This is a genomic window from Curtobacterium sp. KBS0715 (assembly GCF_005938005.2).
Classification (GTDB): Bacteria; Actinomycetota; Actinomycetes; order Actinomycetales; family Microbacteriaceae; genus Curtobacterium; species Curtobacterium flaccumfaciens.
This window is the reverse complement of sequence record NZ_VCCA02000001.1, coordinates 397,202-620,852: the sequence shown is the minus strand read 5'-3', so window position 1 is coordinate 620,852 and position 223,651 is coordinate 397,202. Positions and strand designations below refer to the sequence as shown.

The following is a 223,651-nucleotide window of genomic DNA, read 5'->3' as shown; positions in this document are numbered from 1 at the left end:
GGTCGGGATCACCGGTGGCCGGGTCGACGAGCTCCATCGCGACCATCGCACCGCGGCCGCGGACGTCGCCGATGCGGGGGTCGTCGGCCTGCGCGCTGCGCAGGGCGTCGAGCAGGACCGCGCCGATCGCCCCGGCGCGCTCGACGAGTCCGTCGTGCTCGAAGGCGTCGATGGCCGCGAGGGCTGCAGCGCAGGCGATCGGGTTGCCGCCGTACGTCCCGCCGAGGCCGCCGACGTGGGCGGAGTCCATGATCGCCGCACGCCCGGTCACACCGGACAACGGCAGTCCGCCGGCCATGCCCTTCGCGGTCGTGACGACGTCGGGCACGATCCCCTCGTGCTCGCTGGCGAACATCGCGCCGGTGCGGGCGAACCCGGTCTGCACCTCGTCGGCGATGAACACGACGCCGTTGGCGGTGGCCCACTCGGACAGTGCGGTGAGGAAACCCGGTGCCGGGACGACGAAGCCGCCCTCGCCCTGGATCGGTTCGATCAGGACCGCGGCGGTGTTCAGAGCCCCGACCTGCTTCTCGATCTGGCTGATCGCACGCTTCGCCGCCTCGGGCCCCGACAGCCCGTCGTGGAACGGGTACGACATCGGGACGCGGTAGACCTCGGGTGCGAACGGTCCGAAGCCGTTCTTGTAGGGCTGGTTCTTCGCGGTCAGCGCCATCGTCAGGTTCGTGCGGCCGTGGTAGGCGTGGTCGAAGACGACGACGGCCTGCCGACCGGTGTGCTTCCGGGCGATCTTGACGGCGTTCTCGACGGCCTCGGCCCCGGAGTTGAACAGCGCCGTCCGCTTCTCGTGGTCGCCGGGGGTCAGACGGTTGAGTGCCTCGGCGACGGCGACGTACCCGTCGTAGGCGGCGATGGTGAAGCACGTGTGCGTGAAGGCGGCGACCTGCTCGGTGACCGCAGCGACCACACCGGGGTGGGCGTTGCCGACCGACGTCACGGCGATCCCGGACCCGAGGTCGACGAACGAGTTGCCGTCGGCGTCGACCACGACGCCGCCACCGGCCGCGACGACGGCGATGGGCACGGCGACGCCGACCCCGGCCGCGACGGCACCGGCCTTCCGGGCGAGCAGCTCCTGCGATCGCGGGCCGGGGACGGCGGTGACGAGCCGTCGCTCCTGGGGCAGCGAGGGGCCGCCGGTGGTCGCTCGGGTCGCGGACGCTGCGGTGGAGGACATGCCGCGATGGTAGGAGCCACCACCGCGCACTCGTACTGTCCACGGCGTACATCGGCCCCCGGCCAGATCGACCCGGTGGATAGGGTGACCGCATGCCCGCAACGCTGCGCTCCCTGCTGCACCGGCGTGAACTCCACCTGCGCCCGCTCACCGACGCGGACGAGCACGCCCTCGATGCCCCGCTGTCCTGGCTGCACAGCTCGGACCTCGAGGACCCGACGCCGTTCCTCGCCGAGGGACAGGGACTGCTCACGACCGGCACCCAGTTCGGCGCCGAGGCCGAGGTGCGCGACGACGTCGCCGAGGCCTACGTCCGGCGGCTCGTGGACGGCGGTGTCGTGGCGCTCGGGTTCGGCACCGAGGTGGTCCGGGCTGGCACCCCCGACGCCCTGGTCGCCGCCTGCACCCGGAACGGACTGCCGCTGTTCGAGGTGCCCTACGAGACCTCCTTCATCGCGGTCGCGCAGGCCAACGCCGAAGCGGTCGCCCGGGATGCCAACGCACGCGGTGCCTGGGCCCTCGCGGCGCAGCGGGCCATCTCGCTCGCCGCGATGCGACCGGACGGACTCGGCGCTACCATCGCCGAGCTGTCCCGGCAGCTCGACGGGTGGGTCGGCCTGTTCGACGTCTCCGGGCGGCTCGACCGCGGACGCCCCGCCGACGGGCTGCCCGCTGCCGACCTCGACCTCCTGCGGACCGAGGCGCTGCGGCTGCTGCGCTCCGGGCAGCGGGCGAGCCTGCCGGTCGCCACGGACCGGGGCGTCGGGTACACCCTGCAGACGCTCGGCAGCGGCGGGCACCTGAGCGGCGTGCTCGCGATCGCGAACGGCGGAGCCCTCGACCGGGCCGGACGCGAGGTCGTCACGGCCGTGATCGCCCTGGCCGGCCTCGCCCTGCAGCAGAACCGCGAGCTCGCCCGCGCCCGGGGACTCCTGCGCACCGGACTCCTCACGATGCTGTCCGTCGGCGAACCCGAGGTGGTGCAGGCGACGTCACGCGAGGTGTGGGGGCCGCTGCCCGCCGAACCCGTCCGGATCGCGGCCGTCGACGTCCCCGACCACGAACTGGACACCGTGGTGGACCTGCTCGAACTGTGGGTGCAGGACCGTCCGGGGCACCTGTTCTTCGCGGTCGACGACGCCCTGTTCCTCTGCGTGAACGCGGACGACACCGGGATCGTCGGTGCACTCGTCGACCGCTTCGACCTGCGCGCCGGCCTGTCCGACGGCGCCGCGTACCGGTCGTTCGGACGCGCCCGCACCGAGGCCGTGCAGGCGCTCGACCGACGCCGTGAAGGACGCCCGGGCACCACCGAGTTCGGCGACCTCGCCCGAGAGGGGGTGCTCGCCCACCTCGCCCACGTCGACGTGGACGCCGGTGCCGTCGCCCGCGCGTTCCTCGCCCCGCTGCTCGACCACGACCGCACGGCCGGCACCGAGCTCACGGGCACCGTCCGGACCTGGCTGCAGGAGAACTGCGAGTACGACCGCACCGCACGGGTCCTCGGCATCCACCGGCACACCGCCCGCGCCCGGGTGGAGCACGCCGGTCGGCTCCTCGACCGTGACCTCTCCGTCTTCTCGACCCGGGCCGACCTCTGGGCAGCCTTCGTGGTCGAGGGCGCGTGACGCGCGGATACGGTGGGACGATGCCGTCGACACCGGCCCGCCGGCGCCTGAGCCCGGCCGAACGCGGAGCCCAGATCACGGCGGCCGCCGTCGACCTGGCGCGTGCCGAGGGCCTCGCGGCGGTGACGCTCCGCGGGGTCGCCGCCGTGATCGGGGTCGCGCCCTCGCTCGTCGCCCACTACCGCCCGAGCATGGAGGACCTGGTCGGCGAGACGTTCCGCACCGTCGCGGTGGCCGAGGTCGCCGAGGTCCGCGCGATCGTCGCCGCTGCGCCCGACCCCGTCTCCGGCCTCCGCACCCTGCTCGACTGCATCGCCGATCCCGCCCGCGACGACGTCGCCACCCTGTGGGCCGACGCCTGGAGCATCGGCCGCACGAACGCGGCACTGGCGACCGCGGCACGGGACGTCATGGACGCCTGGCAGCTCCTCGCGACCACGGTCGTCGTCGACGGGGTGCACGCGGGGGTGCTGCACACCGACGACCCGGACGGCGTCGGACGCCTGCTCTTCGCGCTCGTCGACGCCACCAACGGGTACGCCCTGGTCGACTACCTCGACCGCCCGACCCGCGAGGCCATGGTCCGCACCACGGTCGCGCGAGCGGTGGGCCTGGACGGGTCAGCCCTGTCGGGGTGACACCCGCCGCAGCGCCACCCACTGCAGCAGCATGATCGTCTTGCCGTCGGCGATCCGACCGTCCGCCACCATCGCGAGCGCCTCGTCGAGCTGCACCTCGAGCACCTCGATGTCCTCGCCCTCGTCCTCCACGCCGCCACCGGCCTCGACCCGGTCGGCCGCGGTGTAGGCGCCGAGGTAGAAGTGGACCCGCTCGGTGACCGAACCGGGGCTCATGAACACGTCGCCCAGGTGCTCGAGCACACCGAGCCGGATGCCGAGCTCCTCGACCGCTTCACGCCGCACCGCGGTCTCGGGATCGTCCTCGTCGAGCAGTCCCGCCGCGGCCTCGATCAACATGCCGTCCGGGTGTCCGTTCACGTACGCCGGCCACCGGAACTGCCGCGTGAGCAGGACGGTGCCGCGCTCGGCGTCGTACGGCAGGACCGTCGCACCGTTGCCGCGGTCGTAGGTCTCGCGCTGCTGCCGGTCCCACCGACCGTCACGGCGCCGGACGTCGAGGGTCGTGCGGCGGAGCACGTGCCAGCCGTTCGACACCACCTCGACGTCCTGCACGACGACGTCGGGGTTGCGGTCGAGGGCACGGCCCACCGCGTCGAGTCCGATGCGACCGCGGTCGTCGGGGACGTCGACACCGGGACGGGGGACGGTCGTGCGTTCGTCGGTCACCCGGTCACCGTAGCGGGGCACCTCGGCAGGTCTCCGTCCGCTCGGTACGCTCGACGTGCCGCACCAGGGAGCGGCAGAGGGCGGTGCAGCATGACCAGGACTTTCATCCTCCGACGACCGGACCGGCCCCAGGTGGTCACCGTGTCCTTCGTGCTGTGGCTGGTGTGGGTGGCAGCCTGCGTCGTCGCCACCGTGCTCCAGTTCTTCGCGACGGACGCCGCGGTCGGCCAGGCACCGGTCCTCGCCGGGATCGTCGCCCTGGCGCTCTGGGCCCTGGTGATGTGGGCGGTGTTCCGGATGGCCGCGGGCTCCCGCGTCGCGCGCGTCGTGCTCGTCGTCGTCGCGGCCTTCCGCGCGGTCCTGAGCCTCACCGGCGGCGAACTCGCGGTCCTGACGATCGCGCTGTCGGTCGTCGCCGCGGTCCTGCTCTTCCTGCCCAGCGCACGCCCGTTCTTCGGCTCGCAGCAGGCAAGGGGAGCCGACCACGGGTTCGACGGAACCGGCGTGTCGGGGCCGGGCCGTGCCTCCAGGCCGGATGCCGACCACACGACGGACGCAGACCGGGGCTGAGGCCGGACGCGTCGACGGCCGTCCCCGGCCCGCGCCCGAGAAACAGGAAAGGCCCCGGATTCTTCCGGGGCCTTTCCTGTTCTTCGCCTGGTGCGCGAGGGGGGACTTGAACCCCCACGCCGTTTCCAGCACACGGACCTGAACCGTGCGCGTCTACCAATTCCGCCACTCGCGCCAGCCCCGAAACACTACCACGCACAGACGGGTGTCAACGCCAACCACTACCATGCAGTGGTTGACGACCGACGACACGGGAGACGCATGGGCCTGCTGGACAACTTCGAGCGAGGGTTGGAACGCGCCGTCAACGGCGCGTTCGCGAAGACCTTCCGCTCCGGGGTGCAGCCCGTCGAGATCTCGAGCGCCCTGCGGCGCGAGCTCGACACGAAGGCTGCAGTGGTCTCCCGCGAGCGCATCCTCGTGCCGAACGAGTTCACCGTGCGCCTGGCACCGCCGGACTGCACGCGCATGAACGACGTCGGTCGCCCGCTCATCGACGAACTGACCCAGATGGTGCACCAACACGCCGTCGCGCAGAACTACTCGTTCTCCGGCCCGGTCACCATCCGGCTCCAGCAGGACGGCACGCTCTCGACGGGCATCCTGCAGGTCGACTCCACCACCGTGCAGCGCGACGTGGCCTGGGTCCCGGTGCTCGACATCGGCTCGCAGCGACACCGACTGCACCGCGGGCGCACGGTGATCGGGCGCGGCAGCGACGCCGACATCACCATCGCGGACACCGGGACGAGCCGGAAGCACGTCGAGGTGCTGTGGGACGGCAAGCACGCCCAGGCCACCGATCTCGGCTCCACGAACGGCTCGAAGCTGAACGGTCAGCACTTCCAGCAGGCGATCGTGGAGCCGGACTCCACCATCGAGATCGGTCGTACCCGTATGGTGTTCCGGGTGATCCCGGAGAACGACGGAGGTGCTCGATGACCACAGGCCTGACCCTGCTCGTCCTGCGCTTCGCGTTCCTCGCGGTGCTCTGGCTGTTCGTCTTCGTGATCGTGTTCGCCCTGCGCAGCGATCTCTTCGGCCAGCGCGTCCGCACGATCCCGACCGATCCCAAGTCGGCGCCGTCCGGACCGAGCACCCCCACCGTGCCGGCTGCGGCGGCCCCCGGCCCCGCCTCGAGCGGTGCGTTCACCGACGTGATCGGGCAACCCGGAGGTTCGCAGCGTCCCGCCTCGCCGGCCGCGTCCCGCCTGGTCATCACCGAGGGTGCGCGCGAGGGCATGGAGATGCCGCTGGGTGGCGGCCCCATCACGATCGGACGGTCGAGCGAGTCGAACGTCGTGATCCGCGACGACTACACCTCGACCAACCACGCCCGCCTCGACCTCCGCGCCGACGGCTGGCTCCTCACCGACCTCGAGTCCACGAACGGCACCTTCGTCAACGGTCAGAAGGTGAGCGCTCCCGTCCTCGTGGCAGAGGGCACGCCCATCACGATCGGGACGACGACGTTCGAGCTGCGGCGGTAACCCGGCATGACCGCTCGCACGCTGAGCGCCGCTGTGTCCCACGTGGGGCGCATCCGCGCGAACAACCAGGACTCCGGCTACGCCGGGGCGCACCTGTTCGCGGTGGCGGACGGCATGGGCGGCCACGCCGGCGGTGACGTCGCCTCGGCGATCGCGATCCGGCGCATCCGCGAGGTCGATCGCGAGTTCCCGTCGGCGCACGACGCCGAGTTCGCACTGCAGTCGGCACTCATCGCGGCGAACCAGTTGATCACCGAGACCGTGTTCGAGCACCAGGAGCTCACCGGCATGGGCACCACGGTGTCCGCGATGATCCGCGTCGGCGAGCAGATCGCGATCGCGCACATCGGCGACTCCCGCATCTACCGTCACCGCGACGGCGAGCTGCAGCAGATCACGTCCGACCACACCTTCGTCCAGCGGCTCGTCGACAGCGGCCGGATCACGCCCGAGGAAGCCGCGGTCCACCCGCGCCGCTCCGTGCTGATGCGCGTGCTCGGCGACGTCGACGCCGCCCCCGAGGTCGACACGGCGATCATGGACATCCAGCCGGGCGACCGCTGGCTGCTCTGCTCCGACGGCCTGTCCTCGTACCTGGCCGAAGAGCGCATCCGCCACGCTTTGGCCTCGAACATGGACGCCAACCAGGTCACGCAGCGCCTGGTGAAGGAGACGCTCGACCACGGTGCCCCCGACAACGTCACCGTCGTGGTGATGGACGTCACGGACACCGAACCCGAGGACGACGACGACGCGGCCACCACGGTCGGCTCCGCTGCGGCACCGCTCACCTTCGAGGCGTCGACCGGCCGCAAGCCGATCCGCCTCCCCACGATCCTGCTCCACCCGCTCAAGGTCACCACCGCGCCCGAGGACTCGCACTTCGAGCCCGAGTCCGACCAGTTCTTCGCCGAGCTCATCGCCGAGGACCGCCGACGCCGCATCCGCCGTCGGGTGTCCTGGACCGTCGCGCTCGTGGTCGCGGTCGCCGTGCTCGTCGGCGCGGTGTTCATCGGCTGGCGGATCACGCAGGACCACTACTACGTCGGCACCGACCGCGGCACCGTCGCGATCTACAAGGGCGTGCAGCAGTCGATCGGGCCGTTGGCCTTGTCGGACGTGTACGAGGACACCGACATCACGGTCTCGTCGCTGCCGGACTACACCCGCGAGAACGTCCGCTCGACGATCAACGCGCAGTCCCTCACCGACGCCCGTGACATCGTCGACCGCCTGCGCAAGGCCGCCGCGACCGGCCAGGACCAGGCCGGCACCGGTGGGGACGGCGACGCCAGCTCGTCACCGTCGCCCTCGCCGACCCGATCGCCGTCTCCGAGTCCGACGCGGAGCCCGCGATGAGCAACGCCACGGCCGCCCAGTCCTTCACCCAGGCGATCACGATCAAGCTCCGGGAGCCCGCTCGCGCGCGGAACCTCGAGCTCTTCCTGCTCGTCATCGCGTGCGGCATCTGCGCGGGTGCGATGGTGCTCGTGCAGCTCGGCACCAAGGGCCGGCTGTTCGACCAGTCGGTGCTCTGGGTCGGCGGCGGCATCCTCGGGCTCGCACTCGTCATGCACGTGGTGCTGCGGGTCGTGGCGAAGAACGCCGACCCGTTCATCCTGCCGATCGCGCTCGTCCTGAACGGCATCGGCATCGCCGAGATCTACCGCATCGACGTCCACAACGGCCTGTCCGGCTGGGACGCCATCGGGGTGAAGCAGATCGTCTGGACGATGCTCGCGATGGTCCTGGCGATCATCACGCTCGTCGCCGTCCGCAACCACCGGTTCCTGCAGCGGTACCGCTACATCTTCATGGCGCTGACGATCGTCCTGCTGCTCCTGCCGATGCTGCCGGGCATCGGCACGAACATCGGTGGCGCGCGGGTCTGGATCAAGATCGGCCCGTTCTCGTTCCAGCCCGGTGAACTCGCGAAGATCACCATGGCGCTGTTCTTCGCCGGGTACCTCGTCACCGCCCGCGACTCGCTGTCGATCGTCGGCAAGAAGTTCCTCGGCATGACGTTCCCGCGTGCCCGTGACCTCGGTCCGATCCTGGTGATGTGGGGCGCCGCGATGGCCGTCCTCGTGTTCCAGCGCGACCTCGGCACCGCCCTGCTCTACTTCGGCCTGTTCCTCGTGATGATCTACGTCGCCACGGCACGCATCAGCTGGGTCGCGATCGGGCTCACGCTGTTCATCGGTGGCGCCCTCGTCGCACAGAGCGTCCTGGAGTACGTGCGCGGCCGCTTCGAGCAGTGGCTCGACCCGTTCAACCAAGAGGTCTTCAGCCGCGACACCCAGGCGAGCTACCAGCTCGTGCAGGGCCTGTTCGGCTTCGCGAACGGCGGGATCACCGGGACCGGGCTCGGGCAGGGCCGGCCGTACATCACGCCGGTCGCCAACGCCGACTACATCGTCGCGTCGCTCGGCGAGGAGCTCGGCCTGATCGGCGTCTTCGCGATCCTCGCCCTCTTCATCGTCTTCGCATCGCGCGGTATCCGCGTCGGGTTCATGGCGCAGGACGACTTCGGCAAGCTGCTCGGTGTCGGCTTCGGCTTCATCATCGCCCTGCAGGTGTTCGTGGTCGTCGGTGGCATCACCCGGATCATCCCGGTGACGGGCCTGACGACGCCGTTCATGGCCGCCGGTGGTTCCTCGCTCATCGCCAACTGGATCATCGCCGCGATGCTGCTGCGCCTGACCGACTCGATCCCCGCCGAACAGCGTGTCCAGCAGGGCGCGCTCCCCGCCGCGAGCGGGCGGACCAGGAAGGAGCGTCGTCGATGAACCGACAGCTCCGCGGTGTCTCGACCGTCATCGTGCTCATGTTCGTCGCACTCTTCGTGTCGACGACGTCGATCCAGTTCTTCGCAGCGGACTCGTTGCGCGCCGACTCCCGGAACTCCCGGACCATCTTGGACAGTTACTCGACGAAGCGTGGCGCGATCCTCGTCGACGGCAGCCCGATCGCCGAGTCGACCCCGGTGGACGACCAGTACGAGTACCAGCGGAAGTACACGAACGGCGACCTGTACTCGGCGGTGACCGGGTACTTCACGATCGGGCAGGGCAACACCGGCATCGAGAGCGCGGAGAACACCGTGCTGTCGGGCAACTCCGACGCCTCGTTCTTCCAGAACCTCAACTCGATCCTCACCGGCCAGGACGTCCAGGGCGACAACGTCAACCTGACCATCGACCCCGACGTGCAGCAGGCCGCGTACGACGCACTCGGCACCAACAGCGGTGCCGTCGTCGCGATCCAACCGAAGACCGGCAAGATCCTCGCGATGGTGTCGAAGCCGAGCTACGACCCGAACTCGCTCACCTCACACGACACGGCCGAGGTCAAGCGGCAGTACGACGCCCTGCTCGGCGCCGACACCGCCCCGCTGCAGAACCGCGCCATCGGCGGCGACCTGTACACACCCGGGTCGGTGTTCAAGCTCGTGGTGGCCTCCGCGGCACTCGAGGGCGGCAAGTACAACCTCGACTCCACGTTCCCGAACCCGTCGCGACTGCAGCTGCCCGGGACGAGCTCGTACATCAACAACGCCGAGGGCGGCACCTGCGGCGGCGGCGACAAGGTCAAGCTCCGCACGGCCATCCAGTACTCGTGCAACATCCCCTTCGCTGAACTCGGCCAGAAGCTCGGGTACGACGCGATCAAGAGCATGGCCGACAAGTACGGCTTCGGCGACGCGATCGAGGTCCCGATGGCTGCCACCGCGAGCCAGTACCCCGACGTCGACTCGACGGCCCAGCTCATGCTGAGCGCCTTCGGCCAGGCGAGCGTCCGGGTCTCCCCGCTGCAGATGGCGATGGTGTCGGCCGGCATCGCGAACGGCGGCAAGGTCATGCAGCCGTCGCTCATCGACTCGATCACCACGAGCGACCTGAAGACGGTCGAGTCCTTCTCCCCGAGGCAGTACAGTGATCCGCTGTCACCCTCCGAGTCCGCTGACCTCACCGAGGCCATGCAGAGCGTCGTGAACGCGGGGACCGGTACCAATGCCAAGATCGACGGTGTCGACGTCGCCGGCAAGACCGGCACGGCCGAAGGTGGCACCGGCGATCCCTACACGCTCTGGTTCACGGGGTTCGCCCCCGCCAAGGACCCGGAGGTCGCCGTGGCGGTCGTCGTCGGCAACGGCGGCGGGCTCGGGCAGTCCGGAGTCGGCAACACGGTCGCGGCCCCGGTCGCGAAGAAAGTCATGGAGGCGGTGCTGAACAAATGAGACCCACCAGCGGACTCACCTTCGGTGGGCGGTACCAGCTCTCCTCCCGGGTCGCCATCGGCGGCATGGGCGAGGTGTGGCAGGCGACCGACCTCGTCATCGGCCGAACCGTCGCACTCAAGATCCTCAAGGACGAGTACCTCGGTGACCCCGGTTTCCTCGAGCGCTTCCGCGCCGAGGCCCGGCACGCTGCCCTCGTCAACCACGAGGGCATCGCCAACGTCTTCGACTACGGCGAAGAGGACGGCAGCGCCTACCTCGTGATGGAGCTCGTCCCCGGCGAGGCCCTGTCGACCATGATCGAGCGCGAGCACACGCTCCCGGTCGACAAGGTGCTCGACATCGTCGCGCAGACCGCGAACGCCCTGCAGGCCGCGCACGCGGTCGGCCTGGTGCACCGCGACATCAAGCCCGGCAACCTGCTCATCACGCCCGACGGTCGCGTCAAGATCACCGACTTCGGCATCGCCCGCATCGCCGACCAGGTCCCGCTCACCGCGACCGGTCAGGTGATGGGCACGGTGCAGTACCTGTCGCCCGAGCAGGCGAGCGGCCACCCCGCCTCGCCGTCGACCGACATCTACTCGCTCGGCATCGTCGCGTACGAGGCACTGGCGGGTCGTCGACCGTTCACCGGCGAGTCGCAGGTCGCGATCGCGATGGCGCACATCAACGAGCAGCCGCCGCCGCTGCCCGGGGACATCCCGGAGCCCGTCTCGGCCCTGGTCATCTCGTGCATCGCGAAGAAGCCCGCCGACCGTCCCGCGACGGCCGCCAACCTCGCCCGTGCCGCACAGGCGCTGCGCCGTGGTGACGTCGCCGCGGCCACCGTGGCCGTCCCCGCGATCGCGGGGAACGGCACCGTCGCGTTCAACCCGCCGCAGGGTCAGGGGAACGACGCCGCGACCGCACTCATCGGCACGCAGGCCGGCGCGGTGGCCGGCGGGCCGGGCACCCCCCGCTCGCCCGTCTCCGACGAGTCCGAGGAGCCGAAGAAGAAGCGCGCCTGGATCTGGTGGGTCGTGGGCGCCGTCGTCGTGCTCGCCATCGCCGCGGGCATCGCTGTCTTCGCCCTGAACGGCAACAGTGCGCCGGACCCGTCACCGAGTCCGTCGCGGTCGACTCCCCGAGCGACCCCGACGGAGACCACGCCGAGCCCCACGCCCTCCGTGGCCCGCGTCGACATCGACTCGTCGGACTACATCGGCCGCCCGACCTCCGAGGTGCAGACCGAACTCGGCCAGCTCGGACTCGTGGCAACCGTCGTCGACGGCGACGCGGCGACCGGCTCCAACAGCCCGAACACCGTCCAGTCGCTCGACCCGACCGGCAGCCTCGTCCCCGGCGACACCGTGACGATCCGGCAGTGGACCACGCCGCCGACCGTCTCGAAGCCAGCCGCTCCCGAGGCCGGCGACGTCTCCGACACCGGATCGGTGACCTTCAGCTGGGAGACAGCCACGTGCCCGACCGGGTACAGCGTCTCCACCTACTCGTGGAACGTGACCGGCGGCAAGGACTCCTCCGGAGCGACCTCGGGCACGATCTCCTCGACAGCCGTCAGCATCCAGGCCGACGCAGCCGACCAGCCGGTCACGTTCAAGTACTCCGTCACCTGCGGCGCGAACGGGAGCGACCTCGCGAAGTCCCCGGGATCGGACGCCGCGACGGCCACCTGGACCGCCCCCGACACCGAGGATCCGGGCAACGGTACCGACCCCGGTGACACACCGAACCCGACCGAGACCCCGCAGGACAACCTGTGAACGACCCCCGGACGGGGACTGTCGACACCGTTCGGTAACGGTTCGGTCGGCCCCTCCGTGACCAGCGTCCCACCAGGTGGTGCTGTCGTACACTAGGCCGGACGAACAGACGGAGGAGTACGTGCCAGAAGGTGTGACCGCGGGGATCACGCTCCTCGCCAATCGCTACGAGATCGGTGACGTCATCGGTCGGGGCGGCATGGCGACCGTGCACCTCGGCATCGACACCCGTCTCGGCCGCAAGGTCGCGGTGAAGCTCCTCAAGCCGAGCCTCGCCAACGACCCGGCCTTCCGCACGCGTTTCCGACAGGAAGCCCAGGCCGCCGCCCGCATGGCGCACCCGACCGTGGTCCGCGTGTACGACGCCGGCGAAGAGACGGTGTCCGAGCCGTCGGGTGCCGAGGTGCAGGTCCCCTTCATCGTGATGGAGTACGTCGAGGGCCGACCGCTCTCCGACATCATCGCCGAGGGCGCCGTCGCCCCGGACGAAGCCGTCCGCATCACCGAGGGCATCCTCACCGCACTCGAGTACTCGCACCGCGCCGGCGTCGTCCACCGGGACATCAAGCCCGCCAACGTCATGGTCACGCACAGCGGCCAGGTCAAGGTCATGGACTTCGGCATCGCCCGTGCCATCACCGACACCTCGGCGACGGTCGCGCAGACCACGTCGATCCTCGGCACCGCCTCGTACTTCTCGCCGGAGCAGGCCCGAGGCGAGACCGTCGACGCCCGCACCGACCTCTACTCCACGGGCGTCGTGCTCTTCGAGCTCCTCACCGGTCGCGCACCGTTCCTCGGCGACACCCCGGTGGCGGTCGCGTACCAGCACGTCAGCGAGCAGGCGGTCGCACCGTCGACGATCTCGCCCGACGTGTCACCTGCCCTCGACGCCGTGACCCTCCACGCCCTGGTCAAGGACCGCACCCGCCGGTTCCAGAACGCGGCCGAGTTCCGCGCCGACCTGCAGCAGGCTGCAGCAGGCCGGGTCCCCGCGTCCACCAAGAAGCAGCAGCAGAACGCTGCGAACGACGCGTCGACCGTGCTGTTCGGCGTCGACCCCCGCACGACGACGAACGCAGCATCGGCGTTCCGCGAGCTCGACGACGACACCGCCGAGCACCGACCGCAGCGCACGCAGAACCGCCCACCGGTGGCGTGGATCTGGGTCGGCATCCTGCTCACGGTCGCGGTCATCGTCGCCGTGGTGTTCTTCGTCGCGAACCTGCAACCCGGCAAGCCACCGGTGTCGTCCTCGGTCAGCGTGCCGAACGTCGCGGGCTCGACCTACAGCGCCGCCGCCAGCGCCATCGAGAAGAAGTCCCTCAAGCCCGTCAAGGTCGAGGAGAACTCCGACAGTGTCGACAAGGGCATGGTCATCCGGACGGACCCCGGCTCGGGGGTGAACCTCGGGCGCAACCAGAACGTCGACGTCGTCGTGTCCCTCGGCCCGGAACGCATCCCCGTGCCCGAGCTGGACGGCCAGTCACAGGCCGCGGCGCAACAGTCTCTCGACGACGCCGGGTTCCGTCTCGGCGCGATCTCGAGCGACTACTCGGCCGACGTGCCCGAGGGCACGGTGCTGAGTTCCGACCCCGAGTCAGGGTCCCTGCACACCAAGGGGATCGTGATCAACCTCACCATCTCCAACGGCAAGGTCCAGCTGCCGGACGTCACGCAGCAGCAGTTCCCGGCGGCGAAGGCCACCGTGGAGCAGCTCGGGCTCACCGTGAACGGCGCTCCGTCGTACTCGTGCACGGGTGGCCTCGTCACCCAGCAGGACACCCCTGCCGGTGACGTCGCCCAGGGCAGCGCCGTCACGCTCACCTACTGCGCACGCTCCGCGGCGCCGTCGAAGGCCCCGACCTCGAACGACGACAGTGGCGACAAGAGCGGGAACAGCGACAGCGGTGACGGCAAGGGTGACGACGGTCGCTGAGCCGACCGTCTCCTGAACTGACCCTCCTGACGGACGGGTGACGGGCCTCCGGTTCGGCCTCCATGCCTGTAGGCACGTCTGATCGGCGCCTCAGTTCGCCGCGCTGGACACAACGGCCTGGAGGTACGGCGCACGACCGCCTCCAGCGACACCTCACGCAGGCGGTCCGGTCCAGTGCCGGGCAGACGCCGTCGTGTCGGCACGGCGCTCCGGAACGCACGAGACGCCGCCGGATCCGGCGGCGTCTCGAGGACACGCCGGCGTCTGTCGCCGCGGGCGTTCGTCAGGCGCGGTGCGTGGCGATGAGCGGCCCGAGGTCGGCGGCACGCTCGGCGGCCCCGGTCAGGCCGGTGGTCTCGAGCCAGTTGCCGACCATGCGGTAGCCGCCCTCGGTCAGCACGGACTCCGGGTGGAACTGCACGCCGAACACGGGGTGCTCACGGTGCTGGACGCCCATGATGACCCCGCCCTCGGTGCGCGCGGTCACGGTGAGCTCGTCGGGGACGGTGCCGTCGACGATCGCGAGCGAGTGGTACCGGGTGGCCGTGAAGGGGTGCGGGACGCCGGCGAAGAGCGCGCTGTCGTCGTGGTCGACCTCGGAGGTCTTGCCGTGCATGAGCTCCTCGGCGTGCGTCACCGTGGCACCGAGGGCCTCAGCGATGGCCTGGTGCCCCAGGCAGACACCCAGCAGGGGGGTCTCGGCAGCGATGGCCGCGTGCACCGTGGGGATCGAGACGCCCGCAGCCGCTGGTGTTCCCGGACCCGGGGACAGGAGCACGCCGTCGTACTCGGCGATGCGGTCGGCGATCTCGGACTCGGGGAAGGCATCGTTGCGCACGACGTCGGTCTCGGCGCCGAGTTGCTGCACGTACCCGTTGAGCGTGTAGACGAAGCTGTCGTAGTTGTCGACGACGAGGATCCTGGTCATGGCGGTTCACCGTACTCGTGGGGGATGTGTGCGGCGGTCCGCGGGCCGATCCACACACGTGGTCACGGTAGGATACCGGCCATGGCCAAGGACAAGGACCGCACCAAGCCCGCCCGGACGACCCGAGCTGACTCGGTCGACACCGCGGGGGACGCCCCGAACCCGGTGTGGTTCAAGCCGGTCATGTTCGGCTTCATGCTCATCGGTCTGGTGTGGGTGATCGTCTTCTACATCTCGAACGCCACGCTGCCGGTTCCGAGCCTCGGCTCGTGGAACATCGTGATCGGCTTCGGCATCATGTTCGTCGGCTTCCTCATGACCACCCGGTGGCGCTGACCCCCAGTCCGCTGTTCTCTCAACGCCCGTCGCACCGCAAGGTCCGGCGGGCGTTGTCGTTCTCCACAAGGTCGAGCACCGGTGGAACGCAGATCCTCGACGATCCGGCCGTTCTCCACACTTTTCCCCACTCTCCACACGGTCCTCCACACCCGCACCCCGGAGTTATCCACAGCTGAGTCCACAGTGGGGATAATCACACTGGTGTAACTCACCGACTTCTCCACACCTGTGGATAACTCCCGGGGACGCTGTGGAGAGCTGTGGATGAGCAGGAGCGGTGCGCCCCGGGAACGACGAACGCCCCGCCGCAGTGCGACGGGGCGTTCGAGGGTGGTGCTGCCGACGTGTCATCCGACCGTGACGGCGTACCCGACTGCAGTGAGGGCGAGGCCGAGCACCGCCGCAGCGACGATCAACGCGATCTGCAAGGGGCGCTTCCGGATGTTCCGCGTCTGCGCGAAGACGAAGCCCATCACGAACCCACCGATGATCCCGCCGACGTGCGCCTGCCACGAGATGTTGGTCCCGGGCAGGAACCCGATCACCAGGTTCAGCCCGATGATCACGAGGAGTTGCACGGCGTTGTTCCCCAGGCTGCGCTGCAGCACGAAGAACGCGGCGAAGAGACCGAAGATGGCACCGGACGCTCCGACGACCCAGGTGCCCGGAGCGAGAAAGGTCACGAGCATCGACCCGAAGATCCCGGTGATGAAGTACAGCGCCAGGAACCGCCAGGCACCGAGCATGTTCTCGAGCATCCGACCGAAGATCCACAGCGCCCACATGTTGAACAGGATGTGGAAGATGCCCGAGTGCACGAACAGGACCGTCACCACGCGCCATGGCTGGGTCGGGAACAACAGCGAGTTGTAGGCGAACAGGCTCGAGAAGAACCCACCGCTCACCTGATCGAGCAGCCAGATGGCGACCGTGACGGCCACGATGACGACCGTGGCCTTCTGGTCGAGCATGGCGAAGCGCCGCCGAGCGACCGTGAACCCACTCGGGGCTCCGGACGCTCGGCGGTTCGCTGCGAACTGTGCGCGCTGTTCACGCACGCACTCCGGGCAGTGCACCCCGACCGCCGCCGGCGTCTGGCACTCCGGGCAGATCGTCCGCCCACAGCGCTGGCAGAGGACGAAGCTCTGCCGGTCCGGATGCCGGTAGCAGGTGTTGTTCGGGTTGTACGCCTGGTCGGTCACGTGAGGGTCAGACGCCTTCGACGTCGATGCTCTGGATGACGACGTCCTCGACGGGCTTGTCGCGACCGTCGGTCGGAACACCCTCGATCGCGTCGACGACCGCGCGGGACTCGTCGTCGGCGACCTCACCGAAGATGGTGTGCTTGCCCTGCAGCCACGGCGTCGCCACCGTGGTGATGAAGAACTGCGAGCCGTTGGTGCCGCGGCCGCCCTGGATGCCGGCGTTCGCCATGGCGAAGATGTAGGGGTTCTGGAACGTGAGCTCCGGGGAGATCTCGTCGTCGAAGCGGTAACCGGGGCCACCGATGCCCTGGCCGAGCGGGTCGCCGCCCTGGATCATGAAGTCCTTGATGATGCGGTGGAAGATCACGCCGTCGTAGAGCTTGTCGGTCGAGACCTTGCCCGTGCCGGGGTGGGTCCACTCCTGCTGGCCCGTGGCGAGGTCGACGAAGTTCTTGACGGTCTTCGGTGCGTGGTTGCCGAACAGGTTGACGCGGATGTCGCCCTTGTTGGTGTGGATCGTTGCGACAGCGGTGTGCAGAGACATGTTCCGATTCTCGCATGTACTCCTGACCGCGGACGGATTGCACAGCTGCGGTTCCGTGACCTGTCAGGCAGTGTGGTGGCAGGATGGGGGCACGCCGATCCGATGGAGGTACCAGATGACGACGATCGAGATCCCGCGAAAGCGTCGGAAGCAGATCAAGAAGCTCAAGGGCCAGACCGCCTCGCTCCTCGGCGAGCAGCGCAAGGTCCTCGAGCACGCGAACGCGATCCTGGCTGAGGCCCGGTCGAACGCCGCGGACGCAGCTCGCAAGGACATCGCACCCCGCGTGCAGAACGCGATCGACAACGGGATCCGTCCCGCGTTCGCAACCGGCGTGCACGCTGCCACCTCGGCAGCGCAGAGTGCTTCGCACAAGTTCCAGTCCGAGGTGGTCCCCGGACTCGTCTCGACCGCTGGTTCGGTGCTGAGCGTGACCGATCTCGCGAAGGACCCCCGGGTCAAGAAGATCGTGAAGAACGCGCAGAAGAAGAGCAAGAGCGCGAAGAAGGCCGCGGCGAAGTACGTCCCGTCGCAGCAGAAGAAGGGTCTCGGCTTCGGCGGAGTCGCACTCATCATCGTCGGCGTCGTCGCCGTCGCCGGTGCTGCGTACGCCGCGTACCAGACGCTCCGCGCCGACGATGACCTGTGGGTCGCCGACGACGCCGACACGGCGGAGAAGCCCGCCGCCTGACCTCCCGGTTCGTACGAAGGGCCCCGGCTGTCGCCGGGGCCCTTCGTCGTTCTCCGGGCCGGGCATGCGGACACCAGCACCGCGTGCCCTGAACGCGCCCACCCACCGACCTGGAGGCCCGCGCCGGCCTGACCCCGCGCCTCCCGTCCGGCACTGATCGCGCATCGCGCGGGCGCGACGCCAGGTGGTCGTAACCTGTCGCCCACGCGGCCCGCAGACGACACTTCGTGCCACCACACCACCGCGCACGCGGCATGTCGTGACCACTCAACGAAGACGGCAGCGCATGGCGAACCCGGCCGTCGCATGGCGGACCCAGCTACCGCGGAGCGGCGCGTCGCCGAAGGCGCGCAGACAAGCACGACGACCGAGACCGGCGTAGCGAGGAACGAGCGAAGCAGCACTCGTGCAGAGGGAGTGGAGCCTGGGAGAATCGAACTCCCGACATCCTGCTTGCAAAGCAGGCGCTCTACCAACTGAGCTAAGGCCCCGAGTGCCACCGAGGTGATCGGCGACGGGATGGAATTGTCGTGCTGTTCCGGAGAACTGGTGGGGCTACAAGGACTTGAACCTTGGACCTCTTCGTTATCAGCGAAGCGCTCTAACCGCCTGAGCTATAGCCCCTCAGACCGGATGAAAGCCTACCGTACGATGCCGCCGGAACGAAATCGAGCAGTGGGCCCATCCGACCCGGGTGTGTCAGTTGTTCGTGAAGCCCACGAGCAGACCGCCCGTGATCCGCACACTGAGGTTGTAGAGCACGCTCACGATGGCGCCGAGCACGGTGCCGACGACCACGTTGAGGATGCCCACGACGATGGAGAACCCGAGCACCTGGCCCAGCGAGAACTGGTCCATGATCGAGTAACTGTTCTGTCCGGTGACGTCCTTCAACAGGGCGTCGACCTGGGTGAACACACCCGTCTGGTTCAGGATGACCCACACCAGTGCCGTGGCGACCACGATCACGATGCTGCCGGCCAGGGCGATGAGGAAGCTCAGCTTCACCATCGACCAGAAGTCGACGTAGACCAGCCGCAACCGCACCTGGCGGGTGCCGACGGGTCGCTTCGCCTTCTTCTGGAGCTTCTCGGCGACACTACTCATTGCTTGACTGGTCCTCTCCGGCCTCGTCTGCGACGGGCTCGGTGTCGATGGGATCAGTGGAATCCGGGGCCGCTTCGGCAGGGCTGACCGTCTCCACCGGGCCCGCGGGCTCGATCTCGGCGTCGTCCTGGTCGTCCAGGTTCCGCTCGGTGTTCCGGGCCACCGCGATGATCCGGTCGTTCTCCGCAAACCTCGCGAAGACGACGCCCATCGTGTCACGGCCCTTGGCAGGGACCTCGGCCACGGCAGACCTTACCACCTTGCCCGATTGCAGCACGACGAGCACCTCGTCGTCCTCGCCGACGATGAGAGCGCCCACAAGGTCGCCCCGGTCGACCGCCAACTTGGCCACCTTGATGCCCAGACCACCACGGCCCTGCACGCGGTACTGGTCGACCGCGGTGCGCTTGGCGTAGCCGCCCTCGGTCATCACCCAGACGAAGCCGTCGTCGGACACGACCCGGGCTGCGAGCAGGGAGTCGCCGTCGCGGAAGGACATGCCCTTCACGCCCGAGGTCGAGCGACCCATCGGACGCAGGGTGTCGTTCGTCGCCGTGAACCGGAGCGACATGCCCTGGCGGGACACCAGGAGCAGGTCGTCGTGCTCGTCGACGAGCAGCGCCTGGCGGAGCTTGTCGCCGTCGCGCAGGTTGATCGCGATGATGCCGCCGGTGCGGTTCGTGTCGTACTCGGTGAGCGCGGTCTTCTTCACCAGGCCGTGCTCGGTCGCGAGGACGAGGTACTGCGCGACCTCGTAGTCGCGGATGTCGAGCACCTGCTGGATCTGCTCGTCGGGCTGCATCGCGAGGAGGTTCGCGACGTGCTGGCCCTTCGCGTCGCGGCCGGCTTCCTGCAGCTCGTACGCCTTCGCGCGGTAGACCCGGCCCTGGTCGGTGAGGAACAGGAGCCAGTGGTGCGTCGTCGTGACGAAGAAGTGCTCGACGATGTCGTCGGCGCGGAGCTGGGCTCCGCGGACGCCTCGGCCGCCGCGGTGCTGCGAGCGGTACTGGTCGCTGCGCGTGCGCTTGACGTAGCCACCGCGGGTGATGGTGACGACCATCTCCTCTTCGGGGATCAGGTCTTCCATCGACATGTCGCCGTCGTAGCCGAACATGATCTCGGTCCGGCGGTCGTCACCGAAGCGGTCGACGATCTCGCTCAGCTCGTCGCGGATGATCGAGCGCTGACGGCTCTCCGACCCGAGGATGTCCTGGAAGTCGGCGATCTTGCGCTCGAGCTCTTCGGCCTCGTCGTGGATCTTCTGACGCTCGAGGGCGGCGAGACGACGGAGCTGCAGCTCGAGGATCGCGCGCGCCTGGATCTCGTCGACGGACAGCAGGTCCATCAGGCCGGTGCGGGCCTCTTCGACGTCGGGCGAGCGACGGATGAGCGCGATGACCTCGTCGAGGGCGTCGAGCGCAGCCAAGTAGCCGCGCAGGATGTGGGCGCGCTTCTCGGCCTCGCGCAGACGGAACTGCGTCCGGCGGACGATGACGTCGACCTGGTGCGCGACCCACGCCGAGATGAAACCGTCGAGCGGCAGGGTGCGGGGCACCCCGTCGACGATCGCGAGCATGTTCGCGCCGAAGTTCTCCTGCAGCTGGGTGTGCTTGTACAGGTTGTTCAGCACGACCTTGGCGACGGCGTCGCGCTTCAGCACGATCACCAGGCGCTGCCCGGTACGGCCCGAGGTCTCGTCACGGATGTCGGCGACACCGGCGAGCTTGCCGTCCTTGACGAGCTCGGCGATCTTGATCGCCAGGTTGTCCGGGTTGACCTGGTACGGCAGCTCGGTGACGACGAGGCAGGTGCGACCCTGGATCTCCTCCACCGAGACGACGGCACGCATCGTGATCGAGCCACGGCCGGTGCGGTAGGCGTCCTGGATGCCCTTGGTGCCGAGCACCTGCGCACCGGTCGGGAAGTCCGGGCCCTTGATGCGCTGCATGAGCGCGGCGAGGAGCTCTTCGCGGGTGGCGTCGGGGTTGTCGAGCGCCCACTTGGCACCCTCGGCGACCTCGCGCAGGTTGTGCGGCGGGATGTTCGTCGCCATGCCGACCGCGATGCCGACCGAGCCGTTGACGAGCAGGTTCGGGAACCGGGCCGGCAGGATCGCCGGCTCCTGGGTGCGGCCGTCGTAGTTGTCCTGGAAGTCGACGGTGTCCTCGTCGATGTCGCGGACCATCTCGAGCGCGAGCGGCGCCATCTTCGTCTCGGTGTACCGCGGGGCGGCAGCACCGTCGTTGCCCGGCGAACCGAAGTTGCCCTGGCCGAGCGCGAGCGGGTAGCGGAGCGACCACGGCTGCACCAGGCGGACCAGGGCGTCGTAGATCGCCGAGTCACCGTGCGGGTGGAACTGGCCCATGACGTCACCGACGACGCGGGAGCACTTCGAGAACGCACGGTCCGGGCGGTAGCCGCCGTCGAACATCGCGTAGATCACACGGCGGTGCACCGGCTTGAGGCCGTCGCGGACCTCCGGCAGGGCACGACCGACGATGACCGACATCGCGTAGTCGAGGTACGAGCGCTGCATCTCGAGCTGCAGGTCGACCTGCGAGATGCGGTCACCGGAGACGACGATGTCCCCGCTGTCGCCGTGGACGATCTCGGGCAGCTCGTCGGCGCCGTTCTCGTTGTCGTCAGCCATGTGGCTTCGTTCCCTTTCTGGACAGCCTGGAGGCTGTGGTTCCGTTGGTCGCGCCGGGCGCGACCACAGGTGGTCAGGACTGGTCGACGCGGCTCACGCCGCGCCTCCTGGCCGTTAGATGTCGAGGAAGCGGACGTCCTTGGCGTTCTGCTGGATGAACTGGCGACGTGCGTCGACGTCCTCACCCATCAGCGTCGAGAAGACGCTGTCCACCGCAGCCGCGTCCTCCAGCGTGACCTGCAGGAGCGTGCGGGTGTCCGGGTTCATCGTGGTGTCCCAGAGCTCCTTGTAGTCCATCTCGCCGAGACCCTTGTAGCGCTGGATCCCGTTGTCCTTCGGGATGCGCTTGCCGGCTGCGAGGCCCGCCTGCATCAGCGCGTCGCGCTCCCGGTCGCTGAAGACGTACTCGTGCGCCGAGTTCGACCACTTCAGGCGGTACAGCGGCGGCTGCGCGAGGTACACGTAGCCGTGCTCGATGAGCGGACGCATGTAGCGGAACAGCAGCGTGAGCAGCAGCGTGGTGATGTGCTGGCCGTCGACGTCGGCATCGGCCATCAGCACGATCTTGTGGTACCGGGCCTTGTCCGGGTCGAAGTCCTCACCGATGCCGGCACCGAACGCCGTGATCATCGACTGGATCTCCTGGTTCGCGAGGGCGCGGTCGAGCCGGGCCTTCTCGACGTTCAGGATCTTGCCACGCAGGGGCAGGATCGCCTGGGTCATCGGGTTGCGGCCCTGCACGGCGGAACCACCGGCGGAGTCACCCTCGACCATGAAGATCTCCGACACCGTCGGGTCCTTCGACTGGCAGTCCTTGAGCTTGCCGGGCATGCCGCCCGACTCGAGCAGCCCCTTGCGGCGGGTGGTCTCGCGTGCCTTGCGGGCCGCGAGCCGAGCCTGCGACGCCTGGATCGCCTTGCGGACGACGTCGCGCGCCTGCGTCGGGTTGCTCTCGAACCAGTGGGTCAGCTCGGTGCCGACGACGCGCTGCACGAACGACTTCGCCTCGGTGTTGCCGAGCTTGGTCTTCGTCTGGCCCTCGAACTGCGGCTCGCCGAGCTTCACGGAGATGACGGCCGTCAGCCCTTCGCGGATGTCGTCACCCGTGAGGTTGTCGTCCTTCTCCTTGATGATCTTCGTCTCGCGCGCGTAGCGGTTGACGAGGGTCGTGAGCGCGGCGCGGAAGCCCTCTTCGTGGGTACCGCCCTCGTGCGTGTTGATCGTGTTCGCGAAGGTGTGGACGCTCTCCTGGTACGAGGTGTTCCACTGCATCGCGACCTCGAGCGCGATCTTGCGCTCCGGGTCCTCGGACTCGAAGCCGATGACGTCCGGGTGGACGAGGTCGGCCTTCTTCTGCGCGTTGATGTACTCGACGTAGTCGGCGAGACCGCGCTCGTACATGAACGTGTCCTTGCGTGCCTCTTCCCCTTCTTCCGGGGTGCGCTCGTCGCGTAGGTTGATCCGCAGGCCCTTGTTGAGGAAGGCCATCTGCTGGAAGCGCGTGCGCAGGGTCTCGTAGTCGAAGACGACGGACTCGAAGATCTCGGCGTTCGGCCAGAACGTGATCGTCGTGCCGGTCTCGTCCGTCGCTTCGTCCTGGGAAACGGGCGCGACGGGCACACCGTCGGTGTAGCTCTGGCGCCAGACGTGGCCCTGCCGACGGACCTCGACGTCGAGCTCGGAGCTCAGCGCGTTCACGACGGACGAACCGACGCCGTGCAGACCACCGGAGACGGCGTAGCCGCCGCCGCCGAACTTGCCGCCGGCGTGCAAGACGGTGAGGACGACCTGCAGGGTCGAGACCCCTTCGGCCGCGTGGACGTCGACCGGGATGCCACGGCCGTTGTCGACGACGCGGACGCCACCGTCTTCACGGATGCTCACGTCGATGGTGTCGCAGTAGCCGGCGAGGGCTTCGTCGACGGAGTTGTCGACGATCTCCTGGACAAGGTGGTGCAGACCACGGGGACCGGTCGAACCGATGTACATACCGGGGCGCTTGCGGACGGCCTCGAGCCCCTCGAGCACCTGAATCTGGTCTGCGCCGTAGGACGGTTCGCTCTGCGGGGTCTCCGCGCCGAGCGGGTTCTGCCGGTCGTCTTCAGATTCTGCTGCCATGTCGAGCGTGCTCCTGCCTGCGCGCGGAACGCCCGCGCACTGCACCTCCCAGTCTACCGCAGAGCCCCCTCTTTCGAGGGCTCATCTGCCCCTCAGACGGGCTTTTCTGGCACTCCAGGATGATTTCGTCGCCTCAACCGTAGGTGTCGCGAGGACCGCGCCCCTGGACCGTCCTGGGGCCGCGTTTCCACGTGGGGGCGTCCGGGCCGGAAACCCTGATCGACTCGACCCCGGCTTCCGGGTGCCGTTCCGCGATGGTCGTCGTGACCGTCGCACGCATGAGTCGGAGCTGGGTCGCCCAGGCCGTCGAGTCGCACCGGATGACGAGTGCGCCGTCCTCGATGGTGACCGGCCGGGAGTGCTTCGCCAGCTCCTCGCCGACCACGCTCGGCCAGTCCACGAAGAGCTCGGAGCGGGCGAGGGGTTCCGTCCAGCCGAGCTCCTGGGCGAGCGAACCGACGATGTCGGCGAGGCCCTTCGGCTCGCGGCCGCGTCCGTACGGCACGGTGTCGGCGTTGAACTCGCGGGCTCGGCGGCGGCGTGCATCGGTGCCGCGCTTGGACGGGTCGCCGAACACCGCGCGCAGGTGGCGGTACACCTGCGAGGGCTCGGTGGGCTTGCGGGGCTTCGGCATCAGGCGTCGGCTCCGGCGGGGCTCGGGTCCGTTGCGCCGGCAGCGTCCGTTGTGCCGGTGGCGTCCGTTGTGCCGGTGGCGTCCGTCTGGTCCCTCCGGTCCGTCGCCGGACTGGAGGCCGGGATCGCGTCCGTCTCGTCGGTCACGATCGTGCCCGCCTCGATCCGCACGGTGTGCGCCGCCAGCTTCGGGGGCACGTCGCCGAACACCGCGGCCGTGATGAGCACCTGCTCGTAGTCGGCGACGGCGTTCGCCAGTCGTTCCCGACGCGATTCGTCGAGCTCGGCGAAGACGTCGTCGAGGATGATGATCGGGTCTCCCAGGTTCGACTCCGCGCGCAGGATCGAGGCGCTCGCGAGCTGGATGGCCAGCGCGAAGGACCAGGATTCGCCGTGACTGGCGTATCCCCGAGCCGGTAACCCGTTCAGCTGGAACAGAACGTCGTCCCGGTGCGGCCCCACGAGGGTGAGTCCGCGATCGAGTTCGTCCCGGCGACGTCGCTCCAGCGCGGCTGCGAAGGCCTCGGCCGCCGACGCGACCGTGACGGGCTCGTCGGGGGTCCCGAGGACGGGATCGGTGGCCGCCGCCGACTCGGGGTCGCCACCACGGATCGACAGGACACCGGTGATCGAGGCGTCGTGGTGCTCGCCGGCGACGGTCGCGTAGGCCTCGGCCACGAAGGGCGCGAGCCGCCGGGTCAGGTGGTCACGTGCCGCGACGATCTCGGCGCCGAGTCCGACGAGCCGGTCGTCCCAGACGTCGAGCGTCGACAGGGCGTTCGCCTTCGCGCCGGTGGCACGGGCTGACTTGAGCAGGGTGTTCCGCTGGCGGAGCGTGCGGTCGTAGTCGGCGAGCACGCCCTGCATCCGCGGCGCGATCTGGCCGAGCAGCTCGTCGAGCATCCGGCGCCGACCGGCCGGCTCGCCTCGGACGAGCGCCAGGTCCTCCGGCGCGAAGAGCACGCTCGTGCAGTAGCGCGGCAGCTCGCGCGGTTTGATCGCGGAGCGGTTCACCTGCGCGCGGTTCGCGCCGGTGCGGTTGATCTGCACCTCGGCGAGGATGCTGCGTTCCTCGTGGGCGAGCCGTGCCCGGACGATCGCGGCGTCACATCCCTGACGGACGAGGGCCGCGTCGGTGGGGACGCGGTGCGAGCCGAGGGTGGACAGGTACCCGATCGCCTCGACCAGGTTGGTCTTGCCCTGTCCGTTGCGCCCGACGAACAGGTTCGGCCCGCGTGCGAGGTCGACGTCCGCCTCCCGGTAGTTCCGGAAGTCGGTCAGTTGGAGATGGTCGACGTGCACGCGGGCCGAGTCCGGGTTCCCCCGGGAAGTCCTAGGACTTCTTGACGGCGTGACCGCCGAACTGGTTGCGGAGCGCCGCGACGGCCTTCATCGTCGGCGAGGCGCTGCCCTGGCGCGAGACGAAGCGCGCGAAGATCGACGCCGAGAGCGCCGGCATCGGCACGGCGAGCTCGATGCCCTCTTCCAGCGTCCAGCGGCCCTCGCCCGAGTCCTCGACGTAGCCCTCGAGCTCGTCGAGCTTCGGGTCCTCGTTCAGCGCGAGCACCATCAGGTCGAGCAGCCAGGAACGGACGACCGTTCCGCGCTGCCAGCCGGCGAACACGGCGGGGACGTCGGTGATCAGGTCCTTGGCCTCGAGGAGCTCGTAGCCCTCGCCGTACGCCTGCATGATCGCGTACTCGATGCCGTTGTGGACCATCTTCGCGTAGTGGCCGGCGCCGATCGGGCCGGCGTGCGAGAAGCCTTCTTCGCGGGGACCCTCGGGGCGCAGCGCGTCGAACACGGGCATCGCGAACTCGACGTCCGCGGCGTCACCGCCGACCATCAGGCCGTAGCCGTTGTCCTTGCCCCAGACACCACCGGAGACGCCGGCGTCCATGTAGCGGATGCCGCGCGCACCGAGCTGCTCGGCGTGCGTGGTGTCGTCCAGCCACTTCGAGTTGCCACCGTCGATGACCAGGTCGCCCTCGCTGAGGACGCCGGCCAGGTCGGTGATCACGTCGTCGGTGATCTTGCCGTGCGGGACCATGACCCACACGAGACGCTTGCCCTCCGGGAGGGCAGCGGCGAGGGCGCCGAGGTCGGCGACGTCCGAGACGGCGGGGTTGGCGTCGTACCCGGTGACCTCGATACCTGCGTTGCGGAGACGGGCACGCATGTTGTTGCCCATGCGACCAAGGCCGACAAGACCGATGTGCATGATTTCCTCTTCTGTTCGTCGTCGCGCTGATGCTGCCGGTGGTGTGCGCCAGCGCAGGTTGCCTGTTGCGCCTATCGCAGCAGCAGGTTCGGCTGCAGCAGGTACCGGTATCCATCGGTCGCTGCGGCCTCTTGCGAAGTCTGGCCGGTGATCAGCACCGGGCCCGGCTTGTTGGGGTTCTCCGTCTTGGTGAAGGAGATGCGGACGAACTCGGAGTGCACCGCGTTCAGTCCGTCCAGGAGGAAGGCGGGCTTCAACGAGACCACCGTTTCCTCGCCGGTCAACAACGCACTGATCGACTCTGACGCCTGCGCTTGTTCGGATCCGATCGCCTCGAGCGTGAGCCCGTCGACCGTGAAGGAGAACCGGAGCGCCGCTTCGCGCTCCAGGACGAGGGAGACCCGTCGGACCGCCTCGACGAGCTCCGCGGTGTTGATCACCGCGTGGTCGTTGACGGTCTCGGGGAAGAGCCGGCGGACCGGCGGGTAGTTGCCCTTGATGAGCAACGACGTCACGGTCTTGTCGTCGGCGTGGAACGCGATGAGCTCGCGATCGGAGTTGCCGCTGATCGACACCGACACCGTCGACGCCGAACCGAACGTGCGGCCGACCTCCTGCAGGGTGCGGGCCGGGACCAGTGCGTGCAGGGGGTCCGAGCCGACTCGGCCGGAGTCCCACGCGATGGTGCGGACGGCGACGCGGTAGCGGTCCGTCGCGATGAGGGAGAGGTCGTTGTCGCCGACCTCGAGCTGCACGCCCGTGATGACGGGGGTGACGTCGTCGCGGCTGGCGGCGACGGCGACCTGGGACACGGCTTCGGAGAACGCGTCGCCGGGGATCACACCGGTCTGCGGCCCGATCTCCGGCAGCGTCGGGTACTCCTCGACCGGCATGGACAGCAACGTGAAGTGCGCCGACCCGCAGGAGACGGAGATCTTGGCGTCCTCGGTGGTGAACGACACGGGGGCGTTCGGCAGCCGGCTCGCGATGTCGTTCAGGAGTCGACCGGAGACCAGGACCGTGCCCGGCTCGTCGATCTGGGCCGAGATGGACGTCTGCGCCGACACCTCGTAGTCGAACGACGAGAGCGTCAGACGATCTCCGTCGGCGTGGATCAGGACGCCCGAGAGGATCGGGAGGGTCGTGCGCTGCGGGAGGAGCTTCACTGCGAAGGAGACGGCTTCGGAGAAGACGTCCCGGTTGACCTCGAACTTCACAGCTGGAACCCCTGTCGATCGGCTTGGACTGTCCGGCCGCCCCATTCTGGCACAGGCGGACGGGGGCCGGATTTCTTGTCATCCCGCCGTCCACAAGGTTGTCCCGCAGAGATTGATCGTTAACCAGGAGTAATGGTGTTAACGCCTGTGCACACTGTGGATAACCCTGTGCATCCCGCTCCGCAGTAGGGAACTACACGCTTGTGACTTGTGAGCGGTGTGTGAGCGTTAACGGGATGAATGAAACTCATCTATCCACTTCCATCCCCAGTCTCCACAGGTGACCCCCCACCTGTGTACAACCGGGCGGCGTGTCCTCCACAGTTATCCACAGGCTATCCACACTGTGAGAAGTCCGGCCCATGGAACCGTCTCAGATGGTGGATGGGGCCGGGAACGGGCCGATCTCAGCGGTAGCGGCGGTCTTGCTTGATGCGGCTGGTGAGCTCGGTGACCTGGTTGTAGATCGACCGACGCTCCTTCATCAGCTCGGTGATCTTCTTGTTCGCGTACATCACGGTGGTGTGGTCGCGGTTGCCGAACAGCTGCCCGATCTTGGGCAGGGACAGGCTCGTCAGCTCGCGGCACAGGTACATCGCGATCTGTCGTGCCGTGGCGATCGCCTGCGAGCGGGACGACCCGTACAGGTCGTCGACGGAGAGCTTGAAGTACTCCGCGGTGTGGTTGATGATGTCCGTCGGCGCGACGACGTTGTCCTCGTCGAGGGTGATCAGGTCCTTGAGGACCGTCTGCACCAGGGCCATGTCCACGGCCGTCCGGTTCAGGCTCGCGAACGCGGTGACCCGGATCAGGGTGCCCTCGAGCTCGCGGATGTTGCTCGACACCTTCGACGCCATGAACTCGAGGATGTCGTCGGGCACCTGCAGGTGGTCGGACTGTGCCTTCTTGCGGAGGATCGCGATGCGCGTCTCGAGCTCGGGTGCCTGCACGTCGGTGATCAGGCCCCACTCGAAGCGCGATCGCATCCGGTCCTCGAACCCGGTCAGGTGCTTCGGCGCGACGTCGGACGTGATGACGACCTGCTTGTTGTGGTCGTGCAGGGTGTTGAAGGTGTGGAAGAAGGCCTCCTGCGTGGAGTCCTTCCCCTGCAGGAACTGGATGTCGTCGATCAGCAGGATGTCGATGTCGCGGTACCGCTGCTGGAACTGGTTCGAGCGGTTGTTCGCGATCGAGTTGATGAAGTCGTTGGTGAACTCCTCGCTCGACACGTACCGGACGCGGATCCCCGGGTAGAGGCTCTCGGCGTAGTGCCCGATGGCGTGGAGCAGGTGGGTCTTGCCCAGCCCGGAGTCCCCGTAGATGAAGAGCGGGTTGTAGGCCTTGGCCGGTGCCTCGGCGACGGCGACCGCTGCGGCGTGGGCGAACCGGTTCGACGACCCGATGACGAAGTTGTCGAAGTTGTACTTGGGGTTGAGCCGCGACTCGGGGCGCCCGCTGGTTCCGGGAGAGTCGATCTGGCTCGGCACGAACGGTGCCTCGATGTACTGGCGCGGAGCGGCACTCTGCTCGACGGCTTCCTGCACGGGCTCGGCGTACTCGGGCACGTTCGGGTCCACCCGCGGCTCCGAGGCCATGTCGGGGTTGACCGTGATCGCGAAGTTCGCGACCGAGTCGTCACCGATGCGGGCGACCGCCTCGGTGATCGGGATGCGGATGCGCTGTTCGAGCATGCCCCGGGTCAGGTCGTTCGGCACCTCGAGGTACAGGGTGCCGGCGAGCACGCCCTTCGGCTCGACCAGGTTCAGGAACCCGTGGAGCTGCGGCGTGATGCGGGGGTCCTCGGCGAGGAGTCCGAGTACGGATGACCAGAGGTCCTCGACGGGGTCGGCCGGCATCGTCATGTCGCGCTCGTCTCCAGGGGTCGTGTCGTGCGTTCGCTGCCGGACGAGGGTGCGTCCTGCGGGGTCGGACATGCGGTGGCGTCCTCGGGGACCGCACTCGGGACCAGGTCGTCGCCGGCGGATCGGTGGCTCCGGGGGCTTCGTCGACGCCTCGTTGCCGCGGACGTTCCCACAGGGTTGTCCACAGTGTTGTCCACGACCACCTCGAGCCGTCTGACAGGAGTACTTCCCTGTCGTACCGGCCATCGGGGGGATCGATCACACCACTGTAAAGGACCGGACCGAGTCCCACCGAACGGAAGTTGTCCCCAATGTGGAGAATGGGCTCGAGAGGCGCCAGGCCCGGCGGGGACGGCGTGACCGATCCAGGCGGGGTTTGACCTGCTCGCCGCTGTCACGTACCGTTAACCAGTTGACTGCGGCCCTTTGGTCGCGCCCATCTGCGTCGTTCGACACCCGGACGGCTACACATACGTGACGGCTCGCCGCGAGCAGCCGTGTGGAGAACATCATGAGCAAGCGCACCTTCCAGCCGAACAACCGCCGCCGCGCCAAGAAGCACGGCTTCCGCCTCCGCATGCGGACGCGTGCCGGCCGCGCCATCCTGTCGGCGCGTCGCGCCAAGGGCCGTACCGAGCTCTCGGCCTGATCAGGCTCATCGCCTGATCCGGTCCTCGGTCTGACCCCGGCGTCGCAGTGTTGGCCAGCGCCAACCGCATCGTGCGCGGGGATGACTACCGGAACGTCGTGCGTCGTGGTCGCAAGAGCGCCACGGCGCACGTCGTCGTGTCCGTGGTCCGTCAGCCGGCAGATCGCAACGGACCGACGCGGTTCGGCTTCATCGTCGCGAAGACGGTGGGCAACGCCGTGACCCGGAACCTGATCCGGCGGCGGCTCAAGGCGATCGCGCACGACCTGCTCGTCGAGTGCCCTCAGGGCTTCGACGTGGTGGTCCGTGTACTGCCAGCCGCATCGCAGGCCGGATGGCCTACCCTGCTCGAAGACGTCACGCGCTCCTTCGCGCGCGGGGTGGAGAAGGCAGCATGAACCGCACTCTGTGGACCCGGCTCGCCTGGGTCATCGCGTTGCTCCCACGCAACGCGTGCGTCGTCGTGCTCCGGGCCTACCGTGCGGTGATCTCCCCGCTGTACGGCAACGTCTGCCGCTACCACCCGTCGTGCTCCCGGTACGCCCTCGAGGCGATCCAGCAGTACGGCGTCGTGCGCGGATCCGCCATGGGCGCCTGGCGCATCGCCCGTTGCAACCCCTGGGCTGCTGGCGGCATCGACGACGTCAAGGAACGCCGTCACCCGTTCGTCGTCAACCGGTTCGGGTTCGTCCTCGCGCCGATCCCGCAGCAGCCGCACCCCGCGGTCGGAACGGTTCGGCCGGTCCTGCTCCCCCAGCGCACTCGAAAGGCGTAGCCGTCCCCATGGACATCATCGGAACGATCCTCTGGCCGCTCAAATGGGTGGTCTCGGCCATCCTCGTCGGCTTCCACTGGATCTTCGAGAGCATCGGCATGGACCCGAACGAGGGCATCACGTGGGTGCTCTCGATCATCTTCCTGACGTTCGTCGTCCGCGCAGCGTTGATCCCGATCTTCGTCCGGCAGATCAAGTCGCAGCGCCGCATGCTCGAGGTCGCGCCGCAGCTGAAGAAGATCCAGGACAAGTACAAGGGCAAGAAGGACCAGTTCTCGCGTGAGGCCATGAGCCGCGAGACGATGGCGCTCTACAAGGAGACCGGGACCAACCCGCTCAGCTCCTGCCTGCCGCTGCTGCTGCAGATGCCGATCTTCTTCTCGCTGTACTCGGTGCTGCACGAGGCCCAGATCAACAAGACGGGCATCGGCCTGCTGACGAACGACCTCGCGGCGTCGTTCGGCAACGCGGCCCTGTTCGGCGCTCCCCTGCACGAGACGTTCACGAACGCCTCCGGGTGGGAGGTCCGTGCGATCGCGGGCTTCATGATCGTCGTGATGACGGCGTCGCAGTTCATCACGCAGCTGCAGCTCGTCGCCAAGAACATGTCGCCGGAGACCAAGGAGTCTCCGATGTACCGCCAGCAGAAGATGATGCTGTACATCCTCCCGCTGGTCTTCGTGATCTCGGGTCTGAGCTTCCCCCTCGGCGTCATGTTCTACTGGCTGGCCTCGAACCTCTGGACGATGGCGCAGCAGTACTTCGTCATCCGCAGCATGCCGACTCCCGGCTCCGAAGCCGCTCTGGCTCGTGAAGCCCGCCTGGCCAAGAAGGCACAGCGTCGCGGGACCGCCACCCCGGTCCTCGCCGAGGCCGGTGCCGGCGCCGGTGCGACGGAGATCGAGCCCGTGCGCGTCACCACCCAGCGTCAGCAGCCGGTCGGCAAGCAGCGCCAGAAGAAGAACGGGAAGAAGTAAGTGACCGAGCAGGACACCGCAGGCGCCGTCGAGACGACGGACACCGAGACCGAGGACGCCCGCGACGAAGCGGACATCGCGGCGGACTACATCGAGGAACTCCTCGACATCTGCGACCTCGATGGCGACATCGAGATCGAGGAACGCGCCGGTCGCGTGTACTTGTCGGTCACCGATGACGGCGAGGCACTCCGCGTGCTGTCGAAGCCCGACACCGTGACGGCGCTGCAGGAGCTCACGCGGATCGCCGTGCAGGCCGAGACCGGCGAGTTCAGCCGGCTGATCCTCGACGTCGGTGGCTCGCGGGATGCCCGTGCTGACGAGCTGCAGCGGCTCGTGGACACCGCTGTCGAGCGCATCGAAGCCGGTTCGTCGTCGGCTGCGCTCCCCCCGATGTCGTCGTACGAGCGCAAGCTCGTCCACGACCTGGTCGCTGAGAAGGGCTTCCACTCGGAGTCCGAGGGTGAGGGTCGGGACCGCCACACGGTCGTCACCCGATGACGGATGCACCCGTTCCGACCGAGGCAGCACCGGTGCTCGAGGCTGAGCCCGCGGCCGCTGCAGTACTCTTCGGTGACCAGATCGAGGGTGCGCGCTCGTTCACGAACGAACTTGCGCGACGGGGTGAGGAGCTGGGCCTGATCGGCCCGCTCGAATTGCCCCGTCTCTGGACGCGACACATCCTCAATTCCGCCTTGCTGGCGCCCCTCCTGGAGGCCGGTGGTCGCGTTGCTGACGTCGGCTCGGGTGCAGGGTTGCCGGGTCTTGTGCTCGCGATCGCCCGTCCTGACGTCGAATTCGTCCTCATCGAGCCGATGGAGCGGCGGACGGATTGGCTTCATGCCGAGTCCGATCGTCTCGGACTGCAGAACGTCACGGTGCTCCGCGGGCGTGCTGAGGACGTCGCTGACGACGTCGTCGTCGACCAGGTCACCGCACGGGCCGTGAGTGCCCTGTCGAAGCTCATCCCGCTCACCGTGCCCCTGGTGCGCTCGGGCGGGCAGCTCATCCTGATGAAGGGTGCGCGGGTCGACGAAGAGATCGAGAAGGCCCGAAAGGTCATCCTTCGGAAGCGCCTCTCTGATGTCGAGGTGCTCGAGCTCGGAGAAGGTGTTGTCGACGAGACCACCCGCGTCTTCCGGGCTACAGTTGACTGACGCTGCGGCTCGGGCCGGGACATCCGGCCGCCAGTGGCTCCGCGTTCCACGTGAAACATCGAACCGGGGAAGAGGCACTCGTTGAGTTCATCGACCGACTACGACGCGTCGACACCGCTCGCTCGCGAGATCGCCGACCTGAACCGTCGCCGGCGTGCGATCGCCACGCAACAGTTCCCGCTGCCTTCTGAGACACGGATCATCACAGTCTCGAACCAAAAGGGTGGCGTCGGCAAAACGACGACGACGGTGAACCTGGCCGCTGGTCTCGCGCATGGTGGCGCTCGGGTGCTGGTGATCGACCTCGACCCGCAGGGCAACGCCTCGACGGCGCTGGGCGTGGACCACCAGGCGGAGGTCGCGAGCATCTACGACGTGATCGTCGATGAAGCACCGATGGCCGATACCGTGCAGGCCTCCCCCGAGTCGGACACGCTCTGGTGCGTTCCGGCCACCATCCACCTTGCCGGTGCCGAGATCGAACTCGTTTCACTGGTGGCCCGCGAGCAGCGCCTCCGGACTGCACTCGACATGTACCTGCAGTCGTTGGACGAGCCGTACCACTACGTCTTCATCGACTGCCCGCCGTCGCTGGGCCTCTTGACGATCAATGCCTTCGTGGCTGCGCAAGAGGTCCTCATCCCGATCCAGTGCGAGTACTACGCGCTCGAAGGACTGAGCCAGCTGCTGCGGAACATCGAACTGATCGAACGGCACCTCAACCCGAACCTCCGGGTCTCGACGATCCTCCTGACCATGTACGACAGCCGCACGAACCTGTCGAACCAGGTGGCGAACGACGTCCGTGAGCACTTCGGGGAACAGGTGCTGAAGGCCATGATCCCCCGCTCCGTCCGAGTGAGCGAAGCACCGAGCTACGGCCAGAGTGTCGTCGCCTACGACGTGAACTCCACCGGGTCGCTGTCCTACCTGGAAGCGGCCGCCGAGATCGCAGCACGAGGAGCGAAGCACTGATGGCACCGAAGCGAACCGGACTCGGACGAGGCATCGGCGCCCTGATCCCGACAGCGACCGATCAGCAGGACCGTCCCGTCGACGTGTTCTTCCCGACAGGAGGCTCGCCGGCATCCGCGCCGACGGCGGATGACCTGGTGGCCGTGCCGGGAGCACGTCTCGCCAACCTCAATCCGCTCGACGTGATCCCGAACGCCCAGCAGCCGCGGAAGGAGTTCCGCGAGGAGGAGCTTCAGGAGCTCGTCCACTCGATCCGTGAGATCGGCGTGCTGCAGCCCATCGTCGTCCGGCCGATCCCCGGCGCGACGGGTACCGAGCCCCAGTACGAGCTCATCATGGGTGAGCGTCGCCTGCGTGCCACGAAGGAACTCGGCCTGAGCACGATCCCGGCGATCGTGAAGGACACCCCCGACGACGCGATGCTGCGCGATGCACTGCTGGAGAACCTCCACCGTGCGCAGCTCAACCCACTCGAGGAGGCGTCTGCGTACCAGCAACTCCTCGCCGACTTCGGGATCACCCAGGAACAGCTCGGGCAGCGCATCGGTCGATCGCGCCCGCAGATCACGAACACGATCCGACTCCTGCGGCTCCCCTCCCCCGTGCAGCGGCGGGTGGCCGCAGGCGTGCTCTCTGCCGGACATGCTCGCGCCATCCTCGCCGCTCCGGACGCCGAGGCGATGGAGTACTTGGCCGAGAAGATCGTCAATGAGGACCTGTCCGTCAGGGCTGCTGAGGCCATCGCGCAGCAGCTGGCGGCCAAGACGCCGCCGGCGAAGCCGAAGGCCGAGCCGTCCAAGCGCCAGGCACACTTCAACGATCTCGCTGAGCGGCTCGGCGACCGCCTGAACACGCGGGTGAAGATCGCAGTCGGTGCTCGCAAGAGTTCCGTGACGATCGACTTCGCGAACGGCGACGACCTCAACCGGATCCTCGGCGAACTCGGAGTGCAGGACCTCAAGGGCTGAAACCATTGCTGTGCGGCCCTGTGCGGCCGTCTGAGCCCCTGTAACGGCCAGCCCGGGTGCGGACATGGGTGGGTGGTTTCAGCGGCCCCAGTGGCTGCGCAGCTCGCTCGGTCGTCGTTGCTCCAGTCGTGACCGCAGTCTGCCTCGGGTGAGATGGCGGTGTCGTGACCAACAGCGGCTCGGCCTTCATGCCAGCGCGCCGAGGGATGTTCTACCGGGCTGTTGATCCGAGGTTCTGCCCGTTCGCTGTCGCGGGATCTCGGTCGTCGGGTGGGAACGCGAGGGCCCAGCAGCCTACGTTGTGCCGCAGCTCCTCAGCTGTCGGAGTCCGTGCCGCGATGTTCGCCCACAATGACGTCCGGTGTGTAACGGTGGAGATCATCGCGATCGACGTCTAGGTCGGAGGGAAACCTCGACCCATCGCGGAAGAGCCCGGGCCTCAGGCACCTGGTGCTGTTCCGATGGAACGCGGAGGACACGCCTGCGTCAATCTGCTCGACACACACCCTCCGGCGAGTGAGGCGACGTTCCACGTGGAACATCGGAGCTCGCGTGCAGAACAGGCGGGGCACGAGATGCCGGTGTTCCACGTGGAACATCGGCTGCAGGGTCAGGCGCGATGGTCGCGGATCGCCTGCTCGGCGAGCTCGGCGTAGGTCCAGCCGAGATCGAAACCGGACGCCGACAGCGCCTGCGGCAGCAGTGACGTCTCGGTGAGCCCGGGGAGAACGTTCGCCTCGAGGAACCAGGGCGTCCCGGCCCCGTCGATGATCAGGTCGACGCGGGACAGGTGGCGGAGTCCCAGGGCTGCGTGCGCTGCGACCGCAGCCGCCGCGGCTGCTCCGGCGAACTCGCCCGAGAGCCGCGCGGGCGTGTAGAAGGTCGTCTCCCCCGCGTTGTAGCGCGCCTCGAACCCGTAGATGCCGTTCCGCGGCACGATCTCAACAGCGGAGAGCGCCACGGGGCCGTCCCCGGTGTCGATGATCCCCACGGCGACCTCGGTGCCGCGGATGAGCTGCTCGACCACGACGTCGTCGCAGTACGTGTAAGCCGCCACCATGGCCCGGGGCAGGTCCTTGACGTCGTCGACCAGGGTCACGCCCTGTGCACTCCCGCCTCGCGCGGGCTTCACGGCGAGCGGCACCGGGTGCTCGGTGGCGATGGCCTCGAGGACACCGACGGCACCGAGCTCGCGGAAGACGTCGTGGGACAGCGTCACGGACCGTGGCGTTCGGACGCCGGCGCGGGCGACCAGCGCTGACGCCGTGGGCTTGTCCCATGCCAACCGGGCCGACGTCGACCGTGAGCCGACGAACGGGATGTCCACGGCCTCCAGGATGCCCCGCAGGGCCCCGTCCTCACCGGAGGCGCCGTGCAGCGCCGGCCACACGACGTCCGGGCGTGATTCGGCGAGAGCCGGCAGGAGCATCGCGTCAGCATCGCGCAGGTCGACCTGCCAGCCGTAGCCGGTCAGTGAATCGGCGACCCGACGGCCGGAGCGGAGGGAAACATCGCGCTCGTGCGAGATGCCTCCGGCTACGACGACGACGTGACGACGGGTGAGCTCGGCCATGCGGGGTCCTCCGGTGTGGAACTGCGGTGCTGTGCGAGCAGCACTGAGGAAAAGCGCTGATCAGGAGATGTTCGGCGGCGGTGCGCTGACCGACGACGTCTGGCGGACCACGGTGTTCGGACGGGTCGTCGGGCCGAACGTCTCGATCAGTTCGAGTTCGTCGTTGACGACGTTGGCCAGACGCTTGACCCCCACCCGGATCTGCTCCGGCGTGGGGTAGCAGAACGACAGGCGGATGTGTCCGCCTCCGCGCCCGTCGGCGTAGAAGGCCGTCCCCGGGGTGTACGCCACGAGCTCCTTGACCGCGCGCGGCAGCATGCCCTTGGAGTCGAGGGACTCGGGGAGGGTGAGCCACACGAAGAAGCCACCGTTCGGCTTGGTCCAGGACAGGTCGGGCAGGAATTCCCCCAGCGCGGACAGCATGGCGTCACGGCGCTCGGCGTAGATGCCCCGGAAGGTGTCGACCTGGCCCTTCCAGTCGGCCGCGTCGAGGTACGCGTTCACGACGTACTGGCCGAAGGAGTTCGGCGCGAGCACGGCCGACTCGTTGGCGAGCACGAGCTTCTCGCGGATGGCGTGCGGCGCGAGGGCCCAGCCCACGCGGAAGCCCGGTGCGAGGGTCTTCGAGAAGGAGCCGAGGTACACCACGCCCTCTTCGTCGATCGATCGGATCGCCTGCGGCGCCGGCTCGTCGAACCACAGGAGCCCGTACGGGTTGTCCTCGAGCACGAGGATGTTGTTCGACCGGCAGATGTCGAGCACCTCGATGCGGCGCTCACGGCTCATCGTGACGCCGGCCGGGTTGTGGAAGTTCGGGATCGTGTAGAGGAACTTGATCCGCTTGCCCTGGGTGCGGAGGTTCGCGATGGCCTCGCGCAGGGCCTCCGGGACGAGACCGAGCTCGTCCGTCGTCACGTGTACCGTCTCGGCCTGGTACGACCGGAAGACGCCGATCGCGCCCACGTAGGACGGCGACTCGGCGAGCACGACGTCGCCCGGATCGATGAACAGCCGTGTGACGAGGTCGAGGGCGTGCTGCGAGCCCGTGGTGACCACGACGTCCTCGGCGCTGGCACGGATGCCCTCGAGACTCATGACGTCCACGATGTGCTCACGGAGGGACCGCAGGCCCTGTCCGCCGCCGTACTGGAGCGCCATGGCGGAGTGCTCGTTCATCACACGGTCCAGGGAGCCCGTGACGAGCTCTCTGGGGAGCGCGGAGACGAACGGCATGCCGCCGGCCAGCGAGACCACTTCGGGGCGCGAGGCGACGGCGAACAAGGCTCGGACCTCGGAGGCGCTCAGCCCGGCGGTGCGCTGGGCGTAGGAGTCGTACCAGGGGTCGAGGCTGTTGCCGTTCGTCATCGAGTGCTCCGTTCAGTGGGACATTCCCGCCACACTACGACATCGGCCCGGGGAACCAGGGTTCCGCGACGGGGCCGATCGTCATCCGGTGGCTCCGGACGAGAACGGCCCCGCTCTCCGGGGAGAGCGGGGCCGTTCGGGAGGCGCGACCTACGCGAGGAACTCGGCGAGGTCGGCCTCGAGCGCGGGCTTCGGCTTGGCGCCGATGACGGTCTTGACGACCTCGCCGCCCTTGAAGACCTTCATCGCCGGGATCGACGTGATCTGGTAGTTCATGGCCGACTGGGGGTTGTCGTCCACGTTGAGCTTCACGATCTCGATCTTGCCGGCGTGCTCTTCGGCGATCTGGTCGAGGATCGGCGAGACAGCGCGACACGGGCCACACCACTCGGCCCAGAAGTCGACGAGGATCGTCTTGTCGGACTTGAGGACCTCGTCCGAGAAGGTGGCGTCGGTGACAGCCTTGGCGTTGGACATGTGTGCTCCTTCGAGAAGTCGTTCAGGGGGTACAACGGCGATGCCGTCGTGGTATTCCGAGGCGGGTCAGGCCCGTGCGGTGATGACGTCGACCATTGCGGGCTCGGTCGGGGCGACGCCCTCGGCCTCGTCCGTCAGTGCGTCGTCGAGCTCGGCGAGGTACTTCTCGGCGTCGAGCGCGGCGACCGTGCCCGAACCCGCAGCCGTGATGGCCTGGCGGTAGGTCGGGTCGATGACGTCACCGGCGGCGAAGACACCCGGCAGGTTGGTCTTCGACGAGCGGCCCTGGACGGCGATCGTGCCCTCGGGGGCGATGTCGATCTGGCCGTGGATCAGGTGTGTGCGCGGGTCGTTGCCGATCGCGATGAACAGGCCGTCCAGCGCGAGCTCGGACTCCTCGCCCGTCACGGTGTCCTTGAGCGTGACGCCCTCGACCGCGGAGTCACCCGTGATGCCGGTGACTTCCTTGTTCCAGGCGAACTCGATCTTCGGGTCGTTCATCGCGCGGTCCTGCATGATCTTCGACGCACGCAGGGAGTCCTTGCGGTGGATGACCGTCACCTTGTCGGCGAAGCGGGTGAGGAACGTCGCCTCTTCCATCGCGGAGTCGCCGCCGCCGACGACGGCGATGTTCTTCTGTCGGAAGAAGAAGCCGTCGCAGGTCGCGCACCACGAGACACCGTGGCCGGACAGGCGCTCTTCGTCGGGGAGGCCGAGGTGACGGTAGGCCGAGCCGGTGGCGTAGATGACCGCGAGGGCCTCGTACGTCTCGCCGGAGCCGACGGTGACCTTCTTGACCTTGCCGGTGAGGTCGACGGAGACGGCGTCGTCGTACAGGACCTCGGCACCGAACTTCTCGGCCTGTTCCTGCATCTTGATCATGAGGTCGGGGCCCTGGATCCCCTCGGGGAAGCCGGGGAAGTTCTCGACCTCGGTCGTCTTGGTGAGTTCACCGCCCGTCTCGACACTGGAGGCGACGATGAGCGGCTTGAGCTCTGCGCGCGCTGCGTAGATGCCGGCGGTGAACCCGGCCGGGCCGGAACCGATGATGATGAGCTGGCGCATGCCTGATTGCCCTTCCGTTGCGTCTGACCGGGTCAACCCATCGTACCGGCGAGGCATTCCACACGACCCGTGAGCGTGTGGTGCGCGGCTGGGATCAGCGGCCGAGCTTGCTGCGGATCATCCGGACGGCGTTGCCGATCTCACCGTTCTTCGCGACGACGAGGGCTCCGAAGTACACGGCCACCATCGCGGCGCCGGTGAGGATGATCGTGATGAGGGCACCGGTGCGGTCGGACATCGCGAACCCGGACTCCGAGAACGCGCCGAAGAAGTTCACGACCAGGAGCCCGACGACGCCCGAGATCAGCGCGGCGATCACGAACTGGACGTGCGACCGGGTGATGACCGGTCCCTCGATGCTGCCGAGCCGCTTCCGGACGAGCACGAGTGCGACGATCGTCTGCGCCGACCCCGCGATGGTGGTGCAGGCGGCGACCCCGATGCCGATGACCGAGGTGGGGAACGTCGACACAGCCAGGGCGCCGATGACGAACAGCACCGACTGGATGCACTGCATCAGGAACGGCGTCCGGTGGTCGTGCATCGCCCAGAAGACCCGCTGGATCACGAACAGCATGCTGAACAGGACGAGTCCGGGCATGTAGGCGACGAGCACGGCGCCGACCTGCAGGGCGCTCTCGAACGTGCCCTCGTACAGGCGGCCGAACGGGACGGCGACGACGATCAGCGCGACCGAGGCGAAGACGGTGAAGAGCCCGACGATGCGCAGGGACAACGACAGGTTGCGGCGGACCGCGTCGAGGTCGCCGCGTTCGGCGTCGTGGCTCATCCGGGTGAAGTACGCCGTCGCGATGGAGACCGTGATGATCGAGTGCGGGAGCATGAAGATGAGCCACGCGTTGCCGAGCACGGCGTTGCCCGGACCGTCATCCCGTCCGAGCCACGCGACCTGTGACTGCACGATGCCGGCGATCTGGGTGACGAGGATCATCGCGAAGAGCCAGCCAGCAGCGGTTCCCGTGGACTTCAGGCCCACACCGCGCCAGCGGAAGTCGGGGCGGAACGACAGGCCGGCGCGCTTCCAGAAGAACGGGAGGAACGCAGCCTGGGCGAAGACACCGAGCGATGCGCTGCCGGCCAGGAGTGCGATCTTCGCCGGCGTCCACTGGTCGAGCTGGCTGCCGCTGGTGCCGTACAGGGCGATGAACACGACGAGCCCGGCGATGGCGATGACGTTGTTGAGCAGCGGCGCCCAAGTGAACGGCCCGAAGACCTGCTTCGCGTTCAGGACCTCCCCGAGCAGGGAGTACATGGCGTAGAAGAGGATCTGCGGCAGGCACCAGAACGCGAAGGCGACGGCGAGGTCGGTGGCGGCTGGACCGGAGTCCGCCGAGTTGCTGGTGTAGAACCGCACCAGCAGAGGGGCGAGTGCCGTCGCCACGATCGTGATGACGATGAAGACGGAACCACCGAGGGTCACGATCTTGTTGACGTACGCCTGCCCGCCGTCGGTGCCGGCCTTCATCGCGCGGACGATCTGCGGGATGAGCACGGCCGACAGCAGGCCGCCCGCGATCAGCGCGTAGATGTTGTTCGGCAGCTGGTTCGCGACGGCGAACGCGTTGGCCGAGGGGCTCGCGTTCTGCCCGATGGCGTACGCCAGGACGAAGGTCTTCGCGAAACCGAGGATGCGGCTCACCATCGTGCCCGCCGCGAGCATCGCGCTCGCCCGGCCGAGGCTGCGCTCGGCGACCGGCTCGGCGTCGACGTCGGGCTGGGGCTGGGTGGCGCTGATGGTGGGCTCCTCGGGGTCGCGGTCGTCCGCGACGGTGTTGCGTGCTGCGTCGGACGGGAGGCCCGGCCCGGCTCCGGCGCGCGCGATGGCGTCCTGCAGGGGGCCCTGGTCCACCGCCGCGGGCGGCGCAGCGGCCGGCGCTGCACCCGGCGCTGCGGTCGCCACCCCGGCAGTGGACGCGGCCACGCTGGGTGCGGGGGCCGCTCCGGAGGGGTGATCCGTGCCTCCAGGCCGGGTGGTGGCCGCCTGCGCGCCCCCGACCGTCGGCTGGACTGCCAGGGGGCGGTTCGGGTCGTCGTCGTCCTCGTCGTCGAGCTCGCCGTTGCGGCGGCGGATGCGCTTCCGGATGCTGCGGAAGATGCCGAAGCCGAAGATGCCGATCAGGGCGATCGCGGCGACCGCGGTGATCACCGTCTCCCACTGCGCCTGCACGTTCAGCTCGACGGTCGCGGGCTGTGCCACGGCGACCCCGGTCGGGCTCGAGAGCGACATCGTCAGCTCGACCTTGCCGTTCGCGACCGACTGCACGGGGACGGTGGCGCGGGTGGAGGAGTCGGGCTGGATCTCGACGACGATGTCGTTGCGGACCACCCGCAGCGCCGAGTTGGACGGCTGCACGGACAGGTGCACCGTGACCGGGTAGTCGGAGCTGTTGCGGATGGACACCGGCAGGGACGACCGGTCGCCGAGCAGGGTGAGGCTGCTCGAGTCGACGATGCCGACCTCGGTGGTGGTCTTCGCCCAGGCGGCCGTGCGGGCCTCGACCGCGGCGGCGAGGCCCTGGTCGTCGTCGCGCCACGCGTTCGAGGCGAGCGCGAGCAGACGGAGCCGGGCCGGGGCGGTCAGCTGGTTCGGGTCGTCGAGGATCGTCGCGAACGCGGAGAGCCCCTGTTCTCCGCGCACGAGTCGCTGGAGCTGGTCGATGCGGGCCTCGCCGGTGGACGCGCTGGCGAGCGTGAGCGACCCGGCGACGGCCTTCGAAGCGGTGGAGAGGTCGGCCGGGGCGACCCAGGCGGTGCTCTCGAGGGCGTCCAGCGCCTGGCTGAGCCGCGTGGAGTCGGACGGCCACTCGCGCCCGAGGGTCAGCAGGATCGGGCCCGTGGCGGTCGCTGCGCGGGCCGAGGTGGCCAACGTCGCGGTGAGCTCGGACATCGCCGACGAGAAGGCCTGCCGGTCGGTGGCGGCCGCGGCTCGGCGGAGCATCGACGACATCGACTGGTCGGAGACGAGCACGTGGTCGTCGCCGATCTTCTCGGACGCCGTGATGGTGGTGTCCGCGCCGGCCGAGGTGTTGCCGCTCGAGACGATGGTGGTCTTCGTGCCGGCACGCTCGAGCGCGGGCAGGTCGGCGGAGGACACGGTGCCTTCGGTCGGCCAGGCGATCGAGTCCATCGAGTACGGGAAGTCGAGCAGGGACTCCGTGGTCGGCAGGGTCTCCTGCGCCTGGTCGGCAGCGTCGCCGGTCGTGGTGCCGTCGCTCGAGGTCTCGGTGGGTGCCGGGGACGAGGTCTGCCCCGGCGTGGCCGACGGTGTCGGGGCCGGGGTCTCGGCGCCGGGGAAGTTCTCGGACTCGACGGACTGGTCGAGTGAGATCGGCGACAGGATGCCGTCGGACCCGGCTTGGCGGAGGCCTGTGACGTCAGCGTCGGCGTAGGACAGCGCGAAGGTCTCGTTGCGCAGTGCTTCGAGACGCTGCAGCCAGGTGGTCGCGCTCGACGGGGCGTTGTCGCCGAGGAGCCGGATCGAGGCGATGATCCGCGGGTCGACGGCCACGGCGACGTTGTGGTCCTCGGCCGCGTCGAGCTGCTGCGTGAGGGTGCCGTCCACCGAGGTCGCGGCGGCCAGCACCGGGGCGGTGAGGACGCCGTCGGTCGATTTGGGCACCGTGACCGGCATCGCGACGGAGACGCTGACCGGGGCCTGTTCGAAGTCCGGGTACCAGGTGATCGCCGAGCGGTCCACGGCGAAGGCGTCGCCCGCCGTGTACTCGGCAGCGATGCGTCGGGCACCGAACGAGGGGTACCCGCCGAGGGCGACGTTGCCGGAGACGATGTCCACCGAGTCGATCGAGACGGAACGGTGTGCCGGGATTGCCGGGATGTCCACGGAGTCCATCTCTGCGCCGAGGTAACCCGTTGTGGTGGTGTCGGCAAGCCAGCCGGCGAGGACGTCGCGCGTGCTCACCGACCGGAAGATCCGGAAGTCTGCGGTCCCGGCGGGCAGGGCCGCGTCGGTGTCGTTCGTGACGGTGACCGAGAGGGTGAGGTCCTGGTCGCGCTGGACGACGCCGCGGTTGGCCGGCGCGATCGAGATGGTCGCCTTGCCCGCGTCGGCGGCGGCGGGATCGGCCACGTGGCTCTTGGCGGCGGATGCCGTGGAAGCCGAGGCGTGATCGGTGGCGACGGGCGCGACGACCAGGCCGAGCGCGACGAGGGTCGACGCGGCTGCGGCGAGCGTGGTGCGGAGCATCTGCATACGGGGAGCGGGCCACGGGGTCGGTTCGGGCCGAGCACGAGTGTATGAGGCGCGACCATGAACAGGTCCCGTGCGCGCGCGGCTTGTGGAGAACTCGGGGCCTCGATCTGGGAGGATGAGCACCGTCATGCAGTCCGTTGCCCAGGCCGTCGAACGACTCGACGCACTCGCCACCACCGAGCCCGTCGACCTCCTCGCTCGGGCCTTCGCCGACGCCGGACACGAACTCGCCCTCGTCGGCGGGCCCGTCCGTGACGCGTTCCTCGGCCGTCCGGTGACCGATCTGGACTTCACCACCGACGCCCGGCCGGACGACATCCTGCGGATCGTCGAGCCCATCGCGAGTGCCACGTGGGACGTCGGTCGCCAGTTCGGCACCATCGCCGCACGGGTCGCCGGCGAGCAGGTCGAGATCACCACGTACCGCAGCGACGTCTACGACGGCGAGACCCGCAAGCCCGAGGTCGCGTTCGGCGACACCATCGAGGACGACCTGCTCCGTCGCGACTTCACCGTCAACGCGATGGCCCTGCGACTGCCGGCCCGCGAACTCGTCGACGTGCACGGCGGCGTCGAGGACCTGCTCGCCGCACGGCTCCGGACGCCCCAGACCGCGGTCGTCTCGTTCCGCGACGACCCCCTGCGGATGATGCGCGCCGCACGGTTCACCTCCCAGCTCGGCTTCACCGTCGACGAGGACGTGCGGGCCGCGATGCAGGAGCTCGTCGCGTCGATCGACATCGTGTCCGCCGAGCGGGTCCGCGACGAGCTCGTCAAGCTGCTCAACACGGACGACCCGGTCCCCGGCCTCCGGCTGCTCGTCGACACCGGCCTCGCCGAGCGGTTCCTGCCCGAGCTGCCCGAGATGCGGCTCGAGGTGGACGAGCACCACCACCACAAGGACGTCTACGAGCACTCGCTCACCGTGCTCGAGCAGGCCATCGGGTACGAGGCCGAGCGGCACGCCGGCGATCCCCCGGACACCGTGCTCCGGCTCGCGGCGCTGCTGCACGACATCGGCAAGCCCGCGACGCGCAAGCTCGAGCCCGGCGGCGCCGTGAGCTTCCACCACCACGACCTGGTCGGTTCGAAGATGGCGAAGAAGCGACTCCGTGCGCTCCGCTTCGACAACGACACCATCGCCGCGGTCTCCCGCCTGATCGAGCTGCACCTGCGCTTCTTCGGGTACACCGAGGGCGCCTGGACCGATTCCGCCGTCCGCCGCTACGTCCGTGACGCCGGACCCCAGCTCGAACGGCTGCACGAGCTCACCCGTTCGGACGTCACCACCCGCAACCGCCGCAAGGCCGACCGGCTGGCGTTCGCCTACGACGACCTCGAGGACCGCATCAAGACCCTCTCCGAGCAGGAGGAGCTCGAGTCGATCCGTCCGGACCTGACCGGCGACGACATCATGCGGATCCTCGACATCCCGCCGGGGCGTGCCGTGGGCGAGGCCTACCGGTTCCTGCTCGAGGCCCGGATGGACGAAGGACCCCTCGGGCCGGAGACGGCCGAGGAGCGCCTGCGCGAGTGGTGGAGCGCCCGAGGCGACGCCAGCGCCTGAGCCACCGGTGCCTGGGACGCGACCGCCTGACGGGCGGGACCGCTCTCCACAGGCCGGTGGCGCGCCTCCAGGCAGTCCGGTAGGCTACCCGGGTTGCCCCTCGCGCACCTGCGTGGTCTGGGGCACATGCATCAACCCTCCTGCCCCGGGAACCGCCCGGGGCCGCTGAGACCAGAGGAGGTGGGTTCCGCATGCACCAGTACGAACTGATGGCGATCCTCGACCCCGAGATCGATGAGCGCACCGTCGCTCCCAGCCTGGACAAGTTCCTGGCCGTGATCCGCAACGCGGGTGGCACCGTCGACAACGTGGACGTCTGGGGCCGTCGCCGGCTCGCTTACGAGATCGCGAAGAAGTCCGAGGGCATCTACGCCGTCGTCGACTTCACGTCGTCGCCCGAGGCCGCCAAGGAGCTGGACCGTCAGCTCGGTCTCTCCGAGGCCGTGCTCCGCACGAAGGTCCTCCGCGCTGAAGAGGGCATCGCGCAGGTCGCCGCCCAGAAGCAGCGTGATGAGGCTCGCGCGGCCCGCAAGGCCGCCAACGCCTCCGCGACCGCGACCGCGAGCGCCGAGTAACCCGTGGCCGGCGAAACCGTCATCACGGTGGTGGGCAACCTCACCGCGGACCCCGAGCTGCGGTACACGCAGAACGGGCTCGCCGTGGCGAACTTCACCATCGCGTCGACCCCTCGCACGTTCGACCGTCAGGCGAACGAGTGGAAGGACGGCGATGCGCTGTTCCTCCGCGCGAGTGTGTGGCGCGAGTTCGCCGAGCACGTGGCGGGGTCGCTGACGAAGGGCTCGCGCGTCATCGCGCAGGGTCGTCTGCGTCAGCGTTCCTACCAGGACCGTGAGGGCCAGCAGCGCACGAGCATCGAGCTCGAGGTCGACGAGATCGGCCCGTCGCTCCGCTACGCGACCGCACAGATCACCCGCGCAGCGGGTGGCAGTGGCGGCGGTCGTGGCCAGGTCGGCGGCGGCGCCAGCGCCCCCGCGGGCAACGGCGGCGGCAACTGGAACAACAACGGTGGCGGTCAGTCGGACGCGCCCTGGTCTCCCCAGGGCGGCCAGCAGGGTGGCGGCAATGCACAGTCGAACGACGTGTGGAGCACCCCCGGCGGCAACTTCGACGACGAGACCCCGTTCTGATCCTCAGCGTTCCGACGGACACACAACTTTTCTTCTAAGGACAAATCACTATGGCTGGAAAGAGCACCGGCGACCGCCGGAAGCCTCGCGGCAAGGGCGGCAAGAACGCTGCTCCCGCGAAGTCGATCAAGGTCGGCGTCATCGACTACAAGGACGTTGCGACCCTTCGCAAGTTCATCTCGGAGCGTGGAAAGATCCGCGCCCGTCGCATCACCGGCGTCTCCGTCCAGGAGCAGCGCCTCATCGCCCGTGCCGTGAAGAACGCCCGTGAGATGGCGCTCCTCCCCTACGCCGGCTCCGGCCGCTGATCGGAGGTCGACACATGTCGAAGCTCATCCTCACCCACGAGGTCTCCGGCCTCGGTTCCGCTGGTGACGTCGTCGACGTCAAGAACGGCTACGCCCGCAACTACCTCATCCCCCAGGGCTTCGCTGTCGCGTGGTCCAAGGGCGGCGAGAAGCAGGTCGAGTCGATCCGTGCCGCGCGTACCGCGCGCGAGCTCGCCACCATCGAAGAGGCACAGGACCTCAAGATGAAGCTCGAGAACGCGACCATCACCCTGTCGGTCAAGGCCGGCAAGGACGGTCGTCTGTTCGGCTCCGTCCGTCCGGGCGACGTCGCTGACGCCGTCCAGGCGCAGGGCGTCGGCTCGCTCGACAAGCGCAAGGTCGAGGTCCCCGCGACCATCAAGACCGTCGGTGACCACGAGGCCACCGTGCGCCTGCGCGAGGACATCACTGCCGTGATCTCGCTCAAGGTCATCGCTGCCAAGTAGCACTGACGTTCCGCTCCACGACGGGCGGGTCTCCTCCGGGAGGCCCGCCCGTCGTTGCGTTCCGGGGGCGGTCGCGCGGCTTGTCCCACGGCTGTCGCCGACATGGTCACGGGCCTGGAGGCGCGGCTCGACTCGGGCTGGCCGGTTACGGTTCAGACGGGGTCACGCTGGCTGGGAACGGGCCGAGAACTCTCCCCACAGGAGGGGTGCTTGTCAAGTCGTTTTACACAGTGGAAACGTGTCAAATCGGAACCTTCAAGGGGTACTTGAACCCCACTTTTCCACACATGGTGTGCAACGAAAAACCCCAGGTCAAGTGGTCGAAAGTGTGTTCGTACGCCGCTTTTTCCACAGGCTCGTCCACAGTTCTCCACACAGCGTTCCGGCGTGTTCCGCAGCCTCTCCACAGAGTTATCCACAGGGCCGTTTGTTGGGGATAACTCTGGGGCCGTAGCTTGGGCGAGCGACTCGGGGATGTCGGTCGCCGGGGGTAGAAACAGGGGTGCGGGTTCCGGCCGGTGGGTGCTGTCCCGCCGGTTCAGGTCCGTGTCGTCAACAGAGGAGAGCGTGTGTCGATCGCACATCTTGAGCCCGCACCGCAGGACTACGCGGACCGCGGCATGGAACGCACCCCGCCGCACGACATGCTCGCGGAGCAGTCGACCATCGGTGGCATGCTCCTGTCGAAGGACGCCGTCGCCGACGTGATCGAGACCGCCCGCGGTGTGGACTTCTACGTCCCCAAGCACGAGGTCATCTTCGACGCGATCCTGTCGCTCTACTCGCACGGTGAACCGACCGACGTCATCGCCGTCACCGACGAGCTGACCAAGACCGGTCTACTGTCCCGTGCCGGCGGCGCCGAGTACCTGCACAGCGTCACGAGCATGGTGCCGACCGCCGCGAACGCCGGCTACTACGCCGGCATCGTCGCCGAGAAGGCCGTGCTCCGTCGTCTGGTCGACGCCGGCACCCGCATCGTGCAGATGGGTTACGCGTCGGAGGGTGAGGTCACCGACCTCGTCAACAGCGCGCAGGCCGAGGTCTACAACGTCGCAGGTGGTGTGCAGACCGAGGACTACGTCCCGCTGACCGACGCCATCTCCGCCGCGCTCGACGAGATCGAGGCCGCCAAGGGCCGCGACGGCCAGATGACGGGCGTGCCGACCGGGTTCGCGCAGCTCGACGGCCTGACGAACGGCTTCCACCCCGGACAGCTCATCATCGTCGCCGCTCGCCCCGCCCTGGGCAAGTCGACGCTCGCGCTCGACCTGTGCCGCGCCGCCGCGATCAAGCACGACCAGACCGCCGCCTTCTTCTCGCTCGAGATGGGTCGCGCCGAGATCGCGATGCGTCTGCTCTCCGCCGAGACCAGCGTGCCGCTGCAGAACATGCGCAAGGGCACCGTGGACTCCCGCGACTGGACCACCATCGCCCAGACCCGCGGTCGCATCAACGACGCCCCGTTCTTCATCGACGACTCCCCCAACATGACGCTCGTCGAGATCCGCGCCAAGTGCCGTCGACTCAAGCAGCAGCACAACCTGAAGCTCGTGGTCATCGACTACCTGCAGCTGATGACCTCGGGCAAGAAGGTCGAGAGCCGCCAGCAAGAGGTCTCCGAGTTCTCGCGTGCCCTGAAGCTGATGGCCAAGGAGCTCCAGGTGCCCGTCATTGCCCTGTCGCAGCTGAACCGTGGTCCGGAGCAGCGTGCCGACAAGAAGCCGGCGATCTCCGACCTTCGTGAGTCCGGCTCCATCGAGCAGGACGCCGACATGGTCATCCTGCTGCACCGTGAGTCGGCGTACGAGAAGGACAACCCGCGTCAGGGTGAGGCGGACCTGATCGTGGCGAAGCACCGTAACGGACCGACGGACACCATCACCGTGGCGTTCCACGGGATGTTCTCGCGGTTCGTCGACATGCCGCAGTAGGGGGTTTGTTGTGTCGTCCGCCAGCTGACTTGTCCGACTGCCAACCAACGTGTCTGAAAGACGGACGTGGACACGATGTTTGGCAGTACGGACGGGCCACGCTGACTAGGGGTCGGCTCGGTCTTCGTGCGTCGCGAGGCGTCCGTATGGCGTGCGGGAAGTGAGATAGTTCGCGGACCACCTATGTGAGACGGGTTCGCCCCGGAGCAGGGCCGTAGGTGTCCAGGGCAGCTCGGAAGCACCCGTGGTCCGCTGGAGGACCGTCTATCGGGCACGTTCCGGAGCACAGAGGCGATCCGATCGGACCGCGATAGTAGGGTGCCGACCGTTATGACCCGGAAGTGTGGGTGTCGAAGGAGGCGGCATGATCGCGGAGCTCAACAGACTGGTCGAACTGATCGAAGGTCGCCTGAACGACAACCTCGACGTTGCATCCTTGGCGAGGGAACTCGGCACGACGGAGTACCACCTCCGTCGAATGTTCTCGTCACTCGCTGGGATGCCCCTGTCGGAGTACATCCGGCGTCGCCGAATGTCAGTCGCGGCAGCGGATGTCCTCGGAGACGGAAACCTGTTGAGCATCGCGGTGCGGTACGGCTACGGCTCCACCGAGGCATTCGGTCGAGCGTTCCGATCAGTGCACGGTGTCAGCGTCGGCAGCGTCAAGCGAAATGGCGGCCCCCTTCGAACGCAACCGCAGCTCAGGTTCCGCCTGACCGTAGAAGGGAACACCACCATGGACACCCGCATCACCGATCGACCGGCGTTTCACCTCATCGGCCACGCCATCCGCGTGCCCCTCATCCACGAGGGCATCAACCAGCAGATCCAAGCCCACATCGCCTCACTTCCGGCAGCAGAACACGCACGCCTCAAAGCCCTGAGCGACACCGAACCGGCCGGCCTGCTTCAGGTCAGCGCCGACGTCGACCCGGACTACACCGAGGGGAGCGAACTGACCTACCTGCACGGAGTAGCCGTCACGGGGAGGGCGCCGATGATCGGAGATCTCTACACGATCGAGGTTCCGGCCGGCACGTGGGCGGTGTTCCACACCGAGGGCGAGTATCCGGCTGCGCTGCAAGAGGCATGGGCCGCGACCGCGACCGACTGGTTCCCGTCGAACCCCTGGCGGCTCCGGCCTGGACCGTCCATCGTCGCGGTACTCGACCGCGCCGGCGACTTCAGCACGGCCACCTGCGAGCTCTGGCTCCCTGTCGAGCGCGCTTAGTAGGGAAGGATCTGTCGGCCGTGGGATGCCGGCAGGTCCGCCGCCCGTTGATGGATCGGCTACTGGGACTCGCAGCTCGTCGTCTTGACGACGTTTCACGTACGGTGCATGCATGCGTCCCGGGGTAGTGACTGTGCTCTGTCTCGTTCAGTTCGTTGACGTACTGGGCGTCACAAGCGTCGTCACGGCGATTCCGGCGATCCTGAATGGTCTCGGCGCTGATCCGGCGGCCGCCGGTCCGCTTGCAACGACGTACGCGATGTTCTTCGGGGCGATGCTGATCCTCGGCGCGCGACTCGGGGACCGCTACGGTCACCGGAGGATCCTTCTCGTCGGGATCGTCGTCTTTGGCGTGGTGTCGATCGTCGGCGGTACCGCGCAGGAGCTCCCGCAGGTGCTCATTGCGCGCGCTGTCCAGGGGGCTGCGGCAGCTGTGTCTGCTCCGTCAGCGCTCCGGCTGATCCTTCACGCAACGGCTGCTGGACCAGGCCGGTCACGAGCTCTCGCAGCCTGGAGCGCCGTCGGCGCCGCAGCCGGCGCAACCGGGTTCCTTATCGGTGGACTGCTCACTACAGTGCTCGGCTGGCCGTCGGTGTTCTGGGTCAACGCACCGGTCGCTGCTCTCCTATTCGTCGGAGTGGCCCTCGTCGTGCGGGAGGAGCCGGAGCCGGGTCGGGCCGAACGGCTTGATGTCCTCGGTGCCGTCCTCCTCGTCGCGGCCGTGATGCCGGTCATCGCAGGCACGACCCTGCTCGAGGCACAGGCCACGCAGCCGCAGGGTGTTGGACTGATCCTCCTCAGTCTGGTGATCGCTGGGTTGTTGGCCTGGCGGCTCCGCCGCTCACGTTCACCGCTCGTGCCGCGGGATGCGTTCCGCGACACCAACCTCCGACGTGGGTTGGTGCAGTCATTCCTCAACACCGCGACCACCAGCTCATCGTCGGTGTTGGCAACACTCGTGCTCCAGGACCGCCTCGGGATACCAGCACTGCTGTCCGGGCTGGTCCTCATGGCATTCAGCCTCGCTGTCATCGGCGGATCCGTCGCAACCGGCCAAATCGCTCCCCGACTCGGACCAGACCGGTTGGCCGCAGTGGGGGCTGCCACCATCGCATGCGGTAACGCGGTCCTCGCTGTTCTAGGCCACTCGTGGCCGTGGATCGCGGCCGGCGTCGCCGTGATCGGCCTTGGCCTTGCAGCGGCTTCGGTCGCAGCGACCGGCCTGGGTACCAGCGTCCCGGCAGCCTTGGCCGGCAGCGCAGCAGGCATCGTGAACACCGGAGCGCAGCTCGGAACAGCGATCGGGACCGCCCTCATCATCCTCATCGCAACCGCATCGACCCCATCGGTCGGATGGGCGGTCGCCGCAGGAATCGCACTCATCTGCGCAGGGTGGTCCCGCCTCCGCCGCCAATCCGCCGCCACAACCTGACGACCCGCACCGACATGTCCGGTCACCGATCGCCTATTGAGACTCCGACTGCGAGCATTACCGGCGCTTGGGGCCTAGAACTCACCTCAATCTGCACGTTCTAGAGAGGACACCACCAGGGCATACCGCGACGCCCGACGCCCCTCCGAATGCATTGCGGTAGGCCCAGCACTGCGACGGCGCGGGCCAATACGTCACCTGCCGTGCGAGCATTTAGCGAGCACGATCTGGTTCCGCGAGGCGCATCGCGCAGCACCCTGAAGCGCTTCCGAACGCGTTCAACGCACTCGTCGCCGGATAGGCCACGAACTCTTCGTTGAGCATCGTTGGTCGTGCTGGACGGCTGTTCACTCCAGGTGCGCGTAGTCCGGCAGGTCGATTGCCTCGGCCGGCGGGGTGGCGAAGCGGGCGCCGAGGCGCCCGACGAGGGGCAGCGACGCCACGCGGACGGCGGTGCCGAAGGCCGCGATCCCGAGCCGGGACCTCGGGTTCGCGATCCGCGGTGTGCCCGGCGGCAGCTGCTGCGCCTTCGCGACGTACGGGCGCATGATGCGCTCGTATGCGCGCAGGGCGTCGCGGTGGTGGACGTGGGCGGCGAGTTCCCCGGCGAGGACGTAGGCGCCGGTGAGCGAGAGGCTCGTGCCCATCCCGCTCACCGGCGACGCGCAGTACGCGGCGTCCCCGACGAGCACCACCCGGCCGTCCGACCAGCGCGGGGCGTGGACCTGTCCGAGCGCCTCGGAGTAGAGGTCCTCGGAGTGGTCGAACCCCGCGAGGACCCGCTCCGCCTCCCACCCGGCGTCGCCGAACACCGCGTGCAGGCGGCTGCGCACCGCATCGAGGTCGCCGCGCTCGGAACCGGCTCGCTCCCGCTGCCGGTCCGTCACGACCGACATCGCCGCGCGGATGGTCCCGTGCTGGTCAGGGCGGAGGGTGATCGACCGGCCACCCGGTGCGTTGTACCAGCGCCACCAGTCGTCGTCCGCCGCGGTCCGGGGGATCGTGCCGTACGTCGTCTCGAGCCCGAGCGAACGGATCTCCGGCTCGTCGCCGAACACCAGCCGACGGGTGCTCGAGCCGATGCCGTCCGCCGCGACCACCAGATCGAACCGGTCGTCCGGGCCGTGCTCGAACCCCACGGTCACGCCGTTGTCGTCCTGGTCGATGCGGGTGATCCGGTCACCGTAGCGGTACTCGGTGGCGTCGGACGTCCCGTCGACGAGGAGCCGCGCGAGGTCACCGCGCAGGACCTCGAGCTCGGCGGTGGCCCCACCGGAGTCCGAGGTCCCCGCCGGGAACGCCGCGATCGTCCGGCCGCTCGGACCGATGAACCGGGTGCCGACCTCGCCCGTCGTGGCGGCGCGGATGTCGTCCTCGATGCCCATCCGGCGCGCGACCTCACGCCCGGCTCCGCGCACGTCGACGTTTTGCCCGCCGGTGCGGAGGGACGGCGCCCGCTCGACGACGACCGTCTCGAACGAGAAGCGGTGGAGCCAGTGGGCGAGCGCCGGGCCGGCGATGCTCGCGCCGGAGATGAGCACGCGGCCGCGGGTGTGATCGGTCATTGTCCCTCACATCGTTGATTACCAATGAGATTGGCAATGTACACGACTACCATGGTGACGTGCCGAACCACGACCAGCACCCAGCGACCGATCGCTCCGACGACCGGCAGGACCGCCACGACCGGGCGACGGCGCGACGCGACGGGCGATCACTCCCCGACGACGACATCCGGTCCCGCGTGCAGCAGGTCAGTGTCCGGCAGCAGCGCTTCGAGCGGCACCTCGCCGCGGCACTGTCGGTCGACGCTGCGGGGCTCGAGGCGATGGACCACCTCATCGCGACCGGGCCGGCCACCCCGACCGAGCTCGCGCGTCGGCTCGAGATCTCGACCGCCGCGATGACGCTCGTCTTGAATCGGCTCGAGGGCGCCGGGCACGTCCGGCGAGAGCGGCACCCGAGCGACGGACGCAAGCTCGTCGTCACGGCGGCGGAGCGCTCTTCGGACCGTGCGTACGACCTCGTGCTGCCGCTAATCGAGGGCATCGAGTGCATCGTCGACGACCTGGACCCCGCGGAGCGTGCGACGGTCCAGACCTTCCTCGACCGGCTGATCGGGGTCTACGACGGGGTAAGCGGCTAGGGCTGTGCGCTCGCGGTCCCTGCAGAGGCCTGTCGCCGACGTGGGCTCGCAATGCTCCCCGAGGGTGCGCGTCACTTGAGTTGGTCGAACATCTTGTCGCCGTTCGCCGAAGCTCCGGCGGTCTCGCTAGCCGATCGGCTACCGGGACCCGTCCTGTTGCATCTGAACGACCAACGGGCGAACCAGGATGAGAGTGGGTCCGGGCCAGTCAAGTCCGTCGTGCTCTTCCAACGGCACAAAGCCGACGCTGCGGTAGAACGCCGTGTTTGCGCGTACGGCTCGTTCTCAAAGGACGGCCCGACCGTGTGCACCGACAGCAGGGTGCAACCATCAACCGCTAACCGTGACGCGATGCGCTCGACGAGCAACCGCCCGACACCGGTCCCGCGAGCCTCTGGATGCACCGCGATGAGGTGCAGCTCGGCGGCCTCGCGGAAGTGACGTCGTGTCAGTGCAGCGCCGATAACCCCGTCAGGGGCAACAGCGAGCAGGCTCCCGTAGTCGTCGTTCTCCGCCGCCGCTACGTAGTTGTCGATGGCGTCGACGTCACCAAACCATTCGGGTAGCCTCGAGAGTCCGGCGCACGTCCTTAGCGCTGCGGTGCTCCACGAGTTCGATTCCCATATGTTGAAGGTTGGCATACGAGTCGGCGCGGTGCGTCCGGAGGTGCATCGGCTACCGGGACGCGATCACGACACAGAGCGCAGCGAGAAAGGCGACACAGAGCGAAGCTGCTCACATCCATCAACCCAGGACCGAGCGGGTTCGGTTTGAAGTCGCAAGTGTCCGGCTGACGATCGCCTACCGGACGGCCGTGGGCTCGCTGGCCCTTGAGAGCGTCAGAAGTACATGCGCCCCCGCGCGATGTCAGCCTCGGCCTGCCGAAGGGCCTCCGCGACTTCGGGGTCAGTCCCCTCGAACTTCGCCGCCCGAGAGCCAAAGTTCGTGTAGTGGTGCATGACGAACCACAGCACGAGGAGCACCGCCAAGACCAAGCCGGTTCCGATCCACCACCACATGCGGGCAGCGTAAGTGCGACCAACCGCGGAGGCAAGCAAAGCGATGCTCCGTTGAAGGATCCTCGAGCGGGCACCTGACTCGTCAGCACCTGATGAGTCCGACGACCAGCGTTACTGCTGCAACGAGGCCTCCGAGGAAGAATCCGAATCCGATGAACCGCGTCAGCTCCGGAGTGATCTGGCGTCCCCAAAACTCGCCTTCGACCTTCCTCGCAAAGCGGGCGATCGGGTTCGGGAAAAGCACGAGGGCACAGCCCCAGGCGACACAGATCACCGCTCCGACCGCAAGGAAGAGGACACCCACGTCCCGGACCGTACCGGATAACTGGCCGAGATGAGCGCTCGGCGTTTCGGCAGAGGATCGGTTGTCGGACAGCGTCATCGGCTTCGACGGGCCAGCCCGTTGCGGCGGTAGAAGGTCTCCGAGGCAGCGCGGTCCGACAGGAACACCTTCGGCCCCTCGAACTCGTCGAAGGCATGCCGATAACGGAGCCGGTTCCTCCTGGCCGGCCCGAGCATGAAGCGCAACATCTCGACGCGGACTCGGTCACGAGTGCCTTCCAAGCGTCCAGCACGGTCGGGCTCGAAGAAGGTGCGCCGAAAGTAGCGGACGATGCCCACGGCGGTCGAGACATCCAGCAGCACCAGACCGGTTGCTCGCCGCAACCGGGCTGGCAACCAACGCGAATAGTTGCCCTCGATGACCCACTGATCGGTGCTCATCGCTTCGTTGTGCATGGACTCGAAATCGAGGTCCGGTCGCTCGCGCCAGTCTGTTCCGGGTAGGTGTCGGTACTGGTCCAGGTGCACGACCGGCAGCGAGCGGGCTCGGCCGACAGCGGCCGCAAGGGTCGACTTGCCACTGTTGGACGGCCCGAGAATGCAGATCCGTTGACCGAGCTCGTCGAGGTCCATCGTGCCAGTCTCACAGGCACACGCAGAGATGTCGGGTCACTCGGGAGAGGAGACCGTTGATGGACCGTTTGCCGGTCAGGCAGGCAGGTACTGACTAGGCCAGGTCACTTGGCTCGCGAAGCTCACCCCAGGCGAACGTGGTCTCTGCGAGGAAGTCCTGAAGATCACCTTGGACAGACAACACCATCTCTCGGGTGCCTTGAGCCAGCTGCAACGATCCGGAGCCCCCGTCCTCGCCAAACACCGCCCAGCGAAGCCAGGTTGAGCCGCTCTCGATGATGTCGGAGTCGAAGAGCTCGTGCCCGTCGGTGATCTGCTCGACCCGTACCGTGAGCGTTTTCCGTTCACGGGGAGTGAGCATGGAGTCGAACATGGGGTCGAGTAGCCGCATCAGATCCGCCACGGACAGCAAGGTGCTCACGCGGTCACCATGACGCTGCCCATCCGGTAGCCGATCACCTACGGGGCGCCTTCATCGTTCAGGAGAGAGGGCTGAGCACAACGCAGCCGGTTCCAGCGTCGACGCGCACGACTGGCAGACCGTCTCCATGTCCCTCGGCTCGAACGACGACGTCCTTGCCTACTGCTGAACTCACCAGCCGAAACAAGCGAACAAGCCCGTTGACGGCCTCGTCATCGATCAGCTCCCGAAGGTCGAAGTCGAACTCGATGGGGGCTCCCCAGTCGAAGAAGAAATTGACCTGGACGCCGTCGGTCGGCCAGACGGAATAGCTTTCTCCTTCATCACCTCCACGGCGCTCCTCAACACGGATCCACGGCGCGCTCGTGAGGGCGTCACGCAACGTGTCGATGTCAGCCTCCAGGGAGCCGATCACCTCAGCATCAGGAAGGACCATCGGCTCCAAGCCGTCAGCTTCACGGAAAGCCTTCCGGAGAGCCTCTGCCGTGACCTCACCATTCACGACTCGAACCTCTCAGCTGAGCCCGGCGGGCGCAACGTCCCTGTGAGGGATCTAGTGAGACGTGTGCTTTCGTGAGCCGTCGGCGGAAGGCATCGATGCCATCGCCGCTGGCCACAGCGCATCAGCCGCGGGGCCCCTGGTTCCGCCAGCATCTTGCTCTGGCGAAGCGTGTTGACCTCGATTTCTTCTGCATGGTGTTCCCCTACAGACCGATAGCTCCCCGTGAGACCAGCGCTTCGAAGCCAACCAAGGGTCAGAAGCAGGGACAGGAACCCTTCGAGCGCTCGAAGCTCAATCCGGTAGCACGCCACTCCGGCTGTGATCACCCGCGGTCCACACGAGCGCGCGCGACCGCCAAGCCTTGCTCTGCCGATGCGAGGAGCACCGGGTGGGCTGTCCGTCGGAGTTCGACGGCACGCTGGAAGTCCTCGACTGCACGTTCCGTTTCACCGTTAGCGAGGAGGGCCTTGCCGCGGTGCTGCCGCATCACGGCCTCGCGTGCCGTACCCACGCACTCTGCGACGAGCACGTCGTACTCGCTCACGGCATGAGCGGTGTCCCCGAGGTCGCGATGGCAATCGGCAGCAAGCGCCCGTACCCGCGGAGTCTGCTGGAGCACCCCGAGCATCTGAAGAGCAGCGCCGGCGTTCCCGGTCCACAGCAATTCGATCGGCTCGGCGAGGGGATCCTCAGCGAGGCCGGCTCGGAAGGCCTCCAGGTCGGTGACGACGGGGCGGAGGTCAGCAGCTCTGATGATCCAACCTGGTCCGCCAGGGACATCGTCCTCCACGTGTTCAGGGTAGGTGCACGTTGTTCCCGCCCACTCGACACGTCGACGTGTTAGGTTGTGCACAACCTAATGGAGCACAACGTGAAACTGACCAGCTGGATCGACCTCGTCACCGGCGTCCTGCTCGCCGGGCACGGCTTCGCCACGGTTCGCCGCACCCCGCTGCGCGCCAGGGCCCAGCAGATGCAGCGCCGGGGCTTCGAGCCGGGCGTTCCACACGCACTCGGCATCCCGGCTCTGGAACTCCTGTCCGGGTTCGGACTCGTTGCTGCAGCGGTCCGTCGTGCGCCCGGGGGCGACCTGATCGGCACCGGCGCCACCATCGCGGCGACCGCTCTCGGCGGGACCCGGCTCGTGATCGACCTCGAAGACCGGCAGGCGACGACCACGACCGGTGCTGCCGGGGCACTCGCACTCGTCGGCGCACTGCGACTGGCCGCCTCGACCCGCGGCCGTCCGGCCGCCCGGATCCTCACGCTCGGTGCCGCCGCTGTCGCGATCACGTTCGAGGCCGCACGCCGACGCCGAGTCCTCCGCAGCCGCAGCCGCTGACCTCGGCGCCCCCACTCCACCGAACCCCACCACGACCGTGAAAGGCACCACCCCGATGGCAACCCGCACCCCCGCAGTCCGCTCCACCCGCCCCCGGACCATCGTCCGCATCCTGTTCGGCGCGCTGCTCACCTGGGCCGGCATCAGCCACCTGACGGTGGCACGTGAGGAGTTCCAGGCGCAGGTGCCGAAGTTCGTGCCGCTGCCGACCGACGTCACGGTCATCGCCTCCGGCGTGGTGGAGATCTCCCTCGGAGCTGCGCTGATGCTCCTGGCTCGGCGTCAGGTGACGGTCGGGTGGGTCGTCGCGGTGTTCTTCCTGGCGGTCTTCCCCGGCAACATCGCGCAGTGGATGCACCACCGCGACGGGTTCGGCCTGGACACCGACACCAAGCGCTTCGTCCGCCTGCTGTTCCAGCCCGTGCTCATCGCCGTCTCCCTGTGGGCCACGAACGCGCTGCGCAAGCGCCGCTGAACCGGCCTGCGCGAGCGCCGCTGATCGGCGCTGCACTCGCGCGGCCGCGACCATGGGGCAGAATCGGCCCCATGAGCGGGGACGACATGGACCAGCCGCGCGTGGTCGCGGTGAGCAAGGACGGCGAGCACCGGTTCAGCAAGCCGTTGGTCGACGCGGTGACGCTCGTGGCGGGGTGGGGCATCGAGGGTGATGCCCACGCCGGCACGACCGTGCAGCACCGCTCCCGGGTCGCCCGGGACCCCTCGCAGCCGAACCTGCGTCAGGTCCACCTGCTGCACGCCGAGCTGTTCGACGAGGTCGCCGAGGCAGGGTTCAGCGTCGAGCCGGGCCAGATGGGCGAGAACGTGACGACCAGCGGCGTCGATCTGCTCGGACTGCCCGAGGGGGCGGTGCTGCACCTCGGTGACGACGCCTCCGTACGGGTAACCGGCCTGCGGAACCCGTGCCAGCAGATCAACGGCTTCGAGCCGGGACTCCTCCGTGCCGTGCTGGGGCGCGCCGAGGACGGCACGGTCGAGCGCAAGGGCGGCGTGATGAGCGTCGTGCTCAGCGGTGGCACGGTCCGGCCGGGCGACCGCATCCGGGTCGAGCTCCCGGACGGCGAACGACGACCCCTCCAGCCCGTCTGATGCCGCAGCGCGTGCGACGCGTCCTGGTACTCGGCGGCACCGGTTGGCTCGGACGGAAGATCGTCGACGAGCTGTTGGCCGAGGGCGCCGACGTCACCTGCCTCGCCCGGGGCACCACCGGCAGCGTCCCCGAGGGAGCGCGCTTCGTCCAGGCGGATCGAACCCTGGCCGGCGCGTACGCACAGGCCACCGGCGACTGGGACGAGGTCATCGAGCTCGCCAGCGCCCCCGGACTCGTCGCCCCGGCGCTCGATGCCCTCGCCGTCCGGGCCGCGCACTGGACCCTGGTGTCGACGGTCTCGGTGTACGCAGAGAACGACGAGCCGGGCGCCGATGAGTCCGCTCGGCTGGTGGAGCCGAGGGACCCGTCCGCCTACGCCGACGCGAAGGTCCTCGCCGAACGCGCCACCCGGCTCCGGCTCGGGTCGCGGCTGCTCGTCGCGCGACCGGGGCTGATCGTCGGACCTGGCGACCCCAGTGACCGGTTCGGGTACTGGCCGGCTCGGTTCGACCGCGGTGGGCCGGTGCTGGTGCCGACGACGGCGGAGCGGTTCGTCCAGGTGATCGACGTCGCAGACCTCGCCGCCTGGCTCGTCCGTGCCGGGCGCGACGGGTTCGTCGGCACGGTCAACGCCGTGGGCGCTCCGACGCCGATGCAGGACTTCTTCCGGTGCGTGGCCGAGGTCACCGGCTTCGACGACGAGCTGGTCGCGGTCGACGACGACCTCCTGCTTGCGCACGACGTGGCCTACTGGGCCGGACCGCGATCACTCCCCCTGTGGATCCCGGTGTCGGAGGCCGGGTTCGCGCAGCGCTCCGCGGTGGCGTTCACGGACGCCGGCGGGGTGACCCGACCCCTCCGGGACACCGTCGTGCGGGTGCTCGAGGACGAGCGTGCCCGCGGGACGGATCGGGAACGCCGTGCCGGCCTCACCGCGACAGCGGAACGGGCGATCCACACCGGGTAGACGCGCGGTCCGCACGAGCGAGATCAGGTCGCAGCGGCAGCCTGCTCGTACAGACTCGTCGCCAGGTCGTTGAGCACCTCGTGCAGTTCGCCCTTGTGCGCCCCGTCGACGGCCCGGAGCATCGCTGCGTACCGCTCCTGGTAGTCCGACACGACGACATGGCCCGGGGGCAGCAGCCGCAGCAGTGAGCCCCGGCGATCGGCCGGGTTCGGTGCGCGCTCGAGCAGGCCGGCGGTGCTCATCCGGTCGATCATGTTCGTCACCGCGCCCGAGGTCAGCCCCAGGTACCCGGCGACCTCGGTCGGCGTGGAGTACCCGGTGTCACTGATGAGCACCAGGGCGCGGAGGGCGTTCTCGTGCACGCCCGCCCGGGCGCTGAGCTGGCTCACCAGGCTCGCGTTCGCACGGACGACGGCGGTGAACGCGGCCATGAGATCGGCGGCGTCGTCGTCGTTCGGTGCTGCTGCCACGAGGGCCTTCTTCCGTGTCGGGGACCGGGGGACAAGGTGCGTCCCCCGCACTGGGGTGAGTATACGAGTGGTCAACTTGGTGAATCACTGACTATCTTAACCATTGAAGCAAAACAGCCCGAAGGTCTTGCTTCCCCCGACTTCCTGCAACCACCACCGAACGAAGAGGTACCCCGTGTCCACCAAGCTCCGCACCTCCGCACTGAAGCGGATCCGCTTCGCCCCCGTGGCGCTCCTCGCGGGTATCTTCGCCGCCGTCCTGCTCTCCCTCTCGCTCACCGGCACCCTCTCCGGGTTCGCCGCGAGCATCACCAACAGCAGCAACACCGCCGGCAGCGGCACGCTGATCATGCAGGAGCAGAACGCCGGTGCGACCGTCACCTGCCTCAGCACCGACGGCGGCTCGGTCTCGACGAACTCGGCGACCTGCTCGACGATCAACAAGTTCGGCGGCAGCACGACGATGACCCCGGGCAACACGGTCAACACCGCGATCTCGATCAAGAACACCGGCACCGCGAACGCCAGCACCTTCACGCTGAACCCGGGCGCCACGTGCACCCAGTCGGCGAACGGTTCGGCCAACGGCACCGCGACCGACCTCTGCGCCAAGATGAACCTCGTCGTCACCTCCGGCTCGACCACCGTCTTCAGCGGCACCCTCGCCAGCTTCAAGGGTGCTGCGGCGTCGGCCTTCACGATGCCGCAGGCTCCGGCCGCCGGCGCGAGCGTCCCCTTCAACTTCGCGGTGACCCTGGACTCCTCGGCCGGCAACACCTACCAGGGCCTCGCCGCCTCGGTCCCGATGACCTGGACCTTCACGGCCTGATCTGACCCCCCCCCATCACCCCTCCCCCCAGAACCGGCGACGCTCGGCCGACCCCCCTCCGGCCGAGCGTCGCCACCCCCGCAAGACCAGCAAGACCAGCAAGACCAGCAAGACCAGCAAGACCAGCAAGACCAGCCCGACCAGCCCGACCAGCCCCACCTCGACCTCCCGGAGCAGAGCCCATGAGCCAGACCGCAGCGATCCCGCTCAGCGGCATGCTCGACCGCCCGGTCCTCCGCGGCCGTCAGGTCACCCGCTCCGAGACGGTCCTCGCCTGGTCGGTCGCCGCGATCGCAGCACTGCTGCTCACCGCGGCCGTCCTGTTCCTCTCCGCCGGCGGCCGCTGGTTCGTCGTCGAGACCCCCTCGATGGGCGAAGCCGCCCCCGTCGGCACCCTCGTGCTCGACCTGCCGGTGGACGTCGCCACGCTCAGCGTCGGCGACATCGTCTCGTTCGAGACCTCCGCCAACCCGGACGTCGTCTACACGCACCGCATCGTCTCGATCGACGCGGACGGCGGGATCCACACCCGCGGTGACGTCAACGGCGCCACCGACCCGTGGACGCTCACCCAGGCCGACGTGATCGGCACCCCCGCGCTCCTGGTCCCGCGCATCGGCTGGCTGCTCCGCGCCGCCCCGATCCTGCTCATCGGCACGCTGATCATCCTGACCCTGACCAGCGCGTTCACCGACCGGGTGACCCGTTCCTGCCTGCGGATCGCGGGCAGCGCCCTCACCGTCTCGTACGCGGCGTTCGTGTTCAAGCCGTTCGTCAACGTGACGACGATCACGAACACCTCGAGCCCGACCGGCGTCGAGGCCACCGTGATCTCGTCGGGGATCTTCCCGGTCCGTGTCGACGCCCACGGCGGCAACAGCGTCCACCTGGTCGACGGCGAGATGGGCCGGGTCGTCATCCACGAGCTGACGAAGAACGGGCACTACCAGCTCATGTCGAACATCGACCTCGATCCCCTGGGTTGGGCCGCCCTGATCGCCGTGTGCCTCGTGCCGCTCGTGGCGTGCCTGGCGGTCGGCCGCGTCGAGGCGGTGCGTCCCTCGTGATCCTCCGCCGCCTGCGCGACGGTCGCGTCGTCGCCGTCCTGCTCGTGGTCGCCCTGGCCGTCGTCGTCCTGCTGAACCAGTTCGCCCCGACCCGCTCGGCGTACACAGCCCGCGTGACCAACAGCGCGAACACGGCCGCGACCGCCCCGTACTTCACGTGCACGGGCGCAGTCGGCGCCGACACCGCGAACGCCTTGTTCGCCTACCGCCTGACCGAGGCTTCTGGCTCGAAGACGGCCACCGACTGGTCGGGTCGTGCTGCGAACGGCACCTACCAGGGCACCATGACCGCGACGACGCCGAGCCCGAACGCCTGCCCGCGTGACAGCGGCAGCGCCTACGCGCTCAACGGCTCCACGAGCTCCGTCTCCACCCCGCGCTCGTACGCCAACCCCACGACCTTCAGCGAGGAGGTCTGGTTCCGCACCACGGTCGCCGGCGGCATGCTCATCGGCTTCGGCAGCAGCCAGACCGGAGCGTCGAGCCAGCACGACCGGAAGCTCTACCTGACCACGACCGGCCAGCTCGCGTTCGGCTCCTACAACGGCGCCACCCAGGTCATCACGTCGCCGACGGCTGTCAACGACGGCGCCTGGCACCACACGGTGGCGACGATGTCGCCCACCAACGGCATGCGCCTGTACGTCGACGGCACGCTCGTCGCGTCGAACACGGCCTTCAAGAGCCCCGAGAACTTCACCGGGTACTTCCGCGTCGGCTACGACGTCGTGAGCGGGTGGCCGGGTTCCACGAACAACCCGTACTTCACCGGCTCGATGCGGTACGCCGCCGTGTACGGCACTGAACTGACGGCCAGTCAGGTCGCCGCGCACGCGGCCGCAGGTTCCTGACGCACTGACTGACGGCCTGGAGGCGCACCGCGGCGCCGCCACGGGCCTCCAGTCCGTCCCCTGGTCACGTCGACGACGTGGGCCGGGTTGGCGGACCGGGCCCACCAACCCGCGGATTCGGGCCGACGAATCCCGCTGATCAGGCCTTTTCGTGCCCCGAACCGTGCCAGGATCGTCAGGTCCTGAGACGTCGGAGTCTCCATCCGACCGTCTCGAAAGGCGCCACCCCATGTCCTTCTGGGCCCTGTTCCTCATCGCGCTCGGCGTCTCCGCGGACGCCTTCGCCGTCGCCCTCGGCAAGGGCCTGCACATGAAGCGCTTCGACGTGCGGCACGCGATCGTGATCGCGCTCACGTTCGGGGTGTTCCAGGCGGTGATGCCGTTGCTCGGCTGGCTGCTCGGGTCGGCGTTCGCGCAGTACATCGCGGCCTTCGACCACTGGGTCGCGTTCGGGCTGCTCGCGCTGATCGGCGGGAAGATGCTGTGGGAGGCGTTCTCGAAGCACGAGGACACCGAGCAGGACACCGATCGGCTGCCGATCCGGGAGCTCCTCGTGCTGGCGGTCGCGACCAGTATCGACGCCCTGGCGGTCGGCGTCACCCTGGCGTTCCTACCCGTCTCGATCGGCGGCGCGGTGCTGCTCATCGGGATCACGACCGCCGTGCTGTCGTTCGTCGGGGTCCTGGTCGGTCGCCGTGTCGGTGCCCGCTTCGGCAAGCCGGCGGAGATCGCGGGTGGTGTCGTCCTGATCCTGATCGGGCTGAACATCGTGCTCGAGCACACCGGCGTCATCGGCTGAGGCCACGGTCCGGAGCCGACCCCGGACGAACGGGAGGCCCGTGGCGAGCTGCCACGGGCCTCCCGTCTGGTGCTGGTGGGCGTCAGTACCCGCCCGTGGTGCTGGTGGGGGTGTTCGCGAGGACCGTGACCACGAAGATGATCCAGATGATGCCGAACACGAGCGACAGGGCGCTGATGATGATGCCGGCGAGGGCCAGGCCGCGGCCGCGCTCCCCGGTCTTCTTGATCTGCGAGAGCGCGATGATGGACACCACGAGGCCGGCGATGTTCACCACGAAGGCCAGGACGAACCCGACGATCGCCATGACGTTGAAGCGGTCGGACGACGGCTGCATCGGAGCGCCGTAGGGCTGCCCTCCGGCGGCGTAGGGGTTCGGGTTCTGCTGGTTGTACTGGGGCGTGCCGTCACTCATGGCGCCGCGTCCTCTCTGATCAGGGAATGTCTACACAGGAAACGTACAGGACCAGCGGGCCGTGATGTGCGGTGGGATCATCGGGGCATGGGATGGCTGCGCCGACACCTGCTGCACGACGGCCGGTACGACGAGCGGGACCGACGTGACCAGCTCCGGCGGTACGTGGTCCGCGGCGACCGGCTGGTCGCCTTCCTCACCGAGCACGGCGATCCCCACGTCGTGCCGGTGCAGGAGCGTGTGGACCATGCGCGTGGGCTGCTTCAACACGGATGGGACCGTGACGACCTGCTGACGGTCGCCGCGCCGGTGCGGGCTCCCTGGCCGAGCGGCAAGGGGCGTGACGCGGGGGCACCTGCTCCGGAGTACGCCGACCGGGCGGACGGGTTGATCGAGGACCTGAACGCCGTGGCGCTCGAACTGCGGGCCGTCGCCGAGGTCTGATGCGGCACTGACCGGCAGTGCAGCACCCGTCAGATGTCGAGCACCCCGTCCACCGCGTCCGACCGGTCGGCGATGTGCCCGCTGTCGAGGTCCTCGTCCAGGTGCACGCCGACGTACGGCCAGTCCTGCACGTGGCCGGCATCGTCGAACACCCGGTAGCGCCGACGGAGCCGCAGGTACGGCACGGCGCTGTGCTCGAACGACACCACGACCTCGGTCGCGGGCCACTCCCCCTCGACGGTGACCTCGACGGCCCGATAGGCACTCGCCGACCGGCGGGGCTCGGGGTGGTCGCGGGTCCACCGGATGTCGGGCTGGTCGAGTGCCTCGAACACGTCCACGAGGTCCGCGACCGCGCGCTCCCGTGCGGCAGTGTCCAGGTCGTGCAGCGGCCAGCGCGCGCCCTCGACGTCGGTCAGGTCGAACCGCTCCGTCCACGGTGCGAGGGCCGTTTCCTGTCGGTCCTGCTCGTCCTCCCACGACGTCTCGTCCTCGTCGATCGCGGGGCGGGACGGCAGGTCCCCCGTGGTCACGGTGGCGGGCAGGCCGCCGGTCACGTCGAGGTCGACCTCGCGGGAGACGTAGACGACGTTCCGGAACACGGACGCGTCGGGCTCCAGTCGCGGACCGGTCGGTGCGTACCGGATGGTGAGGACCGAGCCGGTGCGGCGGACGTCCTCGACCAGGTGGTCGACGGCGATCTTCGTCCGGCTGCCGTCGGTCCGGACGAGCACGAGCTCGGTCGGCGGGGTCGGCAGGGGTGGCGCGGGAACGGCCGGTGCTCCCGACCGACGAGGGAAGTCGTCCTCGTCGTCATCGGCCTCGGGTCCGGCACTCCAGAAGTAGCGGGGGCCGTCATCGTCCGCGTCGTCGTCGTCCAGCAGCTCGGGGTCGTCGTCCTCCGGCTCCTCGCCGGCCGCCAGCGTCGCCGCCCACTCCTCCGGCGACGGCCAGAACGGCTCCGACGGCGCCCACGGCAGGGTCTCCGGGTCGACGCCGGCGAGCGGGTCGTCCGGGTCCCCGTCGTCGTCCTCCGGATCCTCGGAGTCCTCGTCCTCGGAGTCCTCGTCCTCGGTGTCCTCGTCCTCACCCATCCACATCGACGCGTCACGCGGGTCGCCGATCCACAGCCCCTCGACGTCCGCCCCGAGCACGCGTCGATCACCGAGGTCGACCGTGCACGTCACCCCGGTCGGCGTGACGTACACGGCGGTCCGGGACATCTCGTCGAGGTCGTCGCCCACTTCCTCGAGCGATCCGTAGACGACCCAGGCGCCCCCGTCGGTCGCGAGGACCCCGACCTCGTCGACCGCACCGTCCGGCAACGGGGCGTCCGGCCACGTCACCCACCGCACGTCGTCGCCCGTGACGACCGCCGCGACCGGTCGCGTGGCGTCCGGCACGATCGTTGCGTCACCGACGCCGACGGCGTCGATGGGCTCGAGGAAGCTGCTCATGCAGCGACCGTACCGCGGCCCTGTGGCCGGCCCGTGAACAGCCGGGAGGCCCGTGGCGGGGCCGCACCGTGCCTCCCGTCCGCCCGTTGCCGGTCCACCTGCCGGACCCGCCGCAGCCGTCGGGCGCATGATGGGCGGATGGCACGCATCCTCGTCACCGGATCCACCGACGGCCTCGGGCGGGGGACCGCCGACTCGCTGCTCCGCAGCGGACACGACGTCGTCGTCCACGCGCGCAACCGGGCCCGCGCCGAGGCGGTCGCCGACCTGGTGGAGCGCGGCGCCGAACTCGTCGTCGCCGACCTGGCGGACCGCGACGCCGTGATCGCCACCGCCCGGGAACTCGACGCCGGCACCCCGCTCGACGCCGTCGTGCACAACGCCGGCGTGATCTCCGGCCGTTCCCTGGTGCCCGTCAACGTCGTGGCGCCCTACTTGTTCACCGCGTTGCTCCGCTCGCCGGGGCGGCACGTGTACCTGAGCAGCGGGATGCACCGGGGCGGCCGTCCGCGCCTGGACACCGTCGACTGGACCGGCGCTTCGGAGACGAACTCGTACTCCGACACGAAGCTGTTCGTGACGGCGCTCGCCGCCGAGGTGCCGCTCCGACGCCCGGGCGTGCTGAGCAACGCCGTCGACCCGGGCTGGGTGGCGACCAAGATGGGCGGGGCCGGCGCTCCGGACGACTTCGAGCTCGGACACCGCACGCAGGAGACGCTCGCGACCGACCCGGACCAAACCGTGACGGGTGGTTACTGGTTCCACGGGGAGCGGCAGGAGCCGCACCCGGCGGTCGCCGACCGGCGGTTCCGCACCGAACTGCTCGACGCGCTGGCGACGGCCACCGGCGTCACGCTCTGAGTCGCTGACGGACCGGCACGACCGGTCGGGTGCTCCTGCGAAGGCGTTCGTGGCGACCGGACCAGGATGGGCTCGACGCGACGAACGGAGGACCCGGTGACCCTCGGCCTGCACAACGGATCGAGTGGGTGGCAGCGCGTGCGACGGCACGGCCTGCTCCTCGCGAACGTCGCCGTCTTCGTCGTGTGCTTCGTCGGCATGGTGTTCGCCGGGTGGCGGGTGTCCGCGGCGGACGCACTCCAGCACGGCGAGGCGGCCGTGTCGCTCTGGGGCTTCCTGACGAGCGGCGACTTCGCCGAGGCCACCTTCGAGAACTGGGAGAGCGAGTTCCTGCAGATGGGCGCGTACATCGTGTTCACGGTGTTCCTGTTCCAGAAGGGGTCGAGCGAGTCCGAGCCCCTGGACGAACAGAGCCCGCAGGACGAGGACCCCCGGGAGCACGCCGACGACCCGAAGGCCCCGTGGCCGGTGCGCCGGGGCGGGATCGTGCTCGTGCTGTACGAGAACTCCCTGCTGATCCTGTTCGCGGTGCTGTTCCTCGGCAGTGTCGTGGGGCACCTGATCGGTGGTGCGGCGGCCTACAACGAGGAGCAGCTCGAACACGGCGGCGATGTCGTCACGGCGTGGGGCTACCTGGGCACGAGCCAGTTCTGGTTCGAGTCGATGCAGAACTGGCAGTCGGAGTTCCTGGTCATCTCGGTGATGGTGATCGCCACCGTGTCCCTGCGGCAACGAGGGTCGAGCCAGTCGAAGCCCGTGGCCGCGCCGACGGAGCAGACCGGCGCCTGAGCGGACCCTGTTGAAGACGATCGCGGGGTTTCCCCACCGACGACGGGGGGCAGCACCGGTGTGCGGGCGGACCCCCGCGGCGAGGCTGGTGTCGGGCAATAAGCTCGTCATCGACACGAAGAGGTCCGCATGTACACCGCCGTCGCCACCCCGGGCGCACCCACCACCGTCCCCCGGTTCCGACCGTTCCGAGCCGTCGCCGACGGCAGCACCTGGCGGGCCTTCGCGTTCCACGCCGCGCACCTGCCGATCGCGATCGCCGCGCTGGCCTGGTTCGTCGTGGTGCTGGCCGTCGGCATCCCGGTGTCGCTGACCTGGGTCGGCCTGGTCGTCGCCGCGTTCCTGCTCGGTGGGTCGCACTGGTTCGCCGCGGTCACCCGCCGGATGTCCGCCGCGCTGCTCGGGCAGGTCGTCGTCGCCCCGGCACCGCCCCGTGCGGGTTCGACGCCGCTCGGCACCGCGTTCGCCCGGCTGTCGGACGGCCCCACCTGGCGGGCGTTCGCGTACCTGCTCACGGGGTTCGTGCTGACCACCACCACGTTCGCCGTCTCGACCGCTGTGCTCGTGAGCGGTCTGGGCGCGATGACCCACGCGGCGTGGGGGCACTTCCTGCCGGCGCAGCGGGGCGCGGACGGCGAGCTCCACAGCGGTGCGCAGTTCCTCGGCGTGTACGTCGACACCCCGCCGCTGCAGGTCGCGTTCGCGGTGCTCGGCCTGCTCATCGTGCTGTTCCTCTGGCCCGCGGTGAACCACGGGCTCGCGGCACTGCAGCGTGTGGTCATCCGCGCCCTGCTCGGTGCCACCGCCCGCGACCTGCGGCTCCGCCAGGTCACGGCCTCGCGCGACGCCGCCGTGCTCGACGCCGACACCACCCTGCGCCGCATCGAGCGGGAGCTGCACGACGGCACCCAGGCCCGGCTCGTCGGCCTGGCGATGACCCTGGGCGACGCCCGCGACCGCCTGCAGACCGGCGCCGACCCGGACGCGGTCACCGCGCTGGTCGACCGGGCGCACGCGTCGACGAAAGAGGCGCTGGTCGAGCTCCGCGCCCTGGCCCGCGGCATCCACCCGCCCGTCCTCGACGAGGGGCTCGAGGCCGCGCTGACCTCGGCGTGCTCCCGGACCCCGTTCCCCGTCGCGCTGTCGGTGGACCTGCCCGTCCGGCCGTCCCGCGTCGTCGAGGGGATCGCGTACTTCGGGGTGCTCGAGCTGCTGACGAACGTGTCGAAGCACGCCGGAGCCTCGGCCACCGCCGTCCGGGTCGGCATGCTCGGCACCGACCTGCTCGTCGAGGTCGACGACGACGGCCACGGCGGGGCACACGTCGCGCTCGGCACCCCCGACGGTCACGGCACCGGCCTGGCCGGGGTGCTCGAACGGCTGCGCGCCGTGGACGGGGACCTGCAGGTCGACAGCCCCGCCGGCGGCCCGACCCGCATCCGGATGCGCATGCCGAGCGGAGCCGAACGGTGAGGATCGTCGTCGCCGACGACAACACGATCGTGCGCGAGGGGCTGACGTCCCTGCTGCGCGGTCGCGGGCACGAGGTCGTGCCGGTGTCGGACGGCGACGCCGCGGTGGCCGCCGTCGCGCACGGCGCGGTCGACGTCGTGGTGATGGACATCCGGATGCCGCCGACCCACACCGACGAGGGCGTCCGCGCGGCCATGCGGGTGAAGGACGTCCGGCCCGACGTCGGGGTGCTCCTGTTCTCGCAGTACGCCGAGGCGCAGTGGGCCCGGGCGCTGCTCGACGTCGCCACCGTCGGCGTCGGGTACCTGCTGAAGGACCAGGTCGCCGAGGTCGGCACCTTCATCGACTCGCTGCACCAGGTCGCCGCGGGCAACGTCGTGCTCGACCCCGAGGTGGCCGCCGCACTGGTCCAGGCGCCGCGTGCCACGAACGGTCCGCTCGACTCGCTGACCGCCCGCGAGACCGACGTGCTGCGCCTGATGGCTGAGGGCCGGTCCAACGCCGCGATCGCGGACACGCTGTTCCTGTCCGGCGGGACCGTCGAGAAGCACGTCACCGCGGTCTTCACCAAGCTCGGGCTCGAGGCGACGCCGAACGAGAACCGGCGGGTGCTCGCGGTCCTGCGGTTCCTGGCGGACTGAGCGGGGGCCTGGACGGGCGACCGACCGGACAGGAGGCCCGTGGCGGGCCCGCCACGGGCCTCCCGTCCGGTCCGCACCACGCTGGTGCGGTAGGTTCCTGCCGAACGCAGTCCGCAGGTGAGAGGGGGCGCCCGATGGCGCAGGGGCACCGCTCTCCGCCCACGATGAGCGACGTCGCCGCCGTGGCGGGTGTCTCGAAGAAGACCGTCTCGAACGTGCTGTCCGGCTACGAACACGTCTCCGTCCGCACCCGCGACCGTGTGATGGCCGCCGTCGACGAGCTCGGCTACGAGCTCAACGTCTCGGCCCGGAACTTCCGCGCCGGACGCTCCAAGGTGCTCGGCCTCGCGGTGCCGGAACTGCGGCAGGCGTACTTCGCCGAACTCGCCGACGCCGTCATCCGCGCTGCCGGAGCCGTGGGCTACACGGTGCTCATCGAGCAGACCGCGAGCGGCGTGCGCGAGGCGGACGCGATCACCCGGATGCGCGAGCACTCCATCGACGGCATCATCTACAGCCCGCTGACCGTCCGGCCGAGCGACGCCGCCGCGCTCGAGGTGAAGTTCCCCCTGGTCGTGCTCGGTGAGCCGATCCCGGACGCCCCCGTGCCGTTCATCGCCATGTCGAACGCGGACGCGCTGCGGGACGCGACCGCGCACCTGCTCGACGCCGGTCGCCGGTCGATCGCGTTCATCGGCTCCGACCCGTCGGGCCCCGTACGCACGGCCCAGGAGCGACTGCGGGGCTACCGCGAGGCGCTCGACGACCACGGCGTGCCGTTCGCACCCGAGCGCGTGGTGCCGACCGCGCTGTGGCACCGGGCCGAGGGGGCGGCGGCCGCACGGCAACTCCTCGAGGCCGGCGTGCCGGTCGACGGGATCGTCTGCTGCAACGACGCGCTGGCGCTCGGGGCGATGAGTGCCCTGCAGCTCGCGGGCCGGACCGTGCCGGACGACGTCGCGGTCGTCGGGTTCGACGACATCGAGGAGTCGGCGTACTCGACCCCGGCGCTGACCACGGTGTCGGCCGACCTGGACCGCGTCGCGGCGACGGCGGTCGGGGTCCTCGTCGCCCAGCTCGAGGAGGGCGCCCCGGCGACACCGGGGGTGCTGCGCTCGCCGCACGCACTCGTCGTCCGGGCGTCGTCCGGACCGTTGCGCTCGGTCTCCGCCTGACCCACTGACCACGGGTGCTCCCCGACCCCTTGACCGGGCGGTCGAGCACCGGCTACTGTCCACATTTACACCGGTGTAAATCCGGCATGGACGAGGTCCGCACACCGACGTGCCGGACGGATGGCAGGTTTTCGATGAAGAAGCACATCGCGGTCGTCGCGCTCGCAGCAGCGGCGTCGCTCTCCCTCGCCGGGTGCGCCGGCTCCCCCGGGTCGTCGGGTGACGGCGGCCACGTCGACCTGACGTTCTGGCACGGCTACACCGAGGCCGACGGCAAGGTCCTGGACGGCATCGTCAAGGACTTCAACGCCTCGCAGGACAAGGTCACCATCACGACCCAGACGAAGACCTGGGCCGTGATCGACGACACGATGCTCCCCGCCCTGTCCGCGAAGAAGGGCCCGGACCTCGTCGCGATGACCTCCGACCGGCTGCCGGTCTACGCGCAGAAGAAGGCGCTGGTCGACCTCAGCGACTTCTACGCCGACGACGCCAACAACACCGGGGACCTGAAGGAACAGGCCGTCGCGATGGAGCGGGTCGACGGCAAGGAGTACGGGGTGCCGAGCGGGTTCGTCCCGCTCTCCGTGATCTACAACAAGAAGCTGTTCGCAGCGGCCGGCATCGACTCCTTCCCGACCACCTGGGACGAGTGGGTCGCCGACGCGAAGAAGCTCACGAAGGACGAGAACGGCGACGGCACCCCCGAGCAGTACGGGCTCGTGCTGCCGGACCACCAGACCGTCGGCAACGGCATCTGGCCGAGCCTGTTCGCCGGCAACGGCGGATCGATCACGAACGAGGCGGGCACGAAGTCCACCATCGACTCCGCCGCGAACGCCGAGACGCTCGAGTACTGGGCGAAGGCGGTGCGCGACGACAAGATCTCGCCGACCGGTGTCGACGGCATCGCCGCGGACAAGCTCTTCACGGCCGGAAAGACCGCCATGGAGATCGGCGGCCCCTGGATGGCCGGCGTCGCCGAGGCCTCGGACATCGACTACGGCATCGCCGCGATCCCGGCGGGCCCCGAAGCGCAGGTGGCCTCGGCCATCGGCATCTCGCTCGGTGTCACGGCCCAGACCGACGACGCGAAGCAGGCCGCGGCCGAGCGGTTCCTGCGCTACTTCAACGAGCAGTCCGTCGCGACCAAGTGGGCCCTCGGGTCCGGCTGGCCGCCGCTCCGCACCGACGTCACCGCCGCGGACGTCGACGAGAACCCGACCGTCGCGACGCTCACCGGGCTGCCGGGCACCACGATCCCGCTCCTGCCCGGCGTGGTCGACAGCGCTGACGTGCTCACCGCCGTGGACACCGCGACCCAGAAGGCGATGGCGGGCGGGGACCCCGGATCGCTCCTCGCCACCGCCGACGCCGACGTGCAGTCGGCCCTGAAGTAGCAGCAGCGGCCCTCGGAGGACCCTCGTGACCACGCAGCAACTCGGCCGACGCCGTCGGTACCGACCACCGGGCCAGCTCGGCGGACGATCGCCCCTGAACGGCACGTTCCGCCGCCGCGCCACCATCGTCGGGTTCCTCGCACCCGCGATCGTCATCCTCGGGGCGTTCGTGCTCTGGCCGATGCTCTCGGCGCTCCGGCTGTCGTTCACCGACGCCAGCGGGTTCGGCGACCCGTCGTTCATCGGGTTCGCGAACTACGTCCGGGTCTTCACCGACCCCGACGTCCTGCGGTCCATCGGCAACACCGCGCTCTACTCGGTGCTCTTCACCCCCGTCGCGATCGTCGTCGCCCTGGTGCTCGCCCTCGTGCTGAACCACCCGGCCCTGCCGTTCCGCGGGTTCTTCCGGTCGGCGTTGTTCCTGCCGTTCATCGTGTCCCTGGCCGTCGCCGCGTTCGCGTGGTCGTACCTGCTCGACCCGCAGATCGGCCTGCTGAACCACTGGCTGCAGCTCGTCGGCATCCGGCTCGGCAACGTGCTGCAGGACCCGACGCTCGCGATGCCCACCGTGGTGCTCGTGGCCGTGTGGAAGAACTTCGGCTTCTACATGGTGATCTTCCTGGCCGGGCTGCAGGAGATCCCCACGAGCCTGTACGAGGCAGCGCAGCTCGACGGAGCGAACGGCCGCCAGCGGTTCGCGAACGTCACCTTCCCGATGCTGAGCAACACGATGGCGTTCGTCGTGATCGTCGCCCTCATCGCCGCACTGCAGGCGTTCGACCAGATCTACGTCCTGACCGGCGGTGGTCCGTACCGGTCGACCGAGACGATCGTCATGCAGATCTACCAGTCCGGTTTCAAGGACCTCGACCTCGGGTTCGCGAGCGCCCTGGCGTACGTGCTCCTCATCGCGACCCTGCTGCTCAGCCTCGTGCAGTTCCTGTTCTTCGGGAAGCGCGGAGAGGACACCGCATCATGACCGCGCTCCCCCGTCCCGCGACCGTCGTCCGACGCAGCACCGTGGCCCGTCGACAGCCGTCGATGCGCTGGCTCGGCTTCGCAGCCGTGGCCGTCGTGACCCTGGCGGTGCTGCTCCCCGTGCTCGTGATCGTGTTCACGGCGTTCAAACCGGCGAGCGAGGTCAACGCCTACCCGCCGACGCTGTTCCCGCACACCTGGACGCTCGACAACTTCCGGGCGATCTTCACGCAGCTGCCGTTCGGGCGGCTCATCCTGAACAGCTTCGCCTTCGCCGGCGGTGTGACGGTGTTCGCGCTGGCGTTCGACGCGCTCGCCGCCTACGCCCTGGCACGGCTCGACTTCCGGGGCAGCAAGGTGCTGCTCATCGTGATCGTCGCCAGCCTGATGATCCCGTTCCAGGCGACGCTCATCCCGATCTACCAACTGGTGTCCGACCTCGGGTGGGTGAACACGTTCGCGGGGCTCATCGCTCCTCGGGCGGCCGACGCCTTCGGGATCTTCTTCCTGCGGCAGTTCTTCGTGTCGCTCCCCCGCGACCTGGACAACGCGGCGCGGATCGACGGGGCCTCGGAGTGGCGGATCTTCCGGAGCGTCGTCCTGCCGAACGCCGTCCCCGCCCTGCTCACCCTCGGCATCTTCACCTTCGTCAACAACTGGAACGACCTGCTCTGGCCGCTGGTGTTCACCACCGACCAGGACATGGGGACCATCACGTCCGGCCTCACCCTGCTGACCGGACCCGGCGGGATCATCCCGCAGGGCGTGATGATGGCCGGCGCCCTGATCGCCGTGCTGCCCCTCGCCGTCATGTTCCTGCTCGTGCAACGCCGCTTCATCGAGAGCGTCGCCAGCACCGGGCTCAAGTGACGACGACCCCGCACGAGCCCGGAGCGGCCGTGCCCACCACGAAACGAGACACCATGCACTGGTCCGACGACGGCAGGCTGCACTTCGCCCTGGGCATCGAGGACACCTTCGTCCCGCAGGCCCGACCGGGTGAACGGCCCATCGACGAGTACGAGCTCACCGACCACTACCGGCAGTACGCCGCCGACCTCGGGCTGGCGGTCGACGTCGGCGCCGAACTCCTGCGCTGGGGCGTCCCCTGGTACCGCGTCGCCCCCGAGCCCGGCGTCTGGGACTGGTCGTGGGTGGACGGCGTCATGGCGCGGTTCCGCGAGACCGGCCTGCGGCCCGTGGTCGACCTGCTGCACTACGGCACACCGCTCTGGCTCGACGGGCAGTTCGCCCACCCCGACTACCCGGCGCACGTCACCGAGTACGCCGCCCGGTTCGCGGCGCGGTACGGCGACGTCGCCACCGACTACACGCCCGTCAACGAGCCCGTCATCCACGCCCTGTTCTCGGGTGAGTACGGGTACTGGCCCCCGTACCTGACCGGCGCCGAGGGGTCGGCCCGGATCGCCTCCGCCCTGGCCAAGGGGTTCGTCTCGACGCAGCACGCGATCACCCGCGAACTCGGAGACGCCGCCACCTTCGTGCACGTGGACGCCGGCATCCGGTACGTCGGAGACGTCGACGCCCCGGAACACCGCGACACGGTCGCCCGCCTGCGCGCCCAGACGTTCCTGGTCGAGGACCTGGTCACCGGGGGCGTCGACGACGCGCACCCCCTGGTCGGGCGGCTCCGGTCCGGGGGCGTCACCGACGCCGACCTCGACTGGTTCCGGCAGCACGCGGTCCGGCCCGACGTGATGGGCGTCAACTACTACCCGCTGCACTCCACCGAGGTGTTCGAGGCGGGGGTGCACCACGGCGGCGGGTTCGCCGACCCGCGCCCCTACGAGGACACCGGGGTCGAGGGGCTCCGCGACGTGCTCACCACCTACGCCGAGCGCTACGGTGCCCCGGTCATGCTCACGGAGACGTGCGTCACCGGTTCGGTCGAGGAGCGCATCGGCTGGCTGGACGCGTCGGTCACGGCCGTGCGGGAGCTCCGCGACGAGGGGGTGCCGGTCGTCGGCTACACCTGGTGGCCGCTGTTCGACATGTACGAGTGGACCTGGCGGCACACGGACGCCCCTCGCCAGGAGCACCTGCTCACGATGGGCCTCTTCGACCTCGTCGAGGACGGCGCCGGCGGCCTCGACCGTCGTCGCAACCCGGTCGCCGACGCGTTCGCCGCGCACACGCGACAGGAACGGGCCGTGGCAGCGGCCCTGTCCGCGACCCCGTGACGGACGGGAGGCGCGGGTCGGGTCGGACCCGCGCCTCCAGTCCGCCTCCGCGCACCACCACCGCACCACCAACCGAACGGAGCACCATGTCCCTCCGCCTCGGCGCCGCTCCGGCGCCTCGTCGACGCCGAACGCTCGCGCTCGTCGTCACCGCTGCCGCCGCCGCGGCAGCCCTCGTCGCCGGCGTCGCCGGCCCCCTCCCCGCTCAGGCGGTCACGACCGGCAACGGAGCCCTCGTGTACTCGCCGGCAGCGGGTTCCTCGTTCAACCCCGAGGGCGGCCGCGCTGCCGGTACCACCTACGCGAAGAACATCGTCCTGAAGAACAGCGGATCGGCCAACGGCCAGCAGTTCGTCACCTTCGACCAGCTCGTGCTCGAGAACGGCGTGCAGGTCTACCCGATCTACCGGAGCACGGACAACGGCACCTCGTGGAGCCGCGTCGCCACGGTCAAGCCGAGCACGCAGTTCCCGACGCTCACCCGCACCGCGCAGCCCTCGCTGTACGAGACCCCGATCCAGCTCGGCACGATGCCGGCCGGCACACTGCTGCTGAGCGGCATGATCATGCCCACCGACCGCTCGAGCAGCCGACTGGTCATGTACAAGAGCCTCGACCACGGGCTGACCTGGTCCTTCGTGAGCACCGTCGACACCGGCGGTCCGGCCACGTACGACCCGAGCCCGACCTCGACGACCTCGACGGTGTGGGAGCCGTCCGTCGCCGTCGACGCGAACGGCGGGCTGGTCACCTACTTCTCGGACGAGCGGCAGAAGGCGAACAACGTCCTGCAGGCCGTCAGCTACCGGCGCTCGACGGACGGTGGCCTGACCTGGGGCGGCCTGGTCAACGTGTCCGCACCGACCAACAAGAGCGACCGTCCGGGCATGATCACGGTGACGCGGATCCCGAACGGCAACTACGTGGCGACGTTCGAGGTCGTCAACCGGCCGAGCCAGACGAACAACACGGCGCCGGTGTACTTCAAGACCTCACCGGACGGCCTGAACTGGAGCCCCGAGACGAGCATCGGCACCAAGATCGCGCTGCCGGACGGCCGTGGGGTCGGGTCGTCGCCCGAGGTGCGCTGGGTCCCGACCGCCGGCAACGCCAACGGCATGATCGTCGTCTCGTCCAAGTGGTCCCTCGACAGTGCGGGCAACATCGACGGTGGCCAGAACTTCGTCGTGAACCGCAACCAGGGCACGGGTTCGTGGGAGCAGCTCCCGTACGCGGTGACGTACGACGCACGGGACGCCGAGGGCGGGACGTTCAGCGGCTTCGCCCAGGGCTTCGACTCGAGCGCCGACGGCAAGACGCTGTACCAGGCGACGAACGTCGAGAACCTCACCACCACCTACAACGACGTGCGGGTCGGGTCGATCCCGATCAACGCGCAGCGGTACGAGGCCGAGTCTGCGGTCCGGAACGACACGAGCACCGTCACGCAGGCCGACGCCGTCGGCGGCGCGAAGGTCGGCAACATCAACAACGCGACGAGTTCCGTGCAGTTCACGGTGCAGGCCGCGACCGCGGGGACGTACACGGTGAACGTCCGGTACGACAACGGCACGGGTGCGACGAGCACCCACGCGCTCGCGGTCAACGGGACCTCGGCCGGTTCGGTCAGCTACGCGCCGACCGTCAACTGGGGCCGGTTCGGATGGGCGCAGAAGACGGTCACCCTGAAGGCCGGCGCGAACACGCTCACCTTCACCAAGGGGACCGGGTTCGCCGAGCTGGACCAGATCCAGGTGTTCCAGCCCTGACGCCGCACCTGCGGCCCTGGTCGTGACCAGGACGCGGACTGGAGGCCCGTGGCGGACCCGCCACGGGCCTCCCGTCCGTCCGGGTGCCGCGTCTCAGGCCGCGACCGGCTCCGCAGGCCGGTCACGCAGCGCCGGGCAGTGCTCGGCGGTCGGGTGCTCGGTGATCGCGATGACCTGGTCGAGCCGCCCCCGGACCGCCTCGAGCTCGGCCAGCTGCGCGGTGATCCGGTCCCGCTCCGCGAGGAGCAGTGCGAACGACTCCGGCGTCGACTCCCCACGGTCGACGCAGGGCAGCAGCTGCACGATCGTGCGGCTCGCGAGCCCGGCGGCGAACAGCTGCTGCACGAGCTGGACCCGCTCGACGGCTGCGTCCGTGTAGATCCGCTGCCCGCTCGCGGTGCGCGACGCGGTGAGCAGTCCCTGCTCCTCGTAGTACCGCAGCGAGCGGACGCTGACGCCGGTCTCGGCCGCGAGGTCGCCGATGCGCATGTGTGCTCCGATCCGGGCTTGCCCCTGACATGAATGTGAGGTCTTAGCGTAGCCGAGCCGCTGCAGGAGACACCCGCGCGGCAGGAGGAGACACCATGGACATCGCTGGATCGGTCGCACTCGTCACCGGCTCGAACCGCGGCATCGGACGCCGCTTCGCCCTGGAGCTGCTGGAGCGCGGGGCGTCGAAGGTCTACGCGACCGCACGCCGCCCCGAACTCGTCGACGTCGAGGGCGTCGTCGCGCTGCCCCTCGACATCACCGACCAGGCCTCGGTCGACGCGGTGGCCGCCGCCGCGGGCGACGTGACGCTGCTCGTGAACAACGCCGGCATCTCGACGCAGGGCTCCCTGGTGACCGACGACCTGACCATCGTCCGGAAGGCCATGGACACCCACTTCTGGGGCAGCCTGTCGATGATCCGCGCCTTCGCGCCGGTGATCGAGCGGAACGGCGGCGGCGCGATCGTCAACGTGCTGTCGGCACTGTCCTGGTTTGCGGCGCCCGGCGCCGGTGGCTACGCCGCGGCGAAGGCGGCCGAGTGGAACATGACGAACGCCGTCCGCCTGGAGCTCGCCGACCGGGGCATCAGCGTGCAGGGACTCCACCTCGGTGCGGCCGACACCGACATGATGGGCGACTACGACGGCCCGAAGACGGACCCGACGGACGTGGCCCGTGCGGCACTCGACGGTGTGGAGCGCGGCGCGGCCGAGGTGCTCGTCGACGACTGGAGCCGGATGGTGAAGGCGTCGCTCGCCGAGGCACCGGAGCGCTTCTACTCGCAGATGGCCTGAGCGCCGCCCCTGACTGGGGGCGTGTCCCCGCAGCGCAGTCCTGGACCCGGTGCGGGGTCATCGGCGAGCATGGATCCCGATCAGGAGCGGGGGCCACGTGGCCTGCCGCTGGAAGGGAACCATGCGTCCTGTCAGGAACGCGCTGAGCACCGGGGCGATCGTCGCGATCCTCGCCGGTCTCACATTGACCGCAGCACCCGCCCAGGCGGCGACCCCGGGGGCCGGCACGAGCTGCGCCCCCGGGACCCTGTCCGTGCAGACGCTCGAGAGCGGCTGCACGGCGACCTCCGGCACGGTCGTGACGCCCGACGGACGCACCTTCGCACTCCCCGCTCCGGGTGAGAGCGTGATGGCGAGCAGCACCTCGGCACCGGGCGCACCCGAGCTCGCCGAGATCGTCGTCGCGAACAACGGGGCAGCGGGCGTCGCGGTCCGCGTCGACGAGGAATGGCGCGGGTCCGCCCCCGCCGTGCAGCAGGAGCGCGCGCAGGGCCAGGCCGCCACGGCGACGTCGAGTGCCGCGACCGCCGCGACCACGAAGTGCACGAGCACCGCGTGGAAGCCGGCCGGGAGCCCCGGCTACCGTTGGCCGGGCACCGTGCAGTGGTACTACAACGAGACCGGCCAGAAGTCGACGTACGCCAAGGACGCGCTGCGCAAGGCCGCGACCACGTGGACCGGGAAGATCTCGGCGTGCAGCCGCACCGTGACGTCGACCGCCAGCAACACCTACCTGCGTCTCGCCAAGCAGGCGCCGAACTTCACCGCGAGCGGCGGCTGCGCGTCGAGCAACGGCTACAACGTGATGGGCTGGGGGAAGCTCCCCTCCGGCACCCTCGGCGTCACGTGCGTCTGGTACGACGGCGACGGCAACGCCCGTGAGGCCGACCAGCGCTACGCCACCGGCTTCCAGTGGAGCTCGACGGCCACCTGCTCGGGCACGCGCTTCGACACCCAGGCTGTCGCGACGCACGAGTGGGGCCACCTGTACGGACTGGGGCACGTCGACTCCGGCACCGGCCAGGTCATGAAGCCGTCCGGCGGGTACTGCGACCTCGGTGGGCGCACGCTCGGCCGCGGCGACATGACGGGCATCTCGACGCTCTACTGAGCTCGACGCCCTGCAGACACACGGACGGGGTCGTGGCGGAGAACCGCCGCGACCCCGTCCGTGTCTGTCTGTGGGTCTGGAGGTCCCGGTCAGACCGCGTCGGCGCGCAGGAACTCCGCCACCGGCGTCGACCCGGTGTTGAACCGGAAGGTGTTGCCGGCCGTGCCGGGGTTCTCGACCACGTCGGCGACCACGTGCGCCACGTCACCGCGCGGCACCTCGGTCGACGAGCCGTCCCAGTCGACGGAACCGGTCGGCTCGTCGTCGGTCAGGGTGCTCGGCGCGACGATCGTCCACTGCAGCCCGGAGTCGCGGAGCACGGCGTCGGCGATCATCTTCGACTGCGCGTACGCGAAGAAGTCCTGGTCCTGGGGGATCCCGTGGTCGAGCTGCGACCCGGACCACGACACCATCACGTAGCGGTCGACGCCGGCCTGCTTCGCCCCCTGGATCGACAGCACCGCAGCGTCGCGGTCGATGGCCCAGGTCCGGTCGACGGAACCGCCACCGGCACCGGCCGACCACACCACGGCGTCGTGCCCGCGGATCAGTTCGGCGAAGTCGTTCAGGGACTGCTGCTGGATGTCCGCGACGTGCGGTTCGCCGCCGTGCGCCCGGATCTCGTCGGACTGGTCGGCGTTCCGGATGACGGAGGTGACCGTGTGTCCGCGCTCGGACAGGATGCGGGTGGCGAGGAGTGCGACCTTGCCGTGGCCGCCGAGGACGATGACGTTGCTCATGCGCCGGACGCTACTCGGGGAGGCTCCGTACCCGGGGAACGCCGGACGTCCGCTCGGCGATCGCCGGACGTCCGCCCGGCGATCGCTCGCGATGCTCGGAACACGCGAGGTCACCGTGCGTACCGTCGGGGGCAACACGACAGGAGTCACGATGAGCAAGCAGCACGAGCAGCACACCCTGGTCCGCACCCTGGTCCTCGGCATCATGAGCGGCGGCCGGAGCGCCACCCCGCTCGCCGTCCTCGCACTGAACCACGACCGGTCCTCGCTGAAGGGTTCGTGGCAGCAGTGGAAGGTCTTCAGCACCCCGGTCGGCCGCGGGCTGCTCGTGGCCTCCGCCGTCGGTGAGCTCATCGGCGACAAGCTGCCGAAGACCCCGAACCGCATCGCCCCCTCGGCGCTGCTCGGACGTGTCGCGTCCGGTGCCCTCGCCGGTGCCGCCCTCGGCACCACGGGCAAGCGCGACCTGCGGATCGAGGGCGCGATCCTCGGTGGCGTCGGTGCCCTCGTCGGCAGCTTCGTCGGCTGGGGTGTGCGCAAGGCCCTCGGGGGCGCCGGCCTGCCCGACCCCGTCGTCGCGCTCGCCGAGGACGCCGCGACCATCGCCGGCTCCGTGAAGGTCATCACCGCCGACTGAGCGTGGCGCTCGGCGCGCTTCGTGAGCAGGAACGGTCGGGTCGCACCGCCGCACCCGACCGTTCCTGCTCACGATCCGCACGCCTCGGCCTACGGTGGCCACCATGCACATCGTCGTCATCGGAGCCACCGGCCACATCGGCTCGTTCCTCGTCCCCCGTCTCGTCCGCTCGGGGCACCGCGTCGTCGCCGTCACGCGCGGCACGAGCACCCCCTACGCCGACGCCCCGGAGTGGCAGCAGGTCGAGCGGATCACCGCCGACCGCGAGCAGGAGGACCGTGACGGCACCTTCGGCAGCCGCATCGCCGCGCTCGGTGCCGACGCCGTCGTCGACCTCGTCTGCTTCACCGAGTCGTCGGCCGCAGCGCTGGTCGACGCGCTCCGCGGCACCGGCACGCACCTGGTGCACTGCGGTTCGATCTGGCGCGCCGGTGTCTCGCACGTGCTGCCGATCACCGAGCAGAACGCCACGCCGCCGTTCGGCGACTACGGCGTCCAGAAGGACGCCATCGCCCGGATGCTCAAGGAAGAAACCGCATCAGGCGGTTTGGTCACGACGTCGCTGCATCCCGGTCACATCAGCGGTCCGGGCTGGACGCCGATCGGTCCGCTCGGCAACCTCGACACCTCGGTGCTGACGAAGCTGTCCGCCGGCGAACCGCTCGAGGTCCCCGGTCTCGGCGCCGAGACGATGGCCCACGTGCACGCCGACGACGTCGCGCAGGCGTTCCAGCTCGCGGTCGAGCACCGCGATGCGGCGGCGGGCGAGGACTTCTTCGTCACGGCTCCGACGGCGCTCACCGCGCGCGGGTACGCCCACCTGGCAGCGTCGTGGTTCGGCCAGGAGGCCCGGCTCGACTCCGTCAGCTGGGACCGGTTCCGCGAGACCACGGCTCCGGAACACGCCGACGCCAGCTGGGAGCACCTGTCCCGCAGCCAGGTCTTCAGCACCGAGAAGGCGAGTCGTCTGCTCGGCTACGCGCCGGCGTTCACCGCCGAGGAGACCGTGCTGGACGCCGTGCGCTGGCTCGTCGACCACGGCGAGCTCGAGGTCACGAACCCCCTCGTCCGCTGAGCCCCGGGGTCTGAGCCCTGCGGAACCCCTTGCGGATGTTATTAGTTGCAGCTATTATGAGTTGTGGGTAATGTCAGTGCATGGAGATCGACTGGCCGCGCGAGTTCAACGACCAGCTGGATCGTCTCGAGGCCGACACGAGCCCGCGTGGACGGAGGCGCCTGCAGCTCCTGACGTTCATGCTGAAGCGACTCCGAGATCTCGAGGAGGCACCGGTCCAGGACACGGCGATGATCAAGCGGGTCCGCCAGTCACGGAAGCACCTCGTGTGGCGTGTCTCGCATCCCTACGTTCCGGGTGTCGCCCTGCGCGTCATCTGCTGGTTCCCGCCCACTCAGGACCGGGTCGTCGTGGCGCTGTTCTCGGGCGACAAGGCATCGATGGGAGACGTCTTCTACGACACTGTGGGTACCCGAGCCGACCGACTGATCGACCACTGGCTCGACGAAACGAAGGAACGATGATGGGCAAGAAGGATTTCGTCCGCGGGAACGACCGCGTCGAGCGTCTCCTGAGGCAGCCGGACATCGCGGACGCTGTTGCCGCGCTCGAGACCGAGGCCGACGACCTGGACCGAGTCCACGCGATGAGCCTGGCGATGGTGCGTGAAGCGGGGAAGCGCACGCAAGCCGAGATCGCACACGAGCTCGGTATCAGTCAGGGGGCGGTGTCGCAGATGGAACGGCGCGAGGACATGTTGCTCTCCACTCTCCGGAGCTACATCACCGCGACCGGTGCCGAGAACCCACGCATCATCGTCACGGTCAACGGCCGTGACGTCGAGTTGGCGATCTGACTCAGGCCCGCTCCGGCACGACCACGAGCCCTCGGTCCCGGTGCACCACCCAGACCGTCGCGGCGAACCCCGCCAGCACCGCGGCGCCGATCGTGACCGCCGTCCAGCCCCCGGCGTTCCACAGCACCGACGCCATGGCCGAACCGATCGCGCCGCCGATGAAGTTCGAGGTGACGAACGCCGTGTTGAGCCGGCTCCGCGCGGCTGGGTCGACCGAGAAGAGCCGGGTCTGGTTGAGCACGTTCGCGGCCTGCACGGCGACGTCGAGCAGCAGCACGGCGAGCAGCACCACGACGATCGAGTGCGCACCGATCCCGGCGACGACCAGGGAGACGAGCAGGAGCACGATCGCTCCGCCGGTGACGGGTACCGACAGCCCGCGGTCGTGCAGTCGCCCGACCCGCTGCGCCGCCACGGCACCCGCGAGCCCCACCAGGCCGACCAACCCGATGCTGCTGGTGGAGAAGTCGTAGGGGTCGCTGCTCAGCAGGAACGTCAGGGCGGTCCAGAACATCGTGAACACGGCGAACACCGAGGAGCTGATCACCAGCGTGACCTGGACGGTCCGGTGGGTCCGGACGGCACGGAACACCGACAGGATGAGCTGCGGGTACGCCACCTTGCCGCGGGCGTCGAGCTCCGGGATGGCCCGCCGCAGCAACACGGCGAGGACGACCGCGACGACGGCGGCGAGGACGTAGATCGCGCGCCACCCGAACGCGTCCGCGACCAGGCCGCTGATCGTCCGCGACACGAGGATGCCGGTGAGCACCCCGGACGCGATCGTGCCGACGACGCGTCCGCGCTGCGCGGGGTCGGCGAGGTCCCCGGCCAGCGGGATGAGGAGCTGCCCCGCGACCGTCGTCAGCCCGACCAGCGCCAGGGCGACCAGGAGTGTCGCGAAGGTCGGTGCGATCGCGGCGAGCAGCAGCGCGACGGCGGAGGCGACGAGCACCCAGGGGATGAGGCGCCGGCGGTCGAGGACGTCCCCGAGCGGCACGACGAGCAGGATGCCGAGGGCGTAGCCGACCTGGGTGAGCGTGACGAGCAGCCCGGCGAGTGACGCCGAGGTGCCGAGCGACGATGCGATGTCGTCGAGCAGCGGCTGCGACCAGTACAGGTTGCCGACCGCTGCTCCCCCGGCGACGGCGAAGAGCAGGGTCCGGCCCGTCGACATCGAGTGGTCCGTGCTCATGCTGCGGGTGCTCCCTCGTTCACGGCGGCCAGGGCGTTCAACGTGCGCGGGTAGCCGATGAGCGGGACGAGCACGGTCAGGACGTCCAGCATCTGCTGGCGGGTGTTCCCGACGTTCAGGTTGCCGGCGACGTGCCCCTGCACCTGCGCGTCGGCCCCGCCGAGCGCCGCGAGCAGCGCGAAGGTCAGGAGTTCACGGGTGGGCAGCGACAGACCGTCCCGGCCGACGGTGTCCCCGAAGCAGTTGCCGGACAGGAACCGCTGGAAGTGCACGGCGTCCGCGGGGGCGTTCTCGTACATGGCGTCGACGCGGGCCGCACCGACGACGGAACCCTGCACCGCTCGGCCGCGCTCGAGCCGGTCCGCCGGGGTCGTCGTCGACTGCCCGGGCAACGGCAGAGCGACCCCGCGGGCGACGAGCACGGCGTTGGTGATCGACAGGAAGTCACCGACGCGTGCGGAGCCGACGTAGGCCACCGCCTGGTACACGATCTCCTTCGCTTCGGTGGGCGAGAGCGGGCCGTCGAGCGCCGCCTCCAGCAGGTCGCGGAACGCCGTCGGTGCCTCGGCCGCGATCGTCGCACCGAGCTGGACGACCACACGGTCGTGCTCGCTGAGTGAGGCGTTCCGCAGGGTCTCGTCCACGAAGTCGGCGTGGTACCGGGCGAACTCGGGGTCGGTGTCGGCGAAGGTCATGTCCTCGACGCTAGGGCCGACCGCGGGGCCGTGACAGGTGCTGTCCTCCCCCCTCAGCCGTCACCGCCGACGGAACAGCTCCCCCAGGTGCCACGGCCCGGGCGCGAGCCGCACGGCTGCCTCGGCTCGAACCCGTTCCTCGAGCTCGCGGTCACGGGTGAGCTCGTGGATCTCCTGCTCGGCGCGCAGCCGGAACCGCAGTCGGCTGACGAACCCGGTCGACGGAGCCGTGATGACGGTCTCGACGGACTCGGTCTCGTTCACGCGTCCTCCGCCGCCGCAGTGGAAGTGGCCGACGCCGACGCCGACGCCGACGCCGCACTCGTCGCACCGGTCGCACCGTTCGCGCTCGTCGCCGCGAGGTTCGCCAGCAGCTGCAGCCGTTCCTCGGACGCCGAGCCGGGCTCGGTGCCGTACACGACCATGGTCAGCCCCGAGTCCGTGACGAGCTCCATCGTCTCGTAGCTCATGTCGATGTCGCCCACGTCCGGGTGGTGCACGCGCTTCACACCGCTCCGGTGCCGCATCACGTCGTGGGCGGCCCAGCGCCGCCGGAACTCGTCACTGCGGGTGGAGAGCTCCCCGATCAGGTCGGTCAGTCCCTTGTCGTACGGCGAGCGGGCGGCCTCGGCGCGCAGGGCGGCGACCACGTCGCCGGCGACCGCGTCCCAGTCGCGCCAGAACTGCTGGCCGCGGGGGTCGAGGAACGCGAAGCGCGCGGTGTTCGGCGTGCCGGAGGGCGAGAGGAACAGCGGCGAGTACACCGCGCGGGCGAGCGCGTTGCCGGCGAGGAAGTCGAACCGGCCGTTGCGGACCCAGGCGGGGGCGCTGATCGAGTCGAGCACCCGCTGCACGTTCGGCCGGACCTTCGACGTCGGGATCGTCCGGCGTGAGGCTCCCGAAGCGTTCTGCAGACGGGCGAGGTCGAACAGGTGCGCGTGCTCGGCATCGTCGAGACGCAGCGCACGGGACAGCGACTCGAGGACGCTCTCGGAGACCCCGGTCAGGTTCCCGCGCTCGAGCCGGACGTAGTAGTCGACGCTCATCCCCGCGACCAGTGCGAGCTCTTCGCGCCGCAGTCCCTTGACTCGGCGGACCCCACCGAAGTCGGGCAGACCGACCTGCTGCGGTGTGACCCGCTCGCGGCGTGTGCGGAGGAAGTCGCGCACTTCGCTTCTGGTGTCCATGCGTCCACGGTACGGCCGGCCGGGTGCCGCAAGCAGGGGTTGCTGGTACCCGTCAGCAGGGGGTCGGCGGTCGTAGCGTCGTCGGTATGGAGACAGTCACCCTGAACAACGGACTCGAGATCCCCGCCATCGGTTTCGGCGTGTTCCAGAGCGCCCCGGAGGAGACCGTGGACGCTGTCCGCACGGCCCTGGAGACCGGGTACCGCCACATCGACACCGCCGCCGCGTACGGCAACGAGCGCGAGGTCGGCGAGGGCATCCGCGCCTCGGGCGTCGACCGCGACGACATCGTGGTCGAGACCAAGATCTGGGTCTCGGACTACGGCTTCGACGAGACCCTGCACGCCTTCGACAAGGCGACCGGCAAGCTCGGCTTCGACACGATCGACGTGCTGATCCTGCACCAGCCCGCGCCGGACCGCTTCGAGCAGACCGTGCAGGCGTACCGGGCCCTCGAGCGCCTGTACGCCGACGGCCGGGTCCGCGCGATCGGTGTGAGCAACTTCATGCCGCACCACCTGCGCTCCCTGCTCGACCAGTCCGACGTCATCCCGGCGCTCAACCAGGTCGAGCTGCACCCGTACTTCACCCAGCCGGACGTCCAGCGGGCCGACGCCGAGCAGGGCATCCTCGACCAGGCGTGGTCTCCCATCGGCGGCATCACGTTCTACCCGGGCTGGGGCGACGAGCGGGTCAGCGTGATGGACGACCCGACGATCGGGTCGATCGCCGAGGCGCACGGCAGGACGCCGGCGCAGGTGATGCTCCGCTGGCACGTGCAGCAGGGGCGGAACGCGATCCCGAAGTCGACGAACCCCGGTCGCATCGCCGAGAACTTCGACGTCTTCGACTTCGCGCTGACGGACGACGAGCTCGCGCGGCTCGACGCCCTGGACACCGGCCGTCGCAACGGCCCGGACCCGGACGGGACGGACACGAGCCGGTTCGACCGGGTGATCCCGGAGATCTGACGCGACCACGAGCGGACGGGAGGCGCGGTGCCCGCCCGCGCCGTCCTCCCTCGCAGGCTCGGTCGGCGCGGCCCGCATGACGCTGGCGCGTCACCGCTGAGCGGGCCGCGCCCGTCAGTGGGGTGGTCGCGACCACCGCCTCAGGCGAGCTGGCGCGCCCGCTCCGCGATGCCCTCGGTCGCCGCCCACGAGGCCAGCACCCGCAGGGCGTCGGCCGTCGGGCTGCCCGGGGTCGCCGGGTAGATCGTGAGCGCGAGTCCCGGGTCCTCGGCGAGTTCGAGCGTCTGGAAGTGGAGTTCGAGCGGCCCCACGACGCTGTGCCGGAACGACTTCACGCCGGCGTAGTGGCGTCGGACGTCATGCGCTGCCCAGAGGCCGCGGAAGTCGTCGCTCCGCATCGACAGCTCGCCGATCAGCGCAGCGAGGTCCTTGTCGTTCGGCGTCCGGCCCGCTTCGCGGCGCAGGATCGCGACGTTCGTGTGCGCGGCCCGCTGCCAGTCCTGGTAGAAGTTGCGCGCCTGCGGGTCCAGGAAGATGAAGCGCGAGAAGTTCATCGGCCGCACCGGTGCCGCGACCAGGTCCGAGTGCATCGCGAAGCCGAGCGCGTTCGCGGCGACGATGTCCTGCCGGTTGTTGATGATCATCGCCGGGGCGTCCGTGACCACGTCGAGCAGGTACTGCAGCTCGGGTCGGACGGCAGCGACGGGCACGACACGACCGGCGCGACGCGGGGTCTCGTTCTGGTGCCGCGACAGGTCGCGCAGGTGCTCCTGCTCGGCGGGGTCGAGCTGCAGCGCTCGGCCGATGGCGTCGAGCACGCTGTCCGAGACCCCCTGCAGGTTGCCGCGCTCGAGCCGCGTGTAGTAGTCGATGCTGACGCCGGCCAGGCGTGCGACCTCTTCGCGACGCAGCCCGGTGACGCGACGACGCGTGCCGAAGGTCTCGACGCCGGCCTGCTCGGGGGTGATGCGGGCGCGACGGCTGGAGAGGAAGTCGCGCGCTTCGTCGCGGTGGTTCATGCCGTCACGGTACTTCGCCCCGTCCGGCGCGAGCGAGGGGCTGCGGGAACCCCTTTCACGTGCGCGTGAACGGGACGGAGACGATCCGGTCGTCCCCGCTCGACGGCGTCCCGCGGCCGTCGGTGTTGTTCGTGACGAACCAGAGGGCGTCCGACGGGCCCTCCAGCACCGTGCGGATGCGCCCGAAGTCACCCGCGAAGTACTCGGTCGCGGTGCCGGGGTCGTCGGCCGGCACCGCCCGGAGCACCTCGCCCCGCAGGTTCGCGATGAACACCGTGTCGTCGACGACGGCGAGGCCGCTGGGGGACGCCTCGTCGGTGGACCACTGCTGCACGGGGTCGACGAAGCCCTGGTCCTCGCCACCGGTGCCCTCGACCTCGGGCCAGCCGTAGTTCGACCCGGGCTCGATCACGTTGAGCTCGTCGTGGGTGTTCTCACCGAACTCCGACGCGAACATCGTGCCGTCCGACGACCACCCCATGCCCTGCACGTTGCGGTGCCCGAGGCTCCACACCGGCGACCCGTCGATCGGGTTGTCGGCGGGGACGTCGCCGTCCGGGGTGAGCCGCAGGATCTTGCCCGCGAGCGAGTCCTCGTCCTGCGCGTCCGTGCTCGCGCCGGCGTCCCCGACGCTCGCGTAGAGCATGTCGTCGGGGCCGAACGCGATCCGGCCGCCGTCGTGGAACGTGTTCTTCGGCAGCCCGTCGATGATCGTCGTCGCGTCGCCGAGCCCCCACGACCCGGTGTCACCGGTCAGCTCGTACCGCTGGATCCGGTTGCCGTCGTCGGCCGTGGAGTACACGAACAGGTCGTCGTCGTGCAGCGCGAGCCCGAGGAGTCCACCCTCGCCGCCGTGGCTGACACCGTCGACGGTGCCGACCTGGCGGGTGGTGCCGTCGGACCGCAGCTCGAGCACCCGGGCCGAGTCGCGCTCGCTGACCAGTGCGTCGCCGTCGTCACCCGTCAGGACCACCGACCAGGGGGCCTCCAGCCCGGTGACCACGTCGGTGGTGTCACCGTCGAGCGCCACCTGACCGGCCGACAGGTCGGCGGGCGCGGTCGCGCGCGCCGACGGCGAACCGCCGCGGTCGGACCCGTCCTGCTCGGTTCCGTCTCCGCTCGTGCAGGCGGTGAGGGCCAGTGCGGCGACTGCGGCGAGGCCGGCCAGCGACCAGAGGCGGCGGCTGCGGGGCGTTCCGGCGGGTGTGTCCACGATGATCCTCCCGGGGTCGTGGGTCGATCACACACGCTGCGTTCGGGAAACCCCTGAGGGGGTCTGACGGCACCTCCCGACGGTGCGCACGGCGGCCTACCGTCGTCGGCATGCAGATCGAACCGAAGCAGCCGACCGTCAAGAACCCGCCCGAGCAGTTCACCGGCGACGTGTACCTCGACGCCATCGCCTCGCCGAAGGAGCCCGGTCAGACGATGACCGTCGCCAAGGTCCGGTTCCTGCCCGGCGCCCGCACCGCGTGGCACTCGCACGCCAGGGGCCAGACCCTGCACGTCACCGAGGGCGTCGCGCGGATGGGCACCCGGGACGGCCACGTCATCGAGGTGCAGGCTGGACAGACCGTCTACACGCCCGCCGGCGAGGAGCACTGGCACGGCGCGACCCCCACCGACTCCATGGAACACCTCGCGATGCTCGAGGCCGCCGACGATCCGGCGACGACCACCACCTGGCTCGAGCACGTGAGCGACGAGGAGTACACCGCATGACCACCATCGCCATCGTCGGGGCCGGCAAGGGCCTCGGCCTCGCCGTCGCCGAGCGCTTCGCCCGCGAGGGCTTCGCCGTCGCCCTGATCTCCCGCAACCAGGACCGGCTGGACGGCCTCGCCGCCGAACTGCGTGAGCGCGGCCACACCGCCGCCGGGTTCGCCGCCAACGTCCGTGACGGGGACTCTCTGCGCACCGCACTCGAGCGCGCCACCGAGCAGCTCGGCCCCATCGAGGTGCTGCAGTACAGCCCGCTGCCCGCCAAGGAGTACATGCGCCCGGTGCTCGAGACCACGGCGGACGACCTGGTCGGCCCGATCGAGTTCTCGGTCTACGGCTCGGTCAACGCCGTCCGCCAGGTGCTGCCCGGCATGCGCGCGATCGGCCACGGCACGATCCTGTTCGTCAACGGCGGCAGCGCGGTCCGACCGGGCGCCCGCGTCACCGGAACGTCCGTCGCCTTCGCGGCCGAGAGCGCCTACGCGCAGCTGCTGCACGACGCCGTCCGCGACGAGGACGTCCACGTCGGCCAGCTCATCATCCCGTTCGGCATCGATGACGGGCAGCCCGAGCACTCCGGGGAGTCCATCGCCGACCGCCTGTGGGCGATCCACACGGAGCGCGGCGGCTTCCGCACCTACGCGGAGGCGCTGCCCGAGCTCGCGTGAGCGCGGCGCTCGCCGCTTCGTGAGCAGGAATGGTCGGGTCCGGCACAGCGACCCGACCGTTCCTGCTCACCGTGTGACGGACTGGAGGCCCGTGGCGACGCCGCCACGGGCCTCCCGTGGCGTCAGTGCGCCCGTCGCACCGCCACCCGCCGCCGACCCCGCGAGGTCAGCCAGGCCCCGGCCGTCACCACGAGGGGCAGACCGATCGCGAGCAGGGCCAGCACCGGCCAGTCCGGCACGAAGGGCATGTGGTTCACCCCGACCGGACTCTCGGTGAACCGCAGGGTCAGGGCGCGGATCGGCAGGAGTCCGAGGAGCGTCCCGATCACCGAGCCGACCGTGGCCAGGATCGCCGCCTGCCACGTCGACACCCCTCGGCGCAGGCGTGGTGCGGCACCGATGGCGTCGAGCACCTCGTCGTCCCGCCGGCCGTCGGACCGTGCGAGTCCGATCGCGACCGCCGTCGCACCGATCGTCACGGCCGCCGCCAGTGCGAGCACGATCGCCCGGATGATCGCCTCGTTGTCGGTGGGGCCGGCTTCGTACATGAACGACGGGCCGCTCCACCGTGCACGGTCGTCGCCGCCGAAGCTCTGCCACGCCGAGCTCAGTTCGTCCCACTGGGCCGGCTGGATGTCGTGGGGCAGCGTCGTGACGAGCATGCCGTCGACCACCGGGACGCCGTACCGTTCGGCGGTCGCCTTCGTCATGAAGACGCCGACCTGGATCCGCGGGGTCTGCACGTCGAGCACGGCGGGGATGGAGACGCTGGCCGCCGGTCGGCTCCGCTCGGTGATGGGCTCGCTCTCCCACGTCCGGTCGTGGAAGGTGTCGACGCGGACCGCGCCGTCGTGGGCGTACTCCGGCCAGAGCGACACCGCGCGACCGCCCTCGAGCGCGCTCCGGACGGCGGCGGACGGCCGGTGCCCGGTGAGCACGGCGTAGTCGTCGACGGTCCCGGTCCAGATGTGCGGACTCGACGCGCTCGCCGTGTCCAGGTAGTACGAGCAGCTCGTCGTGTCGTTCGCGGGGCAGTCGTACGCGCTCCAGCGGTGCGGGATCGTGACGGTCGAGGGGGTGTCGCCCGGCTGCCCCTGGGCGACACCGAGCACCCGGATGCGGTCCTGGTCGAAGACCCCGGACACCACCTTCGCGGCGTGCGCCGTCAGCTCCGCGTCGTGGCGACCGGTACTGCCACCGTCCTTCGTCTCGGTCTGCACCTCGGCCGTCGCGACCCCGACCGCCGTGGAGTACTCGTAGCCACGGACGTACTGGGCCTGACTCGACGCACTCCACGTGATCACGACCGACGCCACGAACACGACGCTCATCACGCTCGCCAGCACCGGCACCGTGCGGACCGGGTTGCGGCGGGCGTCGCGGGCGGCGAGCCGTGCGGACAGCCCCGCGCGGGAAGTGAGCCGGGTGACCAGGGCGAGCAGCCACGGCGAGCAGATGGCGATCCCGAGCTGCATCAGGCACGGCCCGATCGCGACGCCGGCACCGACGACGTAGGCCCACCGGTCCTCCTGCACCGGGCGGTCGTTGAGCATGAGCACCCCGACACCGCACGCCAGCGTCATCACGGCGCCGAGGACCACGAGCAGCGGTCCCCAGATGCGCCGACGACGGCGGGCCGGACGGCTGACGGGCACCGGACGGAGCGAGCCCCGCAGCGCCGCGAGCACGTTGATCCGGGTGGCGGACCGTGCGGCGACGAGCGCGGAGACGAGTCCGGCGAGCACCCCGGCGGCGGCGATCGACAGCAGCAGGAGCGGCGGCACGTGCAAGCCGGGGAACGACACCACGTTGCCGTTGTCGACCAGCCGGAACGCGAGCACGCCGATCCCGGTGCCGGCGGCGACCCCGAGGACCGCGCCGACGAGCCCGAGCACCAGGCCCGACCCTGCGACGATCGTGCGGACGAACCGCTTGTCGCCGCCGACGCTCGTGACGATGGCGTACGAGCGGGTGTCCGCCCGGGTGCCGACCAGGAACGCTGCCCCGGCGAGCAGGGCGACCTCGAACATCGCGAAGACGCCGAGCAACCCCATCGCCCCGAGGTACCAGCCGACTGTCGAGTTCAGCTGCCCACCGGGGAGCCGGGCGTCGGGCGGGTCGAGCACGACCGGACGCGACTGCACGATGATGCCGTGCGCGTTGAGCTGCCGGATCTCCGACCACGTCGGGGCGTCCGACGGCAGGTACACGGTGACGTCGTCGAGCCCGACGTCGTCGGTGGTGTCGGTCGTCGAGAGCGTCGTGCCCCAGGGCAGGAACACCCCCTGCGTCCCCGGGTCCGTCCCCAGGTCGGTCATGGTCCCGGTGATCGTGAAGCGCTTGGTGACCGGGTCGGTCAGGTCCACCGTGTCACCGATCCGCGCCCCGAGGCGGTCGAGCGTCGCCGGCGTGACCATGAGCTCGCTGCGCGTGGTCGGCCTGGAGCCGTCGAGCACGTGCCAGTGGCCCTCGAGCGACGGGTCCCAGACGCTGCCTTCCACCGCGGTCAGTCCGACGGGGCCGTGCGCACCCTGCACCACGACGGGCGTGCCGCCGACCGGGATCGCCAGCGCGCCGTCGGGCACGTGGGCCAGGACGTTCGCGAACGGTGAGTCCTCGTCCGACTTCGTGACGGGGCTGTTCCGCTTCGAGTCGGTGAACTGCCACTGCACCGGGTCCTGCACCATGCCGGGCAGGTCCGGGCCGGACACCCGCATCTGCGCCGATGCCTGGCCGAGGTCGTGGTCGAGCTGCTCGGTCACCGTGGGCTGCGTCGACTGCACCACGACGGCGACGGCGGCGAACCCGGCGGTGGGGATCCCGATGAGCGCGATGATCAGTGCCGCACGGCCCGCTTTCGCGAACGCCAGACGACGCCCCAGACGGAGCGCCGGTCGGAGGGCGAACGGCGTCCGGCCGGTCCCGGCACGCCGACCACGGCTCACGAGGCGGTCCGGTCCGTCAGCGCCGCCTCGACGCCCGAGTACACGGTCTCGTCGACCACCCGACCGTCGCGCAGGAACACGATGCGGTCCGCCCAGGCCGCGTGCCGGGCGTCGTGGGTCACCAGGAGGGCGCCGGCTCCGGCGTCGACGTGCCGACGGAGCATGCGGAGCACGACCTCGCCGGTCTGCGAGTCGAGGGCTCCGGTCGGCTCGTCGGCGAGCACGAGTCGACGCTCCCCGACCACGCCGCGGGCGATCGCGACGCGCTGCTGCTGGCCGCCGGACAGGTCGTCCGGGTAGGCGTCGGCGCGGTGCGACAGCTCGACGTTGTCCAGCGCGAGTTCCGCGGCGCGGCGGGCCTGCGAGGCCTTCCACCCGTCGAGCTCGAGCGGCAGTGCCACGTTCTCGACCGCGGTCAGCGAGGGGATCAGGTTGAAGTCCTGGAACACGAACCCGATGAGTCGGCGGCGCAGCGCTGCGAGCTCCTTGGCGGGACGGTCGGACACGAAGGAGCCGTCGATCAGCACCTCACCGCTCGTCGGCGGCAGCAGGGTGCCGGCGCAGGCGAGCAGCGTCGACTTGCCCGACCCCGAGGTGCCCATCACGGCCACCATCTCGCCACGCTCGACCCGCAGGTCGATACCGGCCAGGGCCGTGACGGCCTTCGCGCCGGAGCCGTAGTGCACGCTCACGGCGTCGAGCTGCAGGAGCGGTGCGGCGGTCACCGTGCGCTCCGCGCAGCGGCAGCGGCAGTGTCGGCACTGGCAGGCGCCGCTGGGTGCTCGTCCGGCCGGTACCGCGCGACACTCGACTCCACGTGGTCGAGCCAGCGCACCTCGGCTTCGGCCTGGAACACCATCGACTCGAGCACGAGCGACCACGCCAGGTCCGTCGACGGGTCGGTCGTCCGCTTCAGCCGCGTCAGGTCCTGCAGGTTCCGGATCGCGGCGCCGCGCTGCACCTGCACCAGCCGGGCGACGTCGACCCCGGGCACGGTCACGGCGAGGGCGAACTTGATCGCCAGCTCGTCGCGGCCCCGCTTGGCCGGCACGGGCTCGCTGAACCAGCGCGCCACCTCGGCGCGACCCGCGTCCGTCGCCGTGTAGACGACGTGTCCGTCGTCGTCGGCGTCACCGCGGGCCACCAGGCCGTCGCGTTCCAGGCGGTCCAGGGTCGTGTAGACCTGGCCGATGTTCAGCGGCCAGCTCCCGCCGGTGCGGTGCTCGAACTCCCCCCGGAGCTGGTACCCGTAGCCGGGTCCCCCCACCAGCAGCGCGAGTACGCCCATCCGAACGCTCATGACACTTCCCCTGTCCCGGGCCACCGTGGCCATACTGAGTATGCACATACCCGGTATACCTGCGCAAGCACGGATCTGGACAGGGCGGGAAAACGCACGGGAGGCGCGGTGCCAGCTGGCACCGCGCCTCCCGTCCGACCGGTGGTCGCGTTCGCGACCCGTGGTCGCGTCCGAAGGGTCAGTGACCCAGCTTCGCCAGCTCCTCGAACTCGTCGTCGGTCAGCTCGACGGTGGCACCCGCGAGGTTGTCCTCCAGGTGCGCGACGCTCGACGTGCCGGGGATCGGCAGCATCACCGGGGAGCGCTTGAGCAGCCAGGCGAGCGCGAGCTGTGCCGGGGTGGCGCCCTTGCGCTCGGCGATCTCGGTGAGCGGCGAGTCCTCGCCGGTCAGGCCACCCGTCGCCAGGGGGAACCACGGGATGAAGCCGATGCCCTGCTCCTCGGACCAGTCGAGCAGCTCCTCGGCGTCACGCTTCTGCAGGTTGTACAGGTTCTGCACGGAGACGATCGTGGCGATCTCCTGCGCGGCCTTGACCTCGTCGACGGAGACCTCGGACAGGCCGATGTGGCGGATCTTGCCCTCGTCCTGCAGCTTCTTCAGCTCGCCGACCTGGTCCTCGAGCGGGACCTTCGGGTCGATGCGGTGCAGCTGGAACAGGTCGATGCGCTCGAGGCCCAGACGGCGGAGGCTCATCTCCGCCTCTTGCCGGAGGTACTCCGGGCGGCCGACGGGCGGCCAGACGTTCGGGCCGGTGCGGGTGAGGCCGGCCTTCGTGGCGATGACGACGTCGTCGCCGTAGGGGTGCAGGGCCTCCTTGAGGAGCTCCTCGGCGACGTAGGGGCCGTACGAGTCGGCGGTGTCGAAGAAGTTCACGCCGAGCTCGACGGCGCGCTTGAGGACGCGGATCGCCTCGTCGTGGTCCTTCGGCGGTCCCCAGACGCCGGGACCGGTGAGCTGCATGGTGCCGTAGCCGAGCCGGTTGACCTCGAGGTCGCCGCCGATGCGGAAGGTGCCGGAGGACGCGGCCGGACGGTTCGTGGTGTCAGTGCCTGTGGTCATGTCCCCGGTCTACGCCCGGTGCGTTGCCGGTCCCTGAGTCGGTGTCCCCCGACCGCTCCCCGGGTTCGCAGGGTCTACGGACGGGTGGGCCGCGGGTACGGGGTCTCCCCGCGTTCGAGTCCGCCGACGAGCTTGGTGAGCCGGTTCGTCCGCACCGTGGCGTTCGGGGCGGTGGTGATGCGGTGCAGCACGGCGTACCGGTTCGTGGCGTCGAGTTCGGCGAACAGTGCGGCGGCTGCGGGGGCGGCGTCGAGCGCGGCCTGCAGGTCCTCGGGCACCGTGGCCGTGGCGGATCCGGCGTAGGCGCGGTCCCACCGGCCGTCACCCTTCGCGCGCTCGATCTCGGCGTGCCCGCGCTCCCGCATCCGCCCCTCGGCGATGAGTGCCGCGACCAGGCCGAGGTTCCGCTGGGACCACAGCGAGGCCTTCCGGCGCGGGGTGAACCGCTGACGGTAGGTGGTGTCGTCGCGCCCGCGCCGCTGCCCGTCGATCCACCCGGAGCAGAGCGCCTCGTCGAGGGCCGTGTCGTAGGTCAGCGTCGTCGGTTCCGTGACGCCCTTCTTGGCGAGGACGAGCCACACCCCGTCGGGTTCGTGCTCGTGGTCGTCGAGCCAGGCGCGCCACGCGGCGACGTCCGGCAGCACCAGGTCGACGATGTCCATGCGGTCATCGTAGGACCGGCCGGCCGCGGGTCCGGCCCGAGACTCGCGTGCGTCAGACCCAGTGCGGCTGCGCGAGCACGCCCGCCGGGTCGGCCTGCTCGGCGATGCGGTGCAGGTGCGCGGTGTTGTCGCCGAAGTACACGGACGGGTCGGTGATCGATGCATCGCAGTAGTTCGCGTACGCCGCGTCGCCCCACGCCGGTCGCATCGCCTCCCGGAACCCCCGCACGTACGCATCGAACGGCGCGGGATCCGCCCCGTCCGCGAACACCGCCGTGTACTGCACGGTCATCAACGCCGACCGCCAGGGGAAGGCCGAGTCCCCCGCGCCGACGTCCGCCACGGCGCCGCCGAGCGCGTCGAGCGCCACCCCACCCTCGAGGTTGCCCGTCACGTCACCCGCCGCGGCCGCCTGGGCGACGAGCACGTCGATCTGCGGGTCGGTGAGCTTCGCCGAGCCGATCGACGACGTCGCCGCCTCGGACACCCGCTGCGGCTTCCCCGCCAACGCCGACATCGCGGCACCGTAGGTGAGCACCCGCCCGGTGTGGGCGAGCGGCTTCGCTCCGGTGGCGGCGATGAAACCGTCGACGGAAGTGTCGGCCCCGGTCTTCGACCCCGTCCACACACCGGTCACGGTGACGGTCGGCGCGGTGTGCCGACTGCCGTTCAGCAGCTTCAGGGACGACCACAGCTTCCGGTCGGCGGTCGGTGCCCAGTCCTGCCAGGCACGCACCACGGCAGCGGCGGCCGACCACGCGAACGTGATCGTGAAGAGCAGGACGGGAGGCGCGGCGTGCGTCCGGAACGTCAGTGCGGTCACGACGCCGACGGTTCCACCGCCCCCGCCGCGGCAGGCCCAGAACAGGTCGGGTTCGCGGGACGTCGACACCCGGTGCACGGCCCCGTCCGGGGTGACGAGGGTTGCCCCGGTGAGCTGGTCGCAGGTCAGACCGAAGGACCGGACGAGGACGCCGACTCCACCACCCAGGGTCAGTCCGCCGATGCCGACCGTCGGGCACGAACCGGCGCCGATCGCCCGTCCGGCCTCCGCGAGCTCGGCGTATACGTCGCCGAGCCGGGCACCCGGGCCGATCGTGACGGTCCCGTCGTCGTGCAGGTCGATGCCGTCCAGGTCCTGCGTGCTGATGACCAGCGATCGCGGCACGCCGGTGCCGGGAGCCCCGCCGGCCGACCACCCCGTGTACGAGTGCCCGCCGGCCCGGAGCGCCACCGGCGTCGAGGTGGTCCGGGCGAAGGCGAGGCCGGCCTGCACGTCCGCGGTGTCCGCCGCCCGCAGGATCCCCCGCGGGTCGGCGTCGTCGAAGCGCGGGTTCTCGAGCACGCGGGCGTCGTCCCACCCCGCGGCGCCGGAGCGCAGCACGGTGCCGGACACCGCGGCGGCCAGCGCATCCCACGAGTCCGGGCCGCGGTCCGGGGAAGCGCTCGGTGCAGGGTCCGGGGTCTGCGAGCGCGTCGGGGCGGCGCTCGGTGACCGGCTGGGCTCGGGCCCCGGCCTGCTGCAGGCGGCGAGGATGCCGGCGACACCGAGACCGACGCCGCCGGCGATGAGCGTGCGGCGCGAGGTGGCGGTCGTCCGGTGGGAGCCTGCTGGTTCGGTCACCGGACCTGTCTACGCCGCACCGCTGCTGATCCGGGTCGCACTCGCCCAGTCGTGCACCCAGTCGGGCACGGTCAGGTCGCGGTCCGCGCCACCCGCCGCCTCGAGCAGGTCCGCGGTCGGCACGGTCCCGCCGGAACGCCGCAGGAACCGGGCCTGCACCACGGCGCGGGCCATCACGGCACCCTGTCGCACGAACGTCTGCTCCAGGTACACGGCACGGTCGTCGACCCCGAGCACGTGGGTGCGGAGCTCGAACCGCTGCCCGAGCGTCAGCGACCGCTTGTACGTGATCGTCTGCGCCGAGACGACGGGGTACCAGCCGTGCTCGGCCAGCGCGGCCCAGTAGCCGGAGCGGAGCATCAGGTCGAGCCGACCGAGGTCGAGCATCGACAGGTACTTGCCGTTGTTGACGTGCCGCAGGGGGTCGAGGTCGGTCGGGACCACCCGGAACGGCGTCCGCACCTCGTCCCAGAGCGACGCCCGGCGGCGCCCACCGACCCGAGCGCGCAGACGGGTGCGCAGCTGCAGCAGGAGCAGTCGGAAGTACAGGTTCACGGGACGATCACACCAGTGCGCGGACCAATCGTGCGAGCACCTTGGAGGAACCTCACGAAGCGCGCGGCCGTCCGCCGACACACCACCAGCCGCTCCCGACAATCGGCGGGCGGTGGGGTCGGGCGGTTCAGCCGGGGAAGCCGCCGCCGGCGCCCGTGATGCCAGGGTGCGCGGACTTGGCGAGCCCCTCGGTCCTGGAGTGCGCAGCTTCGGCTTCGGCCGCGGCGCGTGCGCTGTCACGCGGGTCCGACAGGTCTTCGATCGCTTCGAGCGCCCGCCGCCGACGGCGGTTCTGCACCTCGAGCACGACGAGCAGGGTGCCGAGCACGACGACCACGGCGATGACGATCCAGATGACGACCATGACACTCCCCCGAGCCCGGGGCGTCTGCCCCGTCCCTCGCAGCGTAGTGGTGCGGAGGCGGGTACAGCCAGTGCCTCCCGCCGTCAGGGGGACCGGGAGTAGACCTGCAGCATGCAGACACGCAAGCTCGCAGACCTCGAGGTCGGACCGATCGGCCTCGGAACCATGGGCATGAGCGCCTTCTACACGGGCGCCGGCACCGACGACGACGAGTCGATCCGCACCATCCACCGCGCGATCGACCTCGGCGTCACCCTGTTCGACACCGCCGAGGCGTACGGCCCCTACACGAACGAGGAACTCCTGCGCCGTGCGCTCGAGGGCCGTCGCGACGACGTCGTCATCGCGACCAAGTTCGGCCTGTACCAGCACGAGGCCGGTGAGGAGACGCCGACGCAGCAGCGCGGGATCTCCAGCCAACCCGAGTCCGTGCGCGAGGCCCTCGAAGGCTCCCTCCGTCGCCTGGGCACGGACCACATCGACCTCTACTACCAGCACCGCGTCGACCCGGCCGTCCCGATCGAGGACGTCATCGGGCAGCTCGCCGGCTTCGTGCAGGAGGGCAAGATCCGCCACATCGGCCTGTCCGAGGCCGGACCCGAGACGATCCGGAAGGCCCACGCCGTCCACCCGATCACCGCGCTGCAGAGCGAGTACTCGCTCTGGACGCGGGACCCCGAGGGCGACGTGCTCGACACCCTGCGCGAGCTCGGCATCGGCCTGGTGCCGTACTCGCCGCTCGGCCGCGGGTTCCTGACCGGCGCGATCACGAAGCCGTCCGACCTGGACTCCGACGACTTCCGCCTGGCGAACCCGCGCTTCCAGGAAGAGGCGTTCGAGCAGAACATGCGCATCGTCGACGCGGTCAAGGAGATCGCCACCGAGGCCGGCGCCACCCCGGCGCAGGTGTCGCTCGCCTGGCTGCTCGCCCAGGGCGACGACATCGTCCCGATCCCCGGCACGAAGCGGGTCTCCCGCCTCGAGGAGAACGTCGGCGCAGCCGACCTGACCCTCACCGCGGACCAGCTGTCGCGCCTGTCGGCGCTGCCGGTCCCGACCGGTGACCGCTACCCCGACATGTCGACCATCGGCCGGTAGACGCGACCGCATGACGGACGGGAGGCCCGGTGCCAGCTGGCACCGGGCCTCCCGTCCGTCGTCAGTCGCGTTTGCGGACGCGAGACGCCGGCGTCTCAGACCTCCGCGGCGAAGGACGCGGCCCGGACCTGCAGGTCCTCGATGCGCCGGAGGCGCGCTGCCTCGACGTCGTAGCCCTCGTAGGCGGGCGGCGGCAGCTTCCGGACGTTCCGCGAGCACTGGAAGTCCTGGCACACCAGGGTGCCGACGGTGTTGCCGTTCCGTCCGGCCGGCCCGGACCGTTTCGCGCTGTAGAACGCGACGTCGTTCGGCAGCTTGACGTCCTGGCACCACGAGCACTGGGCCCGGGAGCGGGACGAGGCCTCGGCCTGCCGGAACAGGATGCCGATCAGGTCGCCGTCCAGGGTCGGCACGACGGCGTACGCACGCCGCCCGATCTTCGGGTCGCGCCAGCCGAGGTAGTCGAGCGCGTCCCAGTCGAGCGTCTCGAAGTCGGCGGGCAGCGTGAGGTCGGACACCTCCTTGCGCGAGGCGTTGACGAAGGACGTGCGGAGGGTCTTCTCCGTGATGGGGAGCATGGGTGATCGCTTTCGTGCGGGCCCGGGGCGTGCGGACGCACGCCGCACCGGGCAGAGGAGGTCAGGGTTCGACGAGGTCGGCCGCACCCGAGGGCACGACCGAGGGCCTCACGCCCTGATGCCGGCGATACGGGCGCCGACCACCTCCTGGAAGCTCACCCGACCAGCCTACGACCGGGTGTCAAGCCCGGCCCGGTCCGTCCGCGGTCGGTTCGGCGTCGCCGTGACCAGGACGACCGAGCCCTCGTACGTCGGGCGGATCCGGAGCGACCCGTGCCGCCGGTCCCACTCCCCCGCCTCCAGCGCGGTCCGGAGCGCTGCCACCGACCGCCGGACGGTGAACTCGTCGACCAGTCCCCACGCCGGGTCCGCCTGGCGCACGCCGGGGTCGAGCAGTCGCTCGGGGCGGGCGTAGTACGCCTCGGCGAACCCGTCGACGCACGTGAACGGGATCGGCAGCGGGGTGCTCGTCACGGTGTCGTCGCCCAGTGCGTCGGCGATCCGCTGCAGTGCCGGATGGCGACGGGCGTCCGCCGCCAGCACCTCGGGCGCGTACTCGGCGAGCCAGGAGCGCTCGATGCGGTCGGGGTCGAACGTCAGGACCACGATCGGGCCCCGGGTCACCCGACGCACCTCGGCGAGCACGCCTTCGAGGTCGTACCACTCGTGCAGCGAGAAGGTCGTCATCGCGGCGTCGAAGGTGTCGTCGGCGAAGGGCAGGTCTCCGGCGGTCTCCACGGCGGTCACGTCGCGGTCGGTCGGCGCGTACGAACCGGCACCGGGACCGATGTCGAGCACGGTCCGGGCGTCGCCGAGGGCCTTCGCGACCGCACGGGCGAACGCGGGTTCGGGCCGGCGGTGCTGCCGGTGGTCCGCATCCCCTGCTGAGCCGTCCGTCGTCCTCGTCACGTCCCCACCCTACGAACCCGCGCTGCTATGTTCGACGGATGCTCGCAGACAGTGGTCTCGGATTCGTCGTCGTCCTCTACGCCCTGTTCGTGCTGGCGCTCGCCGTGCTGGCCGTCGCCCTCATCGTGCTCGTGTTCGCCGCGATCCGTGTGCTGCGGTTGTCGGCGACGGAGCGGCAGCTGCGCATCGAGCGGATGCGCTCGCCGGAGCTCTTCGACGGCGACGTGCCGCCCCAGGCGTGACGGTCCGGCCTCGGGGCTGAGGCTCCTGGCGGTCCGGGGTCCGGGTCAGTCGACCGACTCGGACTCGGACTCCGACTCGCGCAGGGCCGCGTACTGCTCGGCCCGCTCCGTCGCGGCCCAGCTGCCGAGCAGCGCGAGCGACCGCTCGGATTCGCTGCCCGGCTCGGCCGAGTACGAGAACAGCGTCAGGCCGGGGTCGGCGACCAGGTCGAGCGCCTCGTAGGACAGCCGCAGCTCCCCCACGATCGGGTGGTCGATGCGCTTCTTGCCGGTGCGCTGCATCCGGACGTCGTGGGCGGCCCACCAGCCGCGGAACTCCTCGCTCCGGGTGGAGAGCTCACCGACGAGCGTGATGAGCCCCGGCTCGCAGGGGTTCGACACCGCGGCGGTCCGGAGCACGGCCACGGCGTCCTTCGCGGTCTGTGCCCAGTCCGGGAAGAAGTCGCGGGCGGCCGGGTCGAGGAACGTGAAGCGTGCGGTGTTCACCGGGCGTCCGGGGCCGGCGAAGAGCGGAGCGTAGAGCGCGCGGCCGAGCTCGTTCGTCGCGACGACGTCCCCGCGCTCGTTCCGCACCCAGGCCGGTGCGCCGGTGATGGCGTCGAGCAGCCGCTGTACGCCGGGGCGCACGCGGGTCGGCACGTTCCGGTGCATGACCTTCGCGCCGGAGTTCGCCAGGCGCGTGAGGTCCCACAGGTGCGCGCGCTCGTCCTCGTCGAGCTGCAGGGCGCTCGCCAGGCCCTCGAGCACGCTGTCCGAGACGCCCTTGAGCGAGCCCCGCTCGAGCCGTGTGTAGTAGTCGACGCTGACGCCGGCGAGCATGGCGACCTCGTGTCGTCGCAGCCCGGGCACGCGTCGGACCCCGCCGCCGAACGACGGCATGCCGACCTGCTCGGGGGTGAGCCGCGCCCGCCTGGAGGACAGGAAGTCGCGGATCTCGTTGCGCACGTCGATACCCATGCGACGAGCGTACGTGCCCGGGCCGTGCGTCCGGCAGGCGGGAGGGCCGCGGCGGGGCCGCCGGCCGTCTCTGACTGGTCACGACACGTCGCGTGCCGCCCGCCGGGGGGTCGCGACCTGTCGGCTGGTGGCGCCGCAGGCGACGGCCTGTGACCGCTCGCCGGCGTCCCGCGGGGTGTTGCGACCGCCCGCCGCCACGGGCTTTCCCCCGCTCCGTCAGCCGGTCAGGGCGCGGCGTCGGCCCCGATGCGCACGCGCGCGACGCGGTGACCGTCCATGGCGGTCACCTCGAGGCGGTGTCCGCCGGCCAGGACGACGTCGCCGACCTCGGGTACGCGGTCCAGCTGCACCTGCACGAGCCCACCCACGGTCTCGTAGTCGCCGTCCGGCAGGACAGGACCGCCGTCCGCGGCCAGGTCCTCGAGCACCGTGGCGCCGTCGACGCCGTCGTGTGCCAGCACGGACTCGTCGTACTCGCTGGAGTCCCACTCGTCGCGGATGCGGCCGACGAGGTCCTCGAGCAGCGCCTCGAGCGTGACCATGCCGGCGCTGCCGCCGTACTCGTCGACCACCAGGGCGATCTGGTGGCCGTCGGTGCGCATGTCCGCGATCGCGCTCGACAGCGACTTCGTCTCCGGCAGGGCGAGCACCGGCCGGACGAGCGTGGCGACCGGGGCCGTGGGTTCGACCGGGCGCAGCAGGTCACGGAGGTGCACGAAGCCCTGGACCTCGTCGCGCCCGCCGGAGGTCACGAGGTACCGGGTGTGCCCGGCTGCGATGGCCTGGTCGGTGGCCTCGGCGACGGAGAGGCCGGCGTCCAGCGTCGACACGTCGTACCAGGGGCGCATCGACTCGCGCAGGGTGCGGTCACCGGCGTCCAGGGCGCTGCGGGCGATCCGGCGTCCCTGCTCGTCGACGCCGGTGTGCTCGTCGACCAGGCCGCGGAGCTCCTCGGTGCTCATCGACTCGCTGCGGGCGTCCGGGTCGCCACCGAGCAGTCGCACGACGGTGTCGGTGGACTTCGAGAGCAGCCAGATCACCGGCCGCATCAGCACCGCGAAGCGCTCCAGGGTCGGGGCGACGGCCATCGAGAAGCCCTCGGCACGCTGCAGGGCGAGGCGCTTCGGCACGAGCTCGCCGAACACGAGCGACAGGTACGCGATGACGAGGGTCATCAGCACCAGCGCGACGGCTTCGGCCGTGCCCTGCTCGAGGCCGAGCTCCTGGAACAGCGGGGCGACGTCGGGTGCGATCGACGACGCACCGTACGCGGCGGAGAAGAACCCGGCGACGGTCACGCCGATCTGCACGGCGGACAAGAACCGGTTCGGGTCACGGCCGAGCTCGGCGACCCGCATCCCGCGGGGGCCGCGGTGTTCGAGCTGCTGCAGCTGGGATTCGCGGAGGGAGACGAGTGCGATCTCGGCGGCCGCGAAGACCCCGCCGACGAGCACGAAGAGGATGACGAGCCCGAAGGCGATCCAGGTGTCGACGCCCATCAGCGGGCAGCCGCCTCGGATCGACGACGGGCGGGCGGTCTGTGGGGATCGTCCATGCCTGTGAGTCTGCACAGGCCGACTGGGACATCACCGTGCTGCTGCTCGACAGCGGCTGTGGATCCCGCGCGTGACGGGAGCGGTCGCTACAGGGTGAGCGAGCGACCGATGCGGGCTTCGAGCCACGCCTTCGGGTCGATCGGCGTGACGCCGTCCATCAGGACCTCGAGGTGCAGGTGTGCACCCGTCGAGACGCCGGAGGACCCGACGAGCCCGATGAACTGCCCCGCAGCGACGGTGTCGCCGACCTTGAGCGGCGACGAGCCGGGGATCATGTGGCCGTAGAGCGTGGACACCTGACGGCCGTCGACCACGTGGTCGATGATGACCGCGTTCCCGTACGAGAAGTAGGTGCCCGAGACCCGGACCTTGCCCGCGGCGACGGCGCCGATCGGCGTGCCCATGCCCGGGGTGAAGTCGAGGCCCTGGTGCAGCGACGAGCACGCGCCGCACGGTGCCGAGCGGTACCCGAAGCCGGAGCTCATCTGCACGGGGCCGGGGAACGGCGAGCGGACCGCGCCGCCGAACGACACGGCGCCTCCGGCGGTCGCCGCGGCGTCGGCGGAACCGGCCGTCTTCGTGGTGACGGTCGAGCCGCCGCCGACGGTGAAGCCGTCACGGTCGAACCCGGCGGCCGTGACCGCCTGGGTCACGGCGTAGTCCTGGGTGCGCACGACCGGCGCGATGGTCGACGTGGCCATCGAGGTGCCGGCGCTCGCGTGGGCGGGCATCGCCGAGGCGGCGAACATCGCGATGGCGGCGGCGGCGCTGGTGAGGGTGATGCGTCCGGCACGGGCCGACCGGGAGGCCCGGGGTGCGCTGGCGACGCGGGGCACCCTGGGTGCGGGGCGGCGGACGACGCGCTGGATGCGGTCGTCGACGTGCTCGGTGGTGGCGCGTGCGGCTGCGGAGCGGCGGCCCGCCGGCTCGGTGGCCGAGGACGCGGTCGCGAGGACGACGGCCTGTACCGGCTTCACGACCTTCGCGGCCTTCGGTGCCTTGGCCGGCTTCGCGACCTTCGCCGGCTTGGCGACCTTCGCAGCCTTGGCCGGCTTCTCGGGCTCGGCGGTCTTCGCGACCGGCGCCGTCTTGCTGCGACGCTGTGGTCCGCGGGCTGCTGCGCGCTCGGCCTCGAGGGCGGCGCGACGGGACAGGTGCACCACCGGGGTCGCCGGGTGCTGGTCTGGTTCGGGTGCAGTCGTCATGGCCGCCCACCATTCTGCACGACTCTGTCGCTTTGTACAGGCCCTTCCGTGATCTTTTCGTTACCGAGTGCGCTGGGAGGCGCGTGATCACCAGGGGCGGAAGCGTCCCCCGAGCCCTCCGCATCGGTACGGTCAGGGGAAAGCGACGGAAGGACCCGCACCATGGCCCGATCGCCGCGTGAGCGGTACGGAACGGTCGACCTGGCGTCGGCCGACGTCGTGCTGGCCGGTACCCAGGAACTCCTGCCCGTGCTCCGGGCTGCGGCCGTGCGCGCCGGCATCGACGCCGCGCGGATGCGGGTCATCGGGGTCGACGACCTGCCGGACCCCGACGAGACCTGGGACGCGGCGTTGGCCGTCATCGCCATCCGCCGCCCCGGTGACGACCCCGCGTTCCACCGGGCGCAGGCGGCGGCCGAACTCATCGCGCCGATGCTCGCGCCGCACGCCGTCCGCATCGTCGTCACGGTGTCCGGGGTGACCCGGCTCGCGCCGAAGCTCGAGCGCACCCTGACGTCCGAGGTCCTGCACCAGATCGATGCCGCGTCGGCGTCGTCCGGCTTCCGTCGGCCCTTCCGGCCCCTGCGCATGCGGCTCGGGCTCGCCGGGCTCCGTGCCGCCGGCGTCCGGGTGTTCCGCGTCTCGATCGGCGACTGAGGCTCAGGCTCCGTCGGGTCCGGAGCCGTGCGCGGCGCTCGCCTGCACCGACGGGTGTGGAGGAGCGGCGTGCGCGATGACGGAGACACTGCCGACGGCGAGCGCGAGCGCCAGCGCTCCGGCGGTGCAGGCCGTCCCGATCCGCCGCAACCGCGACCGGCTGCCTCGCTGGCGCGGTGCGAACCGCTTGGCGCTCCGTCGGGGTTCGGGGCCGACGAGCCAGGGACCGGAACCGTCGGGGTCGTACGAGAACGGGCCGGAGCCGTCCGGCGCGTACCGGTAGGGGCCGCTGCCGTCCGAGGCGTAGGCGGACCGCAGGTCCTCCGCCCTCCAGCCGAAGTCGTCCGGGGTCTGCCGTGTGGTGGTCATGCGCGCTCTCCCTCGCTCTGGTGCTGCGGAAGACCAGTCCACGCACCGTTCCTATGTGTCGACAGTGCGCCTCCAGGGTGTCGGCCGAGCATCTGCCGCGCGGAGGCGGGGGCCATGTATCTTGATGTCGAGACATCCTGCGCCACGAGTACCGTGGACGTACCGACGGTCGAACAAGGGAGTACCCGCCAGCATGGCCAAGATCATCTACACCCTCACGGACGAGGCGCCGTTCCTCGCCACCCACTCCTTCCTCCCGGTCATCCAGGCTTTCGCCGGCACCGCGGGTGTCGACGTCGAGACCCGCGACATCTCGCTCGCCGGCCGGATCATCGCCCAGTTCCCGGAGCGGCTCACCGACGAGCAGCGCCTGGACGACGCCCTCGCCGAGCTCGGCGACCTGGCGAAGACCCCCGAGGCGAACATCATCAAGCTGCCGAACATCTCGGCGTCGATCCCCCAGCTCAAGGTCGCGATCAAGGAACTGCAGGCGCAGGGCTACGACCTGCCCGACTACCCGGACGAGGCCACGACCGACGAGCAGCGCGACGTCCGCGCCCGCTACGGCCGTGTCCAGGGCAGCGCCGTCAACCCGGTGCTGCGCGAGGGCAACTCCGACCGCCGCGCACCCCTGTCGGTCAAGAACTACGCCCGCAAGCACCCGCACCGCATGGGTGCCTGGTCGCGCGACTCGAAGACGAACGTCAGCACCATGGGCGTCGACGACTTCCGCTCGAACGAGAAGTCCTGGATCGCCCCCGCCGACGACGTCCTGACGATCACCTTCGTGGCCGAGGACGGCAGCGAGCAGGTCCTCAAGCAGTCGATCCCCGTCCTGCAGGGCGAGGTCGTGGACGGCACCGTGCTGCACGTGGCCGCACTCGAGTCGTTCCTGCGCAAGCAGATCGAGCGCGCCGCGGCCGAGGACGTCCTGTTCTCCGTGCACCTCAAGGCCACGATGATGAAGATCTCCGACCCGATCATCTTCGGGCACGTCATCAAGGCGTTCTTCCCGTCGGTGTTCGAGCGCTACGGCGCCGACCTCGCCGCCGCGGGCCTGACCCCGAACGACGGCCTCGGCTCGATCCTCGCCGGCCTCGCTGCGCTGCCGAACGGCGCCGAGATCGAGCGTGCCTTCAAGCAGGGCATCGCCGACGGCCCCGAGCTCGCCATGGTCGACTCGGACAAGGGCATCACGAACCTGCACGTGCCGAGCGACGTCATCGTCGACGCGTCGATGCCCGCGATGGTCCGCACCTCGGGGCACATGTGGGGCCCGGACGGCGACGAGCACGACACCCTCGCCGTCATCCCCGACTCGAGCTACGCCGGCATCTACCAGGCCGTGCTCGACGACTGCCGCGCCCACGGCGCCTTCGACCCGTCGACGATGGGCTCCGTGCCCAACGTCGGCCTGATGGCGCAGAAGGCCGAGGAGTACGGCTCGCACGACAAGACCTTCGAGCTCCCCGGCGCCGGTGTGGTCCGCGTCACGACCGCGTCGGGCGACGTCGTCATCGAACACGACGTCGAGCCCGGTGACATCTGGCGCGCCTGCCAGACGAAGGACGTCGCCATCCGCGACTGGGTGAAGCTCGCCGTCACCCGCGCCCGTGCCTCCGCGACGCCGGCCGTGTTCTGGCTCGACGAGACCCGCGCCCACGACGCGAACCTCATCGGGCTCGTCCGCCAGTACCTCGGCGAGCACGACACCGACGGCCTGCAGATCGAGATCCTCGCGCCCGAGGACGCCATGCGCTTCTCGCTCGAGCGCATCCGCCGCGGTGAGGACACCATCTCGGTCACCGGCAACGTCCTGCGCGACTACCTGACGGACCTGTTCCCGATCATGGAGCTCGGCACCTCGGCGAAGATGCTCTCCGTCGTCCCGCTGCTGGGCGGTGGCGGCCTGTTCGAGACCGGTGCCGGTGGTTCCGCGCCGAAGCACGTGCAGCAGCTCGTGCAGCAGAACTACCTGCGCTGGGACAGCCTGGGCGAGTTCCTCGCACTGGCGGTCAGCCTCGAGCACCTCGCCGGTGTGACCGGCAACGAGCGGGCGAAGATCCTGGGCGAGACCCTCGACCGTGCCACCGGGACGTTCCTCGAGCAGGACAAGTCCCCCGGTCGGAAGCTCGGCTCGATCGACAACCGCGGCAGCCACTTCTACCTGGCGAAGTACTGGGCCGAAGAGCTCGCGGCGCAAACCCAGGACACCGAGCTCGCGGCGTCGTTCGCGGACCTCGCGGCGAAGCTCGGCGAGCAGGAGCACACCATCGTCGACGAGCTCGTCTCGGTGCAGGGCCACCCGGCGGACATCGGCGGCTACTACCGTCCCGACGACGCCAAGACGAGCGCGGTCATGCGTCCGTCCGCCACGTTGAACGCGGCGCTGGCAGCGCTCTAGCAGCGACCGGCCCACGGACAGGAGGCCCGGTGCCAGCTGGCACCGGGCCTCCTGTCCGTCCGTGGTCGCGACCACGGCCGCGCTTCGTGAGCAGCAATGGTCGCGTCCGCACCACGAACCCGACCATTCCTGCTCACGAAGTGACAGGGGACGCGCGGGGCGTCAGCCGCGGGACGGGACGGGCGGGCCGGCGGCGAGCAACCCGGTGAAGACCAGGGCGACGGCCACGACCCCGATGCCCGTGGCCACGGCGGGCCGACGGACCACGAAGAACAGCAGACGGTCCCAGAAGCCCGAGTGGGCGTCCGGCGAGCGTCGCCAGGAGCCCTCGAGCATGCCGCGGCGGGCGACCGCGACCTCGAACGGCACCGTGGCGTACGGCACGACGGCACTGGCCCAGCCGAGCACGAGCGCCCCGAACGACCACCGCTGGTTCACCGCCACGACCGTCGTGACCACCAGGTACGCCAGGAACACGAAGCCGTGCACCCCACCGCCGATGCGGACGCCCCAGTCGCCGGCGTCCAGGCCGTACTTGAGCACCATCCCGAGGATGAGCAGGGTCCAGGTCACGAGTTCGGCGACCGCGGCGGCGCGGAACAGGGAGCGCGGAGTCATGGCCTCCATGGTGGCGGACCCGGTTGACAGACAGCAGGACGCCCGACCTGCGGGGCGCCCCACGGACAGCAGGACGCCCCGGGCCGATCGACCCGGGGCGTCCTGCTGTCGGGTCAGTGCCGCACCACCACCGTCTGGCCCAGGCGGTTCACGCCGGCGCGCGCGTCCCACGTGCCGGTGTTCGCGGTCTGGATCGCGAAGGCCGGGTTCGACGCCACCGAGCGTTCGGGTGCGGGCAGGGCGAGGGCGACGTCCCAGCGGCCCTTCGGCAGGTGTGCGAGCGACGCCCGGACGGTCACGGTCCGGCCCGGCTGCCACGATGACGCGTCGGCACGCACCGGCACGGTGACCCGGCGGTGCCCGTCGGTCAGGACGAGCTGCACCGGGCGGCTGTTGTACGGCGCCGCCCAGCCGTCGTTCCGCACCGACACCGCGACCGACGGCGTGCGACCGGTGGTGACGGTGCTCGAGGTCATCGTGAAGCGGTAGCCGAGCTTCTTCGCCGCGTCGGTCATGCCGTCCGCGCCCCAGGTCGCCAGGACGTCCTTGTTGTAGTCGAGGTTGAGGTAGCTGTAGTGGTACTTCGCCATCTCGGCCGAGGCGGACGGGTACTCGGACCGCGGCGCGTTCACGGCGCAGGTCTCGCCACCGACGGGGACGTACCGCGACTCGGCGGCCAGGTAGTCCTGGTCGAGTGACAGCGGGTCGCTCAGGAACGTGCCGAAGTCGTCCGGCGAGGCGAGGAAGCAGTCGTTGTGGTGCCCGATCCGCGACGCTGCCGACCCGTCGTGCGCCTGCGCCGGGGTGAGTGCCCCGGCCGTGCCGGACGGCGTGCGGAGTGCGTCCTGCTTCATCTGCATCGTGCGGACCTGGACCGAGCGGCTGGACGGCAGGGCCGCGAGTTCGGCCTGCAGGACCTGTCGTCGCGCGTCCTTGTCGGCCTCGGTCAGCACGCCCGGGTTCGCCGGGTCGCTGGCGAAGTGGTCGGTGTAGTAGCCCTCGCCCCAGAGCCCGATGAACCCCTGCTGCAGGGTCGGGATCACGTCGGCGTTCCGGCGGAGCGTCGGGGTGAGCTGCTGGATGTGCGCGAGCACGGTCGGCAGGTCGGCGTCGCCGTAGGGCGCCGAGTACGGGTACGCGCCGCCCTGCACGTACGCGAACCGGGTGATCACGCCCACCCCCGCCGCACGTGCGGTGTCGTAGTCGCGCTGCACGAGCCGCAGCCAGGCCGGACTGAGGCGCCGCTGCTGGACGAACGCCTCCATGTAGAACACCCGGACGACCTGGGTGACCCCCTCGGCGCGGTAGCCGCGGAGCGTCGCGGCGTCGAGCGGCGTGTACCCGGTGCCGTCGGCGCGGTAGTGCGTCTCGGTGGTGTGGTCGAACCCGCGCGATGGGTTCGGGATGACCGCGTCGCTCGCCGTGTAGGTCACGGTCGAGGTGGTCGCGGTCCGTGTCGGGTGGTGGCCGGTGGGCGACGACGCCCACGCGGTGGTCGGTACGGCGAGTGCGAGTGCCGCCGCGAGTGCGACGGTGGTGATGGTGCGGTGCTGCATCGGACGAGCCCCTGTCCTCGGCGCGGACGGTGATCGGCGCCCCCTGGCGCTGCCGTCCTGCGCGAATGTGATCTGAAGGTAGGCCAAACGATCAGAAAACGCCAGTGGATGCGCGAACCGAGCACGGGTAGCGTTGCCTGCATGTCGCCGTCGACCGAGAACCGTCCCCTGAACATCGTCGTCTGGAACGAGAACGTGCACGAGACCCGCGGTGACGCGACGGTCATCGGGCACTACCCCGACGGCATGCACACCGTGATCGCCGAGGCGCTCCGGCAGCTGCAGCCCGGGGCCGACGTCTCCACCGCCACCCTGCAGGAACCCGACCACGGCATCACCGCCGAACGGCTGGCCACCACGGACGTGCTGTTCTGGTGGGGCCACGCCGCCCACGACGAGGTGAGCGACGCCGTCGTCGACCTGGTCGTCGACGCCGTGCACGCCGGCATGGGCCTGGTGGTGCTCCACTCCGGCCACTACTCCAAGCCGTTCAAGCGCCTGATGGGCACGACCTGCTCGCTGAAGTGGCGGAACGACGGCGAGCGCGAACTCGTCTGGACCGTCGCGCCCGAGCACCCGATCGCCGCGGGGGTCCCGCACCCGATCGTCATCGACCGGCAGGAGATGTACGGCGAGTACTTCGACATCCCGCGCCCCGACGAAGAGGTGTTCCTGTCGACCTTCGCCGGTGGCGAGGTCTTCCGCTCCGGCGTCGCGTACCGCCGGGGGCTCGGCAAGGTCTTCTACTTCTCGCCCGGCGACCAGGAGTACCCCGTGTACCACCACCCCGACATCCAGCGCGTGCTGTCGAACGCCGCCGCCTGGGCCGCCCCGGTGTCCGAGCGCCGCGAGCTGACCGCCGACCCCCACCCGCGGGACTGGTTCCTGTCGGACGATGGGGGTAGACAGGCCGGGTGACCAACCATCTCGACGGTGCGGACAAGCGCACCGCGGTGATCGAGGCGCTCGCCATCTTGGGATCAGGACCCGAGGAGCGCTTCGACCGCATCACCCGCATGGCCCACGAGGCGTTCGACGTCCCGTTGACCTTCCTCAACCTCGTCCACCACGACCTCGTCACCACGCAGTCGACCTTCGGCTGGCACCAGGGATCGAGCGTCCCCGCCAGCGAGCAGTTCTGCGCGTCGACGGTGCTCACCCGCGAACCGATGGTGATCCCGGACGCGTCGCTCGACGCCCGGTTCGCCGACACGGCCGCGGTGGCGGAGCACGGCATCCGGTTCTACGCGGGCGCACCGTTGACCATGGTCGACGGCACCCGGGTGGGCACGCTGTGCCTGATGGACGCGGTGCCGCGCACGTTCTCGCCGGACGACGTCGCCCTGCTGGGTGACCTGGCCCGGTGGGCGGAGCGCGAGCTCGGCGTCGCCATCGACCGCGGACGGGTCCGTCGGGTGCTCGACGGCCTGGTGCCGGACCCGGTCGCGGTGCCGGGGTACGACCTCGACGTCCTGGTGGCCCAACACGACGACGGCGGGGGCGACGTCGCCGACTGGCGCGTCGCACCGGACGGCGCCCTGCACGTCACCGTCGGCCGGGTGAGCGCGGCCGGCCCGGCGTCGGGTCTGCTCGCCTCCGCGGTCCGCGGTGCCGTGGCGGCCCGGACCGGCACCGACATGCAGGACGCGATCGTCGGCCTGGAGGCGCAGGTCACCGCCGACCTGTCGGCCGCGGACGCCGTCGGCTCGCTCTTCCACCTGCGGCTCGACCCGACGTCGGGTCACGTCGACTTCGGCGACGCCGGCCACGGCCTGGCGGTGCTCGTCCCCGCCGACGGTCCGGCGCGCGTCCTGCACCCGCTCGACCTGCCGCTCGGGCTGCAGCCGGAGTCGATCCCCCGGTCACCCGGCGCGCTCGACCTGCAACCCGGAGACCGGCTCGCGATCTGTACCCAGGGCGTCCTGACGCTCGACGGGCTCCGGCACCTGGACGACCTCGCCGAGCTGGCGCGCACGGCTCCGGACGGGGCCACGGCGGTCGAACGGGTGCGCACGGCGATCCCCACGGACGCCGCGGTCGACGTCACGCTGGTCGTGCTCACACGGCACTGAGCGGGATCCGCCGCCCAGGCGCCGCCCGGGGTGCTCACCGCCGCCCGCAGTGGATCAGGAGCGGGAGCGGTCCGGCCGCGGGCGCGGGGTCCCGGTCAGCGCGACCACGAGCAGCGTCGCGAGCAGGGCGAACCCGGCGAGCTCGATGCCCAGGCCGGCGAGCTGCCAGTACGCGCTGCCGACGTGCTGCGGCTGCGTGATCGACTCCGGCCACCACGACTCGATGAGCGGGAACGAGCCGGGGAACGGATCGAGGCCGAACACGACGAGGCCACCGAGCAGCAGGACGACCCCGAGGCCGGCCATCGCCCCACGGGACCGACGGAGCATGTGCACCACGAGGGCCGCACCCATGCCGGCGAGCCCGACGACGGCGAGCAGGAACGCGAGCACCACGATGGTCTGCGGCGCGAGCGCGACCCAGTCCAGCACCGCGATCGGCAGCAGCAGCCACCGCCCCGTCCGTGCCCAGCGCGCAGGGTTCCGCCATCCGTCCATGGCGACCGACCGTAGGGCACCCGGCCGAACGCATGCCGAATGCGGCCAGCGGGCCCCGGCGACAGCCTGCGCTGACTACGATCGGACCCCATGGCGCAGGACCGACCGACCCGGCAGCAGCGGTCGCTCGCGACCCGCACGGCGATCATCGAGGGCGCGGCCGCGGAGTTCGACGAACGCGGGTACGTCGGTGCCTCGATGGACGGCATCGCCGAACGCATCGGCATGACCAAGGGCGCGCTGTACTTCCACTTCACGTCGAAGGCCGACATGGCCGGCGCCGTGATCGCCGAGCAGCACGCGATCTCCCGGCGGTACGGCGAGGCCGCGGTGGCGAAGGGGACGACGCCGCTCGAGTGGATCGTGTGGTTGGCGCAGGGCCTGGCCCTGCAGATGACGACCGAGGTGGTGGTCAGCGCCGGTGTCCGGCTGTCGACCGACGTGGCCGCGAGCGACGTCGCGCGGCAGGACCCGTACACCGACTGGACCACGGTGGTCGCCGGGTTCGCACGGCAGGCCGTCGAAGCCGGCGAGATCGACCCGCGGTGGGACCCGGACCTGGTCGGCCGCGTCGTCGTCCGCGCCTACACCGGCGTGCAGACCGTCTCGGACGTCATGACCCGCCGGGCCGACCTGTTCGCGGGCCTGCGGGAACTCTGGACGGTCCTGCTGGACGCGTTCGTCACCGAACGGCTGCGTCCGGAGATCCCGCGGCTCGTCGCGCTCATCGCTCCGGAGTGACGCGGGTCCCCCCAGGGAAACACCCACGTCACCTCGCCTCTGAGAATAGCGAGAAGGGTGTCGCGCCACCGGCCCCAGTTCGCGGGCGTGTGTCCGGCGGCCCACTAGCCTGACGCCGTGCCCACACCCGCCGCCGAGGTCGACGTCGACGTCCCGCTCGTCCGGGCCCTGCTGCGCGACCAGCACCCCGACCTGGCCGGGCTCCCGCTCCAGGTCGTCGCGAACGGCTGGGACAACGTCGTGCTCCGCCTGGGCGACGACCTGGCCGTCCGGGTCCCCCGTCGGGAGCTGGCCGCACGCCTCGTCGAGCACGAACAGCGCTGGTTGCCCGACATCGCCGCCCGGGTCGGATCGGTCGTCCCGGTACCGGCCCCGGTGCGCACCGGCCGCCCCGCCCTCGGGTACCCGTGGTCGTGGAGCATCGTGCCGTGGCTGCCCGGCACGGCGATCGGTGAACGGGCGGCCGAGGTCCCCGTCGCCGAGGCGCTCGCCGCGTTCGTCGGGCTCCTGCACGTCCCGGCCCCGGACGACGCCCCGGCGAACCCGTTCCGTGCGGTGCCGCTCGCGTCGCGGAGCGAGGCCGTGCTGGCGCGACTCGACGACCACGGCGTGCACCGGGCCGGAGAGCTGGCCGCGCTGTGGCGGACCGCAGCGGCCGTGTCCGCGCACGCCGGGCCTCCCGTCTGGGTGCACGGCGACCTGCACCCCTTCAACCTGCTCGTCGACTCGTCGGACGGTGTCGACCGCCTGTCGGCCGTGATCGACTTCGGCGACGTCACCGCGGGCGACCCGGCCGTCGACCTCGCCACCGCCTGGCTGACGCTCGACCGGCCGGGGCGTCGGGCGTTCCGCGCGCGCGTCGCGGTGCCGGAGACCACCTGGCTGCGCGCACGAGGGTGGGTGGTCGCGCTCGCGTCCGCGCTGGCGACCGCCGACGAACGCGCCTTCCGGAGCGTCGCGCGACGGAGCATCGACGCGGTGCTGGACGACTGAGTCCCCGCGGGGCTATCGTGACCGCACCATCCGTGCACAGCCGATCGGAGGGGCCGCCATGACCCTCGAGCTCCGCGTCCAGGACGACGTCGCCACCGACGCCTCCCCCGCCCCTGTCCGACCCGAGCGACGCGGTCTCCGCGGCCTGCTCGACCGCCTGTCCGACCGCCGCGCCGCCGCCCGCGCGCGACGGGTCGACGACCGGGTCCGCGAACTCGGGGAACTCGTCCACCTGCTCTCCGACGCCCGCGCCGTCGTCGAACGCGGGTGGGTCCAGCACGCCTGGTTCGCCTACCTCGACGAGCACGGCCGCGAGCGCAAGGCCTCCAGTGCCGCCGCGATGGACGTGCAGGGCCGGCCGCTCGTCGGTGCCTGCCTGGTCGGTGCGGTCGTGTCCGCCGCCGGCGGGCCGCACGCGGTCCACGCGCCCCGGGTGCAGCACGCGCTCGACGTCGTGTGGCACGCCCTCGCCCGCGACGAGGGCGAGCCCGTGCTGTGGTGCCCCGCGCCGGACATCCGGATGGGCCGGGTGCGTGACCTGACAAGCTGGAACGACGCCCCGGCACGCACCGGCGCCGAGGTCGCCGGGCTGCTGCTGACCGCCGAACGGGTCGCCGTGCAGGAGTCGACGCGCCTGCAGGAGCTCCGGGTGGCACGATCGGGGGCATGAGCGACGTCGAAGCGGTCCCCGAGGTGCACCCCGCGAGCACCAGCACCCTGGCCGCGAGCGGCAACGCCCTGCTGTCGGACGAAGGGTCCACGCGGGACCCCGACGGCGCGACGGCCGCGGACGGCGCGGTCGCCGACGTCGCTGCCGCCGACGCCGCGGTGAAGCGGACGCTGCACCGGTACCTGCAGAAGCACCGCGCGGCTCTGCTGGCCAAGCTCGACGGGCTCGCGGAGCGGCAGGCCCGCTGGCCGGTGACGCCGACGGGCACGAACGTCCTCGGGTTGGTGAAGCACGTCGCCGGGGTGCAGGCCGGCTACTTCGGCGAGGTGTTCGGGCGGCCGCTGCCGGATCAGCCCGCCTGGCTCGAGTCCGAGGACGGTGAGGACATGTACGCCTCGCTCGACGAGACCATGGCCGACGTCGTGGCCTTCCACCACCGGAGTGCCGCCCACGCCGACGCCACGATCGAAGCGCTCGACCTCACCACCACGGGGACCGTGCCGTGGTGGCCGGAGGGGCACCGGGACGTCACCCTGCACCGGATCCTGGTGCACATGGCGTACGAGACCGCCCGGCACGCGGGTCACGCCGACATCGTGCGCGAGATGCTCGACGGCCTGGCCGGCGACGGCGACGGCAACCTGGCCGACAAGTCCCCGGAGGAATGGGTCCGGTGGCGTGAGCAGCTCGTCGACATCGCGGAGCGATCAGGGTTGCGCGACCTCGACGCATAGCCGAGTAGGCAGACCGATCGTTACCGTTCTCCCAGGCTCGCCCTGGTAAACCCCCGCTGATCAGGGGTTGTCCTCCTCGCAACTGCAAGGGAAACCGTCGTCCCGGCGGGGTTGCGTTGTACAACCGGTCCGGCTGCTGCGTAGCTTTGGCCGAGCTCGTGCCCCGATCTGTGGGCAGTTCAGCCGACCGGAAGGGGAGCGCCCACCCGTGTTCCAGTACGTCGTGGAGCGATGGAACCAGATCTGGTTCGCATCGTGGCAGCACTTCTCACTGGTCGTCCAGTGCGTCGTCCTCGCCACGGTCATCGCCGTGGTGCTCGCCACACTCGTCTACCGCAGCCCGCGCCTGACCGCGTTCGCGAACGGGGTGTCGGCCATCGGCCTCACCCTGCCGTCGTTCGCCGTCATCGGCCTGCTCATCGTCCCGCTCGGCTTCGGCGTCCTGCCGTCGGTCGTGACGGTCGTCTTCTTCGCCGCGCTGCCGATCCTGCGCAACGCGGTCGTCGGTCTCGCCGAGATCCCGCCCACCGTCGTCGAGTCGGCGCGTGGCATCGGCATGAGCCGGTTCCGCACCCTGCTGCAGGTCGAGCTGCCGATGGCGTGGCCGATCATCCTGAGCGGCGTCCGCGTGGCCGCGCAGATGGTGATGGGCATCGCCGCCATCGCCGCGTACGCGCTCGGTCCCGGGCTCGGTGGCTTCATCTTCTCCGGGCTGTCCCGCCTCGGCGGCGCCAACGCCCTGTTCTCCGTCGTGGTCGGGGTGGTCGGCGTCGTCCTGCTCGCCCTGGTCCTCGACCTGCTCCTCATCGGCCTCGGCCGCCTGACCATCTCGAGAGGTATCCGTGTCCAGCACTGACCCCGCCACCACCACCGCGCCCGACGGGGACGTCACCGGGCGCAGCATCCTGCTCGACGAGGTCACCAAGCGGTACCCCGGGCAGTCGAAGCCCGCCGTCGACGGCATCACGCTCGAGATCCCGGCCGGCAAGATCGTCATGCTCGTCGGCCCGTCCGGCTGCGGCAAGACGACGACCCTCAAGATGATCAACCGCCTGATCGAGCCCACGCAGGGCCGGATCGTCGTCGGCGACGACGACGTCACCGGCATCGACGGTGACGAGCTCCGCCGCCGCATGGGCTACGTGATCCAGGCCGGCGGTCTCTTCCCGCACATGACGGTCGCGGCGAACATCGCCATCGTGCCGAAGATGCTCGGCTGGTCGAAGGAGAAGATCGCGGCGCGCGTCGACGAGCTGCTCGACCTGGTCTCGCTCGACCCCGACACCTACCGCGACCGGTTCCCCCGTGAACTCTCCGGTGGGCAGCAGCAGCGCGTCGGCGTGGCCCGTGCGCTCGCGGCGGACCCGCCCGTCCTGCTCATGGACGAGCCGTTCGGCGCCGTCGACCCGATCACCCGCCAGCGCCTGCAGGACGAGCTCCTGCGGATCCAGGAGGAACTGCACAAGACGATCGTCATCGTCACGCACGACTTCGACGAGGCCGTGAAGCTCGGCGACTGGATCGTCATCTTCACCGAGGGCGCGCACATCGTGCAGTACGACACCCCGGAGCGGATCCTGGCCGAGCCGGCGAACGAGTTCGTCGAGAACTTCATCGGTTCCGGTGCCGGCCTGAAGCAGCTCACGCTGAACCGCGTGCGCGACGTCGAGGTCGAGTCGGCCGTGACGTGCTCCCCTGGCGAAGAGGTCAGGGCCGTGCTGCAGCGGATGAACGAGGCCGGCGGGCACCAGCACGCCGTCGTCGTCGACCACCGCCAGCGTCCGATCGGGTGGCCGTCGCGCCGCCAGCTCGAGCGCCTCGACCGCATCCCCGACGGTGTCGAGCCCGGCCTGCCCGTCGTGGGCGAGGCCGCGACCCTCAACGACGCGCTCGACACCATGCTCGTCTCGAGCGCCGGCGCCGCGCTCGTCACCGGTCGTCGTGACGCGTTCCGCGGGGTCATCACCGTCGAGACCGTGATGGAGGCGATCACCCGCTCCCGCGCGACCGCCGCAGGAGACCAGGCCTACACGCCGGTCGGCACCAACACGAACCCGATCGAGACCATGCCGTCGTCACCGGTGTCGGCGATGCCCACCGGAGAAGACCTGTGAGCGCAGTCGCCGTCGCCGGCCCCGCCACCGGTGCACGCACCTCGTGGAAGGGCCTGCTGTTCCAGCCGATCGCGATCCTGGTCGTCCTGGCCGGCTTCGCGGTGTGGCTCGCGACGGCGGACCTGACCCCGACGGAGCGCACGACGCTCAACCCGGCGGACATCCTGGCCCTGACCGGCCAGCACCTCGTGCTGACCCTGCAGTCGACGGTCCTGGTGCTCGTGATCGGCATCCCGCTGGGCGTCGTGCTCACCCGCGGGCCGCTGCGCCGGGCGAGCCCGTACGTGCTCGCCGTCGCGAACTTCGGGCAGGCTGCCCCGGCCGTCGGCCTCATCGTGCTGCTCGCCGCCTGGCTCGGCCTGAACAGCTCGTCCGCCGTCATCGCGCTCGTGCTCTACGCGATCCTGCCGGTGCTCCGGAACACCATGATCGGGGTGCAGAGCGTCGACGACCGCCTGGTCGAGGCCGGTCGCGGCATGGGCATGAGCGCCTTCAGCGTGCTGATGCGCGTCGAACTGCCGCTCGCGGTGCCCGTGATGCTCTCGGGCATCCGGACCGCCCTCGTGCTGCTCGTCGGCACGGCGAGCCTGGCGACCTTCGTCGGTGCGGGTGGACTCGGTCTGCTCATCACGACGGGCGTGACGCTGTTCCTGCCGAAGGTGCTCGTCGCCGGGGCCCTGCTCGTCGCCCTGCTCGCCCTCTCCATCGACTGGCTCGGCCGCGTGGTCGAGACGGTCGCACGACCGAAGGGACTCCGATGACCCGCCGCACCCGCAGCACCCGCCGCACCCGCACCCGGGTCGGACCCGCCGCGTTCGTCGCCGGTGCCACCGCCCTCGTCCTGACCGGGTGCGGCCTGCAGCCCGCGACGTCGTTCGTGCCCGAGGCCGGTGCCGGTTCCATCCAGCGCATCGACGACCTGCCGGCCGGCGCCCACATCACCGTGACGTCGAAGAACTTCACCGAGCAGCTCGTGCTCGGCAAGATCGCCGTGCTCGCCGCCAAGGCCGCCGGGTTCGACGTCACCGACGAGACGAACGTGCCCGGCAGCGTCGCGGTCCGTGAGCTGATGACCTCGCACGCGGCCGACTTCACGTACGAGTACACCGGCACCGCGTGGCTGACCTTCATGGGTCACACGAAGGGGATCCCGGACAAGACCGAGCAGTGGACGGCCGTGAAGAAGGAGGACGCCGGCAACGGGCTGACCTGGCTCGAACCCGCGCCGATGAACAACACGTACGCGTTCGCCGTCCGCAACGAGGCCGTCAAGGAGCTCGGGGACGTCAAGACGCTCTCCGACATCACCAAGCTGCCGGTCGACCAGCGCACGTTCTGCGTCGAGTCGGAGTTCAACTCCCGCGCCGACGGCTTCAAGCCGATGCTCAAGAAGTACGGCTTGGAGCTCGGCGGTTCGGGGTCGAACGGGGTGCCGAGCAGCAACGTGAGCATCCTCGACACCGGCACGGTCTACACGGCCACCGACCGCGGCAAGTGCAACTTCGGTGAGGTCTTCACCACCGACGGCCGCATCAAGTCGCTCGGGCTGACGGTGCTCGAGGACGACAAGGGGTTCTTCCCGGCGTACAACGTCGCCCCCGTCATCGATTCGAAGACGCTCAAGGAGTACCCGCAGCTCGAGGGGATCTACGACCAGATCTCGCCGAAGCTCACGGACGCGGTGCTGCAGGAACTCAACCGTCAGGTCGACGTCGAGGGGCGTGAGCCGGCCGACGTCGCCTTCGACTGGATGGTGAAGGAGGGCTTCATCACGAAGCCCTGACCGTTCTCGACGCATCCACGTCACGGACAGGAGGCACGGTGCCAGCTGGCACCGTGCCTCCCCTGCGTTCGTGGTCGCGTCTCAGGCCGCGGCGATGCGCGCCGCCGTGTCGCGGATCGACGCGACCACCGCAGCCCGCACCTGCTCCGGGTCGGAACCCTCGTGCCGAGCGGCACTGCGGAGGCCCGTCATGCACATGCCGAGGAGCATCTCCGCCGCCTGCGGTGTCGCAGCCTCCGGGCCCCAGGCCGGGTCCCGCTCGAGGATCGTGCGCACGGCGCCGGTCATCGCTTCGGCGACCGTGGTCATCCGCGCGACCTGCCGACGCATCAGCTGCGGGAACCGCACGATGACGGCCTTGCGCTCGAGCCGCTCGTGCTCGTCGCCGAACGACGACCCGAACACCAGGAACGCCAGGTCGACGACGGCCTGCGCCGCAGGCTCCCCCGCGACGGCCGCCAGGTGCGCCTGGAGAGTGGCGGGTTCGAGGTCGAGCTCGGTGTGCCCGAGGACCGCGTCCTCCTTGCTCTCGAAGTAGTTGAAGAACGTCCGCGGGGAGACATCGGCCCGCGCGGCGATCTGCTCGATCGTGGTGCCGTCGACGCCCTGCTCGAGGGCCAGGGACCGAGCCGCCTCGGCGATGCGGTTGCGGGTCTCGATGCGCTTCCGGTCACGGAGACCGAGTTCTGACGGCGTCGCGGAGTCGGGCATGGCCCGACTGTAACCGGAACGTCACATGATCTACAGCAAACGCAAACTTGCAGTCGTGCATCGGACACTACGGTGAACCCATGACCACTCCCGTGCTCGAGGCCCGTGACCTCGCCAGGACCTACGGCCGCGGCGCGACGCGGTTCGACGCGCTCAAGGGGGTGTCGCTGGCGGTGCACCAGGGCGAGAGCCTGGCGATCGTCGGCAAGTCCGGCTCCGGCAAGTCGACGCTGATGCACCTGCTCGCACTGCTCGACAAGCCGTCGGCCGGACAGGTGCTGCTCGACGGCACCGACGCGGCGACGCTCGGTGCGCGGCAGGTCAACCGAACCCGGAACAGCACCTTCGGGTTCGTGTTCCAGCAGTTCTTCCTGACGCCGAAGACCTCGGTGCTCGACAACGTCGTGCTCCCGCTCAAGATCGCCGGTGTCTCCGGAGCCGAGCGGAAGCGCCGGGGCATGGCGGCGCTCGATGCCCTCGGGCTGGCCGACAAGGCGAAGAACGACGCCAACGACCTGTCCGGCGGCCAGAAGCAGCGCGTGGTGATCGCCCGGGCGCTGGTCGGCGAGCCGAGCGTGATCTTCGCCGACGAGCCGACCGGCAACCTCGACACGAACACCGGACAGGTGGTCGAGGACATGCTGTTCGGGCTGCAGCGCGAGCGGGGGATCACGCTCGTCGTGGTCACGCACGACGAAGAGCTCGCCGCGCGCTGCGACCGCAGCGTGAACGTCCGCGACGGCCTGATCGTCGGTGGACCCGATGACGTGGTCGACGCGTCTGCCACGCACGGAAGGCACTCCGCATGAACTTCCTCGACCTCCTGCGCACCGCGGTCTCGAACACCTTCCGCTCGAAGCTGCGCACGACCCTGACCGTCATCGCGATCTTCATCGGCGCCTTCACGATCACCCTCACGTCGGCGATCGGCACGGGCGTCAGCAACTACATCGACAGCCAGGTCTCCTCGATCGGCGACACCGGTTCGCTGACCATCACGAAGGCGGTCGACAGCACCTCGACCGACAGCGGCCCGGCGAAGTACGACCCGGACGAGTCCGGCCAGAGCGTCGACCGTGGCCCGGCGTCGTTCTCGTACCTGTCGCAGTCCGACGTCGACGCGATCAAGAAGACGGACGGCATCAAGAGCCTCCGCCCCGCGGTCGCCCTCGCACCGAAGTACGCCGAGTACGGGGACAAGGGCAAGTACGTCGTGTCGCTCACGGCCAACGCCGGCGAGCTCGACGCCGACCTGGCGAGCGGCAAGCAGCTCGACGACGAGACCGACGCCAACCAGGTGATGCTGCCGACCGACTACCTGAAGAACATGGGCCTCGGCAGCGCGTCGGCCGCCGTCGGCAAGGAGCTCACGTTCGCCGTCGACGACTACCAGGGCAAGGCGCACACGCTCACCGCCACCGTCGTCGGGGTGCAGAACGAGTCGCTGTTCGGCAGCGGTGCGGGGGCGAACGCCGCGTTGACCGACGCCATGCAGGCCGCGCAGGAGATCGGCAAGCCCGACTCGATCGCGACGTCCTACGCCAGCGCCACCGCGACGCTCGACGCCGACGCCTCCGTCACCACGGTCAAGAAGTCCCTGGCCGACGACGGGTTCCTCGGTCAGACCATCCAGGACCAGCTCGGTCAGTTCCAGACCGTGATCAGCGGCATCGTCGGGGTCCTGAACGCCTTCGCCGTGATCGCGCTCGTCGCTGCCGGCTTCGGCATCATCAACACCCTGCTCATGAGCGTGCAGGAGCGCACCCGCGAGATCGGCCTGATGAAGGCGATGGGCATGGGTGGCGGCAAGGTCTACACGCTGTTCTCGCTCGAGGCGGTGTTCATCGGGTTCCTCGGCAGTGCCATCGGCGCCGGGGTCGCGATCCTGCTCGGCACCGGGATCTCGAACGTCCTGGCCGGCACGCTCCTCAAGGACCTGCCGGGGCTGCAGATCATGCAGTTCGCGCCGGGCTCCGTCGCGACGATCATCCTCGTCGTGATGTTCATCGCGTTCCTGGCGGGCACCCTGCCGGCACGACGAGCGGCACGGCAGAACCCGATCGAGGCGCTCCGGTACGAGTGACAGGCAGGGGTGCCTAGTGTCTGGACGGTGACGACGTTCGGACGCGACCTCGGTGACGGCTACACGCTGACGCTGCGCGACCTGACGACGGTCGACCCGGTGCTCGCACTCGTGCACGCCAACACCGATCGTCTGCGGGCCGCCGAGCCCTGGGCCTGGGACCCCCAGACCCGCGAGGCCATCGCCCTGCACACCGAGCGACTGCTCGGTCAGTTCGCGATGGACCGCGCGCTGCCCTGCGTCATCCGGGCGGATGACCGCATCGTCGGGGTGGCCTCGCTGACGTTCGATCCGTACCTGGGCCAGGCATCGCTCGGCTACTGGGTGGACGCCGGACAGGAGGGCCGTGGTGTCGTCCGGCGGGCCGCCACCGTGCTGATCGGGGTCGCCCGGGCGCGCGGGTCCGCACGGATGGAGATCCGGACGGCGGTCGACAACGCGCGGAGCCGGGGGCTCGCCGAGCGGCTCGGCTTCGCGCACGAGGGCACCCTGCGCGGCGCGCTGCCCCTCGGGCCCGAGCGTGTCGACGTCGCGGTGTACGGCCTGCTGCTCTGACGCCCGTCGCCGTCGTGCAGGCCGCCGGCCGCGGCCGCCGGCCGCGGCCGACGGCCGCTGGCCGCTGGCCGCGCTCCCGGTGTGCCGCAGCGCCGCACAACCAAAGCCCATCCGAACCGCGCCGACCGCCGGTTCGACGGCACTTCGGTTGTGCGCGGCGCGTCGGCACCGGGTGCCCGCGCGACCGTCGTGCAGACCGACCGACACCGGTCGCCGGTATCGTCGGAGCATGGCCTTGTTCGGACGACGCAACCCCGACGTGCGCGATCGACCCATCAGCCAGGTCGAACTGAAGCGGGCGGTCGACGAGGGTTTCCTCATCGCGAAGGCCGCCGTCACCATCGCGGTGGCCAACCGCATCATCACGAACGCCCTGCGTGACCAGGGGTACTTCGACCACGCGCTCATCGCCGAGGCCACGCGCGAGGAACTCCACCGCATGGCCGAGGAACAGCGGGGCGACGCCGCACGCATGCGGGAGATCCGCTCCACCTCGAGCAAGCAGAAGGGCCGTTCCCGCCACCAGCACGACTACCGGCGGGGCGACGACCTGAAGCTCCGGATGCGCGAGGCCACCTACGAGCAGCTCGCCACCATGCTCGACAAGCGGCGCGACGACCAGCACTTCGTCGACGGCATCGTGCTCGCCGCGCGGGCCCGCGCCTGGGACGACATCGGCACCACCGTCGTCGGACGCCTCGGTTGGGCGCAGCGCCCGGCGGACGACTACGAGATCGGCCGCGACGACCGGCTGCAGCAGATGCTCGACGAGGACTTCGCCGAGTTGCTCGCCGAGCACCCCGTCGGATCGACCCCGGTCGACGCCGACGAGCCGGACGACGCCGACGGTGACCAGGACGAGTCGGACCCCGCTGATCCCGACACCTCGCGCATCTGACCGACACCACACGCAGTCACGAGTCCCTAGGCTCGGTGCATGGTTGATGCGGTGGTCGTCGGAGCGGGACCGAACGGGCTCGCGGCAGCGGTGACGCTCGCACGCGCCGGGTTGTCGGTCGAGGTCGTCGAACGGAACGACACGATCGGCGGCGGCGCCCGCACGGCCGAGCTCACCCTGCCCGGCTTCCTGCACGACGTCTGCTCCGCCGTGCACCCGATGGCCCTGCAGTCGGAGTTCTTCCGGCTGTTCCGGATGGAGGAGCGCATCGAACTCCGCCTGCCCGAGGTGCAGTACGGTCACCCGCTCGACGGCGGCCGCGCCGGCATCGCCTACCAGGACCTCGACCGCACCGCCGCCGAGCTCGGGGTGGACGGTCCGGCCTTCAAGCAGCTGATGGCCCCGCTGGCGGAGAACGCCGACCAGGTCGCCGACTTCGCGACCGACGCGCTGCTGCACGTGCCGCGCCACCCCCTGACCGTCCTGCGCTTCGGCCTGCGGGCGCTCGAGCAGGGCACCGCCGCGTGGAACCTGCGCTTCCGCGGCGACGCTGCTCCGGCGATGGTGTCCGGCGTCGCCGCGCACTCGATCCAGCACCTGCCGTCCCTGTCCACCGCGGCGGCGGCACTGTCGCTCGGCTCGTACGCGCACGCCCGCGGCTGGCCGGTGCCGATCGGCGGCAGCCAGGCGATCGTCGACGCGCTCGCCGCCGACCTCGTCGCGCACGGCGGCCGCATCGTCACCGGGCAGGAGGTCCGGTCGCTCGGTGACCTCACCCCGGCGAAGGCGGTGCTGTTCGACACGAGCGTGCCGGGCATGCTCCGGATCGCGGGCAAGCAGATCCCGACCCCGAAGCGCGGTGCGCTGCGTCGCTTCCGGTTCGGCAACGCGGCGGCGAAGGTCGACTTCGCGCTGTCCGACCCGGTGCCGTGGACCAACGAGTCGCTGCGGAAGGCCGGGACCGTCCACATCGGCGGTACCCGCCAGGAGATCGCGGCGGCGGAACGGGCGGTGGCGCACGGGCAGCACGCCGAGCGCCCGTACGTGCTCGGGGCGGAGCCGACCGTGGTGGACCCGACCCGGGCCCCGGCCGGCAAGCACGTCTTCTGGGCCTACGCGCACGTCCCCGCGGGGTCGGACGTCGACCCGACCGAGGCGGTTACCCGCCAGATCGAGCGGTTCGCGCCGGGGTTCCGCGACACGATCCTGTCGTCGAGCTCCCGCACCGCCGTGCAGATGGGCGAGTACAACCCGAACTACGTCGGTGGCGACATCGCCGCCGGTGCCGCGAGCTTCTGGCAGCTCGTCAAGCGCCCCGTCCTGTCCAGCGACCCGTGGCGGATGGGCGGTGGCATGTACCTGTGTTCCGAGTCCTCCGCGCCCGGCCCCGGCGTGCACGGCATGGCCGGGTGGCACGCGGCGAAGAGCGCACTCCGGCACACCTTCGGCCTGCCGGAGGACGTCGACCTCACCCCGGAAGGCTGATCACCATGGCGAAGAACGCCCGCATCCTGCACTGCCGTCCCGAAGCCGTCTTCGACGTGCTCGGCGACGGGTGGCTCTACACGACCTGGGTGGTCGGGGCCTCGCGCATGCGCCAGGAGGAGTCCGGCTGGCCGCAGGTCGGTACCCACCTGCACCACTCGTTCGGCGCGTGGCCGATCGTCATCAACGACGTCACGACGTCGCTGGTGTGGGAGCCGCCGCACCGCATGGTCATCCAGCCGAAGGGCTGGCCCATCGGCGAGGCCCGCGTCGAACTGACGGTCGAACCGCACCGGCACGGCAGCAAGGTCACGATCACCGAGAACGCGGTGGCCGGGCCGGGTTCGTACGTGCCCGACTTCCTCATGCAGCCGCTCATCTGGATCCGCAACCGCGAGACGCTCCGCCGCCTCGAGTGGGTGGCCGTCGGGCGCGCGGCGAACGCCTGAGACGTCCCCCGAGACGGACGGGAGGCCCGTGGCGGCGCCGCCACGTCCCTCCCGTCACGGCCGTCGTGCCGCTGGCGCGTCACGCCGGAACCGGCGGGTGGGGCCCACCTCCCGTCCGCCCTGTGGGTGCGTCGACTACTCGGCGCGCGAGAACTCGCTGGCGCGCGCCACCTGGTCGTCGGTCAGGGCGACGCCCGTGTACCGCTCGAACTGGCGCGCCGCCTGCAGAGCGATGACCTCGGCACCGGTGATGACGTGCTTGCCGGCATCCCGCCCAGCACACACGAGCGGGGTCTCCGACGGGAACGCGACCACGTCGAAGACGGTGTGCGCCGCCTCGATCCGTTCCGGCGCGAAGGCGAGTGCGTCCTGCTGGTCGCCGCGCATGCCGAGCGGGGTGACGTTGACGACCAGGTCGGTCTCCCCCGCCTCGTGCTCGTCGGCCACCCAGTCGTACCCGTACTGCGATGCGAGGGCCGGGCCGGTCTGCTCGTTGCGGGCGACGACCGTCAACCGGTCGAAGCCGGCGCCGCGGAACGCCGCCGTGACGGCCTTGGCCATGCCGCCCGAGCCGCGGAGCAGCACGCGCGAAGCTGGGTCGACCTCGTGGGACCCGAGCAGGGCGGCGATCGCCTCGTAGTCGGTGTTCGATGCGGTGAGCACGCCGTCGTCGTTCACGACCGTGTTGACCGACTGGATCGCGGCGGCGGAGTCCTCGATGTGGTCGACCAGCGGGATGATCGCCTCCTTGAAGGGCATCGACACCGAGCACCCGCGGATCCCGAGCGCACGGATGCCGGCGACGGCGCCGGGCAGGTCCGTCGTGGTGAACGCCTTGTACAGGAAGTTGAGGCCGAGCTCGTCGTACAGGAAGTTGTGGAACCGGGTGCCGATGTTGCTCGGTCGCGCGGCCAGCGACATGCAGACCTGCATGTCCTTGTTCAGGATGGGCATGCCCCCAGTCTCGCACCCTCTCCCTTTCGCGTCCTCGCAGGGATGGAGCGGTCCACACAGACCGGGTGCCGCGCGCCGGGGTAGCGTCGGTGACGATGACTGAGATCCCGGAGACCATGCGCGCCGTCCGCTTCGACGAGTGGGGTGACCGATCGGTCCTGCACGTCGCCGAGGTGCCCGTTCCCGAGGTGACGCCCGGGCGGGTGCTCGTCCGCGTCCGCGCCGCGGGCATCAACCCCGGTGAGTCCGCCATCCGCCAGGGCGCGTTCGGTGGTGACCTACCGTCCGGGCAGGGCACCGACTTCGCCGGCATCGTGGTGGCCGTCGGGGCCGAGGTCGACGGCGTCGACGAGGGCGAAGAGGTCATCGGCTGGTCGTGGGACCGCGCGAGCCAGGCCGAGTACGTCTCCGTGCCGGCCGTCCAGGTCGTCCAGAAGCCACGCCTGCTCGACTGGACCGTGGCGGGTGGCCTCGACGTCATCGCGACCACCGCGGCCGCAGCCGTCCGTGCGGTCGATCCGCGGCCGGGCGAGACCGTCGTGGTGTCCGGCGCCGCGGGCGGGGTCGGCGGCTTCGTGACCCAGCTGCTCGCGAACGAGGGCATCGACGTCATCGCCGTCGCGTCCGAGGCGAACCACGAGTGGCTCCGTTCCAAGCGCGCACGGCCGGTCGCGTACGGCGACGGACTGCAGGAGCGCATCACCGAACTCGCGACGAACGGCGTCGACGCCGTGATCGACACCCACGGCGCCGAGTACGTCCGGCTCGGCATCGCCCTCGGGGTGCCGGTCGACCGCATCGAGACGATCATCGCGTTCGACGAGGCCGCCGAGGTCGGGGCGAAGGCCTCGGGCAGCGCGGACACCGCCGACCCGGAGATCCTCGGGGCGCTCGCCCTCGAGGTCGCGAACGGCGCGATCGAGGTGCCCGTCGCCGCGACCTACCCGCTCGAGCGCGTGCAGGACGCCTTCGAGGAGCTCGAGCAGGGTCACACCCGCGGCAAGATCGTCCTCATCCCCTGATCCCAGGGCCGCTCAGGGCCGGTCCGGGGGTTTCCCCCACCACGCTCGGGGTGCGTCCCGGATGCGCTCGACCGGCGGCGTTGCGTAGCGTCGTCGACATGAGCACACTCTCCCGTCCCCGCAACGGTCGTCTGCTGGCCGGCGTCTGCGCCGGTCTCGCCGACCGCTTCAACCTGTCCCGCACCCTGGTCCGGGTGGTCTGGGTCATCCTGAGCTTCTTCCCCGGGCCGCTGTGGATCGCGTACGTCGTGCTGTGGTTCGTGATGCCGCCCGAGGGTGGTCGGCGGCGCTGAGCACCGGTCCGTCCGGACGGGTTAGTGTGGCGGCGTGCCGGTCTCCGTCTTCGATCTGTTCAGCGTCGGTGTCGGCCCCTCGAGCTCGCACACCGTCGGCCCGATGCGGGCCGGTGCCGAGTTCGCCACCCTCGTCCGTGGCCTGCCCGTCACGTCCGTGGTGGTCGACCTGTACGGGTCCCTCGCGTCGACCGGGCAGGGTCACGGCACCCTCGGTGCCGTCGTCGCCGGGCTCATGGGGTCACACCCGGAGACCGTCGACCCCGATGCCATGGTCCTCGCGCTCGACGCCGTGGAACGCGACGGTGTCCTGCGGCTCGACGGCGGTGCGAGCGTGCCGTTCCGCCTCGCCGACATCGTCCTGCACCCCCTGACGATGCTGCCCCGGCACCCGAACGCCATGCGGCTGCGTGCCCGTGACGCCGACGGGACCGATCTGGCCGACGAGACCTACTACTCGATCGGTGGCGGGTTCATCGCGCGGGACGAGGCAGCCGAGCCCGTGGCGGACGCCTCGGCTGCCGTCGCCGGTGCCGCGATCCCGGTCGACGACGCCGTGCCCCACCCGTTCTCGAGCGGCGCCGAGCTGCTCGCCGCGTGTGCCGGTTCAGGCCTGCCGATCAGCGGCGTCGCCCTGGCGAACGAGGCCGTCACCCGGACGGACGCCGAGATCCGGTCCGGACTGCTGGGCATCCACGGCGTGATGGAGTCGTGCGTCGACCGTTCCGTCCGCAGGGGCGGGTGCCTGCCCGGTGGGCTCGACGTCCGCCGTCGCGCGGCCACCTGGCACGAGCAGCTCACCCGCGAGGACCCCGAACACGATCCGCTCTTCGCGATGGAGTGGGTGAACCTCGTCGCCATGGCGGTCAACGAGGAGAACGCCACCGGAGGCCGCGTCGTCACCGCCCCGACGAACGGCGCAGCCGGCATCATCCCCGCGGTCCTGTACTACGCGCTCACCTACGTGCCCGCGGTCGCCGACGCCCCCGCCGCCGAACGGGACGACGCCGTCGTGCGGTTCCTGCTCACCGCCGGGGCGATCGGGTCGATCTACAAGGAACGGGCGTCGATCTCCGGCGCCGAGGTCGGCTGCCAGGGCGAGGTCGGATCCGCGGCGTCGATGGCGGCTGCGGGGCTCGCCGAGGTCCTCGGGGGCACGCCGGAGCAGGTCGAGAACGCCGCCGAGATCGCGATGGAGCACAACCTCGGGCTGACCTGCGACCCGATCGGCGGTCTGGTGCAGATCCCGTGCATCGAGCGGAACGCGATCGCGGCGAACAAGGCGATCAACGCCGCCCGGATGGCCCTGCGGGGCGACGGGGTGCACCACGTGTCGCTCGACCAGGTCGTCGAGACGATGCGGCAGACCGGGGCGGACATGTCGTCGAAGTACAAGGAGACGGCGATGGGCGGGCTCGCGGTGAACGTCCCGCTCTGCTGAGCGTCCGCTCGCGCGTCAGGCGTGCAGGAGCGTCAGCAGTCGCGCCGTCTCGGTGGCGATGGCGTCCCGGCCCGCCGACACGTACTTGCGCGGGTCGACGACGTCCGGCCGCTCGTCGAGCACGGTGCGGAGCGCACGGGTGAACAGGCCGTTCAGGTGCGTCGAGATGTTGATCTTCGTCATCCCCGCGTGCACGGCGCCGCGGAGTTCGTCGTCGGACAGGCCCGACGACCCGTGCAGCACGAGCGGCACCGGCACCGCGGCACGGAGGCGCTCGACCAGGTCGCGGTCCACCGAGGCCTCGCGGGTCTGCATCGCGTGCGAGGTCCCCACCGCGACCGCCAGGGCATCGACCCCGGTGTCCGCCACGAACGCGGCGGCGTCGGTCGGATCGGTGCGGACGCCGGGCGCGTGCACGCCGTCCTTGCCGCCGACCTCGCCGAGCTCGGCCTCGATCGCGACACCCGCGGCGTGACACCGCGCGGCGAGCTCGCAGGTCGCTGCCACGTTGGCGGCGAAGTCCAGGTGCGAACCGTCGTACATGACCGAGTCGACGCCCAGGTCGACGCCGGCCGCCACCAGCTCGGGGTCCTCGATGTGGTCGAGGTGCACGAGGACCTCGACGTCGGCGGCACGTGCGACCGCCTGCGTCGCGGTCGTGATCGGTGCGAGGCCGCCGTGGTAGCGGACGCAGTTCTCGCTGATCTGCAGGATCACCGGCAGACCGGCCAGCTCGGCGCCGGAGACGATCGCCTCGGCGTGCTCGAGCAGCACCACGTTGAACGCACCGACCCCGCGGCGTGCCGTGCGGGCGGTGTCGAGCAGGCCGGTGAGGGCGAGGTCGGTGATCATGCGGGGGTCCTCGTTCGGTCGTGGGCGGGATCGGGCGGTGTGGCCAGGAAGCGGTGGACGTCTGCCGCGTCGACCGCGCCGGCCACCGGCTGGAGGACGGCCGCGGCCCCGTGTGCGGCGGCGGACCGCAGGGCTCGGAGCAGGGTGGCGTCGTCGAGGGCCCGGACGCTGCCGTCGGACGAGGGGAGACCGGCACCGACGAGCACCTCGACGAGGACACCGACGAGCCCGGCGGTGGCGGCGTCACCGGCGCCGGTCGGGTTGCCCGAGACTCCGGGGACCGCCGGCACCTCGAGCACGTGCTCGGTGGTGTGGGCGGCGATGCCGTCGGATCCGCGGGACACGACGACGACCGTCGCACCGAGTCCGAGGAGCCGGAGTGCCCCGGAGCGCTCGTCGTCGGTGCCCGTGGCCTCGAGCAGTTCCTCGCGGTTGGGCTTGCAGACCGTCGCCCCGGCCGAGGCGGCAGCCAGCAGCGCGGTGCCCGAGCAGTCGACCACCGAGAGCACACCGCGGTGGCGAGCGGCGGTGACCCAGCGGGCGACGACCGCGGGATCGGAGTCGCGGGGCAGCGAGCCCGACACGACCAGGGCGGCTGCGGGCGGGGTACCGCCGGCACCGCCGGCACCGCCGGTACCGCCGACATCGTCGTCGAGCAGTGTCTCGACCGCGGCGGTGACCATGTCCCACTCGTCGGGGCTGAGTACGGGTCCGGGCTCGCCGAACATCGTCGGGTGGGCGAGGTCGTCCACCACCGTCACGGTCGTGCGGGTCTCGCCACGGACAGCGACGTCGGTGTGGACGAGCCCGAGGTCGTCGAGGGCGTGGGCGATCCAGCGTCCGCCGTCGCCGCCGAGGGGCAGCACGGCGTGGGTCGGCACGCCGGTGGCGGCGAGGACCCGCCCGACGTTCAGGCCCTTGCCGCCGGGGCACCGCTGGACCTCGAGCACGCGCTGGGTCTCGCCGATGCGCTGTTCGGCGACCCGGTAGGTCACGTCGACGGCCGGGTTCGGGGTGACGACGAGGATCATGCGACCACCGCCGTCGGCAGGGCTCGGACGCTGCCGCGCTCCGGATCGAGCACGACCAGGTCGGCGGGCGCGCCCACGCTGAGCGGTGCCGGCGCCCCGAGCAGGTGTGCCGCACGCCCCGCGGACGCCGCGACGACCTCGGGCAGGTCGGTCCCGGCGTCGAGCAGGCGGCGGACGGCGTCGGCGACCGTGATCGTGCTGCCCGCCAGCGACGAACCGTCGGCGAGCACGGCGAGCCCGTCGCGGACGGTCACGGCCGATCCGGCCACCGTGTACGAGCCGTCGGGGCAGCCGGTCGCAGCCATGGCGTCGGAGACCAGGACCATCCGGCCCGGAGCACTGCGCTGCACGAGGGTGACCGTCACGGGATCGAGGTGGTGGCCGTCGACGATGCACTCGAGCAGCACGCGGTCGTCGGAGAGCGCGACCCCGACCGGCCCGGGCGCACGGTGGTGCAGCGGGGGCATCCCGTTGAACAGGTGGGTGACGAGCGAGGCTCCGGCGTCGACCGCGCGGCGGGTCTGCTCGGCGGTGGCGTCGGTGTGGCCGATGGCGACGACGACCCCGGCTTCGACGAAACGGGTGACGGCCTCGAGTGCACCCGGGAGCTCCGGCGCGAGCGTGACGATCCGCAGGGCGCCACCCGCGGCGTCGCAGTAGGCGTCGACCTCGGCGGGGTCCGGAGCGTGCAGCAGGTCCACGCGGTGCGCCCCGCGACGGGCGGGCGCGAGCCACGGCCCCTCCAGGTGCAGCCCGGCGAGCGTGCCGTCCGCGACGAGCGGCCGGAGCCGGGTGAGGGCCGCCACGGTGTCCGCGCGCTCACCCGTGGCGATGGACCCGACCAGGGTGGTCGTGCCCCGCGACCGGTGGTGCCCGGCGGCGACACGGGCATCCTCGGCGGAGCACCCGGCGAAGTCGTGCCCGAGCGCCCCGTGGGCGTGCAGGTCGACGAACCCGGGCACGACCACACCGTCGACGGTGACGGCGGTGTCCGTGCGCATCGGGGATCCGGTGCCGGTCGCCAGAACGGTGTCGTCGTCACCGATGACGAGCCAGCCGTCGTGCAGGTCTGCCTGGGCCGTGACGATGCGATGGGCCCGGACGAGGGTGGTCACAGCAGGACCCCGGTCTCGGTCTCGAGCAGCGTGCGTGCGAGGAGCCCCGCTCCGATGGCGCCGGCTGCGTCGCCGTGCCGGGCGGGCACGATGACGGGGACACGGACGCCCTGCAGACGCTCCGTGACGGCGTCGCGCAGCGGGTCGAGCAGCAGCGGGCCCGACTCGGCGAGTCCCCCGCCGACGATGATCGTGTGGACCCCGGCGACCGCGGTGGTCCAGGCGAGTGCGTCGGCCAGGACCGCGACGCAGTCGTCCCAGACCGCACGGGCTGCGGGGTCGCCCTGGCGGACCAGGAGCATGGCGGCGTGAGCGGACGGCACGCCGGAACGACGTGCGACTCCCCCGGCGGACGCGATCTCCTCGACGCGGTGGCCTGTGTGCGGGCCGGCCTGGATCCGGACCTGTCCGATCTCCCCCGCCCAGCCACCGCCGGACACGACGGCGCCGTCGACCACCAGGGCGCTCGCGAGGCCGGTGCCGACCGGCACGAACGAGACCGACCCCCGCGAGAGCGCCGGGTCGCCGGCCCGGACCTCGGCCAGGGCGCCGGCGCGGACGTCGTGGCCGAAGGCGATCGGTACGTCGATCCCCTGCCGCAGGAGCTCGGCGCGGACGAGGTCACGCACCGGGACGTCGCGCCACCCGAGGTTGACGGACAGGTCCACGGTGCCGCGGGTCTCGTCGACGACGCCGGGGGTCACCACCCCGATGGCTCCGAGCTGCGCCCGTCGCGTGGCCTGTGCGGCCAGTCCGGCGACGACGGCGGCGAGGCGCTCGGCGCCCGGGTCGTCGCGCGGCGTCGGTACCCGGGTCTCGTCGAGGACGAGTCCGTCGGCGGTCGTCAGCCGGGTCTTGATGCCCGTGCCGCCGACGTCGACCCCGAGCACCGCGCCTGCGCCGCCCATCAGGTGAGGATGACCGACCGGGTGAGCGACCGGGGGTTGTCCGGGTCGAGCCCGCGTCCCTCGGCCAGGGCGACGGCGAACCGGTGCACGACGACGAGTCCGGCGATCGGGTCGAGGTCGTGCTGGACGAAGCGGGCACCGGTGGCGGCGACCTCGTCGGCCAGGCCGTCGGGCGCAGTACCGAGCGACCAGACGAGCCGTCCGGGCTGGGCGATCGCGATGGGACCGTGCCGGTAGTCCATCGCCGGGTAGGACTCGGCCCAGAACTGCGCGGCCTCACGCGTCTTGAGCGCGGCTTCGAACGTCAGGCCGACGGCGGACCCACGACCGACGAACGAGACCTGCTCGGCGTCGAGCAGGTCGTCGATGGGCACCGTCAGTGCGGTCTCGGCCTGGGTTGCGAGCGCGTCGACGTCGTCACCGATGGACGCCCGCAGCAGTGCGAGCGTCGTGGTGGCGAAGCGGGTCTGGACGACCGAGCGCTCGTCGGCGAACGGCAGGGCGACCACCTGGTCGGCGACGGCCGCGGCGGGGCTGTCGGCGACGGCCGTGATCAGGACGGTGCGCTGCGACGGCAGGGCCTGCAGCAGGTCGACGATCTCGGTCGTCGTGCCCGAGCGGCTGATCATGAGCACGCGGTCGTACTCGCGGGACGCGGGGTACTCGGACCCGGCGAAGGCATCGGTCACGCCGAGGCCCGCCTGCTCACGGGCCACGGCGTAGCTCATGGCGATGAACCAGCTCGTGCCGCAGCCGATCACGGCCACGCGTTCGCCCCGCTGGGGGAGCGCGTCGGCGAAGGTCGGCAGGAGCGCGGCGGCTGCACGCCAGGTCTCCGGCTGCGAGGCCAGTTCAGCGCTCACGAAGGTGTCGGTCATGGGAGCCTTCCGGGTCCGGGTCGATCCGGGTGATCGATGATCAGGAAGCGTAGCGAGCGATCGTGCGCAAGGGAAGGGGAAAACGTCATTTCCGATCACCGGGCGTCGGTGGTGACGCCGTAGGATGACCGTCATGACCCCCCAACAGCGGCTGAACGCCCTGCTCGAACTGGTGAGCGAACGCGGCAACGTGTCGATCGCCGAGATCGGTGAGCTGCTCGGGATCTCCGCCGCGACGGCTCGCCGCGACCTCGCGACCCTCGCCGACCAGCGGCTCGTCACGCGCACGCACGGGGGAGCGGCAGCACTCGGGGCCGGGTACGAGCTCCCGCTGCAGTACAAGATCGCCCGGCAGGCCGAGGCGAAGACGGCGATCGCCCGCGCGGCCGCCCGGTTGGTGCAGCCGGGGGAGACCGTCGGGCTCAACGGCGGGACGACCACGACCGAGGTCGCGCGTGAGCTCGGCAAGAGCGAACGGTTCATCCGCGCCGACGGCGAGTTCGGCATCACGATCGTGACGAACGCCCTGAACGTCGGGTACGAGCTGTCCGTACGGTCCAACGTGAAGATCGTGGTCACCGGTGGTGTGGCGCGGCGGCAGTCCTACGAGCTCGTCGGGCCGCTCGTCCGGGACACCCTCGACGAGTTCGCCCTCGACCTCGTGGTGCTCGGCGTCGACGGGCTCACCGGCCAGTACGGCGCGACGACCATGCACGAGGGCGAGGCCGAGGTCAGCCGCCACTTCGCCTCCGTCGGGCGACGGGTCGTCGTGGTCGCCGACTCGACCAAGATCGAACGGTCGACCTTCGCCCGGATCTGCCCGCTCGACCGCATCGACGTCCTGGTCACCGACCAGCCGGTGCCGGCCTCGTTCGCCGCCGACCTGGCCAGCGCCGGCGTGGAGCTCGTCGTCGCCGACTGAGCGCCCCTGCGGCCACCCCGGAACGGTCCGGACGTTTCGATCGTGTAAAACCCTCCCCTGCACGGATGCGTGAGCGATCTGTGAGCGCCTATTGTGCATTCATGATCGATTCGGCATCATGGGCGTCACATTCACGCAAGGGAGCGATGAGCATGGGCGCTGACAACGCAGGACTCCGCGTCGCGGTGATCGGGATGGGCCAGCGGTCCGCCATCGCGCGCCACGTGGCCGAGGCAACGGCCGACGACCCGTCGCTGCAGGCCCGGGTCGTGGCCGTCGCGGACGTCACCGCGGCCGGCCGGGACCGTGGGCACGACGAGTACCCGGACGCCCTGGTGGTGGAACACCACCGTGACCTCATCGGCCACGTCGACGCGGCCATCGTCACCACGCCGGACTGGACCCACGCCGAGATCGCGATCGACCTGCTCCGCGCGGGCATCGCCGTCTACCTCGAGAAGCCGCTGGCCATCACGGTCGAGGACGCCGACGCCGTCCTGAACACCGCGGCGGAGACCGGCACGCCGCTGTACGTCGGGCACAACTTCCGGCACGCCGCCGTCGTCCGCCTGATGCGCGAGATCGTGGCCCGCGGCGAGATCGGCCAGGTCAAGGCCGTCTGGTGCCGGCACTTCGTCGGCAACGGCGGTGACTACTACTTCAAGGACTGGCACGCCGACCGCAGCAAGGTGAACTCCCTGCTGCTGCAGAAGGCGAGCCACGACCTCGACGTCATCCACGCGCTCGGCGGGGGTGACACCGCCCGGGTCGTCGGCATGGGGGCGCTGTCGGTCTACGGCGACGTCACCGACCGGCGCGACCGCAGCGGCGAGCTCATGGGGGACTGGTTCTCCCACGACAACTGGCCGCCGCTCGCCCAGACCGGGCTGAACCCCGTCGTCGACGTCGAGGACGTCTCGATGGTGATGATGACGCTCGACAACGGGGTGCAGGCCAGCTACGAGCAGTGCCACTTCACCCCGGACTACTGGCGGAACTACACCGTCATCGGCACCGAAGGACGCCTCGAGAACATCGGCGACACCGGTGGTGGCGTCGTGAAGGTCTGGACGCACCGCCGGGGATGGGACACCGCGGGGGACCGCGAGTACCCGATCGACGGCGTCGAGGACGGTCACGCCGATGCCGACCTGCTCACCATGACCGAGTTCCTGCGGTCCGTCGCGTTCGGCGAACCGTCGGAGCTCTCCCCGATCGCGGCCCGTGCCGCGGTCGCCGCCGGCGCGCTGGCCACGCGCTCGCTCCGCAACGGGTCCGTCCCCATCGACGTCCCCCCACTGCCGGCCGACACCATCGCGCACTTCACCCGCTCCACCCCCTCCACCCCGCATCCCGCCCAGACCGTCGGTTCCTGACGGCCGTGCGAAAGGACACCCCGATGACCGCACACATGCCCACCCGAGGAACCGGCGTGCGCCGCGTCCTCCTCGGCGCCGTCGCCGCACTCGGCGCGGCCGCACTCCTGGCCGGCTGCTCCTCGTCGTCCGGGGCGTCCGGCTCCGGTGGTGACTACGAAGCCGCGCCGAAGGACACCAAGGCGTCCCTGACCTACGCCGTCTGGGACGAGAACCAGGTGAAGGCGATCAAGGCCAACCTGAAGGGCTTCAACGAGGAGTACCCGGACATCAAGGTCAGCGTCGACGTCACGCCGTTCGCCAACTACTGGACGAAGCTGCAGACCCAGGGCTCGAGCAACACCCTGCCCGACCTGTTCTGGATGAACGGCCCGAACTTCCAGCTGTACGCGGCCAACGGCAAGCTCGCGCCGATCACCGGCGAGGTCGAGTCGGGTGACATCGACGCGTCGAAGTACTCGAGCGCACTCAACGACCTGTACACGTACGACGACACCCAGTACGGCGTACCGAAGGACTTCGACACCATCGGCGTCTGGGTGAACAAGTCGCTGTTCGAGCAGGCCGGCATGGACCTGCCGTCCAAGGACTGGACCTGGGACGACTTCCAGCGGACCGGCGCCGAGCTGTCCGAGAAGCTGCAGGCGAAGGGCGCCTACGGCGCAGCCGGCGGCATGGACGGCCAGACGACGTACTACAACACGATCCTGCAGGCCGGGGGATCGGTCGTGAACGCGGACGGCACCGAGTCCGAGTACGCCACGAAGGCCTCCGAGGACGGCCTGCAGTTCTGGACCGACCTGATCGACTCGGGGGCTTCGCCCTCGATCAAGCAGCTCACCGACACCACGGCCGACCAGTGGTTCACCTCGGGCAAGCTCGCGATGTACCAGGGCGGCAGCTGGTTCCGCTCCGCGCTGACCGGCACCGAGCTCGAGAAGGACGTCGTCGCCTACCCGCTGCCGAAGGGCAAGGAGCAGGCGACCGTCATCCACGGTGTCTCGAACGTCGTGTCCGAGGCGAGCAAGGACAAGGCAGCCGCCCAGGCGCTGCAGGTCTACCTCGCGGGCAAGACGGCCCAGCAGCAGCAGGGCGACATGGGCGCGGTCATCCCGGCGTACGAGGGCACGCAGACCGCCTTCACGAAGACGATGCCCGACGCCGACCTGCAGGTGTTCCTCGACGCGGTGGACTACGCGAAGCCGCTGCCCGTGTCGAAGAACACCGCCGCGTGGAACACCCTCGAGACCACCCTGCTGCCGAGCGCCTTCGACGGGTCGAAGCCCGTCGACCAGGTGGCAGAGGACCTCGCACAGAAGATGGACGCCGCCCTCGCCAAGGAAAAGTAGGACCCGCGCGTGACGATCAACACCGAGCGGCCCCCGGCCGCAGCCACCCCCGCCCGGACGACACGTTCGTCCGGGCGGGGCGCCCCCGCGCCGCGCGCCGACGGCGGCCGAGCGCCACGACGGACCGACGGCTGGTGGCCGTGGCTCTTCGTGCTCCCGCTGCTCCTCGGCGTCGGTACCTTCTACATCTGGCCGATCATCCAGACGTTCTGGTACTCGTTCACCAGCTGGGGCGTCTTCGGGGGCGCCACGTTCACCGGCGTCGCCAACTACGTCCGACTCGTCGGTGACCCGCAGCTCTACCAGTCGCTGCTCAACACGGTGATCTACACCGTGATCGTCCTCGCCGGGATCCCGATCGCGGTGTGGCTCGCCAGTCTGCTGAACACCCCGGGGCTGCGGTTCGCCCAGTTCTACCGGGTGCTCTTCTTCCTGCCGTACGTCGCCATGCCCGCGGCGATCGCCCTGGTCTGGCGCATCATGTACAACGGCGACTACGGCATCGTGAACTGGTTCCTCGGGAACTTCGGCATCGACGGTCCGTACTGGATCTCGACCCCCGGCTTCGCGCTGATCGCGGTGAGCCTGGTCGGCCTCTGGTCGTCCCTCGGGTTCTCGATGATCATCCTCGGCGCCGGGCTCAAGGACATCCCGCCGGAGCTCTACGAAGCCGCGGAGCTCGACGGCGCGAGCCGGTGGCGGCAGTTCCGCTCGGTCACCGTGCCGTTGCTCAGCCCGAGCATCTTCTTCGTGGTGATCGTCACGACGATCTCGAGCTTCCAGCTGTTCGACCTGCTGTACGCGATCCTCGGCAGCACCAACCCGGTGATCCCGAAGACGATGTCGCTCGTCTTCTACTTCTACAGTGCCGGGTTCATCGACAACGACAAGGGCTTCGCGGCCGCGATCGCGATGGTGATCTTCCTGCTCATCGGCATCGTCACGCTCGTGCAGTTCCGCGTCCAACGGAAGTGGGTGCAGGGATGACCGCCACCGTCACACCGCCTCGGACCACGCGTCGGCCCGGCCGTCGCGGCGGCAGCCACTGGTGGATCCACGTCGTGCTCGGCATCGGCGGGTTCGCGATGGCGTTCCCGTTCCTGTGGCAGATCATCATGTCGCTCTCCACGAACGCGCAGGTGCAGTCCGTCACGCCGGTCTTCTGGCCGGGGGAGCTGCAGTGGCAGAACTACGCGCAGGTCTTCGAACGCCTGCCGTTCCTCAGCCAGCTCGGCACGTCCGTGTACGTCACGATCATCCGCACGCTCGCGCAGATCGTCCTGTGCACGCTCGCCGGGTACGCCTTCGCCCGGATGCGGTTCCGCGGTCGGGCAGCCCTGCTCGCGATCGTGCTGTCGATCCTGCTCGTGCCCTCGCAGGTCTACCTGATCTCGCAGTACCAGATCGTGCAGGGGCTCGGCTGGCTCGACACCCTGATGGGGATCGTCGCACCCGGGCTGTTCAGCGCCTTCGGCACGTTCCTGATGCGGACCGCGTTCCTGAACATGCCGCCCGAGCTCGAGGAGGCAGCGCGGATGGACGGTGCGAACCCGTTCCAGACGTTCTGGCGGATCATGCTGCCCCTGGCCCGTCCCTCGATCAGCGTGCTCGCGATCACGACCGTGCTGTGGTCGTGGAACGAGCTGCTCTGGCCGCTCGTGGTCTCCACCCGCGCCGAGGACATGCCGCTCGCCGCCGGCCTCGCGACGCTGTCGAGCGACCGCACGATCGACTACCCGGTACTGATGGCCGCCAGCCTGATGGCGATGGCACCGGTGCTCATCATGTTCGTCGTGCTGCAGCGTCGGGTGATGGACGGGCTCGCGTCGTCCGGTCTGAAGTGACCACCGTGACCCCCGGCCGGGAGGCCCGTCCCGCGTCCGTCGCGGTCCTCGCCGCCGCCGTGGGGTCACCGGACGACTCCGCGACGGTGGCGGCCGCACTGGCCGCCACCGTCGCCGACGCCGGGTCCGCGGAGCGGGACGCGCGGCTGGTGGCGGCACTCCGCGCCGCGGTGCCGGACACCGCCGACGCCCTCGCGGAGCGTGGGCTCCCGCGCGCGCTCGCCGAGGCATCCGTCGCCGACGTCGACCGCAAGCTCGCGCGCTACGGGCTGCACGGCACCGGGGTGGAGTGGCTCGTCGCCGTGGCGACCGGGCGTGTGGTGGCCGTGGGGCGCCTCCAGTTCGAACTCGGCGACCACCTGGCGGACGGCACGCCGGCCTGGGGCGTGCACGTGCCGGAGACCGGGCCGCTCGACCCGGTGGCCTGCGACCGCTCGTTCGCCCGCGCACCCGATGTCCTGCGCGGCCTCGCACCGCAGCTCGCTGCGGACCGGTGGCAGTGCCGCTCGTGGATGCTCGATCCGGGCCTGCCGGCCGCGCTCGGCCCCGCTGCCAACGTCGTGCGCTTCGCCCGGCGCTTCCGTCTCGTCCCGCCGGGGGAGCACGATGCGACCGAGGGGGACGCCAGCGTCGCGAAGTTCGTCTTCGGGGTGCCACTGGCGACCGCACGGTCCGCGGTGCCGTCCGGTCGGTTGCGCGCGGCGGTGCTCGACCGGTGGGCGAGCGGTGGGCACTGGACCGAGCGGACCGGCACGGCACCGGTCGCGTGACCGCCCGCAGCTGCGGCCGCGTACCGTGCACGGCATGACGAAGCCCGACCACGACCACCTCGACGACGGCGTCGACATGACGTTCGAGGAACGCCGACAGGACACGTTCCGCCGCATGTCCGGATCCGACGAGCACGACGCCGACCCGCGGGTCGAGGTCTCCCGTGCCGAGGACGGCGACGTCCGCATCGACGTCGCCGACACCGCGGCGGTCCGACCCGGCGAGTGACACCCGTTCCGGCCCTGGTCCACCGGGGTCGGTGGGGCACGGCATGATCGTGTCGTGCACCTCGTCCTCCGCCGCGTCGACGGCGGCGTCCTCGCGACGCCCCTGACCGACGCGGGGACCGCCGGAGGCGAGCCGATCCGTCTGGACGAGCCGGGCCTCCCGGCCTTCGTCGCGGCCCACGACGCACCGGGCGTGCGCTGGGTGTGGGACGACACCGCCCGCTGGTACCCGGCCGTGCTCGCCGCTGGTGGGCGAGTCGGACGCTGCGTCGACCTGCGCCTCGGTCGTCGTGTCCTGCGGGCTGCGCTCGCGGCGCGGGGATCCGCGCTCGCCGCTCGACCGGCCGACGCCCTGGATGCCCCGGTCGCGGAACCCCGCGTGGTCCGGCCGACGCAGGCCCAGCTCTTCGACGACGCCCTGTTCACCGCCGCTGCGCCCGACGACGAGGTCGAGCCGGTGGCGGAGTTCCGGGCGCAGCTCGCCGCGGTGGCGGGGTCGAGCGCTCCGGGTGCGCTCCGCCTGCTGCTCACCGCGGAGTCGGCCGGTGCGCTCGTGGCGGCCGAGATGCTGCACGCCGGGCTGCCGTGGCGTGCCGACGTGCACGAGCGGCTGCTCGAGGACGCCCTCGGGCCGCGCGTGCCCTACGGGGTGCGACCGCGACGCCTCGAGGAGATCGCGGCCGTCGTGCGCGAGCGCCTCGACGACCCCGGTCTCAACCCGGACTCGCCCGCCGACGTCCTGAAGTCGTTGCGCCGTGCGGGCCTGATGGTCACGAGCACGCGGAAGTGGGAGCTGCAGGAGATCGAGCACCCCGTCATCGAGCCGCTGCTCGAGTACAAGCGCCTGGCGCGACTGCTCACCGCCAACGGCTGGACCTGGCTCGACGACTGGATCCGCGACGGACGGTTCCACCCGAAGTACGTGGTCGGCGGGGTGGTCACCGGGCGCTGGGCGGCCGACGGCGGGGGAGCGATGCAGTTGCCGAAGGGCATCCGCGGCGCGGTCATCGCCGACCCCGGGTGGAAGCTCGTCGTGGCGGACGCCGCGCAGCTGGAGCCCCGGGTGCTCGCCGCGATGTCCGGCGACCGGGCGATGGCCGCGGCCGGCGACGGGCGCGACCTGTACGACGGCGTGGTGGCCTCGGGGGCGGTCGAGACCCGGCAGCAGGCCAAGGTGGCGATGCTCGGTGCGATGTACGGGGCGACCCAGGGCGAGGGCGGTCGGCTCGTGCCACGCCTGGTCCGGGCGTTCCCGCAGGCGCTCGACATGGTGGAACGGGCCGCGCGTGCGGGGGAGCGCGGTGAGCCGGTGACGACGCTGCTCGGTCGGACGTCACCGGTGCCCGAGGACTCGTGGTTCGAGGCCCGGAACCAGGCGTACACGGTCGAGGGGACCCCGGCGATGCAGCGTGCGGTCGAGTCCCGTGCCCGGAGCTGGGGCCGGTTCACCCGGAACTTCGTGGTGCAGGGGACCGCGGCCGAGTGGGCGCTCGCATGGATGGGATCCCTGCGCTCGCGGTTGCTCGCGCGGTTCCCCGGAGCCGTGACGGACGGGCCGCACCTGGTGTTCTTCGTGCACGACGAGATCGTGGTGCACGCCCCGGCGGAGCACGCGGAGTGGGTGGCAGAGCAGATCCGGGAGGCTGCCGTCGATGCCGGACGGCTGTTGTTCCAGGACTTCCCGGTGACGTTCCCGCTGTCGGTCGGAGTGGTCGGGGCGTACTCGGAGGCGAAGGACTAGTCGGGCTGTCGCCGCAGCGCCTGGTCGGGTACCGCGTGCTCGAGGACGGCACGGGGCACCCGAGCGGGCACGGTCAGTAGAGCTGGCCGCGGTTGATCTGTGTCACGGTGTCGAGCGTCGCGACCGATCCGGGCCCCTGCTTCGGAGTGTGGTTCTGCTTGCCGCCGTACTTCCAGCCCCCGCGCGCCGTGTGACTCCCCATGTAGAACTTCCGCGAGAACGTGCCTCCGCTCGGGAACGTGTAGGTTCCGGCGGAGCCGTAGAAGCAGTTGTTCGTGTACGGCGTCGCAGCGGCTGCCCAGTACGCATCTCCGGACTTGCAGGTGTTCCGTACGGACACCTTCGCCTGTCGCTCAGCGGGAGGAACAGGTGCGACCGAGATGATCCTGCCGGTCTCCGCGTCGAGCCGAGTACTGACCGAGTTCGTCGCGACGTAGTCGAGGAGCGCCGCATGGTTCGTGAACTGCGGGAGCCCTTGCACGGTGATGCCGTCGAGCCCGTAGGTCTCGACGGCACTCGCAGTCGACGCGTTCGCTGGTGCCGTGATGCCAACACTGGCGACGGTTGCAAGGAGTACCCCGCCCGCGACGGTGATCCCTCGCCATTTCGTTGCTCGCATCTTCAACCTCCCTTTCGTGATGCCTGCAACGTAGCATTTCACATACCCGCGGGCGGAGCGTTCGGCCGGGACGGCTCCCGGCGGCTTCGGGCAGTGTGGACGGATGCACACCGAACACGGGGACGCCGCCGACCGTACCGTCGGCGAAGTCGACCTGACCCGTTGGCGCTCCCGTGCCGGCCGCAGCGTCGCCGGTGCGTGGACCGCGCTCGGCAAGCGCTTCGGTGCCATGCCCGTCCTGCTGCTGACCCTCGCCATCGGCCTGGGCGTCGCCGTCCTCGCCACGTGGATCGCCTCCGAGGTCTACGACGCCGTCCGTGAAGCCGACGACGTCGCGGTGCTCGACCGACCCGTCCTCGACTGGGCGCTCACACTCCGATCACCCACGGCGAACACGCTCGTCACCTGGTGGACCGACATCGCCGGCACGATCGGGATGCCGATCGTCGCGCTCGGGTTCCTGGTCGGCTTCACGATCCAGCGCCGTGCGTGGACGCCACTGGTGCTCCTGGTCGCCGCGAGCGGTGGTTCGCTGCTCATGACGATCGCGGGCAAGGACCTGATCGGTCGCGCCCGTCCGCCGCTGTCCGACGCGGTGCCGCCGTACGAGACGTCGCCGTCGTTCCCGTCGGGCCACACGCTCAACTCCACGGTGATCGTGGGCACCATCGTGTACCTGCTGCTCCTGCGGCAGTCGCGCGTCGTCACCCGGGTGTGGACGATCGTCGTGGGCACCCTGTTCGTGCTGTCGGTCGGGGCGTCGCGGGTGTTCCTCGGGCACCACTGGCTGACCGACGTCCTGGCGGCGTGGGCGCTCGGACTCGCGTGGCTCGCCCTCGTGATCACGGCGCACCGGTTGTACCTGACGGCGCTCCACCACGGTGCCGAGCCCGCGCCGGACGTCGACCGAATCACTTCGTGAGCAGAAGACGTCGGGTCGCTCGCCCGCACCCGACATCTTCTGCTCACGAAGTCGCCAGGCCCCGCGTCGCCGGCCGCCCCGAACGGCAGAGCGCCGTCAGCCGCGACCGGTAGGTTGCCGGGCATGGAAGAACGGGTCTTCGGCGGCAGGTACCGCGTCACGGGCACGCTCGGACACGGTGGCATGGCGTCCGTGTACCGGGCGGTCGACGAGCAACTCGGCCGCGAGGTCGCGGTCAAGGTGTTCCGCATCGGCCCCGTCGACCGCGGTGAGCGCGCCCGCGCCGAGGCGGAGATCCAGACCCTCGCGACGCTGCGCGCCCCCGAGCTCGTCACGCTTTACGACGCCGCCCTCGACGATGTCGACGGCGACTCGTACCTCGTCATGGAACTCGTGCCGGGCAGTGACCTGGCGACCCGTCTGCGCGAGGGCCCGCTCGACCCCGCGACCGCCGCCCGCCTGGGCGCGCAGGTCGCCGACGGTCTGGCCGCCGTGCACGCGCAGGGGATCGTCCACCGCGACGTGAAGCCCGCGAACGTCCTGCTCGAGAGCGACGGCCGGCACGTCAAGCTCGCCGACTTCGGGATCGCCCTGCTCCGCGACGCCTCACGGGTGACGGGGACGGGGACCGTGATGGGGACGGCCGCGTACCTGGCCCCGGAGCAGGTCCTGGCGAAGGAGATCACCGGCAAGGCCGACGTCTACTCGCTCGGCCTCGTGCTGCTCGAGTGCATGACCGGCCGTCAGCCGTTCCCGGGCAGTGCGGTCGAGTCGGCCACCGCCCGGCTGACCCGTTCGCCCGAGATCGACCGGCAGCTGCCCACGGCCTGGCGCACCCTGCTGCACGTGATGACGGCGCAGGACCCGGCGGAGCGACCGACGGCAGCCGAGGCGGCCGAGCGTCTGCGTGCGCTGGGCCGCGACGAGCCGACGAACGCGACGCAGCTGCTGCCCGGCGCGCCCGGTGCGGTGACGGCCGCGGCTGCCGGCGCTGCGGGGGCCGCGGTCGGCGCCGGTGCCGCCGCAGCGGCGAACGCCGACGACCGGACGCAGGCGATGCCGGCGAGCGAACTGCCGAACGGCGGCGCGCGTCCGGGCGACGACGCCACCCGCGTCCTCGACACCCAGCGCCCGAACCCCGCCGACGACGTCTCGACGACCGTCCTCGGCGCCCAGGCGGCCGACCGCGGCGCAGCGGGCCCGAGCGGGCCGACCCCGCCGCCGGTCACGCCCCGCCCGGGCCGGGGCGACCAGCCGGAGGACCAGCCGGAGAAGAAGAAGCGCGGACCACTCATCGCCGCGATCATCGTGATCGTCCTGGTGCTCATCGGCATCGGGGTCGCCGTGTTCGCCCTCAACGGCGACGACGACGGCACCCCGGCCCCGACGGACACCACCTCGACCGCGCCGACCGAGCAGCAGCCGTCCGAGGACCCGGGCGAGGAACAGCAGCCGAGCGAACCGGCCGAGCAGCAGCCCTCACAGGAGCAGCAGCCGTCGCAGCCCGCCGAGGAACCCAGCGAGCAGCCGAGCGAACCGACCCAGCCGGAGCAGCCCACGCAGGACCCGCCCGTCGGCCCGGAGCCGAGCACCCCGGCCTCGAACCCGGTGCAGGAGCCGCAGGACGGCACCGGTGCGGTCGACACCACGTCGGACACCGCTCCCGGCAAGTCCGGCAGCGCCCCGGGGCACAACAAGGGCTGACGACCAACACTGACGACCGGCACTGACACGCCGGGGTTTTCGTCCAGTCCCTGGAGCAAATAGGCTCGCCCCGTGCGAGAACTGCAACGGAGCGGTGGTCCGACGACGGCCGTGGCCGCTCGGAACGGTGTCGGCTTCGGTTCCGCGGAGGGCTGGCTCGTCGAACGACCAGCGGGCGCGTCGGCGGCCGAGGCGATCGTCCCCGGCTTCACCGGACGCACCATCGCCACCGGCGACGAGCTCTCCTGGGTCTGGTTCCCCGAGCGGACCCTGCCCGACGGGGCGTCGGAACCGACGGAGGCAGACCTGCCGCACTTCTGGGACGCCACGGCCTTCGCCGTCGACGTCGTCTTCACCGACGGCTCGCGGCTGCGTGACCACGTCGGGGTCCGCGACCAGTACGGCAACGCGGTCACCCCGGAGGCGCAGGACGCGGCCCGCAAGCAGTGGGTGGACCAGTGGAACCGTCGCGCGGTCGACCTCGCGCCGTTCGCGGGGCTGGTCGTCGACCGCCTGGAGGCCCGGCTCGGCTCCGACGCACCGGCTGCGGCCGCCGACGGCGAGCGTCCCGCACTGCGCGGCTGGCTCGACGCCGTCCGGATCGGTCCAGCGCGTCCGACCCCGACGACCCCGCTCGGCCACGTCCGGACGACCCGTGGCACCCAGGCGTCCTCCCGGTTCTCCCGCGGCAACAACGCCCCGCTCGTCGGTGTCCCGCACGGCGGGGTGTTCGGCCTGCCGATGACGGACGCCTCGAGCAACCGCTGGCCCTACGCGTACCAGGAGCACGACCGGCTCGACGACCAGGGGCGGCTCCGCCCGGCGATCCAGGCCTTCGCGACGAGTCACATCCCGTCGCCGTGGATGGGCGACCGCGGGGTGTTCCAGGTGATGCCCTCGCCACTCGACACCCCCGACGTCGACCGGTCCGCCCGCGCGCTCGGGTTCGACCACGAGGACGAGCAGGACGGCCCGCACCGCTACCGGGTCGCCCTCGACCACGGGGTGACGGCCGAGCTGACCGCGGGGGAGTTCGCCCTCGGGTTCCGGTTCACCGGCACCCGCAGCGTCGTGCTCGACCACCACGGCCGGGTGTCCGACGTCTCCGTGACGATCACCGACGGCACCGCCGTGGTCGAGGCCGTCCTCGACGACCGCCCCGGCACCCCGCCGCACCACCTGCACCTGCGAGTCGCGGGGGTCACCGCCGACCACACGACGATCGGCGAGCAGGAGCTGCGCGGCTGGCTGTCCGTGGGGGAACCCGGGGGCACCGGCGGCCCGGTCGACGTCCTGCTCGGCATCTCGACCGTCTCGATCGAGGACGCCCGCGCGAACCTCGACGACGCCGGCTCGTTCGACGCCATGTGCGCCCGTGCCGAGGAGCTGTGGACCGAGAAGCTCGCGACGCTGTCCTTCGACGGCGCGACCCCCGACCAGCTCACGAGCCTGTACTCCGGCCTGTACCGGCTGTTCCTCTACCCGAACCGTGCCGGGGAGACCGCCCTGACCGGCACCCCGCGGCACCGCTCCCCGTACGGCGACGTGCTGGCGGACCCGATCCGCGACGAGCCCGGGCCGGAGATCGTCGAGGGCCCGTTCACCACCACGAACGGCTTCTGGGACACCTACCGCACGGCCTGGCCGCTCCTCGGACTCCTGACCCCCGAGACCGCGGGTGAACTCGCGCAGGGCTTCGTCGAGCACCACCACGACGGTGGGTGGACGCCCCGCTGGAGTGCCCCCGGTGCCGAGGACTGCATGACCGGCACCACGAGCGACACCGTCTTCGCCGACCTGGCCGTGAAGGGCGTGCGCGGCTTCGACCTGGCCGAGGCGTACCGGAGCGCGGTGCGGAACGCGACCGTCCCGCCGCGTGACGAGCGCGTCGGACGCAAGGGGAGCCTCCCGGGTGCCTTCCGCGGCTACGTCGACACGGCGACCCACGAGGGGATGTCGTGGACCCTGGACGCGGCCATCAACGACTGGGGTCTGGCCGTGGTGGCGGGCCTGCTCGCGTCGCGGGCCCGGACGCCCGCCGACCTGTCCCGCTACGAGGCCGAGGCCGAGTGGTTCGCCCGTCGGTCCCTGCAGTACCGGCACGTCTTCGACTCCGAACGCGGGTTCTTCATCGGCCGCGACCCGGACGGCTCGTGGCGGGTCGGCACCGAGTTCGACCCGCGCGACTGGGGCGACGACTACACGGAGACGAACGCGTGGGGCACCGCGTTCACGGCGCCGCACGACGGCGCCGGCGTCGTCGACCTGCACGGCGGGCCGGAGCGCTTCGACGCCGCTCTCGACGCGTTCTTCGCGACCCCCGAGACCGGGGCCCTGGCGCGCTCCGGCTCGTACGGCTTCCCGATCCACGAGATGACCGAGGCCCGCGACGTCCGGATGGGCATGCTCGGGCTGTCGAACCAGCCCGCGCACCACATCCCCTTCTTCCCGATGTTCACCGGGCGGCACGACGACGCGCACCGCATCGTCCGCGAATCGCTCGAGCGCCTGTTCGTCGGGTCCGACCTCGGCCAGGGCTACCCCGGCGACGAGGACAACGGTGAGATGAGCGCCTGGTACGTCTTCGCGACCATCGGCCTGTACCCGCTGGCGCCGTCAACCGGTACCTACGTGCTCGTGCCGCCGTCGGTCCGCAGGACGGTGCTGCGACAGCCTGGAGGGACGGCCACAGTCATCGAGATCGCCGCCGGTACCGCAGGCGCGTACGTGGCGTCGGTGACGGTCGACGGCTCGCCCTGGACCTCGGTCACCATCCCGCACAGCGTGGTCGTGGCCGCGTCGCGGATCGAGTTCACACTGTCCGACGAACCGCAGGGATGGGCGTCGGACACCCGCCCCGTCTCGGCCTCCGACGTGCACGGCTACCGGGACGCCCCGGTGGACGTCCTGCCCGTCGGGGTCTCGGCGCTCACCGACGACACCGGCCGCACCGTCACGGCGCTCGCGGCGGGGGAGTCCGTGTCCTTCGACGTGTCGTGCCCCGCCGCCTCGCTGTACACCGTGACGGTGGCATCGCCGGGGTCCTACTCGTGGCAGGTCGGCCTCGACGACGCCGTCACCGCGGTCGACGGTGCGGAGTTCACGTGGGCCGGCCAGACCCGGGTGTTCCGCATCATCGGCGGGGGTTCGTCGTTCACGTTCACCGCCGGCACCGACCTGGGGCTGACGCAGCTCGAACTCATCGCGGCCGACGGACAGCGTTGACCCGGCGTTCACCGAGCGGGAGCATGCTCGCCCCATGTCGATGAGCGCACCGTTCGATCCCGAACAGCAGGGCCGGTCCATCCCCGTGGACGGCAGTGACGAGTCCGAGCTCGAGATGGAGGAGGACCGCGGCGCCGACGTCGGCGACGACTCCGCCGACCCGAGCGTCTCGCCCGTCAGCCACCACGACGAGGACGAGGCCGGCGGCGGCCCGGTGTTCCGGCGTCCGCACGCCGGTGAGCGGCTGCACCCGGACGCCCTCTGACCGTTCTGGCGTTCTTCCGGGGTTTCTTGGGCGATTGCCAAGCGGCTCGGGCATGCTCGTGCGCATGTCGATCGCGAACTCGTGGGACCCGTCCGGTGGCCGTGCAATCCCGGAGGACCAGGTCCGCCAGGACGGGCTCGAACTCGACGAGGACCCGGCGATGCTGGGGATCTCGTTCGACGTCGTGGGTGGCGCCTCGGCCGATCCCGCCGGGGTGTCCCCGGTCGACGTGAACGTGCCGACGCCGAGGTCTGCTGGCGCCGACTCCGACGACTAGCGCGCGCCCGGCTGTAGCGGCCGCGCGGTCCCATCCGACCGGTAGTATTCCGGAATGGTACCGACCGCGTACGTGGACGAATCCGAGCCCGGAGACGAACGTGACCCCGGCGCGTACATCCTCGGGGCGGTCACAGTTGCCGACAGCGATGCTGAGCGGTTCCGGGACTCGCTCTGCGCCATCAAGCCACGATCGGCGCGGAAGCTGCACTGGTCCGAGAGCGACGCCCGGCACCGCACCGGGATCGTCGGGATGCTGTGCGACCATCCGTTCGCAGCCATCGGGGTCGTGAGCGTGACCGACCCATCCGTCCGGAGCGAGCGTCGTCGCCGGCTCGCTCTTGAGCACTTGATCTTGGAACTCCGCGCGGGCGGTGTTGATCGAGTCGTCCTCGAATCTCGCGGGCCCTCGGACCGGAACGATCGTGCGCACCTCGACGCCTTGCGATCACGCAAGTTGGTGCACGGGTTGGCGTTCGAGCACCTGCCGGGTGGCCGCGAGCCACTTCTCTGGGCGGCGGACGCGGTGTGCGGCGTGGTCGCGCTGGCTCGGCGAGGGGAAACGGCCTACCTCGAGCAGCTGGGCCATGTGCTGAGCGTCCACGAACACCGTCGGTGAACGCGCGAATCCCCGGGCCCCGCTATACCGCAGGAGCTCCCGGGGATCACTTCCGCACCCACCTCGATGGGGCGACTGGTCTCAGTGTGACATATCAGGCGGGATGGCGGAAGGGTCGAGGACCCGGTACTTGAACCCGACGTGGGAGCCGGTGAAGCCGAGGCGCTCGTAGAACCGGTGCGCATCCGTCCGTGCAGCGTCGGACGTGAGCTGCACGAGCGGGGTCCCGAGGGCCGGCGCAGCGACGTCGGTCACCCAGCGCATCAGGGCACTCCCGATGCCGCCGGAGCGTAGAGCACTGCTGACCCGCACCGCCTCGACGAGCAGTCGGGTGGCACCACGACGAGCCATGCCGGGGATCCGGGTGAGCTGCAGCGTCCCGACGAGCTGCCCGTCGGGGTCCTCGGCGACGAGCAGCGCGTTCGCCGGGTCGTCCACGATCGACCGGAGTGCCTCGGCGTACTGCGGGCGGTCCGCCGGTGCGGCGACGTCTCCACGCGCGGCGCTGATCGGGTCGTCGGACAACAGCGTCATGAGTGCGTCGAGGTCCGCTTCCGTGGCGTTCCGCAGCGTCACCTCGCCGGAGCGTGTGGTCAGGCGGTCGGGCAGGGCGAGATCGTGGAGCACGACCCCACCCTGCCCGACCCGACCGGGCCGTTCCTGCTCAGGGAACGGTGTGTCCGGCCGCGGTGAAGATCCGGTACCACTCCTCGCGCGACAGCTCGACGTCCGAGCCGGCGGCCGAGTCCCGCACACGCTGCGGGTTCGTCGTGCCGAGGACGACCTGGAAGTGCGCGGGGTGGCGGGTGATCCACGCGACGGCGATGCCGGTCGGGGTGACACCGTGCGCCGCTGCGACCTCCTCGAGCACGTCGTTCAGCTCGGCGTACTGCTCACGGTCGCCCAGGAAGACGCCGTCGAAGAAGCCCTTCTGGAACGGCGACCAGGCCTGGAGCGTGATGTCGTTGATGCGTGAGTAGTTGAGGATGTCGTTGTCGCGATCGACCGACTGCTCGAGGCCACCCATGTTCGCTGTCAGACCCTGCGAGATCACGTTGGCGTGCGTGATGCTGAGCTGCACCTGGTTGAACGCGAGCGGCTGGCGGACGTGCTTCTTGAGCAGGTCGACCTGGCCGGGGGTGTGGTTCGAGACGCCGAAGTGGTGCACCTTGCCGGCGGCGTGCAGCTCGTCGAAGGCCTTCGCGACCTCTTCCGGCTCGACCAGGGCGTCGGGGCGGTGCAGCAGCAGGACGTCGACGTACTCGGTCTGCAGCGCCTCGAGCGACTCGTGCACGGACTCGAGGATGTGCTCGTACGAGAAGTCGAAGTAGGCGCCCTTCGGCGTCGGTCGGATGCCGACCTTGGTCTGCAGCACGATCTCGGCGCGTTCCGCGGGCGACAGCGTGACCGCCGCGCCGAACCGCTGCTCGCAGCCGTGCCATTCGCCGTACACCGCGGCGTGGTCGAACATGTTCACGCCCGCATCGCGCGAGGCCCTGTAGAGCGAACGGATGTCCTCGTCGCTCATGTCGTTGATCCGCATCAGTCCGACGACGACGTCGGAAGCGGTGAGGTCTGTCTGTGGCAACTCCAGTGTCTTCACGCCCTCGATCCTGCCAGCCGGTCCCCGGTGCAGGCAGGCCCTGCCAGTACCTCAGGCGCGTTCGGGCAGCAGGACGGCGAGCACCTCGGAGCCGTCCGTCCACGTCCCGGTCAGCGTCTCGCCCTCGGGCAGGGCCGTACCGACGACCCGAGCGATGACGATCGTGCCGTGGTCGGTCACGATCGACGTCAGGGCGTCCGCAGTGGTCGCTCGCACCGAGGCGATCGCGGGGGAGTCGGATGCGGAGCCACTCCCGCGGGCCCAGGCGTCCTTCGGCCGCTGTCCGGCACCGTTGGCCAACTCGAGCGAGGCTTCGTGCCCGCCGGTGACGATCGCCCGGCGCAGGACGTCGGCATGGACCGGATCGCCCACGGCGTCGTACACCCACCGTCGCCCGAGCACGGAGTGGTCCATCTCGGTGACCAGGAACGCGTCGGCGCCGGGCAGTGGTGCATCCCGGTAGGTCAGTGGCGCCTGCAGGACCCGGCCGTCGTCGGTGCGGACGAGGAGCACCTCGATGCCGACCTCGCCAGCGGGGTCGTCGAACCGGAACTGCCCGACGACCTCGAGCGGCGCTCCCGCGACGACGCCGCTCCACGCCTGGTCGGGCAGCCAGGCGGCGAGCGCCTCGGCCTTGGAGGGGCGGAGCGTTGCCTGCTCGATGACTGCCATGTCCTGACCGTACTGCCGCGCAGCACACTGCCGTCGGCGGCCCTCGGGGTCAGTGGACGGAGAACCCGCCGTCCACCGCGATGGACTGCCCGGTGACGTAGGCCGACCCGGGTCCGGCGAGGAACACCGCCGCCGCGGCGAAGTCCGACGCCAGCCCGTTCCGGCCGACCAGCGTCCGTGCGGCGAGGGCCGCCACCGTCGCCGGGTCGGAACCCAGCCGCTCGTTGAGCGGGGTGCGCACGAAACCGGGGACGAGGACGTTGGAGGTGACCCCCTGCGCGGACCAGGCCTCTGCCTGGGACCGGGCCAGCGCCTCCAGGCCGGCCTTGGAGACCCCGTACGCGCCGCTGGCGGCGAAGGGGCGGTGGGCCTGCTGCGAACTGATCGACACGATCCGTCCGTACCCACGGGTCGCCATGCCGGGTGCGAGCCGCTGCCCGAGCACGAACGGCGCGTCGAGGTTGACGGCCATCGTGGCGTCCCAGGTGGCCTCGTCGAGTTCGGGCATCGGCGGCCGCAGGTTGATCCCGGCGGAGTTCACCAGCACGTCGACGTCGCCGACGGAGTCCGCGAGTGCGTGGGCTCCGGCGCGGGAGGACAGGTCCGCGACGATGCCGTCGGCCGAGCGGCCCGCCTGGCGGATGCCGGCGACGGTGGCGTCGATGGTCGCGGGCGTCCGGGCGGCGACGAGGACGTGGGCACCCGCGTCGGCGAGTGCGGTGGCGATCGCTCGGCCGATGCCGGAGCTGCCTCCCGTCACGAGTGCGGTGCGGCCGTCGAGGCCGAAGAGCTGCTGCAGCGACATCCGGTCAGGCTACCGAGGCCCGTACGCTGGGCCGGTGCGTGACGACCTGCTGCCGATGCTCGCCTGCCCCGTGTGCGCCGAGCCCCTCGGTCGCGTCGACGGCGGCCAGGTCGGCTGTCCGAACGGGCACCGGTTCGACGAGGCGAAGCAGGGCCACCTGACCCTCCTGCCCGCGAAGCGCCGCGCACTCACCGCGGACACTCCGGAGATGGTGGATGCGCGGCTGCGGTTCCTGGGGCGCGGCCACTACGCACCCGTCGAGCGGGCGCTCGCCGCGATCGTCGCGGACGCCACCGCGCCCGGCATCGTGCTCGACGTCGGTTCCGGTCCGGGGACCTACCTGGCGCACGCGCTGCGCGCGGCGGACGTCCCGGACGGGAGGCTCGGGGTCGCGTTGGACCTGTCGGCCGTCGCGATCCGGCGTGCGGCACGCGCCCACGAGCGCGCGGGGGCCGTCGTCGGGGACGTGACCGAGCGCCTCCCGGTCGTCGACGGGGCTGCCGCCGTCCTGCTCGACGTCTTCGCACCCCGCAACCAGACCGAGTACGCCCGCGTCCTGCACGCCGACGGCGTGCTCGCGGTGGTGACCCCGCGGACCGGCCACCTGGCGGAGCTCGCCGAGGCGACGATCAGCGTGGACCCGGAGAAGGAGCGCCGGCTGCACGACTCCCTGACGCCGTCGTTCGCGCTGCGGTCCTCCGAGGACCTGACGTGGACCATGGAGCTGTCGGCGGAGGACGTCCACGACGTGGTGCACATGGGGCCGAGTCACCACCACGTCGCGGCGGACACCGTGTTCGAGCCGGCGACGGTGACGGCCGCGGTCACCGTGTCGACGTGGACGCCGACGCGCTGACCGCGACCGTCAGGACCGACTAGTCGCCAGACGGGGCGACGTCGAGCTGCCAGACCACGCCGAAGCGGTCGCGCAGCTGCCCGGCCAACGGTGCCCAGGCCGAGGGTTCCAGGGGCTGCCGGATCTCGGCGCCGTCGGACAGTGCGGCCCAGTACCGCTGGATCTCGGCCGTGTCGTCGCCGTGCACGAACACGTAGAAGGCGTTCGATCCCTGGTCGTAGGGCTGTCCGGGCCAGACGTCGAAGGCCATGACGCGGAAGCCGGCGGCCGTGGAGACCTGACCGAACACGATCCGGTCCGCCCAGGCCGGGTCGTCCAGGGCGCCCATCTGGCCGTAGGTGGCGGCGGTGACCTCGCCGCCGAAGACCGATGCGTAGAAGTCGAGCGCCGCGCGGGCGTCGCCGTCGAAGTTGAGGTGGGTTGTCGTCTCGATGCTCATGGGACGAGGATGTCGGGCAATGCGGTCAGATCGTGTCCGCTTCTCGGACGAAGATGGACGTCATGGCCGGACCCTCCGCACGGATGCTCGCGCTGCTCTCCCTGCTCCAGGTGCACCGCGACTGGCCGGGGGACGAGCTCGCCGGGCGGCTCGACGTCAGTCCCCGCACCGTCCGCCGCGACGTCGATCGCCTCCGCGGGCTCGGGTACCGGGTCGAGGCGCTCCGCGGGCCGGCCGGCGGCTACCGGCTCGAGGCCGGATCCGAGCTGCCCCCGCTGCTCTTCGACGACGACCAGGCGGTGGCGATCGCCCTGGCGCTCGCCGTGGCGCCGGCCTCGGGGGCGGACGTCGCCGAGTCGGCGGCCCGTGCCCTGGCGACCGTTCGGCAGGTGATGCCCGCGCGGCTGCGGTCCCGGGTCGACGCGGTGCAGGCCGTGACCGCGACGAGCCGGACCACCACCGACCCGGAGGTCCTGGTGGCGGTGAGCGAGGCCGTCCACCTGCAGGAGGTGTTCCGCTTCGGGTACGGCGACGACGAGACCCCGCACCGGGTGGAACCGCACGCCGTCGTCGCCCGGAACGGTCGCTGGTACCTGCTCGACCGGGATGTCGACCGCGACGACTGGCGCACGCACCGCATCGACCGGATCACGCCCCGGATGCGCACCCGCGTCCCCTTCACGCCGCGACCGATCCCCGGTGGCGATGCGGCCGCGTTCGTGTCCGCGCGGTTCAAGGGGTCCGCGGTCGACGACGTGTGGCCGTGCACCGGTTCGGTGACCACGACGGCGGGCGATGCGCGGCGGATCGCGCCGTACCTGCCCGAGGACGCCGTGGTCGAGCAGCTCGAGGACGACCGGGCCCGAGTCACCCTCGGATCGTGGTCGTGGGACGGCCTCGCCGGAGTCGTCGCCGGGCTGGCCGTGCCGATCCGGGTCGAGGGGCCGGACGCGCTGCGCCGAGCCGTTCGCGACCTGTCGACCCGACTCGCGACCGCGGCCGACTGAGCCGCCTCGGTCACGCGCGTTAGGAGCGTGCATGCGTCCGCCAGGGCAGCGTCAGGGATCCGTTAGGACCGGTCTGGAGGCCCGGCGCAGGACCCAGCATCGGTCTCGGCACCACACATGGTGCCGTCCGCGTCACCCGGCGCGGACACCGCAGATCTTCTGGAGTCCCTCGTGTTCGACGTGTTCGTCGTCGCCGGTGTCCTCGCCGTGTTCGGCGTGGTGGCACTGATCGCCAAGGGGGTGGAACGGCTGTGATCGGCATCACCATCGCGGCCGCCGTCCTCGGCATCGCCGCAGTCGTGTACCTCGTCTGGGCGCTCGTGCGTCCGGAGCGCTTCTAGTGGGCGCCGCGGACGTCTGGGCGGGCATCGCCCAGGTCGCCACCCTCGTCCTGCTGCTCGTCGTCGCGTACCGCCCGCTCGGTGACTGGATGGCGAAGGTCTTCACGCCCGTCCGTCACAACCGGGTCGAGCGCGGGGTCTACCGGCTGATCGGGGTCGACCCGGACGCCGAGCAGTCCTGGCCCGTCTACCTGCGCGGCGTGCTGCTGTTCAGCGTCGCCGGGCTCCTGCTCGTCTACCTGCTGCAGCGCATCCAGGTCGTCCTGCCCGGCGACCTCGGGCTGCCCGCTGTCGGACCCTCGCTCGCGTTCAACACCGCGGCGTCGTTCGTGTCGAACACGAACTGGCAGTCGTACTCGCCCGAGGTCACCCTCGGCTACTCGGTGCAGATGGCCGGCCTGGCGGTGCAGAACTTCCTGTCCGCGGCCGTCGGTCTCTCGGTCGCCGTGGCCCTGGTGCGCGGGTTCGCCCGTCGCAAGTCCGGCACCCTCGGCAACGTGTGGGTGGACGTCGTCCGCGGTCTCGGCCGACTGCTGCTGCCCGGCGCGTTCGTCTTCGCGATCGTCCTCGTCGCCGGCGGGGTCGTCCAGTCGTGGGGGAGCGGTACCGACGTCACCACGCTCATCGGTGGCACGCAGCACATCCCCGACGGGTTCGTCGCCTCGCAGGAGGCGATCAAGGAACTCGGCACGAACGGTGGCGGCTACTTCAACGCCAACTCGGCGCACCCGTTCGAGAACCCGCAGGCGTGGACGAACCTCGTCGAGATCTTCCTGATGCTCGTCATCCCGTTCTCGCTCCCGCGCACGTTCGGGCGACTGGTCGGCGACGACCGCCAGGGGTACGCGATCCTCGCTGTGATGGGCGCGATCTTCCTCGTGTCGCTGTCGGTCATGTCGATCGCCGAGCTCGGCGGCGGCGGTGTCGCCACACACGCTGCCGGGGCCGCGATGGAGGGCAAGGAGAGCCGCTTCGGCATCCTCGGTTCGACGCTCTTCTCGACCGCGACCACCTCGACGTCCACCGGTGCGGTCAACGCGATGCACGACAGCTACACCCCGATCGGCGGGATGATGGCGCTCGTCAACATGATGCTCGGCGAGGTCACCCCCGGCGGCGTCGGCTCCGGCCTGTACGGCATGCTCGTGCTCGCCGTCATCACGGTGTTCATCGGCGGCCTGCTCGTCGGTCGCACGCCGGAGTACCTCGGCAAGAAGATCCGCGCCAAGGAGATGACCTTCGCGGCGCTGTACATCCTCGTCACGCCGACGCTCGTGCTCCTGGCCACCGGGCTCTCGCTCGTGATCCCCGGGGTGCGCGAACAGGTGCTCGGGACGTCGATCTTCAACCCCGGCAACCACGGGCTGACCGAGCTGCTCTACGCCTTCACCTCGGGTGCGAACAACAACGGCTCGGCCTTCGGCGGGCTCACCGCGAACACCACGTGGATGAACTCCTCGCTCGGCGTCGTGATGCTGCTCGGCCGCTTCGTGCCGATGGTGTTCGTCCTGGCGCTCGCCGGGTCCCTCGGCGCGCAGGACCGGGTGCCGGAGACCGCCGGCACGCTGCCCACCCACCGCCCGCTGTTCATCGGGCTGCTCGGCGGCGTCGCCGTCATCGTCACCGCACTCACCTACTTCCCGGTGCTCGCACTGGGGCCGCTCGCAGAAGGACTGTCATGACCACCCCCGTGACCACGGAGTCGGAACCGCGCACCGCCGTGGAACCGGCCACCCGCTCGTCCGCATTCGGACCCCGCCAACTGGTGGCGGGCCTCCCGGGCGCCCTGCGGAAACTCGATCCGCGACTCATGTGGCGGAACCCCGTCATGTTCATCGTCGAGGTCGGCGCAGCGCTGACGACGGCGGCCGCCGTCGTCGAGCCGTCCGCGTTCACGATCGCCATCGCCGTCTGGCTCTGGCTCACCGTCGTCTTCGCCAACCTGGCGGAGTCGGTGGCCGAGGGTCGCGGCAGGGCGCAGGCCGACACCCTGCGGAAGACCCGTTCGACCACGAGCGCCCGCCGGGTGCTCGGGTACGCGACGACCGACGCGGCTGCTACCGGCAACGAGACCGAGGAGGTCGCGTCCGTCGACCTGGCCAAGGGCGACGTGGTCGTGGTCGTCGCCGGCGAGGTCATCCCGGGCGACGGCGACGTCATCGACGGCATCGCGTCGGTCGACGAGTCGGCCGTCACGGGTGAGTCCGCACCGGTCATCCGCGAGTCCGGCGGTGACCGCAGTGCCGTCACCGGCGGCACCCGGGTGCTGTCGGACCGGATCGTCGTGCGCATCACCTCGACGCCGGGCGAGACCTTCATCGACCGGATGATCCGACTGGTCGAGGGTGCGGCACGGCAGAAGACGCCGAACGAGATCGCGCTGAACATCCTGCTCGCCTCGTTGTCGATCGTCTTCGTGATCGTCTGCCTGACGATGCAGCCCATCGCGGGGCTCGTCGGTGCGACGGTCAGCGTGCCGGTGCTCATCGCCCTGCTCGTCTGCCTCATCCCGACCACGATCGGAGCCCTGCTCTCCGCGATCGGCATCGCCGGCATGGACCGGCTCGTGCAGCACAACGTGCTGGCGATGTCGGGCCGTGCCGTCGAGGCCGCCGGGGACATCACGACGCTGCTGCTCGACAAGACCGGCACGATCACCTACGGCAACCGCCGGGCATCCCGCGTGGTGCCGGTGCCGGGCGTGAGCGAGGCTTCGCTGATGGAAGCGGCAGCCCTGTCGAGTGCTGCGGACTCGACCCCTGAGGGGCGCTCGATCGTCGACCTGGCGCGCGAGGACGGCGCCGCCGTCGGCCTGCCGGACGGCGCCGTCGAGGTGCCGTTCACGGCGCAGACCCGCATGTCGGGTCTCGACCTGCCCGATGGGTCGCAAATCCGGAAGGGTGCCGCTGCGGCAGTACTCGCCTGGGCGGACACCACCGAAGCCGGTGTCGTGTCGGCCATCGATGCGACCGTCGCGGAGATCTCCGACCAGGGCGGCACCCCGCTCGTCGTCGGTCGCCGCTCATCGTCGGGCGCGGTCACGCTGCTCGGTGTCGTGCACCTGAAGGACGTCGTCAAGGACGGCATGGCGTCGCGGTTCGCCGAGCTCCGGTCGATGGGCATCCGCACGGTGATGATCACGGGCGACAACCCGCGCACCGCGGCCGCCATCGCCCACGAGGCCGGCGTCGACGACTTCCTCGCCGAGGCCACCCCGGAGGACAAGCTCGCGTACATCAAGCGCGAGCAGGAGGGCGGCAACCTCGTCGCCATGACCGGTGACGGCACCAACGACGCCCCTGCCCTGGCGCAGGCGGACGTCGGCGTCGCGATGAACACCGGCACGACGGCGGCGAAGGAGGCGGGCAACATGGTCGACCTCGACTCCGACCCGACCAAGCTCATCGACGTCGTCCGCATCGGCAAGCAGCTGCTCATCACCCGCGGCGCCCTGACCACCTTCTCGATCGCCAACGACGTCGCGAAGTACTTCGCGATCATCCCGGCGATGTTCCAGGCGGCGTTCCCGGGGCTCGCGGCGCTCAACATCATGGGGCTGCACAGCCCGTCGTCCGCGATCCTGTCGGCGGTCATCTTCAACGCGCTGGTCATCGTGGCGCTCATCCCGCTGTCCCTGCGTGGCGTCAAGTACCGCGCGGCCGCAGCGTCGTCGATCCTCGGCCGCAACCTGCTCGTCTACGGGCTGGGCGGCGTGGTCGTCCCCTTCATCGGCATCAAACTGATCGACCTCGTGGTCGGTCTCATCCCGGGGTTCTAGTCATGGCATCTGCACGTTCCACCTTCCGTTCCGCCGGTGTGGCCATCCGCCTCACCCTCGTCGCCACCGTCGTCCTGGGCGTCGGATACCCGCTCGCCGTCTGGGGCGTCGGCCAGGCGGCGTTCCACGACCAGGCCAACGGCTCGATGGTCACGGACTCGTCCGGCAAGGTCGTCGGTTCCTCGTTGATCGGGCAGTCGTTCACGGGCAAGCAGGCCGACCGCTGGTTCCAGTCACGGCCGTCCGCCGCCGGGGACGGCTACGACGCGGGAGCGTCCTCCGGCTCGAACCTCGGGCCGAACAACGCCGACCTGCTCAAGGCCGTCGAGGAGCGTCGTGCGGCGCTGGCGAAGGCCGACGGGGTCTCCGCCGCGCAGGTGCCCGCCGACGCCGTGACCGCTTCCGGTTCGGGGCTCGACCCGGACATCAGCCCGGCCTACGCGTCCCAGCAGGTGGCCCGTGTGGCCTCGGCGCGCGGCCTGTCAGCGGACACCGTGCGGCAGCTGGTGGCGTCGCACACCGAGTCGCGGCAGCTCGGGTTCCTCGGTGAGCCCGTGGTGAACGTGCTCGCGCTGAACCTGGCGCTGGCGAAGGCGTCCTGAGCGTGGGTGACCCCTCCGCAAAACACCGGTGCTCGCGCGTCGAACACCCGCAATCCGCGGCGCGACAGGTGAACACCGGTGTTTTGCAGAGACCGACCCCCGCACGCGAGAGGATGAGCACGTGAAGCGCGGGAAGCTGCGGGTCCTGCTCGGTGCGGCGCCCGGTGTCGGCAAGACCTACACGATGCTCGAAGAGGGGCGTCGCTTGCTCGACGAGGGTCGCGACGTGGTCGTCGCCGTCGTCGAGACGCACGAGCGCGCCGCCACCGCAGCACTGGTGAACGGGCTCGAGGTCGTGCCCCGGCGCACCGTCTCGCACCGCGGAGTCGACCTCGACGACCTCGACCTCGACGCCGTCATCGCCCGGGCGCCCGAGGTCGCGCTGGTCGACGAACTCGCGCACACGAACGCCCCGGGGAGCCCGAACGAGAAGCGCTGGCAGGACGTCGAAGCGCTGCGGGACGCCGGCATCGACGTCATCTCGACCGTCAACGTGCAGCACATGCAGTCCCTCGGCGACGTGGTCCGCGAGATCACCGGCACCGTGCAGCGCGAGACCGTCCCCGACGCCGTGGTGCGTGCGGCCGACCAGATCGAGGTCGTCGACCTGGCCCCGGCAGCGCTGCGCGAACGGCTCTCCGACGGGCTCGTCTACCCGGCGGCCCGGATCGACGCCGCGCTGTCGAACTACTTCCGCCTCGGCAACCTCACCGCACTGCGCGAGATCGCCCTGCTCTGGCTGGCCGACGAGGTCGACGACGCGCTCAAGGCCTACCGCGCCGAGCACGGCATCGAGCACCGGTGGGAGACCCGGGAGCGCGTGCTCGTCGCCCTGACCGGTGGCCCCGAGGGCGAGACCCTGCTGCGCCGCGGCGCCCGCATCGCCGCCCGCAGCGCCGGTGGGGAACTCGCCGCCGTGCACGTGACGACGAACGACGGCCTGCGCGTCCGGCACCCCGGCGCGCTCGGCAAGCAGCGGACCCTGCTCGAGCAGCTCGGTGGCACGTACCACCAGGTCGTCGGCGACGACGTGCCGAGCACGCTGGTGCGGTTCGCGCGGTCGATCGACGCCACCCAGATCGTGATCGGGGTCAGCCGCCGCAGCCGGCTCGCGGCCGCCATGACCGGTCCGGGGATCGGCAACACCGTGATCCGCGAGTCCGGCGACATCGACGTGCACGTCGTCACGCACGAGCGCGCCGGCGGCGGGATCACCCTGCCCAAGCTCGGCGGCAGCCTGTCCCGCGGCCGGGTGGTCGCCGCGTTCGTGCTGTCGGTCCTGGTCGGGCCGCTGCTCACCTGGGTGCTGTCGATCGGCAGCGACCCGGACGCCATCACGGTGGACGTGCTGGCGTACCAGCTGCTCGTCCTGGTCGTGGCGCTCGTGGGCGGGATGTGGCCGGCGGTCTTCACGGCCGTGCTGTCCGGGCTGAGCCTCGACTACTTCTTCGTGCAACCCCTCTACATGGTCACCGTCCAGCAGCCGTGGCACCTGTTCGCCCTGGTCATGTACGTGATCAGTGCGGTGCTGGTCAGCTTCGTGGTCGACCGGTCCGCCCGGCGGTCGCGTGCTGCCCGTCGGGCCTCGGCGGAGTCCGGGCTCCTGATGGGCATCGCCGGCAGCGTGCTCCGCGGCGACGACGCCCTGCAGGCACTGCTCGATCGCACACGGGAGGCCTTCGGCTTCGCCGGCGTCCGGATCCGCCAGGGTGACGAGGTGCCGGCGACCTCCGGCGAGTTCGGCACGACGCCGGACGCGTCGACGACGCTGGCGTCCGGTGCCGTGCTCGAGTTCGCCGGCGCGCCCGACGACCCGACCCAGCGCCGGCTGCTGCGGGTCGTCGAGCAGCAGCTCGACGCCGCCGTCGAGCACCGCGAGCTGACACGCACCGCCGTCGGCGCCGAGCGCATCGCCGCCGCCGACCGGGTCCGGAGCGCGCTGCTCGCGGCCGTCGGCCACGACGTGCGCCGCCCCATCGCCGCGGCCTCCGCCGCCGTGCAGACGCTGCGTGCGTCCGACATCGACCTGTCCGGGGCCGACCGGGAGGCGCTGCTCGCGACCGCCGACGAGAGCCTCGGTCAGCTGGCGGTGCTGTTGGCAGACCTGTTGGACGTCAGCCGGGTCCAGGCCGGTGTCCTCGCGGTCACCCCGGCGGCGATCGCGCTCGAGACGGTGGTCGCCCCCGCCCTCGACGAGCTGGAGCTCGGCCCGGACGACGTCGACCTCGACCTGCCCGCGGATCTGCCACCGGTGCTCGCCGACCCGGTCCTGCTGCAGCGCGTCGTCGTGAACCTGCTCGCCAACGCCGCCCGGTACGCCCCGGACGGCACCCACGTCCGGGTCGCCGCGAGCGCGTTCGCCGGCGGGGTGGAGCTGCGCGTCGCCGACCACGGCCCCGGCATCCCCGAGGACCGCCGCGACGAGGTGTTCCAGCCGTTCCAGCGACTCGGTGACACCGACAACGAGACCGGCCTCGGGCTCGGCCTGGCCCTGGCGCGCGGGTTCACCGAGGGCATGGGCGGCACGATCGAGGTCGACGACACCCCGGGCGGTGGGCTCACCGTCGTGGTGCGGCTGCCGATCGCCGGGCACGTGGGAGTGGAGATCCGATGAAGGTCCTGATCGCTGACGACGACGCACAGCTCGTCCGCGCGCTCTCGGTGACGCTCTCGGCGCGCGGGTACGACGTCGTCACGGCTCGGGACGGGCGCGAGGCGATCGACGCCGTCATCACCGAGCGCCCCGACCTGGTGCTGCTCGACCTCGGCATGCCCCGCCTCGACGGCATCGGCGTGCTCGAGGGCGTCCGGGCCTGGTCGCAGGTGCCGGTCCTCGTGCTCTCCGGGCGCACCGACTCGTCCGACAAGGTCGACGCGCTCGACGCCGGTGCCGACGACTACGTGACGAAGCCGTTCCAGATGGACGAGCTCCTCGCCCGGCTGCGGGCACTCGGACGGCGGCGGGTGGTGGCGTCGGAGGAGACCCCGACGATCGCGATCGGACCGCTGCTCGTGGACCTCGTCGCGAAGCAGGTCACCCCGGCCGAGGGCCCCGCGATCCGCCTGACGCCCACCGAGTGGCGCCTGCTCGAGGTCCTGGTCACGAACCCCGACCGCCTGATGACCCGCGAGATGCTGTTGACCGAGGTCTGGGGGCCGACGCACGGCAACGACTCCGGGTACCTGCGGCTGTACATGGCGCAGCTGCGGCGGAAGCTCGAGCCCGACCCCGCGCACCCGCGGTACCTGGTGACGGAGTCCGGCATGGGGTACCGCTTCGCCCCCGGAGCGTAAGGGGCCGCCGCCCTGGCGGGGCGCTGTCGGGGAACTGTCGTGTGGGTGGCGGGTCCCTGTCGTGGTGCGCCGTTCCGCGGTTCCCTACTGTTCAGGACATGAACGAGATGCGGATCGGTGAACTCCGACGACTGCGGGGCTGGACCCAGGAACGACTGGCCGAGACGAGCGGCATCGCCGTGCGGACGGTGCAACGGATGGAGAGCGGCAACGACGCGAGCCTCGAGTCGCTGTCCGCGGTGGCCACGGCCCTCGAGGTCCCCGTGCGCGACCTGTTCGCCACCGAGGAGCCGGCGTCGCTCGACCCGGGGGTGCGCGGTCTCGACGAGCGCGCCGAGCGCGAGCAGGCGCAGCGCGACGCTGCTTCGCGCGGCTGGCAGTACCTGTACTCCGGTGTCGGCATCGTCGTGACGCTCGGCACCCTGGCGCTCATCGGTTCGCGCATCTGGCCGGGTGCCGCGATCTTCGTCATCCCCATCTACTGGGCGGGTGGGCGGCTGCTCTCCCAGTTCCTGATGGCGACCGTCGTCGAGCCCGCGCTCGACCGTCGGTACCCGTTGTCGCGGTCTCGTCGGGACGCCTCGTCGCGGTCCCGTCGGTTCACGCCCGGGAGCTGAACGCCGCGAGCTCGGCCCGGGTCCGGGCACCGTGCTTCCGGAGCAGGTTCGCCACGTGGTACTTCACGGTGTTGACGCTGATGCCGAGTCCCTCGGCGATCTCCCGGTTGCCGACACCGGTCGCCACGAGCCGCAGGACGTCGCGCTCCCGCGGGGTCAGGTCGCCGTCGTCGACCGCGTCCACCTCGGTCGGCCGCGGGTCGAGCGGCAGTGAGATGTCGAGCACGGACCCCCAGCCGGGCGTGCTCGCGACCTGCACCCGCCCGTCGAGCGTGACGACCCGCTCCGCGATCGGCCGCATGGCGTCGTCGTGCACGTCGAGCGTGCCGGAGCCGTCGTCGCGGAGCTGCATGAGCAGGTTCCGGCCGTCGCAGTCCCACTGGATGCGCACCCGCTTCGCCGCACCGTCGTCGACCAGGGCGAGCACCGCGGTCCGGACGATCGCCCGGGCCGCGTGGGCGACGTCCCCCGGGAGCGCACGGCCGGTGGCCGGCGGCTCGACGAACTGCACGTCGAGGTCCCCGAAGCGCACGAGCGGCCGCAGGTCAGCGCGCAACCGCGAGAACGCGCCGGTGACGGGTTCGAGCAGGGTGCTCCGCTGCTGATCGGTCACGGTGCGCAGGTCGACGAGGGCGGCCGAGGCGATCTCGACGGCCTCGGCCCGGGCGGCCGCGTCGGTGACCCGCGACGACCGGAGCACGGCGAGGACGGACTCGAGTGTCAGCGCGTGCCGGTCCGCCTGCTCGGCGACCGTGCGGGCGTGCTCGGCGGCCGCGAGCCGGATGGCGGAGCCGCCCCGGGCCTCCAGGGTGTCGACCGATGCGTCCATGGACGCGACCGTACCCGTCCCACCCGAGCGGACGGGCCCACCCGATGGGATGGGGCCCCTGCCGGGGCGGGTAGCGGCGTGCCGGGGCGTGCGACGGAAGGATCGAGGGCATGGCAGCAACCACCGTCTCCGCAGCGCTCGACCTGGTCGTCCGCGAGGTCGGCGACCTGGCAGCCCGCCTCGACGACGCCCCGGCCCAGCGCGCACTCGACCTGATCGAGGGCGCCGACCGGGTGTTCGTCCACGGCGCCGGCCGCTCCGGACTCGCCCTCCGCATGACCGCGATGCGCCTCATGCACCTCGGGCTCGACGCGCACGTCGTCGGCGAGGTCACCACCCCGGCCATCCGACCGGGCGACCTGCTCCTCGTCGCGAGCGGCTCCGGCACGACCACCGGCATCGTGCAGGCCGCACGCACCGCGCACGAGGTCGGTGCCGCCGTCGTGGCGCTCTCGACCACCGACGACTCCCCGCTCTCCGAGCTGGCGGACGTCACGGTCGTGCTGCCCGCCGCGACGAAGACCGACCGCTCCGGCACGGCCTCGGCCCAGTACGCCGGCAGCCTCTTCGAACAGGCCGTCGCCCTGGTGGGCGACGCCGTGTTCCACGCCCTGTGGGCCCGAGGCGGGCAGTCCGCCGACGACCTCTGGCCCCGTCACGCCAACCTCGAATGAAAGGCACACCCATGCAGCTCCAGTTCGCCATGGACACCCTGACCACCGAAGCCGCCCTCGAGCTCGCCGCCGCGGCCGCGCCGCACGTCGACGTCCTCGAGCTCGGCACGCCCCTGATCAAGAGCGCCGGCCTGTCCGCCGTCACCGCGATCAAGGAAGCACACCCCGACAAGATCGTGTTCGCCGACCTCAAGACCATGGACGCCGGTGAGCTCGAGGCCGACATCGCCTTCTCGGCCGGTGCCGACCTGGTCACCGTCCTCGGTGTCGCCGGCGACTCGACGATCGTCGGTGCCGTCAAGGCCGCGAAGAAGCACGGCAAGGGCATCGTCGTCGACCTGATCGGCGTCTCCGACAAGGCCGCCCGTGCCCGCGAGGTCGTCGCACTCGGCGCCGAGTTCGTCGAGGTCCACGCCGGGCTCGACGAGCAGGCCGAAGAGGGCTTCACGTTCTCGACCCTTCTCGACGCCGGCAAGGACTCGGGCGTCCCGTTCTCGATCGCGGGCGGCGTGAACGCGTCCTCCGTCGCCTCGGTGCAGGAGGCCGGTGCCCGCATCGCCGTCGCCGGCAGCGCGATCTACAGCGCCTCGGACGTCGGCGCAGCAGCCGCCGAGATCCGCGCCGCCATCAAGTAGCGCGTCCCGGTCGCCCTTCCCGGGCGACATCGTGAGCAGGAATGGTCGGGTGTGCACGTCGCACCCGACCATTCCTGCTCACGAAGCGAACGCCGCCGTCCGTATGCGCCGTACGGTGGCCACATGAACCGAGCGCTGCGCTGGACCACCTGGATCGTCGCCGTCGTCGTCCTGATCGCGGTGGTGTTCCTCGTCTGGGCGCACATCGTGATGCAGGGCACCCGCAGCGCCGCCCTGCAGGTCTGGCGCGACGACCGGATCGCGGTCCGGGACGCCGGAGACTCGGTGGTGATGACCCCGACCGGCCAGGCCGACGGGGTCGGGATCGTCTTCATCCCCGGCGCGAAGGTCGATCCGTACGCCTACATGGCCACGTTCCGGCAGGTGGTCGCCAACGGCACGACGGTGGTCATCACGAAGCCGACGCTGAACCTCGCGTTCTTCGACACCCGGCCACTCGCCACGTTCGAGGCCCACGCCCCCTCGGTCACACGCTGGGGGGTCGGCGGGCACTCCCTCGGCGGGGTCCGCGCGTGCCAGCTCGCCCAGGACGCCGACGGCCTGCTGCTGCTCGGCAGCTACTGCGCGAACGACGTCAGCCGCTCGTACATCGACGTGCTGAGCGTCTCCGGTTCGCGTGACGGACTCTCGACCCCGGCCAAGGTCGACGCCGCGCGGGACAAGCTGCCGTCGACCGCCACCATGACCGAGATCCAGGGGTCGAACCACGCCGACTTCGGTGCCTACGGCGACCAGCCGGGCGACCGCACGGCGACCATCAGCCGTGCTGATGCCCGCCAGCAGATCTCGGACGCGATCGAGGCCTGGGTGCGCGACCTGCGCTGATCACGCGGGCGGACCGGCGGACGCACCACGGGCCTCCAGACGGTCTGCCTGGAGGCCCGTGGGACGTGCCGTCAGTGGATCACGCCCGCCTCGTGGTCGCGTCCGGAACGGCGCCCGGTGAACCGGGCGACGAAGTACAGGACCACGCCGACGGCGAGCAGGATCGCGGCGTAGAGCCAGACCTGACCGCTCTGCTGCGTCAGCAGCAGGATGCACGACAGCACCCCGAGCACCGGGACGAACGTCCAGACCCGGAAGTGGTCGTGCTCGACGTGGTCGCGGCGGAGCACCAGGACGGCGACGTTCGTGCTGATGAACACGAAGAGCAGCAGGAGCACGACGGTCTCGGCCAGCACGCCCACGTCACCCACCAGGGTCAGGAGCATCGCGACGATCGTGGTGGCGACGATGGCGGTCCACGGGGTCTTGCGGTTCGGCAGGACCTTCGCGAGCAGGGCGGGCAGGAGCCGCTGCTCGGCCATGCCGTAGGTCACGCGGCTCGACATGATCATCGTGAGCAGCGCGCCGTTCGCGACGGCGACCAGGGCGATGAGGCTGAAGACCCAGTCGGGGATCGGGACGCCGGTGGCGGAGACGACCGCGAGCAGCGGGCCGCTGGACTCGGACAGCTCCGAAGCGGGCAGGGCGATCGCGCTGGCGAGGGCGACGAGGACGTAGACGACGCCGGCCGTGGCGAGGGCGCCGAACAGGGCCTTCGGGTAGACGCGGCGGGGGTCGCGGACCTCCTCCGCGATGTTGGCGGACGTCTCGAAGCCGACGAACGAGTAGTAGGCGACGATCGCGGCGCTCAGGGTCGCCAGGGCCGGGTTCGCCTCGGACGGGAACGCGCCGATCCGGGAGACGTCACCACCGCCACCGCCGAGCATCACGGCCACGACGACGATCACGATGACGAGACCGGACACCTCGATGATCGTCATCACGACGTTGCTCTTGAGCGAGTCGGAGATGCCGCGGGCGTTCAGGCAGGCGATCAGGGCGAGGAAGACGATCGCGGTGGGCACGGGCGGCAGGTCGACGAACGTGCCGAGGTAGTCGCCGGCGAAGGCGAGCGACAGGCCGGCGGCGCTCGTGACGCCGGCGGCGAGCATGCTGAACCCGACCAGGAACGAGACGATGGGCGCCTTGTAGGCGCGTTCGGCGAAGACCGCGGCGCCGCCGGCCTTCGGGTACTTCGTCACGAGTTCGGCGTAGGAGCCCGCGGTGAGCAGGGCCAGCAGCAGCGCGAGGACGAGCGGTGCCCAGAGCGCGCCGCCGACGTCCTTCGCCAGCGTCCCCATCAGGGCGTAGATGCCGGCGCCGAGCACGTCCCCGAGGATGAAGAGGAACAGCAGCGGGCCGGTGATCGCCTGGCGGAGCTTCGACTGCGTGCCGTCGTGGGGTGCGGCCGTGGTGTCGCTGGTCATGGTGGTGCCTTTCGTCCGGGTCAGCGTGCCGGGGTGCGTATCAGAGGCGTCACAGGTGCGCCGTGGTGGGGGTCCTCCCTGCACAGCGGAGCGGCCGGTGAACTCTCTCCACAGGGTGCGGCGCGTCGGAACGTCCGGACTGGAGCGGTCCTAGACTCGTCGGGAGCCACACGTCCACCACCAGTCCCCGGAGGACCGCAGATGACGACGCAGGACCAGCGCACGCCCGCGCGACTCAGTGACCAGCGAGCGCTCCTGTTCGACCTCGACGGCGTGCTCACCCCGACCGCCGACGTCCACATGCGGGCCTGGAGCCGACTGTTCACGCCGTACCTCGAAGCGCACGGGGTCGCGCCGTACACCGAGCAGGACTACTTCACCTCCATCGACGGCAAGCCCCGCTACGACGGCGTGCGCTCGCTGCTCGAGTCGCGCGGCATCGACCTGCCGCAGGGCACCCCCGACGACGCGCCCGACACCGACACGGTGTGCGGGCTCGGCAACCGGAAGAACGCGGAGTTCACCGCCGAGCTCGACGAGCACGGCGTCGAGCCCTACCCGGGTTCGCTGCGGTTCCTGACCGCCGCGATCGCCGCCGGCCTGTCCGTCGCGGTCGTCTCGAGCTCGGCGAACGCCACCTCGGTGCTCCGGACGGCGGGCATCCTCGACCGGTTCCCGGTCGTCGTCGACGGGCTCGTCGCGCGCCAGGACGGCCTGACCGGCAAGCCCGCGCCCGACACCTACCTCGACGCGGCGACCCGGTTCGGGCTCACCGCCGCCGAGTGCGTCGTGGTCGAGGACGCCACCAGCGGGGTCGAAGCCGGCCGCAACGGTTCGTTCGGTCTCGTCGTCGGTGTCGACCGCGGCGCCGGGGCGGACGCCCTGCGCGAGCACGGTGCCGACGTCGTGGTGTCCGACCTCGCCGAACTCATCGACGAGCTGCCCGCACCAGCCACCAGCACGACGTAGGCCACCCGGCCGGACACTCCCTGCCTGCCGGCCGCACCGACGCACCCATCTCCCTCCCTTCCCACGGAGCAGCATGAACCCCATCACCTCGGACCCCCTCGACCGCGTCCGCTACCCGATCGACGAGTGGGCTCTCGTCGAGACCGAGTACACCCCCGACGAGCAGGGCGTCGCCGAGACGAACTTCGCCGTCGGCAACGGGTACCTCGGCCTGCGCGGCAACCTCGACGAAGGCCGTGGCGGCGTGCAGTACGGCACGTACATCAACGGGTTCCACGAGACCTGGCCGATCCGGCACGCGGAAGACGCCTTCGGCTTCGCGAAGACCGGGCAGACGATCATCAACGCGCCCGACGCCAAGGTCATCCGCCTCTACGTCGACGACGAGCCGCTCGTGCTGGCCGAGGCCGACATCCTCCGGCACACCCGCCGGCTGGAGTTCCGCGACGGCTACCTGTTCCGCGAGACCGAGTGGTCGACGCCGTCCGGCAAGCGGGTGCTCATCCGGGCACGTCGACTCGTGTCGTTCACCGACCGGCACCTCGCCGTCATCGACTACGAGGTCACCGTGCTCGACGCGGACGCCTCGATCCTGCTGTCCAGCCAGATCCTCAACCGCCAGGACGTGCAGGACGAGTACCACGCCGGCATGCGCGCCGCGGCGAACGCCTTCGACCCCCGCAAGGCCGAGTCGTTCACCGAGCGGGTGCTCGTGCCGAAGCTCAAGCGCAGCACCGGCGGCCGTTCGGTCCTCGGGTACCAGGCGTCCAGCTCGGGCATGACGATCTGCGTCGGCGTCGAGCACCACATCGAGACCGAGAACAGCTGGGACGAGTCGTCGTCGATCGAGGACGACCTGGCGAAGCACGTCTACCGGGTGCAGGCCCGCGCGGGGCAGCCCATCCGGCTCGTGAAGCACGTGGTCTACCACACCTCCCGCGGGGTGCCCGTGCGCGAGCTCGCCGACCGGTGCGACCGCACGCTCGACCGCGCGCACGCCGAGAACGTCGACGAGACCTTCGCGAAGCAGCGCGACTGGCTCGACGACTACTGGGCGCGCAGCGACGTCGAGATCGCCGGTCAGCCCGCGATCCAGCAGGCCGTCCGCTGGAACCTCTTCCAGCTCGCGCAGGCCACCGCCCGCACCGACGGCCACGGCATCGCCGCGAAGGGCGTCACCGGCTCCGGCTACGGCGGCCACTACTTCTGGGACATGGAGATCTACGTCCTGCCGTTCCTGTCGTACACGGCGCCGATCGTCGCCCGGAACGCCCTGCGCTTCCGCTACAACATGCTCGACGCGGCACGGGCTCGGGCCCGCGAGCTGAACCAGCGCGGCGCCCTGTTCCCGTGGCGGACGATCAACGGTGAAGAGTCCAGCGCGTACTACGCCGCCGGCACCGCGCAGTACCACATCGATGCCGACATCTCGCATGCGCTCATGCAGTACGTGCGGGCCTCGGGCGACCGCGAGTTCCTGAAGCGCGGCGCCATCGACGTGCTCGTCGAGACCGCCCGGCTCTGGGCCGACCTCGGGTTCTGGCGGTCCAACGGCGACAAGAAGTTCCACATCGACGGTGTCACCGGGCCGGACGAGTACACGACCGTCGTCGACGACAACCTCTACACGAACGTGATGGCGCGGGCGAACCTGTGGTTCGCCGTGAACGCCTGCCGCGAGCTCGCCGCCGACGACGCCGAAGAGTACGACCGCATGGTGCGCCGGACCGGTCTGCAGCCGGACGAGCTCGTCGAGTGGGAGCACGCCGCCGAGTCGATGGAGATCCCGTTCGACCCGCACCGCGGCATCCACCCGCAGGACGCCCAGTTCCTCGACAAGGAACTCTGGGACCTCGAGAACACCCCCGAGTCCAAGCGCCCGCTGCTGCTCCACTACCACCCGCTGGTGATCTACCGGTTCCAGGTGCTCAAGCAGGCCGACGTCGTGCTCGCGCTGTTCCTGCAGGGGCACGAGTTCACGGCGGCCGAGAAGCGTCGCGACTTCGACTACTACGACGCGCTCACCACCGGTGACTCGACGCTGTCCGCGGTCGTGCAGTCGATCATGGCTGCCGAGGTCGGGTACCACGACCTCGCCGACCAGTACTTCCAGACCGCGCTCTACGTCGACCTGGCGGACCTGCACGGCAACACCTCGGACGGCGTGCACATCGCGTCGACCGGTGGCATCTGGGGTGCCGTCGTCAACGGGTTCGGTGGCATGCGTGACCACGGCGGTCGGATGACCTTCAACCCGCGGTTGCCGAAGCACTGGGACCGTCTGTCCTACCGTCTGACGGTGCGCGGGTCGCGGGTCCGGGTCGACCTCGAGCAGGAAGCCATGACCCTCACGGTCGAGACCGGTTCGGGCTTCACGGTGTGGGTGCACAACCAGCAGTGGGACATCGAGGCGGGGGAGCCCACCGTGGTGCCGCTGCCGCACCACGGGCCGCGGATGTCCGGGCACGCCCCGACCACGAGCGACATCCAGGGCACGCTGCGGGCGGACGGCTCGGTCATCACCGCGTCGATCCCGACGATCTCCCTGGAGCGCGACTTCGACCTCGACGACTCGACCGGCTGACGCCAGACCCTGCGCCGCAGTCGCACGTCGCCCCGGTTCCGCCTCGCGGTGCCGGGGCGACGTGCATCCACGGGTCGTTCCCGGCGCCTCCGAACGCGTCCAGTCGGTCAGGGGCACCGTGGTCTGCCGTGCCCCTCGGGTCGATGGCGTCTCCCCGGGCACGGTTCGTGCAACGAGAGGAGACATCATGGGCAACCGGTTCGAGGGCAAGGTCGCGATCGTCACGGGCGCGGGGTCCGGTATCGGTGAAGCGACGGTGCGGGCGTTCATCGACGAGGGCGCGTCTGTCGTGCTGACCGACAGCGTCGAGGAGAAGGTCCGCGCGGTGGGTGACTCCCTGCCGACGCACCGGGTCGTCGCCCTGCACGCCGACGTGGCGAGCCCGGAGGACTGGGAGACCGTCGTCTCGGCGGCGATCGACCGCTTCGATCGGCTCGACGTCCTGGTGAACAACGCCGGGACCTTCAGCTCGGGCGACATCACCGACATCAGCACGGCCGAGTGGCGCCGGGTCATCGAGACCGACCTGTCCGGTGTGTTCTACGGCACCCGGGCGGCCCTGCCGTTCCTGCGCGAGACGAAGGGGTCGATCGTCAACACGTCGTCGGTCTCCGGTGAGGACGCCGACTGGCGGATGAGCCCCTACAACGCGGCGAAGGGTGGCGTGACGAACTTCACCAAGGCCGCTGCCCTCGACAACGGCCAGTTCGGCGTCCGCGTGAACGCCGTCGCTCCGGGACTCATCTGGACCGACCTGACCCAGGAGCAGGCGGAGGACGAGGCCCTGCAGTCGAAGTTCACCGAGCGCATCGCCCTCGGCCGCGGGGGTCGCTCTGCCGAGGTCGCCGAGGCGATCCTGTTCCTGGCCAGCGACGCGGCCTCGTTCATCACGGGTGCGGTCCTGCCGGTGGACGGCGGCACCATGGCGAGCAACGGGCAGCCGCCGCAGGCCTGAGCCACACCGGCGTCGGCGGCACCGTCAGCTGGCGACGAGCTCCACCTTGAACCGCTCGGCGTCCTCCAGGAAGGCCGCGTGGTGCTCCGGGCCACCGGCGAACGGGTGTCGGTCCTCGTACAGGCGTGCCCAGCCGTGACCGGGAGCCTCGGCCCAGAGCCGCTCCACGGTCTCGGCAGCACCGGCGTGGAACGCCAGGTGGCTGAGCCCCGGGCGGCGCCGGTCGTGGTCGCCGTCCAGTGGCGCTGATTCGAGGACGACGTACAACGGACCGAGCCGCCAGCTTCGGCCGTGGTCCCACTGCTGGAACGGTTCGTAGCCGAGTTCGCCGAGCAGCCAGCCCCAGGACCCGGCGGCGGTGTCGAGGTCGGCGGTGCGGAGCTCGACGTGGTGCAGCGTGCCGAGCATCACAGGAGCTTCCGCAGGGTGTTCGTGTTGCGGGTCGTCGTCGTGCGCTTGAAGCGTGCGGCTCCGGCCCGCTTGGCGAACACGGTGTCGGTGCTCGAACCCTTCGGGCAGGACCAGTAGACGACCCCGTTCCCGCGGGCGACCCGCTCGACCGACTCGTCGAGTTCGAGGTCCCCGACCAACGCGTCGAGCGCACCGTCGTCGGACGCGAACACGACGTAGTCGTGCCGTTCGTCGGCACGCGCGAAGGGGAAACCGTCGACCACGGCCGCGAGGGCGTCGTGCCGGACGAGCACGATCCAGGCGTCGTACCCGAAGCGGTCGCGCAGCCCCTGCTCGATCGACGTCTTGAGCTGCTCGGCGGGCACGTCGGCGGAGAACACGACGTTGCCCGAGGCGAGCACGGTGCGGACGTCGTCGAACCCGAGCCCTCGGAAGAGCTCCGTGAGCTCGGCGCTCCGGATCGTGATGCCGTTCACGTTGACGCCGCGCAGCAGCGCCACCCACCTTTCCATGTCCGGACGGTAGCGGTCCGGGCCGCTCACGTCCACGTCCGGGCCACGCCCCAGCCTGTGCCCTGCGGCACGATGTCGACCACCAGGGCCTCGCCGTCGTCGTCGCTGGTCGCCTGGAACCGCCAGCCCACGGTGCGTTCGGGCGCATGGGTGATCGCGGTGGGCAGTTCAGCGCGCGTCACGGTCAGCCGCGTGGGGGTGTCGCTCACCCGCCAGCGCCGTCCGGCCCACACCAGCCGGGTCGGCGTGCCCTCGGCCCACCACACCGTGGCGGCCGTGTCGGTGATCATCATCGGGTCTCCTCATTCGAACGTGTGTTCGAATGGTAGGTGTCGACCTCCGACGTCGCAACCACCGGCGGCCGACCCCGGCGGGTCGTGGGCGAACCCCTCGAACGACGCAGCAGCCCTCGTGTAGACGGGACCCATGACGAACGACGCACAGGGCCCCGACGCGCAGCACCAGGTTCCCGAGGGGGTGTCCGAGGCCACGGTCGAGGCGCTCGGCAGCCTGTCAGCCGCGGTCGAGGTCATCGAGCACGCCCGCGGCCTGCTCTACGGGTTCCACCGACTGACCGGCACCGCTGACCTGAACCTCGGTGAGGCGGTCGAGCAGCTGCGGAAGGCCGGGCACACCGAACTCGCCGAGCGCATCGACACCGAGCTCGTGGGCCGGAACGTCATCGCGGGCCGCTGGACGTTCCAGATCGTCGAGGACTACGACGACGGCTACTACGCCCTCGCCAAGGAGCTCGAGCGCACGGCGCGCGACGAGCTCGTGCAGGGCCGTCGCCACCTGTTCGAGGCGGGCATGAAGGAAGACCGTCGCACCCAGGACCAGCGCCACCACGAGGCCACGCCGAGCGACCTGCCGGACTGACCCCGGGCCTCCAGGCCGACGCGGCGGCCGCGCCTGCGGAAGACGCCGGCATCTTGCGGAGACGCCCCAGAAACGTCGAGACGCCGCCGGAATCGGCGGCGTCTCGATGACACGACGGCGTCTTGTGACAGGCCCCGCCCGGCCAACGCCTCAGCCGACGCCGAGCAGCGCCTCCAGCGGCCCCCGCGCGAAGTACAGCAGGAAGCCCGCGGCGACGACGTAGAGCAGCCACGAGACCTCACGGCCACGGCCGGACAGCAGCTTGATGAGCACCCAGCTGATGAAGCCGGCGCCGATGCCGTTCGCGATCGAGTAGGTCAGCGGCATGACGACGATCGTCAGGAACGCCGGCAGGGCCGAGCCGAAGTCCGACCACGAGATGTCCGCGACCTGCGCGACCATGAGCGCACCGACGACGACGAGCCCGGCGGCGGCGACCTCGAGCGGGACGACCTGGGTGAGCGGCGTGAGGAACATCGACGCCAGGAACAGCAGTCCGGTGACGACCGAGGCCATGCCCGTGCGGGCGCCCTCGCCGATGCCGGAGGCCGAGTCGATGAAGACGGTGTTCGACGACACCGACGCGCCACCACCGGCGATCGCGCCGACGCCCTCGACGACGAGCGCCGACTTCAGGCGGGGGAACGTGCCGTCGGGCTTCGCGACACCGGCGGCCTTGGCGAGACCGGTCATGGTGCCCATGGCGTCGAAGAAGTTCGTGAAGACCAGGGTGAAGACGAGCATCGACGCGGCGAGCGGGCCGATGCGGGTGAAGGCACCGAAGACGTCGGCGTGGCCGACGAGCGACAGGTCCGGCACGGCGAACAGTGCGCTCGGCAGGCCGGGGGCGTTGAGGTTCCAGCCGGTCTTCGAGTCGACCGAGGTCGGCACCTGGAAGATCGCCTGCAGGATGATCGCGATGATCGTGGTCGCGACGATGCCGATGAGCAGCGCTCCCTTGACCCGGCGGGCCATGAGCGTGCCGATGATGATCAGGCCGATCAGGAACACGATGGTCGGCAGGGCGCCGACGGAGCCGTCCTCGCCGAGCTGCAGCGGCGGCGACGCGAGCCCGGAGGACCGAACGAAGCCGGAGTCGACGAGGCCGATGAACGCGATGAACAGGCCGATGCCGACCGTGATCGCGGCCTTGAGCTGCGCCGGGACGGCGGTGAAGATCATCGTCCGGATGCCGGTCAACGCGAGGATCACGATGATCACACCGTTGATGACGACCAGGCCCATCGCCTCGGCCCAGGTGACCTGGTGCACGACGCTGACGGCGAGGAACGAGTTGATCCCGAGCCCCGCGGCGATGCCGAACGGCAGGTTCGCGATGATGCCCATCGCGATGGTCATGACGCCGGCGACGAGGCCGGTCGCCGCGGCCACCTGAGCGTTCTCGAGCCATCCGCCGCTGACGTCCTTGGCGGCCTGGTCGGCGCTGAACCCGCCGAGGATGAGGGGGTTCAGGATGACGATGTACGCCATCGTCACGAACGAGACGAGGCCACCGCGGACCTCGCGGGGGATCGACGATCCGCGTTGCGTGATGGAGAAGAATCGATCGAGGCCGGTCGCGAAGCGGTTCCGGGGCGTGGTGTCGGTCTGCGGGGCGCTCACCACGAGAGTTTAAAGGACGCTGGGTTTCGGGCGTGTCACACCGGTCTCACAGGTTGTGACAGCCGGGAGGCCCGTTCCACGCGGATCGCACACCTCGCGCTGGGCGTCTGCCCGCGTTCTCCGGCCATGGCTGGTGTTGGATGAGCGGGTGACGTCACCCATGGACCGCGCCCGTGTCGAGGCCGCCGTCCGCGAGCTGCTGCTCGCCATCGGCGAGGATCCCGACCGCCCGGAACTCACCCGCACCCCCGCCCGTGTCGCCGACTCGTACGCCGAGTTCTTCTCCGGGATCGGCACCGACGCGGTCGCCATCGCCCGGGACGGCACCGTGCACGCCGAGGACGGTGAGCGCGGACGGCTCGTCATCGTCCGCGACGTGAAGTTCCGTTCCGTCTGCGAGCACCACCTGCTGCCGTTCCTCGGGGTCGCGCACCTGGCGTACGCGCCGGGTGACCGCCTCATCGGGCTCGGCACGCTGGCACGGGTGCTCGACGCGGTGGCCTCCCGCCCGCAGCTGCAGGAGCGGCTCGGCGAACAGGTCGCCGCGACGATCGCCGAGGGGCTCGGCGCCGAGGGCGTCCTGGTGGTCCTCGACGCGCAGCACCAGTGCGTCACGACGCGTGGGGAGCGCCAGACCGGTTCGACGACCGTGACGGTGGCGGCGACCGGTTCGCTGGCCGACACCGCTGGACGGGCCGAGGCGATCGCGCTCATCGGCGCGGGGCGTGGGACCGACGCCGGGCCCGACGCGGGTGCCGGGGCGGACGCATGACGGGCCTCCCCGACGGCACGGCCGGACCCGGCTGGGTCGTGCCGGACCTGCGCCACCCGGTCCGGACGTTCGGCCGCCGCACCATCGACTTCGACCACCGCATCGCCGTGATGGCGATCGTGAACCGGACCCCCGACTCGTTCCACGACCGCGGCGCCACCTTCGAGCTCGACCGGGCCGTCGCCGCCTCGGTGCGCGCCGCCGAGCAGGGCGCCGACTGGGTCGACATCGGCGGCGTGAAGTTCGCCCCCGGTCCGGAGCTGCCCGCCTCCGACGAGATCGACCGCGTCGTGCCCGTCGTCGAGCAGCTCGCCCAGCAGTCCGACGTCGTCATCAGCGTCGACACCTTCCGTCCCGAGGTCGCCGCGGCGGCGATCGCAGCTGGCGCGACCGTCGTCAACGACACCACCGGCCTGTCCGACCCGCGGATGGCCGCCGTGGTCGCCGACTCCGACGCCACCGTCGTCATCACGCACTCGCTCGCCGAACCCCGACAGCCCCTGCCGGCGCCGCCGCAGTACGGCGACATCGCGGGCGAGGTCGTCGCGTTCCTGCGCGAACGGGTCGACCGGGCGCTCGCCGCGGGCATCCCCGAATCGCGGATCATCGTCGACCCGGGTCACGACCTGCACAAGAACACCGTGCACACCCTCGAGCTCACCCGTCGACTGCCCGAGGTCGTCGCGCTCGGCTACCCGGTCCTCGCCGCGGTGTCCAACAAGGACTTCGTGGGGGAGTCGCTCGGGCGCCCCCGCGGTGAACGGCTCTCCGGATCGCTCGCCGTGGCGACCGTGAGCGCGATGCTCGGCGCCCGGATCGTCCGCATGCACGACGTCGCCGAGAGCGTCGACGCGATGCGCATGGTCGAGGCCACGCTCGGATGGCGCACCCCCGTGGAATCGAGGCACAACACGTGAACGTCCTGCCCCCGTCGATCGCGGACCTGTCCGACGACGACCTGCTCGAGCTCTACACCGCCGACGCCGGGGATCCCTGGCTCCGCGTGAACTTCGTCGCGACGCTGGACGGTTCGGCCTCGGCCGCCGGGGTGTCCGGGTCGCTCGGCGGTGACGACGACCTGCGCGTCTTCGACCTGCTCCGGCGGGTGGCCGACGTCGTGCTCGTCGCCGCCGGCACGGTCCGCGACGAGGGCTACGGGCCGATGGTCCTGCACGACACCGACGTCGCCTGGCGGCGGGCCCACGGCAAGCCGGACCACCCCGTGTTCGCGATCGTCACCGGGTCGCTGTCGCTCGACCCGACGTCGCGGGTGTTCACCGAGGCGCCGGTGCGCCCGATCGTCCTGACCTCGGCGACGGCGGCTGCGTCGTCGAAGGCCCGGGCGCTCGCCGGGGTCGCGGACGTCGTCGCGTGCAGCGCGGACGACGACCCGGACTCGGTGGACGCCGGACGGATCCGTGGGCTGTTGGCGGGCCGTGGCCTCGGGACGATCCACTGCGAGGGCGGGCCGTCGTTCCTCGGAGCACTCATCGCCGCGGACGCCGTCGACGAGCTGACCCTGACGATCGACCCGTCGCTCGAGGGCGGGGCGGGGCCGCGCATCGCCCGGGGGTCCTCGCCGGAACTCCGGCGGATGCGACCGGCGCACGTGCTGCTCGGCGCCGGCGGCGTGCTGCTCACCCGGTTCGTCCGGGCGCGCTGACCCCGCCCGCGCGGCCGCCGGGGGCGCGCTGACGCCCGTGGGCTAGGGTCGGGCGCGTGATCGACATCGTGGCGTCCGGGGTCCTCTTCGACATGGACGGGACCCTCGTCGACTCGACCGCGGTGGTCGAGGCGACCTGGACCCGGTTCGGGAACGCGAACGGCATCGACCCCGACGAGATCCTCGCGTTCTCGCACGGACGGCAGGCGATCGACACCCTGCGGCGCTTCCTGCCCGACCTGCCCCTGGCCGAGCAGCAGCGGATCGCGGCGGAGCTCGTCGCCGAGGAGACCGCGAGCACCGAGGGCATCCTCGAGATCCCCGGAGCCGTCGCCTTCGTGCAGCGACTCGTCGAACTCGGTGTCCCGGTGGCCCTCGTGACGAGCGCCCCGCGTGACCTCGCCGCGGGCCGGATGGCGGCCGCCGGGTTCGCCGTGCCTGAGGCGTTCGTGCCCTCTGAGGACGTCGCGCACGGCAAGCCCCACCCCGACGGCTACCTGCGCGGAGCTGCCATGCTCGGCGTCGACCCGACCGACTGCGTGGCGTTCGAGGACGCCCCCGCCGGACTCGAGTCCGCCATCGCCTCCGGCGCGACCACGGTCGTCGTCGGACCCCTCGAGCACCCGGTGACGGCCGGTCTGCACCGGGTCCACGGGTACGAAGGCCTGACCGTCGAGCGCGACGGCGACGCCTTCCGCATCCGCGGCTGAGCGCGGCGCCCGCCCTGCCCGCCCGCCCGCCCGCCGGCTGGTCAGGACGCCCCGCCCTGCCTGCGCTGAGTGGTCAGGAACCGTCGGCTGCGCCGCCGCCAGCCGACCTTTCGCGACCGCCCGGCGGACGTGAGCGGGGGGTTGCGACCGGGCGGGTGGCGGCCTGGAGGCCCGTGGCGGGCCCGCGCCGTGCCTCCAGGCCGACTGTGGGCGCGTCCACGGCGCCTCGCCGGCTGGTCAGGACACCCTGCCCGGCCTGCGCTGAGTGGTCGGGAACAGTCGGCTGCGCCGCCGCCAGCCGCCGCTTTGCGACCGCCCGGCGGACGTGAGCGGGGGGTTGCGACCGGACGGCCTCGCGGCCTGGAGGCCCGGCGGCCTCCAGGCCGACTGGGCGCGTCCACGGCGCCTCGCCCGTCGGTCAGGACACCCCGCCCGGCCTGCCCCCAGTGGCCAGGAACCGTCGGCTGCGCCGCCGCCAGGCGACGGTTTGCGACCGCTCGGCGGACGTGAGCGGGGGGTTGCGACCGCCCGACCGCCCGACCGCTCGACCGCCCGACCGGACCCCCCGAGCCGCCCCTGCACGCCTGCCCAGCCGACGCCGACGACCCTCGGGTGTGCGGCCGGAACGACCGGGCCGCGGAAGGAGCGATCATGGCAACCCTCGACGGCAAGAAGATCCTCGTCATCACGACGAACTACGGCGTGGAGCAGGACGAGATCGTCGTCCCCACCGAGCAGCTGCGTGAGCGTGGTGCCTCGGTGACCGTGGCGGCCAAGGAGACGGGCACGATCCAGACGCTGGTCGGCGACAAGGACCCGGGGCAGACGCTCGAGCCGGACACCACCATCGCCGGTGTCGACGCGAAGGACTTCGACGCCCTCGTGATCCCCGGCGGCACGATCAACGCCGACACGCTGCGTCAGGAGTCCCGCGCGGCGACGCTCGTGCAGGCCTTCGCCGAGGCGAGCAAGCCGGTCGCGGCGATCTGCCACGGCCCGTGGACCCTCGTCGAGGCGGGCGTGCTGTCGGGCAAGACCGTCACGTCGTTCCCGTCGCTGCAGACCGACCTGCGCAACGCCGGAGCCGAGTGGGTCGACCAGGAGGTCCAGGTCGACGGCGGCTTCATCACGTCCCGCACCCCGGACGACCTGCCGGCGTTCGTCGACGCGATCGAGAGCGCCCTCACCGCCTGAGCAGTGCATCGTGCCGCCGGCGCAGGACGGTCGCCCGCCCGGCGACCGCGTCAGCCGAGCGCCACGGGGCGGGCCGTGCGGAGCACCGCGGGTCCGAGGGTGAGCACACCGTCGGACTCCGGGTCGCACCGCACGCCGCCCCGGCCGCGCATCGCCCGGAACGCCCCGGGTGCCACCTCGTGGTCCATCCAGGCGCAGGGGTTCGCCGCGCGGTAGCCACGGAACCGGACCGGCCCGCCACCGGCGTCCGGCGTCACGCTCTCCAGCGAGAAGGGCTCGCCCCGCAGCGCCTCGACGTCGGCGCCCCGCAGGAACACGTTCCGCCGCGTCGCAGCGGGGTCGACGGTGGCACCGATCGCGTGACCGACGGCTTCGAGCCCCTCCAGTCCGATCACCGTGACCGAGGCGTGCACGTGCGCCCGGGCCGCGAAGTACCGGTCGCCGACGATGCCCAGCCCGGCCCGCAGCTCGATTCGGTCGCGCGACTCGTCCGGATCGTCCGCGGCCATCGGCAGCGCGCCGTCGGCCGGGCGCCCCTCGTACCGGTGCCGCGGTGAGACGAGCAGCAGCGCGACCTCGACCTCGGTCCGGAACGGTAGGTCGTCGAGACCGGCCACGTCGTCTGCGGAAGTCACGCGGCCAACGCTAGCCGGGCCTCCCGGCCGTGCGCTGCTCCGTCCGATTCCCGCCAGTCGACGTCGGCGGCCCATGTCAGGCTGAGCCCATGACCACCCCGGACACCGACGTGCAGTCCGACGCGCTGCACGCCGAACGGCACCGCGCCGTCGCCTCGCGCGACGCGCGCTTCGACGGCCAGTTCGTCACCGCCGTGCACTCCACCGGCATCTACTGCCGGCCCAGCTGCCCGGCCCGCACGCCGAGGGTCTCGGGCGTCACCTTCTACCGCACGAGTGCCGCAGCGCACCTGGCCGGCTTCCGCGCCTGCAAGCGCTGCCTGCCCGAGGCGACCCCCGGCAGCCCCGAGTGGGACCTGCGCGAGGACGTCGCCGGCCGGGCGATGCGCCTCGTCCTCGACGGCGTCGTCGAGCGCGACGGCGTCCCCGGGCTCGCCGCGCGCGTGGGCTACTCGGAGCGGCAGCTCAACCGCATCATGACGGCCGAGCTGGGCGCCGGGCCGAAGGCGCTCAGCCGGGCGCACCGGGCGCAGACCGCGCGGACCCTGCTGACCTCGTCCGACCTGCCCGTCGCGGACGTCGCGTTCGCCGCGGGGTTCGCCAGCGTCCGACAGTTCAACGACACCGTTCGCGAGGTCTTCGCCGTCACCCCGACCGAGCTCCGCGCACGCCGGTCCGGGGGAGTCGACGGTGCCACGGACGGCGGCGACGGCGCACTCCGCGTCCACCTGCCGGCCCGGGCGCCCTTCGACGCGCAGGGCCTGCTCGACTGGCACGCGCTGCACGCCCTGCCGGGCACGGAGCAGGTGGACACCGACCCCGCCGGCCGCGTCACGTCGTACGGGCGGCTGGTCGACCTGCCGGGAGGCCCGGGCTGGTTCACCGCGTCGGCCGCCGTCCCCGACGTGGCCGGGCGGGGCACCGGGATCGACCTGCGCGTGCGGGTCGCCGACCTCTCCGACCTGCCGGCCCTCGTGGCACGTGTCCGGGCACTGTTCGACCTCGACGCCGACCCGGTCGCCGTCGACGCCGTCCTCGGAGCCGTGCCCGAGCTCGCCGGACCCGTCACCCGGGTGCCCGGTCTCCGGCTCCCCGGCGCGGTGGACGCGCACGAGATCGTGTTCCGCACCCTGATCGGGCAGCAGGTCTCGGTGGCCGCGGCGCGCACCGCGCAGACCCGGCTCGTGGCCGCGCTCGGAGCGACGGTGCCGGACGCCATCCGGCCCGGCGGGCTGCTGTTCCCGTCGGCGGCGGTGATCGCCGAACGCGGGCACGAGGTCCTGCGGGGCCCGGCCGCCCGCGTCGACACGATCCTGCGGGTGGCCGCCGCGCTCGCCGACGGGTCCCTGGTGGTGGACGGTGGGCAGTCCCTCGGTGACCTGCGCGACGGACTGCTCGCGGTGAAGGGCATCGGGCCGTGGACCGCCGACTACGTCGCGCTGCGGGTCCGGCACCACCCCGACATCTTCCTCCACAGCGACCTCGCCGTGCGGAACGGTGCACAGGAACTCGGGCTGCCCGGAACGGCGCGTGAGCTCTCCCTATGGTCGGAGCAGGTGGCCCCCTGGCGGAGCTACCTCACGATGCACTGCTGGCGACCGATCATCGACCGCGCGATGACCGCGACCGCCGGCGCCCGTGCAGCCCGTGCCCCCGAGGACCCCCGGAAGGACGACCGATGACCGACGCAACCATCCAGACCCTGGACACCCCCGACGGGCCGTTCACCGTGCTCGAAGACGCCGAGGGCAGGGTCCTCGCCTCCGGGTGGACCGACTCCGTCGAGCGGATCCTCGCCCGCCTGGCCGACCGCCACCGCCCCGACCGCGTGCTCGACGGCGTGGTCGCCTCGGCCGAGGCCGTCGATGCCTTCTACTCGGGCGAGGTCGAGCACGCCATGCAGGTACCGGTCCGGCAGTTCGGCACCGAGCTCTTCACCGAGGGGTGGCGCCAGCTCCGCCGGATCCCCGCCGGCGGCACCCTGACCTACACCGGGTTCGCGGCGGCGATGGGCCGGCCCGACGCGGTGCGGGCGGCGGCGAGCGTGTGCGCCCGGAACGCCCCGGCGCTCTTCGTCCCGTGCCACCGGGTGCTGCGCTCGGACGGCACGCTCGGGGGCTTCGCGTGGGGGCTGGACGTCAAGCGGTCACTGCTCGAACGGGAGTCGGTCGGCACCACGGCACTCGTCTGACTTGTACAAAACGCTCTAGAATGTACAGGTGAGCGAAGTGTCGATCTCCGAAGCCCGTGGCCGTCTGGCGTCGATCATCGACGACGCCCGGCACGAACCCGTCTACCTGACCCGGCGCAACAAGCGCGTCGCCGCCGTGGTCGACGCGGCCGTCCTCGACCGGTTGCTCGAGGCGGCGGAGGACCTGGACGACCTGAAGGCGGTGGAAGAGGCCCGACTCGAGAACGAGCGCATCGGCGGCGAGAACGTCAAGTGGGAGGACCTCAGGCGCGAACTCGGTCTGGGATGACCTACGACATCGAGTTCGAACCGAGTGCGGGGCGTGCCATCCGCAAACTGCCGCCACATGCCCGACGACTCGTCGAAGGGGTTCTCGCGATCCTGGCTGACGAGCCGCGTCCACCCGCGGCTCGTCGACTCGTCAACAGCCCGGAATGGCGTGTCCGGGTCGGTGACTACCGCGTGATCTACCTGATCGACGATGGGCGGCTCGTGGTCGTCGTCGTGCGCGCCGGGCACCGGCGCGAGGTCTACCGAGGTCGCTGAGGCGTCAGCCGTCAGCCGATCGCGCCGCGCAGGCTGTCCACGTGCAGCTCGACGAGCGCCAGGACCCGCTCCGGCGCACGCGCCGTCGGGTCCCACGTGTGCTCGATCGCCAGCCCGTCGATCAGCGCGTGCAGCCGGTCCGCCTCGTCGGTCAGGTCGCGATCGGCACCGAAGCTGCCGTCCTCGCGCAGGATCTCCAGCGCCCGGGTGCACACCCGGCTGACCCCGTCGTTCAGGCGTCGGGCGCTCGCAGCCAGGTGTTCGTCGGTGCGCGCGAGCACGCCGAGCTGCACCTGCGCCAGGATCTCGGTCGTGCGCTCGGCGTCGAGCGGCAGCACCTGGGCGAGGACGTCCAGTGCGAGCGCACGACCCGTCGAACGCAGGGCGGCGAGCCGAGCGGTGACCCGTTCCTCGATGATCGTCAGGCAGTGCTCGCGCAGGGCGTCCTGCGTCGGGAACACGCGGCGGAGTGACGCCGGGGCGATGCCGGCCTCGTCCGCGACGTTCCGCACGGACAGTGCGCTGAGGCCGTCCCGCTCCAGGATCCGCAGGCAGGCCGCGGCCACCAGGGATCCCCGTTCCTCGAGGTCGACACGGCGCGGCACCGGGTCAGCCTACGGCCGGCTCACTGCTCCGGTCGGGCTCGCGGCTGCGGTGGCGGCCCGGCGCGGCCAGATCGTGTAACTGACCGCCCACAGCAGTTCGACGCCCAGGACCACCCCGAGCAGTGCGACCGTGCCCTGCAGTTCGTCCGTGCGCTCCGGGTCGCCGACGACGAGGACGAGTCCGCCGATGATCCCACCGGCGATCAGCACGGCGAGCCCGGTCCGCAGCACGTCGCCCCAGCACCGGGCCGTGTACCGCCGTCCACTCAGCCGTTCGGGTGCCGGACCGCCGGCGAACCGGTGCGTGAAGCGGACGTCCGCCCACGCGATCATCCGGTGCCCGTACGCGACCGAGAAGCCGATGTAGATCGCCGCGAGTCCGTGATGCCACGACGCGGTCCCACCGCCGAGCAGGTCGACCGTGACGACCGCGAGCAGCACGACGTCGATCACGGGTGCCGCGACGAGCATCGCCGCGCCCGTCCGCGGCCGTCGCAGCAGGTACCGGGTGGTCAGGCCGCCGAGGATCGCGACCCAGAAGGCGATCTCGCAGGCGACGATGGCGATGAGTGTCATGGTTCCCCGTTCAGTGGCGGTGATCGTTTGAGTACAGGTGTACTCAAACAGCATGGCACGGCGACCACCACGGTGTCGAGCGACGGGGTTCTGCCCCTGGAAGCGGGGGGAGACACGGGCTCCCACGCCTGCGACACTCGGAGGACCGGTAATCCGCACGGTCCCCTCCGAGGCCCGACGCATCGCCGTCGACAGCTCGCAAAGGACCCCATGCTCCCTCCAGTCGACCGAACGGTCGTCTCCTCCGACGGCACCACCATCGCCGTCTCCGAGGCAGGGGACGGGCCGGCGGTCGTCGTCGTGGGCGGTGCCTTCGACCACCGGGGGACCCCGTACCTCGACCGCGTGGTCGCCGAGCTCGGCTCGACCCACCGCGTGGTGACCTACGACCGCCGTGGCCGTGGTGCCAGCGGTGACTCCGCGACGTGGGCGATCGAGCGCGAGGTCGACGACCTGCGCGCCGTCGTCGAGAGCATCGGCGCACCGACCACCGCCGTCGGCATCTGCGTCGGCGCCGGTGTCGTCCTGCACGGGCTCGCCACCGGACTGCCCGTCGACGGTGCCGTCCTGTGGGAACCGCCGTACCGCGCCTCGGTCGACCCGCACGCCGACGACGTCGTGTTCGCCGACCTGCTCGACGAACACGTCGGTGCCGGCCGCCGGGCCCAGGCCGTCCGCGGGTTCCTGACCCAGGTGCTCGGGGTCCCGATGGGCCAGGTCACGGCGCTGCGGCTCAAGGGGTCGCTCTGGCGCTCCCTGGTCGTCGACGCCCACGTGCTCAGCCGCGAGGTCCGTGTGCTGAACGGCCTCGCCGTGCCCGAACGGGTCGCTGCCGCCGTGGGTGTGCCCGTGCTCGTCGGCGCCGGTGGCGACGGACTCGAGTGGATGCGTCGTGCGGCCCGCGCCCTCGTCGACGCCGTGCCCGGTTCGGAGTACGCCGAGGTGCCCGGGCAGGGACACGTCCCCGCACCGGCGGCCCTCGGAGCCCTGATCGACCGTGTCCGGAGCCGGATCGTCTCGCCCAGCAGCTGACTGCGAGAGGATGGGCGGGTGAACGCACCCCGCCTCGGTCTCCTGCTCGACGTCGACGGGCCCATCGCCAGCCCGGTCTCCCGCACCATCGCGATCCCGAGCATCGTCGCGGACCTCGTCGCGCTCGCCGCCGAGGGCATCCCGATCGTCTTCAACACCGGGCGCAGCGACGCGTTCATCCGCTCCGAGGTCGTCGGCCCGCTGCTCGCCGGTGGCCTCGCCGAAGGTGGCCGGGTCCACGCCGTCTGCGAGAAGGGCGCCGTGTGGTGCTCGATCGGTCCGCAGTACGACGGCGGCATGGGTGAGCTGACGGTCGCCGAGGACCTCGCGCTGCCGCGGGACTACGCCGACGAGATGCGCGAGCTGGTCCGCGACGAGTACGCCGACCTGGTGTTCTTCGACGAGACGAAGCGCGCCATGGTGTCGATCGAGCAGCGCGTCGAGGTGCTGAACGCCACCTACCTGGCCCGTCAGCCGGAGTTCGACGCGAAGGCCATGGCAGCGCTCGAGCGTCGCGGGCTCGGTGTCCGCCGCCTCGACGACGTCCGACCCGACGCCGACGGTGCCGTGCAGTGGCGCATCGACCCCACGATCATCTCGACCGACGTCGAGTCCGACCGCAGCGGCAAGGACCTGGGGGCCGAGCGCTCGCTCGAGCTCCTCGGGCAGGACGGGGAGCTCCCGGTCACCTGGCGCACCGTGGGGGACTCCCGCAGCGACTACGCCATGGCGGACTGGCTGCACGCCCACGGCCACGAGGTCGCGCACGTCGACGTCCGTCCCGCCGACGGGGTGCCGGCCACGCCGTACCCGGTGCTCACCGCCCCCGACGGCGTGATCCACGACGAGGCCGGAGCCCGGTTCCTGGCGGACTGGCGCGCGGGCCGCTGACGCGAGCACAACCGCACCCCGCGACCGCACTCCGCGAACGCGCCCCGCGACCGCGCCCCTGGACGCACCCGTCGGCCGACCGTACGGTGCGTGCCGGACCGGTGCCGGGCCTCCTGGCCGTCGCCGGACCCGGCCACCGTCCGGGCGGACGCTTTGCGTGACACAGTGGTACACCAGTACCCTTCCGAGGTCCGCCGCCAGCCGATGACGGGATCCACCCCATGGCAACGAAGCTCCGCATCAAGTCGATCGAGGCCTCCCTGGCCGACTCCGAGGAGCAGGGCAGGTCCCTGAAACGCTCCCTGAAGACGTTCGACATCGCCGCGATGGGGATCGCGGTCGCCGTCGGCGCCGGCATCTTCTCGGTCGGCGCGAACGCCGCCGCGAACTTCGCCGGGCCCGGCGTCATCATCTCCTTCCTGCTCGCCGCCGTCACCTGCGGCCTGGCGATCATGTGCTACGCCGAGTTCGCGTCGACGATCCCCGTCGCCGGCTCCGCGTACACGTTCACCTACGCCACGATGGGCGAACTGCTCGCCTGGATCGTGGGCTGGGACCTCATCCTCGAGACCCTCACGGCCAGTGCCGTGATCGCGAAGTACTGGGGCATCTACCTCAGCACCGCGTTCGACGTCTTCGGCATCACCCTGCCGAGCACGATCCAGCTCGGCCCGATCCCCTTCACCTGGGGGCCGGTGCTCATCGTCGGGATCTTCACGGTGCTCCTCGCCTTCGGCACCCGCCTGTCGTCGCGGGTGTCGGCGGTCATCACCGTCATCAAGGTCGCGATCGTCGTGTTCGTCATCGTCGCCGGAGCGTTCTTCGTCAAGGCCGCGAACTTCACGCCGTTCATCCCGCCGGCCGAGCCCGCCAAGGGCGCCGAGGGCAGCGTCTGGACCCAGTCGCTCGTGTCCTGGTTCACCGGTGCCGAGCCCGCCCAGTACGGCGTCTTCGGCCTGCTCGCCGCGGCGTCCCTGGTGTTCTTCGCCTTCATCGGCTTCGACGTCGTCGCCACCAGTGCCGAGGAGACCGAGAACCCCCAGAAGACCCTGCCCCGCGGCATCTTCATCGGGCTCGGCATCGTGACCCTGCTCTACGTCGGCGTCAGCATCGTCATCACCGGCATGGTCTCGTACCAGCGGCTGGCCGAGGAGAAGGCGCCGTCCCTGGCGTCGGCGTTCGACATCGTCGGGCTGCCGTGGGCCGCCGGCATCATCGCCATCGGCTCGCTGATCGGTCTGACCACCGTCGTCATGGTGCTGCTGCTCGGCCTGTCCCGCATCGTCTTCTCGATGAGCCGCGACGGCCTGCTGCCCCGCTGGTTCTCGAAGACCAACCCGAAGACGCAGACCCCGGTGCGCGTGCAGGTCGTCGCCGGTGTCGTCGTGGCGCTGCTGGCCGGGTTCACCGCGGTCGACAAGCTCGAGGGCATGATCAACATCGGCACGCTGTCGGCGTTCGTCCTGGTGTCGATCGGCATCGTCGTGCTGCGTCGTTCGCGGCCCGACGCCCCGCGGGCCTTCCGGGTGCCGTGGTCGCCGGTGCTGCCGATCATCTCGGCGGTGCTGTGCTTCTGGCTGATGCTGAACCTCGAGGTCGAGACCTGGCTCCGGTTCGTCGTCTGGCTGGTCATCGGCTTCGTCATCTACTTCGGCTACAGCCGTCGCCACAGCCGCGTCGGCCAGCGCATGCAGTAGGGCGGTTCCGCAAGACACCGGTGTTCGCACGTTGCACACCCGCACAACGCGGTTCGACGTGCGGACACCGGTGTTTTGCAGCCCGCCGTTCCGCGCGCCGCGCCGCCGGTCCGCGCGCCGCGCCGCCGGTCCGCGCGCCGCGCCGCCGCTCCGCTACGCGCCGACGAGCAGCAGCACGCCGAACGCGAGCATCACGACGGCGACCAGGCCGTCGAACACCCGCCAGGTCAGCGGCTTCTCGAACAGCGGCCGCAGCAGGCGTCCGCCGAACCCGAGCGCACCGAACCACAGGCAGCTCGCCGTGACGGCACCGATCGTCCAGAGCCACCGGTCGTCCGCACCCTGCTGGTTCGCCACCGACCCGAGGAACACCAGCGTGTCCAGGTAGACGTGCGGGTTCGCCCACGTGAAGACGAGCATGGTGAGCACCGCCGTCCGCATGGTCACCACCTGGCCGGGAGGCGCGGTGCGCGTCCGCCCCGCCGCCACCGTCGTGCCGGTGGTCGTGTCGACCCCCGCGCCCGCGCCGGCGCTGGCGCCCACCACGCCGTCGTCGGCCGCCTCGTCGGCCACGCGCATCGCGTCCCCCGAGGGCCGCAGCGCGCGCCGCGCCGCGAGCACCCCGTAGGTGAGCAGGAACGCGGCACCGACGAACCGGACCACCAGGAGCGCCACGGGGAACCGTTCGACCACGGCGCCGACCCCGAGCACCCCGGCGACGATGAGCAGCGCATCCGAAGCGGCGCACACCACGACGGCAGCGGCCACCACCCGGACCCCGGTGCTCACGGCGAGGCGCAACAGGTAGGTGTTCTGCACACCGATCGCGACGATCAGTGCGAGGCCGGTGCCGAGGCCGGAGAGCAGGGGCAGGAACGTGGTCACGGTCCGACGCTAGGGCCGGGCAGCGGTGTAGTACAGCTCAGGTTCCTGCAGCGCCGTAAGCTCAACTGCATGACCCGGTTCCAGCGCGAGCACCTCGAGACGCTGCTCGCCGCCGTCGACCACGGCACGCTCGACGCGGCCGCCCGCGCGCTGGCGATCACCCCGTCGGCGGTCTCGCAGCGGATCAAGTCGATGGAGCAGCAGGTCGGTCGGGTCCTGCTCCAGCGCACCACCCCGGTGCGCCCGACCGCGGACGGTGCAGTGGTGCTCCGGCACGCACGGCAGGTCCGGCTGCTCGACGAGGAGACCTCCCGAGCGCTCGGCGGTGGCTCCTCGGTGGTGCCGTCGATCCCGCTGGCCGTGAACGCCGACTCGCTCGGCACCTGGTTCCTCGACGCCCTCGCCCTCGTCCGGGCCGACACCGAGGTGGTCTTCGACCTGCACCGCGAGGACCAGGACCGCACCGCCGAACTGCTCCGCGCCGGCACGGTGATGGGTGCCGTGACGGCCGAGGCGGATCCGGTCCAGGGCTGCTCGTCGGTGCCGCTCGGCATCGACCGGTACCGGGCGGTGGCGTCCCCCGCGTTCGTCGCCCGCTACCTCGGCGACACCGGCACCGAGCGGCGGATGCTCCGGCGGCTCGACGAGGTGCCGCTCGTCGACTACGACCGCGACGACGACCTGCAGCAGGGGTACCTGCGGCAGGTCCTCGGCCACGCTCCCGGAGGCCCGCGCCACTTCGTCCCGACCTCCGCCGACTTCGCCCGTGCGGTCACGCTCGGGTTCGGGTGGGGGCTGCTGCCCGAGGCGCAGTGCCTCGAGGCGATCGACCGCGGTGTCCTGGTCGAGCTGGCCCCGGGCCGGCACGCGGACGTGGCGCTGTGGTGGCAGCGCTGGAACCTGGCGTCACCGCTCCTCGAACGGGTCACCGACGCCGTCCGTGCGACCGCCTCGTCGCGCCTGCACCCCGCGCGTCAGGTCTGACAGCGCGGACACCAGTAGGTGTCGCGAAGGGTGAGTTCCGAGTCGCCGAGTTCGCCGTGCCGGATCGGGGTCCCGCACCGCAGGCACGGCTTGCCGGCGCGACCGTAGACCCAGAAGCGTCGCCCCGGGCGGTCGACGCCGGTGGTGACGCGGGCACTGCGGTCACGGTTCGCCAGGATCAGTCGGCTCGCGAGCGTGATCGTCCGCGCCGGGTCCGGCACCTGCCCGACCGGACGCGTGGGTAGCACACCGCGCAGGAAGCAGAGTTCGTTCCGGTACACGTTGCCGAGCCCGGCGAGCACCCGCTGGTCGAGCAGTGCCAACCCGACCGGGCGCTCGGGGTCCTCGGTCAGGTTGGCGAGCGCCAGGTCGGCGTCCCAGTCCGGGCCGAGCAGATCGGGCCCCAGGTGTCCGACGACCTCGGACTCCTGGTCGCGCGGCACGACCTCGAGCACCCCGAGTGCGAAGCCGACGGTGGAGACCCCCTCGGCGTCCAGGATCGCCCGGGCCTGGTGCGCAGGGCGTCGCCAGCGGTCACCGGGCGCGTAGACGTCCCACCGGCCCTCCATCTTCAGGTGCGAGTGCACGGTCAGGTCGCCGATGCGGTGCAGCAGGTGCTTGCCGCGGGGGACGACCTCGTCGACGGTGCGGCCGACCAGGTCGAGCGTCGCGAACGCGGGGACCCGGAAGTCGCTCTTCGTCAGGACCTTGCCCGCCAGTGCGGTGTGCAGGCGGCGGGCAGCCCGGTAGACGGTGTCGCCTTCAGGCACGGGTCGCCTCCGACGGGTGCGCGCGCCCCGTCCGGACGGCACGGGTCACCTCCGGCACGTGGTCGCTGCACTGCCGGGAGGCGCGGGTCGCCTCACACACGGAGTCGCAGGCCCTGCGGGGTCGCCGTGAACCCCGCGGCCCGGAGTGCGCCGCCGAGCGGCGTCTCGAGCACGAAGTCCCCGTCGACCCGCTCGACCGAGAGCTTCCGCAGCCCGGTCCGGACGATGCCGGCGATGGAGGCGGCGGCGGCAGCGAGGTCGGCGGCGTCGTCGGTGAAGGTCAGCACCGACTTGCCGCCGCGCTCCACGTACACCGTGAGCTTGCCGTCGACGGTCGTCACCAGTGCACCCGCCTTCCGGCCCGGGCGGTGGCCCCGCGTGGTCTTCGCGGCGCTCGCAGCGCCGCTCGCAACACCGTTCGCGGCGGTGCTCGCCACGCCGGCGACCTCGGCGTCGTCGGGCGCGACATCGTGGTCGGCGTCGCCGGTCGGCCACGGCAGCGACGCCCCGAACGGGTTCGCCGGGTCGGTCGCGGTGAGCGTGAGCGCCTCGCGCTTCCGGTCCGGATCGTCGCGCTCGTCGTCGCCGAGTTCGCGGGCGTAGGTGCGCAGCCGGTCGACGGTCGGGCCGGTGGCGAACTGTGCGGCACCGAGCCCCTCGACGAAGTACCCGCGACGAGCCCGGCCGGACTCCTCGAACCGCGAGAGCACCCGGTACACCCCGGCGAAACCACCCCTGACGCCCTCGACCTGGACGGCACCGCGGGTGACGACGCCGTAGCGTTCGAGCAGCTGTTCGGCGGTCGCGGCGGCCCGCACGGTCGAGTCGGACTCGGCCAGCGGCAGGAGTGACCAGCGTCCCCCGACGGACGGCGGCCCGGACTGCGTCGGCATCGTCGGACGCCGACGGCCGCGGTAGGCCCGAGCCCGCGGAGCACTCGAGCTCTTCGCCTTGCCGCCGAGCATCGAGCGCAGCGGGGCGAACGTGTCGTTCGTGATCTGCCCGGCCCAGACCAGGTCCCACAGCGCGGTGGTGAGCGCCTGGTCGTCGCTGCTGCCCACGGCTTGGCCCAGCTGCCGGAAGAAGTACGCGCCACCGCCGGCCAGGGCGCCGAGCACGTCCCGCTGCAGCTCGGTCGTCTCGTCCCCGGAGGGCTCGGCGAGCGTCGTCGCCGCGGTGTCGGCCAGGTGCAGGCGCACCCAGCCGTCGTTGCCGGGCAGGGTGCCCCCGCCGGACCACAGGACCTCGCCGGTGGCGGTGAGTTCGTCGAGCATGCTCGTCGAGTAGTCCGTGACGCGCGACGGCAGCACGAGGGTCTCCCAGGCGCTGGCGGGCAGGGCGACCCCGGCGAGCTGGTCGATCACCTGCAGGACGCCGTCGACGCCACGGAGTCCACCGCGGGTCCCGGGGGTCTGCACGTGCTGCCACGCGGGCAGGAAGCGGGCGAGGGTGTCCGGCGAGACCGGTTCGACCTCGTGCCGCAGGGCCGCGAGGGACTTCGTGCGGATCCGTCGCAGGACCTCGGCGTCGCACCACTCGGCACCCTGACGGTCGGGGCGGAACTCGCCCTCCACCACCCGGCGGTCGGCGACGAGTCGGCGCAGGGTGTCCTGCACGACGGCGATGCCCAGCCCGAGGCGACCGGCGGCCTCCTGCGCGGAGAACGGCCCGTGCGACCGGGCGTAGCGGCCGATCAGGTCGCCGAGGGGGTCGGCCACGGGCTCGATGAACGCCGTGGGCACACCGATCGGCAGCGGGACCCCGAGGGCGTCGCGCAGGCGAGCGGCGTCCTCGATCACGGCCCAGCGCGTCGCACCGGCGTGCGAGAACGAGAGCACCCGGCGGTCCCGCTCCAGGACCTGGAGTGTGCTCCGCAGTTCGGCGGTGGCCGCTGGACGGTCGGCGGTGTCGGCGAGCCAGCTCCGGTCGACCGCTTCGTCGAGGTCGAGCGCGCCGACGAGCCGCAGCACGTCCACGAGTCCCTCGGCATCACGGGCACGGCGATCCGGCGACAGCCGCTGCAGGTCGCGCTCCACCGAGGTGATGACCGCCGGGTCGAGCAGCTCGCGCAGCTCCGCACGTCCGAGCAGTTCGCCGAGCAGGGTCGAGTCGAGCGACAGGGCCGCTGCCCGGCGTTCGGCGAGCGGGGTGTCGCCCTCGTACATGAAGGCCGCGACGTACCCGAACAGGATCGACCGGGCGAACGGCGACGGCTGCTCGGTCTCCGTCTCGACCAGGCGGATCCGGCGTCCGGCGATGTCGTCGGCGATCCCGAGCAGCGCGGGCACGTCGTAGACGTCCTGCAGCACCTCGCGCACGGTCTCGAGCACGATCGGGAACGTCGGGTACTTCTGCGCGACCTCGAGCAGCTGCGAGGCCCGCTGCCGCTGCTGCCAGAGCGGCGACCGCTGCCCGGGGTTCCGTCGGGGCAGCAGCAGGGCGCGCGCGGCGCACTCGCGGAACCGCGCGGCGAACAGCGCCGAGCCGCCGACCTCGTCGGTGACCAGGGCCTCGAGGTCGTCGCGCTCGAACACGAACAGGTCGGCACCCGGTGGCTCGGCGTCGGTCTCCGGGATGCGGACGACGATGCCGTCGTCGGCCGCCATCGCGTCGCCGTCGATGCCGTGCCGTTCGCGCAAGCGTGCGGCGACGGCCAGGGCCCACGGCGCGTGCACCTGCATGCCGTAGGGCGAGTGCAGGATGAGCCGCCAGTCCCCGAGCTCGTCGCGGAACCGCTCGATGACGAGCGTGGTGTCGTTCGGCACGTGACCGGTGGCCGCGCGCTGGTCGCGCAGGAAGGTCAGCAGGTTGGTGATCGCGCGCTCGTCCAGTCCGCCGGCGGCGACGCGGGCGCGGGCGTCGTCGTCCGAGGCGCCCTCGACCTCGCGCACGAACGCACCGGTCGCCCGGCCGAGCTCGGCGGGCCGGCCGATGCCGTCGCCCTTCCAGAACGGCACGCGTCCGGGCTGCCCGAACGCCGGGCTCACGACGACGCGGTCGTGGGTGATCTCCTCGATCCGCCAGCTCGTCGCACCGAGGGCGAAGACGTCGCCCACGCGCGACTCGTAGACCATCTCCTCGTCGAGCTCGCCGACACGGGACGCCTTCTCGCCGACCATGAAGACGCCGAACATGCCGCGGTCGGGGATCGTCCCGCCGCTCGTCACCGCGAGTCGCTGCGCACCGGGACGCCCGGTCAGTGTGCCGTGCACGCGGTCCCAGACCAGCCGTGGCCGGAGTTCGGCGAACTCGTCGCTCGGGTACCGGCCCGTGACCAGGTCGAGCGTCGCCTCGAACGCCGATCGGGGCAGGCCGCTGAACGGGGCGCTCCGCCGCACGAGCTCGAACCAGTGCTCGACGTCGAGGGTGTCGATCGCCCCCGCGGCCACGGTGTGCTGCGCCAGGACGTCGAGCGGGTTCGCGGGTACCGAGATCGACTCGATCTGACCCGTGACCATCCGCTCGACGGTGACCGCGCTGTTGACCAGGTCGGCCCGGTGCTTCGGGAACAGCACGCCGCGGGAGATCTCACCCACCTGGTGGCCGGCACGGCCGACGCGCTGCAGGCCGCTCGCGACCGACGGCGGCGCCTCGACCTGGACGACCAGGTCGACCTCGCCCATGTCGATGCCGAGCTCGAGTGAACTCGTCGCGACGACGCACCGCAGCCGACCGGACTTCAGGTCGTCCTCGATGATCGCGCGCTGGTCCTTCGACACCGAGCCGTGGTGTGCGCGGGCGAGCACCGGGACCGAGGCGTCCGAGCCCCCGCCACCCGTCTGCCCGGACCCGCCGATCAGCTGCGCCGGCGGTCGCTTGGCCCCCTGGGGTGCGACGGCGTGCGCCGAGGTGCGGGCCGGTGACTGTGGTCGGCCCCGCGCCGCGGGGAGCCCGTCGTCGTCCGGGGACGCCCCCGCCGGCACCAGCACGCCGTCACCGGCGGCGGCGAGCACGCGTTCCTCGTGGATCTCGTTGAGCCGCGCGGTGAGCCGTTCGGCCAGCCGCCGCGAGTTCGCGAACACGATCGTCGAGCGGTGTTCCTCGATCAGGTCGACGACACGTTCTTCGACGTGCGGCCAGATCGACCCGTTCGTCGGCGACTCGGACGCGTCCGCGCCGACGGGCGGCGCCCCGAGCTCGGTCATGTCGTCGACGGGCACGACGACCCGCAGGTCGAAGGTCTTCTGCGCGGGCGGCGCGATGATCGTCACCGGTGCACGGCCGCCGAGGAACCGCGCGACCTCTTCCGGCGGGCGGACGGTCGCGGACAGTCCGATGCGCTGCACGGGCTTGTCGAGCAGGTCGTCGAGGCGCTCGAGCGAGACGGCCAGGTGTGCACCGCGCTTGGTCGAGGCGACCGCGTGGACCTCGTCCACGATGACCGTGTCGACGTTCACCAGGGTCTCGCGCGCCTGCGAGGTGAGCATCAGGTAGAGCGACTCGGGCGTGGTGATGAGGATGTCCGGCGGCTGGCGCAGGAGCTTCTGCCGATCGGAGGACGGGGTGTCACCGCTGCGCACCCCGACCGTGACGTCCGGCGGTTCGGTGCCGAGGCGCCGAGCGGTCTGGGTGATGCCGACGAGCGGGCTCCGCAGGTTGCGCTCGACGTCGACGCCGAGCGCCTTGAGCGGCGAGACGTAGAGCACCCGCGTGCGCTGCTTCGCCGGCGGGCGGTCCGTCGCGCTGATGAGCCGGTCGATCGACCACAGGAACGACGCCAGGGTCTTGCCGGAGCCGGTCGGGGCGATCACGAGTGCGTGCTGCCCGGTCGAGATGGCGTCCCACGCCCCGGCCTGTGCCGGTGTCGGTGCGTCGAAGGCGCCGCGGAACCACTCGGTGGTCGCGGGGGAGAAGCGCTCGAAGACGTCCGTCATGGTCCGTCCCATCCTGCCCGCCACCACCGACAGCAGGCCGAGCACACGTACCCCTTGACAGAACGATAGTTAGCGATCTATCGTAAACACATCGCGATACGACGAAGGCGATCAGGTCAGACCGGTCGCGAGCCGACTCAGCACGATGAAAGGACTCCTCATGCGCCCCTCGTACGACGACGACAGCAACACGTCCCCCCGCGACCAGCGCGGGCTCGGTCCGCGCGGCCCCCGCTTCGGCGGCGCGCGGCAGCACCACGGTGCCGGCTTCCCCGGCCGTGACCGCGGTGACCACGACCACGGCGGCCGCGGCTTCGGTGGTCGCGGGTTCGGACCCGGCTTCGGCCCGGGCATGGGCTTCGGCCCCGGTTTCGGCGGGCCCGGCTTCGGCCGCGAACGCCGTCGCCGCGGTGACGTCCGTCTCGCGATCCTCGGTCTGCTGGCCGAGGGCCCGCAGAACGGGTACGCCGTGATCAAGACCATCGCCGAGCGCACCGGCGGCGCCTGGAAGCCGAGCCCCGGCTCGGTCTACCCGACGCTCCAGCAGCTCGTCGACGAAGACCTCGTGGTCTCGTCGGGCGACGGCCGCAAGACGCTCTTCGAGCTCACCGACGCCGGCAAGGCCGAGACCGAGGCCAAGGCCGACGAGATCGCTGCGGCACTCGACGGGGCCCCGGGCATCCCGGACGCCCAGCGCGAGTTCTTCGAGGCGCTGCGGAAGACCATGGGCGTCCTGCAGATGTACCGCAGCACCGCGACCGAGGAACAGGCCAAGGCCGCCACGGCCAAGGTGGACCAGCTCCGCAAGGACCTGCTCCAGATCCTCGCCGACTGACGGACGTCACCCATGACGGACAGGAGGCCCGGTGCCAGCTGGCACCGGGCCTCCTGTCCGTCGTCGTGCGCCTACACCGCGTCGACGAAGGCCGCCACGTCCGCCAGCTCCGCCGTCGACACGGCGTGCGGCAGGCCCGCGTAGGAACGGTCGGTCACGTCGGTGTGCGCTGCGGCCCACGCCTGCGTCCGGGCGGTCGCCTCGGGTGGGATCACCGGGTCGAGGTCACCGTGCCCCAGGAACACCCGCGGCCGCACGGCCGACACGGCCTCGTCGCGCGAGTCCGTGACGCCCGGCACGACGAACCCCGACAGGGACACCGCGAACGCGAACGCCGCGGGCCGGGCGCGCAGGAGCTGGAGTGCCATCGAGCCGCCCTGCGAGAACCCGAGCAGCCCGATCCGCGGGTGGTCGGCGGCGACGGAGTCGATCCAGTCGAGCACCTCGGCGGTCGTGGCGTCCACCGCCTCGGGCGCTGGGGAGCCGGGCGTGCCGAGCGGGTACCAGCTGAAGCCGGACCCCCACGGCATCGGCGCGCGGAGCGACGCAACGGTCCACGCGGGCGGCAGCGCGGGGGCGAGCCCGAGCAGGTCGTGCTCGTTCGAGCCCACCCCGTGCATCGCCACGAGCAGGGGTGTGCCCCGCCGGTCCGAGGCACTCCGTGTCCACTGCACCAGGTCCGCATCGATCATGTGGACAACGCTAACCATCCCCAACTCCCGCGCCTTCCGCCGAACTCGCCGCCGTCCCTGGTAGACACGGTGCATGTCCTCGCTGCGCACCCCCGATCCCGACTCCGGCTGGCTGTCCGACGAGGAGCTCGCGAACGTCCGCCGTCGTCTGCCGATCTGCTACGTCGAGGCGGTCCCCGTCCGCACCGACGGTCTCGGCGTCGTGACCGAGGTCGGCGTGCTGCTGCGTGTCTCCCCGAGCGGTCTCATCGCCCGCACCCTGGTGTCCGGCCGCGTGATGTTCGGCGAGTCGATCCGCACCGCGCTGTTCCGCCACCTCGAGAAGGACCTCGGGCCGATGGCGTTCCCGCAGCTGCCCTCGAGCCCGACGCCGTTCACCGTGGCCGAGTACTTCCCGCTGCCCGGCGCCTCGGTGTACACCGACGAGCGGCAGCACGCGATCTCGCTGGCGTACGTCGTCCCCGTCACCGGCACGTGCGAGCCCCGGCAGGACGCCCTCGAGCTCACGTGGATGAGCCCGATGGAAGCTGCGTCCGACGCCGTCGCCGACGAGATGGAAGGCGGCCGCGGCGCACTGCTGCGGGCCGGCCTGGCATCGGTCGGCGCCCTGCACTAGCCCGATCGGGGCGTCCACGCCCGGCGCACGCGAAGCCAGCGCACGACGAAGCCCCCGGATCCGATCGGATCCGGGGGCTTCGCAGCGCGGTCGCGAACCGGCTTAGTGCTTGTCGTCCTTGAAGCTGTCGGCGACGCCGTGCGCGGCGTCCTTGACGTCGGTGACGCCCTGCTTCGCCGAGGCCTTGCCCTGGTCGGTCTGGCCTTCGGCCTTCAGCCGGTCGTTACCGGTCGCGTTGCCGGCAGCTTCCTTGACCTTGCCTGCCGCCTTCTCAGCGGCGTTCTTGATGTCATCGATGCCAGCCATAGGCACTCCTTCCAGAAGCGGACGTGTTCCCCGTCAGCCGCTTGCGCGGCATCCGGTGAGTGAGACCGTACGCCCGGCGGAGTACCCCACCCCCAGCCCCCGCCAAGGTTCGCCCGAGCCCGGACGCAGGACACCGGTGTTCACGGAACACACCGCGCGATGCGGGGGTTCGAAACGTGAACACCGGTGTCTTGCGGGCACTGACGAGCTCAGCCCGACGGGGTCAGGCCGCGCGGGTCAGACCGCGTGGGTCAGTGGCGGTCAGCAGCGCCGGCCGGACGGGAGGCGCGGCGCGAGCCACCACGACGGTTGCCGCCCGACTCGTTGCCGGACCGACCCGCGGCGTAGCCGCCCTCGGACGACCACACGGCCGACGAGCCGCCGCGCACGACGTCGCTGCTGCCCGAGCGACGGTTGCCGCCGCTGCGGCGACCACCGGTCGAACCGGCGGCCGCGGCACCGGAGCGCCCGGCCCCCTCGGTCCGTGCGCCACGGGCCGGACGGCCCTGACGGCCCCCGGCCGAACCGGCGGACTCGCCAGCCGAGCCGGAGCGCGCGGGCTGCGCCGCGCCTCCAGACCGACCGCCGCGACCACGGCGACGACCGCCGCCGTCACCGGCGGACTCGGCCGAGCGCTGCTTGGGCTGACGCTGCTGGGTGGGCGGCTCCTCGGCGACGTGGCGGATCGGAGCGACCTCGCCGACGAGCGCGGTGACGGCCGGGGAGGTCGCCGTGACGTGCTGCGGGGTGACCTTGATCGCGGCAGCACGCATCATCTGCGCGACGTCGCGACGCTCGGCGGGCATCGTCACCGTGACGACGTCACCGGACGAACCGGCACGCGCCGTGCGGCCCGAGCGGTGCAGGTACGCCTTGTGCTCGGTGGGCGGGTCGACGTGCACGACGAGCTCGACGTTGTCGACGTGCACACCGCGGGCGGCGACGTCGGTGGCGACGAGCACGAGGGCCTCGCCGGAGGAGAACTTCGCGAGGTTGCGCTCACGGGCACCCTGCGACAGGTTGCCCTGCAGGTCGACGGCCGGGATCCCCTGGCTGCTGAGCTGCTTGGCGAGGCGCTTGGCGTGGTGCTTCGTGCGCATGAAGAGGATGCGGCGACCGTTGCCCGAGGCGAGGGCGCTCACGAGGTGCTTCTTCGCGTCGGCGTCGGCGACCTCGAACAGGTGGTGGGTCATCGCCTCGACGGGGCTGTTCGCCTCGTCGACGGAGTGCATCACCGGGTTGTGCAGGAACTTCTTGACGAGCTTGTCCACGCCGTTGTCGAGCGTGGCGGAGAACAGCAGTCGCTGCCCGTTCTCGGGCGTCGCCTGCATGATCTTGGTCACGCCGGGCAGGAAGCCCATGTCGGCCATGTGGTCGGCCTCGTCGAGGACGGTGACCTCGATGTCGCCCAGGTTCACGTGGCCCTGCTGCATGAGGTCGGCGAGGCGACCCGGGCAGGCGACCACGACGTCGACGCCGCCGCGCAGGGCGTCGACCTGACGGCCCTGACCGACGCCACCGAAGATGGTCGTGGTGTTCAGGCCCATGGCCTTGGCGAGCGGGGCGAGGGCGACGTCGATCTGGGTCGCGAGCTCACGGGTCGGGGCGAGCACCAGGGCGCGGGGGCGGCCGGCGCGGCGCTTGCTGCCGCTGGCGGCGAGGCGCGCGACGAGCGGGATCGCGAAGGCGATGGTCTTGCCGGAGCCGGTGCGGCCGCGGCCGAGGACGTCCTTGCCCTGCAGGGAGTCCGGGAGGGTGTCCGCCTGGATGGGGAACGCCATGTCCTTGCCCTGGTCAGCGAGGACGGAGACCATCGGCGCGGGGACGCCGAGGTCGGAGAAACGGATGTCTTCGGTGGTCATGGTGACCTTTCGAGCCGGAGCAGTCCGGCTGTGGGCGCGCTCTGAGGCAGCGCGCGGGCGGGATGCGCGCCAACGGATGTGGCTGGCGCAGTCGCCGCAGCAGAGAAGCCTGGGCACCTTCGTGAGGTGCTCGATCATCGACCGGAGTCTGGAGACAGCTGGTCGGGAGTTCGGGGCGTCCGTACGACGCACGAGGCGATCGGCGCCTCGAGTACGACCAGCATAGCGTGCACATCCCCGGAACGGCGAGGGCGGGGTCGTTCGCCCGTGGCGTGCGAGGATTCCGGGGTGCGCACGCGATCCGTCCTGTTGACCACCGCGATGGCCCTGGTGGCCGTCCTCGGCACCGCCGGCTGCGCCGAGGCCGCCACGACCAGCGCGGCCGGGAGCTACCGCAACCTGCCGACCTCGGGTCGCGTGGACTACCAGCTCGGCGGCGGGTACACCCCGCCCTCCGGCGTGACGATCGTCGAGCGCGACAGCACCGACCGCCCGGCGAAGGGCAAGTACAACATCTGCTACGTCAACGGGTTCCAGACGCAGCCCGAGGCCGCCAGCACGTGGAAGAAGTCGTACCCGTCGGCGATCCTCCGCGATCGTGCGGGCAAGCCGGTGTCGGACCCGGGATGGCCGGACGAGATGCTCCTCGACACCCGGACGGCGGCCAAGCGTGCCCTGATCACGAAGGTGCTCGCGAAGACCGTCGCCCGCTGCGGTGACCGCGGGTTCGACGCGGTGGAGTTCGACAACCTCGACTCGTGGATCCGGAGCGGCAAGCGGCTCACCCGTGCCGGCAACCTGGCGCTCGCGAAGTCGCTCGTCGCCGAGGGACACCGGCACGGCCTGGCCGTCGGACAGAAGAACACCCCGCAGCTCGGGGCGTCCGGCAGGAAGCAGACCGGGTTCGACTTCGTCGTCGCCGAGGAGTGCGTGCAGTACCGGGAGTGCGCCGCGTACACGAAGGCCTACGGCGGACGGGTCATCGACGTCGAGTACTCGGACACCCTCAAGGGCTCGTGGGCGTCGGTCTGCGGGCTGGGGAGCCGTCCGGCCATGACGATCCTGCGCGACCGTGACCTGGTGACCCCGACGGACGACGCGTACGTGTACGAGCACTGCTGAGCGCTCGGATCGGTTCTTCCCAGAACGCCTGCGATGCCTGGTCGGATCGGGCGTACCGGGTCAGAACTTCCGACCGGGTACGCCCGGAACGACCAGGTACGCCCGGAAGCGCCAGCCAGTCACCCGCGCCAGCCAGCCACCCGCGCCCGCGCCCGCACGCCCGCGCTAGGCCGGCCAGGCCTCGCGCAACGCGGTCGCGGCCTGGTCCGCCGACAGCCCCGCGGAGCGTGCCGCAGCGGCCAGGGCGCGAGCGGCCTCGGCCACGGCGTCCGGTACCGCTGCCGGTCGCACCACACGGGTGCCGGCGCCCCGTGCGGTGTGCACGAGTCCGGCCTCCTCGAGCAGCTGGTAGGCCTTCGCGACGGTGCCGGCGGCGAGCCCGAGCTCGTCCGCCAGTCCACGCACGCTCGGCAGCCGTTCGCCGTCCACCAGGTACCCGGCGGTGATCTGCGCGGCGATCTGCGATCGGACCTGCTCGAACGGCGGCACGCGGCCACCGACGTCGAGGGCGACGAGTCCTGTCATGCGTTCCACCCTAGAAGTCGTACTGCTCGCCGACGGGGATCGGGACCGGCACGGTGTTGCCCGGAGGCGCGAGCGGGCACGCCCACGCCGGGTCGTACGCGCACGACGGGTTGTACGCGAAGTTGAAGTCGAGCACGAGCGACCCGAGGTCGTCGCCGCCCAGGTCCGAGCCCTTGATGGTGTCGAGCAGGTAGCGTCCGCCGCCGTAGGTGCCGCGGGCCTTGCCGGCGCTGGCGTCCTTGACCGGGACGAACACCCCGCCCGCGTAGCCGCCGTGCTTCCAGACGTCGAGCGTGCCGACCCCGGGGACCCGCACGAGGCCGAGCCGGTCGAAGTGGACGATGCCGTCGGTGCCGGTCTCGAAGTCGAACTCGGCGGGCTCCGTGGCCTCGATGCGCACCTGGAACCGCCACGCTGGGTCGTAGTCCGGCACCGGCAAGGACTCGAAGTCGCGGGCGTCCTCGTCGAGCAGCGGCGACGCCGGGTGCTCCGCGAACATCGCGTCCCGGGTCTCGCGCCAGAGCGCGTGCGCCGTCTGGGGGTCCGGGGTGGCGCGGACGCGGCGGTACAGGTCGAACGTCATCCGCCGCCAATCCGTCGTCGCCAGCGTGCTGCGCACGCGGTCGTCGGTCGTCGGCTCCTGGGGGCGCGTCTGGCTCACGTGGACGAGGCTACGCCCGCTCCGCGGTGGACGGGAGGCCCGACCCGCGTCACGTCACTCGCCGTCGGTCCGCCAGGTGGGCGCGAGGGCGCGCATCCGGAACGCCCGCCACTGCCAGATGACCCACATGCCGGGCCACAGGGCGAGCCCGAGGACGGCCGGTCGCATCCGGTAGGTCAGGCGGTCGAGCAGCAGGGTCCGGCCACCCGGCGCGGGGACGACGGCCATCCGGTGCGACATCGTCATCCGCCCGAACAACCCGGACGTGCCGCCGCCGTTGTCACGCTGCACGGGGACTCCCCGGACCTCGTACAGGTCGAGGTCGACGTGCGTGTCGCCGCTCGGCACCAGCCCGAAGGCGTCCGCGGTGATCGGGTGCGGGTGCCCGGGCTCCCAGCGCTCCGGGAACCCCCGTGGGTCGCGCGAGCGGTACGCCAGGAACGGTTTCGTCACCGCGACCATCACGGACGGGGACAGCAGGGCATCGCGCACGGCGTCGACCGGCGCGTCGAGGACGATCCGGAGGCCGACGTGCATGCCGGGGACGCTACGCCCGCGGGCTGGACGGCGCGCCGTGGCCCGGCGGGCGAGACGGCGCAGGCGAGACGACTCAGGTGAGACGGCGCAGGCGAGACGCCTCAGGCGTGCCGGGCCGACCGACGGCGGGACCCCTCGGCGCGGTCGTGCCGCCGGAGCCGCTCGGCCAGCGAGAGGCGGACCGCCGGCCACTCCGACGCGATGACGGAGAACACCACGGTGTCGCGCAGGGTGCCGTCACGGCCGATCGCGTGGTTCCGGAGGACGCCGTCCTGCTTGGCGCCGAGACCCGCGATGGCCGCTCGGGACTGCAGGTTGTGCCAGTGGGTGCGGAACTCGACCGCGATGCACTGCCACGCTTCGAACGCGTGGGACAGCATGAGCAGCTTCGACTCGGTGTTGATCCCCGATCGCTGCGCTGACCTGGCCAGGAACGTGCTGCCGATCTCGACACGGCGGTTGCCCGGGTCGATGTTCATGAAGGTCGTCGCGCCCACCACCCGGCCGGTCGGGCGGTCCCGCACGGCGAAGGGCACCATGCGGCCGGCCTCGTGCTCGGCGAGCCGCCGGTCGATCTCGGCCTCGACCTGTGCCGGGGCGGGCACCGAGGTGTACCAGGTGCGCCACAGATCGCCGTCCGCGACCGCCGCCCGCAGGTCTTCCGCGTGCTCCTGCCCGAGGGGCTCGAGCGTCACACGGTCGCCGGTCAGGGTGGGTACGGGGGCGATCTCCATGGACATGCATCCTAGGGTCGACGACCCTGGCGGAACCCGGTCGGACGGCGACCCTGTGGAGAGGGACAGCATCGCCCGGGCGGCTATCGTGACGGACGTGGCAGAACGCACCCAGGAGAAGTACCAGGTCCGGTTCGCGTGGGGTCCCGGGGGTGCGGCTCGCATCGCCCACGGCACCCACCTGCTCGTCTGGGTCGACGCCCTGCCGCCGACCTCCGGCGCCGCCGCACAGCGGCGCGCGCTGCGGAACGTGACCGCCCAGCTGCCGCAGGGTCCGGAGGTCGTGCTCGGCCACCTCGGCAACGCGGCGGCGGTGGCGGAACGGGTGACGGGCCTCCAGACCGCACGCGGTGACCGGTGCGTCGTCGCGATCGTCGCCGCCGGGCTGCACCACACCGCAGCCCTCGACGACGCGGCCGAGGCGGCGGGGGAGTCCGTCGACGTCGCCGACGCACCGGACTTCGCCGTCGAGGACCTGCTCGCAGCCGGAGCCGTCGTCGACGCGCTCACCGAGGTCGGCATCGACCACACCTCACCCGAGGCCGCCGCGGCCTGCGCGGCGTACACGGGGCTGCGCCGGGCCGTGCGGCACCTGGTCAGCGCGTCCGAGGGAGCCGCCGTCCTGAGCCGTGACGACGTGCACGCGGCGCTCGCCGCGGGCCCCGACCTGACCGTCCTGCGGGAATCGGGGGAGCGCGCGTAGCGTTCGCCCCGTCACGGAACCAGCGAGCGAAGGAGCAACGCCATGAAGGCAGTCGTCGGCGACACGGTGATCGCGGAGGCCCCCGAAGAGGACCTCATCAAGATCGAGGGCAACTGGTACTTCCCGCCGTCGAGCGTGAAGACCGAGCTCTTCACCGAGAGCCCCACCCAGTACCACTGCCCGTGGAAGGGCGACACCCAGTACTTCACGGTGAACGTCGACGGACAGGCGCTGCAGGACCGCGCGTGGTCGTACCCGACGCCGATCCCGTCGTCGTTCGACCGCGTCGGCAAGGACTACTCGGGCTACGTCGCGTTCTGGAAGGACGTCCAGGTCGTCGACTGACGACCGCCCGTCCCCTGACCGGCCGGGCCTCAGCCGGTCAGGGTCAGCACGACCAGCGCGACGTTGAGCGCCACGATGACCGCCGCGATCACCCACGCCACCACGCGGGTGGTCGCGGCGTTCACGTCGGTCCCCATCACGCTCCGTCGCGAGGTGTAGACCACCAGGGGCACGATCGCGAAGGCGATCCCGAAGCTCAGCACCACCTGGCTGACGACGAGCAGCATCGTCGCGTCGGCGTTCAGCGCGAGCAGCACGATCGCGGGCACCAGGGTGATCGCGCGTCGGGCCACGAGCGGGATCCGCACGTGCAGCAGGCCCTTCATGATCTCCGCGCCGGCCATGCAGCCCACCGAGGTCGAGGCCAGGCCGGACGCGAGCAGGCCCACGGCGAAGAGCACCCCGACGACCGGGCCGACGTTCTCGGCGATGGCGCGCTGCGCACCGGGGATGGAGTCGGTGCCCTCGACGCCCGGCAGGGTGGCCGCGGCGAGGACGAGCATCGCGATGTTCACCCCGCCCGCGACGATCAGCGCGAGCCCGACGTCCCACCGGGTCGCGACGAGCACCCGGCGACGCTCCGGCCCGGCGGGGACGTCCCCGTGGCGGTCCCGGGCGAGCGCCGAGTGCAGGTACACCGCGTGCGGCATCACGGTCGCACCGAGCATCGAGGCCGCGAGCAGCACGGACCCCGCGCCCTCGAACCGCGGCACGAGCCCGGCGACCAGGTCGGCCGGTGTGACCCGGGCGAACAGCAGCCCGGCGCAGAAGCCCACCGTCAGGATCGCGAGCATCGCCGTCACCACGGTCTCGAACAGGCGCGTGCCCCGGCGGCTGTGCAGGGTCAGCAGGAGCATCGAGACGAGCCCGGTGATGATCCCGCCGACCACGAGCGGCAGGTCGAAGAGCAGGTAGAGCGCCAGGGCGCCACCGATGACCTCGGCGATGTCGGTCGCGGCGGCGACGATCTCGGCCTGGCCCCAGAAGAGCAGGCGCGGGGTTCGCCGCATCCGCAGGCCGAGGTGTTCGGGCAGCGACTTGCCCGTCACCACCCCGAGCTTGGCGGACAGGTACTGCACCACCACGGCGCTGGCGTTCGCGGCCACGAGCACCCAGAGCAGCAGGTACCCGTACTCGGCGCCGGCCGTCAGGTTGGCGGCGACGTTGCCCGGGTCGACGTACGCGATGGCCGCCACGAAGGCCGGTCCGAGCAGGGTGAGCCCGGCTGCACGACGACGCGGGGCACCGGATGGGTGCTCGTCGAGCCGGGGGCTGGCAGTGTCGGTCATGCACCGATCCTGCCAGAGAATTCGGCAGGCCGAATCTTTTTCTTCGTTGTGTCGTGGCGCTCGCCGGTCGCCACTCGCGTGTGCGTGTGTCGGGTGGTCACGACCCGTCGGCTGGGACGCCGCCAGCAGACGGTCGGTGACCGCTCGGCCGAGGTGCGCGGGGTGTCGTGACCGCTCGCGGAAGGCGGACAGGAGGCCCGTGGCGGCGCCGCCACGCGCCTCCCGGCCGGTGGCTGGTCACGACTCGTCGCTTGCGTCGCGTCGGGTGATCGCAACCTGACGGTTGCGACGCCGTCGGGCGACGGTTGGTGACCACTCGGCCGAGGTGCGCGGGGTGTCGCGACTCGCCCCCTCCGGGGCGACGAGAGGAAGGTGTCAGCTCGGGCTCACTCCGCGGCGCGGCGAGCGCGGTGCGCCCGGACCTTCGCCCTGTTGCCGCACCGCTGCATCGAGCACCAGCGACGGGTCCCACCGCGCGACGAGTCGTAGAACACCAGGCCGCAGTCCTCGGCCGAGCACCGGCTCAGCCGCGTCGGCCGACCGTCGGCCTCGACGTCGTCGAAGCCGACCTCGGTGAAGAGCGCGACGGCGTCGCGCGCGACGCTCGACAGGGCCTGCGCCAGGCGGACCCGGTTCGCTCCGGCGCGGCGTCGGCCACCCGGGAGGCTCGGGGGCACGTCCGGCAGGGCGGCGAACAGGTTGACGGTGTCGATGTCGTCGGGCGCGGGGCGCGTGCGGCCGGCTCCGGCGCGCAGGCCCGCCGCCACGGCGGTGCGCTCCGCGGCGGTGCTCGCCGGCGCGGGGGCGGCGGCCACGGCGAGCCGGGCGATCGCGGCACGCAGGGCACGGGCGTCCTGCAGCTCGCGGGCGCTGGCACCGACGTCGATCGGCTCGGTGTGCTCGCTGAGCCACTCGTCCAGGTCGGCCGGACTCGCGAGCAGCTCCCCGAGCTGCGACCGCGGTCGGCGTCCGGTGGGGTCGTCGGCGAAGCCACCCGTGTGCGCGAAGTCGAGCGCGATCCGTCCGGCGTCGAAGTACCAGGAGGAACCGGCGTCCGTGCGGATGTGCTGCCCCGTGTGCATCCGCCCAGGCTAACGGGTTACCGGCGCGCCTCCGTGCGTCGGGCACCTCATGCGGTAGTCGACGCCATCGTGGCCGCGTCGTCGTCCGCGGTCCGTCGCCGCCAGGTGATGACGTTCCGGGCGTCGAACCGCCGGGAACAGCGGGCGCAGGCCAGGGGACGGGTGGGCGTGCGGTACCGGAAGTGCTCGTGTCCCGCGGGGCAGGTGCCGATCCAGGGGGCGAGCTCGCTGGCGATCGGCCCGTCGTGCAGCCGGGAACCGGTGTACCCGATCGACGCGGCCGTGCGCTTCCACTTCGGTCCGTGTGCCGCCCGGGCGCCGGCGAGGGCGTGCGCGACCTCGTGCAGCAGGACCTGTTCGACGTCGTCGTCGGAGAACCGGGTGGCCAGGTGGCGGCTCACCGTGATCCGCTTCCGCGCGAAGTCGCACTGGCCCGCGCGGGTCTTGGCGTGGTCGAACCCGAACGCCCACGTCCCGGCGCCGAGGTGTTCCGCGATGAGCGCTTCGGCGCGGAGCCGGACGGTCTCGAGCGCGGTCACTGCTCGGCGCGCGGGTCGGCCTGGCCCTTCTTCGCTGCCCGGGCCGCGATCCGGCCCCAGATGTCGTCGGCCTCGGTCCGGGCGGCGTCGGGCGCACCGAGCACGCGCCGGCGGATCGGCGGGACCTGCTTCACCGGCTCGGCGACGCGGGTCGTGGGCTCGTCGTCCTCGGCGCGGCGGGCGGCGACCTCGCGGGCCGTCCGGGGCCGGTCGGACGGTTCCGCCGGGTTCGTGATCGAGGCCCGCATGGCGGCCTCGACTGCAGTGCGCAGTGCGTCGGTGCGCTCGGACGGTGCGCCCGCCTGCCGGAAGGCCTGGTACGCCCGCGACAGTGCGGCGCGGGCCTCGTCGAAGCGGTCGTTCTCGAACAGCGACCAGCCCTCGATCTCGGCCGCGGCGCCCTCGAGCTCGGGCCACTCCTCGGTGGCGGCGGTGTCGCGGGCCATGGCGGCCTCGGCGGCGGCGCGGTCGTGCCGGCCGAGGTCGTGCAGGACGTGCGCACGACGGATCCGCGCGGCGACCTTGTCCTGGCGCTCCCCGGTGAACATCGCGAGGCGGAACACCTCTTCGGCGATCACGAGCGACTCGTCCAGACGGCCGAGCAGGCGGAGGAGCTCGGCCCGTTCGGCGAGGGCGTCGGTGCTGCGGCTCTGACCGAGGTCACGGAGCCGCTGGTGCACGGCGTCGACGTCGACCGCGGGTCGCAGGCTGATGGGCGCGAAGGTGCTGCCCGGGCTGACTCCGGCCGTCACGGGAGCCGCGTGGCGCGGTTCACGGGAACGGTCGGACAGGTCGGGCTGCTGGCGGTCGTCGGGCGGGAGGGACATCGGTTCGAGGGTAGCCGCGGTCTCCCGGGAGCGGTCGGTGCGACGCGCTCAGGTTGCGCGGGTGCAGGCGTCCGCGCGTGCCCCCGGGACGACGAACGGCCCGCCGTGCCGGAGCGCGACGGGCCGTTCGGTCGAGGGGTCGATCAGGAGTTGGCGCCCATCGCGCCGGCGGCGGCCACGCCGGCGTAGGTGACGAACGTCGCGATGGTCGCGACGACCGCCAGGACGATCGCCAGGATGCCCCAGACACGACCGCGCTTGGCGACGGCCGCGATGATCCCCTGCACGAGTGCCCAGAGTCCGAGGAACGCGGCGATGCCGATCACGGCGATGCCGCCCACGAGCTGCGAGCGGACGTCCGGGTCGCTCATGACCTCGCTCTGCATCTGCTCGGGCGTGAGGTTCGTCGAACCGTTCTGCGTGATCTGGTCGATCACACCGCTGTTGCTGATGGCCGAACCCATGATGTAGCCGCCGACGACGCCGAGCACGAGCGCGAGCAGGCCGAGCACGAAGGCGATGATGCCGACGGTCTTCTTCTTGGGCTTCGGCTCGTCGTGGCTCTGCCAGGCCGGTGCGCCGGAGTGCGCGGGCGCGGCGGCGTACGGCTGCTGGTCGTGGTGCTGGCCCTGGTCGTGGCGCTGCTGGTCGTTCCAGCTCGGCGTGCTCGACGGCTGGCCGTACTGCTGCTGCCCGTACTGCTGCTCGCCCTGCCCGGACTGCTGCTCGTACTGGCCCTGGCCCTGGCCGTACTGCTGCTGGCCCTGGCCGTACTGCTCGCCGTACTGCGGGGTCGAGGTCGGCGCCGGGTCCACCCGCTCGCCGTACCGCGGGGCATCGGCGTCGGGCTGCTGCTGTTGCGGGGCGTCGCCCCAGCGCGGCGCCTGGCCGTCGCCCGTCCGGTCCTGGTCGTTCCGGTCGTCGTTCGTCATCAGGGTTCCCATCGCTCGGTCGCGCAGCTGCGCGGTCGTTCAGACCATCCTGACAGCCGGACCCGTCGAGTGCCCGAAGTCCGTCCCCGGCGACGCCGCGGGCGGGCGTCAGCCCCCGAACACGCTCCGGTTCGGCTCCGGCGACGCGACCGCCGTCTGGTCCGTGACGATCGGCGCCCCGGCGATGAACGACCGGAGTTCCGCACCGTGCACGACCTTGGCCGGCATCGGGTCGGACGAGTACCGCCTCGGCATGTCCGCCACCGGCAGGTCGGTCGGCGACCCGAGCAGCACGATGTTCCCGAACCGCCGGCCCTTGAGCATCCCGGTGTCCGCCACCGCCGCGACCGACGGCAGCACCGACTGCAGCGTCGACGCCTGCCCGCGGGCGAAGGCCAACCCGGCGCCGTCGGCCACGTTCACCGCGACGATGCCCGTCGGCGACAGGAACGCGGCGACCTCGCGGTAGAACTCGACGCTCGTCACGTGGGCGGGGATCTGCGAACCGCCGAAGACGTCCACCACCGCCAGGTCCACGGTGCCGCGGAGCCCGGCGGGCAGCTTGCCGAGGACCTCCCGGGCATCGCCGTACCGCACCCGGATCGACGCGCCACGGGGGAACGGCAGGGCCTCGCGCACGTGCTCGACCAGGTCACGCTCGAGCTCGATCACCTGCTGCCGCGAACCCGGACGGGTCACCGCGACGTAGCGGGGCAGGGTGAGGGCGCCGGCGCCCAGGTGCAGTGCCGTGATCGGGCCGTCCGGCAGCAGGTCGATCGCGTGCCCGATCCGACGGATGTACTCGAACGCCAGGTGGGTCGGGTCCTCGAGGTCCACGTGCGACTGCGGGGTGCCGTCCACCACCAGGGTGAAGGACCCCGGCCGGTGCCGGTCCGGCTCCACCACCGAGTACCCCGCACCGATCCGGAACCCGTCGAACGCATCAGCCATGCCGTCAATGGAACACCACCGCGATCACCACCCGCGTCCCCACCCCTGGTTGGTGTGCCCGCGGGACGCACGGAACGAGGCTGATCACACCGGTCGGGAACGCCCCGCCGGACCACCTCGAAAGGCACACCATGTCGGTCCAGCTCCTCGCGAACGTGCTCATCGGCCTCGCCCTCGTCGGCTTCCTGGCGTACCGGCAGGCGACCTGGCGGTTCCTCGACCCGGCGCGCATCTGGCGGGGTCCGCTCGTGATGGCGATCGTCGGCGTGGTCGTCCTCGCGCAGACCACGACGACCGTCACCACCACGGACGTCGTGTTCCTCGGCCTCGAGGCCCTGCTCACCGTCGGCGTCGGCCTGGCGATGGGGGCCATGACCCGGTTCCGCACCGTCACGACACCGGACGACAAGGGCCGCACCCTGCAGTCCCGCACCGGTTGGCTCGGCGCCGCCCTCTGGCTCGTCCTGATCGCCGCCCGCATCGGACTCGACGTCCTCGGCGGCCACCTCGGCGCGCACCTGCTCACCTCGACCGGCACGATCCTGCTCGTGCTCGCCCTGAACCGCGCCGCCCGTGCCCTGGTCGTCGACCAGCGCATCCCCCGCGGCGGTGACCGGTCGGCGGCCGCCCGCCGCGGCATGATGGTCCGGTGAGCCTGCCCACCGACCCGGACCCGACCGACCCCGCCGGGGTCCGGTCCCGCTCGGTGCTCACCTGGGGACTCAACGCCGTCGGGATCGCCGTGGTGGCCTTCTGGTTCGTCCGGAACGGCCTGCTGCTCCACCACCCCGCGTGGGTCTGGGCCCTCGGGGCCGTGGCGCTCGCCGCCTGGGCCGTGCGCGAAGGAGCACGCACGCCCCGCGTGCTCGTCGCCGCTGCCGGCGTGATGATCGCCGCCGGATCCTGCGTCGTGGTGCCGACCGACTCGCTCCTGGTCGTCCCGGTGATCGTCGGGCTCGTCGTCCTCGGCGCCGACCTCCGCCTGCCGGTCTGGACGGCCGCGGTCGCCGCGCTCGCCGCCGTCGTGGTGGTCGCCGTCACCGCGACGCTCGAGCAGACGTCGGTGCAGTTCGTCCTCGGCGTCGGCGGCGGGCTGCTGCTCGGCGTGCTCGTCGGATTCAGCCGTCGGCAGGTGCGGATCACGACGGCGCAGGCCCGCGAGACCGAGCGGCAGCAGCAGCGCGCACGGCTCCTCGCCGACCGGTCGCGGGCGTCCCGGGACATCCACGACGTCCTCGCCCACTCGCTCGGCGGCCTGGTGCTGCAGCTCGACGCGGTCGAGGCCCTGCTCGAGGCCGGCCGCGTCGACGAGGCCACCCGCCGAGCCGGCGATGCCCGCGCGCTGGCCGCGGACGGCCTGGCCGAGGCGCGGCGTGCGGTGCACGCGCTCCGCGACGAACCGCAGCCCGACCAGCCGGAGCCGACCCGTGCCTCCAGTCCGTCCGCCGACCACGCGTCGGGCCTGACGGCCCTGCTCGACGCGCACCGCTCGTTCGGCGGCGAGGTCGTCGTGCAGGGCGACGCGACCCTCGCGGTCCTCGACGACGCCCACCGGGCCGCCGTGGTCCAGGTCGTCCGGGAGGCCCTCAGCAACGCCCGCAGGCACGCTCCCGGCCGCCCCGTGTCCCTGTCCGTGATCCGGGACGGCGACGCCGTGGACGTCGTCGTGGCCAACCCGCTGCCGAGCGGTGGACAGGGGTTGCTCGGGATGCGCGAGCGGTTCGCGGAACTCGGCAGCGAGGCCACGGTGGAGGCCGAGCGTTCCGATGACGAGTTCGTCGTCGCCATGCACCTGCCCGTCGACGGTTCGGTCGATGCGGAGACCGCGGACGCTCCGGGCGCCGCCGAGGACGACCGCTCGTGACGATCCGGGTGCTCGTGGTCGACGACCAGGCCATCGTCCGCGACGGCCTGGTGACGGTGCTGTCGCTCGTGCCCGACCTGCAGGTCGTCGGGCAGGCGGCGGACGGTGCCGAGGCGATCGCCGCCGTCGACCGGCACGTGCCCGACGTCGTCCTGATGGACCTGCGGATGCCGGGGGTCGACGGACCGACCGCGACCGCGCGCATCGTCGCCGAGCACCCCGGGGTGGCGGTCCTGGTGCTGACGACCTACGCCGACGACGACTCCGTCGTCACCGCGCTGCGGGCGGGAGCGCGCGGCTACCTGACGAAGGACGCCGGGCGGGCGGAGATCGCGACCGCGGTGCGGGCGGTGGCCGCCGGGCAGTCGACCTTCGACGCGACCGTGGGGGCGCGGCTGGTGGCGCGCCTCGCCGGTGTTGCTGGTGCCGATGCCGGCGCCGCTGCTGGTTCCGCTGCGCCGGCGGGAGCTGATCCGGGCCGGTCACTCGGTGCCCGGTTCCCGGACCTCACCCCGCGCGAAGTGGACGTCCTCGAGCGGATCGCGGACGGCCGGACGAACCCGCAGATCGCCGCCGAGCTGTTCCTGACGGTGCCCACCGTGAAGTCGTACGTGAACCAGGTGTTCGCGAAGCTCGGGGTCCGGACCCGCGCCGAGGCCGTCGCCCGCGTCCTGCGCTGACCGTCAGCAGCACCTCGTCGTCCCCAGGCGACGCACTGCGGACACGTGGATGCGTACACATGGACGACCAGCGGACGCCAAGACTCGTTGCGTACCGTTGACGCCTGTCGTCACGACGCCAGAGCGTCGATGCGTGTGTGCCTCACACACCACGCGTCCGCCCGGACACCGTGACCACGACGTGCCCGTGAGCGCCCCCACCGCTCGAGCGTGCGCGTCGTCGGCGTGCTGCTGCGCGCCACCCCTCCGGCCACCCGCGCGCGCTGGCCGTCGAACGCACCGCACCCGATGACGAGTGCACCACTGCTGATCCGCCGCAGGAGACCTCCGTCATGACCGCCGACACCATGAGCGTGCCCACCGCTCGTTCCACCACCCCGGACACCCGCCGGGCCGGCACCCGACCCATCCGGGTGATCCGGGCCTCCCGAACGACCCGCGCTTCTCGGCCGTCGCGCGCTTCGCGTGCCTCCCTGCCGTTCCACGCCGACCGCGAGACGGCGCCCACCTGGATGCGGGTCGTCGGCACGGCGCTGCTCGTCGGCGGCGCCGGCCTGTCCGCCGCCGTGCTCGGCTGGCCCGGGGACGCACCGGAGGTCGCCCTGCTGGTGCCGGCCCTGCTCGCCGTCGCCCTCGGGGCGCTGCTCCTGCTCGCGCGTGCCGGGTTCACCGTCACCGAGCGGCACGTGACCCTGCACTTCCGTCCGCTCCCGCCACGGCGCATCCCGCGCCGGCGGATCACCGACGTCCGCCTGGTCGAGGCGGACGCGGCCACCTACGGCGGTGTCGGCCTGCGGATCCGTCGCGGCGTGCGTGCGCTCATCCTCACGCCGGGGCTCGGGATCGAGCTCACGGACGACCGGGGCCGGGTCACGTTCGTCCGCACGCGTCGACCGGAGGACGCGTTCCGTGCGCTGGCCGGACTGCCGGGCGGGCCGGGAGGCGCGGATCACGTCGAGCGCGAGCGTCTCGGTTGATCACGGGCTCGGCTGAGCACGGACCCGGCTGAGCGCGGGAATGGAAGCGGTGCGTGGCGGCTTATACACGCCACTGCCGAATCCGGTCAAGCCGGGACTGGACAGCGCGCCACGGAGCGAACTATGATGACAGTTCGCGCTCCCTGGCATCCGTGTCGTCATATTGCGGTCGACGCAGAGTTCTGAGACAGAAACTCATCTCGCCCTGGTGCAGCCGGACCCGTATATGGCGGCGGGTACCGCTCACGGAGATCATCCCACACGTGCACCGACGTTCCGCGTCAGGCACGCGTCGGCGTGGTCGCAGGGCTTGCATCTCAGGGTTCGCCGAGCGATCAATCCACTCACCTACACACTGCTCGTCAGTGTCGGCCCGACGGGGCCTACCGGAGGTCACACCCTTGGCTGCTGCGCCCAACGCATCCACCAACCCCAAGAACGGTCGCAACCACTCGCGACTCTCGTTCGCCAAGATCACGGACACCCTCACGGTTCCTGATCTGCTCGCACTCCAGACGGAGAGCTTCGACTGGCTCGTCGGCAACGACGTCTGGAAGGCCCGCCTCGCCGAAGGGCAGGAGCAGGGTCGTACCGACCTCGCGCTGCACTCGGGGCTCGAGGAGATCTTCGAGGAGATCTCCCCGATCGAGGACCTCGGCGAGACCATGCAGCTCTCGTTCACCGCGCCGGAGCTCGAAGACCCGAAGTACTCGATCGACGACTGCAAGGAGCGCGGCAAGACCTACGCCGCTCCGCTGTACGTCAACGCCGAGTTCATGAACCACATGACGGGTGAGATCAAGACGCAGACGGTCTTCATGGGCGACTTCCCGCTCATGACCGAACGCGGCACGTTCATCATCAACGGCACCGAGCGCGTCGTCGTGTCGCAGCTCGTCCGTTCGCCCGGCGTGTACTTCGAGCGCCAGCAGGAGAAGACCTCCGACAAGGACATCTACTCGGCGCGGATCATCCCGTCGCGTGGTGCCTGGCTCGAGTTCGAGATCGACAAGCGCGACCAGGTGGGCGTGCGCATCGACCGCAAGCGCAAGCAGTCCGTGACCGTCTTCCTCAAGGCCCTCGGCCTGACGAGCGAAGAGATCATGGACGAGTTCCAGGGCTTCGCGTCGATCGAGTCGACCCTCGAGAAGGACGCCGTCCTCACGAAGGAAGAGGCGCTCAAGGACATCTACCGCAAGCTCCGTCCGGGTGAGCAGGTCGCTGCCGAGGCCGCGCGTGCGCTCCTCGACAACTTCTACTTCAACCCGAAGCGCTACGACCTGGCGAAGGTCGGCCGCTACAAGGTCAACCGCAAGCTCGGCATGGACGCCCCGCTGTCCGACTCGGTGCTCACCGTCAAGGACATCGTCGCGACGATCAAGTACCTGGTGTCGCTGCACGCTGAGCGCACCACGATCGACGGCGTCCGTGACGGCGAGCCGGTGCAGCTGCGCCTCGACGTGGACGACATCGACCACTTCGGCAACCGTCGCATCCGCGCCGTCGGCGAGCTCATCCAGAACCAGGTCCGCACGGGTCTGTCCCGCATGGAGCGCGTCGTCCGCGAGCGCATGACCACGCAGGACATCGAGGCGATCACGCCCCAGACGCTCATCAACGTGCGTCCGGTCGTCGCCGCGATCAAGGAGTTCTTCGGAACGTCCCAGCTGTCGCAGTTCATGGACCAGAACAACCCGCTCGCGGGCCTGACGCACAAGCGTCGTCTCTCGGCCCTCGGCCCGGGTGGTCTGTCCCGTGAGCGTGCCGGCGTCGAGGTCCGTGACGTCCACCCGTCGCACTACGGCCGCATGTGCCCGATCGAGACCCCGGAAGGCCCGAACATCGGCCTGATCGGTTCGCTCGCGTCGTTCGGTCGGATCAACTCCTTCGGCTTCATCGAGACCCCGTACCGTCGCGTCGTCGACGGCGAGGTCACGAAGACCATCGACTACCTCACCGCTTCGGAAGAGGACGACTTCGTCGTCGCGCAGGCCAACGCCCCGCTGACGAACGACTTCCACTTCGCCGACGACAAGGTGCTCGTCCGCAAGAAGGGTGGCGAGGTCGAACTCGTCGCCAAGGACGAGGTCGACTACATGGACGTCTCCCCGCGCCAGATGGTGTCGGTCGCGACGTCGCTCATCCCGTTCCTCGAGCACGACGACGCGAACCGCGCCCTCATGGGTGCGAACATGCAGCGTCAGGCCGTCCCGCTGCTCCGTTCCGAGTCGCCGCTCGTCGGCACCGGCATGGAGGGCTACACGGCCATCGACGCCGGCGACGTCGTCACCGCCGACAAGGCCGGTGTCGTCTCCGAGGTCTCGGCCGACGCCGTCACCCTGCAGCTCGACGAGGGCGGCACGCAGACCTACTACCTGCGCAAGTTCGACCGCTCCAACCAGGGCACGAGCTACAACCACCGCGTCATCGTCTCCGCAGGCGAGCGCGTGGAGCAGGGCGAGGTCATCGCCGACGGTCCCGCGACGGAGAACGGCGAGCTCGCGCTCGGCAAGAACCTCCTCGTCGCGTTCATGCCGTGGGAGGGCTACAACTACGAGGACGCGATGATCCTGTCGCAGAACCTCATCAAGGACGACACGCTCTCCTCGATCCACATCGAGGAGTACGAGGTCGACGCCCGCGACACCAAGCTCGGCAAGGAGGAGATCACCCGTGACCTCCCCAACGTCAGCCCGGACCTGCTGGCCGACCTCGACGAGCGCGGCATCATCCGCATCGGTGCCGAGGTCCGCCCCGGCGACATCCTCGTCGGCAAGGTCACGCCGAAGGGCGAGACCGAGCTGAGCGCCGAGGAGCGTCTGCTCCGTGCCATCTTCAACGAGAAGTCGCGCGAAGTCCGCGACACCTCGCTCAAGGTGCCCCACGGTGAAGAGGGCACGATCATCGGCGTCAAGGTGTTCGACTCGCAGGACGGCGACGACGAGCTCGGCTCGGGCGTCAACCAGCGCGTGGTCGTCTACATCGCCCAGAAGCGCAAGATCACCGCGGGTGACAAGCTCGCCGGTCGTCACGGCAACAAGGGCGTCATCTCGACCATCCTCCCGGTCGAGGACATGCCGTTCCTCGCCGACGGCACCCCCGTCGACATCGTCCTCAACCCGCTCGGCGTCCCCGGCCGCATGAACTTCGGCCAGGTGCTCGAGATCCACCTCGGGTGGCTCGCCAAGCAGGGCTGGAACGTCGAGGGCATCCAGGACTGGGCCGAGAACCTGCCGGAGGCAGCGCACAGCGCCGAGCCCGGCACCAAGGTCGCCACCCCGGTGTTCGACGGTGCGTACGAGCGCGAGATCGAGGGCCTCCTCGACTCGACCCTCCCGAACCGCGACGGCGAGCGCCTGATCGGCTCGTCCGGCAAGGCGCAGCTCTTCGACGGCCGCTCCGGCGAGCCGTTCCCGGAGCCCGTCTCGGTCGGCTACATGTACATCCTCAAGCTGCACCACCTGGTCGACGACAAGATCCACGCGCGTTCGACCGGTCCGTACTCGATGATCACGCAGCAGCCGCTGGGTGGTAAGGCGCAGTTCGGTGGACAGCGATTCGGTGAGATGGAGGTGTGGGCGCTCGAAGCGTACGGCGCCGCCTACGCCCTCCAGGAGCTCCTGACGATCAAGTCCGACGACATCCTCGGCCGCGTGAAGGTCTACGAGGCGATCGTCAAGGGCGAGAACATCCAGGAACCCGGCATCCCCGAGTCCTTCAAGGTCCTCATGAAGGAGATGCAGTCGCTCTGCCTGAACGTCGAGGTCCTCTCGGCCGACGGCCAGGCGGTCAGCCTGCGCGACAACGATGACGAGGTCTTCCGCGCTGCGGAGGAGCTGGGCATCAACATCTCCTCGCGGTTCGAGTCGTCCTCTGTCGACGACATCTGATCCCGCCCGTACATCGAAGCCTGAATCAGCAAGAGAGAAGAACATTGCTCGAAGCAACTTCCTTTGACGCCATTCGGATCGGCCTCGCGACCGCCGAGGACATCCGTCAGTGGTCGTACGGCGAGGTCAAGAAGCCGGAGACCATCAACTACCGCACCCTGAAGCCCGAGAAGGACGGTCTGTTCGGCGAGCAGATCTTCGGTCCTTCCCGTGACTGGGAGTGCGCCTGCGGCAAGTACAAGCGTGTCCGGTTCAAGGGCATCGTCTGCGAGCGCTGCGGCGTCGAGGTCACCAAGTCCTCGGTCCGTCGTGAGCGCATGGGCCACATCGAGCTCGCTGCCCCCGTCACGCACATCTGGTACTTCAAGGGCGTCCCGTCGCGCCTCGGGTACCTCCTCGACATGGCGCCGAAGGACCTCGAGAAGGTCATCTACTTCGCGGCGTACATGATCATCGACATCGATGAAGAGGGCCGTCACGCGGACATGCCGGGTCTCGAGAACGAGATGCGTCTCGAGATCAAGACCCTCGAGGGCCAGCGCGACTCGATCATCGCCGACCGCCTCAAGAAGCTCGAGGACGACCTCGCAGCCCTTGAGGAAGAGGGTGCGAAGGCCGACGTCAAGCGCCGCACCAAGGACACTGCCGAGAAGGAGATGTCCCAGGTCCGCAAGTCGTTCGACGAGGACATCACCCGTCTCGAGCGTGTGTGGGAGGACTTCCGCAACCTCAAGGTGGGCGACCTCAAGCCCGAGGACGCCGTCTTCCACGAGCTCCAGGACCGGTTCGGGATCTACTTCGACGCCTACATGGGCGCCGAGGCGATCAAGCTCCGGCTCGAGGCGTTCGACCTGGCCGCCGAGGCCGAGGCACTGCGTCTGCAGATCGCCGAGGGCAAGGGCCAGAAGAAGATCCGCGCGATCAAGCGTCTGCGCGTCGTCAGCTCCTTCCTCGCCACCGGCAACTCGCCGGCCGCGATGGTGCTCGGCGTCGTGCCGGTCATCCCGCCGGAGCTGCGCCCGATGGTGCAGCTCGACGGTGGCCGTTTCGCCACGTCGGACCTCAACGACCTCTACCGTCGTGTGATCAACCGCAACAACCGTCTCCGCCGCCTGCTCGACCTCGGTGCCCCCGAGATCATCGTGAACAACGAGAAGCGCATGCTGCAGGAAGCGGTCGACGCGCTGTTCGACAACGGTCGTCGTGGACGTCCGGTCACGGGTACCGGCAACCGCGCCCTGAAGTCCCTGAGCGACATGCTCAAGGGCAAGCAGGGTCGTTTCCGCCAGAACCTGCTCGGCAAGCGCGTCGACTACTCGGGCCGTTCGGTCATCATCGTCGGCCCGCAGCTGAAGCTGCACCAGTGCGGTCTGCCCAAGCAGATGGCGCTCGAGCTCTTCAAGCCGTTCGTGATCAAGCGCCTCATCGACCTGTCGCACGCGCAGAACATCAAGTCGGCCAAGCGCATGGTCGAGCGTTCGCGTCCGCAGGTGTGGGACGTGCTCGAGGAGATCATCCGCGAGCGCCCCGTCCTGCTGAACCGTGCGCCGACGCTGCACCGTCTGGGCATCCAGGCGTTCGAGCCGCAGCTCGTCGAGGGCAAGGCCATCCAGCTCCACCCGCTCGTCTGTGCTGCGTTCAACGCGGACTTCGACGGCGACCAGATGGCCGTGCACCTGCCGCTGTCGGTCGAGGCCCAGGCCGAGGCCCGCATCCTGATGCTCGCCTCGAACAACATCCTGAAGCCGTCCGACGGCCGCCCGGTGACCCTGCCCGCACAGGACATGATCATCGGTCTGCACCACCTCACGACCGTCCGCGAGGGCGCCGTGGGCGAGGGCCGTGCGTTCTCGTCGGTGGCCGAGGCGATCCTGGCGAACGACCAGCACACGCTGCACCTCAACGCGATGGTGAAGATCCGCATGACGGGTGTCCACTTCGCCGAGGGTGAAGCTCCCGAGGGTTACGAGCAGGGCGACACCGTGCTGCTCGAGACGACCCTGGGCCGTGCGCTCTTCAACGAGACCCTGCCGGCGAACTACCCGTTCGTCCAGAAGGTCACCGACAAGGGCGTGCTCTCCGCGATCGTCAACGACCTCGCCGAGCGCTACTCCAAGACCGAGACGGCCGCTGCGCTGGACCGGATCAAGGACGCCGGCTTCTACTGGGGCACCCGCTCCGGTGTGACCGTCGCCCTGTCGGACGTCGTGACGCCTCCTCGCAAGAAGGAGATCATCGCGGGCTACGAGATCCAGGCCGCCAAGGTGCAGGGCGAGTTCGACAAGGGTCTGATCACCGACTCCGAGCGTCGCGCCGACCTGATCAAGATCTGGACCGAGGCCACGAACGAGATCGCGCAGGAGATGCGCGACAACTTCCCGGTCGACAACACCATCAACCGCATGGTGTCGTCCGGTGCTCGTGGTAACTGGCTCCAGGTCCGCAACATCGCCGGTATGCGTGGTCTGGTGAACAACCCGAAGGGCGAGATCATCGCCCGCCCGATCATCAACTCGTACCGCGAGGGCCTGACCGTGGCGGAGTACTTCATCGCCACCCACGGTGCTCGTAAGGGTCTTGCCGACACCGCGCTCCGTACCGCGGACTCCGGGTACCTCACCCGTCGTCTCGTGGACGTCTCGCAGGACGTCATCATCCGCGAGGACGACTGCGGCACGACGCGTGGCCTCGAGCTGCCGATCGCGACCGTGGACGCCGACGGCAAGCTCGTCCGCGACCCGCGCGTCGAGAACACCGTGTACTCCCGCACCCTGGCCACCGAGGCCGTGGACGCACAGGGCACGGTCGTGGCAGAGGCCGGTGAGGACGTCGGTGACGTGCTCCTCGAGAAGCTGCTGGCAGCCGGTGTCGAGAGCATCAAGGTGCGCTCGGTCCTGACCTGCGAGTCGGCCGTCGGTGTCTGCGCGAAGTGCTACGGCCGTTCGCTCGCCACCGGCAACCTGGTCGACATCGGTGAGGCAGTCGGCATCATCGCCGCGCAGTCCATCGGTGAGCCCGGTACCCAGCTGACGATGCGTACCTTCCACACGGGTGGTTCGGCCTCGGCCGACGACATCACCCAGGGTCTGCCGCGTGTCACGGAGCTCTTCGAGGCGCGTACCCCCAAGGGCGCGTCCCCGATCGCCGAGGCCCCCGGCCGCGTCGTGGTCGAGGACACGGACAAGGGTCGTCGGATCATCCTCACGCCGGACAACGGCGACGAGCCGTTCATCTACCCGGTGCTCAAGCGTGCGACGCTCCTCATCGAGGACAACCAGCACGTCGAGCTCGGCGAGCAGTTCATCGCCGGCACCGTCGACCCGAAGGAAGTCCTCCGGGTGAAGGGTGTCCGAGAGGTCCAGAAGCACCTGGTCAACGGCGTGCAGGACGTCTACGGCTCGCAGGGTGTG

The 223,651-nt window shown here is 70.8% G+C and carries 227 protein-coding genes and 3 tRNA genes (2 of these 230 cut by a window edge); 135 read left to right on the top strand and 95 right to left on the bottom strand.

Annotation, left to right across the window (positions count from 1 at the left end):
* On the bottom strand, positions 1-1,195 hold the 5' portion of the coding sequence (gene gabT, locus FFG40_RS03120) for a 4-aminobutyrate--2-oxoglutarate transaminase (protein WP_138802207.1). Its footprint begins 167 nt before the window's first position; only the first 1,195 of its 1,362 coding nucleotides appear in the window; its start codon is at positions 1,193-1,195; its stop codon lies beyond the left edge, outside the window.
* A 92-nt stretch (positions 1,196-1,287) separates the two neighbouring features.
* Between gabT and FFG40_RS03115 the strand changes: the two genes are divergently transcribed.
* Together FFG40_RS03115 and FFG40_RS03110 are read left to right on the top strand one after the other, a co-directional pair.
* The gene (locus FFG40_RS03115) at positions 1,288-2,823 is read left to right on the top strand and encodes a PucR family transcriptional regulator (RefSeq protein ID WP_138802206.1); all 1,536 of its coding nucleotides are present in this window, start codon (positions 1,288-1,290) and stop codon (positions 2,821-2,823) included.
* A 20-nt stretch (positions 2,824-2,843) separates the two neighbouring features.
* A complete protein-coding gene (locus tag FFG40_RS03110; RefSeq protein ID WP_138802205.1) occupies positions 2,844-3,461 on the top strand; it encodes a TetR/AcrR family transcriptional regulator in 618 nt (205 codons plus the stop codon).
* Here FFG40_RS03110 and FFG40_RS03105 read toward each other — a convergent pair.
* On the bottom strand, positions 3,444-4,130 hold the full coding sequence (locus FFG40_RS03105; RefSeq protein ID WP_138802204.1) for an NUDIX domain-containing protein: 687 nt from the start codon (positions 4,128-4,130) through the stop codon (positions 3,444-3,446). The genes FFG40_RS03110 and FFG40_RS03105 overlap by 18 nt on opposite strands.
* 90 nt (positions 4,131-4,220) lie before the next feature.
* Between FFG40_RS03105 and FFG40_RS03100 the strand changes: the two genes are divergently transcribed.
* A complete protein-coding gene (locus tag FFG40_RS03100; protein ID WP_138802203.1) occupies positions 4,221-4,700 on the top strand; it encodes a hypothetical protein in 480 nt (159 codons plus the stop codon).
* A gap of 88 nt (positions 4,701-4,788) precedes the next feature.
* Here FFG40_RS03100 and FFG40_RS03095 read toward each other — a convergent pair.
* Positions 4,789-4,875, bottom strand: a tRNA-Leu gene (locus FFG40_RS03095).
* 86 nt (positions 4,876-4,961) lie between these two features.
* On the opposite strand from FFG40_RS03095, the gene FFG40_RS03090 reads away from it, so the two are divergent.
* From FFG40_RS03090 to pknB, 7 genes are all read left to right on the top strand, one after another.
* Positions 4,962-5,642: a DUF3662 and FHA domain-containing protein gene (locus FFG40_RS03090; RefSeq protein ID WP_138802202.1), complete on the top strand. Its 681-nt coding sequence runs from the start codon at positions 4,962-4,964 to the stop codon at positions 5,640-5,642.
* Positions 5,639-6,190 carry an FHA domain-containing protein gene (locus FFG40_RS03085; RefSeq protein ID WP_138802201.1) on the top strand — a complete coding sequence of 184 codons (552 nt, stop codon included), beginning with the start codon at positions 5,639-5,641 and terminating at the stop codon, positions 6,188-6,190. The genes FFG40_RS03090 and FFG40_RS03085 overlap by 4 nt, the downstream gene beginning before the upstream one ends.
* Before the next feature lie 6 nt (positions 6,191-6,196).
* Positions 6,197-7,549, top strand: coding sequence for a Stp1/IreP family PP2C-type Ser/Thr phosphatase (locus FFG40_RS03080; protein ID WP_138802200.1), 1,353 nt, complete (start codon positions 6,197-6,199; stop codon positions 7,547-7,549).
* Positions 7,546-8,979 (top strand): FtsW/RodA/SpoVE family cell cycle protein, encoded by a 1,434-nt coding sequence (locus FFG40_RS03075; RefSeq protein ID WP_027466931.1) that lies wholly within the window; start codon positions 7,546-7,548, stop codon positions 8,977-8,979. The genes FFG40_RS03080 and FFG40_RS03075 overlap by 4 nt, the downstream gene beginning before the upstream one ends.
* Positions 8,976-10,430: a penicillin-binding protein 2 gene (locus FFG40_RS03070; protein ID WP_138802199.1), complete on the top strand. Its 1,455-nt coding sequence runs from the start codon at positions 8,976-8,978 to the stop codon at positions 10,428-10,430. The genes FFG40_RS03075 and FFG40_RS03070 overlap by 4 nt, the downstream gene beginning before the upstream one ends.
* On the top strand, positions 10,427-12,196 hold the full coding sequence (locus tag FFG40_RS03065; RefSeq protein ID WP_138802198.1) for a protein kinase domain-containing protein: 1,770 nt from the start codon (positions 10,427-10,429) through the stop codon (positions 12,194-12,196). Before FFG40_RS03070 ends, FFG40_RS03065 begins: the two co-directional genes overlap by 4 nt.
* 121 nt (positions 12,197-12,317) lie before the next feature.
* Positions 12,318-14,135, top strand: coding sequence for a Stk1 family PASTA domain-containing Ser/Thr kinase (pknB, locus tag FFG40_RS03060; RefSeq protein ID WP_260678774.1), 1,818 nt, complete (start codon positions 12,318-12,320; stop codon positions 14,133-14,135).
* A 283-nt stretch (positions 14,136-14,418) separates the two neighbouring features.
* On the opposite strand, the gene FFG40_RS03055 is transcribed toward pknB, so the two are convergent.
* Positions 14,419-15,063, bottom strand: a complete 645-nt coding sequence (locus FFG40_RS03055; protein WP_138802197.1) for an aminodeoxychorismate/anthranilate synthase component II — start codon at positions 15,061-15,063, stop codon at positions 14,419-14,421.
* 81 nt (positions 15,064-15,144) lie between these two features.
* On the opposite strand from FFG40_RS03055, the gene FFG40_RS03050 reads away from it, so the two are divergent.
* Complete coding sequence (locus tag FFG40_RS03050) at positions 15,145-15,399, top strand: cell division protein CrgA (protein ID WP_027466926.1); 255 nt, start codon at positions 15,145-15,147, stop codon at positions 15,397-15,399.
* A 350-nt stretch (positions 15,400-15,749) separates the two neighbouring features.
* Here the strand turns inward: FFG40_RS03050 and FFG40_RS03045 are convergent, their stop codons facing one another.
* Both FFG40_RS03045 and FFG40_RS03040 read right to left on the bottom strand, forming a co-directional pair.
* Positions 15,750-16,604, bottom strand: coding sequence for a rhomboid family intramembrane serine protease (locus FFG40_RS03045; RefSeq protein ID WP_138802196.1), 855 nt, complete (start codon positions 16,602-16,604; stop codon positions 15,750-15,752).
* 7 nt (positions 16,605-16,611) lie between these two features.
* Entirely contained in the window at positions 16,612-17,151 is a 540-nt protein-coding gene (locus FFG40_RS03040; RefSeq protein ID WP_027466924.1) for a peptidylprolyl isomerase, read from the bottom strand.
* Between the two features lie 115 nt (positions 17,152-17,266).
* Between FFG40_RS03040 and FFG40_RS03035 the strand changes: the two genes are divergently transcribed.
* Positions 17,267-17,842 (top strand): hypothetical protein, encoded by a 576-nt coding sequence (locus FFG40_RS03035; RefSeq protein WP_051597033.1) that lies wholly within the window; start codon positions 17,267-17,269, stop codon positions 17,840-17,842.
* Positions 17,843-18,260: 418 nt separating this feature from the next.
* Here the strand turns inward: FFG40_RS03035 and FFG40_RS03030 are convergent.
* From FFG40_RS03030 to dnaA, 10 genes are all read right to left on the bottom strand, one after another.
* Positions 18,261-18,333 (bottom strand) — tRNA-Ala (locus tag FFG40_RS03030).
* 56 nt (positions 18,334-18,389) lie between these two features.
* Positions 18,390-18,466, bottom strand: a tRNA-Ile gene (locus FFG40_RS03025).
* 75 nt (positions 18,467-18,541) lie between these two features.
* Complete coding sequence (locus FFG40_RS03020; protein WP_027466922.1) at positions 18,542-18,949, bottom strand: DUF3566 domain-containing protein; 408 nt, start codon at positions 18,947-18,949, stop codon at positions 18,542-18,544.
* The gene (gyrA, locus tag FFG40_RS03015; protein ID WP_138802195.1) at positions 18,942-21,599 is read right to left on the bottom strand and encodes a DNA gyrase subunit A; all 2,658 of its coding nucleotides are present in this window, start codon (positions 21,597-21,599) and stop codon (positions 18,942-18,944) included. Before gyrA ends, FFG40_RS03020 begins: the two co-directional genes overlap by 8 nt.
* Before the next feature lie 114 nt (positions 21,600-21,713).
* Positions 21,714-23,717, bottom strand: coding sequence for a DNA topoisomerase (ATP-hydrolyzing) subunit B (gene gyrB / locus FFG40_RS03010; RefSeq protein ID WP_138802194.1), 2,004 nt, complete (start codon positions 23,715-23,717; stop codon positions 21,714-21,716).
* A gap of 133 nt (positions 23,718-23,850) precedes the next feature.
* Positions 23,851-24,351, bottom strand: a complete 501-nt coding sequence (locus FFG40_RS03005) for a DUF721 domain-containing protein (protein WP_138802193.1) — start codon at positions 24,349-24,351, stop codon at positions 23,851-23,853.
* Positions 24,351-25,652 carry a DNA replication/repair protein RecF gene (gene recF / locus FFG40_RS03000; protein ID WP_260678773.1) on the bottom strand — a complete coding sequence of 434 codons (1,302 nt, stop codon included), beginning with the start codon at positions 25,650-25,652 and terminating at the stop codon, positions 24,351-24,353. The genes FFG40_RS03005 and recF overlap by 1 nt, the downstream gene beginning before the upstream one ends.
* 31 nt (positions 25,653-25,683) lie before the next feature.
* Complete coding sequence (gene gnd, locus FFG40_RS02995; protein WP_138802192.1) at positions 25,684-26,571, bottom strand: phosphogluconate dehydrogenase (NAD(+)-dependent, decarboxylating); 888 nt, start codon at positions 26,569-26,571, stop codon at positions 25,684-25,686.
* A 71-nt stretch (positions 26,572-26,642) separates the two neighbouring features.
* Positions 26,643-27,788, bottom strand: a complete 1,146-nt coding sequence (gene dnaN / locus FFG40_RS02990) for a DNA polymerase III subunit beta (RefSeq protein WP_027466916.1) — start codon at positions 27,786-27,788, stop codon at positions 26,643-26,645.
* Between the two features lie 407 nt (positions 27,789-28,195).
* Positions 28,196-29,650, bottom strand: a complete 1,455-nt coding sequence (dnaA, locus tag FFG40_RS02985; protein ID WP_027466915.1) for a chromosomal replication initiator protein DnaA — start codon at positions 29,648-29,650, stop codon at positions 28,196-28,198.
* A gap of 511 nt (positions 29,651-30,161) precedes the next feature.
* Here dnaA and rpmH point away from each other — a divergent pair.
* From rpmH to FFG40_RS02945, 8 genes are all read left to right on the top strand, one after another.
* On the top strand, positions 30,162-30,299 hold the full coding sequence (gene rpmH / locus FFG40_RS02980; RefSeq protein ID WP_022889115.1) for a 50S ribosomal protein L34: 138 nt from the start codon (positions 30,162-30,164) through the stop codon (positions 30,297-30,299).
* Between the two features lie 47 nt (positions 30,300-30,346).
* Positions 30,347-30,697: a ribonuclease P protein component gene (rnpA, locus tag FFG40_RS02975; protein ID WP_027466914.1), complete on the top strand. Its 351-nt coding sequence runs from the start codon at positions 30,347-30,349 to the stop codon at positions 30,695-30,697.
* The gene (gene yidD / locus FFG40_RS02970; protein ID WP_071248636.1) at positions 30,694-31,074 is read left to right on the top strand and encodes a membrane protein insertion efficiency factor YidD; all 381 of its coding nucleotides are present in this window, start codon (positions 30,694-30,696) and stop codon (positions 31,072-31,074) included. Before rnpA ends, yidD begins: the two co-directional genes overlap by 4 nt.
* An 8-nt stretch (positions 31,075-31,082) precedes the next feature.
* Complete coding sequence (gene yidC, locus FFG40_RS02965; RefSeq protein WP_111032520.1) at positions 31,083-32,051, top strand: membrane protein insertase YidC; 969 nt, start codon at positions 31,083-31,085, stop codon at positions 32,049-32,051.
* Positions 32,052-32,552, top strand: coding sequence for a R3H domain-containing nucleic acid-binding protein (locus FFG40_RS02960; RefSeq protein WP_071248630.1), 501 nt, complete (start codon positions 32,052-32,054; stop codon positions 32,550-32,552).
* Positions 32,549-33,208, top strand: a complete 660-nt coding sequence (rsmG, locus tag FFG40_RS02955) for a 16S rRNA (guanine(527)-N(7))-methyltransferase RsmG (RefSeq protein ID WP_138802191.1) — start codon at positions 32,549-32,551, stop codon at positions 33,206-33,208. Before FFG40_RS02960 ends, rsmG begins: the two co-directional genes overlap by 4 nt.
* Before the next feature lie 81 nt (positions 33,209-33,289).
* Positions 33,290-34,183, top strand: coding sequence for a ParA family protein (locus tag FFG40_RS02950; RefSeq protein WP_313900821.1), 894 nt, complete (start codon positions 33,290-33,292; stop codon positions 34,181-34,183).
* The gene (locus tag FFG40_RS02945) at positions 34,183-35,151 is read left to right on the top strand and encodes a ParB/RepB/Spo0J family partition protein (RefSeq protein ID WP_138802189.1); all 969 of its coding nucleotides are present in this window, start codon (positions 34,183-34,185) and stop codon (positions 35,149-35,151) included. The genes FFG40_RS02950 and FFG40_RS02945 overlap by 1 nt, the downstream gene beginning before the upstream one ends.
* A gap of 610 nt (positions 35,152-35,761) precedes the next feature.
* Here the strand turns inward: FFG40_RS02945 and FFG40_RS02930 are convergent.
* The 5 genes from FFG40_RS02930 to FFG40_RS17215 form a co-directional block, all read right to left on the bottom strand.
* Entirely contained in the window at positions 35,762-36,724 is a 963-nt protein-coding gene (locus FFG40_RS02930) for a D-alanine--D-alanine ligase (protein WP_138802187.1), read from the bottom strand.
* Positions 36,725-36,784: 60 nt separating this feature from the next.
* Positions 36,785-38,089: a PLP-dependent aminotransferase family protein gene (locus tag FFG40_RS02925; RefSeq protein WP_138802186.1), complete on the bottom strand. Its 1,305-nt coding sequence runs from the start codon at positions 38,087-38,089 to the stop codon at positions 36,785-36,787.
* A gap of 150 nt (positions 38,090-38,239) precedes the next feature.
* Positions 38,240-38,566 (bottom strand): thioredoxin, encoded by a 327-nt coding sequence (gene trxA / locus FFG40_RS02920; RefSeq protein WP_017887828.1) that lies wholly within the window; start codon positions 38,564-38,566, stop codon positions 38,240-38,242.
* A gap of 66 nt (positions 38,567-38,632) precedes the next feature.
* A complete protein-coding gene (gene trxB / locus FFG40_RS02915) occupies positions 38,633-39,631 on the bottom strand; it encodes a thioredoxin-disulfide reductase (protein WP_138802185.1) in 999 nt (332 codons plus the stop codon).
* 94 nt (positions 39,632-39,725) lie between these two features.
* A complete protein-coding gene (locus FFG40_RS17215; protein WP_221935149.1) occupies positions 39,726-43,862 on the bottom strand; it encodes a DUF6049 family protein in 4,137 nt (1,378 codons plus the stop codon).
* Positions 43,863-43,989: 127 nt separating this feature from the next.
* Between FFG40_RS17215 and FFG40_RS02905 the strand changes: the two genes are divergently transcribed.
* The 8 genes from FFG40_RS02905 to FFG40_RS02870 all read left to right on the top strand — a co-directional run bounded on the left by FFG40_RS02905 (position 43,990) and on the right by FFG40_RS02870 (position 51,949).
* Entirely contained in the window at positions 43,990-45,429 is a 1,440-nt protein-coding gene (locus tag FFG40_RS02905; RefSeq protein ID WP_138802184.1) for a CCA tRNA nucleotidyltransferase, read from the top strand.
* Positions 45,430-45,620: 191 nt separating this feature from the next.
* Positions 45,621-46,004 carry a 30S ribosomal protein S6 gene (gene rpsF / locus FFG40_RS02900; protein WP_027466903.1) on the top strand — a complete coding sequence of 128 codons (384 nt, stop codon included), beginning with the start codon at positions 45,621-45,623 and terminating at the stop codon, positions 46,002-46,004.
* Positions 46,005-46,007: 3 nt separating this feature from the next.
* A complete protein-coding gene (locus FFG40_RS02895) occupies positions 46,008-46,577 on the top strand; it encodes a single-stranded DNA-binding protein (protein ID WP_027466902.1) in 570 nt (189 codons plus the stop codon).
* Between the two features lie 50 nt (positions 46,578-46,627).
* Positions 46,628-46,885 carry a 30S ribosomal protein S18 gene (gene rpsR, locus FFG40_RS02890; protein ID WP_017887834.1) on the top strand — a complete coding sequence of 86 codons (258 nt, stop codon included), beginning with the start codon at positions 46,628-46,630 and terminating at the stop codon, positions 46,883-46,885.
* Positions 46,886-46,899: 14 nt separating this feature from the next.
* On the top strand, positions 46,900-47,352 hold the full coding sequence (gene rplI / locus FFG40_RS02885; RefSeq protein ID WP_138802183.1) for a 50S ribosomal protein L9: 453 nt from the start codon (positions 46,900-46,902) through the stop codon (positions 47,350-47,352).
* 569 nt (positions 47,353-47,921) lie between these two features.
* Positions 47,922-49,286, top strand: coding sequence for a replicative DNA helicase (gene dnaB, locus FFG40_RS02880; protein WP_027466900.1), 1,365 nt, complete (start codon positions 47,922-47,924; stop codon positions 49,284-49,286).
* A 364-nt stretch (positions 49,287-49,650) separates the two neighbouring features.
* Complete coding sequence (locus FFG40_RS02875; RefSeq protein ID WP_138802182.1) at positions 49,651-50,517, top strand: GyrI-like domain-containing protein; 867 nt, start codon at positions 49,651-49,653, stop codon at positions 50,515-50,517.
* 112 nt (positions 50,518-50,629) lie between these two features.
* Positions 50,630-51,949, top strand: coding sequence for an MFS transporter (locus tag FFG40_RS02870; protein WP_138802181.1), 1,320 nt, complete (start codon positions 50,630-50,632; stop codon positions 51,947-51,949).
* Positions 51,950-52,296: 347 nt separating this feature from the next.
* On the opposite strand, the gene FFG40_RS02865 is transcribed toward FFG40_RS02870, so the two are convergent.
* Positions 52,297-53,514, bottom strand: a complete 1,218-nt coding sequence (locus FFG40_RS02865; protein ID WP_138802180.1) for an FAD-dependent monooxygenase — start codon at positions 53,512-53,514, stop codon at positions 52,297-52,299.
* A gap of 59 nt (positions 53,515-53,573) precedes the next feature.
* Here FFG40_RS02865 and FFG40_RS02860 point away from each other — a divergent pair, with 59 nt between their 5' ends.
* A complete protein-coding gene (locus FFG40_RS02860; RefSeq protein ID WP_138802179.1) occupies positions 53,574-54,095 on the top strand; it encodes a MarR family winged helix-turn-helix transcriptional regulator in 522 nt (173 codons plus the stop codon).
* Between the two features lie 71 nt (positions 54,096-54,166).
* Here the strand turns inward: FFG40_RS02860 and FFG40_RS17390 are convergent, their stop codons facing one another.
* The 7 genes from FFG40_RS17390 to FFG40_RS02825 form a co-directional block, all read right to left on the bottom strand.
* A complete protein-coding gene (locus tag FFG40_RS17390) occupies positions 54,167-54,736 on the bottom strand; it encodes a GNAT family N-acetyltransferase (protein WP_138802178.1) in 570 nt (189 codons plus the stop codon).
* Positions 54,737-54,934: 198 nt separating this feature from the next.
* Positions 54,935-55,114 (bottom strand): hypothetical protein, encoded by a 180-nt coding sequence (locus FFG40_RS02850; RefSeq protein WP_111057426.1) that lies wholly within the window; start codon positions 55,112-55,114, stop codon positions 54,935-54,937.
* An 82-nt stretch (positions 55,115-55,196) separates the two neighbouring features.
* Positions 55,197-55,418 (bottom strand): hypothetical protein, encoded by a 222-nt coding sequence (locus FFG40_RS02845; protein WP_138802177.1) that lies wholly within the window; start codon positions 55,416-55,418, stop codon positions 55,197-55,199.
* A gap of 74 nt (positions 55,419-55,492) precedes the next feature.
* Positions 55,493-56,029, bottom strand: coding sequence for an AAA family ATPase (locus tag FFG40_RS02840; protein ID WP_138802176.1), 537 nt, complete (start codon positions 56,027-56,029; stop codon positions 55,493-55,495).
* A 94-nt stretch (positions 56,030-56,123) separates the two neighbouring features.
* Entirely contained in the window at positions 56,124-56,450 is a 327-nt protein-coding gene (locus FFG40_RS02835; RefSeq protein WP_138802175.1) for a hypothetical protein, read from the bottom strand.
* Positions 56,451-56,508: 58 nt separating this feature from the next.
* Positions 56,509-56,952 (bottom strand): hypothetical protein, encoded by a 444-nt coding sequence (locus FFG40_RS02830; protein ID WP_138802174.1) that lies wholly within the window; start codon positions 56,950-56,952, stop codon positions 56,509-56,511.
* A 322-nt stretch (positions 56,953-57,274) separates the two neighbouring features.
* Positions 57,275-57,742: a tetratricopeptide repeat protein gene (locus tag FFG40_RS02825; RefSeq protein ID WP_138802173.1), complete on the bottom strand. Its 468-nt coding sequence runs from the start codon at positions 57,740-57,742 to the stop codon at positions 57,275-57,277.
* 81 nt (positions 57,743-57,823) lie between these two features.
* Here FFG40_RS02825 and FFG40_RS02820 point away from each other — a divergent pair, with 81 nt between their 5' ends.
* The 4 genes from FFG40_RS02820 (at position 57,824) to FFG40_RS02805 (ending at position 60,369) form a co-directional block, all read left to right on the top strand.
* Positions 57,824-58,294 carry a hypothetical protein gene (locus FFG40_RS02820; RefSeq protein ID WP_138802172.1) on the top strand — a complete coding sequence of 157 codons (471 nt, stop codon included), beginning with the start codon at positions 57,824-57,826 and terminating at the stop codon, positions 58,292-58,294.
* Positions 58,295-58,349: 55 nt separating this feature from the next.
* Positions 58,350-58,769: a MauE/DoxX family redox-associated membrane protein gene (locus FFG40_RS02815; protein ID WP_071404117.1), complete on the top strand. Its 420-nt coding sequence runs from the start codon at positions 58,350-58,352 to the stop codon at positions 58,767-58,769.
* A gap of 71 nt (positions 58,770-58,840) precedes the next feature.
* Complete coding sequence (locus FFG40_RS02810) at positions 58,841-59,401, top strand: MOSC domain-containing protein (protein ID WP_185974066.1); 561 nt, start codon at positions 58,841-58,843, stop codon at positions 59,399-59,401.
* On the top strand, positions 59,401-60,369 hold the full coding sequence (locus FFG40_RS02805; RefSeq protein WP_138802171.1) for an NAD-dependent epimerase/dehydratase family protein: 969 nt from the start codon (positions 59,401-59,403) through the stop codon (positions 60,367-60,369). The genes FFG40_RS02810 and FFG40_RS02805 overlap by 1 nt, the downstream gene beginning before the upstream one ends.
* A 23-nt stretch (positions 60,370-60,392) precedes the next feature.
* Here the strand turns inward: FFG40_RS02805 and FFG40_RS02800 are convergent, their stop codons facing one another.
* The gene (locus tag FFG40_RS02800; RefSeq protein ID WP_051597024.1) at positions 60,393-60,839 is read right to left on the bottom strand and encodes a MarR family winged helix-turn-helix transcriptional regulator; all 447 of its coding nucleotides are present in this window, start codon (positions 60,837-60,839) and stop codon (positions 60,393-60,395) included.
* A 175-nt stretch (positions 60,840-61,014) separates the two neighbouring features.
* Here FFG40_RS02800 and FFG40_RS02795 point away from each other — a divergent pair, with 175 nt between their 5' ends.
* The 4 genes from FFG40_RS02795 (at position 61,015) to FFG40_RS02775 (ending at position 64,385) form a co-directional block, all read left to right on the top strand.
* A complete protein-coding gene (locus tag FFG40_RS02795) occupies positions 61,015-61,668 on the top strand; it encodes a hypothetical protein (RefSeq protein WP_027466885.1) in 654 nt (217 codons plus the stop codon).
* A gap of 182 nt (positions 61,669-61,850) precedes the next feature.
* A complete protein-coding gene (locus FFG40_RS02785) occupies positions 61,851-62,735 on the top strand; it encodes a S26 family signal peptidase (RefSeq protein WP_138802169.1) in 885 nt (294 codons plus the stop codon).
* A complete protein-coding gene (locus tag FFG40_RS02780) occupies positions 62,732-63,586 on the top strand; it encodes a LamG domain-containing protein (protein ID WP_138802168.1) in 855 nt (284 codons plus the stop codon). The genes FFG40_RS02785 and FFG40_RS02780 overlap by 4 nt, the downstream gene beginning before the upstream one ends.
* A gap of 229 nt (positions 63,587-63,815) precedes the next feature.
* Entirely contained in the window at positions 63,816-64,385 is a 570-nt protein-coding gene (locus FFG40_RS02775; RefSeq protein WP_111056467.1) for a manganese efflux pump MntP family protein, read from the top strand.
* Positions 64,386-64,467: 82 nt separating this feature from the next.
* Here FFG40_RS02775 and FFG40_RS02770 read toward each other — a convergent pair whose 3' ends face one another.
* A complete protein-coding gene (locus tag FFG40_RS02770; RefSeq protein ID WP_138802167.1) occupies positions 64,468-64,800 on the bottom strand; it encodes a DUF4190 domain-containing protein in 333 nt (110 codons plus the stop codon).
* Between the two features lie 87 nt (positions 64,801-64,887).
* On the opposite strand from FFG40_RS02770, the gene FFG40_RS02765 reads away from it, so the two are divergent.
* The gene (locus tag FFG40_RS02765) at positions 64,888-65,244 is read left to right on the top strand and encodes a hypothetical protein (protein ID WP_138802166.1); all 357 of its coding nucleotides are present in this window, start codon (positions 64,888-64,890) and stop codon (positions 65,242-65,244) included.
* Between the two features lie 29 nt (positions 65,245-65,273).
* On the opposite strand, the gene FFG40_RS02760 is transcribed toward FFG40_RS02765, so the two are convergent.
* Positions 65,274-66,701: a hypothetical protein gene (locus tag FFG40_RS02760; protein ID WP_138802165.1), complete on the bottom strand. Its 1,428-nt coding sequence runs from the start codon at positions 66,699-66,701 to the stop codon at positions 65,274-65,276.
* 138 nt (positions 66,702-66,839) lie between these two features.
* On the opposite strand from FFG40_RS02760, the gene FFG40_RS02755 reads away from it, so the two are divergent.
* The 10 genes from FFG40_RS02755 to FFG40_RS02710 all read left to right on the top strand — a co-directional run bounded on the left by FFG40_RS02755 (position 66,840) and on the right by FFG40_RS02710 (position 77,988).
* Entirely contained in the window at positions 66,840-67,562 is a 723-nt protein-coding gene (locus FFG40_RS02755) for an SDR family NAD(P)-dependent oxidoreductase (RefSeq protein ID WP_138802164.1), read from the top strand.
* Between the two features lie 96 nt (positions 67,563-67,658).
* Complete coding sequence (locus FFG40_RS02750; protein WP_258373526.1) at positions 67,659-68,351, top strand: DUF6766 family protein; 693 nt, start codon at positions 67,659-67,661, stop codon at positions 68,349-68,351.
* A 129-nt stretch (positions 68,352-68,480) separates the two neighbouring features.
* Positions 68,481-69,824, top strand: coding sequence for a sensor domain-containing protein (locus FFG40_RS02745; protein WP_138802163.1), 1,344 nt, complete (start codon positions 68,481-68,483; stop codon positions 69,822-69,824).
* Positions 69,821-70,465, top strand: coding sequence for a response regulator transcription factor (locus FFG40_RS02740; protein ID WP_138802162.1), 645 nt, complete (start codon positions 69,821-69,823; stop codon positions 70,463-70,465). The genes FFG40_RS02745 and FFG40_RS02740 overlap by 4 nt, the downstream gene beginning before the upstream one ends.
* 164 nt (positions 70,466-70,629) lie before the next feature.
* On the top strand, positions 70,630-71,640 hold the full coding sequence (locus FFG40_RS02735) for a LacI family DNA-binding transcriptional regulator (RefSeq protein ID WP_138802161.1): 1,011 nt from the start codon (positions 70,630-70,632) through the stop codon (positions 71,638-71,640).
* A gap of 134 nt (positions 71,641-71,774) precedes the next feature.
* Complete coding sequence (locus tag FFG40_RS02730; RefSeq protein ID WP_071404107.1) at positions 71,775-73,040, top strand: ABC transporter substrate-binding protein; 1,266 nt, start codon at positions 71,775-71,777, stop codon at positions 73,038-73,040.
* A 25-nt stretch (positions 73,041-73,065) separates the two neighbouring features.
* The gene (locus FFG40_RS02725; protein ID WP_035809298.1) at positions 73,066-74,019 is read left to right on the top strand and encodes a carbohydrate ABC transporter permease; all 954 of its coding nucleotides are present in this window, start codon (positions 73,066-73,068) and stop codon (positions 74,017-74,019) included.
* Positions 74,016-74,888 (top strand): carbohydrate ABC transporter permease, encoded by an 873-nt coding sequence (locus FFG40_RS02720; protein WP_071404106.1) that lies wholly within the window; start codon positions 74,016-74,018, stop codon positions 74,886-74,888. The genes FFG40_RS02725 and FFG40_RS02720 overlap by 4 nt, the downstream gene beginning before the upstream one ends.
* 53 nt (positions 74,889-74,941) lie before the next feature.
* On the top strand, positions 74,942-76,219 hold the full coding sequence (locus tag FFG40_RS02715) for a family 1 glycosylhydrolase (RefSeq protein ID WP_110865361.1): 1,278 nt from the start codon (positions 74,942-74,944) through the stop codon (positions 76,217-76,219).
* An 86-nt stretch (positions 76,220-76,305) separates the two neighbouring features.
* Complete coding sequence (locus FFG40_RS02710; protein ID WP_138802160.1) at positions 76,306-77,988, top strand: CBM35 domain-containing protein; 1,683 nt, start codon at positions 76,306-76,308, stop codon at positions 77,986-77,988.
* Positions 77,989-78,081: 93 nt separating this feature from the next.
* On the opposite strand, the gene FFG40_RS02705 is transcribed toward FFG40_RS02710, so the two are convergent.
* Positions 78,082-78,477 (bottom strand): MerR family transcriptional regulator, encoded by a 396-nt coding sequence (locus FFG40_RS02705; protein WP_138802159.1) that lies wholly within the window; start codon positions 78,475-78,477, stop codon positions 78,082-78,084.
* A 95-nt stretch (positions 78,478-78,572) separates the two neighbouring features.
* On the opposite strand from FFG40_RS02705, the gene FFG40_RS02700 reads away from it, so the two are divergent.
* Both FFG40_RS02700 and FFG40_RS02695 read left to right on the top strand, forming a co-directional pair.
* The gene (locus FFG40_RS02700) at positions 78,573-79,274 is read left to right on the top strand and encodes an SDR family oxidoreductase (RefSeq protein ID WP_138802158.1); all 702 of its coding nucleotides are present in this window, start codon (positions 78,573-78,575) and stop codon (positions 79,272-79,274) included.
* Positions 79,275-79,395: 121 nt separating this feature from the next.
* On the top strand, positions 79,396-80,385 hold the full coding sequence (locus tag FFG40_RS02695) for a matrixin family metalloprotease (RefSeq protein ID WP_138802157.1): 990 nt from the start codon (positions 79,396-79,398) through the stop codon (positions 80,383-80,385).
* An 89-nt stretch (positions 80,386-80,474) separates the two neighbouring features.
* Here FFG40_RS02695 and FFG40_RS02690 read toward each other — a convergent pair whose 3' ends face one another.
* Complete coding sequence (locus FFG40_RS02690) at positions 80,475-81,125, bottom strand: NAD(P)H-binding protein (RefSeq protein WP_138802156.1); 651 nt, start codon at positions 81,123-81,125, stop codon at positions 80,475-80,477.
* Between the two features lie 151 nt (positions 81,126-81,276).
* On the opposite strand from FFG40_RS02690, the gene FFG40_RS02685 reads away from it, so the two are divergent.
* From FFG40_RS02685 to FFG40_RS02670, 4 genes are all read left to right on the top strand, one after another.
* Positions 81,277-81,762 carry a DUF4126 family protein gene (locus FFG40_RS02685; RefSeq protein ID WP_051597019.1) on the top strand — a complete coding sequence of 162 codons (486 nt, stop codon included), beginning with the start codon at positions 81,277-81,279 and terminating at the stop codon, positions 81,760-81,762.
* A 103-nt stretch (positions 81,763-81,865) separates the two neighbouring features.
* Entirely contained in the window at positions 81,866-82,837 is a 972-nt protein-coding gene (locus FFG40_RS02680; RefSeq protein WP_138802154.1) for an NAD(P)-dependent oxidoreductase, read from the top strand.
* Between the two features lie 80 nt (positions 82,838-82,917).
* On the top strand, positions 82,918-83,301 hold the full coding sequence (locus FFG40_RS02675; protein WP_138802153.1) for a hypothetical protein: 384 nt from the start codon (positions 82,918-82,920) through the stop codon (positions 83,299-83,301).
* A complete protein-coding gene (locus tag FFG40_RS02670) occupies positions 83,301-83,633 on the top strand; it encodes a sigma factor-like helix-turn-helix DNA-binding protein (protein ID WP_206647601.1) in 333 nt (110 codons plus the stop codon). Before FFG40_RS02675 ends, FFG40_RS02670 begins: the two co-directional genes overlap by 1 nt.
* Before the next feature lies 1 nt (position 83,634).
* Here the strand turns inward: FFG40_RS02670 and FFG40_RS02665 are convergent, their stop codons facing one another.
* From FFG40_RS02665 to FFG40_RS02650, 4 genes are read right to left on the bottom strand one after another with little or no spacing between them, the layout of a single operon-like run.
* Positions 83,635-84,828, bottom strand: a complete 1,194-nt coding sequence (locus FFG40_RS02665) for an MFS transporter (protein ID WP_138802152.1) — start codon at positions 84,826-84,828, stop codon at positions 83,635-83,637.
* Complete coding sequence (locus tag FFG40_RS02660) at positions 84,825-85,523, bottom strand: carboxymuconolactone decarboxylase family protein (protein ID WP_138802151.1); 699 nt, start codon at positions 85,521-85,523, stop codon at positions 84,825-84,827. The genes FFG40_RS02665 and FFG40_RS02660 overlap by 4 nt, the downstream gene beginning before the upstream one ends.
* A gap of 60 nt (positions 85,524-85,583) precedes the next feature.
* Positions 85,584-85,787 (bottom strand): hypothetical protein, encoded by a 204-nt coding sequence (locus FFG40_RS02655; RefSeq protein WP_027466866.1) that lies wholly within the window; start codon positions 85,785-85,787, stop codon positions 85,584-85,586.
* A complete protein-coding gene (locus tag FFG40_RS02650; protein WP_185974065.1) occupies positions 85,784-86,710 on the bottom strand; it encodes a helix-turn-helix transcriptional regulator in 927 nt (308 codons plus the stop codon). Before FFG40_RS02650 ends, FFG40_RS02655 begins: the two co-directional genes overlap by 4 nt.
* A gap of 86 nt (positions 86,711-86,796) precedes the next feature.
* Here FFG40_RS02650 and FFG40_RS02645 point away from each other — a divergent pair, with 86 nt between their 5' ends.
* A complete protein-coding gene (locus FFG40_RS02645) occupies positions 86,797-87,681 on the top strand; it encodes an aldo/keto reductase (RefSeq protein ID WP_138802150.1) in 885 nt (294 codons plus the stop codon).
* 140 nt (positions 87,682-87,821) lie between these two features.
* Here the strand turns inward: FFG40_RS02645 and FFG40_RS02640 are convergent, their stop codons facing one another.
* Positions 87,822-88,700 carry a helix-turn-helix transcriptional regulator gene (locus FFG40_RS02640; RefSeq protein WP_138802149.1) on the bottom strand — a complete coding sequence of 293 codons (879 nt, stop codon included), beginning with the start codon at positions 88,698-88,700 and terminating at the stop codon, positions 87,822-87,824.
* 55 nt (positions 88,701-88,755) lie between these two features.
* Entirely contained in the window at positions 88,756-89,913 is a 1,158-nt protein-coding gene (locus FFG40_RS02635) for a sorbosone dehydrogenase family protein (protein ID WP_138802148.1), read from the bottom strand.
* 110 nt (positions 89,914-90,023) lie between these two features.
* Between FFG40_RS02635 and FFG40_RS02630 the strand changes: the two genes are divergently transcribed.
* Positions 90,024-90,422, top strand: a complete 399-nt coding sequence (locus FFG40_RS02630) for a cupin domain-containing protein (protein ID WP_138802147.1) — start codon at positions 90,024-90,026, stop codon at positions 90,420-90,422.
* Positions 90,419-91,090: an SDR family oxidoreductase gene (locus FFG40_RS02625; protein WP_138802146.1), complete on the top strand. Its 672-nt coding sequence runs from the start codon at positions 90,419-90,421 to the stop codon at positions 91,088-91,090. Before FFG40_RS02630 ends, FFG40_RS02625 begins: the two co-directional genes overlap by 4 nt.
* A 122-nt stretch (positions 91,091-91,212) precedes the next feature.
* Here FFG40_RS02625 and FFG40_RS02620 read toward each other — a convergent pair whose 3' ends face one another.
* From FFG40_RS02620 to FFG40_RS02585, 8 genes are all read right to left on the bottom strand, one after another.
* On the bottom strand, positions 91,213-94,035 hold the full coding sequence (locus tag FFG40_RS02620) for an ABC transporter permease (RefSeq protein WP_138802145.1): 2,823 nt from the start codon (positions 94,033-94,035) through the stop codon (positions 91,213-91,215).
* Positions 94,032-94,760, bottom strand: a complete 729-nt coding sequence (locus tag FFG40_RS02615; protein WP_138802144.1) for an ABC transporter ATP-binding protein — start codon at positions 94,758-94,760, stop codon at positions 94,032-94,034. The genes FFG40_RS02620 and FFG40_RS02615 overlap by 4 nt, the downstream gene beginning before the upstream one ends.
* Positions 94,757-95,335 carry a PadR family transcriptional regulator gene (locus tag FFG40_RS02610; RefSeq protein ID WP_260678771.1) on the bottom strand — a complete coding sequence of 193 codons (579 nt, stop codon included), beginning with the start codon at positions 95,333-95,335 and terminating at the stop codon, positions 94,757-94,759. The genes FFG40_RS02615 and FFG40_RS02610 overlap by 4 nt, the downstream gene beginning before the upstream one ends.
* 178 nt (positions 95,336-95,513) lie before the next feature.
* Positions 95,514-96,395, bottom strand: a complete 882-nt coding sequence (locus tag FFG40_RS02605; RefSeq protein ID WP_027466858.1) for an aldo/keto reductase — start codon at positions 96,393-96,395, stop codon at positions 95,514-95,516.
* Between the two features lie 74 nt (positions 96,396-96,469).
* Positions 96,470-97,057, bottom strand: coding sequence for a YdeI family protein (locus FFG40_RS02600; RefSeq protein ID WP_027466857.1), 588 nt, complete (start codon positions 97,055-97,057; stop codon positions 96,470-96,472).
* Between the two features lie 52 nt (positions 97,058-97,109).
* The gene (locus tag FFG40_RS02595; protein WP_138802143.1) at positions 97,110-98,681 is read right to left on the bottom strand and encodes an FAD-binding oxidoreductase; all 1,572 of its coding nucleotides are present in this window, start codon (positions 98,679-98,681) and stop codon (positions 97,110-97,112) included.
* A gap of 9 nt (positions 98,682-98,690) precedes the next feature.
* Entirely contained in the window at positions 98,691-99,236 is a 546-nt protein-coding gene (locus tag FFG40_RS02590; RefSeq protein WP_110892909.1) for an acyl-CoA thioesterase, read from the bottom strand.
* 127 nt (positions 99,237-99,363) lie between these two features.
* Positions 99,364-99,600: a hypothetical protein gene (locus FFG40_RS02585; RefSeq protein ID WP_138802142.1), complete on the bottom strand. Its 237-nt coding sequence runs from the start codon at positions 99,598-99,600 to the stop codon at positions 99,364-99,366.
* 111 nt (positions 99,601-99,711) lie between these two features.
* On the opposite strand from FFG40_RS02585, the gene FFG40_RS02580 reads away from it, so the two are divergent.
* A complete protein-coding gene (locus FFG40_RS02580) occupies positions 99,712-100,698 on the top strand; it encodes an aldo/keto reductase (RefSeq protein WP_138802141.1) in 987 nt (328 codons plus the stop codon).
* Positions 100,699-100,793: 95 nt separating this feature from the next.
* Here the strand turns inward: FFG40_RS02580 and FFG40_RS02575 are convergent, their stop codons facing one another.
* Positions 100,794-101,276, bottom strand: coding sequence for an FBP domain-containing protein (locus FFG40_RS02575; RefSeq protein ID WP_138802140.1), 483 nt, complete (start codon positions 101,274-101,276; stop codon positions 100,794-100,796).
* A gap of 168 nt (positions 101,277-101,444) precedes the next feature.
* On the bottom strand, positions 101,445-102,185 hold the full coding sequence (locus tag FFG40_RS02570; protein ID WP_138802139.1) for a class I SAM-dependent methyltransferase: 741 nt from the start codon (positions 102,183-102,185) through the stop codon (positions 101,445-101,447).
* A 38-nt stretch (positions 102,186-102,223) separates the two neighbouring features.
* On the opposite strand from FFG40_RS02570, the gene FFG40_RS02565 reads away from it, so the two are divergent.
* Positions 102,224-102,427, top strand: a complete 204-nt coding sequence (locus tag FFG40_RS02565; RefSeq protein WP_017887883.1) for a hypothetical protein — start codon at positions 102,224-102,226, stop codon at positions 102,425-102,427.
* Positions 102,428-102,472: 45 nt separating this feature from the next.
* Here the strand turns inward: FFG40_RS02565 and FFG40_RS02560 are convergent, their stop codons facing one another.
* The 3 genes from FFG40_RS02560 to FFG40_RS02550 form a co-directional block, all read right to left on the bottom strand.
* Complete coding sequence (locus FFG40_RS02560; RefSeq protein ID WP_071406260.1) at positions 102,473-103,384, bottom strand: helix-turn-helix transcriptional regulator; 912 nt, start codon at positions 103,382-103,384, stop codon at positions 102,473-102,475.
* Positions 103,385-103,608: 224 nt separating this feature from the next.
* Entirely contained in the window at positions 103,609-104,883 is a 1,275-nt protein-coding gene (locus tag FFG40_RS02555; protein WP_138802138.1) for a hemolysin family protein, read from the bottom strand.
* A gap of 143 nt (positions 104,884-105,026) precedes the next feature.
* Complete coding sequence (locus FFG40_RS02550) at positions 105,027-106,145, bottom strand: M23 family metallopeptidase (RefSeq protein ID WP_138802137.1); 1,119 nt, start codon at positions 106,143-106,145, stop codon at positions 105,027-105,029.
* Between the two features lie 162 nt (positions 106,146-106,307).
* Here FFG40_RS02550 and FFG40_RS02545 point away from each other — a divergent pair, with 162 nt between their 5' ends.
* Entirely contained in the window at positions 106,308-106,802 is a 495-nt protein-coding gene (locus tag FFG40_RS02545; RefSeq protein WP_111056500.1) for a hypothetical protein, read from the top strand.
* Positions 106,803-106,805: 3 nt separating this feature from the next.
* Here FFG40_RS02545 and FFG40_RS02540 read toward each other — a convergent pair whose 3' ends face one another.
* Positions 106,806-107,171 carry a hypothetical protein gene (locus FFG40_RS02540; RefSeq protein ID WP_138802136.1) on the bottom strand — a complete coding sequence of 122 codons (366 nt, stop codon included), beginning with the start codon at positions 107,169-107,171 and terminating at the stop codon, positions 106,806-106,808.
* Between the two features lie 193 nt (positions 107,172-107,364).
* On the opposite strand from FFG40_RS02540, the gene FFG40_RS02535 reads away from it, so the two are divergent.
* Positions 107,365-109,575, top strand: coding sequence for an NADP-dependent isocitrate dehydrogenase (locus tag FFG40_RS02535; protein WP_138802135.1), 2,211 nt, complete (start codon positions 107,365-107,367; stop codon positions 109,573-109,575).
* A 162-nt stretch (positions 109,576-109,737) separates the two neighbouring features.
* Here the strand turns inward: FFG40_RS02535 and FFG40_RS02530 are convergent, their stop codons facing one another.
* Together FFG40_RS02530 and FFG40_RS02525 are read right to left on the bottom strand one after the other, a co-directional pair.
* On the bottom strand, positions 109,738-110,193 hold the full coding sequence (locus FFG40_RS02530) for a DUF3817 domain-containing protein (RefSeq protein ID WP_138802134.1): 456 nt from the start codon (positions 110,191-110,193) through the stop codon (positions 109,738-109,740).
* A gap of 113 nt (positions 110,194-110,306) precedes the next feature.
* Positions 110,307-111,749 (bottom strand): DUF4832 domain-containing protein, encoded by a 1,443-nt coding sequence (locus FFG40_RS02525; protein ID WP_138802133.1) that lies wholly within the window; start codon positions 111,747-111,749, stop codon positions 110,307-110,309.
* 141 nt (positions 111,750-111,890) lie between these two features.
* Between FFG40_RS02525 and FFG40_RS02520 the strand changes: the two genes are divergently transcribed.
* On the top strand, positions 111,891-112,667 hold the full coding sequence (locus FFG40_RS02520; RefSeq protein WP_027466841.1) for a ThuA domain-containing protein: 777 nt from the start codon (positions 111,891-111,893) through the stop codon (positions 112,665-112,667).
* Positions 112,664-113,821 (top strand): PP2C family protein-serine/threonine phosphatase, encoded by a 1,158-nt coding sequence (locus tag FFG40_RS02515; protein WP_138802132.1) that lies wholly within the window; start codon positions 112,664-112,666, stop codon positions 113,819-113,821. Before FFG40_RS02520 ends, FFG40_RS02515 begins: the two co-directional genes overlap by 4 nt.
* Before the next feature lie 54 nt (positions 113,822-113,875).
* On the opposite strand, the gene FFG40_RS02510 is transcribed toward FFG40_RS02515, so the two are convergent.
* The gene (locus FFG40_RS02510; RefSeq protein WP_138802131.1) at positions 113,876-114,319 is read right to left on the bottom strand and encodes a disulfide bond formation protein B; all 444 of its coding nucleotides are present in this window, start codon (positions 114,317-114,319) and stop codon (positions 113,876-113,878) included.
* A gap of 90 nt (positions 114,320-114,409) precedes the next feature.
* Between FFG40_RS02510 and FFG40_RS02505 the strand changes: the two genes are divergently transcribed.
* From FFG40_RS02505 to FFG40_RS02470, 8 genes are all read left to right on the top strand, one after another.
* The gene (locus FFG40_RS02505) at positions 114,410-115,060 is read left to right on the top strand and encodes a ScbR family autoregulator-binding transcription factor (RefSeq protein WP_138802130.1); all 651 of its coding nucleotides are present in this window, start codon (positions 114,410-114,412) and stop codon (positions 115,058-115,060) included.
* 117 nt (positions 115,061-115,177) lie between these two features.
* Positions 115,178-116,053 carry an aminoglycoside phosphotransferase family protein gene (locus FFG40_RS02500; protein ID WP_138802129.1) on the top strand — a complete coding sequence of 292 codons (876 nt, stop codon included), beginning with the start codon at positions 115,178-115,180 and terminating at the stop codon, positions 116,051-116,053.
* 58 nt (positions 116,054-116,111) lie between these two features.
* Positions 116,112-116,723: a hypothetical protein gene (locus FFG40_RS02495; protein WP_138802128.1), complete on the top strand. Its 612-nt coding sequence runs from the start codon at positions 116,112-116,114 to the stop codon at positions 116,721-116,723.
* Positions 116,720-117,457, top strand: coding sequence for a DinB family protein (locus FFG40_RS02490; RefSeq protein WP_138802127.1), 738 nt, complete (start codon positions 116,720-116,722; stop codon positions 117,455-117,457). The genes FFG40_RS02495 and FFG40_RS02490 overlap by 4 nt, the downstream gene beginning before the upstream one ends.
* A 208-nt stretch (positions 117,458-117,665) precedes the next feature.
* On the top strand, positions 117,666-118,313 hold the full coding sequence (locus tag FFG40_RS02485; RefSeq protein ID WP_138802126.1) for an ABC transporter permease: 648 nt from the start codon (positions 117,666-117,668) through the stop codon (positions 118,311-118,313).
* Positions 118,300-119,571 carry an ABC transporter ATP-binding protein gene (locus FFG40_RS02480; protein WP_138802125.1) on the top strand — a complete coding sequence of 424 codons (1,272 nt, stop codon included), beginning with the start codon at positions 118,300-118,302 and terminating at the stop codon, positions 119,569-119,571. Before FFG40_RS02485 ends, FFG40_RS02480 begins: the two co-directional genes overlap by 14 nt.
* On the top strand, positions 119,568-120,332 hold the full coding sequence (locus FFG40_RS02475) for an ABC transporter permease (RefSeq protein WP_111056509.1): 765 nt from the start codon (positions 119,568-119,570) through the stop codon (positions 120,330-120,332). Before FFG40_RS02480 ends, FFG40_RS02475 begins: the two co-directional genes overlap by 4 nt.
* Positions 120,329-121,354, top strand: coding sequence for a glycine betaine ABC transporter substrate-binding protein (locus tag FFG40_RS02470; protein WP_138802124.1), 1,026 nt, complete (start codon positions 120,329-120,331; stop codon positions 121,352-121,354). Before FFG40_RS02475 ends, FFG40_RS02470 begins: the two co-directional genes overlap by 4 nt.
* Positions 121,355-121,435: 81 nt before the next feature.
* On the opposite strand, the gene FFG40_RS02465 is transcribed toward FFG40_RS02470, so the two are convergent.
* Complete coding sequence (locus FFG40_RS02465) at positions 121,436-122,065, bottom strand: TetR/AcrR family transcriptional regulator (protein ID WP_111023379.1); 630 nt, start codon at positions 122,063-122,065, stop codon at positions 121,436-121,438.
* Between the two features lie 80 nt (positions 122,066-122,145).
* Here FFG40_RS02465 and FFG40_RS02460 point away from each other — a divergent pair, with 80 nt between their 5' ends.
* From FFG40_RS02460 to FFG40_RS02435, 6 genes are all read left to right on the top strand, one after another.
* On the top strand, positions 122,146-122,874 hold the full coding sequence (locus FFG40_RS02460) for an ABC transporter ATP-binding protein (RefSeq protein ID WP_051597014.1): 729 nt from the start codon (positions 122,146-122,148) through the stop codon (positions 122,872-122,874).
* A complete protein-coding gene (locus tag FFG40_RS02455; RefSeq protein ID WP_138802123.1) occupies positions 122,871-124,148 on the top strand; it encodes an ABC transporter permease in 1,278 nt (425 codons plus the stop codon). Before FFG40_RS02460 ends, FFG40_RS02455 begins: the two co-directional genes overlap by 4 nt.
* Positions 124,149-124,175: 27 nt before the next feature.
* Positions 124,176-124,703, top strand: coding sequence for a GNAT family N-acetyltransferase (locus FFG40_RS02450; RefSeq protein ID WP_071245631.1), 528 nt, complete (start codon positions 124,176-124,178; stop codon positions 124,701-124,703).
* 229 nt (positions 124,704-124,932) lie between these two features.
* Positions 124,933-125,601, top strand: coding sequence for a hypothetical protein (locus tag FFG40_RS02445; RefSeq protein WP_138802122.1), 669 nt, complete (start codon positions 124,933-124,935; stop codon positions 125,599-125,601).
* A gap of 39 nt (positions 125,602-125,640) precedes the next feature.
* Positions 125,641-127,086 (top strand): NAD(P)/FAD-dependent oxidoreductase, encoded by a 1,446-nt coding sequence (locus FFG40_RS02440; RefSeq protein WP_138802121.1) that lies wholly within the window; start codon positions 125,641-125,643, stop codon positions 127,084-127,086.
* A 5-nt stretch (positions 127,087-127,091) separates the two neighbouring features.
* Positions 127,092-127,535, top strand: a complete 444-nt coding sequence (locus tag FFG40_RS02435) for an SRPBCC family protein (protein WP_138802120.1) — start codon at positions 127,092-127,094, stop codon at positions 127,533-127,535.
* 135 nt (positions 127,536-127,670) lie between these two features.
* On the opposite strand, the gene FFG40_RS02430 is transcribed toward FFG40_RS02435, so the two are convergent.
* Positions 127,671-128,489 (bottom strand): shikimate 5-dehydrogenase, encoded by an 819-nt coding sequence (locus tag FFG40_RS02430; RefSeq protein ID WP_138802119.1) that lies wholly within the window; start codon positions 128,487-128,489, stop codon positions 127,671-127,673.
* Positions 128,490-128,584: 95 nt separating this feature from the next.
* Here FFG40_RS02430 and FFG40_RS02425 point away from each other — a divergent pair, with 95 nt between their 5' ends.
* From FFG40_RS02425 to FFG40_RS02415, 3 genes are all read left to right on the top strand, one after another.
* A complete protein-coding gene (locus FFG40_RS02425) occupies positions 128,585-129,511 on the top strand; it encodes an NADP-dependent oxidoreductase (RefSeq protein WP_260678770.1) in 927 nt (308 codons plus the stop codon).
* Positions 129,512-129,609: 98 nt separating this feature from the next.
* Positions 129,610-129,804: a PspC domain-containing protein gene (locus FFG40_RS02420; RefSeq protein WP_027466823.1), complete on the top strand. Its 195-nt coding sequence runs from the start codon at positions 129,610-129,612 to the stop codon at positions 129,802-129,804.
* 34 nt (positions 129,805-129,838) lie between these two features.
* Positions 129,839-131,245: an L-serine ammonia-lyase gene (locus FFG40_RS02415; protein WP_138802118.1), complete on the top strand. Its 1,407-nt coding sequence runs from the start codon at positions 129,839-129,841 to the stop codon at positions 131,243-131,245.
* A 15-nt stretch (positions 131,246-131,260) separates the two neighbouring features.
* On the opposite strand, the gene FFG40_RS02410 is transcribed toward FFG40_RS02415, so the two are convergent.
* The 5 genes from FFG40_RS02410 to FFG40_RS02390 are packed head-to-tail and all read right to left on the bottom strand — an operon-like array spanning position 131,261 to position 136,029.
* Complete coding sequence (locus FFG40_RS02410; protein ID WP_185974064.1) at positions 131,261-132,097, bottom strand: class II fructose-bisphosphate aldolase; 837 nt, start codon at positions 132,095-132,097, stop codon at positions 131,261-131,263.
* Complete coding sequence (locus tag FFG40_RS02405; protein WP_138802117.1) at positions 132,094-133,128, bottom strand: 1-phosphofructokinase family hexose kinase; 1,035 nt, start codon at positions 133,126-133,128, stop codon at positions 132,094-132,096. Before FFG40_RS02405 ends, FFG40_RS02410 begins: the two co-directional genes overlap by 4 nt.
* Complete coding sequence (gene nagA / locus FFG40_RS02400) at positions 133,125-134,243, bottom strand: N-acetylglucosamine-6-phosphate deacetylase (RefSeq protein ID WP_138802116.1); 1,119 nt, start codon at positions 134,241-134,243, stop codon at positions 133,125-133,127. Before nagA ends, FFG40_RS02405 begins: the two co-directional genes overlap by 4 nt.
* Positions 134,240-135,151, bottom strand: coding sequence for an ROK family protein (locus tag FFG40_RS02395; RefSeq protein WP_138802115.1), 912 nt, complete (start codon positions 135,149-135,151; stop codon positions 134,240-134,242). The genes nagA and FFG40_RS02395 overlap by 4 nt, the downstream gene beginning before the upstream one ends.
* Complete coding sequence (locus FFG40_RS02390) at positions 135,151-136,029, bottom strand: SIS domain-containing protein (RefSeq protein WP_138802114.1); 879 nt, start codon at positions 136,027-136,029, stop codon at positions 135,151-135,153. The genes FFG40_RS02395 and FFG40_RS02390 overlap by 1 nt, the downstream gene beginning before the upstream one ends.
* 133 nt (positions 136,030-136,162) lie before the next feature.
* Here FFG40_RS02390 and FFG40_RS02385 point away from each other — a divergent pair, with 133 nt between their 5' ends.
* The 8 genes from FFG40_RS02385 (at position 136,163) to FFG40_RS02350 (ending at position 144,259) form a co-directional block, all read left to right on the top strand.
* A complete protein-coding gene (locus FFG40_RS02385; protein WP_185974063.1) occupies positions 136,163-136,951 on the top strand; it encodes a DeoR/GlpR family DNA-binding transcription regulator in 789 nt (262 codons plus the stop codon).
* A gap of 146 nt (positions 136,952-137,097) precedes the next feature.
* On the top strand, positions 137,098-138,327 hold the full coding sequence (locus FFG40_RS02380) for a Gfo/Idh/MocA family protein (protein ID WP_138802112.1): 1,230 nt from the start codon (positions 137,098-137,100) through the stop codon (positions 138,325-138,327).
* Between the two features lie 23 nt (positions 138,328-138,350).
* A complete protein-coding gene (locus FFG40_RS02375; RefSeq protein ID WP_138802111.1) occupies positions 138,351-139,676 on the top strand; it encodes a sugar ABC transporter substrate-binding protein in 1,326 nt (441 codons plus the stop codon).
* Between the two features lie 9 nt (positions 139,677-139,685).
* Positions 139,686-140,663, top strand: a complete 978-nt coding sequence (locus FFG40_RS02370; protein ID WP_138802110.1) for a carbohydrate ABC transporter permease — start codon at positions 139,686-139,688, stop codon at positions 140,661-140,663.
* On the top strand, positions 140,660-141,520 hold the full coding sequence (locus tag FFG40_RS02365) for a carbohydrate ABC transporter permease (protein ID WP_260678769.1): 861 nt from the start codon (positions 140,660-140,662) through the stop codon (positions 141,518-141,520). The genes FFG40_RS02370 and FFG40_RS02365 overlap by 4 nt, the downstream gene beginning before the upstream one ends.
* Positions 141,517-142,290, top strand: a complete 774-nt coding sequence (locus FFG40_RS02360) for a hypothetical protein (protein WP_138802109.1) — start codon at positions 141,517-141,519, stop codon at positions 142,288-142,290. Before FFG40_RS02365 ends, FFG40_RS02360 begins: the two co-directional genes overlap by 4 nt.
* A gap of 34 nt (positions 142,291-142,324) precedes the next feature.
* Positions 142,325-142,519 carry a hypothetical protein gene (locus FFG40_RS02355; RefSeq protein WP_017887924.1) on the top strand — a complete coding sequence of 65 codons (195 nt, stop codon included), beginning with the start codon at positions 142,325-142,327 and terminating at the stop codon, positions 142,517-142,519.
* 54 nt (positions 142,520-142,573) lie between these two features.
* Positions 142,574-144,259 carry a bifunctional 3'-5' exonuclease/DNA polymerase gene (locus tag FFG40_RS02350; protein ID WP_138802108.1) on the top strand — a complete coding sequence of 562 codons (1,686 nt, stop codon included), beginning with the start codon at positions 142,574-142,576 and terminating at the stop codon, positions 144,257-144,259.
* Positions 144,260-144,332: 73 nt separating this feature from the next.
* Here FFG40_RS02350 and FFG40_RS02345 read toward each other — a convergent pair whose 3' ends face one another.
* A complete protein-coding gene (locus FFG40_RS02345; RefSeq protein ID WP_138802107.1) occupies positions 144,333-144,878 on the bottom strand; it encodes a hypothetical protein in 546 nt (181 codons plus the stop codon).
* A 103-nt stretch (positions 144,879-144,981) separates the two neighbouring features.
* Here FFG40_RS02345 and FFG40_RS02340 point away from each other — a divergent pair, with 103 nt between their 5' ends.
* The 6 genes from FFG40_RS02340 to FFG40_RS02315 all read left to right on the top strand — a co-directional run bounded on the left by FFG40_RS02340 (position 144,982) and on the right by FFG40_RS02315 (position 151,889).
* Positions 144,982-145,800 (top strand): phosphatase PAP2 family protein, encoded by an 819-nt coding sequence (locus FFG40_RS02340; protein WP_138802106.1) that lies wholly within the window; start codon positions 144,982-144,984, stop codon positions 145,798-145,800.
* Between the two features lie 123 nt (positions 145,801-145,923).
* Positions 145,924-147,504, top strand: a complete 1,581-nt coding sequence (locus FFG40_RS02335; protein WP_138802105.1) for a serine/threonine-protein kinase — start codon at positions 145,924-145,926, stop codon at positions 147,502-147,504.
* A 72-nt stretch (positions 147,505-147,576) separates the two neighbouring features.
* The gene (locus FFG40_RS02330; protein WP_260678768.1) at positions 147,577-150,729 is read left to right on the top strand and encodes a GH92 family glycosyl hydrolase; all 3,153 of its coding nucleotides are present in this window, start codon (positions 147,577-147,579) and stop codon (positions 150,727-150,729) included.
* A gap of 34 nt (positions 150,730-150,763) precedes the next feature.
* Entirely contained in the window at positions 150,764-150,994 is a 231-nt protein-coding gene (locus tag FFG40_RS02325; protein ID WP_138802104.1) for a hypothetical protein, read from the top strand.
* A gap of 64 nt (positions 150,995-151,058) precedes the next feature.
* A complete protein-coding gene (locus tag FFG40_RS02320; RefSeq protein WP_138802103.1) occupies positions 151,059-151,271 on the top strand; it encodes a hypothetical protein in 213 nt (70 codons plus the stop codon).
* 72 nt (positions 151,272-151,343) lie between these two features.
* Entirely contained in the window at positions 151,344-151,889 is a 546-nt protein-coding gene (locus FFG40_RS02315) for a hypothetical protein (protein ID WP_027466807.1), read from the top strand.
* A gap of 81 nt (positions 151,890-151,970) precedes the next feature.
* Here the strand turns inward: FFG40_RS02315 and FFG40_RS02310 are convergent, their stop codons facing one another.
* The 4 genes from FFG40_RS02310 to FFG40_RS02295 are packed head-to-tail and all read right to left on the bottom strand — an operon-like array spanning position 151,971 to position 154,969.
* Positions 151,971-152,516, bottom strand: a complete 546-nt coding sequence (locus FFG40_RS02310) for a GNAT family N-acetyltransferase (RefSeq protein ID WP_138802102.1) — start codon at positions 152,514-152,516, stop codon at positions 151,971-151,973.
* A gap of 37 nt (positions 152,517-152,553) precedes the next feature.
* Positions 152,554-153,492: an aldo/keto reductase family oxidoreductase gene (locus FFG40_RS02305; RefSeq protein ID WP_138802101.1), complete on the bottom strand. Its 939-nt coding sequence runs from the start codon at positions 153,490-153,492 to the stop codon at positions 152,554-152,556.
* Positions 153,493-153,543: 51 nt separating this feature from the next.
* Positions 153,544-154,164, bottom strand: coding sequence for a CG0192-related protein (locus tag FFG40_RS02300; protein WP_138802100.1), 621 nt, complete (start codon positions 154,162-154,164; stop codon positions 153,544-153,546).
* A gap of 49 nt (positions 154,165-154,213) precedes the next feature.
* Positions 154,214-154,969 carry an SDR family NAD(P)-dependent oxidoreductase gene (locus FFG40_RS02295; protein WP_138802099.1) on the bottom strand — a complete coding sequence of 252 codons (756 nt, stop codon included), beginning with the start codon at positions 154,967-154,969 and terminating at the stop codon, positions 154,214-154,216.
* Between the two features lie 34 nt (positions 154,970-155,003).
* Here FFG40_RS02295 and FFG40_RS02290 point away from each other — a divergent pair, with 34 nt between their 5' ends.
* Positions 155,004-155,825 (top strand): putative RNA methyltransferase, encoded by an 822-nt coding sequence (locus FFG40_RS02290; protein WP_138802098.1) that lies wholly within the window; start codon positions 155,004-155,006, stop codon positions 155,823-155,825.
* Positions 155,826-155,844: 19 nt separating this feature from the next.
* Here FFG40_RS02290 and FFG40_RS02285 read toward each other — a convergent pair whose 3' ends face one another.
* Entirely contained in the window at positions 155,845-156,264 is a 420-nt protein-coding gene (locus tag FFG40_RS02285) for a VOC family protein (RefSeq protein ID WP_138802097.1), read from the bottom strand.
* 62 nt (positions 156,265-156,326) lie between these two features.
* On the opposite strand from FFG40_RS02285, the gene FFG40_RS02280 reads away from it, so the two are divergent.
* The 9 genes from FFG40_RS02280 to FFG40_RS02245 all read left to right on the top strand — a co-directional run bounded on the left by FFG40_RS02280 (position 156,327) and on the right by FFG40_RS02245 (position 165,903).
* On the top strand, positions 156,327-157,271 hold the full coding sequence (locus FFG40_RS02280; RefSeq protein ID WP_138802096.1) for a YafY family protein: 945 nt from the start codon (positions 156,327-156,329) through the stop codon (positions 157,269-157,271).
* A gap of 117 nt (positions 157,272-157,388) precedes the next feature.
* Positions 157,389-157,526 carry a hypothetical protein gene (locus FFG40_RS16960; protein ID WP_155896901.1) on the top strand — a complete coding sequence of 46 codons (138 nt, stop codon included), beginning with the start codon at positions 157,389-157,391 and terminating at the stop codon, positions 157,524-157,526.
* Positions 157,523-157,612, top strand: a complete 90-nt coding sequence (locus tag FFG40_RS02275) for a potassium-transporting ATPase subunit F (protein ID WP_017887940.1) — start codon at positions 157,523-157,525, stop codon at positions 157,610-157,612. Before FFG40_RS16960 ends, FFG40_RS02275 begins: the two co-directional genes overlap by 4 nt.
* On the top strand, positions 157,612-159,294 hold the full coding sequence (gene kdpA, locus FFG40_RS02270; protein WP_138802095.1) for a potassium-transporting ATPase subunit KdpA: 1,683 nt from the start codon (positions 157,612-157,614) through the stop codon (positions 159,292-159,294). The genes FFG40_RS02275 and kdpA overlap by 1 nt, the downstream gene beginning before the upstream one ends.
* Positions 159,291-161,390, top strand: a complete 2,100-nt coding sequence (gene kdpB, locus FFG40_RS02265; RefSeq protein WP_138802094.1) for a potassium-transporting ATPase subunit KdpB — start codon at positions 159,291-159,293, stop codon at positions 161,388-161,390. Before kdpA ends, kdpB begins: the two co-directional genes overlap by 4 nt.
* A gap of 2 nt (positions 161,391-161,392) precedes the next feature.
* Positions 161,393-161,992, top strand: a complete 600-nt coding sequence (gene kdpC / locus FFG40_RS02260; protein ID WP_027466797.1) for a K(+)-transporting ATPase subunit C — start codon at positions 161,393-161,395, stop codon at positions 161,990-161,992.
* A 121-nt stretch (positions 161,993-162,113) separates the two neighbouring features.
* Positions 162,114-164,606: an ATP-binding protein gene (locus FFG40_RS02255; protein WP_138802093.1), complete on the top strand. Its 2,493-nt coding sequence runs from the start codon at positions 162,114-162,116 to the stop codon at positions 164,604-164,606.
* On the top strand, positions 164,603-165,286 hold the full coding sequence (locus tag FFG40_RS02250) for a response regulator (RefSeq protein WP_027466795.1): 684 nt from the start codon (positions 164,603-164,605) through the stop codon (positions 165,284-165,286). Before FFG40_RS02255 ends, FFG40_RS02250 begins: the two co-directional genes overlap by 4 nt.
* A 98-nt stretch (positions 165,287-165,384) precedes the next feature.
* The gene (locus tag FFG40_RS02245) at positions 165,385-165,903 is read left to right on the top strand and encodes a helix-turn-helix domain-containing protein (RefSeq protein ID WP_027466794.1); all 519 of its coding nucleotides are present in this window, start codon (positions 165,385-165,387) and stop codon (positions 165,901-165,903) included.
* On the opposite strand, the gene FFG40_RS02240 is transcribed toward FFG40_RS02245, so the two are convergent.
* The gene (locus FFG40_RS02240; RefSeq protein ID WP_071406217.1) at positions 165,887-166,732 is read right to left on the bottom strand and encodes a LuxR C-terminal-related transcriptional regulator; all 846 of its coding nucleotides are present in this window, start codon (positions 166,730-166,732) and stop codon (positions 165,887-165,889) included. The two genes, FFG40_RS02245 and FFG40_RS02240, sit on opposite strands and share 17 nt — an antisense overlap.
* 110 nt (positions 166,733-166,842) lie before the next feature.
* Between FFG40_RS02240 and hxlB the strand changes: the two genes are divergently transcribed.
* The 3 genes from hxlB (at position 166,843) to FFG40_RS02225 (ending at position 168,887) form a co-directional block, all read left to right on the top strand.
* Entirely contained in the window at positions 166,843-167,406 is a 564-nt protein-coding gene (gene hxlB, locus FFG40_RS02235) for a 6-phospho-3-hexuloisomerase (RefSeq protein WP_138802092.1), read from the top strand.
* 11 nt (positions 167,407-167,417) lie between these two features.
* A complete protein-coding gene (gene hxlA / locus FFG40_RS02230) occupies positions 167,418-168,041 on the top strand; it encodes a 3-hexulose-6-phosphate synthase (RefSeq protein WP_071406215.1) in 624 nt (207 codons plus the stop codon).
* A gap of 123 nt (positions 168,042-168,164) precedes the next feature.
* Positions 168,165-168,887, top strand: coding sequence for an alpha/beta hydrolase (locus FFG40_RS02225; protein WP_138802091.1), 723 nt, complete (start codon positions 168,165-168,167; stop codon positions 168,885-168,887).
* A 71-nt stretch (positions 168,888-168,958) separates the two neighbouring features.
* Here FFG40_RS02225 and FFG40_RS02220 read toward each other — a convergent pair whose 3' ends face one another.
* Complete coding sequence (locus tag FFG40_RS02220) at positions 168,959-170,314, bottom strand: APC family permease (RefSeq protein WP_035809271.1); 1,356 nt, start codon at positions 170,312-170,314, stop codon at positions 168,959-168,961.
* Positions 170,315-170,515: 201 nt separating this feature from the next.
* On the opposite strand from FFG40_RS02220, the gene FFG40_RS02215 reads away from it, so the two are divergent.
* The 3 genes from FFG40_RS02215 to FFG40_RS02205 all read left to right on the top strand — a co-directional run bounded on the left by FFG40_RS02215 (position 170,516) and on the right by FFG40_RS02205 (position 174,822).
* Positions 170,516-171,283, top strand: a complete 768-nt coding sequence (locus tag FFG40_RS02215; protein WP_138802090.1) for an HAD family phosphatase — start codon at positions 170,516-170,518, stop codon at positions 171,281-171,283.
* Positions 171,284-171,356: 73 nt separating this feature from the next.
* Positions 171,357-173,867, top strand: a complete 2,511-nt coding sequence (locus FFG40_RS02210; RefSeq protein ID WP_138802089.1) for a glycoside hydrolase family 65 protein — start codon at positions 171,357-171,359, stop codon at positions 173,865-173,867.
* 187 nt (positions 173,868-174,054) lie between these two features.
* Positions 174,055-174,822, top strand: a complete 768-nt coding sequence (locus FFG40_RS02205; RefSeq protein ID WP_111099607.1) for an SDR family NAD(P)-dependent oxidoreductase — start codon at positions 174,055-174,057, stop codon at positions 174,820-174,822.
* A gap of 24 nt (positions 174,823-174,846) precedes the next feature.
* Here the strand turns inward: FFG40_RS02205 and FFG40_RS02200 are convergent, their stop codons facing one another.
* From FFG40_RS02200 to FFG40_RS02190, 3 genes are read right to left on the bottom strand one after another with little or no spacing between them, the layout of a single operon-like run.
* Positions 174,847-175,230: a VOC family protein gene (locus tag FFG40_RS02200; RefSeq protein WP_138802088.1), complete on the bottom strand. Its 384-nt coding sequence runs from the start codon at positions 175,228-175,230 to the stop codon at positions 174,847-174,849.
* A complete protein-coding gene (locus FFG40_RS02195) occupies positions 175,230-175,745 on the bottom strand; it encodes a DUF1697 domain-containing protein (RefSeq protein WP_138802087.1) in 516 nt (171 codons plus the stop codon). Before FFG40_RS02195 ends, FFG40_RS02200 begins: the two co-directional genes overlap by 1 nt.
* A 26-nt stretch (positions 175,746-175,771) precedes the next feature.
* A complete protein-coding gene (locus FFG40_RS02190; RefSeq protein WP_138802086.1) occupies positions 175,772-176,038 on the bottom strand; it encodes a hypothetical protein in 267 nt (88 codons plus the stop codon).
* A gap of 133 nt (positions 176,039-176,171) precedes the next feature.
* Between FFG40_RS02190 and FFG40_RS02185 the strand changes: the two genes are divergently transcribed.
* On the top strand, positions 176,172-176,624 hold the full coding sequence (locus tag FFG40_RS02185) for a hypothetical protein (protein ID WP_017887957.1): 453 nt from the start codon (positions 176,172-176,174) through the stop codon (positions 176,622-176,624).
* A 150-nt stretch (positions 176,625-176,774) separates the two neighbouring features.
* Here the strand turns inward: FFG40_RS02185 and FFG40_RS02180 are convergent, their stop codons facing one another.
* Positions 176,775-178,250 carry an NCS2 family permease gene (locus FFG40_RS02180; RefSeq protein WP_027466783.1) on the bottom strand — a complete coding sequence of 492 codons (1,476 nt, stop codon included), beginning with the start codon at positions 178,248-178,250 and terminating at the stop codon, positions 176,775-176,777.
* 157 nt (positions 178,251-178,407) lie between these two features.
* Here FFG40_RS02180 and folE point away from each other — a divergent pair, with 157 nt between their 5' ends.
* The 5 genes from folE to FFG40_RS02155 all read left to right on the top strand — a co-directional run bounded on the left by folE (position 178,408) and on the right by FFG40_RS02155 (position 182,586).
* A complete protein-coding gene (gene folE / locus FFG40_RS02175; RefSeq protein ID WP_138803395.1) occupies positions 178,408-179,019 on the top strand; it encodes a GTP cyclohydrolase I in 612 nt (203 codons plus the stop codon).
* Complete coding sequence (folP, locus tag FFG40_RS02170; protein ID WP_138802085.1) at positions 179,016-179,936, top strand: dihydropteroate synthase; 921 nt, start codon at positions 179,016-179,018, stop codon at positions 179,934-179,936. Before folE ends, folP begins: the two co-directional genes overlap by 4 nt.
* The gene (locus FFG40_RS02165; RefSeq protein WP_260678767.1) at positions 179,933-180,682 is read left to right on the top strand and encodes a pyrimidine reductase family protein; all 750 of its coding nucleotides are present in this window, start codon (positions 179,933-179,935) and stop codon (positions 180,680-180,682) included. The genes folP and FFG40_RS02165 overlap by 4 nt, the downstream gene beginning before the upstream one ends.
* 56 nt (positions 180,683-180,738) lie before the next feature.
* Positions 180,739-181,392 (top strand): HAD-IA family hydrolase, encoded by a 654-nt coding sequence (locus FFG40_RS02160; RefSeq protein ID WP_138802083.1) that lies wholly within the window; start codon positions 180,739-180,741, stop codon positions 181,390-181,392.
* A 651-nt stretch (positions 181,393-182,043) separates the two neighbouring features.
* Complete coding sequence (locus FFG40_RS02155) at positions 182,044-182,586, top strand: type 1 glutamine amidotransferase domain-containing protein (protein WP_071245566.1); 543 nt, start codon at positions 182,044-182,046, stop codon at positions 182,584-182,586.
* A 50-nt stretch (positions 182,587-182,636) separates the two neighbouring features.
* Here FFG40_RS02155 and FFG40_RS02150 read toward each other — a convergent pair whose 3' ends face one another.
* Positions 182,637-183,221 (bottom strand): molybdenum cofactor biosysynthesis protein, encoded by a 585-nt coding sequence (locus tag FFG40_RS02150; RefSeq protein WP_260678766.1) that lies wholly within the window; start codon positions 183,219-183,221, stop codon positions 182,637-182,639.
* Between the two features lie 89 nt (positions 183,222-183,310).
* Here FFG40_RS02150 and FFG40_RS02145 point away from each other — a divergent pair, with 89 nt between their 5' ends.
* Genes FFG40_RS02145 through FFG40_RS02130 form a run of 4 tightly spaced genes read left to right on the top strand, consistent with a single transcriptional unit; the run spans position 183,311 to position 185,958 of the window.
* On the top strand, positions 183,311-184,903 hold the full coding sequence (locus tag FFG40_RS02145) for an AlkA N-terminal domain-containing protein (protein WP_138802082.1): 1,593 nt from the start codon (positions 183,311-183,313) through the stop codon (positions 184,901-184,903).
* Entirely contained in the window at positions 184,900-185,412 is a 513-nt protein-coding gene (locus FFG40_RS02140) for a methylated-DNA--[protein]-cysteine S-methyltransferase (protein WP_071245560.1), read from the top strand. The genes FFG40_RS02145 and FFG40_RS02140 overlap by 4 nt, the downstream gene beginning before the upstream one ends.
* Positions 185,413-185,440: 28 nt before the next feature.
* Complete coding sequence (locus FFG40_RS02135) at positions 185,441-185,701, top strand: type II toxin-antitoxin system prevent-host-death family antitoxin (RefSeq protein ID WP_071250100.1); 261 nt, start codon at positions 185,441-185,443, stop codon at positions 185,699-185,701.
* The gene (locus FFG40_RS02130; RefSeq protein WP_071250103.1) at positions 185,698-185,958 is read left to right on the top strand and encodes a type II toxin-antitoxin system RelE/ParE family toxin; all 261 of its coding nucleotides are present in this window, start codon (positions 185,698-185,700) and stop codon (positions 185,956-185,958) included. The genes FFG40_RS02135 and FFG40_RS02130 overlap by 4 nt, the downstream gene beginning before the upstream one ends.
* A gap of 11 nt (positions 185,959-185,969) precedes the next feature.
* Here the strand turns inward: FFG40_RS02130 and FFG40_RS02125 are convergent, their stop codons facing one another.
* Together FFG40_RS02125 and FFG40_RS02120 are read right to left on the bottom strand one after the other, a co-directional pair.
* Positions 185,970-186,563, bottom strand: coding sequence for a TetR/AcrR family transcriptional regulator (locus FFG40_RS02125; RefSeq protein ID WP_138802081.1), 594 nt, complete (start codon positions 186,561-186,563; stop codon positions 185,970-185,972).
* A 9-nt stretch (positions 186,564-186,572) separates the two neighbouring features.
* Positions 186,573-187,139, bottom strand: a complete 567-nt coding sequence (locus FFG40_RS02120; RefSeq protein WP_138802080.1) for a hypothetical protein — start codon at positions 187,137-187,139, stop codon at positions 186,573-186,575.
* A gap of 210 nt (positions 187,140-187,349) precedes the next feature.
* On the opposite strand from FFG40_RS02120, the gene FFG40_RS02115 reads away from it, so the two are divergent.
* The 3 genes from FFG40_RS02115 to FFG40_RS02105 all read left to right on the top strand — a co-directional run bounded on the left by FFG40_RS02115 (position 187,350) and on the right by FFG40_RS02105 (position 190,759).
* Positions 187,350-188,171, top strand: coding sequence for an alpha/beta fold hydrolase (locus FFG40_RS02115; RefSeq protein ID WP_110863248.1), 822 nt, complete (start codon positions 187,350-187,352; stop codon positions 188,169-188,171).
* An 18-nt stretch (positions 188,172-188,189) separates the two neighbouring features.
* Positions 188,190-189,062 (top strand): hypothetical protein, encoded by an 873-nt coding sequence (locus FFG40_RS02110; RefSeq protein WP_138802079.1) that lies wholly within the window; start codon positions 188,190-188,192, stop codon positions 189,060-189,062.
* A 221-nt stretch (positions 189,063-189,283) separates the two neighbouring features.
* Complete coding sequence (locus FFG40_RS02105) at positions 189,284-190,759, top strand: APC family permease (protein ID WP_138802078.1); 1,476 nt, start codon at positions 189,284-189,286, stop codon at positions 190,757-190,759.
* 153 nt (positions 190,760-190,912) lie between these two features.
* On the opposite strand, the gene FFG40_RS02100 is transcribed toward FFG40_RS02105, so the two are convergent.
* Positions 190,913-191,644: a LysE/ArgO family amino acid transporter gene (locus tag FFG40_RS02100; RefSeq protein ID WP_138802077.1), complete on the bottom strand. Its 732-nt coding sequence runs from the start codon at positions 191,642-191,644 to the stop codon at positions 190,913-190,915.
* A gap of 69 nt (positions 191,645-191,713) precedes the next feature.
* On the opposite strand from FFG40_RS02100, the gene FFG40_RS02095 reads away from it, so the two are divergent.
* On the top strand, positions 191,714-192,628 hold the full coding sequence (locus FFG40_RS02095) for a LysR family transcriptional regulator ArgP (protein ID WP_110859461.1): 915 nt from the start codon (positions 191,714-191,716) through the stop codon (positions 192,626-192,628).
* On the opposite strand, the gene FFG40_RS02090 is transcribed toward FFG40_RS02095, so the two are convergent.
* Positions 192,619-193,398: an Fpg/Nei family DNA glycosylase gene (locus FFG40_RS02090; protein WP_110859462.1), complete on the bottom strand. Its 780-nt coding sequence runs from the start codon at positions 193,396-193,398 to the stop codon at positions 192,619-192,621. The two genes, FFG40_RS02095 and FFG40_RS02090, sit on opposite strands and share 10 nt — an antisense overlap.
* Before the next feature lie 92 nt (positions 193,399-193,490).
* Positions 193,491-198,272, bottom strand: a complete 4,782-nt coding sequence (locus tag FFG40_RS02085; RefSeq protein ID WP_138802076.1) for a DEAD/DEAH box helicase — start codon at positions 198,270-198,272, stop codon at positions 193,491-193,493.
* A 160-nt stretch (positions 198,273-198,432) separates the two neighbouring features.
* On the opposite strand from FFG40_RS02085, the gene FFG40_RS02080 reads away from it, so the two are divergent.
* Positions 198,433-199,107 carry a PadR family transcriptional regulator gene (locus FFG40_RS02080; protein ID WP_138802075.1) on the top strand — a complete coding sequence of 225 codons (675 nt, stop codon included), beginning with the start codon at positions 198,433-198,435 and terminating at the stop codon, positions 199,105-199,107.
* 71 nt (positions 199,108-199,178) lie between these two features.
* Here the strand turns inward: FFG40_RS02080 and FFG40_RS02075 are convergent, their stop codons facing one another.
* The gene (locus tag FFG40_RS02075) at positions 199,179-199,799 is read right to left on the bottom strand and encodes an alpha/beta hydrolase (RefSeq protein WP_138802074.1); all 621 of its coding nucleotides are present in this window, start codon (positions 199,797-199,799) and stop codon (positions 199,179-199,181) included.
* Between the two features lie 73 nt (positions 199,800-199,872).
* Here FFG40_RS02075 and FFG40_RS02070 point away from each other — a divergent pair, with 73 nt between their 5' ends.
* The gene (locus FFG40_RS02070; protein WP_027466763.1) at positions 199,873-200,415 is read left to right on the top strand and encodes an NUDIX hydrolase family protein; all 543 of its coding nucleotides are present in this window, start codon (positions 199,873-199,875) and stop codon (positions 200,413-200,415) included.
* A 102-nt stretch (positions 200,416-200,517) separates the two neighbouring features.
* Here FFG40_RS02070 and FFG40_RS02065 read toward each other — a convergent pair whose 3' ends face one another.
* Positions 200,518-200,721 (bottom strand): CsbD family protein, encoded by a 204-nt coding sequence (locus FFG40_RS02065; protein WP_027466762.1) that lies wholly within the window; start codon positions 200,719-200,721, stop codon positions 200,518-200,520.
* A 251-nt stretch (positions 200,722-200,972) separates the two neighbouring features.
* Entirely contained in the window at positions 200,973-202,583 is a 1,611-nt protein-coding gene (locus FFG40_RS02060; protein WP_138802073.1) for a DEAD/DEAH box helicase, read from the bottom strand.
* Positions 202,584-202,871: 288 nt separating this feature from the next.
* Here FFG40_RS02060 and FFG40_RS02055 point away from each other — a divergent pair, with 288 nt between their 5' ends.
* Positions 202,872-203,705 (top strand): endo alpha-1,4 polygalactosaminidase, encoded by an 834-nt coding sequence (locus FFG40_RS02055; protein WP_138802072.1) that lies wholly within the window; start codon positions 202,872-202,874, stop codon positions 203,703-203,705.
* 165 nt (positions 203,706-203,870) lie between these two features.
* On the opposite strand, the gene FFG40_RS02050 is transcribed toward FFG40_RS02055, so the two are convergent.
* The 4 genes from FFG40_RS02050 to FFG40_RS02035 form a co-directional block, all read right to left on the bottom strand.
* Entirely contained in the window at positions 203,871-204,230 is a 360-nt protein-coding gene (locus FFG40_RS02050) for a GntR family transcriptional regulator (protein WP_035809483.1), read from the bottom strand.
* Between the two features lie 10 nt (positions 204,231-204,240).
* A complete protein-coding gene (locus FFG40_RS02045; RefSeq protein WP_111191902.1) occupies positions 204,241-204,813 on the bottom strand; it encodes a DUF1684 domain-containing protein in 573 nt (190 codons plus the stop codon).
* A 132-nt stretch (positions 204,814-204,945) separates the two neighbouring features.
* Entirely contained in the window at positions 204,946-205,428 is a 483-nt protein-coding gene (locus FFG40_RS02040; protein ID WP_111056558.1) for a hypothetical protein, read from the bottom strand.
* Positions 205,429-205,529: 101 nt separating this feature from the next.
* Entirely contained in the window at positions 205,530-206,168 is a 639-nt protein-coding gene (locus FFG40_RS02035; protein ID WP_138802071.1) for a GNAT family N-acetyltransferase, read from the bottom strand.
* 91 nt (positions 206,169-206,259) lie between these two features.
* On the opposite strand from FFG40_RS02035, the gene FFG40_RS02030 reads away from it, so the two are divergent.
* Together FFG40_RS02030 and FFG40_RS02025 are read left to right on the top strand one after the other, a co-directional pair.
* A complete protein-coding gene (locus FFG40_RS02030; RefSeq protein ID WP_260678765.1) occupies positions 206,260-206,865 on the top strand; it encodes a 2-phosphosulfolactate phosphatase in 606 nt (201 codons plus the stop codon).
* Between the two features lie 42 nt (positions 206,866-206,907).
* The gene (locus FFG40_RS02025) at positions 206,908-207,210 is read left to right on the top strand and encodes a DUF427 domain-containing protein (protein ID WP_110859472.1); all 303 of its coding nucleotides are present in this window, start codon (positions 206,908-206,910) and stop codon (positions 207,208-207,210) included.
* 29 nt (positions 207,211-207,239) lie between these two features.
* Here FFG40_RS02025 and FFG40_RS02020 read toward each other — a convergent pair whose 3' ends face one another.
* The 6 genes from FFG40_RS02020 to FFG40_RS01995 all read right to left on the bottom strand — a co-directional run bounded on the left by FFG40_RS02020 (position 207,240) and on the right by FFG40_RS01995 (position 212,830).
* Positions 207,240-208,499, bottom strand: coding sequence for an Nramp family divalent metal transporter (locus tag FFG40_RS02020; protein ID WP_138802070.1), 1,260 nt, complete (start codon positions 208,497-208,499; stop codon positions 207,240-207,242).
* A gap of 386 nt (positions 208,500-208,885) precedes the next feature.
* Positions 208,886-209,581, bottom strand: a complete 696-nt coding sequence (locus FFG40_RS02015) for a CGNR zinc finger domain-containing protein (RefSeq protein ID WP_138802069.1) — start codon at positions 209,579-209,581, stop codon at positions 208,886-208,888.
* A 47-nt stretch (positions 209,582-209,628) separates the two neighbouring features.
* Entirely contained in the window at positions 209,629-210,120 is a 492-nt protein-coding gene (locus tag FFG40_RS02010; protein ID WP_138802068.1) for a SprT-like domain-containing protein, read from the bottom strand.
* On the bottom strand, positions 210,117-210,947 hold the full coding sequence (locus FFG40_RS02005) for a hypothetical protein (protein ID WP_051597003.1): 831 nt from the start codon (positions 210,945-210,947) through the stop codon (positions 210,117-210,119). Before FFG40_RS02005 ends, FFG40_RS02010 begins: the two co-directional genes overlap by 4 nt.
* A 143-nt stretch (positions 210,948-211,090) precedes the next feature.
* Complete coding sequence (locus FFG40_RS02000; protein WP_138802067.1) at positions 211,091-211,879, bottom strand: DUF4064 domain-containing protein; 789 nt, start codon at positions 211,877-211,879, stop codon at positions 211,091-211,093.
* A gap of 108 nt (positions 211,880-211,987) precedes the next feature.
* Complete coding sequence (locus FFG40_RS01995; protein ID WP_071245518.1) at positions 211,988-212,830, bottom strand: spermidine synthase; 843 nt, start codon at positions 212,828-212,830, stop codon at positions 211,988-211,990.
* A 131-nt stretch (positions 212,831-212,961) separates the two neighbouring features.
* Between FFG40_RS01995 and FFG40_RS01990 the strand changes: the two genes are divergently transcribed.
* The 6 genes from FFG40_RS01990 to rpoC all read left to right on the top strand — a co-directional run.
* Positions 212,962-213,483, top strand: a complete 522-nt coding sequence (locus FFG40_RS01990; protein WP_138802066.1) for a hypothetical protein — start codon at positions 212,962-212,964, stop codon at positions 213,481-213,483.
* Positions 213,480-214,694, top strand: a complete 1,215-nt coding sequence (locus FFG40_RS01985; RefSeq protein WP_138802065.1) for a sensor histidine kinase — start codon at positions 213,480-213,482, stop codon at positions 214,692-214,694. The genes FFG40_RS01990 and FFG40_RS01985 overlap by 4 nt, the downstream gene beginning before the upstream one ends.
* Complete coding sequence (locus tag FFG40_RS01980; RefSeq protein WP_138802064.1) at positions 214,691-215,374, top strand: response regulator transcription factor; 684 nt, start codon at positions 214,691-214,693, stop codon at positions 215,372-215,374. Before FFG40_RS01985 ends, FFG40_RS01980 begins: the two co-directional genes overlap by 4 nt.
* Positions 215,375-215,706: 332 nt before the next feature.
* On the top strand, positions 215,707-216,351 hold the full coding sequence (locus tag FFG40_RS01975) for a hypothetical protein (RefSeq protein ID WP_138802063.1): 645 nt from the start codon (positions 215,707-215,709) through the stop codon (positions 216,349-216,351).
* A 401-nt stretch (positions 216,352-216,752) separates the two neighbouring features.
* On the top strand, positions 216,753-220,241 hold the full coding sequence (gene rpoB / locus FFG40_RS01970) for a DNA-directed RNA polymerase subunit beta (RefSeq protein ID WP_027466749.1): 3,489 nt from the start codon (positions 216,753-216,755) through the stop codon (positions 220,239-220,241).
* Between the two features lie 44 nt (positions 220,242-220,285).
* Positions 220,286-223,651, top strand: the 5' portion of a protein-coding gene (rpoC, locus tag FFG40_RS01965) for a DNA-directed RNA polymerase subunit beta' (RefSeq protein WP_027466748.1). Its footprint extends 516 nt past the window's final position; the window shows 3,366 of its 3,882 coding nt (coding positions 1-3,366); the start codon lies at positions 220,286-220,288; the stop codon falls past the right edge of the window.

Excerpts from the sequence above, each read along its gene's own strand:
- FFG40_RS03115 (WP_138802206.1), top strand. The coding sequence starts at position 1,288 with ATGCCCGCAACGCTGCGCTCCCTGCTGCACCGGCGTGAACTCCACCTG.
- FFG40_RS03110 (WP_138802205.1), top strand. The coding sequence starts at position 2,844 with ATGCCGTCGACACCGGCCCGCCGGCGCCTGAGCCCGGCCGAACGCGGA.
- FFG40_RS03100 (WP_138802203.1), top strand. The coding sequence starts at position 4,221 with ATGACCAGGACTTTCATCCTCCGACGACCGGACCGGCCCCAGGTGGTC.
- FFG40_RS03090 (WP_138802202.1), top strand. The coding sequence starts at position 4,962 with ATGGGCCTGCTGGACAACTTCGAGCGAGGGTTGGAACGCGCCGTCAAC.
- FFG40_RS03085 (WP_138802201.1), top strand. The coding sequence starts at position 5,639 with ATGACCACAGGCCTGACCCTGCTCGTCCTGCGCTTCGCGTTCCTCGCG.
- FFG40_RS03080 (WP_138802200.1), top strand. The coding sequence starts at position 6,197 with ATGACCGCTCGCACGCTGAGCGCCGCTGTGTCCCACGTGGGGCGCATC.
- FFG40_RS03075 (WP_027466931.1), top strand. The coding sequence starts at position 7,546 with ATGAGCAACGCCACGGCCGCCCAGTCCTTCACCCAGGCGATCACGATC.
- FFG40_RS03070 (WP_138802199.1), top strand. The coding sequence starts at position 8,976 with ATGAACCGACAGCTCCGCGGTGTCTCGACCGTCATCGTGCTCATGTTC.
- FFG40_RS03065 (WP_138802198.1), top strand. The coding sequence starts at position 10,427 with ATGAGACCCACCAGCGGACTCACCTTCGGTGGGCGGTACCAGCTCTCC.
- FFG40_RS03055 (WP_138802197.1), bottom strand. The coding sequence starts at position 15,063 with ATGACCAGGATCCTCGTCGTCGACAACTACGACAGCTTCGTCTACACG.
- FFG40_RS03050 (WP_027466926.1), top strand. The coding sequence starts at position 15,145 with ATGGCCAAGGACAAGGACCGCACCAAGCCCGCCCGGACGACCCGAGCT.
- FFG40_RS03040 (WP_027466924.1), bottom strand. The coding sequence starts at position 17,151 with ATGTCTCTGCACACCGCTGTCGCAACGATCCACACCAACAAGGGCGAC.
- FFG40_RS03035 (WP_051597033.1), top strand. The coding sequence starts at position 17,267 with ATGACGACGATCGAGATCCCGCGAAAGCGTCGGAAGCAGATCAAGAAG.
- FFG40_RS03020 (WP_027466922.1), bottom strand. The coding sequence starts at position 18,949 with ATGAGTAGTGTCGCCGAGAAGCTCCAGAAGAAGGCGAAGCGACCCGTC.
- gyrA (WP_138802195.1), bottom strand. The coding sequence starts at position 21,599 with ATGGCTGACGACAACGAGAACGGCGCCGACGAGCTGCCCGAGATCGTC.
- gyrB (WP_138802194.1), bottom strand. The coding sequence starts at position 23,717 with ATGGCAGCAGAATCTGAAGACGACCGGCAGAACCCGCTCGGCGCGGAG.
- FFG40_RS03005 (WP_138802193.1), bottom strand. The coding sequence starts at position 24,351 with ATGCCGAAGCCCCGCAAGCCCACCGAGCCCTCGCAGGTGTACCGCCAC.
- gnd (WP_138802192.1), bottom strand. The coding sequence starts at position 26,571 with ATGCACATCGGTCTTGTCGGCCTTGGTCGCATGGGCAACAACATGCGT.
- dnaA (WP_027466915.1), bottom strand. The coding sequence starts at position 29,650 with ATGACGATGCCGGCCGACCCCGTCGAGGACCTCTGGTCATCCGTACTC.
- rpmH (WP_022889115.1), top strand. The coding sequence starts at position 30,162 with ATGAGCAAGCGCACCTTCCAGCCGAACAACCGCCGCCGCGCCAAGAAG.
- yidD (WP_071248636.1), top strand. The coding sequence starts at position 30,694 with ATGAACCGCACTCTGTGGACCCGGCTCGCCTGGGTCATCGCGTTGCTC.
- yidC (WP_111032520.1), top strand. The coding sequence starts at position 31,083 with ATGGACATCATCGGAACGATCCTCTGGCCGCTCAAATGGGTGGTCTCG.
- rsmG (WP_138802191.1), top strand. The coding sequence starts at position 32,549 with ATGACGGATGCACCCGTTCCGACCGAGGCAGCACCGGTGCTCGAGGCT.
- FFG40_RS02945 (WP_138802189.1), top strand. The coding sequence starts at position 34,183 with ATGGCACCGAAGCGAACCGGACTCGGACGAGGCATCGGCGCCCTGATC.
- FFG40_RS02930 (WP_138802187.1), bottom strand. The coding sequence starts at position 36,724 with ATGGCCGAGCTCACCCGTCGTCACGTCGTCGTCGTAGCCGGAGGCATC.
- FFG40_RS02925 (WP_138802186.1), bottom strand. The coding sequence starts at position 38,089 with ATGACGAACGGCAACAGCCTCGACCCCTGGTACGACTCCTACGCCCAG.
- trxA (WP_017887828.1), bottom strand. The coding sequence starts at position 38,566 with ATGTCCAACGCCAAGGCTGTCACCGACGCCACCTTCTCGGACGAGGTC.
- trxB (WP_138802185.1), bottom strand. The coding sequence starts at position 39,631 with ATGCGCCAGCTCATCATCATCGGTTCCGGCCCGGCCGGGTTCACCGCC.
- FFG40_RS17215 (WP_221935149.1), bottom strand. The coding sequence starts at position 43,862 with ATGCAGATGCTCCGCACCACGCTCGCCGCAGCCGCGTCGACCCTCGTC.
- FFG40_RS02905 (WP_138802184.1), top strand. The coding sequence starts at position 43,990 with ATGCAGTCCGTTGCCCAGGCCGTCGAACGACTCGACGCACTCGCCACC.
- rpsF (WP_027466903.1), top strand. The coding sequence starts at position 45,621 with ATGCACCAGTACGAACTGATGGCGATCCTCGACCCCGAGATCGATGAG.
- rpsR (WP_017887834.1), top strand. The coding sequence starts at position 46,628 with ATGGCTGGAAAGAGCACCGGCGACCGCCGGAAGCCTCGCGGCAAGGGC.
- rplI (WP_138802183.1), top strand. The coding sequence starts at position 46,900 with ATGTCGAAGCTCATCCTCACCCACGAGGTCTCCGGCCTCGGTTCCGCT.
- FFG40_RS02875 (WP_138802182.1), top strand. The coding sequence starts at position 49,651 with ATGATCGCGGAGCTCAACAGACTGGTCGAACTGATCGAAGGTCGCCTG.
- FFG40_RS02870 (WP_138802181.1), top strand. The coding sequence starts at position 50,630 with ATGCGTCCCGGGGTAGTGACTGTGCTCTGTCTCGTTCAGTTCGTTGAC.
- FFG40_RS02865 (WP_138802180.1), bottom strand. The coding sequence starts at position 53,514 with ATGACCGATCACACCCGCGGCCGCGTGCTCATCTCCGGCGCGAGCATC.
- FFG40_RS17390 (WP_138802178.1), bottom strand. The coding sequence starts at position 54,736 with ATGCCAACCTTCAACATATGGGAATCGAACTCGTGGAGCACCGCAGCG.
- FFG40_RS02850 (WP_111057426.1), bottom strand. The coding sequence starts at position 55,114 with ATGTGGTGGTGGATCGGAACCGGCTTGGTCTTGGCGGTGCTCCTCGTG.
- FFG40_RS02840 (WP_138802176.1), bottom strand. The coding sequence starts at position 56,029 with ATGGACCTCGACGAGCTCGGTCAACGGATCTGCATTCTCGGGCCGTCC.
- FFG40_RS02815 (WP_071404117.1), top strand. The coding sequence starts at position 58,350 with ATGGCAACCCGCACCCCCGCAGTCCGCTCCACCCGCCCCCGGACCATC.
- FFG40_RS02810 (WP_185974066.1), top strand. The coding sequence starts at position 58,841 with ATGAGCGGGGACGACATGGACCAGCCGCGCGTGGTCGCGGTGAGCAAG.
- FFG40_RS02805 (WP_138802171.1), top strand. The coding sequence starts at position 59,401 with ATGCCGCAGCGCGTGCGACGCGTCCTGGTACTCGGCGGCACCGGTTGG.
- FFG40_RS02785 (WP_138802169.1), top strand. The coding sequence starts at position 61,851 with ATGAGCCAGACCGCAGCGATCCCGCTCAGCGGCATGCTCGACCGCCCG.
- FFG40_RS02775 (WP_111056467.1), top strand. The coding sequence starts at position 63,816 with ATGTCCTTCTGGGCCCTGTTCCTCATCGCGCTCGGCGTCTCCGCGGAC.
- FFG40_RS02770 (WP_138802167.1), bottom strand. The coding sequence starts at position 64,800 with ATGAGTGACGGCACGCCCCAGTACAACCAGCAGAACCCGAACCCCTAC.
- FFG40_RS02765 (WP_138802166.1), top strand. The coding sequence starts at position 64,888 with ATGGGATGGCTGCGCCGACACCTGCTGCACGACGGCCGGTACGACGAG.
- FFG40_RS02760 (WP_138802165.1), bottom strand. The coding sequence starts at position 66,701 with ATGAGCAGCTTCCTCGAGCCCATCGACGCCGTCGGCGTCGGTGACGCA.
- FFG40_RS02755 (WP_138802164.1), top strand. The coding sequence starts at position 66,840 with ATGGCACGCATCCTCGTCACCGGATCCACCGACGGCCTCGGGCGGGGG.
- FFG40_RS02745 (WP_138802163.1), top strand. The coding sequence starts at position 68,481 with ATGTACACCGCCGTCGCCACCCCGGGCGCACCCACCACCGTCCCCCGG.
- FFG40_RS02735 (WP_138802161.1), top strand. The coding sequence starts at position 70,630 with ATGAGCGACGTCGCCGCCGTGGCGGGTGTCTCGAAGAAGACCGTCTCG.
- FFG40_RS02730 (WP_071404107.1), top strand. The coding sequence starts at position 71,775 with ATGAAGAAGCACATCGCGGTCGTCGCGCTCGCAGCAGCGGCGTCGCTC.
- FFG40_RS02720 (WP_071404106.1), top strand. The coding sequence starts at position 74,016 with ATGACCGCGCTCCCCCGTCCCGCGACCGTCGTCCGACGCAGCACCGTG.
- FFG40_RS02715 (WP_110865361.1), top strand. The coding sequence starts at position 74,942 with ATGCACTGGTCCGACGACGGCAGGCTGCACTTCGCCCTGGGCATCGAG.
- FFG40_RS02710 (WP_138802160.1), top strand. The coding sequence starts at position 76,306 with ATGTCCCTCCGCCTCGGCGCCGCTCCGGCGCCTCGTCGACGCCGAACG.
- FFG40_RS02705 (WP_138802159.1), bottom strand. The coding sequence starts at position 78,477 with ATGCGCATCGGCGACCTCGCGGCCGAGACCGGCGTCAGCGTCCGCTCG.
- FFG40_RS02700 (WP_138802158.1), top strand. The coding sequence starts at position 78,573 with ATGGACATCGCTGGATCGGTCGCACTCGTCACCGGCTCGAACCGCGGC.
- FFG40_RS02695 (WP_138802157.1), top strand. The coding sequence starts at position 79,396 with ATGCGTCCTGTCAGGAACGCGCTGAGCACCGGGGCGATCGTCGCGATC.
- FFG40_RS02690 (WP_138802156.1), bottom strand. The coding sequence starts at position 81,125 with ATGAGCAACGTCATCGTCCTCGGCGGCCACGGCAAGGTCGCACTCCTC.
- FFG40_RS02685 (WP_051597019.1), top strand. The coding sequence starts at position 81,277 with ATGAGCAAGCAGCACGAGCAGCACACCCTGGTCCGCACCCTGGTCCTC.
- FFG40_RS02680 (WP_138802154.1), top strand. The coding sequence starts at position 81,866 with ATGCACATCGTCGTCATCGGAGCCACCGGCCACATCGGCTCGTTCCTC.
- FFG40_RS02675 (WP_138802153.1), top strand. The coding sequence starts at position 82,918 with ATGGAGATCGACTGGCCGCGCGAGTTCAACGACCAGCTGGATCGTCTC.
- FFG40_RS02670 (WP_206647601.1), top strand. The coding sequence starts at position 83,301 with ATGGGCAAGAAGGATTTCGTCCGCGGGAACGACCGCGTCGAGCGTCTC.
- FFG40_RS02665 (WP_138802152.1), bottom strand. The coding sequence starts at position 84,828 with ATGAGCACGGACCACTCGATGTCGACGGGCCGGACCCTGCTCTTCGCC.
- FFG40_RS02660 (WP_138802151.1), bottom strand. The coding sequence starts at position 85,523 with ATGACCTTCGCCGACACCGACCCCGAGTTCGCCCGGTACCACGCCGAC.
- FFG40_RS02650 (WP_185974065.1), bottom strand. The coding sequence starts at position 86,710 with ATGGACACCAGAAGCGAAGTGCGCGACTTCCTCCGCACACGCCGCGAG.
- FFG40_RS02645 (WP_138802150.1), top strand. The coding sequence starts at position 86,797 with ATGGAGACAGTCACCCTGAACAACGGACTCGAGATCCCCGCCATCGGT.
- FFG40_RS02640 (WP_138802149.1), bottom strand. The coding sequence starts at position 88,700 with ATGAACCACCGCGACGAAGCGCGCGACTTCCTCTCCAGCCGTCGCGCC.
- FFG40_RS02630 (WP_138802147.1), top strand. The coding sequence starts at position 90,024 with ATGCAGATCGAACCGAAGCAGCCGACCGTCAAGAACCCGCCCGAGCAG.
- FFG40_RS02625 (WP_138802146.1), top strand. The coding sequence starts at position 90,419 with ATGACCACCATCGCCATCGTCGGGGCCGGCAAGGGCCTCGGCCTCGCC.
- FFG40_RS02610 (WP_260678771.1), bottom strand. The coding sequence starts at position 95,335 with ATGAGCGTTCGGATGGGCGTACTCGCGCTGCTGGTGGGGGGACCCGGC.
- FFG40_RS02605 (WP_027466858.1), bottom strand. The coding sequence starts at position 96,395 with ATGACCACAGGCACTGACACCACGAACCGTCCGGCCGCGTCCTCCGGC.
- FFG40_RS02600 (WP_027466857.1), bottom strand. The coding sequence starts at position 97,057 with ATGGACATCGTCGACCTGGTGCTGCCGGACGTCGCCGCGTGGCGCGCC.
- FFG40_RS02585 (WP_138802142.1), bottom strand. The coding sequence starts at position 99,600 with ATGGTCGTCATCTGGATCGTCATCGCCGTGGTCGTCGTGCTCGGCACC.
- FFG40_RS02580 (WP_138802141.1), top strand. The coding sequence starts at position 99,712 with ATGCAGACACGCAAGCTCGCAGACCTCGAGGTCGGACCGATCGGCCTC.
- FFG40_RS02575 (WP_138802140.1), bottom strand. The coding sequence starts at position 101,276 with ATGCTCCCCATCACGGAGAAGACCCTCCGCACGTCCTTCGTCAACGCC.
- FFG40_RS02565 (WP_017887883.1), top strand. The coding sequence starts at position 102,224 with ATGCTCGCAGACAGTGGTCTCGGATTCGTCGTCGTCCTCTACGCCCTG.
- FFG40_RS02560 (WP_071406260.1), bottom strand. The coding sequence starts at position 103,384 with ATGGGTATCGACGTGCGCAACGAGATCCGCGACTTCCTGTCCTCCAGG.
- FFG40_RS02555 (WP_138802138.1), bottom strand. The coding sequence starts at position 104,883 with ATGGGCGTCGACACCTGGATCGCCTTCGGGCTCGTCATCCTCTTCGTG.
- FFG40_RS02550 (WP_138802137.1), bottom strand. The coding sequence starts at position 106,145 with ATGACGACTGCACCCGAACCAGACCAGCACCCGGCGACCCCGGTGGTG.
- FFG40_RS02545 (WP_111056500.1), top strand. The coding sequence starts at position 106,308 with ATGGCCCGATCGCCGCGTGAGCGGTACGGAACGGTCGACCTGGCGTCG.
- FFG40_RS02540 (WP_138802136.1), bottom strand. The coding sequence starts at position 107,171 with ATGACCACCACACGGCAGACCCCGGACGACTTCGGCTGGAGGGCGGAG.
- FFG40_RS02535 (WP_138802135.1), top strand. The coding sequence starts at position 107,365 with ATGGCCAAGATCATCTACACCCTCACGGACGAGGCGCCGTTCCTCGCC.
- FFG40_RS02530 (WP_138802134.1), bottom strand. The coding sequence starts at position 110,193 with ATGACTCCGCGCTCCCTGTTCCGCGCCGCCGCGGTCGCCGAACTCGTG.
- FFG40_RS02525 (WP_138802133.1), bottom strand. The coding sequence starts at position 111,749 with ATGCAGCACCGCACCATCACCACCGTCGCACTCGCGGCGGCACTCGCA.
- FFG40_RS02520 (WP_027466841.1), top strand. The coding sequence starts at position 111,891 with ATGTCGCCGTCGACCGAGAACCGTCCCCTGAACATCGTCGTCTGGAAC.
- FFG40_RS02510 (WP_138802131.1), bottom strand. The coding sequence starts at position 114,319 with ATGGACGGATGGCGGAACCCTGCGCGCTGGGCACGGACGGGGCGGTGG.
- FFG40_RS02505 (WP_138802130.1), top strand. The coding sequence starts at position 114,410 with ATGGCGCAGGACCGACCGACCCGGCAGCAGCGGTCGCTCGCGACCCGC.
- FFG40_RS02495 (WP_138802128.1), top strand. The coding sequence starts at position 116,112 with ATGACCCTCGAGCTCCGCGTCCAGGACGACGTCGCCACCGACGCCTCC.
- FFG40_RS02490 (WP_138802127.1), top strand. The coding sequence starts at position 116,720 with ATGAGCGACGTCGAAGCGGTCCCCGAGGTGCACCCCGCGAGCACCAGC.
- FFG40_RS02470 (WP_138802124.1), top strand. The coding sequence starts at position 120,329 with ATGACCCGCCGCACCCGCAGCACCCGCCGCACCCGCACCCGGGTCGGA.
- FFG40_RS02465 (WP_111023379.1), bottom strand. The coding sequence starts at position 122,065 with ATGCCCGACTCCGCGACGCCGTCAGAACTCGGTCTCCGTGACCGGAAG.
- FFG40_RS02460 (WP_051597014.1), top strand. The coding sequence starts at position 122,146 with ATGACCACTCCCGTGCTCGAGGCCCGTGACCTCGCCAGGACCTACGGC.
- FFG40_RS02455 (WP_138802123.1), top strand. The coding sequence starts at position 122,871 with ATGAACTTCCTCGACCTCCTGCGCACCGCGGTCTCGAACACCTTCCGC.
- FFG40_RS02445 (WP_138802122.1), top strand. The coding sequence starts at position 124,933 with ATGGCCTTGTTCGGACGACGCAACCCCGACGTGCGCGATCGACCCATC.
- FFG40_RS02440 (WP_138802121.1), top strand. The coding sequence starts at position 125,641 with ATGGTTGATGCGGTGGTCGTCGGAGCGGGACCGAACGGGCTCGCGGCA.
- FFG40_RS02435 (WP_138802120.1), top strand. The coding sequence starts at position 127,092 with ATGGCGAAGAACGCCCGCATCCTGCACTGCCGTCCCGAAGCCGTCTTC.
- FFG40_RS02430 (WP_138802119.1), bottom strand. The coding sequence starts at position 128,489 with ATGCCCATCCTGAACAAGGACATGCAGGTCTGCATGTCGCTGGCCGCG.
- FFG40_RS02425 (WP_260678770.1), top strand. The coding sequence starts at position 128,585 with ATGACTGAGATCCCGGAGACCATGCGCGCCGTCCGCTTCGACGAGTGG.
- FFG40_RS02420 (WP_027466823.1), top strand. The coding sequence starts at position 129,610 with ATGAGCACACTCTCCCGTCCCCGCAACGGTCGTCTGCTGGCCGGCGTC.
- FFG40_RS02410 (WP_185974064.1), bottom strand. The coding sequence starts at position 132,097 with ATGATCACCGACCTCGCCCTCACCGGCCTGCTCGACACCGCCCGCACG.
- FFG40_RS02405 (WP_138802117.1), bottom strand. The coding sequence starts at position 133,128 with ATGATCCTCGTCGTCACCCCGAACCCGGCCGTCGACGTGACCTACCGG.
- FFG40_RS02395 (WP_138802115.1), bottom strand. The coding sequence starts at position 135,151 with ATGGGCGGCGCAGGCGCGGTGCTCGGGGTCGACGTCGGCGGCACGGGC.
- FFG40_RS02390 (WP_138802114.1), bottom strand. The coding sequence starts at position 136,029 with ATGACCGACACCTTCGTGAGCGCTGAACTGGCCTCGCAGCCGGAGACC.
- FFG40_RS02385 (WP_185974063.1), top strand. The coding sequence starts at position 136,163 with ATGACCCCCCAACAGCGGCTGAACGCCCTGCTCGAACTGGTGAGCGAA.
- FFG40_RS02380 (WP_138802112.1), top strand. The coding sequence starts at position 137,098 with ATGAGCATGGGCGCTGACAACGCAGGACTCCGCGTCGCGGTGATCGGG.
- FFG40_RS02375 (WP_138802111.1), top strand. The coding sequence starts at position 138,351 with ATGACCGCACACATGCCCACCCGAGGAACCGGCGTGCGCCGCGTCCTC.
- FFG40_RS02365 (WP_260678769.1), top strand. The coding sequence starts at position 140,660 with ATGACCGCCACCGTCACACCGCCTCGGACCACGCGTCGGCCCGGCCGT.
- FFG40_RS02355 (WP_017887924.1), top strand. The coding sequence starts at position 142,325 with ATGACGAAGCCCGACCACGACCACCTCGACGACGGCGTCGACATGACG.
- FFG40_RS02345 (WP_138802107.1), bottom strand. The coding sequence starts at position 144,878 with ATGCGAGCAACGAAATGGCGAGGGATCACCGTCGCGGGCGGGGTACTC.
- FFG40_RS02340 (WP_138802106.1), top strand. The coding sequence starts at position 144,982 with ATGCACACCGAACACGGGGACGCCGCCGACCGTACCGTCGGCGAAGTC.
- FFG40_RS02335 (WP_138802105.1), top strand. The coding sequence starts at position 145,924 with ATGGAAGAACGGGTCTTCGGCGGCAGGTACCGCGTCACGGGCACGCTC.
- FFG40_RS02325 (WP_138802104.1), top strand. The coding sequence starts at position 150,764 with ATGTCGATGAGCGCACCGTTCGATCCCGAACAGCAGGGCCGGTCCATC.
- FFG40_RS02320 (WP_138802103.1), top strand. The coding sequence starts at position 151,059 with ATGTCGATCGCGAACTCGTGGGACCCGTCCGGTGGCCGTGCAATCCCG.
- FFG40_RS02300 (WP_138802100.1), bottom strand. The coding sequence starts at position 154,164 with ATGGCAGTCATCGAGCAGGCAACGCTCCGCCCCTCCAAGGCCGAGGCG.
- FFG40_RS02295 (WP_138802099.1), bottom strand. The coding sequence starts at position 154,969 with ATGTCGCTGCAGCAGCTCTTCGGCCTCGACGGCCGCACCGCACTCGTG.
- FFG40_RS02285 (WP_138802097.1), bottom strand. The coding sequence starts at position 156,264 with ATGAGCATCGAGACGACAACCCACCTCAACTTCGACGGCGACGCCCGC.
- FFG40_RS02280 (WP_138802096.1), top strand. The coding sequence starts at position 156,327 with ATGGCCGGACCCTCCGCACGGATGCTCGCGCTGCTCTCCCTGCTCCAG.
- FFG40_RS16960 (WP_155896901.1), top strand. The coding sequence starts at position 157,389 with ATGGTGCCGTCCGCGTCACCCGGCGCGGACACCGCAGATCTTCTGGAG.
- kdpB (WP_138802094.1), top strand. The coding sequence starts at position 159,291 with ATGACCACCCCCGTGACCACGGAGTCGGAACCGCGCACCGCCGTGGAA.
- kdpC (WP_027466797.1), top strand. The coding sequence starts at position 161,393 with ATGGCATCTGCACGTTCCACCTTCCGTTCCGCCGGTGTGGCCATCCGC.
- FFG40_RS02250 (WP_027466795.1), top strand. The coding sequence starts at position 164,603 with ATGAAGGTCCTGATCGCTGACGACGACGCACAGCTCGTCCGCGCGCTC.
- FFG40_RS02245 (WP_027466794.1), top strand. The coding sequence starts at position 165,385 with ATGAACGAGATGCGGATCGGTGAACTCCGACGACTGCGGGGCTGGACC.
- FFG40_RS02240 (WP_071406217.1), bottom strand. The coding sequence starts at position 166,732 with ATGGACGCATCGGTCGACACCCTGGAGGCCCGGGGCGGCTCCGCCATC.
- hxlB (WP_138802092.1), top strand. The coding sequence starts at position 166,843 with ATGGCAGCAACCACCGTCTCCGCAGCGCTCGACCTGGTCGTCCGCGAG.
- hxlA (WP_071406215.1), top strand. The coding sequence starts at position 167,418 with ATGCAGCTCCAGTTCGCCATGGACACCCTGACCACCGAAGCCGCCCTC.
- FFG40_RS02225 (WP_138802091.1), top strand. The coding sequence starts at position 168,165 with ATGAACCGAGCGCTGCGCTGGACCACCTGGATCGTCGCCGTCGTCGTC.
- FFG40_RS02220 (WP_035809271.1), bottom strand. The coding sequence starts at position 170,314 with ATGACCAGCGACACCACGGCCGCACCCCACGACGGCACGCAGTCGAAG.
- FFG40_RS02215 (WP_138802090.1), top strand. The coding sequence starts at position 170,516 with ATGACGACGCAGGACCAGCGCACGCCCGCGCGACTCAGTGACCAGCGA.
- FFG40_RS02210 (WP_138802089.1), top strand. The coding sequence starts at position 171,357 with ATGAACCCCATCACCTCGGACCCCCTCGACCGCGTCCGCTACCCGATC.
- FFG40_RS02205 (WP_111099607.1), top strand. The coding sequence starts at position 174,055 with ATGGGCAACCGGTTCGAGGGCAAGGTCGCGATCGTCACGGGCGCGGGG.
- FFG40_RS02200 (WP_138802088.1), bottom strand. The coding sequence starts at position 175,230 with ATGCTCGGCACGCTGCACCACGTCGAGCTCCGCACCGCCGACCTCGAC.
- FFG40_RS02195 (WP_138802087.1), bottom strand. The coding sequence starts at position 175,745 with ATGGAAAGGTGGGTGGCGCTGCTGCGCGGCGTCAACGTGAACGGCATC.
- FFG40_RS02190 (WP_138802086.1), bottom strand. The coding sequence starts at position 176,038 with ATGATGATCACCGACACGGCCGCCACGGTGTGGTGGGCCGAGGGCACG.
- FFG40_RS02185 (WP_017887957.1), top strand. The coding sequence starts at position 176,172 with ATGACGAACGACGCACAGGGCCCCGACGCGCAGCACCAGGTTCCCGAG.
- folE (WP_138803395.1), top strand. The coding sequence starts at position 178,408 with ATGGACCGCGCCCGTGTCGAGGCCGCCGTCCGCGAGCTGCTGCTCGCC.
- folP (WP_138802085.1), top strand. The coding sequence starts at position 179,016 with ATGACGGGCCTCCCCGACGGCACGGCCGGACCCGGCTGGGTCGTGCCG.
- FFG40_RS02155 (WP_071245566.1), top strand. The coding sequence starts at position 182,044 with ATGGCAACCCTCGACGGCAAGAAGATCCTCGTCATCACGACGAACTAC.
- FFG40_RS02145 (WP_138802082.1), top strand. The coding sequence starts at position 183,311 with ATGACCACCCCGGACACCGACGTGCAGTCCGACGCGCTGCACGCCGAA.
- FFG40_RS02140 (WP_071245560.1), top strand. The coding sequence starts at position 184,900 with ATGACCGACGCAACCATCCAGACCCTGGACACCCCCGACGGGCCGTTC.
- FFG40_RS02130 (WP_071250103.1), top strand. The coding sequence starts at position 185,698 with ATGACCTACGACATCGAGTTCGAACCGAGTGCGGGGCGTGCCATCCGC.
- FFG40_RS02120 (WP_138802080.1), bottom strand. The coding sequence starts at position 187,139 with ATGACACTCATCGCCATCGTCGCCTGCGAGATCGCCTTCTGGGTCGCG.
- FFG40_RS02115 (WP_110863248.1), top strand. The coding sequence starts at position 187,350 with ATGCTCCCTCCAGTCGACCGAACGGTCGTCTCCTCCGACGGCACCACC.
- FFG40_RS02105 (WP_138802078.1), top strand. The coding sequence starts at position 189,284 with ATGGCAACGAAGCTCCGCATCAAGTCGATCGAGGCCTCCCTGGCCGAC.
- FFG40_RS02095 (WP_110859461.1), top strand. The coding sequence starts at position 191,714 with ATGACCCGGTTCCAGCGCGAGCACCTCGAGACGCTGCTCGCCGCCGTC.
- FFG40_RS02085 (WP_138802076.1), bottom strand. The coding sequence starts at position 198,272 with ATGACGGACGTCTTCGAGCGCTTCTCCCCCGCGACCACCGAGTGGTTC.
- FFG40_RS02080 (WP_138802075.1), top strand. The coding sequence starts at position 198,433 with ATGCGCCCCTCGTACGACGACGACAGCAACACGTCCCCCCGCGACCAG.
- FFG40_RS02075 (WP_138802074.1), bottom strand. The coding sequence starts at position 199,799 with ATGATCGATGCGGACCTGGTGCAGTGGACACGGAGTGCCTCGGACCGG.
- FFG40_RS02070 (WP_027466763.1), top strand. The coding sequence starts at position 199,873 with ATGTCCTCGCTGCGCACCCCCGATCCCGACTCCGGCTGGCTGTCCGAC.
- FFG40_RS02065 (WP_027466762.1), bottom strand. The coding sequence starts at position 200,721 with ATGGCTGGCATCGATGACATCAAGAACGCCGCTGAGAAGGCGGCAGGC.
- FFG40_RS02060 (WP_138802073.1), bottom strand. The coding sequence starts at position 202,583 with ATGACCACCGAAGACATCCGTTTCTCCGACCTCGGCGTCCCCGCGCCG.
- FFG40_RS02050 (WP_035809483.1), bottom strand. The coding sequence starts at position 204,230 with ATGACAGGACTCGTCGCCCTCGACGTCGGTGGCCGCGTGCCGCCGTTC.
- FFG40_RS02045 (WP_111191902.1), bottom strand. The coding sequence starts at position 204,813 with ATGACGTTCGACCTGTACCGCCGCGTCCGCGCCACCCCGGACCCCCAG.
- FFG40_RS02040 (WP_111056558.1), bottom strand. The coding sequence starts at position 205,428 with ATGCACGTCGGCCTCCGGATCGTCCTCGACGCGCCGGTCGACGCCGTG.
- FFG40_RS02035 (WP_138802071.1), bottom strand. The coding sequence starts at position 206,168 with ATGTCCATGGAGATCGCCCCCGTACCCACCCTGACCGGCGACCGTGTG.
- FFG40_RS02025 (WP_110859472.1), top strand. The coding sequence starts at position 206,908 with ATGAAGGCAGTCGTCGGCGACACGGTGATCGCGGAGGCCCCCGAAGAG.
- FFG40_RS02020 (WP_138802070.1), bottom strand. The coding sequence starts at position 208,499 with ATGACCGACACTGCCAGCCCCCGGCTCGACGAGCACCCATCCGGTGCC.
- FFG40_RS02015 (WP_138802069.1), bottom strand. The coding sequence starts at position 209,581 with ATGCACACGGGGCAGCACATCCGCACGGACGCCGGTTCCTCCTGGTAC.
- FFG40_RS02005 (WP_051597003.1), bottom strand. The coding sequence starts at position 210,947 with ATGTCCCTCCCGCCCGACGACCGCCAGCAGCCCGACCTGTCCGACCGT.
- FFG40_RS02000 (WP_138802067.1), bottom strand. The coding sequence starts at position 211,879 with ATGACGAACGACGACCGGAACGACCAGGACCGGACGGGCGACGGCCAG.
- FFG40_RS01995 (WP_071245518.1), bottom strand. The coding sequence starts at position 212,830 with ATGGCTGATGCGTTCGACGGGTTCCGGATCGGTGCGGGGTACTCGGTG.
- FFG40_RS01990 (WP_138802066.1), top strand. The coding sequence starts at position 212,962 with ATGTCGGTCCAGCTCCTCGCGAACGTGCTCATCGGCCTCGCCCTCGTC.
- FFG40_RS01975 (WP_138802063.1), top strand. The coding sequence starts at position 215,707 with ATGACCGCCGACACCATGAGCGTGCCCACCGCTCGTTCCACCACCCCG.